The organism is Pseudomonas sp. URIL14HWK12:I6 (genome assembly GCF_000514195.1).
GTDB classification, from domain to species: domain Bacteria; phylum Pseudomonadota; class Gammaproteobacteria; order Pseudomonadales; family Pseudomonadaceae; genus Aquipseudomonas; species Aquipseudomonas putida_A.
In genome coordinates this window covers 1-229,615 of record NZ_AZVL01000001.1, presented here as the reverse complement: position 1 = coordinate 229,615, position 229,615 = coordinate 1, and the positions used below count along the sequence as shown (strand labels likewise).

Here is a 229,615-nt window from a genome sequence, read left to right as displayed (position 1 = left end):
GCCCTGTGCGCCGCGCTGCTCAGCGTCGGCGCCCACGCCGAAGAACGTACCCTGCGCGTCTACAACTGGTTCGACTACATCACGCCCAAGGCGTTGGAAGACTTCAAGGCACAGAACACCCAGACCAGACTGGTCTACGACATCTTCGACACCAACGAAGCACTGGAAGCCAAACTGCTGACCGGCAACTCCGGCTATGACGTGGTGGTGCCGTCCAACGTGTTCCTCGCCAAGCAGATTGAAGCCGGGGTGTTCCAGCCGCTGGATCGCAGCAAGCTGCCGAACTGGAATCATCTCGATCCGAAACTGATGAAGCTGATCGAAGCCAACGACCCGGGCAACAAATTCGCCGTGCCGTACATGTACGGCACCATCCTGATCGGCTTCAACCCGGCCAAGGTCAAAGCCGCGCTGGGCGATAACGCGCCGGTGGACAGCTGGGACCTGATTTTCAAGGAAGAGAACATCAGCAAGCTCAAGCAGTGCGGCGTCGCCCTGCTCGACTCGCCGTCGGAGATTCTGCCGCTGGCCCTGCAACACCTGGGTCTGGATCCCAACAGCAAAAATCCGGCGGACTATGCCAAGGCCGAAGCGCTGCTGATGAAGATCCGGCCGTACGTGACCTACTTCCATTCGTCCAAGTACATGGCCGACATCGCCAACGGTGACATCTGCGTCGCGGTCGGTTATTCCGGCAGCTTCTCGCAAGCGGCCAATCGCGCCAAAGAAGCGAAGAACGGTGTAGTGGTCGACATGCGCCTGCCCAAGGAAGGCGCACCGATCTGGTTCGACATGCTCGCTATTCCCAAGGGCGCGAAGAACCCGGAGGACGCCTACACCTTCATCAACTACCTGCTGCAACCGACGGTGATCGCGCCGGTCAGCGACTTCGTCGGGTATCCGAACCCGAACAAGGACGCCACCCAACTGGTCGACCCGGCGATCCGCAACAACCCCAACCTGTACCCGACCGATGCGGCGATGGGCACGCTTTACACCCTGCAACCGCTGCCGCGGGATGCCGAGCGGGCACGCACCCGGGCCTGGACCAAGATCAAGTCCGGCACCTGAGCCGACGCTGACGACAAGACCCGCCGCCGTGCGGGTCTTTTTTTGTCTGCGATATTTATCTACCACCTTCGGTGCTCGGCCCGTCACTACCTTGCAACGCATCGCTCGCCGCCTCTTTCGCGGTGTCTGCTGTTCTGACCAAGGATGTGACCATGCCAGAAACCCTCAACTCTCCCGCCGACCACAAGCTGCCGGACGATCAAGACGCCCTGCTTACCCAACTGGTCGCCGGCCCCTCAATCAGGGAAGTCGCCACCCGCGCCCTGCAACCGGCACTGAAGACGCTATACCCCAAGTTACAGATCGACCCGCGACTGGCAATGGTGGTGACACCTGGCTGGACCTTGCGTGACCAGCGTGTCGTCCCCGGGCCGCGACACTTCGAATCGCTGACCGATGCGCTGGTGCGTCATGGCGTCGCCAACAAGCCAGTGACCTACCTGGATGGCGAGCACTACCTCACCTTGCATCCTGCGCACGAGACACCGGTACAACTGCCCGTCAACATCGAGGCTATCGCCAGGCTGCTCAATGAACTGGCGCCGCTGCTGTTTGTTGCCTTCGAGGAACAACAGGTCGATTACTGGAACCAGTTCACCCGCGCCTCCGCCCCGCGCTGGCAGGGATTGTCCAGGTCCCTGCGCGAACTGTGGAACGTCGGGACGAACCCGGCGTGGGACGACGACCAGCGCGCCATGGCCCGGAGTCTTTTCGACCATCCGCAAAAAACTGCCCGCAGTACCGATGATCGCTATCAGTCCCGCGCCTGCCTGATCGATCTGGACACCACGCGCGATGGCACTTCCACTCACCTGCACGTTCTCGACATGGCCGTACTGATCGGCACGCTCGGCAGCCGCACGCTGATTCTCACCCACACCATCACTCGTGGTTTCCAGGCCTTCGATACCCTGCAGGAACTGGGTGCCTCACTGCAGACCCAGACGGAGGGACCGCCGCCTGCAACCTTGCAATGGCGGCTGATCGAACCTGACGGTGACTACTTCGATCATCTGGCGTGCAATCTGATCGCCCTGCAGGCCGACGCGATTGGCGAGTTGGCGAACGAACCGGCGACAACCAACCTGACGCCCCACGTCAGCCGCACGACCAACGAACTCGATCCCACGGACAAGCAGTCGTCTTCACGCTTCAACCTGGTCGAGCAAGCGTTGCCAGAGTGGATGGTCGACGCCTCGCCCAGCGACCTGACTGCCTACAGCCGTCATCTGATGGATCTGGCGCAGGTGCACAGTCAGAACGCCGAGCAGTCCTTTGACGACGGCATCAAACCGATTCGCGAGTTCGCGCTGGAGCAACTGGAGGCGGCCCTGCTCAAGGAGCATCCCGAAGCCACTGAACTGAATCTGGCCGAGATTCGCATCGTGGTCGACAGCGTGGTGGTGTGGGGCAGTTTCACACCGTTGCTGGAGCCAGAACGCAGCACCTTCAGCCTGGTCGACCTGGCGTTGCAGAACCTGATTGCCTTGCCGTTGGGCAACAAGACCGTGAGCAGTATCGGCAGCACTGCGGTGCCGGCATGGATGACGGCTGATTATCTGGAGAGGTTGATCATCAGTGTCGACATCGGCCAGACCTATCCTGCGCTGATCAGGCAAAAACTGCGCGATGACCCGCTGGAAAGCCTGCGACGGCAGAACCTGTTCACCAGCCGGCTGCGTGTCGAATTGCCGTTACTGGCGTTGCAGCAGAAGATTCGCGCGCAGGGCGGGGTCGACGAGGCGGGCTATCGCTATGTCGCGGCCGTGGTTCAATTGCTGGATGACAATCGCCGGGTGGACGGTCAGGAGATCGTCATTCGACCGCTGGCCTTCAATCCCGCGTGGCGCCCGGGGACAACCACCGATGAAGTGGCCAACATGTTCGTGATCGGCCCCCGACAGATGGACAAGGGACCCTGCCTGCTGTACCGGCCCCTGTCCGATCATGCCTTGCTCCAGTACCCGTCGCCGGCCAACCTGGTTTACGCCATCAAGCATTCACCGACATTGCGTCAGTCGGTCCTCGCCTGGTTGCCGGACAGTGCGCGCGCCAACTATGCCAATTACGTATTCAGCGATGATCGACCCTCGGTATGGTCGCTCTCACAACTGCTCGCCGATCCCCTGACTTCCTTGCAGATGAGCGGCACGCTGACCTTGGGAACAGCAGTCATCGCTACCAATTACCTGGCTTTTCTGTTCAAGGCCAACGTCAGCGCAATGGTCGAACTGGCGAATCGGCAATCGGTGTCCAATAGCGAAAGTCGCTGGGAGAGCTTCAAGCATGCGAGCTGGATGATCCTCAGCGCCGCGCTGCCGTTTTTCGGTCGAACCGTCGGTACCGCCGCCTGGATCTGGCAGGTGCTAGACGATCTGCAACAAACCTTCGACGCCGCTGCCACAGGCGACACCGGGCAGCAGAAAACCGCGATGACCGATCTGTTGCTGACCCTGGCCATGGTGCTCGCCCATCACGCCAGCACCCGTAACGCGACGCCTCGGGACATCACTGAAAAGAAGCCGGTGACCGTCGAGACCGAGCCCAAGGAGCCGGTGCCACCAACGCCGGTAAACATCGTGCAACGCCCTGATGTGATCGGTGAGTATCCGGCGCAACATCAGACTTCGCTGATGACCGACACCGCCCTGAGCCTGACCCAAACCCTGGATCGGTTTGCCGTTACGCGCCCCGAAGCGCTCACCCCGCCCGCCAGCGACGCCGGCCTTTATCGTCACCTTTATCGACATGCCAGCGGGTACTACGCACCCGTGGGTGAGCGCTTGTTCGAAGTGGCGGTCGCCGACACCGGTGAGGTTTCGATCATCAATTCGCAGCGACAGCCCGGACGTCAGGGCCCGGGCTTGATCCGCAATCGGCGGGGCGAGTGGTTCGTCGACACTCGCCTGCGTCTGCGCGGCGGTGGTCTGTCGAGTCGGCGCAAGGCCAAACGACGGGAAAACAATGAACGCATCGCCGAACTCAAGAAACAACTGACCGAGTTCGATAACACGCGCGAGCAGGCCCGCGCAGAGCTGACAGCCGCCCACACCGCCATGACCACGGCCAGCGATGACACTCTGGTGGCGCAGCAGACCACGTTTCTTGCAGCACTTGGACGCCGCACCGAGGAATACGCGGCTCCCATCGACCAGCTGAAATCGTTGAACCTGCTCGAGACCGTACCCCATTTCCGCACCGCCATGACCGAGATGCTCGGTACCCAGTTGTTCTTCAACCAGACATGGCTCACTCAACGTGACCCCCTCTTCGCCAGAACCCTCAAGGAAACCCTGGTGCTGCTCGAGGCCGAGGAAACGGCTGCGGGCACCGGTGATCCCGTCACCTACCGCAGAATGTACGATTTGACCGAGGACATGATCAGCAAGATCGAGTTTGCCCAGTCACGTTTTCAGGAGTTGAGCCGACTGGGCAAACGTGCCGCTGAAGTCGCCAATACCTATCGCGCAAAGCTGCCTGTGTTCAGTCTCAATGATCTCAAGGCGCTTCAGGTGTCGCTGGCTCGCGACATCTGCCTGCAAGAGCAGGCTTCGCCAGCGCTGACTCAGGCGCAAGGCGATCTGGTACGCCTGCTCGACACAACCAACCTGGTTATTCAGACCTCCCAGGAACTGCTGCTCGACCAGACCAGCCTGGGGGCCAACGAGCGGATCGAAGGCCTCAACGGCATGCTCGAACAGTTCGTCGCCATCGATCAGTCGTTCGAGGATTTCGCCCTCAACCACAAGGATGTGTTGCTCGACGAGCCCTTCAGCCACACGCGTAAACGAATCAACGAGTTTCAACGCCAGACCGAAGAGCACCTGGCGCAATTGCTCCTCGAACACCGGCCGGTGGAGCCTCGGCCCGGTCCTTCAAGGCCAGCGCCAGCCTCACGTAAACGGATTATCAAAACCCGCTTCAAGGGCACAGTGGTCGGCGAGTTGCGTTCCTCGGCGCCAGGGCAACCGGTTCTGCTTGACGTGAAAGCGCCCATGACCGGGAACGTCATCGCCACGTTTCACGAGAAAACGCCCGGTGTCTGGGTCGAACGCATTCAGCCCGGACGGCGCCGCCCGCCTGCTCCGGTAGCGGATCTCGCCACCCAGATCAGCCAGGGCCAGGCGCTGCTCGATGGCGTGGAAAGCTTCATCCGGCAAACCGAAGCCCATGCCAAAAAACCCGGTCGGATTCCGGTCGAGATCGAAGAGCAGTTCCAGCGCAAGGCCGAACAGCTCGACGAAAGCGCGAAAAGCCTTGAACAGGCCCGGCTGCGGGCGAACAGCACCGAGGAGCCGCCAGCCCTGATCGCCCAATTGAACCAGGCGGGTGAACGCCTGTACGCCGAGGGCTACCGGATACGGGTCGAGATGACCAAGCAACAACCGCCAACCGCTGCCCGGGTCGAATGGTTATTGCGCAAGGATGAGATCGACATTGTGTCTGGCGGTGCCCGGCGTCGCCTCAAAGGCCCGCGCAGGGATTATCTGCAGGAGTACGAAATTCGCGAGCGGCGCAGCGGCAAGACGTTGTGGTACGCGCACTTCCATTACAACAGCCTCGATGCACCGGCCGACGCCTTCACCGCCGCCCATTTGAAACTGCAGGAGCAACGGCGGATGGCCGGCGCCTTCGACCTGGACTCAGCCACCAGCAGCCCGCAAATCATCGCTATCTATCGCAGCGCGATCAGCCCGCAGCTGGCGCGTTCGCTGTTTTTCTCATAAGCCCCAAACGTCAAAAAGGACAATGACAATGACTGAGCATTCAGCGAACACCGAAACCCATGCATTGCTGCAAAAGAGCCAGATCGTCCACCAGACCAGTCGCGGGCCCACGGTCGATGAAGTCGCCAGCGCAGTGCTGCGCCAGGCGCTCGAAGCGCTGTATCCACAACGCAAGATCGATCCCGAGCAGGCCATGATCGGCACGCCACAATGGCAATGGCTGAACGCGGAACGAGTGGCCCTGCCGACCCGATTTGAATCACTGACAGAGGCACTCGTCCGGCAATTTTTCAACGGCTCCAGCGCCAACTATCTGGAGGGTGAACACTTTCTGACCTTGAACCACCAGGCCACACCAGTGGTGCATATGGATGTCGATATCGAGGCCATTGCCGATCTGCTCAACGATTATGCGCCCCTGTTGTTTGTTGCCTTCGCCGAGCGACAGCTGGATTACTGGAACAGCACCCGACGCCAATTGCCGCGCTGGCAAGAACTCTCCGATGCCCTGCGCGAAGCCCTGAACGTCCATAACGCCGAGGGCTGGGACGATGAGCAGTGTCTGGTCGCCCGGGCGATTTCGCGGCGCCCCGACAAACAGGAGCGCCAGCGTCACGACATAACACTGTCGGACATCCGCGTGTGCCTGATCGACATCGACTCGGTCGATGCTCAAGGCGCTGCCCGGCACCTGATTCTGGGCGGCGCCGTGGTGATTTTCGGACGCTATGGCCTGCGCGATCTGGTCATGATGTACACCGTGGAAGATGGTTACGAGACATTCGACTCTCTGCAGCAACTGGGTGAATCACTGCCGCAGCGTATCGAACTGTTGCCGGCCGGACAGAATCTGCAGTGGCAGTTGTTCGAACCCGAGGGCAATTTTTTCGACCACATGGCGTGGGTCCTGATTGCCAACCAGCTCGATGCCATCCGGGCAATCACCCGACAAAGTCTCGACGAGGAGACCGAGGACGGTACCTCCCTTCTGCCCCTGATCGAGCAAGCCAGCGAACCGCAGAAAAACACCCTCATCGACCTCGATGATTCGATACCCGACTGGCTGCTCGACGCTTCGGCTGCCGAGCTCGATCAATACAGCCAATCGATCAATGCGCTGGGCCAGTTGTACCGGCAGGCAGACAAGGCGCTGTTGCCAATCCCGCCGATCGATACGTATGCGCACAATTGCATGCGTGAGGCGATCATTGCCGATCAGCCATCGGCGGCCGGGCTGCCTTTGGACAAATTGCAAATCCGCATCACCAACAGCTTCGAATCGGGAGGCGTGACACTGCCCGATCCGCATGACACCCATGTCGAAACCCTGGGCGAGTACGCCTTGCAAAACCGCACGCCGTATCTGGCGACGCTGCAATTCGACCCGCCACAAGCGCTGCCGCAGTGGCTGACTGTCGCCTACCTGACGAAGATGGCAAACAAGATCGACATGGGTGAGGTCTACCCCGGATTGATCAGGGACAGACTGATCAACGATCCGCTGCAGGCCCCCCTGCAGCAGCGCTTTTACCTCCGCCAGTTGCACGCACTGCTGCCGCTGATTGCACTGGAATCCAAGCTGCGTCGCCTCGGCGGCGTGGATGAGCAGGGTTATCGCTGCGTTCAGGAGTGGCTCAAACCGACTCCGGGCCATCCACACACTGTGGTCATTCGCCCGCTGACGTTTATCCATGCCGGGGAGACTGTTGGCGATGTTGTCACCAACATGTTCATCATTGCCCCGCGTCTTTCTGGAGCCGGGCCATGCCTGCTGTATCGTCCGCTGCTTGAGCAGCCATTGCTGCAATTCCCCTCAACGCAAAACCTGCTGTACGCCGTCCATCAGCCAGGCGAACTGAGAGACTCGGTGCTGGCGTGGCTGGCGGATTCGCAAACCAGCTTCAAATATGCCCAATACACCTTCCCCATCGGTCTGCCCAGTCCGTGGCTGGGCGCGCAATTGCTCGCCGAGCCCTGGACCAGCGTCAAGTGGGCCGGGCCGGTCGGGCTTGCCTCCACGGCGCTGACTGGCGACGTGTTCCCGGTGCTGTTCAAGACCCATGCACTGGCGATGGCCGAACTCGCCGACCGACAGTCGTTGTCCAATGCGCAACGCCGCTGGGCCTTGCTGCGAGACAGCGGGTGGGCGTTGTTCAACGTTGCCGCGAACTTTCTCTGCGGCCCGGCAGGCGCGGCGATCTGGGTCTGGCAAAGCATCAGCGAAATCGATCAGGTCGTGGATGCCCACAACCGTGGCGATACCCACGCCCAGTGGAGCGCCGTTGCCGATATGTTGCTGAACCTGGGCATGATCCTGGCCCATCATGCGGCCACCCAACGCACAACCGGCCCCCGCACAGCGTTACGCAGCGAAGGCGCAAGCGATATCGAAAGCGAAGGACTGCCCCGGATCCAGACCGCCCCTGCACAAGCGCCTGTCCCGCCCACGGTTACACACGTCACCACGCTGTTGAGTGACCCACTCCCGGCCAGCCATTACTCCTCGCTTGAGGCCTACGGCTCGGTGCCCCGTCGCTCGCCCGGTGCCTTGGCAACGTTTCTGAATACTCTGGCCGTGCCGGCGCCCGACCTCACGGCAGCCGCTGTGGAAACCCTGCTGCGCGGCAAGGCGACCCTGTATCGCCTCGCTACCAGCACCTACGCGCAGGCGGGCGATCGCTGGTTCCGCGTGATTGAAAACGATGACCAGCAGGTGCAAATCGTTGATCCGCAGACACCGTCAAAAACCGGTCCGCTGCTGATTCACAACCAGCAAGGCCAATGGTTCGTGGATACCCGACTGCGTCTGCGCGGGGGCGCCGGGGGCACCAGCCTGCAAAGTCAGCTCAAGGCCCAGCGCAAGGAAAAGGAAACCCAGAGGAACCAGCTCGGTGCGGCTCTGGAGGCATTCAGAAGTCAGGAAGCCGTCGGCAACGCTGCTCTGGAACAAGCCCAGTCAGCCATGCTTGGCGCCTCCGGACAAGCCCACGAAGAGGCGACCCGGCGTTACCTTGAACACGTCGAAAAGCTGATCGGGGATTACGACGAGGCCTTGAAAATACTCGGCCAATGGCGCCTCAAAGGGGGGAGCGACGGCTATTTCGTCGAATTGCAGCGCATGACCACTTTGCTGCAAAAAAACCTCAGCCTCTGGTTCGTTCTCAAACGCAACGCTTACGCAGTATTGACCCGTAAATTGGCTCAACACACGGTCATCGATACACCGCAAGCGCTGCAAAGTTACAACGAGGAACTGCACCAGGCTCTGGCGTTGAGCCAGGACATGATCGCCCGCCTGCAGCTGTCCCGTACCTCCTTGGAAACTCTCGACACCATCGGCAGTGCAGGCATGACCACCGCGCAACGCTTGCGCCAACTGCTCCCGGCGTTTAACCAGTGGGATCTGAAATCCAATGCCATCGGCATGTCTCACGAGTTGTGCATGCAGGAAACAGCCACCGAAGCGGCGCGGGAAGCCACCGGTTGGCTGATAATCGAAGCCGCCACCGCCACACACCGCCATGCCGCCCTGATCAGGAAACCCGACAACGGCGACAGCACTGCGCTGCGCATTGATCGTCTGAGCCGACTGATCGATGTCTATGTCGATGCCGATCAGCGTCTGGGGGACTTGCCAGGCGAATACCCGGGCATGGTGGTCGCGGCAGAACTGGCGCGGCTAAGGAGCCTGCTCGGCGAATTCAGACAACTGGCGCAGGAGCAACTGAGCGAACTGCTGCCGGAAACCGGAGCAAGCAGCACGCCGGTCACACCAGGCCCCTCTGTCGCAGGACCGTCCCGGCCGGTTGCCAAGGTCACCAAGAGCCGGCCTCGTGACCCTGCGCCCGCCAAACCTGCAGCCGCCAGCGAATCGCCTCTGGAGGAAATGCTTCCCGTCAGACCTACCGCCTCCCCGACGACGCACGTGGGCGACATCGAGTTCATTGCCGATGCCCTGACCCAGAATGAGCGAGTGCAGGCGTTCATTGACCGAACCCGTCGTGACGCTCTGAAGCCCAACCGTATACCGGCAGACATGCAGGATCTGTTCGATCAGCAGGCGCGGCGACTGGAGCAGATTGCGGTCAGCGTCGAACAGGCGCAGGCCCGCATTGTCGCCTCCGGCGGCACGCGGTTGCCGGTGGGCAATTTGAGTGCGGAACTCAACAGTGCGGCGATCCGGTTACGCGCTCAAGGCATCGCCGTGCGCGCCAGTCTGCTCAAGGATCGCCAGCCTCGACAAGCCTATTTGCAATGGTTGCTGGACAATCATCAGGTCCGGATCGTCAGGAACACCAAAGGCCGGATCAAGACCAAAAAGCGCCAGGATTACTTTCAGGAGTATCAGATACTCGACAGCACCCAGCATGATCAGCCGTTATGGCTCGCGCATTTTCACTACGACTCGCCCGAAGCCGCGCCGGAACAATTCACCGCGGCGCACCTGAAAATCGCCGATGCGCATTTGAAGACCCTCAGCGCAGAACGTCGACAGGCCCTGACTGCTCTGACACCCATCGACTACGTGCTGCGCCGGATTGGCGATCCGAGCCTGTTCCTGCAACTCGAAGCACAACCGTGATGCCACCGTCGGGCGCATCGATCTGCGCCCGCTTCAGAGGGTGTGCCACACGATTCGCAAACGCTCGAGCGCCGCTTCGATTGCGCGCTCAGGCACCGCGGCAAAGCCCAGCACCAGTCCGGCGCGCTGGTCGACCGGGGTCGTGGAATCAGGCAGCCAATAGCTGCTCAGACCATTGATCTCGACGTCAACGCTACGCGCCAGTTCGATCAGTTGGCTTTCACGCGCCACACTGGCGACCGGTACGGTCAGGTGCAACCCGGCGGCAACGCCGGGCAACTGGCCGACGCCCGCAATATTCTGCGGCCAGCCACCGAGCAGGACATTGCGTCGGCTCAGCGCCGCGCGGCGCATGCGTCGGATGTGGCGCTGGAAATGCCCGGCGGCCATGAACTCGGCCATCACCGCTTGGGTACTGACTTCGGAGTGACGCACATCCACCGCACGCCTTTGCGCAAATGCCTCCACCAACCCCGGCGGCAACACCAGATACCCCAGGCGCAATGCCGGGAACGCGACCTTGCCGAACGTGCCGACATACAGCACTCGCCCCTGTCGATCGAGAGCGGCCAAAGGCGCCAGCGGCGCGCCGCTGTAGCGATACTCGCCATCGTAATCATCCTCGACGATCCAGCCCTGCGTGCGCTCGGCCCAGGCCAGCAATTCGAGGCGGCGGGCCAGACTCATTACCACCCCCGTGGGGTACTGGTGGGATGGCGTGACATAGGTCAGGCGACAATCGGTCAGTCCTGCCAGTTGCTGGCAGTCGATTCCCTCGCTGTCCACCGCCACCCCGTGCAACCGGGCACCGGCCACGGCGAAGGCATGACCGGCCGCTCGATACCCGGGATTTTCAATCGCTACGCCGTCGCCCGGCGCTACCAGCAACTGTGCACAAAGGCTTATGCCCTGCTGTGCGCCACTGGTGATCACAATTTGCTCAGCCGTGCACTGCATGCCCCGTGAGCTGCGCAAATAGGCCGCGATCATCCCGCGCAACCGCGCATCGCCCGCCGGATCGCCATAACACAACTGCTGCAAATCCGGCTTGCGCCAGAAAGCCGCGTTCAGCTTGGCCCAGACGTCAAACGGGAACAGATCGAAGGCTGGAACGCCGACCCGAAAGGCGCGCGGCGGACCACTGGGCGGCAGGGCCAGATGATTGTTTTCAACCCGCTGCAATGCGTCGCTGTGGATAACTTTACTGGATGGAACCACAGGTAAATCCAGCCAATTTGTGGATAAGGCTGTGGGTAAGCTTGTTGAAAACCCTGTGGATACTTTTGTGGATAGTTTTTTCGTGGGCAATGCGCTGTGCGGCAATTGCGCCACATACGTGCCGTCCCCGACGCGGCCCTCGATGAAGCCTTCGGCGTACAACTGATCGTAGGCGCGCACCACGCTGTTGCGGGAAATCGCCAATGCCGCCGCCAGATCACGGCTGGCCGGCAGCCGCGTGCCACTGGCCAGACGCCCGTCCAGCACCCGCAGGCGCAGCGCCTGATAGAGCTGGCGGCTCAAACCCTGACGGCGGTCGAGCTCGATACCGGCCGGATTAAACGGCATGGACAGCGTGGGCGATTCGGGCATGACAATGGACCTATGAAATTGGTCATCAATGGCTCTTACAACAGACCAATAGCCTGCCTAGGATGCAGGCATTCGCCAAGGAAAATCTATCCATGTACACGCCCCGCGCCTTTGCCATCGACGAACTGTCGCAACTGCACGAACTGATCCTCGCCACTCGCCTCGCGATTCTGGTGAGTCATGGTGAAAACGGCCTGCAAGCCAGCCACGTGCCAGTGCTGCTGCACCGCGAACAGGGTCCGAACGGCACGCTGTACGGGCACCTGGCCAAAGCCAATCCGCAATGGAAAGACCTGCGCGACGGCGCTGAAGCGATGCTGATTTTTGCCGGCCCCGACGCCTACGTCAGCCCGGGGTTTTACCCGAGCAAGGCCGAGCACGGCAAAGTCGTGCCGACCTGGAACTACGTCGCCGTGCACGCCTACGGCCACGCCGAAACCTTCAGCGACGGCGGGCGCCTGCTCGACATCGTCAGCACGCTGACTGATCGCCATGAAGCCGGTCGCGCACAACCGTGGAAGGTCGACGATGCGCCGGCCGACTACATCGACGGCATGCTCAAGGCCATCGTCGGTTTCGCCATTCCCATCGACCGCCTCGAAGGCAAGCGCAAGCTCAGCCAGAACCGCAGCGCCGAAGACATTGCCGGCGTGCGCGAAGGCCTGGCTGCCAGCCCCGACATCGCCGACCGAACCCTCGCCCACTTGATGCGTTAAGGAAATCAGCATGAGTCAGATCCAGATCCGCCCGGTGACCGCCGGTGATCACGCCGCCTGGTTGCCGCTGTGGCAGGCCTACCTGCGCTTCTACAATACCGAGTTGCCGGACGCCGTCACGCACAGCACCTGGCAGCGTTTCCTCGACGCGAGTGAGCCAACCCACGCCGCCCTCGCCTGGGCTGACGGCAAAGCAGTGGGCATGGTGCATTTCATTTATCACCGCTCCAATTGGAGCATCGAAAACTCCTGCTACTTGCAGGATCTGTTGGTGGCACCGGAGACTCGTGGCACCGGCGTCGGTCGCTTGCTGATCGAACACGTCTACGCCACTGCCAAGGCCGACGGTTGCTGCAAAGTGCATTGGCTGACCCACGAAACCAATGCCACCGCGATTCAGCTCTACGAGCGCATCGCCGAGCGCCCGGGATTCATCCAGTTTCGCAAAGCCATTTAAGGAGCCGCGTACATGACCACTGCACTTGCCGACTGGAAAGGCGTCCCCGCCCCCACCGCCACCTTGCTCGAAGGCCGGTTCATCCGCCTGGAACGCCTCGACCCGGCGCGCCACGGCGACGAGTTGTTCAACGCGCTCGAAGGCCCCGGCGCCGACCCGAAGCTGTGGGATTACTTGCCCTATGGGCCGTTCCCGCAACGCAGCGTTTTCAATGACTGGCTGAACAACCATGCGGCCAGCAGCGATCCGTATTTCTTCAGCGTGATCGACCGCGTCACGGGCCAGGTGCAAGGCATTCTGAGCCTGATGTCGATCGTCCCGGCGCAGGGGCGCATCGAGATCGGCCACGTCACCTTCGGTGCGCCAATGCAACGTTCACCGAAGAGTACCGAAGCGGTTTACCTGTTGGCCAAATACGCCTTCGAACAGGGCTATCGTCGCCTGGAGTGGAAGTGCAACAACGGCAACGCCCGCTCCAAATACGCCGCCGAACGCCTGGGCTTCAGCTTCGAAGGCGTGTTCCGTCAGCACATGGTGGTCAAGGGCCAGAACCGCGATACCGCGTGGTATTCGATTGTGGATTCGGAGTGGCCGGCGATTGCGACAGGGTTCGAGCAGTGGTTGAGCGATGCCAACCAGACGCCGACCGGGCAGGTGAAAGGTTTGATCGAGTGCCGTTCCTGAGTCTGTAAATGTAAAAGATCGCAGCCTGCGGCAACTCCTACAGGGTGAACGTCAATCCCATGTAGGAGCTGCCGCAGGCTGCGATCTTTTGATCTGTTGTTTACCCCAACTTTTGCGCCAGCACCGCGATGTGTTCCGGGCCGATCCCGCAGCAACCGCCCAGGTGACTGGCACCACGCTGCTGCCAATCCTTCGCCCAGTGCAGATACCCTGGCGGATCCAGATCGTCGCGCAGCGGGTCGAGACCGTCGTTAGCGGTCGCCTCTTTCGGTTGCGGTGGAAACGCATTGGCATACGCGCCGATATGAATCTGCACACCCAGGCGTTCGAAGGTATCGCGCGCCGCATCAATCGCCGCACCGATCACTTCCGGCTGGCTGCAGTTGAACAGCAGCGTCTCGACGCCCAATTCCGCCGCCACCGCCGCTGCTTCGGCCACCGGTTCGCCGGAACGCAGACGCGGCACCTCATCGGTGTCTTCATCCTTCAAAGTAAACGACAGCCAGAACGGTTTGCCGTCCTGCGGCAGACCGGCGCGAATGGAACGCGCCTCGATGATCGAGCTCTGGGTTTCCGCGAGCCACAGGTCGACATGTGGCGCCAGGCCGGTCACCAGTGGCGTCAGCAATTCGTTCACCCGCGCCGCTTCGAACAGATCCGGGCGATAGGAGCCGAACAGCGGCGGCAACGAACCGGCCACTCGCACCGCTTTGCCCGAGGCCTGCACCGCACGCTGCGCCAGCTCTCCGGCCAACGCCGCCAGTGCCTGACCTTCAGCGGCAAACCGCGCCTCGCCGATGTGAAACGGCACGACCGCATAGCTGTTGCTGGTGATCACATTGGCGCCGCTGGCGATGTAGGCGGCGTGCACCGCTTCGACAGCTTGCGGTGCTTCGATCAGGGCCAGCGCCGACCACTCGGGCTGCCGAAACGGCGCCCCGGCGCGTTGCAACTCACGGCCCATGCCGCCATCGAGAATTACCGTGCTTGCTGTGCCCATATGCTTTTCGCTCATATGCTTATGAAAATTACTCACTACCAGAGTAGTTCTTATAACTATTTAATACGCACCATTCGGTTAATAACAACCCCTTTTTTTCAGGTGTCGACTGTGAAACTTCAACCGCTACTGGCCTTGGGCCTGACGATTCTGGCCGCGTCCACTCAAGCCTTCGGCGGCGCCACACTCGATCGCGTCGAACAGAAAAAACAACTGGTCGGCGTGCTGATGGAAAGCTACCCACCCTTCTCGTTTCTCAATGAGCAGAATCAGCTCGACGGCTTCGACGTGGACGTCGCCAAAGCCGTTGCGGACAAGCTGGGGGTCAAGCTGCGCCTCGAAACACCATCCTGGGACGTGATCGCTGCCGGCCGCTGGAGCGGGCGCTATGACATCTGCATCTGCTCCATGACCCCGAGCAAGGCGCGCGCCGAAGTGTTCGATTTTCCGGTCGAGTACTACGCCTCGCCCGCCGTGATCGTGGTCAACGCCAAGGACGATCGCATCCACGGCGCCAAAGACTTGAGCGGCAAGAAAGTCGGCCTGACCAGCGCCTCCAGCTACGAAAGCTATCTGAACAAGAATCTGGTCATCGAAGGCGCCGAAGACACGCGTCTGGAGTACCCGTTCGAGGATGTGCAGATCGCTCCGTACGATACCGACAACGTTGCCTTCCAGGACCTGGGCCTGGGCGCCGGTGTGCGCCTGGACGCCATCCTCACCAACCTGGTGACCGCGCAGCCGCGCCTGAATCAGGACCAGCGCTTCAAACTGGCCGGCGCGCCGCTGTACTCGGAACCTAACTCGGTGGCCATCGAAAAGGGTGATGCCGAGTGGGACGCCAAAGTGCGCGAGGTGTTTGCGCAACTCAAGCAGGACGGCACGCTGAGCAAGCTGTCGCAGAAATGGATCGGCGCCGATATCAGCCAATGACTGCCTTCCCGACACCTCCACAGCCGCCGCAACCGGTGGCTGAATCGCGCCTGCAACGGCTGCTTGGTTTCCGCACGCGCCTGTACCTGACCTGGGCGGCGATGTTCAGCCTGTTTGCCGGTTTTTTCCTCAGCTTCGACCTGAAGCTCTCGATCATCCTCGACAAGCTGCCGAATCTGCTCGGCGTGCACCTGGCGCCCAACGGCTTTCTGCAGGGCGCGGCACTGACCCTGTTTCTCTGCGCCTGCGCGATCGTCGCCTCGTCCTTGCTGGGCTTCGTCACCGCTCTGGCGCGCCTGTCGAAAAGCGCCGTGGCATTCGGGATCGCCAGTTTCTACACCTCGTTCTTTCGCGGCACGCCGCTGCTGATCCAGATCCTGCTGATCTACCTCGGCCTGCCGCAACTGGGTGTGGTGCCCGGCGCGGTGGTGGCGGGGATCATTGCCCTGTCACTTAACTACGGCGCCTACCTCAGCGAAATTTTCCGCGCCGGTATCCTCGGCGTGCCCTACGGCCAACGCGAAGCTTCGCTGGCGCTGGGCATGCGCGAGAGCGTGATCTTCTGGCGCATCACCCTGCCCCAGGCGATGCGCACGATCATCCCGCCGACCACCAACCAGTTCATCTCGATGCTCAAGGACTCGTCACTGATCTCGGTGATGGGCGTCTGGGAAGTGATGTTTCTGGCGCAGTCTTACGGACGCTCGAGCTACCGCTATATCGAGATGCTGACCACGGCGGCGATCATTTACTGGCTGATGTCGATCGGTCTGGAGCTGATCCAGGCGCGTATGGAGCGGCATTACGGCAAGGCTTATGTGCGGCGTAGCTAGGGTAATCAGCACCTTGCGCCAGCGTCGGGTTTTAATTGATCTCTCGTCGGATCCGCACCACGCCCATTTTCAGTCCAAACGGACGAAACACCGCATTCAACGATTTCAATGTCTGATTGCCCTCGCCATGCTCGATATGCACCAGCGTGCGAACCGATATTTTGCACATCCTGGCAAACTGGGTTTGATGCAGACCGGTCACTTCCACGCGTAGACGACGAACCGCTTCACCGATCTCCAGTGTCCCTTGGGCCAGCGCCTCTTGAATGTTTTCGATGAGCACCGTGCGCTCGGCTACTGTCATGCTCATTTCAGATCCCACCCTTTCAAACGTTGCTCCAGATTTTTCAGATGGATTCCTGGGTGGCTCATCGTTCTGTCGGGCAAACCGCTCGCCGTCAATATGTCGGGGAGCGCCGCCAGACGCTGGGCATCTTCACGCAAGCGTTCGAAAGGATCTGATGCGTCAGTCAAACCTGCCAAAGGGTCTTTGGGATCGGTGATATCAGCCAATGCGCGGCACACTCCCCGCCAATCGACCTCTCCCGCCCTCTCCAGATCTTTTGGCCATTTGGTTGTACGGGTCACACCCTCGTCATCCATGACCATCGGGGCCAAGTCATAGATCGGCGCCAGACGAAACGAACTTTCCTGGCGAATTATCGCGGTGTTACGACCATGGTTATCCGAGTTACCGAGGATCTTGTTGATCAGGTCCCGACGTAAGTAATCCGTCACCAGTGCGGGAATCTGACTGGCCTGTCCTGCTTTTCGCCAGAGCCCGGCGAGCATGCGGATGACATCCATATGGTTCATTGCACTTCCCGGCGCCGTTACTTGAGCCAGTGAATAAATCGACTCGACAGCAAAACGACTGACTTCACCGTTCGTTACTTCTCGATCAAAGCGCTGCATCCACAAGCTCGGCTTACTCGCCTCTTCTAGTGCCAAACCTTCTACCGCGATCGTTTCAATGCCGAGTTTCTGAAGCGCCTTGTAGTAATGGAACTCGCTGCGCAGGATATCTTGATCGACCAGACTTCCTTTGTTTCTGGCAAATTTTATAAACCAATGCTGCCTGACCTCTTCATCGCCCAATACCGCATCGGGGTACAAAAGGCCGGCCTTGTTTTCAGTCAACAATAGCTTCGGTGCTTCACCGCCTGCCCCTGTAGCACCACCAATTGCCGCACCTTGCTCATAGGCATATTCCAGAAAGCGACTGTCGCGGTGAACAACATCCTCACGCTTGAATCCGATGGGCTCACGCTCATCGACAGCCTCGGCCGACTCTTTTATGCGCATATTGCCAATGGGAGCTGGAGTGCTCTGGCCGAGCAGATACAGATCGGCACCGATATGCGCCGGTTTCTCCTGCCCCAGACGCGCAAGCAGAAATCTTTTTGCCGCTCCTGCGGGGGCAATGTCATAGACAAATGCGGGCGTACTGGAGCGTCGCCCTTCCCAATCCAATGGATACAACGCACTGACGGCCTTGGAAAACGGAGAGCCTGTGGCTTCAATATTTTCGACAAGGTATGGCGTCTCGTAGCCGAAGCTGCAGCGACTTTCGAACCCCTTTTCAGGATTGTCGAACCTGAGAATCATTGCGTCGTGCCATTTTCCAGCACTGAATATCTGTAATGTCAGGTCGTACATGTCTCGACACCTGCATTTAATTGCATTCAAACAGGCGATTTATTGCCCGCAGATGCAATATAGTGCATTTCGACGGATGATGGGGCGTTGCAATCTGCAACAAAATGCAGATACGACTGAGCTTAAGATCATCTGAACGCAAAATAATGCAGGTCATCCTCCGACTTCATTCTGTAAGAACCCCTCGATTTACGGACCGCCCGCTAGTAACAAAAGGCCCTCCATCCATGCCTTTCTCGCCCTGCAGCGGCGAGATTGGAAGCAACAGTCGCAACCACGGGTTGATCGGCACTGGCAAATGAATTTCTGATCATCACAAGCGGCTAATGGCAATTCAATTTGTAGGAAAAGACAACGCGACGTCACGACGTAATCCGCCAATTTTTGTCGAGCCGCTCTTTTCCGAAGATCAAACAGACGCAGCCCGCAGCACCGAGCGATCCGGCTGACATCGGCGCCTGCCGGCTCCAACTTAGAGTTTGGCCTCCTTCCACGAGAGGCTGAACTCGATGCCCGTTCAATTCCACTTTCGACCAAAACACCTGACATTAGCCATTGCTTTGGCCATGGGATGTGCCGATCTGTCCATGGCTCAGGACGCACCGCCCGACACTCAAGGCATCTCTCGCGCATCCCCTGAAGCATTCAAATCAGCGATCAACGCTTTCACCAATCATCCGGAAACCGTCCAACTGAAGGTCAGCAAAGCCTATCCGGCACAGGAGGGTGTGGCGCTGGCGCTTGATGAGCGCAATGACCTTGTCACCGTGCAATCTCGGGGCAGCTTCGCCGGCCTGGTCGACGGTGGCGGGGGCGATAACCTGCTGCAACTCGACGCGAACAGGAAAGGCGTGCTGGGTGAAACCCGTAACTTCAGTGGGCTGGAGGTCAGGCGCGGGAGCTGGACCCGCAGCGGACCGGGTGATTTCAGCCTCGGTGTACTGGTTCATCCGAAGGCTCTGCTGGTCAATGAAGGGCAAATTCTGGGCTCGGCAGTGACCGAGGGCATCTTGATCAACAAAGGGGCGATCAATGGCGGCGCCACTGTCGCGTCTGGCGGCGACCTGACCAACCAGGGCCTGATTGACGGCATGGTGGAGGTTCAGGAAAACGGCCATATAGCCGGGAATGGTGCGGTTAATCATTTGAACGTGTACGGACGCATGACCGTCGACGATGTCTACGGCGCCCCCAAGGTCGCGGGAGATCTGCGCCTGACCCGTTCTGCCGTGCTGGCCTATGCCGTGGATGCCTCCGGTAACAGTCCGACCGTGATCGTCAAGGGAACTGCTCATTTGGGTGACGCCACCCTGAAACTCGTCACCGCCGGCGACTACCCGCAAAGCAGTCAGCACACCGTTCTGGAAGCGGGAAAGATTGAGGGACAGTTCGGCACCGTTGAAAACGATCTGGCATACATGACCCCGACGCTGCACTACGAAACACAACGAGTGGGCTTGCTCTATGCCCGTAACGATGTGCCGCTCGAAAACCTTGCGACCACGCAGAATAGTCAGGCGCTCGCGCAAAGCATTGACGAGACACCCTCCACCCCTCAGCAACCTCAGCAACCTCAGCAACCTCAGCAACCTCAAGAACCTGCGGTATCTCGCCAACCAAGCACAGCCATGGGCGCGGCCACACCTCAAAATACTGCCGTCACGGCCCTGCTCGGCGCCAGCAAGCCAACGGCCAGCGTGGCTCTCGAACAACTCGCCGCCGGCAGCAACGCCAACCTCGCCAAAGCCACACTGAGCAGCGTCAATCCGCTCAGCGCCAGCATGCTTTCGGCCATGCATCAACTGGACAGCGCCAATGGAGCGCGGAGCTCAGGGAATGCACCACGTCTGGCTGCTTCCGACGAAGGCAATGGACGGGTCTGGCTGCAAGCGCTGGGGCATGGCGGCAAGGTCGACCGGGACGCCGACAGTGTCCTGAAGCATTCCACTCAAGGTCTGATCATGGGGGCCGACTGGCGAATCGACGAGCAATGGCATGTCGGCCTGATGGGCGCAAAAGCGCAAACCCGCTTCGATGCCCGGCAGTTCGACGGTGATCTCGACAGCTGGCACCTCGGCGCCTACGCGCTGCGTCAGGACGGCCCGTTCGCCCTGCGCCTGGGCGCCGCGTACGGCAGTCATGACGGCAGTGGCAAACGTCGCGTTGCCTTCAATGGTTTCAGTGATCGCCTCAAGAGCAGCTATGACGCCAGCACCCAGCAGGTGTTTGCCGAAGTCGGCTACAACCTGGGACGTGGCAACGTCAGCTTCGAACCGTTCGCCAGTGTCGGTTATCAACGCTACCAGCGTGATGGTTACACCGAGAAAGGTGGCAATGCGGCGCTCAAGGTTCAGGGGCAGACCCGGGCGAACCCGAGCAGCACCGTCGGCCTGCGCCTGGCGAAAACCAGTCACCTGGCCAACGGCATGCAGTTGACGCCACGTCTCAGCGCCAGCGTGAAACATACCTACGGCGAGCTCGATAACGAAACGCGCCAGCAACTGGTCAAGGGTGGCAGAAGCTTTGAAGTCGCCGGGGCCGAGATGGATCGCAACAGCTTCACGCTGGACGCCGGTCTGGATCTGACCCTGTCCGCCCGTAACACTCTGGGCGTTGGGCTCACTGGCGAGGCCGGTAGCGACAGCCGCAGTTACGGCGTGATGGGCCAGTGGCGCATGGCGTTCTGACACAAAGCGACGTGTAGCTGCCGCAGGCCCGAGCCTTCGGCAGCTCCTACAGAGAACGGCATATTGCAGGCGAAAAAAAAGGGGAGCACATGCCCCCCCGAGGTTTAAAACGTTGAATCGCGGCAGTTATCTCAGCCTTCGATCTCGATCAGGATTTCGCCAGGATTCACCCGGTCGCCCTTGGCCACATGGATGGCGGTGACCTTGCCGGCAATCGCTGCCTGAACTTCGGTTTCCATCTTCATCGCTTCGGTGATCAGCACCGCCTGACCGGCCTTGACGGTGTCGCCTTCCTTGACCAGCACATCGACGATGTTGCCCGGCATGGTGGTGCTGACGTGGCCCGGTGCCGATGCTTGTTTGCGTTTGCTGCTGCCACCGCCGACAAATTCGTTGAGCGGTTCGAACACCACTTCTTCCGGCATGCCGTCGATGGACAGGTAGAAGTGACGCTTGCCTTCGGCCTTCACGCCGACACCGGTGATGTCGACGCGGTAGGTTTCGCCGTGGACGTCGATGACAAACTCGGTCGGTACGCCTTCGCCACCGGCCTTCGCCACACCGCCGGCCTCAGGGATCGGCAACAGCACTTCCGGAACGAGGGTGCCGGCGGCACGCTCTTCGAGGAATTTGCGGCCGATGTCCGGGAACATGGCGAAAGTCAGCACGTCTTCTTCAGACTTGGCCAGTGCGCCAATGTCGGCACGCAGCTTGGTCATCTCCGGCTTGAGCAGATCGGCCGGACGTACGTCGATCACCTCTTCGCTGCCGATGGCCTGACGACGCAGTTTTTCGTTAACCACGCCCGGCGCCTTGCCGTAACCGCCCTGCAGGTACAGCTTCACTTCGTTGGTGATGGTCTTGTAACGCTCGCCGGCCAGCACGTTGAAGAACGCCTGGGTACCAACGATCTGCGAAGTCGGAGTCACCAGCGGCGGGAAACCAAGGTCTTCACGCACCCGCGGGATTTCCGCCAGCACTTCGGCCATGCGGTTCAGTGCGCCCTGCTCTTTCAGCTGGTTGGCGAGGTTGGAGATCATCCCGCCGGGTACCTGGTTGACTTGCACACGGGTATCGACGGCGGTGAACTCGCTTTCGAACTGGTGGTACTTCTTGCGCACGGCGTAGAAGTACAGACCGATTTCCTGCAGCAGCTCCAGGTTCAGACCGGTGTCGTACTCGGTGCCCTTGAGCGCTGCGACCATCGATTCGGTGCCTGGATGGCTGGTGCCCGAGGCGAAGCTGGAGATCGCGGTATCAATGTGATCGGCACCGTTTTCGATGGCTTTCAATTGGCACATCGCCGCCAGACCCGCCGTGTCATGCGAGTGGATGAACACTGGCAGCGACTGCTCGGCTTTCAGTGCGCGAACCAGTTCGCCGGTGGCGTACGGTGTCAGCAGACCGGCCATGTCCTTGATCGCCACCGAGTCGCAACCCATGGCTTCCATCTGCTTGGCTTGCGCCACAAACGCGTCGATGGTGTGCACCGGGCTGGTGGTATAGGCGATGGTGCCCTGAGCGTGTTTGCCGGCAGCCTTCACCGCTTCGATCGCTACGCGCAGGTTACGCACGTCGTTCATTGCGTCGAAGATGCGGAACACGTCGATGCCGTTGACCGCTGCCTTGGCAACGAAAGCTTTGACCACGTCGTCGCTGTAGTGGCGGTAGCCCAGCAGGTTCTGCCCGCGCAGAAGCATTTGCAGACGGGTGTTGGGCAGCGCGGCGCGCAGTTGGCGCAGACGCTCCCACGGGTCTTCTTTCAGAAAGCGCACGCAGGCGTCGAACGTCGCACCGCCCCAGCACTCCAGCGACCAGTAGCCGACCTTATCGAGCTTGTCGCAGATCGGCAGCATGTCTTCAGTGCGCATGCGGGTGGCGAGCAGCGATTGGTGAGCGTCGCGCAGGATGGTGTCGGTTACGAAAATTTTCTTGGACATTGTTGTATTCCTCACAGGCCTGCGTGGGCGGCGATGGCGGCGGCGATGGCCAGGGCCAGCTCTTCGGGTTTGCGCTTGATCGAGTAGTTGGTCAGTTCAGGGTGGCTTTCAACGAAGCTGGTATTGAACTGGCCGCTACGGAATTCCGGATTGCGCAGGATTTCCTGGTAGTACGCGGCGGTGGTTTTCACGCCTTGCAGGCGCATGTCGTCGAGGGCGCGCAGGCCCCGGTCCATCGCCTCTTCCCAGGTCAGCGCCCAGACCACCAGTTTCAGGCACATCGAGTCGTAGAACGGCGGAATGGTGTAGCCGGTGTAGATCGCCGTGTCGGTGCGCACGCCCGGGCCGCCAGGGGCGTAGTAACGAGTGATCTTGCCGAAGCTCGGCAGGAAGTTGTTTTTCGGGTCTTCGGCGTTGATGCGGAACTGCAACGCGAAACCACGATGCTGAATGTCTTCCTGCTTCACCGACAGCGGCAGGCCGGAGGCGATGCGGATCTGTTCGCGGACGATATCGATCCCGGTGATTTCTTCGGTGATGGTGTGTTCCACCTGCACCCGGGTGTTCATCTCCATGAAGTACACTTCGCCCTCGGCGAGCAGGAACTCCACGGTGCCGGCATTCTCGTAGCCCACAGCCTTGGCCGCACGCACCGACAGGTCGCCGATGTAGGCGCGCTGTTCCGGGGTCAGTTGCGGGCTCGGGGCGATTTCGATGAGCTTCTGGTTGCGGCGCTGGATCGAGCAGTCACGCTCGAACAAGTGCACGACGTTGCCGAAGCTGTCGCCGAGGATCTGCGCTTCGATGTGCTTGGGATTGACGATGCACTTCTCCAGGAACACTTCCGCCGAACCGAAAGCCTTGGTCGCTTCGGAGATCACCCGAGGGAAGTTCTGTTCGAGTTCTTCGCGGCTGTTGCAGCGACGAATGCCGCGCCCGCCACCACCGGAGGTGGCCTTGAGCATCACCGGGTAACCGATGCGGTCGCCCTCGGTCAGGGCTTCTTCGATACCCGACACGTTGCCTTCGGTGCCCGGGGTGACCGGCACACCGGCCTTGATCATGCTGCGCCGGGCTTCGGTCTTGTCGCCCATGCGGCGAATGACTTCTGCCGACGGGCCGATGAATTTGATCCCGCGTTCGGCGCAGATGTCTGCCAACTCGGCATTTTCCGAGAGAAAGCCGTAACCGGGGTGCAATGCATCGCAACCGGTTTCCACCGCCAGGTTCACCAGCTTGCGCGGGTTGAGGTAGCCGGCCAGTGGCTCGGCACCGATGCTGTGGGCTTCGTCCGCACGCTTCACATGCAAGGCATGCCGGTCGGCGTCGGAAAAAATCGCAACCGAGCGAATGCCCATCTCGGCGCAGGCCCGCACGATTCGTACGGCAATCTCACCACGGTTGGCGATCAGGATCTTTTTTATCACTTGGAAATTCCCTTGAGCCGGTGGCACCACGACCTGCTAGACCCAGGTCGACGCGTGACTAAATGTTTCAATTTAGTCGCAGCCCCACACTAGCCCTCACAAGGGATTAACAAAAATGAATAAAAATTGGGTCAGGCATAAGCAAAGACTTATAGTTAAACCATCAGCCTGCCGTCAGAGCCCATAAAAAATGCGTAAGTCCTTGATGCGTATGACATTACGACAATTGCAGATTTTCAACGAAGTGTGTGATTTACGTTCCTACAGCCGCGCAGCCGATGAAATGTCTCTGACACAACCGGCCGTCAGCCTACAGATTCGTCAGCTGGAAGAGCTGATCGGGCAACCATTATTCGATTATGTCGGCAAAAAACTCTACATGACCGAGGCCGCCGAAGCCCTGCAGCGTGCCAGCCGGGACATCTTCGGGCGCCTGGAAAACCTCGACATGCAGCTGTCGGACATGCAGGGCTCGCTGCAGGGCCAGTTGAAACTGGCCGTGGAATCCAGCGCCAAATACTTCGTGCCGCACCTGTTCGCCGCGTTCAAGCGCCAGCATCCGGAAGTGAACCTGCAACTGACCGTGGTCAACCGCGGTCAGGTGATCCGCCGCCTCTCCGACAACCGCGATGATCTGGTGATCATGTCGATGGTGCCGCAGGACATGGGCCTGGAGTTCCTGCCGTTTCTCAATAATCCGATTGTCGCTGTCGCGCGTCCGGACCATCCGTTGGCACACATGGGGCCGCTGCGCCTGCAGGATCTTGAGCCTTACACACTGCTGATCCGCGAACCCGGTTCGGGCACGCGACTGGCCTGTGAAGAGTATTTCAAGGAGAAACGCGTGCACTTCACCCAGACTCAGGAAGTGGCCTCGGCCGAAGCCCAGCGCGAATGCGTGGTGGCGGGTCTGGGCCTGGCGCTGTTGACGCGCCACGCCCTAAACCTGGAGCTGGCGACCGGCGGCTTGGTCGAGCTGCCGGTCGAAGAGTTGCCGCTGTTTCGCAGCTGGTGCCTGGTGCAAGCCAAGGCCAAACGCCTGTCACCGGTGGCGCACGCCTTCCTGGCGTTTATCCGCAGCGAACGGGTGCAGATCAGCGCGCTGGTTGAACGCTTCGACGGGAAGCTGCGGGCGCTGCCTGCCAGTAGTTGAGTTCGATGTCCTCGGGAAAATCGCTGATTTCGCTTTGAAGCTGACGAAGTTCAAAGCGATCTTCGATCGCGCGACGGAACTCCATGCGGCGCTGGTCTTCCTGCTGACGACGGGTTTTCGCGGCGCTGTTGCGTTCTTCGTAGGGCTGAGCCATTTCGAGTCTCCCAAGGCGAGTACGGGAGTTTCACGATAGGCGGGACGGATGACGGTTTGGCTGCGCGGGGATGACAGTGCGATGAAACTTTTGAAAAGTGCGGTGCTATTGAGGACGCCTTCGCGAGCAGGCTCGCTCCCACAGTGGATCTTCTGTGAGCACAAATTTTGTGTCACACCGAGATCAAATGTGGGAGCGAGCCTGCTCGCGATTAAGGTCGGAACGACCTTAGATGACTTCAGTCATCCAGGGCTTTCACGGCCTTGGGGGATAGCCGCAAGCTGCGCAGGCTGCGCTTCACGCTCTTCAGGTGGTTGACCAGGCTCGGCCCGCGCGCCATGGCCACGCCCATCGCCAGCACGTCGATTACCACCAGATGCGCGATTCGCGAGGTCAGTGGCGTATAAATCTCGGTGTCTTCGTGCACATCGATCGCCAGGTTGACGGTCGACAGCTCAGCCAGCGGTGTCTGGCTCGGGCACAAGGTGATCAGCGACGCGCCGCTCTCGCGCACCAGGTTGGCGGTGATCAGCAGATCCTTGGAGCGCCCGGACTGGGAAATGCAGATCGCCACATCGGTCGGCTTCAACGTCACCGCCGACATCGCCTGCATGTGCGGGTCGGAATACGCCGCCGCCGTCAGCAGCAGACGGAAGAACTTGTGCTGCGCATCCGCCGCCACCGCGCCTGACGCACCAAAGCCATAGAACTCGACACGCTGCGCCTGGGACATCAACGTCACCGCACGCTGCAATTCCACCGGATCGAGCTTCTCGCGAACCTCCATCAGAGTGTGCAGGGTAGTGTCGAAAATTTTCAGGCTGTAGTCGGCGACCGAGTCGTCCTCATGGATCGCGAACTGACCGAAGCTGGCACCAGCGGCCAGGCTTTGCGCCAGTTTCAGCTTGAGATCCTGAAACCCGGAGCAGCCAATGGCCCGGCAGAAACGCACAATGGTCGGCTCGCTGATGCCGACGCTGTGGGCCAGGTCGGCCATGGAACTGTGCATCACCGCCGCAGGGTCAAGCAGCACGTGGTCGGCGACCTTGAGCTCCGACTTGCGTAACAGGTGACGTGACTGGGCGATGTGTTGCAGCAGATTCAAGGGGCTGGACTCTTCTTATGGGCAAGGATGTAGCACGCTTGTAGTTATACTACATGAATTGGCTTTTTGCCTGCTCAATGCGTAACTCCATGTCCCCATATCAGGCGCGATGGAGTGCATGTAGCCCTTAAAGCGGATTTCCCTGTTCGCGTAAAAGCCCAGCCAGACGCTCAGCCTCCACTGGGCGACTGATCAGATAGCCCTGCACTTCGTCGCAGCGTTCAGCACGTAAAAATTCCAGCTGCTCTTGCCGCTCGACACCTTCTGCCACCACTTTCAATGACAGCCCGTGAGCCATGGCGATGATTGCCCGGGTAATCGCCGCATCCTCACTGCCCTGCCCCAGCCCGCGAATGAACGCCTGATCGATCTTCACGTAATCCACCGGAATCCGCTTGAGATAACTCAGCGACGAATAGCCGGTGCCGAAGTCATCGATTGCCAGCTTCACCCCCAGATCGCGCAACTGCTGGAAGGTCGCGATGATGTGTTCGACGCTGTCGAGCAGTTGGCTCTCGGTGAGTTCCAGTTCGAGGTAGTGCGGCGCCAGCCCGGTTTCTTCCAGCACCTGGCGCACCAGACTGACCAGTTTGCCTTGGCGCAACTGATGCACCGACAGGTTCACCGATACCCGAATCGGCTCCAGCCCCTGACGCTGCCACTCGCACGCCTGCCAGCAGGCCTGGCGCAGCACAAATTCGCCGATCGGGCCGATCAGTCCGGTTTCCTCGGCCAAACCAATAAAATCCCCCGGCGGTACCCGGCCCATGCCTGGATGATCCCAGCGCACCAGCGCTTCCGCCGCATTCAGACGCCCGGTCTGCAGGCACAGTTTTGGCTGATAGAACACCTTGAGCTGTTTGTCTTCGATGGCTTTGCGCAGCTGGTTTTCCAGTTGCAGGCGCTCAAGGGTGCTGGCCTGCAGGCTATCGGTGTAAAACTGGAAATTGTTGCCGCCTAGATGCTTGGCGTGTTGCATGGCCATGTTCGACTGACTGACCAGCGCAGAGATTTCCCGGGCGTTGTCCGGCAGCATGCTGATGCCCATCGAGGCACTGACCACCAGTTCATGCCCTTCGACCGTCAGCGGCAGACGCAGCTTGCTCGACAGCCGCGTCGCGACCCGCGCCAGGCTCGACAGGTTGCCGTAGGCATCGAACAGCACGGCAAATTCATCACCGGACAGTCGGGCAATGGTGTCGGCCTCCGGCAAGGCGTTGACCAGGCGTCGAGCCATTTTCTGCAACAGCTGATCCGCCACCTCGTGGCCGAGGCTGTCGTTGAGCAGCTTGAAGCGATCGAGATTGATGTGCAGCAGCGCCAGACTGCGGCGCCCGCCCTGACGCACGCGCTGATGGGCTTCGTGCAGGCGTTCGCGGAACAGAGAGCGGTTGGCCAGCCCGGTCAGCTCATCGTAGTGCGTCAGGAAGCGCATGCGCTCCTCGGATTCGCGCCGCGCCGATAGATCGGCGAAGAAGCCGACGATATGGCTGACATTTCCTCGACTGTCGCGCACCGCGTTGAGTTGCAGCCACTGCGGATACAGCTCGCCGTTCTTGCGGGTTTCCACCAGTTCGCCCTGCCAACTGCCGTGCTGCTCCAACGCGTGGCGGATCGAAACGTAATGCCGGCGGGCGTCGCGGCTGCACGGCAGCTCGACGACATTGCGCCCGAGCATGTCTTCGATGTCATAACCGGTGACGCGGCTGAACGCCTGATTGATCGCGATCAAGGCGTAGTTCGGATCAAGAATGACGATGCCTTCGCTGGCCGCTTCGAATACCGTGGCCGCCAGTCGCTGCTGTTCTTCGAGGCTTTTGCTCACGCTGATGTCGCGCCGGGTGCCGACCATGCGGATCACCCGGCCAGCGTCGCTGCGCTCCACGGCGCGACCGCGATCCTCGATCCACACCCAATGACCGTCGCCGTGACGTACGCGGTATTCGATCTGATAGTCCTCGGTGCGCCCTTTCAGGTGTTCGATCAGCGCCTGCTTGAGCCCTGGCACATCCTCCGGGTGCAGGCGTGGCTTGAGGTCGCGCAAGATCGCCGTGACGTACTCCGGCGCGAGGCCGAACAGCTCCTGAATCTGCGTGTGGTGGACTTCGTCGGTTTGCAGGTTCCAGTCCCACAGCCCCAGTTCACTGGCCTTCAACGCCAGGGCCAGACGGGCTTCGCTTTTGCTCAACGCCTGATTGGCCACGTCCAGTTCGCGACTGCGCTGGGCCACGCGATCTTCCAGCTCGATCTGTGCTTCACGCAATTGGCCCTCGGCACAGCGCCGCTGTTCGATCTCCTTGGCCAGCGCCTGATTGAGCTGCTCGCTGCGGTTCTGCGCTTGCTGCAGGTGTTCGATCAAGTGCTGATTCTGAAAGCGTCGCAGCAAGCCGCGATCAATCAGCCGATTGACCTGCCAGGCGACCACGCTTAGCGAACCGAGCAGAATCAACCCGAGCCAGCCCCAACCGCGCGCTTGCTCATCACCGCCCCAGAACAGGTAACCGATCGCCGGCAGCAGGCACGGCAAGGTAAAGGACAGAAACGCCGGCAGGCTGACGGCGTAGGCAACGCTGGCCGATAACGTCGCGGCACCGATCAGGCCGAACACCCAGGCTTGCTGCATGAAGTTGTCGGCGGGCACCAGGGCGATGCCGGCACCGGCCAGGGTCAGACCGGTCATGGTCGAGCCGAGCAGGAACATGCGAAACCAGATCGGCTGAGCCTGACGGTCCGGGATCGCCGAATCGAACGCCGCGACCTGAATCACCCGCAGTGCCACCAGCGACAACAACCAGACCAGCCAGATGCTGACCACGAAATAGCGCTGCGGGCTCCAGAGCAAAGCGGCGCAGACCAGACCATTGAGTAACATGAACATCGTCGGCAGCAGCGAGCCCTGATACAGCAGGCGCGTGCGTTCGACCGCCATTTCGACGGCGTAATGCTTGCGGATGACCCGGGGTTCCACAGAGGGGCCCGACAGGTCTGAGCTGAGGGTCTTGTGCAATGTTGTTGTTCTTATAAGAGTGAGCATGGGCCCGAAACGTGGACGGAGCATACACAAGCCAACCCCGTTGCCAAACTGCTCCAGATCATAATTTGCCGGAAACTTTCCGCCGTCCGATCACCGGCAAAACCCGCAGAGTGAGGCGGGCCGAAGCCTGTAGCCAGTGACCGACCGGTCGTCATCGGCGGCACTTTCATCGGCTAATGCAAAGCTCGGTTTGCCCGGGCCTGCGGCGCACCCTAGAATGCCCCGATGCGCGATGATCTCTCCCTTCTGCTGAACTCCCTCAACGATGCCCAACGCCAGGCCGTAGCAGCCCCCGTTGGCCGTCAGTTGGTCCTGGCCGGTGCCGGTTCCGGTAAAACCCGAGTGCTGGTGCACCGTATCGCCTGGTTGATCCAGGTCGAAAACGCCTCGCCCCACTCCATTCTGTCGGTGACCTTCACCAACAAGGCCGCTGCCGAGATGCGTCATCGCATCGAACAGTTGCTGGGTATCAACCCGGCCGGCATGTGGGTCGGCACCTTCCACGGCCTGGCGCACCGCTTGCTGCGGGCGCACTGGCAGGAAGCCGGTTTGAGCCAGACGTTCCAGATTCTCGACAGCGACGACCAGCAGCGGCTGGTCAAGCGGGTGATCCGCGAGCTGGGGCTGGACGAACAACGCTGGCCGGCCCGTCAGGCCCAGTGGTTCATCAACGGGCAGAAAGACGAAGGTCTGCGTCCGCAACACATTCAGGCCAGCGGCGACTTGTACCTGGCGACCATGCGCGGCATTTACGAAGCTTACGAGGCGGCCTGCCAGCGCGCCGGCGTCATCGACTTCTCCGAACTGCTGCTGCGCGCCCTCGACCTGTGGCGCGATCACCCGGGCCTGCTGGCGCACTATCAGAAGCGCTTCCGTCATATCCTCGTCGACGAGTTCCAGGACACCAACGCCGTGCAGTACGCCTGGTTGCGCCTGCTCGGCAAGGGCGGCGACAGCCTGATGGTGGTCGGCGACGACGACCAGTCGATCTACGGCTGGCGCGGGGCGAAAATCGAGAACATTCATCAGTACTCGTCCGACTTCCCGGATTCGGTGACCATTCGTCTGGAGCAGAACTACCGCTCCACCGCCGGCATCCTCAAGGCGGCCAACGCCTTGATCGCCAACAACACCGGGCGCCTCGGCAAAGAACTGTGGACCGACGGCGGCGACGGTGAAGCAATCAACCTGTATGCCGCGTTCAACGAACACGACGAAGCACGCTACGTTGTCGAAACCATCGAAAGCGCGCTGAAAACCGGCTTGGCCCGTAGCGATATCGCAATTCTCTACCGCTCCAACGCCCAATCGCGCGTTCTCGAAGAAGCCTTGCTGCGCGAACGCATTCCGTACCGCATCTATGGCGGCCAGCGCTTCTTCGAACGCGCGGAAATCAAGAACGCCATGGCCTACCTGCGTTTACTTGAAGGCCGTGGCAACGACGCCGCACTGGAGCGGGTGATCAACGTCCCGGCCCGCGGCATTGGCGAAAAAACCGTCGAAGCGATCCGCGACCATGCACGTCACAGCGATGTGTCGATGTGGGAAGCGATGCGCCAACTGGTCGCCAATAAAGGCCTGACCGGTCGCGCTGCCGGCGCCTTGGGTGCGTTTATCGAGCTGATCGAGAACCTTGCCGCCAAGTGCATGGAGATGCCGCTGCACTTGATGACGCAGACCGTCATCGAGCAATCGGGGCTGATCGCCTATCACGAAGCGGAAAAAGGCGAGAAAGGCCAGGCCCGGGTGGAAAACCTTGAGGAACTGGTCAGCGCCGCGCGCAACTTCGAAACCACCGAAGAAGACGAAGAGCTGACGCCACTGGCGGCATTCCTCGGCCACGCGTCGCTGGAAGCCGGCGACACTCAAGCCGACGAGCACGAAGACAGCATTCAGCTGATGACTCTGCACAGCGCCAAAGGCCTGGAATTCCCTTACGTGTTCCTGGTGGGCATGGAAGAAGGCCTGTTCCCGCACAAGATGAGCCTGGAAGAACCGGGTCGTCTGGAAGAAGAGCGCCGCCTGGCCTATGTGGGCATCACCCGTGCCATGCAGAATCTGGTGATGACCTATGCTGAAACCCGGCGCCTGTACGGCAGCGAAACCTACAACAAGGTCTCGCGTTTCGTCCGTGAAGTGCCGAAGGGGCTGATTCAGGAAGTGCGCCTGTCGAACAGTGTCAGCCGACCGTTCGGCGGCAACCAGTCGATGAACGGCAGCAACCTGTTCAGCGGTAGCGAGATCCCGGAAACCGGCTTCAGCCTCGGTCAGACGGTACGACATTCGATCTTCGGCGACGGCGTGATCCTCAACTTCGAAGGTTCCGGCGCGCAGGCGCGGGTGCAGGTGAACTTCAGCGAAGGCAGCAAGTGGCTGATGCTGGGATACGCCAAGCTGGAAGCCATCTGACGCCGGTTTCGCTTTTCTGTGGGAGCGAGCCTGCTCGCGAATGACATCACCGTGGTTGATCTGATAAACCGCAGCGTGGCTTTCGCGAGCAGGCTCGCTCCCACAGGGGTCGGCGTTGGATGATCTAACAAGGATATTTCCATGGGCTCAGGCTTCTTCTCTTCCTGGACATTCTGGGCCCTGCTCTCGGCGACTTTCGCCGCGCTGACAGCGATCTTCGCCAAGATCGGCATCGAAAACGTCAATTCCGACTTCGCCACCCTGCTGCGCACCATCGTGGTCCTGGTCAGCCTGGCCTTGATTCTGTACGCGACGGGCCAATATCAGTCACTGGGATCAATTTCCGCCAAGAGCTACCTTTTCCTGCTGTTATCTGGCCTGGGTACCGGCGCATCGTGGCTGTGCTACTTCCGCGCGCTGAAAGTCGGCCCGGCTTCACTGGTCGCGCCAGTGGACAAGCTCAGCGTGGTACTGGTGGCGGTGCTCGGCGTGATCCTGCTGGGCGAGAAACTCGACCTGCGCCAATGGGGCGGCATCGGCCTGATCACCGCCGGTGTGGTAATGCTGGCGTTGCGTCGATAAGCAGGTTTCCCGCTGAACCTATCCCATTTTCCTACAGACAAAAGTACATGGCCTTATTGCTTCGATGGAGCTGAACCTAAGCTGTCAGGCAAAAGCCCGAAACACTCTCTCGCTAGCCAGTAACACTTCAGCTGTGCAACATGGCGCGCGTGTCTCCACAAACGGGAATTCCCTTTATGAAACGTTTTCTTAGCATCGCCATGGCGTTGTGCATCGGCCTGACGATGAGCCTCGACGCCAACGCCAAGCGCTTTGGTGGTGGCAAAAGCGCCGGCGCTGCGCCGACGCACCAGACCAGCCAGATGGCTCCTTCTTCCCCAGGCATGGGCGGCGCAGCAGCGACCGCTGGTGCAGCCGGCGCTGCCGGTGCCGCGGCCAAGGCTGGCGGCGCTTCTAAATGGCTCGGCCCTCTGGCCGGTATCGCCGCCGGTGGCCTGCTCGCGTCCATGTTCATGGGCGGCGGCTTCCAGGGCATGCAGATCTTCGACATCCTGATCATGGCCGTGATCGCGTTCGTGATCTTCCGCTTCATCGCTGCGCGTCGACGCAAGCAGCAGGAGCACCTGGCTCCGGCCGGCGCGCCGATGCAGCGTGAAGTGTTCGAGCAGAAGCCTGCCGCCATGGGTTCGATCTTCTCTGGTTCGGCCGCGCCGGTTGCCGCTCGTCCAGTGATCAACGCACCGGCCTGGTTCAACGAGCAGAACTTCCTTGCCGCTGCGCGTAGCCACTTCCAGTCGCTGCAGCAGCACTGGGACGCCAACGAAATGGACAAGATTGCTGAGTTCGTGACCCCGCAAATGCTCGACTTCCTCAAGCGTGAGCGTGCGGACCTGGGCGACGGCTTCCAGTCGACCTACATCGACAACTTGCAGGTACAGCTGGACGGCGTGGATGATCGTGCCGACAAGACCATCGCCACCCTGACCTTCAGCGGCGTGTCGAAGACCTCGCGTTTCGATCAGGGCGAAGTGTTCAGCGAAAGCTGGAACATGGAACGTCCACAGGGCGACAACCAGCCTTGGCTGGTGGCCGGTATCCGCCAGAACGGCTGATCCCTCGGCGTTACGCATGCGGTAATAAAAACCCCGGCCTCGGCCGGGGTTTTCTATTTCGCGGTTGCATCTATAGCGAGCTACTGTATAAACCGGCCCATATAAACCGCGCCATTCAAGCAAGAGGATCCCGGACGTGGAAGAAATCATCGAACAACTGCGCGAAGCCAACGAACCCGTACCGGTTCCCCTGGAATTGCCCGACGAAGACCAGCTGGTAGAAATCGAAGAAGAACTCTTCATCAACATCCCGTTCGTCTTCAAAGAGTTTCTGCTGACCGTCAGCGACGTGGTGTACGGCAGCCTCGAGCCGGTGACCGTCACCGACCCGCAATCACACACCTACTTGCCGGATGTCGCGGCCAATGCCTGGGACGCTGGCGTACCGCGCGACCTGATCCCGATCTGCCAGGACGGCGACAACTACTACTGCGTCGAAGAAGACGGCACCGTGGTGCTGTGGTCCGGCGAAGAAGAGCTGATCACCGAAGAGTCCTGGGAATCGGTGTGGCACTGGGCGCGGGACGTCTGGCTGGAAAGCTGATTCGCCAGACGCCCGGGTCGGTCAGTGCCCCGACGACTCCTTGTGGTTGTCGAGGGTTTCCAGCAGGGCCACCTGCATCCGCGTGTGCACGCGGATGAACCAGCGCCAGAGCAGCGCCGCCACGGCGGCCGCGACCACGGCGACCAGCACCAGCAACTTGTTGGTCGGCAGGATACTGGCCGACAAGGCTGCCAACAGCAGGAAGATCACCAGCAGCGAGAGGATCGGGATCACTTCGGAGATCACCCGACGCACTCGCTGCGTGTGACGCCCGGCCATCTCCGGCTTCACGCCCATCTCCGCCAGCAGCATCGACAACGCCTTGAGCTTGCGATACGCCGCAATCAGGAACGGCAGCGACAGCAGCAGCGCCCCGCCCCAGATCAACGCCTTCTGCCAGCTCGGATCAGTGATCCAGTCCTGCATCCACACCGACAACCGTCCGGCGAAGAACGCGCCGCTGAAGAAGATCGCGATCACCAGCGCCAGATTGACCCCGACCTGCAACAGGATCCGCCGGATCATCGCCGCCAGCATCGCGCCCTCGCCTTGCGGCTGAATGCTGCGCAGCCATTCTCCATACATGCCGAATACCCGGCCCAGGCGTTTGGGCACCGCTGCCGAGAGCTTGATCGACAGCGGATCGGCCGCGCGGATCAGATACGGCGTCAGCAGCGTGGTGATCACCGACACCGCCACCGCAACGGGATAGAGAAAGTTGCTGGTGACCTGCAGCGTCATCCCGAGCGCGGCGATGATGAAGGAAAATTCGCCAATCTGTGACAGCCCCATCCCCACACGCAGTGAGGTGCGTCCGTCATTGCCGGCGATAAACGCCCCGAGGCCGCAGGACAACATCTTGCCGAGCACCACCGCCACGGTAATGACTGCAATCGGCCACGCGTATTGCAGCAGGATCATAGGATCGAGCATCAGGCCGATGGCGACGAAGAAGATTGCACTGAACAGGTCGCGAACCGGTTCGATCAGCCGTTCGATCTTCAGCAACTGTCGCGACTCGGCCATGATCGCGCCGATCAGGAAGGCGCCGAGCACCATGCTGTATTCGAGCTTGACCACCAATAGGCAGAAACCGAAACACAAGCCCAGCACGGTAATCAGCAGCATCTCGTTGCTTTCGAATTTGGCGACATACGCCAGCAGACGCGGCACCAGCAGAATGCCGACCACCAGCGCGACGATCATGAACAGCGACAGTTTGCCGACCGTGGAGAACACTTCGCCGGAGCTGACCGTGCCGCTGACGGCGATACTCGACAGTAAGGCGATGATGCCGATGCCGAGGATGTCCTCGACGATCAGTACGCCGAAGATCAGTTGCGCAAAGCGCTCGTTCTTCATCTTCAGGTCGTTGAGCGCCTTGACGATGATGGTGGTTGAGGAGATGGCGAGGATTGCGCCGAGGAACAGCGAGTCCATGGTGTTCCAGTCGAACCAGCGACCGATCTCGTAGCCGATCCAGATCATCAGGACGATTTCGAGGAATGCCGCGATAAACGCCGTGGCGCCAACCTTGAACAACTTGCGCAGGCTGAATTCCAGCCCGAGGCAGAACATCAGGAAGATCACCCCCAGCTCGGCGAGGGTCTTGATGGTTTCTTCGTCGTGGATCAGGCCGAACGGCGGTGTGTGCGGGCCGATGATGAAACCGGCGACGATGTAACCGAGCACCACCGGCTGCTTGAGGCGGTGAAACAGCACGGTGACCACACCTGCGACCAACATGATCACTGCCAGGTCCTGAATAAAGCTGATGGCATGCATGGTGTGGGCTCCTTGTATGACGTGACCCGCCGTCAGACATCAGAAAGGTCTGAGCGAGTTGGGTAAAAATCCGCTTTTCGTGTAGGAATTGCCCTTGGGCAGGGCCTTTTGCAGGTTAACACCGCGACTTCCGGCTGGAAGGCGGTGCAATATAAGGAAACAGATCGGTCGCGGCGTGACGGCAGCCAGTCGTCTGGCGTCCCGATAACGGTGCTTTTGAAAAAGCCACCAGGCACCCGCAGAGGTGCGTCCAGCCATCCAGCCTTGATCCGTGAGAACGTTATGGAACCCGGAAACGCCCAACTGTCGATGACGGTATTGATGACCCCCGACATGGCCAACTTCTCTGGCAATGTCCACGGCGGTACCCTGCTCAAATACCTCGACGAAGTGGCCTACGCCTGTGCGAGCCGCTATGCCGGCCGCTACGTGGTAACGCTGTCGGTGGATCAGGTGATTTTCCGCGAGCCGATCCATGTCGGCGAACTGGTGACCTTCCTCGCGTCGGTCAACTACACCGGCAACACCTCAATGGAAGTCGGCATCAAAGTGGTGACCGAGAACATCCGCGAGCGCTCGGTGCGCCACACCAACAGCTGCTTCTTCACCATGGTTGCGGTGGATGACCAGCGCAAACCGGCCGCCGTGCCGCCGCTGCAACCGCAGAACAGCGAAGACAAGCGTCGTTATATGCAGGCCCAGCAGCGTCGGCAAATTCGCCAGGAGCTGGAAAAGCGTTATCAGGAGATCAAGGGCGACGCCTGATCAGCCCTTTGGAATGATGTCGCTTTACAGATCGCCTTCGCGAGCAAGCCCGCTCCCACATTGAATCGCAGTCCTCCCATGGGAATGCAGTCGAACGTGGGAGCGGGCTTGCTCGCGAATGGACGTAATGCGGTCTTACAGACTGATCGCCGTCGCCTCGAACTTCACCCGCGGATGCGCAATCCGGTCCTGCGCTCGCACCAGTTGCAGCTCGTAACTGGCACACGCCTGGGTTTCCAGCAGCACCTCATGCACCGCCGCTGCGGTGAACTCAAACGCCGCCACCAGACTGTCGCCGAGCAGTACCCGCGCGAGGAACAGCCCAGACGTCAGATCGCCGACACCCACTGGCTGACGCGGAAACGCCAGCAGCGGACGGCGCAGGTGCCAGCTTTCGTCTGCGGTCACCAACAACATCTCGAAACCGTCCGCCGGCTTGCCCGGATAATCCAGATGCTTGACCAGCACCGCTTTCGGCCCACGTGCCAGCAACGCCCGAGCCATCGCCAGGCAATCGAACAGCGACTGCGGCTTGCGCCCGGAGAAGCTGTCCAGCTCCAGTTGGTTCGGGCACATGATGTCCGCCACCGCAGCGGCTTCTTCCAGCAGGAAATCGCTGACTTCGGCCGGCACACTGCAGCCCTTCTCCGGATGACCCATCACCGGGTCGCACAGGTACAACGCCTTCGGATTGACCGACTTGATGCGCTCGACGCCACTGAGAATCGCCCGGCCCTGCGCCGCGCTGCCCAGATAACCGGAAAGCACGGCGTCGCAGTTGCCCAGCTCGCCAATGGCGGCAATGCCTTCGACCAGTTCGGGGATCTGGTGCGGCGCCAGCACTTCACCGGCCCACTGCCCGTACTGGGTGTGATTGGAAAACTGCACGGTGTTGAGCGGCCAGACATTCACCCCGACCCGCTGCATCGGAAACACGGCGGCGCTGTTGCCGGCGTGGCCGAAGACCACATGGGACTGAATGGCGAGCAGATGAGGCGTACGTTTCATTCGGGTTATTCCGTAAAACGATTGAAATTCAAGCCGCGCAGTATGCGACGAAACACAGCCTGTACGACAGACCGGCGACGCAGTTAAGCTGAGCTTATCTTTTGGAGTTTCCTGTTGATGCTGACCCTCGAAAACATCTTCGTGCTGATGCTGTTCGCCGCTGCCGGCGCATGGTTATGGCACAACCACGGCTTGCGCGAGCGGGCGCTGGAGCGGGTCAAGCAGCATTGCATCAACGTCGGCGTCGAACTGCTGGACGGTAACGTCGCGTTGAAAAAAATCGGTTTGATCAAGGATGCCAGCGGGCGGCGGCGCCTGGCCCGGGTCTATAACTTCGAGTTCACCGTGACCGGCGAAACCCGGCACAACGGCACCATTACCCAGTTTGGCGCGCACAGCGCACAGATCGAACTGGCGCCCTACCCGGCGCCGTTCGACGATACGCCGCCGGTGGTCGAAGTTACCCGCCCACGGGCCGAAGTGATCGAACTGAGCCAGTGGCGGCAGGAACACAACAAGTGGAAGCCTTGAGCTAACCCGCCTGCACCCGGCATTGCGTCAGGCTTGACTGCAAAGCATCGATACGTTGTGCATCGGTAAAGATCAGCTCTATACGTGAATCCCGTCGCCACTCACTCGGTTGCCAATCTAGTTCGGCGTTATCCACCGCATTGGCCGACACCCAGCCCTCGGCGCTGTGGATAACCAGTTTGGCCCGCCGCCAGTCCAGGCTCTGCAGCCATTGGCTCAGACGTTGCGTATCGAACGTCTGTCTAGGGTGCCAACGCCAGCCGATGCTCCAACCGCCCTCCTGTGCCTGACTCAGGCAGATCGGCACGGCCGGATCGCTCCAGAGCGCCGGAATCAGTCCCGATCCCTCGGGCACAACAAGGTTATCCACCGCAGCCCCCGCTTGCGCAGCCACACCCGGCAGCTCGCTCAACGGCAGTTGCGCCTGCTGCGTCCAGATCATTTTGACTGCCGGCAAACGCTCGACGATGGTCAGCCGTGCAACCTCATCCAGACTTTCTGCCTTGTTCAGCAACAGCAGGCCGGCGCTGGCCAAAGCCTCCTGCTGAGCGGTCGGCAAGGCTTTCCCGGCGGCCAGCGCCTGGGCATCCAGCACTAACACGCAGGGCTGCAGCGCCAGCACACCCAACCACGGCGCCTCGCCTAACTGCTTGAGCAATTGCGCCGGATGGCCCAGCCCGGACGGCTCGATGAACAGCCGATCCGGCTTGGCCTTGCGTAGCAAACGGCCGAGGCCGATTTGAAACGGCGCACCATTCACGCAACACAGACACCCTCCGGCGACTTCGCCCAGTGCGATACCATCGGCGTCGCGTGTCAGCAACGCGGCATCGAGGCCGATCTGACCGAACTCGTTGATCAGCACCGCCCAGCGTTCACCGTCCGGCCGTTGGGCCATGAGCTGGCGAATCAGGCTGGTCTTGCCAGCGCCCAAAGGGCCGGCGATGACATGGGTAGGAATGTTCTGCAACATGACTGGGCGTTTTCTGAGGGGATTGGACATGCGTTGGATGGGATGGTCGTTGCTGTTGACGCTGCTGTCGAGCGAAGCATGGGCCCAGGCTTGCGTGGTGCACAGCCAGGGCGAGCGGCTCGACGTCAAAGTCTGCCAGCAGAACCGTAATATTCCCGAGAAGCTGTTCAGCGACGGCTTCTGCCAACCGACCCTGGCCGGGCAGAAAGTCGAGGTGCAGTACGTCGATCAATGCCCGAGCGGCGCGTTCGGCGTGTGCAGCAACGCGCAAGTCGCCAATATGCCCTATCGCCAGGATATCCACTATTACGGCGTCGCCTCCGACGCGGCGTATTTGCAGCCGTACTGCGAAGGCCAGAGCCAGGGCAAGTGGCTCAAGCCTTGAGCCGTCAGCCGAGCCAGTCGAGGGTGAGCAGCAGACGTCGCTCACCCGGCGCCGGTTGCGGGGAGCGATGAATCAAGCCATAGCCTTCATTGCCGTGCCACTTCTCGCCTTTCAATAACGCCACGTCACCGCTCTGCAGTTGCTGGATGTTCGCGATGTCCCGTGGTTCGGCGTTTGCCTGGCCCAATTGCTCGCGATCCATCACGCCTTCCTTGAGCCACTGACTGCCGATCCCGCCGTAGGTTGTAATCAAGCGCACCGGCACATGATCGACATGGAAGCGTGGGCACATGGCTTTGTCCAACACCTGCAGGCGCAAACCGATGCGGCGAGCGCCCAGCAGACAGGCGAAGGCACTCACCAGCCATTGCAGGTCCGCGATGAAGCCCTCGTAGCCTTGCAGATCACGGAACCCGGCGGCCAGTCCTTGCAGATCAGGGTCGGCGTCTTCATTCGGCAATTCGATGCACAGCGATTCCGCCAAAGGCTCGTTGAGCGAGAGCAGCAACTCTGCGAAATCGGCGATGTGCAGCGGCAGTTGGCGCTGCCAGACCGCGAGATTGACGTCGTCTTCAAGGATTCGCGTCAGCGTTTTCGGCGTTACCCCCTGATGCTGATGGCGCGCCCGGTTTTGCTGCAGTTTGAGCGCAAGCATCAGGCGGCCTCTTCGTGCCAAGGGCCGAACGGGTCCGGCAGCCTGCGCCAACCATCTGCGCCAATGGCCATTTCTTCATCAGTCAGCAGGCAGGCGTCGAGCTCCGACTTGAGCTGTACGAAGTCGATGTTCTGGCCGATGAATACCAGCTCCTGACGACAATCTCCAACGCTCGGTGTCCAGTTCTCCATGATCGCTGCGGTACTTTCCTGATCCTGCGGCCATTGGTTTTTCGGCACGAAACGCCACCAGCGACCGGCGAAACCATGGCGCATCAAACCACCGGCCTGCGACCAACTGCCCGCGTCGCTGGGTTTGCTGGCGAGCCAGAAGAAGCCTTTGGAGCGCAGCAGTTTGCCGTTCGGCCATGGCCGATCGATGAAGTCGAAAAAGCGCTGCGGATGGAAAGGCCGGCGTGCGCGGTAGGCCGTCGAGGCGATGCCGTATTCCGTGGTTTCCGGCACGTGCTCACCACGCAATTCCTGCAACCAGCCCGGGGCCTGAGCGGCTTTCTCGAAATCGAAACGCCCGGTGTTGAGGATCTTCTCTAGCGGCACCTCGCCCATCACCATCGGGATGATCTCCGCTTGGGCGTTGAGACGCTTGAGGATGGCCATCAGCTCTTCGCGCTCCTGGCGGCTGATGAGGTCGATCTTGCTGATCAGCAGTACATCGGCGAACTCGATTTGTTCGATCAGCAGATCGGTGATCGAGCGTTCATCTTCATCGCCCAGGGTCTCGCCTCGGGACGCGAGGCTCTCGGCAGCCTGATAGTCGAGGAGGAAATTCACACCGTCGACTACCGTGACCATGGTGTCGAGCCGCGCGACATCGGCGAGGCTCTGGCCCTGCTCGTCACGAAAGGTGAACGTTTCGGCGACCGGTAGCGGCTCGGAAATACCGGTAGATTCGATGAGCAAGTAATCGAATCTTCCTTCGCGGGCGAGTTTGCTGACTTCTTCGAGCAGGTCCTCGCGTAACGTACAGCAGATACAACCGTTGCTCATCTCCACCAGTTTTTCTTCCGCACGGTTAAGGCTGACATCGCGCTGGACTTCGCTGCCATCAATGTTGATTTCGCTCATATCGTTAACGATGACCGCAACGCGCAAACCTTCTCGATTACGTAGTACGTAATTCAAAAGTGTACTTTTTCCGGCGCCGAGAAAGCCCGATAGAACGGTCACGGGAAGTGGAGATGACATTGGATAATCCTCATCAGGTTGTGGCCGATGTGCGTTTTGGCGTGTTTTGGCGTGTTTTGGCGTAGCGCACCGCGTTCTTGGGCTTCAAAACAGCGCTTTGGCAGAAGCAGACGCTTGCAATCGGCGAGCTCAGGCTCAATTCAAATTTATGTTATAGTATAACAATATAAATAAGCCAGCCCCGCTCTTGCCCGAACCGATAAAGCGCTGGAAGCTGCACGCAAACTGCCCATCGGATACCGAGATGAAAATTGCCCTGAAATGCTCGCTGCTGAGTCTCGTATTGCTGTCGATGGCCAATGCCTGGGGGAAAACTCCCCCGCCCGCCAACTGCACACGCAGCGCCAATCTGCTGGCCTGCATCGATGCGCAGGGCAATACCTACAGCGTAAACACGGTGGGCAGCACGATTTACCTGCGTGGCTTTGAAAAGGACGGCAATCGCTACTGGGCGCAGACCAACAGTCGCTTCGGACAACTGACGTTCTTCACCGGAATCGCCTCTGACGGCGAAGCCTGGGTTGGCTACACCCATCGCGTCGGCTGGACGACGATCAATCGCTTTTCCAGCTCTGGCGGCAACAGCGCGAAGTTCACCTGCAGCCGGATCACCGGCTGCTAAACCTGCGCTTTTCCCTGCTCCTGCTGCCAGGCGATGTAGCTATCTACTGGCGGATTTTTCTGGAAGTAACGCTGCAGCCCTTCGAATAAACCATCCGCCACGGCCTGCTGATGTCGAGGCGTGACCAGGCGCTGGCTGTCACGGGCGTTGGAAATGAAGCCGGTTTCCACCAGAATCGACGGCACGTCCGGCGACTTCAGCACGGCAAACCCTGCCTGCTCCACGCGCTTCTGATGCAGCGTGGTAATACCCGCCAGACTGCCGAGAACGGTGCTGCCGAGTTGCAAACTGGCGGCAATGGTGGCGTTCATCGACATGTCGAGAATCACGCCGGCGAGCATCGGATCCTTGTCCTTAAGGTTGAGCAGACTGGTCGCGCCCAGCAGATCCGCGCCATTCTCTCGCTGTGCCATGAAGCGTGCAGTTGCTGACGTCGCACCACCTTCAGACAAGCAATATACAGATGCTCCCGACGCGGTAAGACGCGGCGCCGCATCGGCGTGCACCGAAATAAACATGTCGGCCTTGTGCTGACGTGCGATGTCCACACGCTTGCGCAGCGGCACGAAGAAGTCGTCATTGCGCACCAGTTTTACGTCGAAGCCTTTCTCCCTTTTCAGGCGTTTGGCGAGCAACTGAGCGATGGCAAGAACCACATCTTTTTCTCGCTCACCCTTGGCGCCAACCGCACCTGGGTCCTTCCCGCCGTGCCCGGGATCAACCACAACGATGATGTCGCGCTTGGGGTGAGCCTGATTCGAGGGTGTTTCACGTGGAACCATTGCCGGACTTGATGCCTGTTTGGCGTTTACCAGATCAAGCACCAAGCGGTGCCCCTGGCCATCTTGAGGCGCCAAAAGGAAGCTGTTCAATAGCACCGGATGGTTCAGATCGAGAACGATCCGTGTATCACCCTGACCAAAGCGCCCTGATCGAATCGAATGAATAGCTGTATCGGCAAGCGTCAATTGACTGAAATCGCCACTCAAACTCGCCCCGGAAAGGTCGATGATCAAGCGTTCTGGAGCGCTCAGCGAAAAGGTTTTGTAGCGCACCGGACCGCTCAGATCGAACACCAATCTCAGCTTGTCATCCGAACGCCAGAGGCGTGCATTGCGAATTTGCGTCGCCGAAACGGTGAAGGGAAAAGCCAAGGCCGTGCTGGCCAGAAGCAGGTTGAGCAGATGACGTCGGTGCATATGAAAGCCTGTTCATGAAAAAGGCATCGTGATTTGAATTGTTATAATGTAACATCTAATTCAATCAACACGATGGTTCCGAACATGAATTCGCTGACACTTCCGGATATTTCGACTCAAGCCGCTCGGCAGGCGTTACCGCTTGATTGGGTGGGAATGTGCGGCATTGCTCTGCCAGTTGTATTGCAAGGCCAACGTCTGAGCGCAAAAGTAGATGCAGGCGTGAGTCTCGATGATGGCGAAGCGCGCGGCATTCACATGTCGCGGCTATACCTCGCACTGGCGGCACTTGAGCGGCAGGACCTATCACCCTCCTTATTACGGCAGGTTCTCGAGGAATTTCTGGTCAGCCACGATGGTTTATCCAACAGCGCCTACCTGAAAATCCACTGCGAAGTGCTGCTGAAAAGGCCTGCGTTAGTCAGCCCTCTAGCGGGTTGGAAGAGCTACCCAGTGAGCATTTCAGCGAGTCTGAAAAACCAAGTGTTCCACGTGGAACTGAAAATTGATCTGCCCTACTCCTCAACTTGCCCCTGCTCAGCAGCGTTGGCGCGGCAGTTGATTCAGCAGCAATTCATCGATGATTTCGCCAACAAGCCACTGCAACATGCCGAAGTTTTGACCTGGCTTGGATCAAGTCAAGGCATTGTCGCCACCCCGCACAGCCAACGAAGCACCGCGCATCTGCATATGCACCTCGACGAGTTTATCGACGAGCTTCCCCTGAGTGTGATCATCAATGACGCCGAAGCGGCGCTCGGCACCGCCGTGCAAACCGCCGTGAAACGCGCCGACGAACAAGCCTTCGCGTTGGCCAATGGGCAGAATCTGATGTTCTGCGAAGACGCCGCGCGACGACTCAATCTGGCCCTGCGTCGATCTCCCGGCGTCAGTGGCTTCCACCTGCGAGTGATCCACGCCGAAAGCCTGCACGCCCACGACGCGGTCGCCGAAAGCCACTGGCATCGAGAACTCCAATGATCCGTTGCCACACCCTGAGTTGGGGCGCACCCGGCCAACCACTGACTTCGCCACTGACCCTCTCGCTGGAACACGGCAGCCTTGGCGCCATCATCGGCGCCAACGGCTGCGGTAAGAGCAGCCTGTTGAAAGTCATCGCCGGATTGCAGAAGCCGTTATCGGGAAAGGTCGCACTGGGTGTTCCACGCCAGGGCGGCCTGGCATTTCTGCCGCAACAGCAACACCTTGACCGGCAGTTCCCCATCAGTCTCGAAGAACTGGTGGCTGCGGGTTTCTGGGGCCGTCGATTGTCGACGCAACTGCGAGCGCAACGACTCGGTAACGCACTGGAAAACTGGCACTTGAGCGGATTGGAAAAACGTCCGCTGATGGCCCTTTCCGGTGGCGAGTTGCAGCGCGCTCTGCTCGCCCGCTTGAGTCTGACCGACGCCCAATTGCTGCTGCTCGACGAACCCCACGCAGCACTCGATGAACTGGGCCAGCAGTTACTCTGGCAACACATCCATGCCTGGCACTCCGAAGGACGAACACTGCTGATGGTCTGCCACGACCTCGCCGCCGTCCGTCAACACATCCCGCGGACACTGCTGATCAAAAACCGCGAATGCCTGTTCGGCCCCAGTACCGACCTGATCCAGCAAACACCCGATATGCAGGTGGCCTGATGCTCACCGTAGCCCACCTCTGGCAACCGTTCAGCGAGTTCGTGTTCATGCGCCGAGCGCTGCTCGGCGGACTGGTATTGGCCTGTAGCACAGCGCCGCTCGGCGTTTTTCTGATCCTGCGGCGCATGAGCCTGATCGGTGACGCCGTCGCCCACGGCATCCTTCCCGGCGCAGCATTGGGCTTCTGGTTCGCCGGTCTGAGTCTGCCCGCGTTGACCTTCGGTGGTCTGGGCGCCGGCCTGGGCATGGCCGGTCTCGCCGCCTGGATCACCCGTCGCACCGGCCTGCGCGAAGACGCCAGCCTCGCCGCGATCTACCCGATCTCGCTCGCCAGTGGCGTGCTGATTCTTGGCATCGCCGGCAAGCGCCTGGACCTGCTGCACTTGCTGTTCGGCTCGGCACTCGCCGTCGACGGTCCGACCCTTAACGGAATGTTGTGGGTGTCGGGACTGAGTCTGGTCGCCATGGCCTTGATCTACAAACCACTGCTGCTCGATACCCTCGATCCGCTATTCCTGCAAACCGTCAGCCGCCTCGGCCCTCTCGCCCACGGCGTGTTCCTGACCTTGGTGGTGCTCAATCTGGTAATCGGTTTCCAGGCCATCGGCGCCTTGATGGTCGTCGGCCTGATGATGCTGCCCGCCGCCGCTTCACGGTTCTGGAGTCGTCGCCTGCCGAGCCTGGTTGCCATCTCGGCGCTTATCGGCTGCCTCTCGGTGGGATGCGGATTGTTGATCTCGTTCTATTACTCGCTGCCCAGCGGTCCGGCGATCGTGCTGGTCGCGGGTATCGGTTATCTGCTATCCGTGGTGTTCGGGCCGGTGCACGGCATGTTGCACCGCCCGCCTTTGCTCACATCCCAATGAGGTGTTTCCCGATGCGCGCTCTACTCGTGTTGTTCAGCTTGCTGCTATCGATGTCGTTATCGGCGGCGGAAAAAGTGCCGGTGGTCACCAGCTTCAGCATCCTCGCCGACATGGTTCACCAGGTGGGTGGCGAGCATATCCAGATCACCAACATGGTCGGCCCAGATGCCGATGCACACACTTACGAACCGACACCCGATGACGCCAAAGCGTTGCTTAAGGCCAAATTGATCATCAAGAACGGATTGGGTTTCGAGCCTTGGCTTGATCGTCTGGTGACCAGCACCGAGACCAGAGCCTCCGTCATCAGTGCCAGTCATGGCGTGATTCCACGCTCGCTGGTGGAAGACGGTGAAACCATTCCCGACCCGCACGCCTGGCACAACCTGGCCAATACCGAACTGTACATCGCCAACATCACCAAGGCGCTGATCGCTGCCGACCCGGCGAACAAGGCCGACTACCAACGCAATAGCCAGGCCTACCTGAAACAGATCTACGCCCTGCTCGCCGAAGCCAAGGCCAAGCTTGGCTCGCTGCCACCGGGCAACCGCAAGATTGTCACCAGCCACGATGCTTTCGGTTATCTCGGTCAGGCCTACGGCATCGACTTCATGGCGCCGCAAGGTCTGTCCACCGAGCGTGAACCTTCGGCTGCCGAAGTCGCCGCGCTGATCAAGCAGATTCGTCAGGCGAAGGTCAAAGCGGTGTTCATGGAAAACATCAAGGACGCGCGCCTGCTCAAGCAGATCGCCGAGGAAAGCGGCGCGCACATCGGCGGCACGTTGTACTCCGATGCCCTCGCCGCTAGCGGCCCGGCCAGCACCTTTACCGGACTGTTCGAATACAACCTCAACACCCTTTACGACGCACTGAGCCAGCCATGATCCGTAAAAATCCTTCCGGCGATCTTCCGCAAATTGCCGAGTCGGCCTACGTCGACAAAACCGCGATCATCTGCGGCAAGGTGGTCGTTGGCGAGAACGTCTTCGTCGGCCCCTACGCCGTGATTCGCGCCGATGAAGTAGACGCTTCAGGCGCGATGGAGCCGATCACCATCGGCGCCAATTCGAACATCCAGGACGGCGTGGTGATCCATTCGAAATCCGGTGCTGCCGTGACCATCGGCGAATTCACCTCGATCGCTCACCGCTCGATCGTGCATGGTCCGTGCGTGGTCGGCGACCGGGTGTTCATCGGCTTCAACAGCGTGCTGTTCAATTGCGTGATCGGTGACGGCTGTGTGGTGCGGCACAACTCGGTGGTCGATGGCCGCGATTTGCCGGATGCGTTCTACGTGCCCTCCACCACCCGCATCGGCCCCAATACCGACCTCTCGCAGTTCCCGCCGGTGAGTGTCAGCGCCTCGGAGTTTTCCGAAGACGTGGCACGCACCAATGTCGATCTGGTACGCGGCTACAAAGCCTTGCAGAACGAGTTCTGAATCATGAGCAGCGTGCTGATTCGCAACGCCAGACTGGTCAATGAAGGACGCGAGTTCGATGGCGATCTGCTGGTCAACCATGGCCGCATCGTCAAGATCGCGCGCAGCATCTATGGTGAAAATGCCCGTGTGGAAATCGACGCCAATGGCCAATGGCTGTTGCCGGGGATGATTGATGACCAGGTGCATTTTCGCGAGCCGGGGGCGCCGGCCAAGGGCTGCATCCACACCGAGTCGCGCGCAGCGGTGGCGGGCGGCATCACCAGTTTCATGGACATGCCCAACACCCAGCCGCCCACCCTCACCCTCGAAGCGATGGCGGATAAAAAGCGTCGGGCGGCAATTAACTCCGTGGCCAACTACGGCTTTCACTTTGGCGTGAGCCAGGACAACCTCGACACCGTCGCCGCGCTCAACCCCTGCGAAGTGGCCGGGGTCAAAGTGTTCATGGGTGCCTCCACCGGCAATATGTTGGTGGACGATCCGAGAACGCTTGAGCGTTTATTCGCCGAAGTGCCGACGATACTGCTGGCGCATTGCGAACACACGCCGAGCATCGAGGCCAATGCAACACGTCTGCGCGAACGTCTTGGCGAACACCTGCCCGCGAATATCCATGCACTGATTCGCGATGCCGAGGCTTGCTACCGCTCCTCTTCGTTGGCAGTGGAACTGGCCAGACGTCACGGCACCCGCCTGCACGTTTTGCATCTGACCACCGCTCGCGAACTCGAGTTGTTCGAGGACAAGCCGCTCGCCCAGAAACACATCACGGCCGAAGTCTGCCTGCATCATCTGCTATTCGATGACCGCGACTATCCGGCCCTCGGCAACCTGATCAAATGCAACCCGGCGATCAAGACACAAGCCGACCGAGACGCGCTCCGTCAGGCCTTGTTGAGCAATCGACTGGATGTGATCGGCAGCGATCACGCGCCACATACCTGGGCAGAAAAACAGCGCCCGTATGCCGATGCGCCGTCCGGTTTACCGCTGGTGCAACACGCTTTGCCGGCACTGCTGGAGCTGGTGGCCGATGGCGTGCTGCCGATCACCACGTTGGTGGCGAAGACCAGCCATCGGGTGGCGGATCTGTTTGCGATTCCGGATCGAGGTTATTTGCGTGAAGGGTATTGGGCGGATCTGGTGCTGGTTGAGCCTGTGGCTCTTGAAGTGTCGCGGCAACCGATTCTGTCGCAGTGCGGATGGACGCCGTTCGCTGACAAGACTTTTCGCTATCGGGTGAATACCACGTTGGTGTCGGGGCAGATTGCCTGGCGGGAGCAGCGCATCAACGAAGGATGTCAGGGGCTGCCGCTACGGTTCATGCGCTGAATGATCAGGTGTCTGACAGGACGCCTTCGCGAGCAAGCCCGCTCCCACAAGGATTGTGCTGTCCCCTGTGGGAGCGGGCTTGCTCGCGAAGCTTTTAAGCTCTTGGTTTCACAGTGCCGCAATCCTGACCCAACCACACCGCACGGGTTTCCAGACTGCCCTTCTGGTTGATCCCGATGGCGTTGAACGTGCCGTTGGCCACCGTGGTGAACTCACGATCACTGAGGAACGTGGCAACCCCGGTGCCTTGCGCTTTAGGGCAGCTGAAGCGGAATTTCCACTGGTTGCCGGTGCGCTCGGTGATCTGCTGTTTGCAGCCCGACTGCGGATCGGCCAAGGGAATATCGTTGGTCGCCACTTGCTGCGGCGTCAGGCAGGCACGAATGCCCTTGCCGCCGATGTTGATTCCGTTCTTTTCCAGCGCCGCACGCTGCTGCGGGGTCATCTGGCCTTGCAACTGGCCAAGGATCGATTGCACATCCATGGGCTGGTCATCGACCTTGACGTTGCTTGAGGTCATTTCCCATAGCCCCGGCTGCAGCATTTGCGCCTGCGCAACCACCGGCATTGCCAAACCCAGGCCCAGCGCCAAACCCAGCAGACGAACGTTCATCGAAAAACTCCTGATCAGTAGTGGCCGTTAGACGTCGGCCGATTGCTTCGGTTCATGCACCAATTAAATAGCGACATTCGCCTCGGAACATGGTCTGTTACGCATTGAGTCTTCAGGAGCAAGGCTGCCCCATGGATTATTTTGGACCGCACATTTTCGGTTATCTGATCGCCCTGATACATAGCCTCGGCTTGATCGCCGCGATCCATGCGGTGCTGACCGTACGCACCGCCCAAGGCTCGATCGCCTGGGCATTGTCGCTTATTTTCATTCCCTACCTGACGCTCATCCCTTATCTGGTTTTCGGTCGCAGCACCTTCGACGGCTATATCAAGGCGCGGCGTCAAGCCAACGAACAGATGCGTCAGGCGATCTCCGAGTTGAACTGGCGCCCATGGGTCGAAGAAGCCCTCACCGCTCGCGCCTCGAAGGCCTACGCCTCGCTGCGCGCCATGCCCAAACTGGGGCGCATGCCGTGCCTGGCGAACAACCAAGTGCAACTGCTGGTGAATGGCCACGCGACCTTCGAGGCGATCTTCCACGCCATCGATCAAGCGCGCGAAGCCGTACTGGTGCAGTTTTTCATCATTCATGACGACCGCCTCGGGCAGCGCCTGCGCGACCTGTTACTGAAGAAGGCCGCGGAAGGTGTGGCAATTCATCTGCTCTACGACCGCATCGGCAGCCACGCCCTGCCCCACAGTTATGTGCAGGCGCTGCGCGATGGCGGTGTCGAGGTCAAAGCCTTCGCCACACGCAGCGGCTGGCTCAATCGCTTCCAGGTGAATTTCCGCAACCACCGCAAAATCGTCGTGGTCGATGGCGTACTCGGTTTCGTCGGCGGGCATAACGTCGGCGATGAATACATGGGCGAGAAACCGCCCCTGGCGCCGTGGCGCGATACCCATGTTCAGGTGCGCGGGCCGGTGGTGGCCTGCATGCAGGAGTCGTTTGCCGAGGACTGGTTCTGGGCAGCACGGACGTTGCCACCGCTGATCCTGCCGGATGTCTACCCGGAAGATGGCGTGCTCTGCCAATTGCTGGCGAGCGGCCCGGCGGATGCCTACGAAACCTGTTCACTGTTCTTCGTCGAAGCCATCCACGCGGCGACGGAACGAGTGTGGATCACCAGCCCCTACTTCATTCCCGATGAAGCCGTGTTCGCCGCGTTGCGCCTGGCGGTGCTGCGCGGCGTCGACGTGCGCCTGCTGCTGCCCTCACGCCCTGATCACCGCATCGTCTACGCTGCTTCCAGTCTCTACGCGTTCGAAGCAGTACGCGCCGGCGTACGGGTATTCCGCTACGAGCCGGGGTTCCTGCATCAGAAAGTGGTGCTGATCGACAGCGAAATCAGCGCCATCGGCAGCGCCAATCTGGACAACCGTTCGTTCCGGCTGAATTTCGAAGTGATGCTGCTGACCGTCGACAGCGAATTCGCCGCCCACGTGGAACGCATGCTCAACGATGATTTCGAGCAGGCTTATGAAGTCGCCAAAGAAGAAAGCCGGGAGATCCACCGCCTGCAACAGCTCGGCATGCGGATCGCCCGGCTTATTTCACCGATTCTTTGACCGGCCGCTCGCTCGAACGAGCGAACGGTCGTCAAGCCTCAGGGGTGATAAATGTCGTCACGGGTCCAAGGCAGTTCATGGCTGCCATCCGGATGCGCTTTCACCGCAAGAATCTGGTGCAGGTTGATCCAGCCACGCGCGAACGCATAGGCACACCCGGCCAGATACAGCCGCCAGATGCGCAATGCCTGATCCGGTACCAGTTTCCCGGCCGCTTCGAGGTTGTCCTCCAGCCGCTCGCTCCAGTGATCCAGCGTGCGCGCGTAATGCAGACGCAGGCTTTCGACGTCGACAATCTCCAGCCCGGCTTCGCTGATCTCGGCCGAGATCATCGCCAGGTGCGGCAGCTCACCGTTGGGGAACACGTATTTCTCGATGAAGTCGCCAGCACCGCGTCCCACCGGACGGCCGTCGGTGTGTTTGGCGGTGATGCCGTGGTTCATCACCAGACCGCCCTCCTTCACCGCGCCGAACAGGACCTTGCAGTACTCGGCGAGGTTGGCGTGACCGACGTGTTCGAACATGCCGACGCTGACTACCTTGTCGAAACGCCCGTCCTGCGGCAGATCGCGGTAGTCGAGCAATTGCAGCTCAACCTGATCTTCCAGGCCCTCGGCCTTGACCCGCTCCCGGGCCAGTTCCAGCTGTTCCTTGCTCAAGGTGATGCCGAACACTTTGGCGCCGAATTCACGTGCCGCGTAACGCGCCAGACCACCCCAGCCGCAACCGACATCCAGCAGGTAATCGCCCGGCTGCAAACGCAGCTTGCGGCACAGATGTCGGAACTTGGCCTGCTGTGCCTGTTCCAGAGTTTCGCTGCCGGTTTCGAAATACGCGCAGGAATACGCCATGTCGCTGTCCAGCCACAGCTGATAGAACGCGTTGGACAGGTCATAGTGATAGGAAATGGCTTTGGCGTCGGTTTCCTTGTCGTGCACCGCACGCACTGGCTGCGCGCTTTCGTCTTCATCGAGCAAGGCGCTGCTCAATTCGTCGCAGACCCGGATGACCTCGCTGATCGAGCCCTCCAGTTCCAGCCTGCCTTCGACAAACGCCGCCCCCAGCGCGTCGAGACTCGGATGGGTGAACTGGGTGACCATCGTCGGGTCCTTGACCACAATGGTGACGCTGGGCGTCGGCCCCAGGTTAAACTCATGGCCATCCCAGAGTCGCAAGCGAAGCGGAAGCTGCAGATTCTGTAAGGCCGGTGGAAGTTGCGCGAGCATGGAAAATCCCCCTTGTTTCAGACGTCAGATCTGAGGGTAGACCATCCTTGAAAAATAGCAGGCTATCGATTTAATTAGCCGAGACTATCGTTCCAGGCGCTCCTACATGCCGTCATGCACCCACTACTGCTTTAGCCCAGGTAACGGCGTGAAGTGTGCGCCCTCTCCATAGATGACTGCCTATTCGGCGCACAGTTCGCTGAAACTCACTTCAGTGATCATCCTTGAGCTTGAGCAATGGCTCCTGAAACCGCAGCAGCCGTCCGGCATTGCCCAACACCAGCAGCGTGCTGAGGTTGTGCAGCAGCGCGGCGATCATCGCTCCGGCCGCGCCGAGCCAGCCGAATGCCGCAAACACCACGATCGCCAGGGTCCAGCCCAGACCGATGATCACGTTGACCTGCAAGGTCCGGCGGCACTGGCGACTGAGTCGCACACAGGTGCCGAGGCGCCGCAAATCACTGCCGATCAGCACGATGTCCGCCGAGGCCAGCGCAATGTCGGCACCGCCGGCGCCCATCGCCACACCGACCACCCCGGCCTTGAGCGCCAGCGAATCATTGATGCCGTCACCCACCACCATCGGCCGGAAACCGTTGTCGATTTCCTTGAGCACGCGGTTGAGCTTGTCCTCAGGCAGCGCCTGCGCTTCCACCTCTTGCAGGCCGACCTCGCGGGCCAGGGTCTGCGCAACACTCTGGCGGTCGCCGGTCAGCAGCAACTGGCGACCCAGCCCCAGTTCGCGCAATTCAGCGAGGGCAAAGCGCGCTTCCGGTTTGACGCTGTCGGCCAGCATCAGCCAGGCGACAAATTCGCCGTTCAGTGCCAATCCGGCAATCGGCCCGTCGTGCTCGGGAACGATGGTAGTGACGATGCCCAGTTGCGCGAACAGTTCGGGACGCCCCAGCGCCGCCTCGCCCTGCGCGGTCATGGCGACCACCCCAAGACCCTGACGCTCGTGAATATCTGTTAGCGGCAGGCTCTGCTCTTGACTCACCAGCCCCGCCAACGCCCGGCTAACAGGATGACTGCTGGCCGCACCGAGACTGGCGGCCAGCGCCATCACCGAGGCCTGATCCAGACGCGGGCTGCTGATCGATTGCAAACGCAAGGTGCCGTAAGTCAGCGTGCCGGTCTTGTCGACCACCAGCGAGGTAAGGTCCGCCAACTCTTCAAGGAACGCCGAGCTGCGGATCAGAATACCGTGGCGCGCCGCCACCGCCACTCCGGCAATTGCCGTGGCCGGTGCCGACAGCACCAAAGCGCAAGGACATGCGGCTACCAGCACCGCGAGCATCGCTTGCGCATCATGGGTGACAAACCAGGTCACCGCCGCCAACAGCAACACCAGCACCATGTAGCTGCCGGCATAACGTTCAAGCAGACGGGTGATCGGCGGCTTCGAACGCTCGGCGTTCTGCATCAGCGCGATGACTTTGCCCAGCGTCGATTGATCACCGGTGCGGGTCACCTCAATGCGCAGCAAGCCATCGAGGTTGATCGCGCCGCCAAACACCGTCATGCCCACTGCCGTTTCCACTGGCACCGACTCGCCGGTAATCGACGCCGTGTCGAGGCTGGCTTGGCCGAACAACACCCGACCATCCGCGGGCACACGATCCCCGGCGCGCACCTCGACCGTGTCACCGGGTTGGAGGGTGCCGTTGTCGACTTCAATGATCGAGCCGTCCGCTTGAATCTTGCGGGCGTGGCTGCGGGTCAATTGGCCGAGGGCGTGGATCGCTTCCTGCGAACCGATCACGCTGCGCTCTTCCAGCACGTGGCCAAAGATCATGATGATCGGCAGCAACGCGGCGGTCAGCAGATCGCCGGTCGCCCAAGCACCGAGCATCGCCAGGGCAATCAGTTGATCGGTGATGCCATGCAGGCTCGGATAACGCAAGCTGTACCAAGCAGAGCGCATCACCGGCACCGCTACTAATAAAGAGGCGAAACCCAGCAGCAACTGACTGACACCAGTTTGCTCCGGCACCATCCAGCGCCAGATCAAACCAAGGCCGAGCAAGCCCAAGGCGAGCATTGCCAAAGTCAATTGGCGAGCAGCGCGGCGCTGTTCGGCCGAGGACAACAGGCTCGGTGCAGCGGTGGTCGCAGTCATTTACTGGCTCCCTGAATGATCAGGCGGGAATCGTCTTTCGGATCGACCGTGGTCACCGAACCGGCCTGACCAAGAATTTTCGGCATGCGTTCGCGGTACAGCCGCAGGAGCATCTGCGGGTCGGTGCCTTGTTGTTGCGCCTTGGCCAGGCTCATGACCGTGGCAGTGTCGGCAGAGGCTTTGGCCAAGCGTTCGCCTGCCTGTGCATGGGCCACTTGCAGCGTGCGGTCGGCTTGCTCGTTCGCAGTCTGGGTGAGTTTTTCCGCCTCGGTGCGTGCATTGGCGACGGCTTTGTCGGCTTGCTGACTGGCGGTCAATACCGCATTGAAGGCGCTGACGGCCGGATCCGGCAGACTCGACTGCACGTCGACCCGCGCCACTTCGATCCCGATGCCCTGCCCACTCGCCTTCAACTCAGCCAGACGCTGGTTGATGCCTTGCACCAGATCACCGCGCAGACGCTCGCGTCGTTCGGCGGCCTGATTATCGGCACCGATCAACTCGGGCCGAGCGACCAGAATCGTATCCAGATCCCGAGCAGCGGTCAGGGCCACAGCGCTGCGGGTGACCAGCCGATCCAGTGCTGGCAGCACATGATCACCCTGCAGCACGAAGTCATAGGGATCGCTGACTTTGTAAAACACCCGCACATCCAGTTGCACCACGCCGGCGTCGCCGGTCAGTAAATAGCCGGAACCGGCCAGTGCATCGCTCAGTGGCGTGGCGAAGGTTGCTACACGATCAGCCTTGATCGCCTCACTGCTGCGCAGCAGGTTTTCCACTCGGCGCTCGATGACCCGATCCGCTGCCGGCAGCAAAACCACCTGCTCGAACGGCTGCGGCCAAGCCAGCAACAGCCCGGCATTCTGGACGCGGTGCAGTGCGCCAAAGTGCAAGACCACCGCGCGATTTTGCGGATCAATCTGCCGCACATTGGAAAACGCCCACGCCAACGCAGCCAATACCGTTACCGCATATAAGGCGAAAAACGCCAGGCGTCCGGCCTGAATCCACGGACTGCTCAACGAATGTGTTCCACGTGGAACTTCATCACTCATGGCTGCGATCCGGATTTGTTTTCAACAGTCGGCGGGCCGTCCACCAGCACGCGGAATGGCGCGGCGTCGGTGCGCAGGATCAGCTTGGTGTCCGGCGTAACGATGGTGCCAAGGGTATCGAGTGAGCGCAGCAGGTTGTACAGCTGCGGCGAGCCAGCATAGGCACGGCCGTAGATTTGCGCGGCTTCGACCCGCGACTGTGCTTCGATTTCTGCGGCCTTCACCGTGGCATCGGCCTGGACAATTCGCGCATCGCGCTCGGCCGCAGAACGGATCTGCGCGGCTTCTCGCTTGCCGATGGCGGTGCGTTCGGTGGCGATTGTTTCACGCTCGGCGCGCATCCGATCAACCGTGGCCGTGAGCGTGACCGAAGGCAAGGTCAGGCGTTCGATGCCCACCTGAACCACACGCACGCCGTAGGTGGCCAGCAACTGCTGGTCGATCTGCTGACGCAGTTGCGCTTCGAAATCGGCGATACGCACTTTGCTGGCATCGGTATTCACCAGATCCGCCAGGTCGAAACTGCTGGCGGTGGTTTCCAGCGCCGAACCAACAAAGGTGCGAATCTGCCGCGCCGCTTCGTCCGGCTGGTTCTGCACCGCGCGCATGAAACGCTGCACATTGTCCGGGTCGCCCTGCACCTGCCACGCCACGTAGGCCTGAACGATGATGCGCAAACCGTCGCGGGTGCCGACATCCTGCAAACCACTCGAGGTGGTACGCAGGCGCAGATCCACCGGGATCGCCGCTTCGAACGGCGCCGGCCAGCGCCAGCTCAAACCCGGCTCAAGCAGCACCCGCGACGGATTACCGAAACGGGTGATGACGGTGGCCTCGCCCGAGCGCACCTGAACCAGGCTTGCCGCCGCGATGGCAAACCCCACCAGCAACAGCGCCCAGCCCATGCGCCGCCACGGGAGCGGCCCCGCCTCTTCCGGCGCTCCGTGGTGATGGTGATGATGCCCATGATGATGGTGATGCCCGGCGTGGCCATGATCGTGGCCGCTGTGGTCATGGGAATCGTGAGAGTGCGACTGGCTCAAGGGGCAACTCCTGGTTGAGCGGTGGTGCGCGCAGGCGTCGGATCAGCCGGCAGCGTAAACGTACGCAGATCGATGGTCGGCGCATTGCTGCTGCCGCCTAAACGGTGGTCGAGTATTAACAATTTGGCCTTGTTCAGACCCAGGCTGAGCTGATTCAGATATTGCTCAAGCACGAACGCCTGGCCAGCGCTGGAATAGGCTTTCTGCTCAGCGCTGAACTTCAGGTCTGCCGCCTGCGCCGCCGCATTGATTTCACGGGCGCTGGCACTCGCCTGATCGCGGGCGAGACTGGCCTGCAACTGCGCCTGATTACTCGCTTCTGCCGCCGCGCCGCGTTCACGGGAGATCAACGCCTGCGCGCCGATCTGTGCTGCTTGCACGCTGTGATAAGCATTAGCCGCACCGGCTGGCGGGTGAATCGCTTCGACCACGGTGGCGAGAATCTCCACACCGCTGTCGAGTTTCTGTAGATCACCTTGCACTGCGCGGCCGATTTCTTCGCCCAGCCCTACCCGGTCAGCGCCGAGCAAACCGTCGAGGGTGCGCGAGGCAAAATCGTGCACCAGAATCCGGCTCGCGGTGCTGCGAATCAGCGTCGGCACATCAGCGTTGTTGTAAGTGGCGGCCAAGGCATCCTGATCACGCAGACCAATGCGATAAACGAAGCGCACGTCCATGTTGACGATCTGAAAGCTCTGCTGATCGCCACGGCTGCTGGCGATCACCTGGGATTTGTCATTGACGTGGCTGGCATCCCACAAGCGGTTGGCGGCCATCGGCGCCGGGCCTTCGGCAGGCTCAGCCTGGGTCGGGGCAGGAGCATCGCCGACGCTGGTCGCCAACTCATGCACCACGCCATTCTCGACGTTCAATACACGGCCCAATGGCCACGGCAGACCGGCGTGCAATCCCGGACCGAACACTTGCACCGGCTTGCCGAAGCGCTCGTAGATACCGCGCCCTTGCAGCGGGATTTCGTGGACTCCGGTCAGCAGCCAACCGACCGCAGCAACCAGCGCCAAAACTGGCAGAAAGGCCCGGCGCATGTAGCTGAACGCCCAGATCTGGCGCAGATCGATGCCGAACCGGTTGTGCAATTCGTGCTGCAAGGCGAGCAACGGCTGCGGTGGCCAACGCAGCATATCGGCAACAAAACTGCGCGCCAGCAGGGTCGGTTCGAGCTGCTCGCGTCGAGGGCTGAACACCGATAGAAATGCGCGCAATAGCAACTCGATCGCGACGAATGCCGGCAAGATCCCGATCAACACCGCAAGCCGTACTGGCCACACCGACGCCTCGCTGGCGAACAGCAGGCACAACGCGCCCAGTACGAGACTGATGATCGCCACCCGCACCAGTTGCGCGAGAGACCCGGCTTCCGGCCATTGCGCCGGGTTTTCCTGAGCCAGTTGCCGCTCCAGCACCAGCAAGCCGAAACCCAACAGCAACATCAGCGCGGCGCCCACCGTGGCCGATAACCCGACTGCTGCGGCAGGCAACGTCAGATTCCACACCTGCCCGATGGCGAGCACAATCAGCACTGACCAGCCGCCCAACCACAACGTGGCCGCACCAATCTGACCGAGCAGGTGCAGACCGCGCTGACTCAATCGCTCCAGCAGCCGTTCGTACCAGCCATCCGGCGCTACTGGCTCCAGCTCCTCGGTCAGCGCCACCGATATCGGCGGGTCAATCACCCCTGCACGCCATTGCGTCAACCACCACGCCGACTGCAGGCCGGCGACCAGCACCAGCAACGCCGCACCCAAATTCACCAGCAAGACCGGCCATATCGATTGCGCGGCAAACAGCTCGACAAACAACGCCAGCAGCCACCCTGCCCCGGCCAATCCGCCGAGGCCGATGGCCAGACGACGCAAGCGTCGCCCTTGCGCAGCCGCTTGTTGAAAGCGCGGCAACCCGGTCACTTGCGTGCCATCGACATTCAGATCGACTTGCATATCACCCCAAAGCCATTGATTCACCGGTCTTATCGTTACGATATAACGAAAAGCGTGAAATATTCGTACACAAATTCGCTTATCTAAAGATGCGCAACCTGTCGCTTGCCTGAAGCCTTGACCGAAATGTCCGGAAACGCACATATTACGTTCGTAATTTTATCGACCGACTACTTTTAGCGATCCGCATCCCCAACGAGGAGCAACAGCATGAGCAACTACGACGTGGTCATTCTGGGCGGCGGCCCCGGTGGTTATAACGCAGCGATCCGCGCCGGCCAGCTTGGCCTGAAGGCAGCCTGCGTGGAAGGCCGCGCCACCCTCGGCGGCACCTGCCTGAACGTCGGTTGTATGCCGTCGAAGGCCTTGCTGCATGCTTCGGAGCTGTACGACGCGGCCATGGGTGCGGAATTCGCCAACCTCGGCATCGAGGTCAAACCCACGCTCAACCTCGCGCAAATGATGAAACAGAAAGACGAAAGCGTGAGCGGCCTGACCAAAGGCATCGAGTTTCTGTTTCGCAAGAACAAGGTCGACTGGATCAAGGGCTGGGGTCACATCGACGGCCCGGGCAAAGTCAGCGTGACCGACGATCAAGGCAACAAGACCGAATTGAGCGCCAAGGACATCATCATCGCCACCGGCTCCGAGCCTACGCCCCTGCACGGCGTCGAGATCGACAATCAACGCATCCTCGACTCCACGGGCGCGCTGTCGCTGAGTGAAGTACCCAAGCATCTGGTGGTGATTGGCGCCGGGGTGATCGGCCTGGAGCTGGGTTCGGTCTGGCGCCGCCTCGGCGCCCAGGTGACGGTGGTCGAATACCTCGACCGCATCTGCCCCGGTGTCGATGGCGAGGCCGGCAAAACCCTGCAGCGTTCGCTGAGCAAGCAAGGCATCAGCTTCAAATTGAGCTCGAAGGTCACCAGCGCCACGACTTCGGCCAACGGCGTGCAACTGAGCGTTGAACCCGCCGCCGGTGGCAACGCTGAATTGCTGGAAGCCGACTACGTGCTGGTCGCGATCGGCCGGCGCCCGTACACCAAAGGCCTGGGCCTGGAGAACGTCGGCCTGACCACCGACAAGCGCGGCATGCTCGCCAACCGACAGCACCGCACCGAGGCAACCGGCGTGTGGGTGATCGGCGACGTGACATCCGGCCCGATGCTTGCACATAAGGCCGAAGACGAAGCGATGGCCTGCGTGGAACAGATCGTCGGCAAGGCCGGCGAGGTCAATTACGACTTGATTCCCAATGTCATCTACACCCGGCCCGAGCTGGCCAGCGTCGGCAAGACCGAGGAGCAGCTCAAGGCTGAAGGGCGCACCTATAAAGTCGGTAAATTCCCGTTCACCGCCAACAGCCGGGCCAAGATCAACCATGAGACCGAAGGCTTCGCCAAAGTCCTCGCCGACGAACGCACGGACGAGATCCTCGGCGTGCACCTGGTCGGACCGAGCGTCAGTGAAATGATCGGTGAATACTGCGTGGCCATGGAGTTCAGTGCGTCTGCCGAAGATATCGCGCTGACTTGCCATCCGCACCCGACCCGCTCCGAGGCGCTGCGTCAGGCGGCGATGAATGTCGAGGGGATGGCGACGCAGATGTAACCGTCGACCGCCAACCTCTTCGCGAGCAGGCTCGCTCCCACATTCGATCACATTCCAATGTGGAAGCGAGCCTGCTCGCGAAAGGAGCAACCCGCTCTACAGCGGCAGATGCCCCAACGGCAACGCCCCCGGCGTCTTCACCGTGTGAATCGCAAAGTTGCTGCGAATGTCACTCACCCCCGGCAGCTTCAGCAGGCAGCCGCTGAGAAAACGGTCGTATGCGCGCAAATCCGGCACCACCACCTGCAACAGAAAGTCCGACTCCCCCGATACCAGAAACGCCGAGATCACCTCCGGCAGGGCGGTGACTGCCGCGTAAAAGACTTCGGCCTGCTCATCGTTGTGGCGCTCGACCTTGACGCCGACAAACACCGTCAGCCCCAGTCCCACTTCATCGCGATCGAGGTTGGCCTGGTAGCCACGAATCACCCCGGCCTCCTCCAGCATCCGCACCCGGCGCAAGCAAGGTGACGCCGACAGGCCGATCTCGTCCGCCAGCTCGACATTGCTCAGCCGTCCGTTGCGCTGCAAGGCAGCGAGAATCTTGCGATCAAAAGCGTCAAGTTTCATGTTTGGCAGATCCTGCGGGTCAAGGCGCAAAAAGAAAGCAGGTTATGCCAATCCCAAGGGTTTTTGAAGTTGACTTCGCAAGCACCTGCCCCGCCCTTGCGCCATAGACTTTGCTCACCGAATCGATAACGAAAGGGCTGCGACATGACGAGTTTCTGGCTGTTTTTTCTGGCATTGGCGGTGGTCTTCCTGTTGCCCGGCCCGGACATGATTCTGTTGCTGCAAACCGGTGCCCGCCAGGGTCGCGGTGCGGCGCTGGCAACCGCCGTTGGCCTGGCGATCGCCCGGGGCTGTCACGTGGCATTGGCGGCATTGGGTCTGGCGGCGCTGTTCAAGGCGGCGCCGTGGACGTTTGATCTGGTGCGCCTGGCCGGTGCGGCGTACTTGCTGTGGATCGGCATTCAATGCTTGCGCAGCAGCTTGCTGCCGAACCTGAATACGGCTGCCGTGACTGACACCCAAGGACAATGGCGCGAGGCGATTCGCCGTGGCCTGCTGACCAATCTGCTCAATCCCAAGGCCTTGCTGTTCTGCTCGGTGCTGTTGCCACAATTCATCGTCAATGACGGCGCAGCAGTGCTGACCCAGTTTGCCATCCTCGGCGGGTTGCTGGTGGGCATCGGGCTGCTGTTCGACAGTGCCTATGCCCTGACCGGCGCGGCGCTGGGCCGTTGGCTGCAACACAGTCCAACCGCCCAACGCGTTCAGCAATGGCTGTTCGGCAGCCTGCTGATCGGCTTCGCCGTACGCCTGACGTTTATCCAGCAGGCCTAGGGTTTGCGGGACTTGCGCCGACGACTGAACAACACCAGCACGCCAGCACTGATTAACAGCAGGACACCGACCACCGGCCACTTGTACGGACGCAACGAATTGCGCACAGCGTCGGTCACCTGGGTCACGTAACGCTTGTCGGCGTTTTCGAAATCCGGATAGGGGCACTGATTACCGAAGTCCACCGCCCAAGGCACGTACGGGCCTTCATTGACGTAGCGTCGATACAGCGCGCTCTGCTCTTCCAGGCTGCTGTTGAAACCCGCAGCGTTACACAACACCGCCGCAAACGCCTGACTGGTGTGCGGCAAATTATCCGCGGCCCGACTGGCCAGCGCGGTGGCGACAAAACGGTAGTGATAACGCTCATCCGGCTGCGCTTCACTGGCCTTCTGGCGCTGCACTTCAGCCTCGGCCACCAGCGGCCCGACCTTCAGCTCGGTGTTTTCCAGGCTGTAGTTGCCGCCAAACGTGGCGTAGTCCGGCGCCATCTCGTAGCCGAGAATGTCCATGCCCCATTCACGCGCGGTCCACGCCGCGTTGTACAAGGCGCTGGCGCGTTTGGTCGGCCACCACGCAGCATCAGCCTTCATCCGTTGCTCGCCGTACAGACGGGCCTTGTGCTGCAGATCGGGATTGTCGAAATAGCCGACTGCTTCCTCGTAATGCCCTTCACGCAGCAAGCGTCGCCCCAGCAGATTGCGCAGGCTGGCGGCGACCGGCAGCGGCACGTAGTTGTCGCGCTGCTGCTGGGTCAGCGCCGGTGGCGCCGGCACGTTGTCATCGACATAGCGTTTGAGCTCATCGACCGTCAGCACGCGCTCGGCCACCGTCGCCGCGTCGAACCAGTAAATGCTGTTGCTGCGATACAACTGCACAAACGCTTGCAGGTATTCGCCACGTTGCAGCGCGAGAATCGCGCTTTCGCCCTCGACCCGGCATTTCGGCTGAACGGTTTCGAAGTCCCCGTCAGGGGTGCGCCGGTAGCCCCAATCTTCGCTCTGCGGGAAAGCTTGCGCGGCTTTGGCATAGGCGGCAGCCGCGGCATTTTTATCGCCGTCACGCACTGCCAGCTTGGCCCGCAGCCACCACGCCAATCCGCCGTCACCGGCGTTTTCAAGGAAGGCCTTGGCGCTGGCGTAATCACCCTGTTGATAGTTCATCGCCGCCAGTCGATCGGCGTTTTCCAGGCTGCCACGGGTGCTGTTCTGCAGCAGCTTGATGAGTTTCTTCTCGTTCGGCGGTTGTTCGTCGAACGACCAGCCCATGCGGCTGATCAACGAGGCGGTAACCAATTGCTGCACGGCTTTGCGCTCCAGCAACTTGGCCAGTTGCGGCTCGGGCAGTTCGGCCAGCTCATTCATCAGTTGTTTCAGCGAGGTGTAACCCACGGCCGAACCGTGCAGGTTCTGCGCTTCATACAGTTCGATGGCGCCGTTCCAGTCGCCGGCGTTGCGCAGCACCCGCGCCTCTTCACCGAGGCTGGCCACACCGAGTTCCAGCGGATCACTGAAGCCATCGATGCTCAGTTGTCGAGCCTGACGGAAGGCCCCACGTGCGTCCTCCAGCACTTCGATGACATCGCCCGCCTCGGCACTCGTGGCAAACCAGACACGGCCCAGGGAATACGCCGCCCAGGTGCTGCGCAGCGGGCGCTGATCGGCCGGCAGTGCCAGCACTTTGTTGAAGTATTCGATCGCCAGCGGATGATCGCCAGTGGCAAACGCCACCGCGCCGGCCACGTACAAACGGATTTCCGCCGGCAGACTGGCGCCCTGCGCCTCGACCTGACGCGCATCGGTCAGGCCACGCAGTTGCTTGACCAGCGCCTGTTGTTCGGCGCTCAGACCGACCTGCTCGGCTTTTTCGCGCAGCGCAGCAGGCTCGCTTGCGTCGCCGTACATGTCGTCGGGATTGTGCGTCGCAGCGGTGACGTTCTTCAGCCCGGCAATGGTCTTGCCGAGGCGGCTGATCTCGAAGTTGAAGTTGCCCTCCGGCAAATCGGCCAGGGTTTGCCCGCGATTGTCGAGCAGGCGCATCGGGAAGTCCGGGCCGCAGGCCAACGCCGAACCCAGCGGCAGGCTGAGGCTCAGGCAGAGCAGATGGCGGGGCCAGTTACGGGTCAACATGCGAACCTCCTTGATCAATAAATGCACAGCGCGCCCAACCGATGGCGCGTTGTCCACCCGCCGGCAAACGACCGTCGCGCAGGCGGGTGAAGGTAAGCAGATCCGCGCTCTGTTGCAACGAGTAACCGGCGAGCGCATCGGCGCCTTCGCAAGCGCTGGCCTTGACGATGATCCGTGCGGGCCAGGCACTGTCGAGGTTTCCGACATTGCGCAGGGCGATGTCCTGCAGGCCATCGTGGTCGCTGAACGCCAGACCGAGTTGGCTGCTCAACGCATCGCCGCGGGCCACGGCGCGCAACGTGGTCAGGCTCCAGGCCCGACGATCATTGGCCAGCGGCAGGCGAAACCAGATCAGCCCGGCCAGATGTTCCGGCGGGTCCTCGCGCAGCGCTTTTGCAAGTCGGCTCAGTTGCAACGGATCGGCGAGCAGTTCCCGGCGTTGCCCTTCACGTTCGATCGGTACTTCGCTTTCCACCACCGGGGCACCGTCGGCATCCGGCAGCAGCGCCACGCCATAGGCCGGCAGCGCCAGATAGAACGATTTGCTGCTGATTTTGCCCCAGGCGCTGGCCCAGCGCCGAGCCTGCTCGGGGTCGAACAAGCCGCGTCGCGGATCGCTGACGGCGTGCACCTGCAGCACGCTGCTGTCGACTGTGGCCAACAACGCCGGCAGCTGTGAACTGCCGAGCCACGCCGGCAGCGCGGTGATGCTCAGCGGCAACGATGCGGGCAACGCGGAACGCAGATGTGTGAGGAACTCGATGTATTCCGGCAGACGCGCATTACCCGCGTCATGATCGATCTCGACGCCACTCAGGGTCAGTCCCTGCGCCTGCCAGTCGGCGACAACCTGAAGAATCTGCGCCGTGACCTGCGACTGATCCAGACTTTTGAGCTGACCGTCGAGACGAATCACCGCGATCAGAGGCCGGCCATCGTGCTTGAGCAACGGCGCATCGATCCGCGCCCGATGCCAGCCGTCACTGGGGAATGCCTGCAAGGCCAACACGCGCAGGGTCGAAAAGTCGCTGCGGCTGTCTTTCAGCGCGAGCTCATGGGCGGACGTCCATTGGCGTTGCCAGACGTAGAGTTGCTGATCGAGTGGCGCTGCGTCCTGTCGTTCACAAGCACAGAGCAACAACACCGCCAGCATGGCCGACAACCCGACGATAACGCGCATACCTTGCAGATCCCTGAGACATCAGGCTGCAAGGGTACACAAAAGCACTCAGGGCTTGCGGGCAATGATCACCTGACTCTTCGCCACCACCGCGTCCAGCGCCTGCTTGATCTGTGCACCACGGGGCGAATCGAGCACCGCTTGCCAGGTATTGGCCCAATGCTCGAGCAACGGGTGATCGGGGTTACTGAATTCGACCTTGGCTTCCCAGAACAACAGCATCCACATCGACCAGTAAAAGCCGTATTGACTGTGGCTGATGATCTCCAGCCCGGCGTCACTGACCATCGCCTTGAACTGCTCTTCGCTGATGATGCGAATGTGGTTGGGTTTCTGGAAATAATCCGGCGAGGCAATGTCTTTCTGCAAATCTTCCGAGCTGGGATGCGGCACGCTCAGCAGGTACAGCGCTCCCGGCTTGCCGACCCGTACCAGTTCGGCGAGAAATTGCGCCGGATCGTCGACATGCTCGATGACTTCGGTGGAGACCACGCGGGTGGCGGTGGCATCGGCAATCGGCAGCGGGTTGCAGTCGGTCACGTGGCATTCGACGCTGCGTGCCGGGGTATCGCTCAGACGCTGGCGGGTGGCCTCGACTTTGGCCGCGTCGATGTCGGCAATGATGATCTTCGCCCCGCGCATGCCGCAGAAATGCACATTACCGCCGTCGCCACAGCCGACATCGAGCAACGTGTCATCGGCGCTCACCCGAAAGCCTGTGAACAGCTCGTCGGTCTCCTGATTGAACCAGCCACTGAGCTTTGCGTCGTACAGGCCGAGCATGTACGGATCAACCTTGTCGGCGGCAGATGGCACAGCAACCGGTGCGGGAGACGTTGCCGTGAGTTTCTTCAAAAGGCTCAGCATGAGGTAGCTCCAGAGGATGGGACGGCGGTTCGCGACGTACCGAGGCGGCGCACCAGCGCGGCGCCGCGATTGCGCATCGGCATTTCGATGAATCGGTAATTCAATTCGCTGAGCAGCGCGATCAGACCGCCGGCGATCAGCACCGTGAGAATCGGGTGCCCGGCCGGACTGGGCAGCCCCGCGTCCTGCAAGCGGAAGATCAATTCACGGACCAGCAGATAGGCCGGAATATGGATCACGTAGATGCCGTAGGAACGGCTGCCGATCCACGCCATCAGCCGTTGCAACCTTCCGCGCGGCAGCAGGTAATCGCGGTTGTACGAGGCAATCCACACCAGCAGCGCGCTGAGCATGGCGATCGAGCCGATGCGGTAAGAGGCGAACGTGAAGCGGTCGGTGGCCATGTAACTCAGCAGCAACGCCAGCACAATCAGTACCGAAACGCCGGCCCACGGCCGCCGCAGGAACCTCGGTTCCCAACGGGAATAACCCGGCTGCGCGCTCCACATCGCCAGCAATACGCCGAGGGCCAGGGCATCGGTGCGCACCACCATCAGCAAGGGGGTGCGCAACGTGAACAGTTGCACCGCGACCAGCGCCAGCAATACCCAGCCCAGATGTCGGCGACACACGACAATCAGCAGCGGGAACAGCAAGTAGAACTGCTCCTCCAGTGCCAGGCTCCAGTAGACGAAACTGCTGCCGTATTCGTACTGAAAGAAACTGTCGGCAAAACGGAAATTGGCGTACTGCAACACCCCAGCCAGCGTTGCCTGCAGATTGGCGTGCAGCGTGCCGAACGCACCTGAGCGATTGAGCAAGACACAGGCCAGCAACATCAGCGCCAGCCACAGCCAGGCCGAGGGCAACAAACGAAAAGCCCGGCGCAGCCAGAAATTGCGTGTCTGCTCCCAGCACTGTCGACGGCTCGTGCAGCCTTGCAGCACGGGGATCAGGCTGCGGGCGATGACAAATCCGGAGATCGCAAAAAACAGGTCAACGCCCCACCAGGACTGCGCCCAATGGTGGACTGTTTGCAGCAGCGGCACGGTGTCGGTGAACAGGCTGCCCTGCAGGTGATGAAACAGCACACCGAGCACCGCGATCGCGCGCAGTACCTCGATGTCCATGATCCGTTTGCTGTTCATGCCCCGCGCATCTCGGGGTCTGCGGCAACCCGGCGTCCGAACAACTGCCCCAGAAACACCTGCAACCGCTGCTCGGCCACTGCCTGACTGCAGAAATCCTGCAGGCTGCTCACCGCCTGAGCGGCCATCTGTGCATAACGTTGCGGATCTTCTTTGGCGACCACATAGCTGGCGCGATAGGCCGTGCACAACGACGTCCAGTTAGTCACATAACGCAGGGTGCGGAAGGCCTTGCGCGGGTCATGCGGCCAGGCCGTGAGCTCGTCGGTGGAGTCGATCAGAAAGGCGTTGTCGGCACTCAGGTAATCGATCATTGCCGTCGTACGCGGCGCCACCGCCGGTTTGCCGCAGGACATGAATTCCATCAACGGCAGGCACTGGCCCTCGCCATAGGACGTGTTGACCACATAGCGGGTCGCCTGCACCAGACGCTCATAATCGGCGTCCGCGAGGTAGCCGTAGATCAGCACGATCCGGCAGCGGTAGGACTGATTCTTGTACAGGTGGTGGAGGATGTCGCTCAGCGCTTCTTCGGCATCGTGGTGCGTCAGTTTCAGCACGAGCGTTGCGTCCTCGACCTCGCGGAACGTCACGCAGAATGCACTGAGCATGTCCTCCCAGTTCTTGCGCCCATCGCCGGGATTGAACACTGAGGTGTAGACCACGCCGTCGAGCAGCAACTCCTGCTCCCTGACCGGCGCATGAAAATCGAGTCCCTTGCCCGTGCGCAAAGGCCGGGGGGCGAATGCGTTCAAGTCAAGTTTGCGACTGTCGGCCACCAATCCCTTGATCTTCAACCGTACCGGTCCATTCGGTGGCTGGCCCTGCAACGGCGCACCGTGGGCGGCAAAGCGATCCCATACCGGCGCAGGCACCGCGACGATCGGGTAATCGCTGTCCATTGCCTCGCGCACCGCGTTAACGGTGTAGCTGGAATGGGTGATCGCCGCTCCGCAAGCCTGCAGCACCGTGCGCCAGTCGTTGCGCGGCTCACCGGCAAACGGCTCATTGGGGATGGTGCTGAACTCCCACGCAAACACCGGCAAAGTCGGACACATCAGGTGTACCGGCGTGCGATGGGGCGGCGAGAACGACAGGAAGACGCACGGCTCGCCACTGGCGCGGCATTCCTCGTAAAGCGCGTCGACTTCGGTCAGCGGATCGGCCACTTCCACCACGCGTCCGAGACGCTCGAGTACCGGGCGATATTCCTTGAGCACGAAGTAATAGCTGTACTCCGAGCGCCCCAGATTCTGTGCAATGGTGTGCTGGTTGGTTTCCGAATGAATGATGATCAGCATGAGGCGTTTTCCGTCACTGACGCAGCATTGGCGGGATGCGGTGCAAGCCCGAAAAATTCCGCCATGCGCGTTTGCACGGGGGCAAAAGCGCAGTAGTCATGCATGCGCTCGACCGCTGCCGCCGACATCTGCCGGTACCGCTCCGGCTGGTCTTTGGCCATGCGGTAGCTGTCCTCGTAGGCTTGTTTCAGCGAAGCCCAATCCGGGCGGTGGCGCAGGGTGCGGTAAATCAGCCGCGAGTCCTGCGGCCAGATGGCGGGTTCTTCGCTGGACTTGATCACGAAGGCGACGCTGTCATCGATGTAGTCTTCCATGGCCGTGTGGTCCGGGGCGATTACCGGTTTGCCACTGGACATGAACTCCATCAACGGCAGACACAGGCCCTCACAGCGCGAGGCGTTGACGTAGTAACTGGCAGCGGCGTAAAGCCGGGTGTACTGGGCGTCATCCAGATAACCGTGCAACACCACCACCCTGCAGGCAAAGGGTGAGAGCTGCGCCAACAGGGTCATTAATTCGCTGTAGTAAGAGGCCAGATTGTTCTGGGTAATTTTCAACACCAACGTGGCATCGGCCGTTTCCCGAAATGCCCAGCAAAACGCGGTGATCAGTTGATGCCAGTTCTTGCGGCCATCTTTGGGGTTGAATACGGTGACATAGACCACACCGTCGACCGTGGTGTCGACCACCGACGTGGTGTCCGGCAGATCCAGCGGCGGCGGTTCGACCACTGCCACCGCCTGTGGACCGGCGATACTCGGCAGCTGTCGCTCCAGCCAGGCATGCGCCCTGCGTGAGAAAAGATCACGCAGTCCCTCCCAATACCAGTGATGCAGAAACTTCACCCGCGGCTGTTGCTGTTCGCGGCCTGCATCCAGACGCCACTGGCGCAGGTAGTGCCGGGCGATGACCAGGCGCCGTTTGACGGTCAGCGGAGGAGGTCGCTGTGCCTCGATCGCGGCCAGTTGCTCGGCGGTCAGTGGTTTGGGCAGCAGGTCATCGGCTGAGAGCGCCAGCGTACGGCTGTCGAAAATGCAGCCCTTGATCGCCAGCGGCGTGCCTGGATTGACCGGCGCCGGAACTTGCTGCTGACGAATCGCCGCAAAGTTCTCCCACAACGGTGTCGGCAAAACCAGTACCGGAAAGTCCTCGCCCAGCGCCCGGCGAATCGCCCGGGCAGTATGGCTGGACAGAGTAATCACCCGCCCTTGTCGGGCCAGCATCTGCGTCCAGTCGTGGCGCGGATCGTTGTCCCAGATCTCGTCCGGGATCGAATCGAACTCCCAGGCAACCACACACAGGGTCGGACACTCAAGATCGGTCGGCGTATTTTGCGGCGGGGTGAAAGAGAGAAACAGCATGTCTTCGCCCGCCTCGCGCAATTGGCGAAAGAGCGGATCAACCTCGGTGATGGCGGACACCACATGCACCCGCCCAAGGCTTTCCAGCACTGGGCGATAAGCCTTGAGCACGAAGTAGTAACTGTATTCGGGACGCCCGAGACTCTGGCTGATGGAACGGTCGTTGACGTCCGAGTAAAGAATGAAGTTCATGGCATCCCACGATGAAGCCGCCATCCCGGCTGCTTCAATCCATGACGGCGAAGCGCTGAATCGTGGTCGGCATGCCGACACTCGTCCTGCATCTTCCAGCCCGTCTTTGTTCTTGTTTTTAGTGGTCGGTCTGACTGGGGCTGAACAACCCCTGTTGAACGCGACGAGGGGCATTCTAAACACATCCGTCGCGGATTCGTGAACCGCCCGGCGAGAATAAATCCGTCTACTCTGACGAGAACTGACCAGTCACGGTTTGCCCTGTTGAAATTGCCAAGCATTTGGCACAGATTGGTAACAAACAACTACAACAACGACTTCGCCTGTCATCCTGTCGGCCCTTTTCATGCGGCCTGACAGACTTCCCCTCAAAGCCTGTGGGAAAGTGGCGAATGTTAAAGACCAAGGGGTCGCTGTTTGAAAAAGCGTCTGTTCGTCACGGGCCTCAGTGGGTTCGTGGGACAACATATCCAGTCGCGTCTGGCCCAGCCTGACTCGACGTGGGAACTGCTGCCTGCCACCGCACCCTACGATCTCACGTCAGCGGCGAGCCTCGTCGACCTGTGGCCACAATTGCCCGACGCGGTGATTCACCTCGCTGGTCAGACCTTCGTTCCCGAAGCCTTCCGTGACCCGGCCCGTACGCTCGAGATCAATCTGCTGGGTACCCTCAATCTGTTGCAGGCCCTCAAGGCCCGCGGATTTCGGGGGACCTTCCTGTATGTCAGCTCCGGCGACGTCTATGGACAAGTCGACGAGAGCGCCCTGCCCATCACCGAACTGCAACCGCCCTGCCCGCGCAACCCCTATGCGGTGAGCAAGCTCTCGGCCGAGTTTCTCAGCCTGCAATGGGGCCTGAGTGAGGGCTGGCCGGTGCTGGTGGCGCGGCCGTTCAACCATATCGGCGCCGGACAGAAAGACAGCTTCGTCATCGCCAGCGCCGCACGCCAGATCAACCGCATCAAGCAAGGCTTGCAGGCAGCACGACTGGAAGTCGGCGACATTGACGTCACGCGCGACTTCCTCGATGTCGGCGATGTGATCGCGGCTTATTTCGCCCTTCTGGAAAAAGGCACACCCGGGCAGGTCTACAACATCTGCTCGGGCCGCGAACAAAGCATCCGCAGTCTGATCGAGCAGTTGGGCGATCTGGCGCAGGTCGAAGTGCAACTGGTGCAGGATCCGGCACGCATGCGGCGCGCCGATCAGCGTCGCGTTTGCGGCAGTCACGCAAAGCTGGTCCAGACCACGGGCTGGGCACCGGCAATCACCACACAACAATCCCTGCGGGCGATCCTGTCCGACTGGGAGCAGCGAGTAAAACAACAATGAAAAGTGCACTGATCACGGGGATCACCGGCCAGGACGGCGCATATCTGGCCAGGTTGCTGCTCGACAAGGGTTACAAGGTTCACGGCCTGGTAGCACGCCGTAGCAGCGATTCGCGCTGGCGCTTGCGCGAGATGGGCGTCGAAGGCGACATCGTCTACCTGGACGGTGACATGGCCGATGCCTGCTCGGTACAACGTGCAGTCATTCAGTCGGCGCCGGACGAGGTCTACAACCTCGCTGCACAAAGCTTCGTTGCCGCTTCCTGGAATCAGCCGGTGACCACCGGCATCGTCGATGGCCTGGGCGTCACCCACTTGCTCGAAGCGATCCGCCAGTTCAGCCCGCACACACGTTTCTATCAGGCCTCCACCAGCGAAATGTTCGGTCTGATTCAGGCCGAACAACAGGACGAGAACACCCCGTTCTATCCGCGCAGCCCCTACGGCGTGGCCAAACTCTACGGTCACTGGATCACCGTCAACTACCGCGAAAGTTTCGACCTGCACGCCAGCAGCGGCATCCTCTTCAACCACGAGTCGCCGCTGCGCGGCATCGAGTTCGTCACCCGCAAGGTCACCGACGCCGCGGCCCGCATCAAGCAGGGCAAGCAGCAGGAACTGGCCCTGGGCAACATCGACGCCAAACGCGACTGGGGTTTTGCCGGTGACTACGTCGAAGCCATGTGGCTGATGCTGCAACAGGACAAGCCTGACGATTTCGTGGTCGCCACCGGCGTCACCACCACCGTGCGCGAGATGTGCCGCATCGCCTTCGATCACGTTGGCCTCAACTACCGCGACTACGTGAAGATCGACCCGGCGTTCTTCCGCCCGGCCGAAGTCGAAGTGCTGCTCGGCAACCCGGCCAAGGCGCAGCGTGTGCTGGGCTGGAAACCGAAAACCGACCTGGACACCCTGATCCGCATGATGATGGATGCGGATATGAAACGCGTCGCCAAGGAGTAGGTCATGCTCATTCCCGTGATTCTGTCCGGCGGTGCCGGTACGCGTCTGTGGCCGGTGTCCCGCGAGGGCCATCCCAAACCGTTCATGACCCTGCCCGACGGGCAGTCGCTGCTCGGCAAGACCTACCAGCGGGCGGCAGCACTGCTCGACGGCTGGGGCGACATCGTCACGGTGACCAACCGCGAGTACTACTTCCAGAGCAAGGATCACTATTGCGCCGCCCATGTGTCGCGCCATCGCGGGCACTTCCTGCTGGAGCCGACCGGGCGCAACACCGCCCCGGCGATTGCCGCCGCCGCCCTGTCGCTGCAGGCGCTGCACGGCGACGATGCAATCATGGTGGTTATGCCCGCCGACCATTTGATCGTTAATCAGCAAGCGCTCAAGAGCGCCGTCGAACACGCGGTCAATCTGGCGAAGGACGGTTATCTGGTGACCTTCGGTGTGCTGCCGACCGCCCCGGAAACCGGCTTCGGCTACATCGAAACCGGCGCACCGCTGGACGCCAAAGGCGCAGCGAAAGTGCAGCGTTTCGTGGAAAAGCCTGACCTGCAGACCGCCACCCATTACCTGGAAAGCGGCAACTTCCTGTGGAACTCGGGCATGTTCTGCTTCACCACCGCGACACTGATCAACGAGCTGCAACTGCACGCGCCAGAGCTGCTGGAACAGACCCGCGCCTGCATGCAGGCCAGCGCCCCGGTGGAAACCGTCGGCTGTCTGCAACAGGAACTGTCACCGGCACTGTTTGCTGAAATCACCGACATCTCCATCGATTACGCCTTGATGGAGCGCTCGGAGAAAGTCGTGGTGGTGCCCGCCGGTTTCGACTGGAGCGACATCGGTTCGTGGGGTGCCGTGGCAGCGCTGGTACCGGCCGATGCCGACAACAATCGCGCCAGCGGCGAAGCGGTGTTCATCGACAGTCACAACAACTTCGTGCAGAGCGAAGGCCGGCTGGTGGCCGCCGTGGGTGTGGATAACCTGATCATCGTCGACACCGCCGACGCGGTGCTGGTGGCCCATGCCGATCGCGCCCAGGATGTGCGACGCGTTGCCAAACAGCTCAAGGACAAATCCCACGAAGCCTACCGCCTGCATCGCACGGTCAGCCGTCCGTGGGGCACCTACACCGTGCTCGAGGAAGGCCCGCGCTTCAAGATCAAGCGCATCGTGGTCAAGCCCGGCGGCAAGCTGTCGCTGCAAATGCATCATCACCGCAACGAACACTGGGTGGTGGTCGAAGGCATGGCCAAGGTCACCAACAACGGTACCGGCACTCACCTGGTGGCCAAGAACGAATCGACGTTCATTGCCGCCGGCCATCGCCATCGCCTGGAAAACCCCGGCGTGATCGACCTGGTGATCATCGAAGTGCAAAGCGGCGAATACCTGGGTGAAGACGATATCGTGCGCTTCGAAGACCAATACGGCAGGACGGTTTGATGCTGCTTTCCCTGTACCGCTCGCTTTACAGCTATCGAGGATTCATCCTCGGCAGCGTACAGCGAGAGTTTCAAGCGCGTTATCGCAATTCGCTGCTCGGCGCCTTGTGGCCCGTGTTTAATCCACTGTCGATGATCATCGTCTACACCGTGATCTTTTCTCACATCATGCGCGCCCGCCTGCCGGGCGTGGATGACAGCATGGCCTACAGTGTCTATCTCTGCGCCGGGCTGCTCGCCTGGGGAATGTTTTCGGAAATCACCCTGCGCAGCCAGACCATGTTTCTGGATAACGCCAACCTGCTGAAGAAAATCAGCTTCCCCCGCATCTGCCTGCCGGTGATCGTGCTGTGCAATGCGGCGATCAATTTCGCCATCATCATCGGCCTGTTCCTTGGATTTCTATTGATCAGCGGGCGTTGGCCCGGTATGGCGCTCCTGGCGCTGATTCCCCTGATTGCGCTGCAGATGCTGTTCTGCGCTGGTCTGGGCATGATCCTCGGCGTGTTGAATGTATTCTTTCGCGATGTCGGCCAGCTCTTCGCCATCTGCCTGCAGTTCTGGTTCTGGCTGACGCCGATCGTGTATCCGATCACCATCCTCCCGGAGTGGGTCCAGCGGCTGCTGCAACTCAACCCGATGACCAGCCTGATCGGCAGCTATCAGAACCTGTTCCTGTATGGGCAATGGCCGGTCTGGAACTCGCTTTTACCGGTGTTCATCGTCGCGGTGGTGATGTGTCTGATCGCCCTGCGGTTGTTCCGCCAGCGCGTCGGTGAAATGGTGGATGAACTCTGATGGGACTTATACGCGTAACGGGCCTGGGCAAGGCTTATAAACAGTATCCGACACGCTGGAGCCGTCTGGCGGAATGGCTGATCCCGTTTTCCCCGGTGCGCCACCGCGAGCATTGGGTGCTGCAGGATGTCGCTTTCGAGATTGCCCCCGGCGAGGCCGTGGGTATCGTCGGCGCCAACGGTGCGGGCAAAAGCACTTTGCTGAAGATGATCACCGGTACCACTCAACCCACCTGCGGCAAAATCGAGATTGAAGGGCGCGTAGCGGCATTGCTGGAGCTGGGCATGGGTTTTCACCCGGACTTTACCGGGCGCCAGAACGCGATCATGGCCGGACAGTTGCTGGGCCTGCAGGTTGGCGAAATCGAAGCGCTGATGCCTGACATCGAACACTTCGCAGAAATCGGCGAAGCCATCGACCACCCCGTGCGCACCTACTCCAGCGGCATGCAGATGCGCCTGGCCTTCAGCGTCGCCACCGCGCGGCGTCCGGACATTCTGATCGTCGACGAGGCCCTGTCGGTGGGCGACGCCTACTTTCAGCACAAGAGCTTTGAACGCATTCGCAGCTTCCGCAAGGCCGGCACGACCCTGCTGATCGTCTCCCACGACCGCTCGGCCATCCAGTCGATCTGCGATTCGGCGATCCTGCTCAAGGACGGCCACATGGCCATGTACGACAAACCGGAAGTGGTGCTCGACTATTACAACGCCCTGATGGCCGAACGCGAAGGGCAGATCGTGCGCCAGGAAATGCTCGCCGGCGGCGAAGTACAAACCGTGTCCGGCACCGGCGAGGCCGGCATTCTGAGTGTGCGCCTGCTGGACGAACACGATCGCGCCATCGACGCTGCCGAGGTCGGCCAGCCAGTGGTACTGGAAGTGCAGGTCGAAGTTCGCCGCGACATTGAACGGCTGGTGCTCGGCTTCATCCTCAAGGATCGTCTGGGCCAGATGATGTATGGCATCAACACCCATCGCCTGAACAAGGCCCTGACCGATCTGCGCGCCGGCGAACGCTTCACTTACCGCTTCGCCTTCGTCATGGGGCTGGGCAAGGGCAACTATTCGGTATCGTTGAGCCTGTCGCGCCTGGACTCGCATCTGGACCGCAACTTCGAATGGCGCGATTACGGTCTGGTGTTTCACGTGATCAACAACCGACAGGAAGATTTCGTCGGCTGTTCCTGGCTCAATGCCAAGACGACGATCACCCCTCACACCGAGACAGCGCTGACCGAGCGTGCGCCATGACCCGCCTCTTGGTCGAGTGCACCCACGTCTTCAAACACCCGAAGATCAACTCCGGTATTCAACGCGTGGTGCGCAACGTCATCAAGCAATTGCCGGCGCGGGTGGGTGATGTCGAGTGCCTGCCGGTCATTTCGCTGAGGGGCCGGCTGTATCGGGTCACGCGCCTGGCCCCGCTGGACGCGCCGCTGTTCAACGCCATTGCGACATTCGGCGAACGACTGGAACGCCTTGCGCACCGTTTCTGGCAATGGCATCAGCGCCTCGACAGCCGCCTGCAGGCAAAAACCCCACGACGTCTGTTGTACGTCGGCTATCGGCTGAGCGCTTTCGCAGCATTTGGCGTACCCCTGCGGCTGATCGAGCGGATCAACCGCCAGCAACTGCCAAAACGCTGTGCCCCCTTGCAGCATCAGCCCGGAGACCAACTGGTGCTGCTGGATTCGTCCTGGCACTCGGACTTTTTCTCCCACGCCGAACAGCTCAAGCGCGAGGGTGTCGGTATCGTCGCGGTCATCTACGACTTGATACCGCTGACCCACCCGCAGTTCTACGACACGCGGCTGGTGCAGGTCTTCAGTGAATGGTTCGACTGGATCACCCGCACGGCCGACGGCTACCTGGCCATTTCCGCCACGGTACGCGATCAGGTGCGCGCCGAACTGCAGCAACGGATCGGCACGGTACAGGCCGAAAAACGCTGGTTCGATTATTTTCACCTCGGTTCCGAACTGGATCTGCACAGCGCCGGGGAAACCGTCGAACCGCGCCTGCAACAGCTGTTCAATACACCGGAGCCGCTGTTCCTGATGGTCAGTACCATTGAGCCGCGCAAGAACCACGCATACCTGCTCGATGCCTTCGAACGGGCCTGGACCGCCGGCTCCCCGGCGCGTCTGTGCATCGCCGGGCGCATCGGCTGGAAGTGCGATGCCCTGCTCGCCCGGGTGCGCAGTCATCCCGAACTGAATCGCCGCCTGTTCATGTTCAACGACTTGAGCGACACCAGCCTCGAACATGCCTACGCCCACGCCAGTGCGCTGGTATTCCCTTCGTTTGTCGAAGGCTTTGGCCTGCCGCTGGTGGAGGCCATGCAGCGTGGCTTGCCGGCGATGGGCAGCGACATTGCGGTGTTCCGCGAAATCGGCGGCGAATTCATGGCGTATTTCGATTTGCAGGATCCGCAAAGCCTCGCTGACTTGATCATGCGGTTCCTGCAGAGTGGCCAATTCCCCGCTGCTCGCGATGTGGCGGACTGGCGCTGGATCGACTGGCACGAGGCGAGTGCGCAACTGGCCGAGCGCACCGTACGCAATGCAGTGCAAGCGCCATTGGCGCCAGCGAGGCCGCATGCGCATTGCCCTTAATGCCCGGATCCTGCAGGCACCGCGCACCGGCATCGGCCATTACGTCGCCGAGTTGGTGAATGCGTTGCGCAGCGATACCGATATCGAAATTGAGTTGTTCCACGGCTGGGGCTGGAGTTCGGCCTTGCCGGAGGCGGCGATGCCCGGTTATTCGCGCCTGACGCCACTGCTGCGGCAGATCCCCGGGGCTTATCAGGCGCGGCGCTGGCTGGAACAAAAGCGTTTCGATCAGGCGCGCGCGCATGGCATCGATCTGTATCACGAACCGAGTCTGTGGCCACTGGCCTTCGACGGCCCGACCGTGATCACCCTGCACGACCTGACGCACCTGCATTACCCCGAAACTCAGCCGCCGGCACGTTTGCAAGAGATCGAGCGCCGACTGGCTACCGGCGTGCGGCAGGCACAAGTGATCCTCACCGATTCACAAGCGATCGCCGACGAAGCTCAAAGCTGTTTCGGCCTGCCCGCTGAACGTTTCGTGGTCGCTCCTTTGGGCGTGGCCGAGCGCTTTCATCCGCGTGACGCACACACCATCGACCCGGTACTCAAGGCCCATGCCGTTACGGCGCGGGAGTATTTCCTCTGTGTCGGGACGCTGGAGCCACGCAAGAATCTGCGGCTGGCCCTGCGCGCCCATGCCTTGCTGCCGGAGGCCGTGCGCCAACGCTTTCCGCTGCTGATCGTCGGCATGGCTGGCTGGCAGCGCGAACAGTTCAGCGCCGAACTGCGTCAGGCATTGGCAAGCGGGCATGTGTGCCTGCTCGGCTACTTGCCCGATGAACACCTGGCCCAGCTGTTGGCCGGTGCCCGGGCGTTGATTTTTCCTTCGTTATACGAAGGCTTTGGCCTGCCGGTGTTGGAGGCGATGGCCAGCGGCACGCCGGTGGTACTCACCCGCGCTTCGGCCATGCCGGAAGTCGCGGGCGACGCGGGCAACTATATTGAACCTGACAATGCAGACGGCTTGCGCGACGCGCTGATCCGTCTGCTCGACGATCAGGTGCATTGGCAAGCATGCCGAGAAGCCGGATTGCAGCGGGCGCGGCTTTTTTCCTGGCAGCGCTGCGCACAGGCCACGGCCGGTGCCTACCGCCAGGCCATGGGAGGTTGAATGCGAGTTCTTCATTTTTTCAAAACCTACTTGCCTGACTCGGTCGGCGGTATCGAGCAGGTGATATTTCAGCTGTGCGAAAGCGGTGCGCATCACGGTATCGACGGCCAGGTGCTGACACTCAGCGCCGACCCGACCCCGCCGGTGGTGCAACTGGGTCAACACGAAGTGCATCGCGCCAGACTCGACATCCAGTTCGCCTCCACCGGGTTTTCCTGGAGCGTGTTCAAACAGTTTCGCGAGCTGGCCGCCGAAGCCGATGTGGTCAACTATCACTTTCCGTGGCCGTTCATGGACCTGGTGCACTTTGCCAGCGGCATGAACAAACCGAGCGTGGTGACCTACCACTCGGACATTATTCGTCAGAAGCATCTGCTCAAACTCTACCGACCGCTGATGAACCGCTTCCTCGCCAGCGCCGACCGGATTGTCGCGGCCTCGCCGAACTACCTGCACACCAGCGACGTGCTGCAGCAGTTTCAGAACAAGACCCGGGTGATTCCATACGGTTTGAACAAGGCCGGTTATCCACAGGCCGACAGCGAACGGATGAATCGCTGGCGCCAGCAGCTTGGGGATAAGTTTTTCCTGTTCGTCGGGGTCATGCGTTATTACAAAGGTCTGCACATCCTGCTCGACGCCTTGAAGGACGTGGACTACCCGGTGGTGATCGTCGGTGCCGGGCCGCTGGAACTGGAGTTGCACGCCCAGGCTGCTGCGCTGGGGCTGCGTAACATCCACTTCCTCGGGCGCCTGGGCGATGAAGACAAGGTCGCCCTGCTGCAACTGAGCTACGCCATCGTGTTTCCGTCGCACCTGCGTTCCGAAGCGTTCGGCATTTCGCTGCTCGAAGGCGCGATGTACGGCAAACCAATGATCTCCAGCGAAATCGGTACCGGCACCAGCTACATCAACATCCACAACGAAACCGGGCTGGTGGTGCCACCGAGCAACCCTCAGGCGTTTCGCGAGGCAATGCGCAGCCTCTGGGAAAACCCCGAACGCGCAGCAGCCATGGGCATAAAGGCCGAGGCGCGTTACCGGCAGTTGTTTACCGCCGACGAGATGGGCCGCAAGTGGACCGAGCTGTATCAGGAGCTGCTGGAGGAGAAAGACCTGTCTTACGCCTGATCCCGTTGCTGAAACACATCACCCTGTGGGAGCGGGCTTGCTCGCGAAAGCGGTCTTTCAGTAAACAATGATGTCGACTGATCTGACGCCTTCGCGAGCAAGCCCGCTCCCACAGGGGGGTGTAGTGATTTCAAATGAGCCGTTAGAGATCTAGCACCAACAACTGCTCACTCTGCGCCGGCACCGCGCAACAAATCAGCACCTGCCCCGCTTCCGGCAGGTCTGCCGGGGGCTGTGGATAATTCACCGCGCCACTGACCAGACGTGTCTTGCAGGTGCCGCACGAACCTCCCCGGCAACTGAACTCGGGGCGCAGGCCACGGCTTTCTGCGAGCTCCAGCAGACTGCCGCCGTCCGGCTGCCAGCGCGCCTCTTTGGCAGAACGCTCGAACATCACCGGCACTGACGTGATGGCGGCCGGTGGTTGCTCGATGACCGCCGCATCCGGGTCCGGCTGGCGCTTGAGCGTCGACGGGCCGAAGGTCTCGGCATGGATCCGCGCGTCGCGAATGTCCAGCTCGCGCAGACTGTCGTAGACACTTTGGGTAAAAGCGCCGGGGCCACAGACGGCAAAATCGATCTGGTCGTAATCCTCGACCTCCAGCAAATCGCGCAGCAGTGCCCCATCAATGCGCCCATGGCGGTCGAAATCTTCGCCCTCGTGCACATCGGCTTCCGGCTGGCTGAGCAGGCGAATCACCCGTACCGCGTCGCCAGCACTTTCCAGCAAGCGATCGAGTTCCTCGCGAAACGGCTGATCGGCCAGGCTGCGAGAACTCTGCAGCAACCACGTCGGCCGGATCCTGCGGGTGCGCAGGCCTTGATACACCACCTCGCGCAGCATCGACAGCAACGGCGTGATGCCAACCCCCGCCGCCAGCAGCACCAGCGGCCGGTGTTCCAGCGGTGCCACCGTGAAGTGCCCCTGTGGCGCCCGTGCCTCAAGAACATCGCCGACCCGGATCTGCTGGTGCAAATGGCCTGAAACCAGGCCCTCGCGTTTCACACTGATGCGCAGGAAATCATCCGATGGCGCACTCGACAGGCTATAAGTGCGAATATGCGTTTCACCATCCAGAGTGAAGCGCAACGGCAGATGCTGGCCAGCCTGAAACACCGGCATCCCTGCGCCATCGTCCGGTTGCAGATAGATCGAGCGGATGTGCTGGCTCTCCCTTTCGATGCGGGTCACCCGCAGCGGCCGCCAGCGGTCACCCAGCGCTTTGGCCTGCAAGCGTGCATCGGCCTGGGCCCAGGTGCCGGTCAGCAGACTGGTGGGCGACATGCCGTCGAAGCGCCAGCGCAGGGCCAGTGCCGCCGGGCGCCGCACCAGTCTCTCTACCTCGAATGTCCAGAGGCGCTCGGCGCCTTGGAACGCTTCGATCTGCGGCCCGTCGAGGATGATTTCGGTCCGCCCGCTCAGTTGCAGCACATCGCCTGTGGAAAAGTCGATGAACAGCAGGCCGGCCTTGGGATTGAGCAGCAGGTTGCCGAGCGTGTTGAAGTGCAGGTTGCCGGCAAAATCCGGGATGGTCAGACGATTACCTTCAACCCGGACAAACCCGGCCTGCCCGCCACGATGGGAAACATCCACCGCACGTTGTCCGTCCACATCGACGTAACTGGCGACAAAGAAGGTATCGGCGCCTTCGATCATGGCTCTGGCTGCGTCATCAAGACCGTCGTCGTGCTGCGCTGGCCGCGTCTGCGGATCGCTCAGCGGCACGCGCTGGAACTGGCGCAGTTGAATGTATTGCGGACAGTTGCCGAAAGCCTGATCCACGCTCACCTCGAAACCCTGCACGGTCAGATTGTCGACATGACCGTTGAGGCGATTGCGGCGGCGGGTATGCAACTCAATGCCGAGCAACCCGATCGGCTCGCCATTGCGCAATTGCGCCGGATCATCGGCAGCGGGTTGGCTGGCGAAATGCAGATGCTCGGGATCAGGCGAATGCGCAAACCCCGGCGCGCCTTCGATCACGCTGGCCCATGGGCGCCCGTCAGCATCGACCGCGCCGTACAGCATGAACGGTAACTGCTCATAAAAGGCGCGGTGCTGATCTGGCATCCAGTCGCGAATCACTTTTCGACCGAAGGCCTCCATGCGCTCGGCAACGCCGACATGGGCCTGCAGTTGTTGCTCGCCAGCGTGCCACGGTGAACGTTCCATCACGCATCTCCCCGCGCCGCCGGCGCATTGTGGTTAACTCGATCAGATCGGGCCGCCCCCTTAGGCAGTCTTTTGCAGACCGGCGACCGTGCGCGGCATGCCGACAAAACCGGACAAGGCTTCGACACGCGCCAGCCAGGCACGCACGTTGGTGTAGTCGTCCAGCGACACGTTGCCTTCCGGCGCATGGGCGATGTAGCTGTAGGCGGACACGTCGGCGATGGTCGGCTCGCTGCCGGCCAGATACGGGGTCTTGCCCAGTTCCACCTCCATCACTTTGAGCAGGTTATGCGCACGGGTAATCGCTTCTTCAGCATTCAACTGTGCGCCAAACACCGTCACCAATCGTGCAGCAGCAGGTCCGAAAGCAATCGGCCCTGCAGCGGCCGACAACCAGCGCTGCACCTGCGCCGCGCCGACCGGATCGGTCGGCAGCCAGCGGCCATTGCCGTACTTGAGCGCCAGATACACCAGAATCGCGTTGGAGTCGGCCAGCACCACACCGCCGTCGTCAATCGCCGGCACCTGGCCGAAACTGTTGATCGCCAGATACGGCGCCTGCTTGTGCTCACCCTTGGCCAGATCGACCAGGATCAATTCGGTCGGCAACTGCAGCAGGGACAGCATCAGCTCTACCCGATGGGCGTGGCCGGAACGCGGGAAGTTGTAGAGTTTGATCGCTTGCATGGTCGACTCCGCTGGAGAGGGCGCCGTTCGGGATGGCAGCGCCGATGGAGGCCATCTTCCACCCATCTTCAAATCAACAGAATCACCAGCAATCGCAATCAATTATTTCACTGGATGAAATAACGCCGCGTTCTGCAGCGCCGGATGTTCTCGCAGCACCTTCACCGCGTGGTCGACAAAACTGCGCACCCGCGCCGGTGCCTTGCGTCCGCCCTGATACACCACATGAATCGGCAGCGGCGGCAGTTCGAAATCGGCGAGGACAATTTCCAGTTCACCGGAAGCCACCTTGCCGGCGACCTGATAGGACAACACCCGGGTCAGCCCCAAGCCCAGGCAAGCCGCAGTAATCGCCGCCTGGTTGGCGGTGACCACCAGCCGAGGCTCGGGTCGCACGCTAAGCGCTTCGCCCTGATCCACAAACGGCCAGTTGCGCAACTGGCCGATGGCCGACGTCGTCACCACCGGCGCACCGGCCAGTGCCTGCGGATGCGCGGGACGGCCGTGTCGAGCCAGATAGTCCGGCGAACCACAGATCACCCGCCGCACTTCGCCGACCCGGATTGCATGCTGATTGCTGTCCGGCAACTCACCAATGCGCACCGCGACATCGATGCCCTCCTCGACCATGCTCACCACCCGATCGACCAACAGCGCATTGATCGAAACATCTGGATACTGCGTCAGATAACTGGTCATCAGGGGCGTGACAAACAACTCACCGAACAACACCGGCGCAGTCACCGTCAATTGCCCACGGGGCTGGGCATGACTGCCGGCCGCCGAATCCTCGGCTTCCTGCACCTCGGCGAGAATTCTCCGACAATCTTCCAGATAACGCTGACCGGCCTCGCTGAGGTGCACAGTGCGTGTCGTGCGAATCAGCAACTGTGTACCAATGCGCTGCTCTAGCGCCGCCACGGCGCGGGTGACACTGGCCGCGGACAAGCCAAGACGCCGCGCCGCTGCCGAGAAGCCCTGCTCCTGGGCCACGGTGGCGAAGATCTGCATTTCCTGGAAGCGGTCCATGGAGGTCCTCGATTCAGATACAAAAATCGCAGCCGAGGCTGCGATTTTTGCGGGTCTGGATTTTGAGAATTAAAGCTGTCGCAGTATGAGGCGGATTTCGGGGCTTCCAGCTGGCTGCGAAGAAATCGCAAAACTGTCGCAGAAGGCCCAGATGCTGATACGGACTCAAGCGCTAGAGAATTAAAACTGCCCCAGCCAATCAGAGCTGCTGCTCCGCGGATAGCTGACGGCTACACTTACTCTCTGGCCTCTTTACGACTGGATCAAAGTCGCACCAGCAACAAGAACCTGCCAACCCTATGCAGTCTGACGCTCAGGACATGCATCTATTTAGAAAAGCACGTTCCACATCGTGTCGCAAATATATTAGGCCAACCTGGCAGCACCGTCGCTCCCTTCCCTGTAAACCAGCCCGAGAAATCCTTGAATGTGTCTCGTGCTGCATTGTCCAATTTTTTGCGGCATAGGCGGTTTTCGCCACCATCATCGGATGCCCATACCTTGCACCGTGAGAAATAACGAGTTGCGAGAAACGCTGTGAGATTTAGCTTCCGAGCAATTGAATCGTGATTGATGAAGACAGGCTCGGAACACTCACTTAGATTGACTAATCTGAGATTCTTCGCCTGTTTTTGGTTACTTGGTCGCTGCTCTGTCGTCTTTCTGCGTTAATCGATAGCCGTTTACTCGGCTTTCTGTAAGTTTTGAACTATTTCGAAAAACTCAGTGTAATCCGAGAAGCTGCAGAAACCAGCCTGTTCGCCACGAGTCGAGATGGATATCAGTGGAGGTACTCCTGATTGGATGTCCGCCAATACACCCTCAATGAAGCTACTAACAATATTGACCTGATTGTAATAAACTTCACCAGTATCATTTTCAGAAGGCTTTTTCTTCGGCTCCTTCAGGAAGTTTTTTAAAATGGCCATTCCGGCGGCGGGGTTATTTGAAAAAAGTTTTAGTATGCCTTTAAAGTAATTAGCGCTTGATGCATGTGTTGCCTCTGCGAGCTCATTTAACATGCTTTCAAGTGGTTCAGCTTGGATTTTTAACATATTTTTCAGATTGGTTATCTGAAAGATAGACATATAGGCAATATCGGAACCTCCATCGGCAGATATTATCAAGCAACGTAGAGAGTCGATGTGATTTTCCTTGGCTGCAAGGTGCATTGCCATTTCGTAGCACGCCCCGAGATGACCTCTGTTATGAGCCATCGATAACCAGAGTAGACAATCATCACTCCGCCCCCCCCCAAGCGAGGCTCCGATCCGGTACATGGCGCTGATATGCCCGTTGGACGCCGCTTTAGCTAACTCATAGCTTTCGTTATCAGAGTGCTGATACTTCAAAAGTAAGGGTATACAGGCGTCATTTATTCTTTTCTTGAGCAACTCAATTAATTTATCCCAGTTTAGCCCAAAATCACTCAGCGAGCAGTCGTTGAGGTATTGTTTCGCTGATGAACGAGGACTGCGTGGTTGGGCATTGTACTCAGCCCTCTTTTCTGCCTTGTAGATCGCTACTGTTTTTTCAGTAGGAAGTATAATGTCATCTGTATGTACCTCACGAAGTGCTTCCGAGGCCTTTCCGTGAAGGTGCTGAAACCAGCTTCCGAACCTGATTTCATACGTTACATTGTTATGTGAGATAGCTGTCATTTTCTTCATCATGGCTGTCCTTGCTTAATCATGTGCTCGATCAAGATAAGCTCGAGCCGCGAAGAGAGCCTGGTCCCAAGACATATTTGGGTGACGTTCCATATAGTCCACTGCAATATTGAGAAGTAAGCGCTCGGCGCCAAGCGGACCGGACTCCAGCATTTTTTGCTCGCGATCAAGGCGTGCAAGTGCACGTCCCTTCTTCTTGCGAAATTCGGGAACAGGGAGAGGAGAAGGTAAGATTTCTGACATAATTGCCTCCAGAGTAAGAGGCAGTTTCGCGAATGCAAAGATCCACCTCTCACTATTTAAAATTAGTGAAAAAGAGAATCCGTAACTTGCTTTCGCCGGCCACGAATAAAGCCGTATCGAAAACTTAGCTAAAAAGCACAGAAAGGTCAACCACAAAAGCAGACTTGGTGGAAAAAGTGCATAGCCTCCAGGGTGTATACGGATGCGGAGCCTTTCTTAGCCGGAGGAGCATGAGGCCAGTGAGAGAGGTCTGCAGCAAAGTGGTCGAATGGTGGGCGCGCTGGGCGTCAGCGGGATGGGCATGAAGGCCAGGGAAGGCTGATTGATCGCCTGTCGTGCTTCTTAAGCTAAGGAACAAGTAAAGCAAACGACAATGACTGCACATTAGTCGAAAGGATTCAGCTCGAAGCGCCGATCGCGCACTGCAATCTTGAGCTCCCGCTTGACAGTCCTGACATCATCCAGCGAACAGTCTCCGGCTGAGCTCGCAAGATCAAGGCTTTCAAGGCATTTGCTGGCGGCTTCCTCGATTTTGAGATCTCCGCCAGCGCGAGCTAGACGTTCCTTGGTACTCTCCAGAATTGTATTGGCTGCATCTCCAAGCAAAACAAGATCAACACATTCGTGAATGGATCGGCCAATCATAGGCGCCTCATTTGTATTGATGTCGCATAATGTTAGCGGCTAGCTCTGGCAACGTCTAATGCCGATGATTAGCGGCTGCCAGCATTAAGCTCCGACCAGCATGCACCGAGGCCCAACCCTGAATCCAGTGCCAGGTTGGATTCGCAAGACCATAGAATATGCAGCTGCGCTACGAGAGACCTAGCGTTCAAGATCGGCAGAGGAGGAAATCCTCCTCTGCGACAGTCTTTATTGTTCAGCGACAGTTTTTATTGTCTAAAACCAGGTCAATGTCAGCTGTGGATAACTTATTCCACCGTCACCGACTTCGCCAGGTTGCGCGGCTGGTCGACGTCGGTGCCCTTGAGCACGGCGACGTAGTACGACAGCAACTGCAGAGGGATGGTGTAGAGGATCGGCGAAAGAATGTCGTGGATGTGCGGCATCTGCACCACATGGGTGCCTTCGCCGTTGGTCATCCCGGCTTTCTCGTCAGCGAATACGATCAGTTCACCACCACGGGCGCGGACTTCCTGCAGGTTGGACTTGAGCTTCTCCAGCAGTTCGTTGTTTGGCGCCACGGTAACCACCGGCATGTCGTTATCCACAAGCGCCAGCGGGCCGTGCTTCAGTTCCCCAGCCGGATAGGCTTCGGCGTGGATGTAGGAGATTTCCTTGAGCTTCAAGGCGCCCTCCATTGCGACCGGGAACTGCGCGCCACGGCCGAGGAACAGGGTGTGGTTCTTCTCGGCGAACAGCTCGGCGATTTTTTCCACGGTGCTGTCCATCGCCAGCGCTTCGCCGAGACGGGTCGGCAGGCGACGCAACTCTTCCACCAGCGTGGCTTCAACGCCTTTGCCGAGCGTGCCGCGTACCTGACCCAGCGACAGGGTCAGCAGCAACAGGCCGACCAGTTGCGTGGTGAACGCCTTGGTCGAGGCTACGCCGATTTCGCGACCGGCCTGGGTCAGCAGCGTCAGGTCGGATTCACGCACCAGCGAGCTGATGCCGACGTTGCAGATCGCCAGGCTGGCGAGGAAGCCCAGCTCTTTGGCGTTGCGCAGCGCGGCCAGGGTGTCGGCGGTTTCGCCGGACTGCGAGATGGTGACGAACAGGGTGTCCGGCTGCACCACCACCTTGCGGTAACGGAATTCGCTGGCGACTTCGACCTGACACGGAATACCGGCGAGTTCTTCGAGCCAGTAACGCGCGACCATACCGGCATGGTAGCTGGTACCGCAGGCGACGATCTGCACGTTGCGCACTTTGGCGAACAGTTCGGCAGCCTGTGGACCGAAGGCCTGCACCAGTACCTGATTGTTGCTCAGGCGACCTTCTAGGGTACGTTGCACCACGACGGGCTGTTCGTGGATTTCCTTGAGCATGTAATGACGGAACTCGCCCTTGTCAGCGGCTTCGGCACCATCGCTGTACTGCACGGTCTGGCGCTCGACGGCGTTGCCGTTGACGTCCCAGATCTGCACGTTATCGCGGCGAATTTCGGCGATATCGCCTTCTTCCAGGTACATGAAGCGGTCAGTGACCTGACGCAGGGCCAATTGGTCGGACGCGAGGAAGTTCTCACCCAGGCCCAGACCGATCACCAACGGGCTGCCACTGCGTGCGGCAACCAGACGATCCGGCTGTTGTGCGTTGATCACGGCCAGACCGTAGGCGCCGTGCAGTTCCTTGACGGTGGCTTTCAGCGCAACAGTCAGGTCAGGCTGATCCTTGAGTTTGTGGCTCAGCAGGTGCGCGATGACTTCGGTGTCGGTGTCCGAAGTGAACACGTAACCCAGCGATTTCAGTTGCTCACGCAGGGCTTCGTGATTCTCGATGATGCCGTTGTGCACCACCGCGATATCACCGGAGAAATGCGGGTGCGCGTTACGCTCGCAAGGTGCACCGTGGGTCGCCCAACGGGTGTGGGCGATACCGAGACGGCCAACCAGCGGCTGTGCGGCCAGCGCCGCTTCCAGCTCGCTGACCTTGCCCGGACGGCGCATGCGCTTGAGCTTTTCATCGTTGGTGAAAACTGCCACACCGGCGCTGTCATAGCCGCGGTATTCAAGGCGCTTGAGGCCTTCGAGCAGGATGGCGGTGATATTACGTTCAGCAACTGCGCCGACAATTCCACACATGCTTATTTCTCCTGACTGACAGCCGCGCAAATCACGCTGATACCGCGGGCCTGAATCTGATCGCGCGCATCTTCAGGCAGGCGATCATCGGTAATGAGGGTATGGACGCTGCTCCACGGCAGCTCCAGGTTGGGAATCTTGCGGCCGATCTTGTCGGCCTCGACCATCACGATCACTTCCCGCGCCACGTCAGCCATCACCCGGCTCAGACCGAGCAACTCGTTGAACGTGGTGGTACCGCGCACCAGATCGATACCATCGGCGCCGATAAACAACTGGTCGAAGTCGTAAGAGCGTAGTACCTGCTCGGCCACCTGGCCCTGGAAGGACTCCGAATGCGGATCCCAGGTGCCGCCGGTCATCAGCAGCACCGGTTCGTGTTCGAGTTCGCTCAAGGCGTTGGCCACGTGCAGGGAGTTGGTCATCACCACCAGACCCGGCTGCTGGCCAAGCTCGGGAATCATCGCGGCAGTGGTGCTGCCACTGTCGATAATGATGCGGGCGTGTTCGCGGATGCGTTTGACGGCGGCGCGGGCAATCGCCTGTTTGTACTTTGAAACGCTTTGGCCCGGTTCAGCGACCAATTCCTGCGGCATGGTGATCGCCCCGCCGTAACGGCGCAGCAACAGACCATGGCTTTCCAGTGCGGCCAAATCCTTGCGAATCGTAACTTCAGAAGTTTCGAAGCGCTTGGCCAGTTCATCCACACTGACTTCGCCCTGCTCATTGAGCAAGGCGAGGATGTTGTGCCGGCGCTGGGGTGTATTGCGTTTCGACATGATGGTATAAGTTTCGATTCGAAAGATAACGGAAGCAATCAAAACCCATTGCCCGTCGATCGTCAAGCTCAGGCCATAAAAAAATCGCAGACCCGGCACCCCCTGTAGGAGCTGCCGAAGGCTGCGATCTTTTGATCGTAAAGCTACTGTGGATAACTCAGCTCTTTTTGATCTTCTCTGGCCGCTTCCAGCCATCGATATTTCTCTGCCGCGCCCGACCAACTGCCAACTGCGCGTTATCCACATTCTGGGTGATGGTCGAACCAGCCGCGGTAGTTGCCCCGGACGAGATATCCACAGGTGCGACCAACGAGTTGTTGGAGCCGATGAACACATCTTCGCCCAACACGGTTTTCCACTTGTTGGCGCCATCGTAGTTGCAGGTAATGGTGCCCGCGCCAATGTTGGTGCGGGCGCCGACTTCCGCGTCGCCCAGATAGGTCAGATGCCCGGCCTTGGCGCCCTCACCCATGCGCGCGTTTTTCAGTTCGACAAAGTTACCCACATGCGCGCGTGCTTCGAGCACCGTGCCCGGACGCAGACGGGCGAACGGACCGGCATCGCTGCCTTCACCCAGCACCGCACCTTCGATGTGGCTGTTGGCTTTGATCACCACGCCTTTGCGCAGGGTGCTGTCCTTGATCACGCAGTTCGGGCCGATCACCACGTCGTCCTCGATGACAACATTACCTTCGAGAATCACGTTGATGTCGATCAGCACATCGCGACCGACGGTGACTTCGCCACGCACATCGAAACGCGCCGGGTCACGCAGGGTCACGCCTTGCGCCATCAGCCGGCGGCCGGCGCGCAGCTGGTAATGCCGCTCCAGTTCCGCCAGTTGCTTACGATCATTGGCGCCCTGCACTTCCATCGGGTCGTGCGGTTGTTCAGTGGCCACCACCAAACCATCGCTGACCGCCATTTCGATCACGTCGGTCAAGTAGTACTCGCCCTGGGCATTGTTGTTCGACAGGCGGCTCATCCAGTCGGCCAGGCGATTGGCCGGGACGGCGAGAATGCCGGTATTGCCTTCGGTGATTGCGCGCTGGGCTTCGCTGGCATCTTTGTGCTCAACGATGGCTGCGACCTTGCCGTCAGCATCACGCACGATGCGGCCGTAACCGGTCGGATCTTCCAGCTCGACGGTCAACAGGCCCATCTGCCCCGGTACGACATGTTTAAGCAGGCGCTGCAGGGTTTCGACCTCGATCAATGGCACGTCACCGTAGAGGATCAACACCGTGTCGGCGCTGATGAACGGCACAGCCTGAGCCGTTGCATGACCAGTGCCCAATTGCTTGTCCTGCAGCACGAAATTCAAATCGTCAGCCGCCAGACGCTCACGCACCACATCGGCACCGTGGCCGATCACCACATGAATGCGCTGTGGATCGAGCTGCCGTGCGCTGTGGATAACATGCCCAAGCATGGAATTGCCGGCTACCGGGTGCAGCACTTTCGGCAACGCCGAACGCATACGGGTGCCTTGACCGGCCGCGAGGATAACGATTTCGAGAGACATGACTGGCTACCAATCCTGGGTGGTCAGCAACTGCGACCGGGTTGTAAAAATCGGAAAGAAAAAAGGGTAGCCGAGGCTACCCTTTTTTATCAATCGCACAACAAGTGGCTGACGGATTAACCGCCAAACTTCTTGCGGATCTGCTGGACGGTGCGCAGCTGAGCTGCAGCCTCGGCCAGACGTGCGGACGCAGCTCCGTAGTCGAAATCTGCGCTCTTCTCGTGCAGAGCAGCTTCGGCAGCCTTGAGAGCTGCTTGAGCCTGAGCTTCATCCAGGTCGGCGGCACGTTGCACGGTATCGGCAAGCACCTTGACCATGTTCGGCTGAACCTCGAGGAAACCACCGGAGATGTAGAACACCTCGGCTTCCCCGCCTTGCTTGATCAGGCGGATCGGACCTGGCTTCAGATTAGTGATCAGCGGCGCGTGACCCAGAGCGATACCAAGATCACCCAGTGCACCGTGCGCAATCACCATCTCGACCAGGCCGGAAAAGATTTCCCCTTCCGCGCTGACGATATCGCAATGGACTGTCATAGCCATCTGATTGCCTCAACCTAAATTAGCGCCCGTTGCCGGGCGCCGGGATTACAGTTTCTTGGCTTTCTCGATCGCTTCTTCGATGCCGCCAACCATGTAGAACGCTTGTTCTGGCAGGTGGTCGTAGTCACCGTTGAGGATGCCTTTGAAGCCAGCAATGGTGTCTTTCAGGGAAACGTATTTACCCGAAGCACCGGTGAAGACTTCAGCCACGAAGAACGGCTGCGACAAGAAGCGTTGGATCTTACGAGCACGGTTAACCAACTGTTTGTCGGCTTCCGACAGCTCGTCCATACCCAGGATCGCGATGATGTCTTTCAGCTCTTTGTAACGTTGCAGAACGTACTGAACGCCGCGAGCGGTGTCGTAGTGGTCCTGACCGATTACGTTCGGATCCAGCTGGCGCGAAGTCGAATCCAGTGGATCTACCGCTGGGTAGATACCCAGGGAAGCGATGTCACGGGACAGAACGACGGTGGCGTCCAAGTGGGCGAAGGTGGTCGCTGGCGACGGGTCGGTCAAGTCATCCGCAGGTACGTATACCGCCTGGATCGAGGTGATCGAACCTTCTTTGGTCGAAGTGATACGTTCTTGCAGAACGCCCATCTCTTCAGCCAGGGTCGGCTGGTAACCTACTGCCGAAGGCATACGGCCCAGCAGTGCGGATACTTCAGTACCGGCCAGGGTGTAACGGTAGATGTTGTCGACGAACAGCAGAACGTCGTTACCTTCGTCACGGAACTTCTCGGCCATGGTCAGGCCGGTCAGGGCCACGCGCAGACGGTTTCCCGGCGGCTCGTTCATCTGACCGTAAACCAGTGCCACTTTGTCCAGAACGTTGGAGTCCTTCATCTCGTGGTAGAAGTCGTTACCCTCACGAGTACGCTCACCCACACCGGCGAACACGGAATAACCGCTGTGCTCGATGGCGATGTTACGGATCAGTTCCATCATGTTTACGGTTTTGCCTACACCGGCACCACCGAACAGACCGACTTTACCGCCTTTGGCGAACGGGCAAACCAGGTCGATAACCTTGATGCCGGTTTCCAGCAGGTCGTTGCCGCCTGCTTGCTCAGCGAACGAAGGTGCTGCGCGGTGAATGCCCCAGCGCTCTTCGGTGTCGATTGGACCAGCTTCGTCGATCGGGTTACCCAGAACGTCCATGATCCGGCCCAGAGTCGCTTTACCGACCGGTACGGAGATGGCTGCGCCGGAATCGGTAACCTCCAGACCGCGCTTCAAGCCCTCGGTGGAACCCATCGCAATGGTACGAACCACGCCGTCGCCCAGCTGTTGCTGAACTTCCAGAGTGGTTTCGGCCGCGCTGACTACTTTCAGCGCGTTGTAGATGCTCGGTACGCTGTCGCGTGGAAATTCCACGTCGATAACGGCGCCGATGATTTGAACGATACGTCCGCTACTCATAGCTGGATCCTCTGAATATTTGAACCGTTAAACCGCGGCAGCGCCGCCGACGATTTCCGAGATCTCTTGGGTGATCGCAGCCTGACGCGCCTTGTTGTAGATCAGCTGCAAATCGCTGATCAAATCACCGGCGTTGTCGGTAGCGTTCTTCATCGCGATCATCCGCGCAGCTTGTTCAGCTGCGTTGTTCTCGACCACCGCCTGGTACACCTGCGACTCCACGTAGCGCACCATCAAGCCGTCAAGCAGCTCTTTGGCGTCTGGTTCGTAGAGGTAGTCCCAGTGGTGCTTGAGTTCTTGATCCGGGGTTGCCACCAGTGGAATCAACTGCTCCACGGTAGGCTGTTGTGTCATGGTGTTGATGAACTTGTTGGATACCACGGACAGGCGATCGATACGGCCCTCCAGGTAGGCATCCAGCATCACCTTGACGCTGCCGATCAAATCATTGATCGACGGCTCTTCACCCAGGTGGCTGATAGCTGCAACGACGTTACCGCCGAAGTTGCGGAAAAAGGCCGCACCCTTGCTACCGACTACACACAGATCAATCTCGACGCCGTTTTCGCGGTTTACCGCCATGTCCTTGACCAGGGCCTTGAACAGGTTGGTGTTCAAGCCGCCGCACAAACCACGGTCACTGCTCACGACGACATAACCAACACGCTTTACTTCACGGTCGATCATGAACGGGTGGCGGTATTCCGGGTTGGCGTTGGCCAGATGCCCAATTACCTGGCGGATACGCTCCGCATAAGGACGGCTGGCTGCCATGCGCATTTGTGCCTTGCGCATTTTGCTCACCGCCACTTTTTCCATGGCGCTGGTAATTTTTTGCGTGCTTTTGATGCTCGCAATCTTACTGCGAATCTCTTTTGCGCCTGCCATGTAACACCTATCAGGTTAGCAAGCGGGAGCCTTGCGGCTCCCGCTGCGGCTTACCAGGTTTGGGTGGCCTTGAACTTCTCGATACCGGCTTTCATGCCAGCGTCGATTTCGTCATTGAAGTCACCTTTAACGTTGATCTTGGCCATCAAATCGGCGTGATCGCGGTTGAAGTAAGCAATCAGCGCTTGTTCGAAGCTGCCGATCTTGGCGATTTCAATGTCAGTCAGGAACCCACGCTCAGCGGCATACAGCGACAGCGCCATGTCAGCGATCGACATTGGTGCGTATTGCTTCTGCTTCATCAGCTCGGTAACGCGCTGACCATGCTCAAGTTGCTTACGGGTCGCTTCGTCCAGGTCAGAAGCGAACTGGGCGAATGCCGCCAGTTCACGGTACTGAGCCAGAGCGGTACGGATACCACCGGACAGCTTCTTGATGATCTTGGTCTGAGCGGCACCACCCACACGGGATACCGAAACACCGGCGTTCACTGCAGGGCGGATGCCCGAGTTGAACATGGCCGATTCCAGGAAGATCTGACCGTCGGTGATGGAAATCACGTTGGTCGGAACGAACGCGGAAACGTCGCCAGCCTGGGTTTCGATGATCGGCAGTGCGGTCAGGGAACCGGTTTTGCCGGTCACTGCGCCGTTGGTGAACTTCTCTACGTATTCTTCCGAAACGCGGGATGCGCGCTCCAGCAGACGGGAGTGGAGATAGAACACGTCGCCTGGGTAAGCTTCACGGCCTGGTGGACGGCGCAGCAGCAGGGAAATCTGGCGGTAAGCCACTGCTTGCTTGGACAGATCGTCATAAACGATCAGCGCGTCTTCACCGCGGTCGCGGAAGAATTCACCCATGGTGCAACCGGAGTACGGTGCCAGGAATTGCAGCGCAGGAGATTCCGAAGCACTGGCAGCCACGATGATCGTGTTGGCCAGGGCACCGTTTTCTTCCAGCTTGCGAACCACGTTGGCGATGGTCGATTGCTTCTGACCGATCGCTACGTAGACGCAGAAAATGCCGCTGTCTTTCTGGTTGATGATCGCGTCGATCGCCAGAGCGGTTTTACCGATCTGACGGTCACCGATGATCAGCTCACGCTGGCCACGGCCGACAGGGATCATGGCATCGACAGCCTTGTAGCCAGTCTGTACAGGCTGGTCTACCGACTTACGCCAGATCACGCCCGGTGCAACTTTCTCGACCGCGTCGGTCAAGGTGTTGCCCAGTGGACCTTTGCCGTCAACAGGGTTACCCAGTGCATCGACTACGCGACCCAGCAGTTCCTTACCCACCGGAACTTCGAGGATGCGGCCGGTGCACTTGGCGCTCATGCCTTCAGCCAGACTGGTGTATGCGCCCAGTACAACGGCACCTACGGAGTCTTGCTCCAGGTTGAGGGCCATACCGTAGACGCCGCCCGGAAACTCGATCATCTCGCCGTACATGACGTCGGCCAGACCGTGAATCCGCACGATGCCGTCAGATACGCTGACGACAGTGCCTTCGTTACGGGCTTGGGAGGTCACATCGAGCTTGTCGATGCGGCCCTTGATAATTTCACTTATTTCGGAAGGATTGAGTTGCTGCATTGCTCTGCTGCCCCTTCAAACTCAAGATTTCAATGCTTCGGCAAGTTTCGCGATTTTGCCGCGAATCGAGCCATCGATAACCAGGTCGCCGGCGCGGATAACGACACCCCCTATAAGGGCAGCATCCTCCGCAACTTGCAGGCGCACTTCCCGGTTGAGTCGTGCACTGAGAACCTTGGCGAGTTTGTCTTGCTGTTCTTGGTTCAATGCGAAAGCACTGGTCACTTCAACGTCTACCGACTTCTCTTGTTCGGCCTTGTACAGGTCGAACAGAGCGGCGATCTCCGGCAGAAGCGGGAGACGGTCGTTTTCGGCAACGACATTGATGAAGTTTTGTGCCTTGGCATCAAACTTGTCGCCGCACACGTCAATGAACGTGGCGGCCTTTTCTGCGCTCGTCAGTCGCGGGGCCTTGAGCACGCGCTGCATGGTGTCATCTTGTGACACCGCTGCAGCCAGGCCGAGCATGGCTGACCAATTGGCCAGTTGCTGGTGGGCCTGAGCGTGCTCGAAGGCCGCCTTAGCGTAAGGTCGGGCCAACGTGGTCAGTTCTGCCATGATCGCCCTCGCTTAGATTTCAGCAGCCAGTTGGTTAACCAGCTCTGCGTGCGCGTTTTGATCGATTGTGGCACCCAGGATCTTCTCGGCGCCGCCGACAGCCAGCAAGCCCACTTGGGCGCGCAGCTTGTCTTTGACACTGTTCAGTTCCTGTTCGATCTCGGCTTGAGCCTGAACCTTCACACGGTCAGCGTCGATACGGGCTTTTTCAACAGCCTCTTCAACGATCTGGTTACCGCGTTTCTTGGCTTGCTCGATGATTTCAGCTGCCTGAGCTTTCGCTTCGCGCAGTTGCTGACCCGCTTTCTCTTGGGCCAACTCCAGGTCGCGAGCTGCACGGCTGGCAGCGTCCAGACCATCAGCGATCTTCTTTTGACGTTCGTGCAGAGCAGCGATGACCGGAGGCCATACGAACTTCATGCAGAACAGTACAAAAATCAGGAACGCAACGGACTGGCCAATCAGGGTCGCATTAATGTTCACGCCAACACCTCGCAGTTACGTTGTCCATCACACCAAATTACTCGGAAGAATCCGGGTAATTAGCCAGCGATCTGACCAACGAACGGGTTCGCAAAGGTGAAGAACAGAGCGATACCAACACCGATCATGGTTACGGCGTCGAGCAGACCGGCAACGATGAACATTTTAACTTGCAGCATTGGAACCATTTCTGGCTGACGCGCTGCGCCTTCCAGGAACTTGCCGCCCAGCAGGCCGAAACCAATTGCGGTACCCAGTGCGCCCAGGCCGATCAACAGTGCAACAGCGATAGCGGTTAGACCAACTACAGTTTCCATCTTTCCTCCCGACTTTTACGTCGTATGGTTTAGGTTTTTTAGATTAAAGCGGTAAAACAAATCGTTTCAGAGGCCCGGTTAAGAGCCCCCTCCCGTTTGACCGGGAGGGACATCAGATCAGCCGAGGCTGCTCTTAATGGTTTTCTTCGTGCGCCATCGACAGGTAGACGATGGTCAGCATCATGAAGATGAACGCCTGCAGGGTGATGATCAGGATGTGGAACACAGCCCACGCCCACTGCAGAACAACGCCCAGGCCACTCAGCCAGAGCAGGCCGCTGCCGAACATCACAGCGATCAGAATGAACACCAGCTCGCCGGCATACATGTTGCCGAACAGACGCAGGGCCAGAGAGATCGGCTTGGCGATCAGGGTCACGAATTCCAGCAGGAAGTTCACCGGGATCAGCAGGGCCTGAACGAAGATGTTCTTGCTGCCGAACGGGTGCAGGGTCAGTTCGCCGATGAAGCCGCCGATGCCCTTGACCTTGATGCTATAGAAAATGATCAGTGCGAAAACCGAGAACGCCATGCCCAGGGTCGCGTTCGGGTCGGTAGTCGACACGGCACGGAACGGGATGTGGTGGTCGCCGGTGATCAGGATGGCCAGCTGAGGAATCCAGTCGACCGGTACCAGGTCGACGGCGTTCATCAGGAACACCCAGACGAAGATGGTCAGTGCCAGCGGTGCAATCACCGGGCTACGGCCATGGAAGCTGTCTTTCACGCTGCCATCGACGAATTCGACCAATACTTCAACGAAGTTCTGCAAAGCACCTGGCTGACCCGATGTTGCTTTCTTTGCCGCCATGCGGAAAAGGAAAACGAAGATCAGACCCAGCGCGACCGACCAGCCGAGGGTATCGACGTGGAAAGCCCAGAAGCCCATTTCCTTGGCTTCTGCTGCGGTATGGGCAAAGCCCCAGCCGCCGTTAGGTAGCTGACCGAAGGTCAGGTTCTGCAAGTGGTGCTGGATATAGCCCGAAGCGGTTGTTTCTGCCATGGTTGCCTCAAACGCCCTAAGGTCTCGAAAGTCTTGTTCTCATCAGCAGGGGAGCGAACCAGCTGACCGACTGAGTCAGCACGAAAGCGCCGAATACTGCGATCGGCGCCAATGGCTTCACACCTGCAAACACCAGTGCAAACAGCACTGCCGTCAAAATCAGTTTGCCTGCCTCGCCGGCATAAAATGACCGGACGATGGACTGGGCTGCTCGGGCGCCGGAAAACCGAAATGCCTTGTGAGCGAAATAAACATTGGGCAGCAAGGCTATCAGGCCTCCGCAAAGTCCCGAGTATCCGGCAACGACTCCGTGCCATTGCCAGAGCGCCAAAGCGGCAATGAGCAAAATGACAAATTGAGCCATCAACACCGGAAAAACCGCCAGGCGATGGAACGGCAGGCGGTTTGGCTTGCGGGTTTCCATCACGTTTGCTCTCCAATGGTCGGCTGCCAGAATTCAATAACTTGGCATAATTTGTGCCGACAAAATGCGCGCAGAGTATAGGGGCGGTTCTGCCCCTATTCAACTGTCAGGTAGTGATTTCCGACTGCGCGCTACATGAGGAAATGTTTCAGCGGATGTGTGCGAGCACACCTTGAAGCTCATCGAGTGAGTTGTAACCGATCACCAGCTGACCTTTTCCCTTCTTGCCGTGGCGAATCTGCACCGCAGAGCCTAGGCGCTCGGCCAGACGCTGTTCGAGCCGGGCGATATCCGGGTCGGGTTTGGCTGCTTCCACAGGCTCCGGTTTGCCACTCAACCACTGACGAACCAGTGCCTCGGTTTGGCGCACAGTCAGGCCGCGTGCGACAACATGTCGCGCCCCTTCCACCTGCTGATTGTCCGGCAGACCGAGCAAAGCACGGGCATGACCCATTTCCAGGTCACCGTGGGACAGCATGGTCTTGATGACTTCCGGCAGTGCAATAAGTCGCAACAGGTTAGCCACAGTCACGCGGGACTTACCCACAGCCTCGGCCACCTGCTGTTGAGTGAGCTGGAATTCCTGCTGCAGACGCTGCAAGGCGACGGCTTCCTCAATCGGGTTCAGGTCTTCACGCTGGATGTTCTCGATCAGCGCAATGGCGATCGCGGTCTCATCCGGCACATCACGAACCATCGCCGGGATGGTTTCCTGGCCGGCCTGCTGGCTGGCGCGCCAGCGGCGTTCGCCGGCGATGATTTCGAAACGGCCTCCGCCAATCGGACGCACCACGATCGGCTGCATCACGCCTTGCGCCTTGATCGACTGCGCCAGCTCTTCCAGCGCCTGCGGATCCATGTCGCGGCGTGGCTGGTATTTGCCACGCTGCAGCAGGTCCAGCGGCAGGTGTTGCAGCTCACGGGTATCGGCCTGCGCCGCCTGTTCTTCCAGCGCGCTGACGGTCGGACCACTCAGCAGTGCATCCAGTCCACGTCCGAGACCTCGTTTCTTGACGGCCATGGGGATTCCTTAAGTTGGCTGGGCAGCGGCGATGCGTGAATTTTTGCGCTGACGGCGAACCATCTCGCCCGCCAGGGCCAAATAGGCCAGCGCGCCGCGCGATTGCTTGTCGTAGGCCAGTGCCGGCATACCGTAGCTCGGTGCTTCGGCCAGGCGGATGTTGCGCGGGATCACCGTGTCGTACAGCTGCTCGCCAAAGTGTTCCTTCAGCTGCGCCGAAACATCGTTCATCAGGCTCAGCCGCGGGTCGTACATGGTGCGCAGCAGACCTTCGACCTTGAGGTTGGGGTTCAGCAGTTCGGCGATGCGCTTGATGTTATCCACAAGGTCGCTCAAGCCTTCGAGCGCAAAGTATTCGCACTGCATGGGGATAATCACCCCGTCAGCGGCGACCAGTGCGTTCAATGTGAGCATCGACAGCGACGGCGGGCAGTCGATCAAAATGTAATCGTAGTTTTCACGGATCGGCGCCAGCGCGCTGCGCAGACGGCTTTCCTTCATCTGCATTTCCAGCAGAACCACTTCTGCCGCGGTCAGGTCGCGGTTGGCCGGCAGCAGTTGATAACCGCCGTGCTCGGAGTAGTGCATGGCCTGGGCCAGATCGCATTCGCCGATCAGCAGGTCGTAGACCGAGTTTTCCAGGCCATGTTTATCCACACCGCTACCCATGGTGGCGTTGCCCTGTGGATCGAGATCGATCAACAGCACCCGGCGCTTGGTCGCGACCAGGGATGCTGCGAGGTTGATGCAGGTGGTGGTCTTGCCCACACCACCCTTCTGGTTCGCTATCGCGAATACCTTAGCCATTCTTGCTTGTGTTCCCAATCATGCCGTGCGGCGCAGTATCAGCAGATGGCGTTGGCCTTGGCAACCGGGTACGGCCAGGGCGTGTTCGCTATCGAGTTTGAAGTCTGCCGGCAATGCTACCAGCTCATCGGCCGGATGAACGCCCTTCATTGCCAGCCAGCGCGTGTCGGCATCGCCGAGGTGGCGAGTCCAGTTGGTGAAGTTCTCCATGCTGCTGAACGCCCGGGAAATGATCCCGTTGAATGGCTGGGCAGGCTGGAACGCTTCAACGCGACTGTGGATAACTTGCAGGTTATCCAGTTTGAGTTCGAGTTTGACCTGAGTCAGGAAGCGGGTTTTCTTGCCGTTGCTGTCCAGACAGGTCACTTGCGAGTCCGGATACAGGATCGCCAGCGGAATGCCGGGCATGCCGCCGCCACTGCCAACATCGAGCCAACGGCCGTTTTCGATGAACGACATCACGCTCAAGCTATCGAGCAGATGCCGCGAAACCATTTCATCAGGATCGCGCACTGCAGTCAGGTTGTAGGCCTGGTTCCATTTGATCAACAGAGCCAGGTAGCCCAGCAGCAATTCGTGCTGGGCTGCGCTGAGATTGACACCGAGCTCGCGGGCTCCTGTGGATAACTCTTCGGCGTGTTGCGAAGTGACCTTAGAACTCAAGCGCTTTGCTCCAACTGACGGCCCGCGCCGCGTTTTTTCAAATGAATCATCAACAGCGAAATCGCTGCCGGGGTCACGCCCGGGATCCGCGAAGCCTGACCGAGCGTCTCCGGACGCGTCGCACCGAGCTTGCTCTGGATCTCCTTGGAGAGACCGGAAATGTTGGTGTAATCGATATCCACAGGCAATTTCGTGTCTTCACTAGCGCGCAGACGGGCAATTTCGTCCTGTTGACGATCGATGTAACCGGCGTATTTGGTCTTGATCTCAACCTGTTCGGCGACCTGCGGATCTTCGGCGCCGTTGCCGGTCACTTCGACCAGACCAGCGTAGTCGATTTCCGGACGGCTCAAGAGGTTGAGCAAGTTGTATTCGTGAGTCAGCGGCGTGCCGAATTTTTCCGCAATCGCATCGCCCTGCTGCGTACCCGGGCGAACCCAGGTGCTCTTCAGGCGCTGCTCTTCGAGTTCGATGCTTTCGCGTTTCTTGCAGAAGGCCGCCCAACGCGCGTCATCGACCAGACCCAGCTCACGACCTTTTTCGGTCAAACGCAGGTCGGCGTTGTCCTCGCGCAGAATCAGGCGGTACTCGGCACGGGAAGTGAACATGCGGTACGGCTCTTGGGTACCGAGGGTGATCAGGTCGTCGACCAGCACGCCGATGTACGCCTCATCGCGACGCGGGCACCAGGCTTCTTTGCCCTTGGCACGCAGCGCGGCGTTGGCCCCGGCGAGCAAACCTTGCGCACCGGCTTCTTCGTAACCGGTGGTGCCGTTGATCTGACCAGCGAAGAACAGACCGCCGATGACTTTGGTTTCCAGGCTGTATTTCAGGTCACGCGGGTCGAAGTAGTCGTACTCGATCGCATAACCCGGACGCACGATGTGCGCGTTTTCCATGCCGCGGATCGATTGCACGATCTGCAATTGCACGTCGAACGGCAAGCTTGTGGATATCCCGTTCGGGTACAGCTCATGGGTGGTCAGGCCTTCCGGCTCGATGAACACCTGATGGCTTTCCTTGTCGGCAAAGCGATGAATCTTGTCTTCGATCGACGGGCAGTAGCGCGGACCGATGCCCTCGATTTCGCCGGCAGCGGAATACATCGGCGAACGGTCGAGGTTCGCCGCGATGATTTCGTGAGTGCGGGCGTTGGTATGGGTAATCCAGCAACTGACCTGGCGCGGATGCTGTTCTTTTTTGCCCATGAACGACATGACCGGGATCGGCGTATCGCCCGGTTGCTCGGTCATGACCGAGAAATCCACAGATTTGCCATCGATGCGCGGTGGCGTACCGGTTTTCAGGCGACCGACACGCAGCGGCAGTTCACGCAGACGATGTGCCAGGGCAATCGACGGCGGGTCACCGGCACGACCGCCGGAGAAATTCTGCAAACCGATGTGGATAAGTCCACCGAGGAACGTACCAGTGGTCAACACCACGGAATCGGCGAAGAACCGCAGACCCATTTGCGTGACAACACCGCGTACCTGGTCCTGCTCGACGATCAGGTCGTCAGCGGCCTGTTGAAATATCCACAGGTTCGGTTGGTTTTCCAGAATTTCGCGGACAGCGGCCTTGTACAGAATACGGTCGGCTTGCGCACGGGTCGCTCGTACGGCCGGACCTTTGCGGCTGTTCAATACGCGAAACTGGATGCCGCCCAGATCGGTAGCCATGGCCATCGCGCCGCCGAGGGCGTCAATTTCCTTGACCAAATGGCTTTTGCCAATGCCACCGATGGCCGGGTTGCAGCTCATGGCACCGAGGGTTTCCACGTTATGCGTCAGCAACAGGGTTTTTGCCCCCATACGTGCTGAGGCCAGTGCTGCCTCGGTACCGGCATGACCGCCGCCGATGACGATCACTTCAAAACGGGAAGGGAAATCCACCACGCACCTCGTGCCTGCTTAAGTAGGTATTCAGGAATAGTTTGAGATCAGGTTTCTGGACCTGGTCGACAAGTATAGGGACTTCGCCCTCCCTAAAGAACCCTTTGCACAAAATTTAACCAGCTGTGGAGAACTCGAGGTTAAAAGAATAAAAAAGAGAGAAATTTATAAAACCTTTGTTTTAATGCTTATTCTTACTGACCGACCTTTCTATGGATAGATTGCTACAGGCCTTATTATTCAATGTGTACAGAGTTTCAAAACCCTGTTATCAGGTCCTCAGGAGGCCCTTGGATAACCGGTTTAAGCCTGTGGATGAATGGGGTGGTTATCCACAGAGGCAGTTATATCCAGTTTTCACGCCCTGTTATCAACTGACCTCAGTGGCAGTTATTCACAGGGCTTAATCCACAGAAATTCAACCAGACGGTTTTTTCAGGACGCAGTAAAACGCCACCGAGAGATCGGAGACGAGCATGAAGTCGATAGTGGGATGTGACAGGGCTATTGTGAGAGAACGTAACAGAGGCTAATAATAGCCATTATCATTAACTCGTCAGTTTCTCCCATGTCCCTACCCGCCCATCATGCTGCGATCGAGCAAATCTACGAGCAACACCATTCGTGGCTGTATGGATGGCTCAAGGGCAAACTGCACGACGCCTGCGATGCTGCCGATGTCGCGCATGACACTTTCGTGCGGATCCTCGCGGCACGTAATGCGTCGCAGATTCTCGAACCGCGGGATTATCTGGCGACCATTGCACGCGGCCTCGTCATTGATCGCTATAGAAGACAGGCCATCGAAGTTGCCTACTTGCAGACCTTGGCTGCTCGACCAGAAGCCACCGCCATCAGCGAAGAAGACAAGGCGCTGATCATCGAAACCCTGATCGCTGTGGATAAAGCCTTGGCCGGTCTGGGCGCGCGAACCCAGAAGATCTTCATGCTTTCGCAGATCGACGGTTTGACTTATCAACAGATCGCTGCGCAGTTGCAGGTTTCCCTGACCACAGTAAAGAAGCACATGATCCGCGCCCTGACGGAATGTGCCCTGATCATGGCGCAGCGTTGATGGCCACTGCACCGAACCGCAAGGTTTTCGAAGCGGCTGCCAGTTGGTACGTGCAGTTTCAGGCCGATCCGCCGACCCTCGCCGATCAAAAAGCCTGGCAGCTGTGGATAGATAGCGATCCAGCGCATCTGGCGGCCTGGAACCAGATGGAACAACTGCAGCGTCAGCTCGGCACTTTGCCGCTTGATTTGAAACGTCGCGCACTGAATACCGGCCAACAAAGGCGCCAGATCCTGAAATTATTACTGCTCGCGACAGGGACGGGGATCCTTGGCTGGAACGCCCAACAACATACCTCCCTTGGAAATGCCTGGGCTGATTACAAAACCGGCGTTGGTCAGCGTCGCAACATCTCATTGGCCGATGGCAGCCAGATTCAGATCAATACCGATACGGCCATCGATGTATCTTTCGACGCAACGCAACGGCTGATTCGTTTGCGCTCGGGTGAAATCCTCATTCAGACCGGCAAGCTCGGCGATCAGCGGCCGTTTTTGGTCGAAACCGCGGATGGCCGAATTCAAGCGTTGGGTACCCGTTTTTCTGTGCATAAGTTGTCGGGCTCAACGCGGGTCGGCGTGTTGGAAGATCGGGTCAGCGTGCAACCCGCTGATCGATCAACGAGCGCGATGATCCTGAAAGCAGGCGAAGGTGCGGATTTCGATAGTCGGCATATCGGGGTCCTTTACCCCTTTAAATCCTCGGCAGTGGCCTGGACCAACGGCCAGCTGATTGTGCTCGATGCGCGGCTGGGTGCGGTAATCGAAGAGCTGGGGCGTTATCGCAGCGGTGTTATGCACTGCGATAGTCGTGCCCGGGATCTACGCGTATCCGGCACCTTTCGGCTCGATTCCACCGATGCCGTGCTGGCCAATCTTCAGGCCTCGTTACCGATCAACGTCCGCTACTTCACCCGTTACTGGGTCTCGATCAGCCATAGCGTCTGATTGAAAATCTCCTGGGGAAAAAAATCGAAAGCAGGGTTATCTTTTTTTGTCCTGACCCGGCCCTACAGGTAATCGCGATAAACGCGGCTCTTCGCCACCTTCAGGGCTTATCCACACATGCGTCTTCCCACGTTCCGTCAGCGTTTTTCCCACCACTGCATTGCCTACAGCCTACTGATGACCAGTGCCGCGTCCTGCCTGGCAATGACCAATAACGCCTTCGCGGCAACGGTCGCGCAGCGCTACACCATTGCTGCCGGCCCGCTGGACAATGCTTTGAGCCAATTCGCCTCCACTGCAAACGTGATTCTGTCGTTCTCGCCGCAGCAGACCAACCGTTTACGCAGTACCGGACTGAACGGCAACTTCACCGTCGAACAGGGATTCGCCCAACTGCTGCAAGGCTCAGGTTTGCAAGCCGTACCTCAAGCGCCGGGTAGCTACATTCTGCAGGCGCTGCCCAATGGTGATTTGCTGGAGCTGGCCCCGACCAACATCAACGGGCAATTGGCCAATCCGATGGATCTGGATTACGCCGCCGACGTCGGCTATAGGGCGCAGAACAGCCGGATCGGTACGAAAACCAGCACGCCGTTGTCGGAAACACCACGTTCTGTGTCAGTCGTCACCGCACAGCGCATGAAAGATCAGAAATCTCAGACGCTCACCGAGGTACTCGGCTACGTTCCCGGCATCTTCGCCCCACCGTTTGCAGCGGGCGACAGCCTGGCCGGCGATCTGTTTTTCATTCGTGGTTTCAACGCCACCGATTACGGCTACGGCCTGTTGCGCGATGGACTTCGCGTGCAAGGCAACCGTTATGACACCAGCACCGAACCTTACGGTTTGGAGCGCGTGGAAATTTTCCGTGGACCATCGTCCTTGCTCTATGGGGAAAACGCCCCGGGCGGCCTGGTGAATCTGGTGAGCAAGCGGCCGACCGCAGCTCCACGAGGCGAAGTGCAACTGGGTTATGGCTCGAATAATCGCCGGCAGATTGGCATCGATGTGTCCGGGCCACTCAACGACAGCGGCAATGTGTTGGGACGAGTGGTGATGCTCGGACGCAAGTCCGACACCCAGACCGATCACGTACCGGATGACCGCATTTACATCGCCCCGTCGCTGACCCTGAATTTCGACGACTTCAACACCCTGACCCTGCTGGCCAACTACCAGAAAGATCACACCAATATGGAACTGGGTCTGCCGGCGGCCGGCACATTGCTGAGCAATCCCAACGGCAAGCTATCCAAAGGCACCATGCTTGGCGATCCGGACTGGAACACCTTCGAACGGGAAACCTGGAGCACCGGTTATGAGTTCAGCCATTCCTTCAACGATGACTGGCAGTTCCGCCAGAATTCGCGCTACATGCAGTCGCGAATCACCCGCCACGAGACCTGGCCCGGCAACCTGAACAACGCCGGGTTCGGCACGCGCCTGAACATGACCGCGTACGATCGCTTCAACAAATCCATGGTGTATTCGCTGGATAACCAACTGGAAGGCAAATTCCAGGTCGGCGAGCTGGAAAACACCGTGCTGTTCGGCGCCAGCTACGACCGCACTTCGTTCAATCAGGACTGGAATGCCGGCATCGTCGGCCCGATCGATATCTACAACCCGGTTTACTTGCGCGATCCGACTACACCGATTGCGGTGCAGAACACCTTGCTCGAACAACAGATGAAAGGTGTTTATGCCCAGATCCAGAGCAAATATGACCACTGGTTGTTCTTGCTCGGCGGGCGCCAGGACTGGGTCGACAGTGATTTCCGCGACAAAGTGGCCAAGGGCAGTAACATCAGTTCCGAGGACAAGAAGTTCACCTACCAGGGCGGCGTGATGTACCAGTTCGATAACGGCATGACGCCGTATGTCAGCTATTCCACCTCGTTCGTACCGGTACAGCAGATTTCCAATGCCGGCACACCGCTCGATCCGATCACCAGCAGCCAATACGAAGTGGGCCTCAAGTACGAACCGATCGGCTGGGATACCGAGTTCACCGCGTCGGTATATGACTTGCGCAAAAAGGACGACACCTACTTCGACTCGACCACATCGACCTACCGCCAGGTAGGCGAAAGCCGTTCCAAAGGCGTGGAGCTGGAACTCAACAGCAATCTGACCCAGAACCTCAATGTGACAGCGGCATACACCTACACCGACGCGCGGATTACCAAGGACGCGGCGACCTCGTTGGTCAAAGGCCACCAGATGACCGGCGTGCCACGAAATCAGGCGTCGGTCTGGACCAAGTACCGTTTCCTCGATGGCGATTTGAAAGGTTTGTACGTGGGTGGTGGCGTGCGTTACTTCGACAGTGCCTTCGCCTACACCTCGCCTTCGCTGTACGGCAAGCTGGACGCCGGCGACGTCACGTTGGTGGATGCGGCAATCGGCTATCAGATTGACACGCACTGGAGCGTCGACCTGAACGCCAAGAACCTGTTCGACAAGGAATATGTGTCGGGATGCAACGATGCTGGGCGTTGCTACTGGGGCGAAGATCGCACCTTACTCGGTACGGTGTCTTACAACTGGTGAAACCAAAGGGGCTGTGGATAAATTGTCCACAGCCCATTTGGTCATTTACCGATGCAGAAGCTGGAGAAGATCCGGCCAAGCAGGTCATCGGAGCTGAATGCCCCGGTGATTTCTCCCAGAGAGTGCTGGGCCTGACGTAAATCCTCGGCCAGCAGCTCACCGGCACCGGCCAACGTCAGCTGTGCGCGACCATGTTCCAGCGCTGCACTGGCATGGCGCAGAGCCTCCAGATGACGGCGACGGGCACTGAAGCTGCTTTCCGAGGTTTGCTCATAGCCCATGCAGGCCTTGAGGTGTTCGCGCAGCAATTCCAGCCCTTCGCCAGCGGATTTGGCGCTGAGGCTGATGGTCACGTGGCCATCGTCGCTGACTTCCAGAGCGATCGCTTCACCCGTCAGGTCAGCCTTGTTGCGAATCAAGGTGACTTTCGCCGGATCCGGACGGGTTTCGAGAAATTCCGGCCACAGAGCAAACGGATCTGCAGCTTCCGGTGCGGTGGCATCGACTACCAGCAGCACCCGATCCGCTTCAGTGATCGCTTTCAACGCACGCTCGACGCCGATTTTTTCCACCTGATCGTCGGTATCGCGCAGCCCTGCGGTGTCAACCACGTGCAACGGCATGCCGTCGATGTGGATATGTTCGCGCAGGATATCCCGGGTGGTGCCGGCAATTTCGGTCACGATCGCGGCTTCGCGTCCAGCCAGGGCATTCAACAGGCTGGATTTGCCGGCATTCGGACGACCGGCAATCACTACAGTCATGCCATCACGCAACAAGGCACCCTGCCCGGCTTCACGCAGCACGGTGGATAACTCTTCACGTACCTTGTCGAGCATGCTCAGCACGTGACCGTCGGCCAGGAAGTCGATTTCCTCTTCCGGGAAGTCGATGGCGGCTTCGACGTAGATGCGCAGGCCGATCAGTTGTTCGGTCAGGTTATGCACACGCTGGGAAAACGCGCCCTGTAGGGAGCGCAAGGCATTGCGTGCAGCCTGTGCAGAACTGGCTTCGATCAGGTCGGCGATGGCCTCGGCCTGAGCCAGGTCGAGTTTGTCATTGAGGAACGCGCGCTCGCTGAATTCACCCGGGCGAGCCAGACGGCAACCCAGTTCCAGACAACGCTTGAGCAACATGTCGAGAACGATCGGGCCACCGTGTCCCTGCAGTTCAAGCACGTCTTCGCCGGTAAACGAGTTTGGTCCCGGGAAATACAGGGCCAGTCCTTCGTCCAGCACCTGCTGATCAGCACTGAAAAACGGACCGTAATGCGCGTAACGCGGTTTCAATTCACGGCCGCTGATGGCTTTGGCTGCGACGCTGGCCAACGGCCCGGAAATACGGACGATGCCGACACCGCCGCGACCTTGAGCGGTGGCGACAGCAGCGATGGTTTCACGAGGTACGCTCATAAACCGGAATCCAGACAAAAGTGGCAGATAGCAAAACGCCCCACTAGGGGGCGTTTTGAGTGGTGTTATCCACAGAGTAAGTTACGCCTCGGCTTTTTTCGTCGCCGCTTCGATCTTACGCGTGATGTACCACTGTTGGGCAATCGACAGGCAGTTGTTCACAACCCAGTACAGCACCAGACCAGCCGGGAACCACAGGAAGAAGAAGGTGAAGATGATTGGCATCATTTTCATGACCTTCGCCTGCATCGGATCCGGTGGAGTCGGGTTCAGACGCTGCTGAATGAACATGGTCGCACCCATGATGATCGGCAGGATGAAGAACGGATCCTTGATCGACAGGTCGGTGATCCACAGCATGAACGGCGCCTGGCGCATCTCCACGCTTTCCAGCAGAACCCAGTACAGCGAAAGGAAAACCGGCATCTGCACGAGGATCGGCAAGCAACCGCCCAGCGGATTGATCTTCTCTTTCTTGTACAGCTCCATCATGGCTTGCGACATTTTCTGCCGGTCATCGCCATGTTGCTCTTTCAGTGCAGCCAGTTTCGGTGCTACGGCACGCATGCGCGCCATGGATTTGTAGCTGGCAGCCGACAGCGGGAAGAAGATCCCTTTGATCAGCATGGTCAGGAAGATGATCGACCAGCCCCAGTTACCCACGATCGCGTGGATGTGTTGCAGCAACCAGAAGATCGGCTGAGCGATGAACCACAGAATGCCGTAGTCGACTGTCAGTTCCAGACCTGGGGATAACTGTTTCAGTACGGCCTGGCTTTTCGGCCCGGCGTACAGAATGGCGCTGGTTTCAACTTTGGCACCCGGTGCAGCGGTCAGCGAAGGACCGGTGTAACCGATGATGTAGTTGCCTTTGCTGTCCTTACGTGTCTGAACAATGTTGTTTTCGCCCTTCGGCGCAACCCATGCAGTCACGAAGTAGTGTTGCAGCCAGGCTACCCAGCCACCGGTGACGGTTTCCTTGAGCTGACCTTTGTCCATGTCTTTCATGGACACTTTCTTGTACGGCTCGGAACTTGTCCACAGGGCAGCGCCCAGGTAAGTCGCGGTGCCGGTGGCAGTGGTCGACGAAGGGTCGGCACTGGCGTCGCGCTTCAGTTGGGCGAACATCGAACCCGACCAAGGCTGAGCGCTCTGGTTATCCACAAGGTAGGTCACGGTTACGTCATACAGGCCGCGTTTCAGGGTGAAACGCTTGATGTAGTTGACGCCGTCCTTGCTGAACTTCAGGTCGACGACCAATTGGTCCTGACCGTCAGCCAGTTGATAACTTTTCTTCTCCGAGGCGTAAACCGGACGACCGGCCGGGCTTGCGTCCGGACCGTTGGTGCCGATCAGGCCGCTTTGTGCCAAATAAGTACGTTCGCCGCCGTTGTCGAACAGCTGGAACGGTACATCAGGACGATCCTGACGACGTGGATACAGTGGCAAAGTCAGTTGAGCAACGTCACCGCCCTGGGGATCGATCGCCAGATCGAGCACGTCGGTTTTGACCTGGATCAGATCCTTGCTGGCAGCAACCGGGGTTTCCACAGGTGCGCTGGTGTCGCTTGCGGCACGCGGAATATCGTCACTGGCGGAAGCGTTATTGCCAGGAACGGTGTCCGGCAAACCGGATGCAGTCGTACTGGAAGCAACATTCTGAGTCGGCAGGGCAGCCTGGCCATAGTCCTGGTTCCATTTAAGAACCATAACGTAGGACACGATTGCCAGGGCGACGATCAGGATCGTGCGTTTGATATCCATGATTACTCGGCCATCGAAGAAGAACGGGAGGTAGGGATAGGTGGAACCGGGTCATAACCACCGGGATTCCACGGATGACAGCGACCTAAACGACGAAAGGCCAGCCAGCCACCGCGCAGAAGGCCATGATTTTCGATGGCTTCATACGCGTAGCAAGAACAACTGGGGTAGAAACGACAGTGACTGGCCATCAAAGGACTAATGGCGTAGCGATAAAACTGGATCGGAACGAGTGCCAGTTTACGCATCTGGACTGTCTACCCCTACAGTTTCGGTTTTGACTGCTGGAACTGGCTTGTTACGGGCCAGACGCTTCCAGAGTTTGCCGAAATGCTGAATCAATTCGGGGTTTTCTACGTCGCCCAAACCTTTGCGCGCGACGATAACGATATCCCAGCCGACCAGAGAATCCTGGTGCAGACGGAACGATTCGCGCATCAGACGTTTGAGGCGATTGCGCTCAACGGAGAGCTTTACGCTCTTTTTCCCGATAACCAGCCCGAGACGGGGGTGATCAAGATCGTTGTTGCGCGCAAGGAGCAGGAGATTTTTCCCCGGAACCTTGCCGGTAGGGGAGTCAAAGACTGCCTTGAAATGCCGGGGGGTAAGCAGACGCTTTTCCCGACTGAAGTCCTGACTCACCTCCAGTACCGGATTATCAAACTGCCAGACGCGCACGACCTTTGGCGCGACGACGCGACAGGACAGCGCGACCGTTCTTGGTAGCCATGCGAGCACGGAAACCGTGGGTACGAGCGCGTTTGATAGTGCTTGGTTGGAAAGTACGTTTCATGTCGTGTTACCTGGTTCGTCCACAACGGGCCGGAATGGCCCCCGTTTTAAGAGACCGGGGATTCTAGAGAAAGCAAGCCCTCAGGTCAATTTCCAACCAGCGTTTCCTTATAAATAGATCTCTGGAGCTTCCGGAAGCGAAATCCTGTTTGCCAGACATAAAAATAAAGAAGGGAATTATTTAAAGCTTTTCTGTAAAGCTTGTAAAAGCTAGGGCAGCCGTCTTCTGTGGATAACCACCTTCAGCCCTTGTAAAGCGCGATGTACAGAGAATGACAACTACAGTGGAAAGCCGTGTTCAGCCTGTGCTGCGCTGTCGGATAACCTGTGTGTGGAATGGCCTGTTATCCACAGGCTGGTTATCCACCGAGTTCCACCCCCAGTTGTCCAGTGCCCTCAGAGGCGGTTATCCACAGAGCTTATGCACACACCGTTGGTCGCCTTTTTATCGGTTAACGCATTGATTAATCATGGTCACCACACAACCTGCATGTGGATAAGTGGACGGCTCGCCGCTACAATGGCCGCTTGTTTTTGCCTCACCGGCTTTCAACTTAGGGGATATCCGTGTCAGTGGAACTTTGGCAGCAGTGCGTGGAGCTTTTGCGCGAGGAGCTGCCTGCCCAACAATTCAACACCTGGATCCGTCCACTACAGGTCGAAGCCGAAGGCGACGAGTTGCGCGTCTACGCACCGAACCGTTTTGTGCTGGACTGGGTCAACGAAAAGTACCTCGGTCGCGTCCTTGAACTGCTGGATGAGCACGGCAACGGCATGGCGCCAGCGCTTTCCTTATTAATAGGCAGCAAACGCAGCTCGGCACCGCGTGCCGCGCCGAACGCGCCGTTGGCCGCTGCGCAGGTGTCCCAGGCTCAGGCCAATACCGTGCCGGCCAGTGCGCCAGCACCCGCTCCAAGTGCAGCTCCGGCCAAGCGCTCGACGCAGAAAACCGAGGATGTCAGTGAAGAGCCGTCCCGCGACAGCTTCGACCCGATGGCCGGTGCGGCCTCGCAACAGGCCCCGGTTCGCGCCGAACAGCGCACCGTTCAGGTCGAAGGCGCGCTCAAGCACACCAGTTACCTGAACCGCACCTTCACCTTCGAGAATTTCGTCGAAGGCAAGTCCAACCAGCTCGCCCGTGCGGCAGCCTGGCAGGTGGCGGACAATCCCAAGCACGGTTACAACCCGCTGTTCCTTTATGGCGGCGTCGGCCTGGGTAAAACTCACTTGATGCACGCAGTGGGTAACCATTTATTAAAGAAGAACCCGAATGCCAAGGTCGTGTACCTGCATTCCGAGCGCTTCGTGGCCGACATGGTCAAGGCGCTGCAACTGAACGCGATCAACGAGTTCAAGCGTTTCTACCGTTCGGTGGACGCTCTGCTGATCGACGATATTCAGTTCTTCGCCCGTAAAGAGCGGTCCCAGGAAGAGTTTTTCCACACCTTCAACGCCCTGCTTGAAGGGGGCCAGCAGGTCATTCTCACCAGTGACCGCTACCCGAAAGAAATCGAAGGCCTTGAAGAGCGCCTCAAATCCCGCTTCGGCTGGGGCCTGACGGTTGCCGTCGAACCGCCGGAGCTGGAAACCCGCGTGGCGATCTTGATGAAGAAGGCCGACCAGGCCAAAGTCGAGTTGCCTCACGATGCGGCTTTCTTCATCGCCCAACGAATTCGTTCCAACGTCCGCGAGCTGGAAGGCGCGCTGAAACGCGTGATCGCCCACTCGCACTTCATGGGCCGCGACATCACCATCGAGTTGATCCGCGAATCCCTGAAAGACTTGTTGGCACTGCAGGACAAACTGGTCTCTGTGGATAACATTCAGCGCACTGTCGCCGAGTACTACAAGATCAAGATATCCGACCTGCTGTCCAAGCGCCGTTCGCGCTCGGTGGCACGTCCGCGTCAGGTGGCCATGGCGCTGTCCAAGGAGCTGACCAACCACAGCCTGCCGGAAATCGGCGATGTGTTTGGTGGTCGCGACCACACGACTGTGTTGCACGCCTGCCGCAAGATCAACGAACTTAAGGAATCCGACGCGGACATCCGCGAGGACTACAAGAACCTGCTGCGTACACTGACCACTTGATGAACACCAGCGCAGCTTATTAAGGCAAGGGACTAGACCATGCATTTCACCATTCAACGCGAAGCCCTGTTGAAACCCCTGCAACTGGTCGCAGGCGTCGTCGAGCGCCGACAGACCTTGCCGGTACTGTCCAACGTGCTGTTGGTCGTCGATGGCCAGCAACTGTCGCTGACCGGTACCGATCTGGAAGTCGAGCTGGTCGGTCGCGTGCAACTCGAAGAGCCGGCTGAAACCGGCTCCATCACCGTGCCTGCGCGCAAGCTGATGGACATCTGCAAGAGCCTGCCCAACGACGCGCTGATCGACATCAAGGTCGATGAGCAGAAGCTGGTCGTGAAGGCCGGTCGTAGCCGTTTCACCCTGTCGACCCTGCCGGCCAACGATTTCCCGACGGTTGAAGAAGGCCCGGGTTCGCTGACCTGCAGCCTGGAGCAGAGCAAACTGCGTCGCCTGATCGAACGCACCAGCTTCGCCATGGCCCAGCAGGACGTGCGCTACTACCTCAACGGCATGCTGCTGGAAGTCTCGGCCGGTGTGATCCGCGCCGTGGCAACCGACGGTCACCGTCTGGCCATGTGCTCGATGCAGGCCGATATCGGTCAGCCGGATCGTCACCAGGTGATCGTGCCGCGTAAAGGTATCCTCGAACTGGCGCGTCTGCTGACCGAGCCGGACGGCAACGTCAGCATCGTTCTGGGTCAGCACCACATCCGCGCCACCACCGGCGAATTCACCTTCACTTCGAAGTTGGTCGACGGCAAGTTCCCGGATTACGAGCGCGTTCTTCCGAAGGGCGGCGACAAGCTGGTACTGGGCGATCGTCAGGCCCTGCGTGAAGCGTTCAGCCGTACCGCAATTCTGTCCAACGAGAAGTACCGCGGCATCCGTCTGCAACTGGCCAATGGTCAGTTGAAGATCCAGGCCAACAACCCGGAGCAGGAAGAAGCGGAAGAAGAAGTGGGCGTTGAATACAACGGCGGTTCGCTGGAAATCGGCTTCAACGTGAGCTACCTGCTCGACGTGCTGGGCGTGATGACCACCGAACAGGTTCGCCTGATCCTGTCCGACTCCAACAGCAGTGCGCTGGTGCAAGAGTCCGACAATGACGACTCGGCTTATGTTGTCATGCCGATGCGTCTGTAATCAGCTGATCCTGGATGTCCTTAAGTCGTGTTTCGGTCACCGCGGTGCGCAATCTGCACCCGGTGACCTTCTCCCCCTCCCCCCGCATCAACATTCTTTACGGCGCCAACGGCAGCGGCAAAACCAGTGTTCTGGAAGCCATTCATCTGCTGGGGCTTGCCCGTTCGTTTCGTAGCACGCGGCTGTTACCGGTCATCCAGTACGAGCAACTCGCCTGCACGGTGTTCGGTCAGGTCGAACTGGCCGAGGGTGGCCACAGTGCGTTGGGGATATCTCGCGACCGTCAGGGCGAGTTCCAGATCCGCATCGACGGGCAGAACGCTCGCAGTGCCGCGCAACTGGCCGAGATCCTGCCGCTGCAACTGATCAACCCCGACAGCTTCCGCCTGCTCGAAGGTGCGCCGAAGATTCGCCGGCAGTTTCTCGATTGGGGCGTGTTCCACGTTGAACCGCGTTTCATGGCGACCTGGCAGCGTTTGCAGAAGGCCTTGCGCCAGAGAAACTCCTGGCTGCGGCATGGTACACTTGACGCCGTTTCGCAAGCGGTTTGGGACAGGGAACTGTGCCAGGCCAGCGCTGAAATCGATGAATACCGCCGCGCTTACATCAAAGCCTTGAAACCAGTCTTTGAACAAACCTTGAGCGAACTGGTTGAGCTTGAGGGGTTGACGCTCAGCTATTACCGAGGCTGGGACAAAGACCGGGAATTGAGTGCCGTACTGGCTGGTTCCGTGCAAAGGGATCAGCAGATGGGTCATACCCAGGCCGGACCACAACGTGCTGATTTGCGTCTTAGATTGGGCGCGCACAATGCCGCGGACATCTTGTCCCGGGGTCAGCAGAAGCTGGTGGTCTGTGCCTTGCGAATTGCCCAGGGGCATCTGGTGAGCCAGGCCCGACGCGGTCAGTGTATTTATCTGGTGGATGACTTGCCGTCCGAGCTGGACGAAAGCCACCGCCGCGCGCTGTGCCGCTTGCTGGAAGACTTACGCTGCCAGGTTTTCATCACCTGTGTAGATCACGAATTATTGAGGGAAGGCTGGCAGACGGAAACGCCAGTCGCTCTGTTCCACGTGGAACAGGGCCGTATCACCCAGACCCACGACCATCGGGAGTGAAGGCATTGAGCGAAGAAAATACGTACGACTCAACGAGCATTAAAGTGCTGAAAGGCCTGGATGCCGTACGCAAACGTCCCGGTATGTACATTGGTGACACCGACGATGGCAGCGGTCTGCACCACATGGTGTTCGAGGTGGTCGACAACTCGATCGACGAAGCCCTCGCCGGCCACTGCGACGACATCAGCATCATCATCCACCCGGATGAGTCCATCACCGTCAAAGACAACGGCCGTGGCATACCGGTAGACGTGCACAAAGAGGAAGGCGTTTCCGCCGCCGAGGTCATCATGACCGTCCTCCACGCTGGCGGTAAGTTCGACGATAACTCCTACAAGGTATCCGGCGGTCTGCACGGTGTAGGTGTGTCGGTCGTGAACGCCCTGTCCGAAGAGCTGGTACTGACCGTACGCCGCAGCGGCAAGATCTGGGAACAGACCTACGTCCACGGTGTACCTCAGGCACCGATGGCGATCGTTGGCGACAGCGAAACCACTGGCACCCAGATCCATTTCAAGGCTTCCAGCGAAACCTTCAAGAACATTCACTTCAGCTGGGACATCCTGGCCAAACGCATTCGTGAACTGTCCTTCCTCAACTCCGGTGTCGGCATCGTCCTCAAGGATGAGCGCAGCGGCAAGGAAGAGCTGTTCAAGTACGAAGGCGGCCTGCGTGCGTTCGTTGAATATCTGAACACCAACAAGACTGCGGTCAACCAGGTGTTCCACTTCAACATCCAGCGTGAAGACGGCATCGGCGTCGAAATCGCCCTGCAATGGAACGACAGCTTCAACGAGAACCTGTTGTGCTTCACCAACAACATTCCGCAGCGCGACGGCGGTACTCACCTGGTGGGTTTCCGTTCCGCACTGACGCGTAACCTGAACAACTATATCGAGCAGGAAGGTCTGGCGAAGAAGCACAAAGTCGCGACCACCGGTGACGATGCCCGTGAAGGCCTGACCGCGATCATCTCGGTAAAAGTGCCGGATCCGAAGTTCAGCTCGCAGACCAAAGACAAGCTGGTGTCTTCCGAAGTGAAGACCGCGGTCGAGCAGGAGATGGGCAAGTACTTCTCCGACTTCCTGCTGGAAAACCCGAACGAAGCCAAGCTGGTCGTCGGCAAGATGATCGACGCGGCGCGTGCCCGTGAAGCGGCGCGCAAGGCCCGTGAGATGACCCGCCGCAAAGGCGCGCTGGACATCGCCGGCCTGCCGGGCAAGCTCGCTGACTGCCAGGAAAAAGACCCGGCGCTGTCCGAACTGTACCTCGTGGAAGGTGACTCCGCGGGCGGCTCTGCCAAGCAGGGACGTAACCGCAAGACCCAGGCGATCCTGCCGCTGAAGGGCAAGATCCTCAACGTCGAGAAAGCACGCTTCGACAAGATGATCTCGTCCCAGGAAGTGGGCACGCTGATCACTGCGCTCGGCTGCGGTATCGGTCGCGAAGAGTACAACATCGACAAGCTGCGCTATCACAACATCATCATCATGACCGATGCTGACGTCGACGGTTCGCACATCCGTACCTTGCTGCTGACCTTCTTCTTCCGTCAGTTGCCGGAGCTGATCGAGCGCGGCTACATATACATCGCCCAGCCGCCGCTGTACAAGGTCAAGAAAGGCAAGCAAGAGCAATACATCAAAGACGACGACGCCATGGAAGAGTACATGACGCAGTCGGCCCTGGAAGATGCGAGCCTGCACCTGAACGAAGAGGCCCCGGGCATTTCCGGTGAAGCACTCGAGCGTCTGGTGAACGACTTCCGCATGGTGATGAAGACCCTCAAGCGTCTGTCGCGCCTGTACCCGCAGGAGCTGACCGAACACTTCATCTACCTGCCGGCCGTGAGCCTGGAAATGCTCGGCGACCACGCCAAGATGCAGGACTGGCTGGCTCAGTACGAAGTGCGTCTGCGCACCGTCGAGAAGTCGGGCCTGGTCTACAAGGCCAGCCTGCGTGAAGATCGTGAACGTGGCGTTTGGTTGCCAGAGGTCGAGCTGATCTCCCACGGCCTGTCGAACTACGTCACCTTCAACCGCGACTTCTTCGGCAGCAACGACTACAAGACCGTCGTCACCCTCGGCGCTCAACTGAGCACTCTGCTCGACGAAGGCGCGTACATCCAGCGTGGCGAGCGCAAGAAAGCGGTCACCGAGTTCAAGGAAGCCCTCGACTGGCTGATGGCCGAAAGCACCAAGCGCCACACCATCCAGCGCTACAAAGGTCTGGGTGAAATGAACCCGGATCAGCTGTGGGAAACCACCATGGACCCAAGCGTGCGCCGCATGCTGAAAGTCACCATCGAAGACGCCATTGGCGCAGACCAGATCTTCAACACCCTGATGGGTGATGCGGTCGAACCTCGCCGTGACTTCATCGAGAGCAATGCGCTGGCGGTTTCGAACCTGGATTTCTGATCCATCGTCCCATCGCTAACGCACGAATAAAAAAGCCAGCGCTATGCGCTGGCTTTTTTTTGGTTCTTTCTTGTCGGATTAAATCCTGCAAATTTTAAGACTATCCCTTCGTATAGGAGAGACTCTTCCTACATATATCTGGATCGGTTCTATTTATCTTACAGCCGCTTCGCTAACTGCCCTACGGCACAGGTGAAGCACTGTCAGTGTCTAGAATCAAACAGGGAACTTAGTTATGCCAACACCTGCGTATTTGACGATCAATGGTAATCGACAAGGTTTAATCAGTGCTGGAGCTTTTACAGCAGATTCAGTGGGTAATACCTACCAGGAAGGGCACGAAGATCAGATTTTGATACAAGCTTTCAGCCATCAAATAATCATTCCCCGTGACCCTCAATCCGGCCAGCCCACCGGTCAGCGGGTGCATAAGCCGCTCATGGTTACCAAGGTTTTCGACAAGGCATCCCCGTTGATATTCAGCGCCTTGACCAGTGGCGAAGTCTTGGACAATTGTCATATTGCCTGGTATCGAACTTCCGCTTCAGGTACACAAGAACATTTTTTCAGTATTGAATTGGTAGACGCCGTTATTGTGGAAGTGAATTCCAGAATGCCGAATTGCCAAGATATGAATATGGCGCACTTCACACAGTTGGAAGACGTACATTTCACGTATCGTAAAATCATCTGGACGCATGAAATCTGCGGCACGACGGGTTCAGATGACTGGCGTGCACCTTTGGTCAACTGACGCTCGCGGGCTGCCAAATATCGACCAGTTTGACTGGTCGATTCACCTTACGACTGCATCATGCTGTCAGCAGGTGTCGCAGATACACTCTCCAACCGATACCCATACCCATAAATCGTCAGCAACTGCCAACCCCGATCCGCCGTCAGCCCCAGCTTGTTGCGCAGGCGATAGATGTGCGTATCCAGCGGCCGTGACGACGCCACTTCTTCGTGGGGCCAGAAGCGTTCGTACAGGTACTCCCGCGACAATGGCCGACCCAGGTTACTGAACAGGCAGCGCGCCAGGCGGTATTCACGCTCCGTCATGACCACTGCCTTGCCCTCGCGGGTGACGCTCAGTTCGGCATCGTCGAAGGTCAGGTCATTGAAACTCAGGACTTCGGCAGCGCTACTGCGTTGCTGGCTGTGCCGGCGCAGTACAGCGGCGACTCGGGCTTTCAGCTCGTTGGGGCGGAACGGTTTGCTGACGTAATCGTCGGCACCGGCGTTCAGCGCCTGGACGATATCGCTTTCGCCGTCGCGGCTGGTCAGCATGATCGCGGCGGGCGGCGCCTCCATGTGTTCGCGGGTCCAGCGCAGCAGCGCCAGGCCGGACAGGTCGGGCAGTTGCCAGTCGAGGATCAGCAGGTCGAAGGTGTCCCGCCGCAATTGGCGCAACAGGTCCTCGCCCCGTTCAAAGCTGTGCAACGACCAAGGCTGGTCTCCCTCCGCAGCCATCTGCTGCAGGGTTTGCTCGACCCGACGCAGTTCGGCGGGTTCATCGTCCAGTATCGCAACGCGCATACGCGTGGGTTCCTTGTTGCTTGAGCAGTGGCCGGCAACCCTGAAGGCTCGGCCTGTGCGGTAAAAGTAAGCAGTCCACCATCGGTCGACGTCCGCTATGATTCTTCGGATCTACATCCTCAGACCTGTGGCCCATGAAACCATTCACTGTCCCCTGCCCTGTTTGTCATGAATAGCCCGCGTCGGCGTGAAAGCCGCGAGCCAAGTCAGGTCCAGCGTCTGTTTCGACGGTTGGTGCGTGAGTGGTTGTGGATAAGTCTAGTGCTGTTGCCGCTGACTGCCTTGTTGTCGTATCGCGCGCAGATCAATCTGCACGACGTGGTACCGATGTGGAGCGCGTTGCTTTCGGTAGGGCTGGTAGCCTGCGTACTCGGATTGCTGCTGTGGCGCCCGCGCTGGGCGATCTGGGTGACATCGTGCGGTGTGGCTTGTGTGCTGCTGGCTAGCGCCGGGCTGGCGGAAGTTCGACACTGGTGGTCACCGACTCCAGCGGCGCTGGGCATGTTGTTCGGCTACCTGATCTGGAACTGGCGGCGCCTGAGTGTGGTGCTGACGTATTTTGGCTGGGAGCTGGCCCGACTGGACCGCGAGCCGAAAGTATTTCCCGAGCGGCGCCGTGCGCAATTCACCAGCGCTGATCAGCTGCAGGGCCAGATCATGGCACTGGAGCAAGCCATGAGCCGCACCCGCGATACCCGGCGTTTCATTGCCGACGGTCTGGAATACCTGCCGGTGGCGACGCTGATCAGCGATCCCAAGGGGCAGATTCTGCTGGGAAACCGCAAGGCCCGGGTATTGTTCGATGACCCGCTGGTCGGTGACTATGTTCTCGAGCAACTGGCCCGCCTCGGTTATCCGGAATTGTCCACAGAACCACGTCCGGCGCTGTCGGACCTGACGCTGCTGGAGTTTCGCGATCACAAGGAACGCAGTTTGCGTCTGGAACGGGCGGCTTTGCTGCCGGTGGATGGCGATACTCCCATCGGCTGGCTGCTGAGCCTCACCGATCTGAGCGCCGAACGCGCCGCAGAAGAACAGCGTGGGGTCTTGCTGCGGTTCCTTTCCCACGATCTGCGCGCCCCGCATTCGGCGATTTTGGCCCTGCTCGATGTACATCGCCATCAAGCCGGCGCGGATTCACCGCTGTTCGAGCAGATCGAGCGCCAGGTACGCCGGGCGCTCGATCTGACTGACGGTTTCGTTCTGCTGGCGCGAGCCGAGTCCGAGGCTTATCAGTTCCAGCCCAGTCTGTTCGCGATGCTGGTGCTGGACGTACTGGATCAGGCGCTGCCCATTGCTCAGCAGAAAAGCATCAAACTGCTGCACACGATGGACGAACAATCCCAGGAGCGTTTGATCAACGCTGACCAGGGCCTGCTGACCCGCGCCTTGTTCAACCTGCTGGAGAACGCCATCAAGTACAGCCCGGTCGGTACCACGATCAAGTTGAACGTCAGTTGCCAGGGTGAGTGGCTATGCTGTGAATTGACCGATCAGGGCAAAGGCATTGCCCCCGAGGAGCTGCCGGATCTGTTCACCCAGTACCGGCGCTTTTCGTCGGCGCAGGGGATTGATGGCGTCGGGTTGGGGCTGTCGATGGTCAAGGCAGTAGTCGACCATCATGGCGGTAACATCGAGTGCCACAGTATCGTCGATCAAGGCACCACGTTCCGGCTGCAGTTACCGCTGATCTGCGAGTGAACAGGCACAAAAAAACCGGCTATATCAGCCGGTTTTTTTACTTCCGAAAAAACTTATGCACCTTTTACGGTGTTTTATGAGCTTGAGAAATATATAAGTAAATCAATCGGTTACTTTCAATATTCAGGCTTTTTCAACAAAACCGTACACAGGTTATCCACAAAATCTCAGACAGCCACCTGATCATTCGCGGCAGGCGCCTGCGGTGCTGGTGGCAGCGAACCCATTTCGCGCTGGGTCTGTTCGTTCCAGGCCTGTACCCGGTCGTTCAGCTCGGCGATGGCGCGCGGGCCAGTGCCTTCGGCATACATCGGCTCACCGATGACCACGGTGATCACGCCCGGCGTCTTGCCCCAGCCGATTTTCGGCCAGAATTTGCCGGCATTGTGTGCAATCGGCAGCACCGGAAGCGCCGCATTTACCGCTAACGCGCTGCCACTGCGCGAGAACTTGCCGACGGTGCCGTAAGGAACGCGGGTGCCCTCAGGGAAGATCAATACCCAGACGTTGTCCTTGAGCAGTTCATCGCCCTTGGCCGCGACTTGTTTGAGCGCCGCTTTCGGGTTGTCGCGATCAATCGCGATCGGCCGCAGCATGGCCATGGCCCAACCGAAGAACGGTACGTAGAGCAATTCACGCTTGAGCACCTGGCTCAAGGGCGAGAAATAAGCAGAGAGAAAGAACGTCTCCCAGGTGCTCTGGTGGTTCGACTGAATCACGCAGGGCCGATCCGGCACATTTTCCGCACCTTTGATCTCGTAACGAATGCCGAGAAACACCTTGGTCAACCACAAGGCGCAACGGCACCAGTACACGTTGATGAAACGATAGCGCGCCTTGAACGGCAGAAAGGGCGCGATAAAAAAGCTCAGGCTGCACCACAGCAAGGCAGTAGTGCCCAGCAGCAGGTAAAAGAGAAAAATTCTGATGGCCTGCAGTATCGACATGGCGACGTTTACCGTTACGGGCGATGCCCGACTGTTCAAGCGCACTCCCGATCAATCCCTGGTCAGGAACTTCAGAAGCACTCTAGTTGTGGATAAGTTCTGCGGCAATCGCCGCCAGATCGTCAAAAATCAGGGTGCCGACCGGAAGGGTCTTGCCCAGAGTTTTTTCGCCTTTCCCGGTCTTTACCAAAACGGGCTGTGAATCGACGGCTTTGGCGGCCTCCAGGTCACCAAGGCTGTCGCCGACGAACCAGACATTCGTCAGCGCCACGTTGTAATGCGCCGCGATGGTTTGCAACATCCCCGGCTTCGGCTTGCGGCAATCGCAACCCTCGTCCGGACCATGCGGGCAGTACACGATCAGCCCGACTTCACCGCCCTGCTCTGCCACGAGCGTGCGCAGGCGCGCGTGCATGGCGTCGAGGGTGGCAAGGTCGTAATAGCCGCGAGCAATGCCCGACTGGTTGGTGGCGACCGCCACCGTCCAGCCGGCCTTGCTCAACTGCGCAATCGCCTCGATCGAGCCGGGCAGTGGAATCCACTCCTCCACCGACTTGATGTAAGCGTCGGAGTCGTAATTGATCACTCCATCCCGATCGAGAATCAGCAGTTTCAACAGCAATCCCCTCAACCCAGCAGCGAAATGTCGGCAACCCCGAGGAACAGGCCACGCAGACGCGCGAGCAGCGCGTAGCGGTTGGCCCGGACCTTGGCGTCTTCGGCATTGACCATCACCGCGTCGAAGAACGCATCCACCGGCTCGCGCAATGCCGCCAGACGCGCCAGCGATTCGTTGTACTGACGCGCTGCGGCCATTGGCTGCACCGCCTGATCCGCTTGCTGGATCGCCGAGTACAGCGAGAACTCGTTGGCGTTGTCGAAGTATTTGGCTTCGACCACGGTCGGCACCGAGCCTTCAACCTTGCTCAACAGGTTCGATACACGCTTGTTGACCGCCGCCAGCGCTGCCGCTTCCGGCAGCTTGCGGAAGGCCTGAACCGCTTGCACACGCTGGTCGAAGTCCAGCGCCGAACCCGGCTTCAGGGCACGTACCGACAGGTAAGTGGCAACATCGACGCCTTCGTCTTCGTAACGCGCACGCAGACGGTCGAAGATGAATTCCAGCACCGCGTCGTTCAGGCCGGCAGCCTTGACCTTGGCACCGAACGCCGTCACGGCGAAGGCCACGGCGTCGTTCAGATCGAGGTCGAGTTTTTTCTCGATCAGGATACGCAGCACGCCGAGGGCCGCACGGCGCAGGGCATACGGGTCTTTGCTGCCGGTCGGCAGCATGCCGATACCGAAGATGCCGACCAGGGTGTCGAGCTTGTCGGCGATCGCGACAGCCGCACCGGTCAGGGTCGCCGGCAGTTCAGCACCGGCACCGCGTGGCATGTACTGCTCGTTCAGCGCCAGCGCGACGTCTTCCGGCTCGCCGTCATTGAGCGCGTAGTAGTAACCGGCGACACCTTGCATCTCCGGGAACTCGCCGACCATTTCGGTGGCCAGGTCGCACTTCGACAGCAGGCCGGCACGGGCCGCCCACGAAGCGTTGCCGCCGATTCGCGCGGCAATATACGCCGCGAGCTTCGAGACGCGCTCGGCCTTGTCGTAGACGCTGCCGAGTTTTTCCTGGAACACCACGTTCTTCAGGCGATCATTGAAGGCTTCGAGTTTCTGCTTCTTGTCTTGCTTGAAGAAGAACTCGGCGTCGGTCAGGCGTGGGCGAACCACTTTCTCGTTACCGGCGATGATCTGCTGTGGATCTTTGCTTTCGATGTTGGCGACGGTGATGAACCGTGGCAGCAACTTGCCGTCGGCATCCAGCAGGCAGAAGTACTTCTGGTTGTCCTGCATGGTGGTGATCAGTGCTTCCTGCGGCACATTGAGGAAGCGTTCCTCGAACGAGCACACCAGCGGCACCGGCCATTCGACCAGCGCGGTCACTTCATCCAGCAGCGCCGGCGGCACGATCGCGGTGCCTTCCTGACGGGTCGCCAGTTCTTCGGTGCGCTTGCTGATGATCTCGCGACGCTCGTTGGCATCGGCCAGCACGTAGGCGGCACGCAGGTCGGCCAGGTAGCTCGACGGCGAACCGATGCGCACGCTTTCCGGCTGATGGAAACGGTGACCACGGGAGTCGCGGCCAGCCTTCTGCGCGAGGATGGTGCAGTCGATGACCTGGTCACCGAGCAGCATCACCAGCCACTGGGTCGGACGCACGAACTCTTCCTTGCGCGCACCCCAACGCATGCGTTTCGGGATCGGCAGGTCGTTCAGCGAATCTTCGACGATGGTCGGCAGCAGGCTTGCGGTTGGCTTGCCGGCGATGTTCTGGCTGTAACGCAGTTTCGGGCCGCTCTGGTCGATTTCGCTCAGCTCGACGCCGCACTTCTTGGCGAAGCCCAGGGCTGCCTGAGTCGGGTTGCCTTCAGCGTCGAAGGCGGCCTGACGTGGCGGGCCATCCAGGTTGATGCTGCGATCCGGTTGCTGGGTCGCCAGCGCCGTGATCAGCACCGCCAGACGGCGCGGCGCGGCATAGACCGTTTTGCTTTCGTAGCTCAGGCCGGCAGCTTGCAGGCCCTTGTCGATACCGGCGAGGAACGCTTCAGCCAGGGTGTTCAGGGCTTTTGGCGGCAGTTCTTCGGTGCCCAGTTCAACCAGAAAATCTTGAGCACTCATTGTGCAGCCTCCAGCTTGGCCAGTACTTCGTCACGCAGGTCCGGGGTCGCCATCGGGAAGCCCAGCTTGGCGCGGGCCAGCAGGTAGGCTTGCGCAACGGAACGCGCCAGGGTGCGTACGCGCAGGATGTATTGCTGACGCGCGGTCACCGAGATCGCCCGGCGCGCGTCCAGCAGGTTGAAGGTGTGCGAGGCCTTCAGCACCATTTCGTAGCTCGGCAACGGCAGCGGCTGGTCGAGTTCGATCAGGCGCTTGGCTTCGCTTTCATAGAAGTCGAACAGTTCGAACAGTTTGTCGACGTTGGCGTGTTCGAAGTTGTAGGTGGACTGCTCCACTTCGTTCTGGTGGAACACGTCGCCGTAGGTCACCTTGCCGAACGGACCGTCAGCCCAGACCAGGTCGTAGACCGAATCCACGCCTTGCAGGTACATGGCCAGACGCTCCAGACCGTAGGTGATTTCACCGGTGACCGGGTAGCACTCGATGCCGCCAGCCTGCTGGAAGTAGGTGAACTGAGTCACTTCCATGCCGTTGAGCCAGACTTCCCAGCCCAGACCCCAGGCGCCGAGGGTCGGCGATTCCCAGTTGTCTTCGACGAAGCGGATGTCGTGGACCAGCGGGTCCAGGCCGACATGCTTGAGCGAGCCCAGGTACAGTTCCTGGAAGTTGTCCGGGTTCGGTTTCAGCACGACCTGGAACTGATAGTAGTGCTGCAGACGGTTCGGGTTTTCCCCGTAGCGGCCGTCAGTCGGACGGCGGCTTGGCTGCACGTACGCGGCGTTCCAGGTTTCCGGGCCGATGGCGCGCAGGAAGGTCGCGGTGTGGAAAGTGCCGGCGCCTACTTCCATATCGTAGGGCTGAAGTACCACACAACCTTGCTCGGCCCAGTATTGCTGGAGCGCGAGGATCAAGTCTTGGAAGGTACGCACGGCTGGCGTAGGCTGGCTCACGAAATTCACCTGTTTCTTGGGCTGCGATTTAAAGAGCGGGAGTATACCCGATTCAGTCGCACCTCCACCCCCTGGAGCCTTATGCCACGCTGCTTTTGGTGTACCGAAGATCCGCTGTACATGGCTTATCACGATCAGGAGTGGGGCACGCCGCTACGCGATGCGCAGGGTTTGTTCGAGTTGCTTTTGCTCGAAGGGTTCCAGGCCGGGCTGTCGTGGATCACCGTGCTGCGTAAACGCGAGCGCTACCGCGAGGTGTTGTACGGCTTCGACGTGCAGCGTGTGGCGCAGATGAGCGACGCCGAGATCGATGAACTGATGCTCGATCCGGGGATCATCCGCAACCGCCTCAAACTCAATGCCGCCCGACGCAATGCCCAGGCCTGGCTGGCGCTGGAGGACCCGGTGGCCTTCCTCTGGTCGTTCGTCGGCGATCGACCGATCATCAATCATTTCAAGGATCGCAGCGAAGTCCCGGCGATCACCCCCGAAGCGCTGGCGATGAGCAAAGCCCTGAAAAAGGCCGGCTTCACCTTCGTTGGCCCAACCATTTGCTACGCACTGATGCAGGCTTCGGGCATGGTCATGGATCACACTCAGGACTGCGACCGCTACGCGCAGCTGGTCAACGGCGGTTAGAATGGCCGCCTCGCGCACAGCACAAAATCAGGAGTGACCTGTGGAAAAGTTTAAAGGCGCCTTGCTGGTAGGCGCTCTGCGGCTGTTTGCCCTGCTGCCATGGCGGGCCGTGCAGGCCGTGGGTTCGGCGATCGGCTGGATCATGTGGAAAACCCCCAACCGTTCCCGCGACGTGGTGCGGATCAACCTCGCCAAATGTTTTCCACAGATGGATCCGGCCGAGCGCGAGCGTCTGGTCGGCCAGAGCCTCAAAGACATCGGCAAGTCTCTGACCGAAAGCGCCTGCGCGTGGATCTGGCCGGCCCAGCGTTCCATCGATCTGGTGCGCGAAGTCGAAGGCCTCGACATCCTCAAGGATGCGCTGGCCTCGGGCAAAGGCGTGGTCGGCATCACCAGCCACCTGGGCAACTGGGAAGTGCTGAACCACTTCTATTGCAGCCAGTGCAAACCGATCATTTTCTACCGCCCGCCAAAGCTCAAGGCTGTGGATGAATTACTGCGCAAGCAACGCGTGCAGCTGGGCAACAAGGTCGCTGCCTCCACCAAGGAAGGCATCCTCAGCGTCATCAAGGAAGTGCGCAAAGGTGGTGCAGTGGGCATTCCGGCTGACCCGGAACCGGCCGAATCCGCGGGGATCTTCGTACCGTTCTTCGCCACCCAGGCGCTGACCAGTAAATTCGTGCCGAACATGCTCGCCGGCGGCAAAGCGGTCGGCGTGTTCCTGCACGCCCTGCGCCTGCCGGACGGCTCCGGCTACAAAGTGATCCTCGAAGCGGCGCCCGAGGCCATGTACAGCACCGATACCGAGGAATCCTGCGCAGCGATGAGCAAAGTCGTTGAACGCTACGTTGCCGCGTATCCAAGCCAATACATGTGGAGCATGAAGCGCTTCAAGAAACGTCCGCCGGGCGAAGCGCGCTGGTACTGAACAAGTTGGCACACTCTGTGGATAACCTGTAGGAACGCCGAAGGCTGTGATCTTTTGATCTTGCTTGAGGTTATCCACAACCCGTTCATTCAAGGGCGCATAAAGATGTCCGAACAACGCAAATCCTTCCGCATCAAGATCACCCACGACAGCTTCGGCGAATGCCTCGGGCAGACGCGCAATCTGTCGGCCACCGGCGTGTATGTGCAGCATCCGCGCCTGGCGTCATTGCCCAAGGGTGCGGTGGTTTATGGCCAGGTGCAGGATTTACCCACAGGCGCGCCGCGGGTGCGAATGGAAGTGGTGACGGTGGATGCCGAGGGCATCGGCCTGCGTTATCTCTAAATTATTGCGCCTGGCGGTCGAGCTTCTTCAGAAACACCGTCATTTCCTTCTCGGCCTGCTTGTCGCCATGGGCGCGGGCGGCTTCCAGACCTTGTTCCCACGCCTGCCGTGCGGCCGCGTGATCGCCGAGTGCGAGTTGCGCTTTGCCCAATAGCTTCCACGCCGCCGAGTACTTCGGGTCGAAACCGACACAGCGCTGGAAATGCTCGGCTGCCTTGGCGTTCTCTCCCAAATCCAGATAACCCTTGCCCAGGCCAAAGCGCAGCAATGAGTTATCCACACCCTTGGCGAGCATTTTTTCCAGGGATTCGAGCATGGGCGGAGTCCTTTTCTGTGGAGTGTCAGGTGTTGATCGGTGTCAGTTACACCGCTTTCGCGAGCAGGCTCGCTCCCACAGGGGAAACGCATTCCAAATGTGGGAGCGCGCCTGCTCGCGAAGGGGCCAGTGCCGTCAGCGCAAAACTCAGAAGAAGCTCAAACCCACATGAAACAGCTTCTCCACATCGCGAATATGCTTTTTATCCACAAGGAACAGAATCACATGGTCGCCGGTTTCGATCACCGTATCGTCGTGGGCGATGATCACTTCTTCGTTGCGGATGATCGCGCCAATCGTGCTGCCCGGCGGCAGGCCGATTTTCTCGATCGGCCGGCCGATGACCTTGCTCGACTTCGCATCGCCGTGGGCAATCGCCTCGATGGCCTCCGCCGCACCCCGGCGCAGTGAGTGCACACTGACGATATCGCCACGGCGTACGTGGGCCAGCAAGGTGCCGATGGTCGCCAGTTGCGGGCTGATGGCGATGTCGATGTCGCCGCCCTGGATCAGATCGACGTAAGCCGGGTTGTTGATGATCGTCATCACCTTCTTCGCGCCCAGGCGCTTGGCCAGCAGCGACGACATGATGTTGGCTTCGTCATCGTTGGTCAGCGCAAGGAAGATGTCGGCGTCGGCAATGTTCTCTTCCAGCAGCAGATCACGGTCCGACGCACTGCCCTGCAGCACCACGGTGCTGTCGAGGGTGTCGGAGAGATAGCGGCAGCGCGCCGGGTTCATCTCGATAATCTTCACCTGGTAGCGGCTTTCGATGGCCTCGGCCAGACGCTCGCCGATCTGCCCGCCACCGGCAATCACGATGCGCTTGTAGGTTTCGTCGAGACGGCGCATTTCGCTCATCACCGCGCGAATATTCTCACGGGCGGCGATGAAGAAGACTTCGTCATCGGCCTCGATCACCGTATCGCCCTGCGGCAGGATCGGCCGGTCGCGGCGGAAAATCGCCGCGACACGCGTCTCGACATTCGGCATGTGCTCGCGCAACTGGCGCAGTTGTTGGCCCACCAGCGGCCCGCCGTAATAGGCGCGCACCGCCACCAGTTGCGCCTGGCCTTCGGCGAAGTCGATCACTTGCAGCGCGCCCGGATGCTGGATCAGACGCTTGATGTAGTTTGTCACCACCTGCTCGGGGCTGATCAGCACGTCGACCGGAATCGCTTCGTTCTGGAACAGCTGTTCTTCGCGATTGAGGTAGGACGCTTCGCGCACCCGGGCGATCTTGGTCGGGGTGTGGAACAGGGTGTGCGCGACCTGGCAGGCGACCATGTTGGTCTCGTCGCTGTTGGTCACCGCCACCAGCATATCGGCATCGTCGGCGCCGGCCTGACGCAGCACCGACGGCAGCGAGCCGCGGCCCTGAATGGTGCGGATGTCGAGACGGTCGCCGAGGTCGCGCAGGCGTTCGCCATCGGTGTCGACCACGGTGATGTCGTTGGCTTCGCTCGCCAGGTGTTCAGCCAGCGAACCGCCGACCTGCCCCGCACCGAGGATGATGATTTTCATCCAGTCACTCCGTTGAATCCGTTTAGCCGCGCGCGGCAGCGATCTTGATCAGCTTGGCGTAGTAGAACCCGTCATGCCCGCCCTGTTGAGCCAGCAATTGGCGACCATGGGGCTGTTTGATCCCGGCCGTAGTTGCCAGATCCAGTTCGCGGGCACCGGGCGTGCGCTCAAGGAACGCGGCGATGACTTCGGTGTTCTCGGTCGGCAAGGTCGAGCAAGTGGCGTAGAGCAGGATGCCGCCGACTTCGAGGGTTTTCCACAGGGCGTCGAGCAGCTCGCCTTGCAGTTGCGCGAGGGCAGCGATGTCGTCCGGCTGACGGGTCAGCTTGATGTCCGGGTGACGGCGGATCACGCCGGTGGCCGAGCATGGCGCGTCGAGCAGGATGCGCTGGAACGGCTTGCCGTCCCACCACGCGGCGGTATCGCGGCCGTCGGCAGCGATCAGTTCGGCGCTCAGCCCCAGCCGCTCAAGGTTCTCCTTCACCCGCACCAGCCGCTTGGCTTCCAGATCCACCGCCACCACGCCGGCCAGCGCCGGTTCGGCTTCGAGGATGTGGCAGGTCTTGCCGCCCGGCGCGCAACACGCATCGAGCACCCGTTGGCCCGGGGCCAGATCGAGCAGATCGGCGGCCAGTTGCGCGGCTTCGTCCTGCACGCTGATCCAGCCTTCGGCAAAACCCGGCAGGCTGCGCACGTCGGCGGCGGCGTCGAGGACGATGCCGTCGCGGCTGTAAACGCACGGCGTGGCGGCGATGCCGGCCTCGCTGAGCAAGCCGAGGTAGGCGTCGCGGCTGTGATAGCGGCGGTTGACCCGCAGGATCATCGGCGGATGCGCGTTATTCGCCGCGCAGATCGCTTCCCATTGTTCCGGCCAGAAGGCTTTCAGGGATTTCTGCAGCCAGCGCGGGTGGGCGGTACGCACCACCGGATCGCGCTCCAGCTCGGCGAAAATCGTCTCGCTTTCGCGCTGGGCATTGCGCAGCACGGCGTTGAGCAGACCCTTGGCCCAGGGCTTTTTCAGCTTGTCGGCGCAACCGACGGTTTCGCCGATGGCCGCGTGCGGCGGCACGCGGGTGTAGAGCAGTTGATAGAGACCGACCAGCAGCAGCGCCTCGACATCGGCGTCGGCAGCCTTGAACGGCTTCTGCAGAAGCTTTTCCGCCAGCGCCGACAGCCGTGGCTGCCAGCGCGCGGTGCCGAACGCCAGATCCTGGGTGAAGCCACGATCGCGGTCTTCGACCTTGTCCAGTTGTGTCGGCAGGGAGCTGTTCAGCGAAGCCTTGCCGCTGAGCACGGCGGCGAGTGCCTTGGCGGCGGCCAGACGCGGGTTCATTGCGCGTCCACCACGGCGCCGAGCACGGTGCCGACGGCGAATTTCTCGCGGCGGCTGTTGAACAGGTCGCTGAAGTTCAGGGCCTTGCCGCCGGGCAGTTGCAGACGGGTCAGGCACAGCGCCTGCTCACCGCAGGCGACGATCAGGCCGTCCTTGCTGGCGCTGAGAATTGCACCCGGGGCGCCTTTGCCGTCCGCCAGCGTCGCGGCCAATACCTTCAGCGCTTCGCCGTTGAGGGTGCTGTGGGTGATCGGCCATGGGTTGAAAGCACGCACCAGACGCTCCAGTTCGACCGCCGGACGGCGCCAGGCGAGGCGCGCTTCGTCCTTGTTCAGTTTGTGGGCGTAGGTGGCGAGCTCGTCGTTCTGCACTTCGCCTTCGAGGGTTCCGGCGGCCAGACCGGCAATTGCCTGGACCACGGCGGGCGGACCCATTTCGGCGAGGCGGTCGTGCAGCGTGCCGCCGGTGTCGTTGGCGCTGATCGGGGTCACGACCTTGAGCAGCATCGGTCCGGTGTCGAGGCCCGCTTCCATGCGCATCACGGTCACGCCGCTTTCGGCATCACCGTGTTCCACGGCGCGCTGGATCGGCGCCGCACCGCGCCAGCGTGGCAGCAGCGAAGCGTGGCTGTTGATGCAGCCAAGGCGCGGAATATCCAGCACCGCTTGCGGCAGGATCAGGCCGTAGGCGACCACCACCATCAAGTCCGGCTTCAGTGCGGCGAGTTCAGCCTGAGCCTCAGCGTTGCGCAGGGTCGGCGGCTGCAACACCTGGATATTATTTTCCTGCGCCAACTGCTTAACCGGGCTCGGCATCAGTTTTTGCCCACGACCGGCCGGACGATCCGGTTGGGTGTAGACCGCAACGATCTCGTAAGGGCTGTTCAGCAGGGCCTTGAGATGTTCGGCGGCGAATTCCGGGGTGCCGGCAAAAACGATGCGCAGTGGCTCAGTCATGAAAGGAGTCTCATAAAAAGAAAAAGGCTTGCCGCAGCAAGCCTTTGAAGAGGGGCATCAAGCGTTCTGGCGGTGCAGCTTTTCCAGTTTCTTCTTGATCCGGTCGCGTTTGAGCGTGGACAGGTAATCGACGAACAACTTGCCATTGAGGTGGTCGCATTCGTGCTGGATGCACACCGCGAGCAGGCCTTCGGCGATCAGTTCGTAAGGCTGGCCATCGCGGTCCAGTGCCTTGATTTTGACCTTCTGCGGGCGGTCAACGTTTTCGTAGAAACCCGGCACCGACAGGCAGCCTTCCTGGTATTGATCCATCTCGTCGGTCAGCGATTCGAACTCGGGGTTGATGAACACCCGGGGTTCGGTGCGGTCTTCGGAAAGGTCCATCACGACGATACGTTTGTGCACGTTGACCTGGGTCGCGGCGAGGCCGATGCCCGGCGCTTCATACATTGTTTCAAACATGTCATCGACCAACTGACGCACTTCGTCGTCCACTACAGCCACAGGTTTGGCGATAGTACGCAGACGCGGGTCCGGGAATTCGAGGATGTTTAAAATGGCCATAGGCTGATTGCTGCACGTATTGAGTAAAGTCGGGTCGATGGCCTGGCAGGTCCGAAGATGCAGGCTACCGTTGTGAAGCGTAGCTAATGCAATTTGCAGTAGCGAGCCACGGGGGCTCTGACGGTTCACGCGAACGCACATGATAAAGGGATTCGCTGCATGAGGAAAACACTACTCGCCCTGCTGCTTCTGGCTTCGGCCGCGGCTGCGCAAGGGCAAGTGCAACTCAGGGATGGTTTTCCACAGCAATACACGGTGGTTTCGGGAGACACCCTCTGGGACATTTCCGGCAAATACCTGCGCGAGCCCTGGCAATGGCCACAGCTGTGGCGGGCCAATCCGCAAATTGAAAACCCCAACCTGATCTACCCCGGCGACACGCTGACGCTCAGTTACGTCAACGGCCAGCCGCAGCTGACCCTCAAGCGCGGCGAGTCACGGGGCACCATCAAGCTGTCGCCACGCATCCGCACCAGCCCGGTGGCCGAGGCGATTCCGAGCATTCCGCTGAAATCGATCAACAGCTTTCTGCTGAGCAACCGCATCGTCGACAAAGTCGAAGACTTCGACAAGGCGCCGTACATCGTCGCCGGCGATGCCGAGCGCGTGTTGAGCGGCACCGGTGACCGAATCTTCGCTCGCGGGCATTTCGACCCGAATCAGCCGGTGTACGGCATCTTCCGCCAGGGCAAGGTCTATACCGACCCGCAGACCAAGGAGTTTCTCGGGATCAACGCCGACGATATCGGTGGCGGTGAAATCGTCGCCACCGAAGGCGACGTCGCCACCCTCGCCCTGCAACGCACCACCCAGGAAGTACGTCTGGGCGATCGTCTGTTCAGCGGCGAAGAGCGCTCGATCAATTCGACTTTCATGCCCAGCGCCCCGAGCACCAACATCAACGGCCTGATCATCGACGTGCCGCGCGGCGTCACGCAGATCGGCGTGATGGACGTGGTCACCCTGAACAAAGGCAAGCGCGACGGTCTGGCCGAAGGCAATGTGCTGGTGGTGATGAAAACCGGGGAAACCGTGCGCGACCGGGTCACCGGCCAGCCGCTGAAAATTCCCGATGAACGGGCCGGTCTGCTGATGGTGTTCCGCACCTACGACAAGCTCAGTTACGGCCTCGTACTCAACGCATCGCGCTCGCTGGCGGTGCTCGACAAGGTGCGAAATCCTTAGCAGGCTTAACAAGTTACCAACAGAGTTATCCACAGCTTGTTCCGAATGGTTCGGGACTTATAACGATCAAGGATGATCCACGATGCTGTCTGCCTGTACGCCGGTTTCCCCTGCGGAACTGGAAGCGCGTTTGCGCCTGCACCGCTTGCCGGAAATCGGTCCGAAACGTTTTGCCAAACTGCTTGAAGCCTTCGGCTCGGCGTCAAAAGCCCTGAGCGCGCCGGCCAGTGCCTGGCGAGCGCTGGGTCTGCCAGCGGCGTCGGCCGAGGCCCGGCGCAGCCCGCAAGTGCGCGACGGCGCCAGCCATGCATTGCGCTGGCTAGAGCGGCCCGGCCAGCATCTATTGATGTTGGACCAGGCGGATTATCCGGCGCTGCTGGCGCAGATCCCTGACCCGCCACCGCTGTTGTTCGTCGCCGGTGATCCGCTGATTCTGGAAAAGCCGCAACTGGCGATGGTCGGCAGTCGCAGTGCTTCACGTCCGGGAATGGACACCGCCGCAGCGTTCTCCCGCAGCCTCGCCGGGGCCGGTTTCGTCATCACCAGTGGGCTGGCGCTGGGTATCGATGCGGCTGCGCATCAAGCGGCTCTGGATGTCGGCGGGCAAACCGTCGGCGTACTCGGCACCGGCCTGGAAAAGTTTTATCCACAGCGCAATCGTCGACTGGCCGACGCGATGATTGCCTCGGGCAGTGCGGTGCTTTCGGAGTTTCCACTGGACGCCGGCCCGACGGCGAGCAACTTCCCCAGGCGCAACCGGATCATCAGCGGTTTGTCCCTCGGCGTGCTGGTGGTCGAGGCGAGTGTCGCCAGCGGTTCGCTGATCACTGCCCGGCTGGCGGCGGAACAGGGCCGCGAGGTGTATGCGATTCCCGGCTCGATCCATCACCCCGGTGCGCGCGGCTGCCATCAGTTGATCCGCGACGGCGCGGTGCTGGTGGAAACCATCGAACACATTCTCGAAGCCCTGCGCGGCTGGCAGCATTTGCCGTTATCCACAGACCCGCTGGACTCCGCGCATCCCTTGCTTGATCTGCTGCACGCCGCGCCGCACACCAGCGAAGCCTTGGTCGAGAGCAGCGGCTGGGCGTTGCCCAAAGTCCTTGCAGCCCTAACCGAACTGGAAATGGACGGCCGCGCAGTGTGTGAAAACGGTCGCTGGCTGGCGAGGACACGCTAGGTTTTACAGGGAAGATCGGTAAACTGCGCAAAACCTGTTTTCGGAGAGTTTTTTCATGGTCAACAGTTGGCGTGTGCAACAAGCCGCACGAGAGATTCGCGCCGGGGCGGTGATTGCCTATCCAACCGAAGCCGTCTGGGGGCTGGGTTGCGACCCGTGGAACGAAGAGGCAGTGGATCGTCTGCTGGCGATCAAGAACCGTTCGGTGGACAAGGGCCTGATCCTGGTCGCCGACAACATCCGCCAGTTCGACTTCCTGTTCGAAGACTTCCCGCAAGAGTGGCTCGACCGCATGGCCAGCACCTGGCCGGGGCCGAACACCTGGCTGGTGCCGCATCAGAACCTGTTGCCGGAATGGGTGACGGGCGTGCATGACACGGTGGCGCTGCGGGTCAGCGATCACCCGCAGGTGCGGGATCTGTGCTCGATGGTCGGGCCGCTGATTTCCACCTCGGCCAACCCGCAGGGGCGGCCGGCGGCGCGCACGCGGTTGCGCGTCGAGCAGTATTTCCGTGGGCAGATCGACCTGATCCTTGGCGGGCAACTGGGTGGGCGCAAGAACCCCAGCGTGATTCGCGATCTGGCAACCGGCAAGGTCATTCGTCCCGACTGATCCTGCGTCGAAAACCTTTACTGTGAGTCTTCCTCGCCTTGATGGTGAGGAGGACTACGCGCGCCTGCGATTTATCCTGCAATGACGGCAGTTTCCTTGTCGGAAAATTCGCCAAGTCCCCGGATTCATTGGCTTTTCCCACTTGATTATCAGACTTTCTGGTGTGGCGGAATCGGCAAAAGCAACCATCCTTTCCCTGCACTCGAAACACTTCGATAAGTTAAGGTCTGCGGAGAAAGAATGGACACTACCAATTTGCAACTCACGGATTACCTGCAGGCGCTTCAGGTGACGTTGAAGAGTCACCATGAGGGTTGTCGCATCGTGATGCTTGAGGCAGGGGCGGATACTCAGGAGTTCGACCGGTTTATCGATCGGCAATTTCGGCTTCGGTTGCAGCATTACATGCTGACTTCACGGGCGCGGATGCTCGAAACCAGACTGGCGATAAAGTCGCGCAGTACCCATTTCCTGCTGTATCGGCACGATCAACTGTTGGCGGTATTGAGAGCGACTCCGGCACCGTTCGAGTGGGTATCGCTGGCGCAGCAACACGTTTCTCCCACAGTAGCGCTGTCGCGCCATGTCGAATTCAGTCGATTGATGTCGTACACACCCAATCAGTTGCCCATTGCGGTCAACGGTCTGCTGGCGGCCGCTACCGAGTGGGCCATTAAACGCGGTTATAACGGGGTAACCGCGTTGTGCAGATCGCAACAGCTGCGCTTCTACCAGCGCTTCGGCCTGATGCCGATCGCTTCCAATGCCCTGCATATCGACCAGCGCGCACGCGGCGATTACTGGGTGCTGTCAGCCGAGTGGCGGCAAATTCTCGCGGCGGTCCAACCGCCTGATCCGGCGGTTGGCCACGTGGTGCAGAAACCGTTGGAGTGTCATCTGCCGAGGTGTTGAACGCGTTCGAACTGACTTGCCAGCCGTGGGTTCGCAACCCTGACTGGCAAGACGTCGAAGGTTTGTCAGGGCAGCAGGATGGTCGAGCCGGTGGTACGCCGGGCCGACAATTCGGTCTGCGCCTTCGCCGCATCAGCCAGTGGATAGCGCTGGCTGATGCTCACCTTGAGCTTGCCGCTGATGATCATCTCGAACAGCTCGTCGGCCATGCGCTGCAGGTTCTCGGCGTTGTTGGCGTAGGTCGCCAGGGTCGGGCGGGTCACATACAGCGAACCCTTGGCTGAAAGAATCCCCAGATTCACCCCGTCCACCGCACCGGAGGCATTGCCGAAACTTACCACCAGTCCACGCGGCGAAACGCTGTCGAGCGAGGTCAGCCAGGTGTCTTTGCCGACGCCGTCGTACACCACCGGGACTTTCTTGCCATCGGTCAGCTCCAGCACCCGCTGTGCCACGTTTTCGTGGCTGTAATCGATGGTTGCCCAGGCACCGTTGGCCTTGGCCAGTTCGGCTTTTTCCTTCGAGCTGACCGTACCGATCAGCTTCACGCCCAGTGCCTTGGCCCATTGGCAGGCCAATGAACCGACACCCCCGGCAGCGGCGTGGAACAGAATGGTTTCGCCACCCTTGAGTTCATAGGTCTGGCGCAGCAGGTACTGCACGGTGAGGCCCTTGAGCATGACCCCGGCTGCGGTCTCGAAGCTGATTTCGTCCGGCAGCTTCACCAGATTGGCTTCGGGCAGGGTGTGCAACTGGCTGTAGGCGCCCAACGGGCCGCTGCCATATGCCACGCGATCACCGACCTTGAACCGGGTGACGTCGCTCCCCACCGCATCGACGATGCCGGCGCCTTCTGCGCCGAGGCCGGACGGCAAGGCCGGCGGGGCATACAGACCGCTGCGGAAATAGGTATCGATGAAGTTCAGGCCGATCGCCTTGTTCGCCACCCGCACCTGATTCGGGCCGGGCGCGGCGGGTTCGTAGTCAACAAACTCGAGCACTTCGGGACCGCCGTGGGCGCGGAACTGGATACGCTTTGCCATCTGCCTGCTCTCCTTGGGTCGTTTGTAAGCCCCCTATCCAACTCCCCTGCTTGATCTTCGTCAACTGCGGCGCGCAGGTTTGCGGTGTTATGCTACGCGCCCATTTGCGCCGCCCCCTGCCTGCGGGGCGCCCGCGTAGTTATGCCCGATTCAAGGTGAAGCCATGACGACCCGCACCGACGCCGTAAAGGCCTATCTGCTCGATTTGCAAGACCGCATCTGTGCCGCGCTGGAAACCGAGGACGGCGGCACGCGCTTCGTCGAAGACGCCTGGACCCGGCCTGCCGGTGGTGGCGGCCGTACCCGCGTGATCGAAAACGGTACGGTGATCGAAAAGGGCGGCGTCAACTTTTCCCACGTGTTCGGCAGCGGCCTGCCGCCGTCGGCCAGCGCCCATCGCCCGGAACTGGCCGGTCGCGGTTTCGAAGCCCTCGGCGTGTCGCTGGTGATTCACCCGCACAACCCGCATGTGCCGACGTCCCACGCCAACGTGCGCTTTTTCATCGCCGAGAAGGAAGGTGAAGAGCCGGTCTGGTGGTTTGGCGGCGGCTTCGACCTGACCCCCTATTACGGCAACGAGGAAGACTGCATCCACTGGCACCGCGTCGCCGAACAGGCCTGCGCGCCGTTCGGGCCGGACGTCTATCCGCGTTACAAGGCCTGGTGCGACACCTATTTCCACATCAAGCATCGCCATGAACCGCGTGGCATCGGTGGTCTGTTTTTCGACGACCTGAACGAGTGGGATTTCGACACCAGTTTCGCCTTCATGCGCGCCATCGGTGATGCCTACATCGACGCTTACCTGCCGATCGTGCAGCGCCGCAAGCACGATGCGTTCACCGCACAGCAGCGTGAATTCCAGGAATTCCGCCGTGGCCGCTACGTCGAGTTCAACCTGGTCTACGACCGAGGCACCCTGTTCGGCCTGCAATCGGGCGGGCGTACCGAGTCGATCCTCATGTCGTTGCCGCCGCAAGTGCGCTGGGCCTATGACTTCAAGGCCGAGCCCGGCAGCGAAGAAGCGCGCCTGACCGACTACTTCCTGCAAGACCGCGACTGGCTGGCCCAGGCCTGAGGACTGCTGATGGATCGTTACGTCGTTTTCGGTAACCCGATCGGCCACAGCAAGTCGCCGATGATTCACAAACTGTTCGCCGAGCAGACCGGTCAGTGCCTCGACTACAGCACCCTGCTGGCGCCGCTTGACGACTTCAGTGCCTGCGCCATGGCGTTCTTCCATGACGGTCGCGGCGCCAACGTCACGGTGCCGTTCAAGGAAGAGGCCTATCGCCTGGCGAACAGCCTGACCGCTCGCGCGCAGCGCGCTGGTGCGGTGAACACCTTGAGCAAACTGGTCGACGGTTCGCTGCTCGGCGACAACACCGACGGCGCCGGTCTGGTGCGCGACCTGACGGTGAATGCCGGTTTCAGCCTGACCGGCAAACGCATCCTGCTGCTCGGCGCTGGCGGCGCGGTGCGTGGCGCGCTGGAGCCGTTGCTGGCGGAGAAGCCGGCATCGGTGATTATCGCCAACCGCACGGTGGACAAGGCCGAGCTGCTGGCCGAGCTGTTCTGTGATCTGGGGCCGGTGTCGGCCAGTGGTTTCGACTGGTTGCAGGAGCCGGTGGACGTGATCATCAACGCCACCTCCGCCAGCCTCACCGGCGACGTGCCGCCGATTGCCGCGAGCCTGATCGAGCCGGGCCAGACCCTGTGCTACGACATGATGTACGGCAAAGAGCCGACCGCATTCTGCCGTTGGGCCAGCGAGCATGGCGCGGCGGTATCGATGGATGGTCTGGGGATGCTGGCTGAACAGGCGGCCGAGGCGTTTTTCCTGTGGCGCGGGGTGCGTCCGGATACGGCGCCGGTACTGGCGGAACTACGCCGCCAGTTGGCCCTTTAAAAGCTTCGCGAGCAAGCCCGCTCCCACATTGGAATGCGATCAAATGTGGGAGCGGGCTTGCTCGCGAATGGCCGCACCGCCGATCCTGGATCAATCCTCAAACCGGATTGGACACTTTTCCGGCCCTTCGAGCTTCCGCAACTCCTCCACCACCTGCGGCCGCGCCCGGCGCAGGGTCAGGCTGCGATCCTGACGCAGCAGGCGCCGCGCCTCCTGATGCAGCATCTCCACCCCCGAATAATCGATGAAGTTGATCTGCTGCGCCTCGATCACCACCCGCGTACCGTGCAGCCGTTGCAGGCGCACTTGCAGGTAATGGCTGGCGCCGAAGAAGATCGAGCCGCCGACCCGCAGCACGTCCTCCTCACCTTCGCGCGAATGCTGCACTCGCGGTTGCGAAGTGCGCTTGAGGTAGAAGAACAGCGACGCCAGCACCCCGGCATAGATCGCGGTCTGCAGTTCCAGTAGCAGCGTGGCGAGGCAGGTCAGCGCCATGACCACGAACTCGGCCCGGCTGACCCGCAGCAACGAACGAATCCCGCGATGATCCACCAGGCCCCAGGCGATCAGCAGAATGCTCCCGGCCATCGCCGGAATGGGGATGCGTGAAATCAGCCCGGCGCCAAAAATCGCGAACAGCGCGACCCAGATCGCCGAAAAAACCCCGGCCAGCGGCGAACAGGCACCCGCCTCGTAACTCAGGCCTGAGCGGGTGAACGAACCGGCGGAGAGCGATCCGGAAAAGAACGCCCCGACAATATTCGACAAGCCCTGTGCGCGGACTTCCTGGTTGGCATCAAGCAACTGCTGCGAACGTGCAGCAATCGAACGGGCAATCGACAGGCTGGTGACCAGACCGAGCATGCCCACCGCCACGGCGCTCGGCAGCAAACGCAGGACCAGATCCAGATCCAGCGGCAGCGCACTGAACGGTGGCAGGCGTCCGACAAAGGCGCTGACCAGATGCACGTGGCCGAACATCGCCGGCCATAACCACACCACTGCGCTGCCCAGCACCAGCGTTATCAACAGAGTCGGCCAGCGCGGCAGCAGTTGTCTGAGGACAAAACCGACCAGCACCGTGGCCACACCCAATACCAGTGATGGTTTATCCACAGCCCGCAGGTGTTGCAGCAGGTCCATCAGACTGGCCAGCGCCGTGGCTTTCGCCGGCAGGTCCAGCCCCAGCAGATTGGGCAACTGGCCGATGGCGATCACCACCGCCGCGCCGAGGGTGAAGCCGAGCACCACCGAGTGCGAGACGAAATTCACCAGTGCACCGAAGCGCAGCAGGCCGAGCAGCCACTGGAAAATCCCCGCCAGAAAGCTCAGCAGCAGGATCAGCGTGATGTAGTCCTGGGATGCGGGTACGGCCAAGGGACTGATGCTGGCATACAGCACAATCGAAATCGCTGCAGTCGGGCCGCAGATCAGATGCCACGACGACCCCCACAGGCAGGCGATCAGCACCGGGATGATCGCCGCATAGAGGCCGTATTCCGGCGGCAGGCCGGCGATCAGTGCGTAGGCGATCGACTGCGGCAACGCGAGAATCGCACCGCTCAGGCCAACGACCAGATCCCGGCCGACGCTGGCGCGGGTTTGCCGGGGCAGCCAGGTCAGGAAGGGAAAGAGTGAGTGGCGACTGGGCAGGGCCATGGGTCCTCGCGGTGTGTGGGTTTATGCAAGGTTATCAGGACGCGCCAATTACTGTGGTGAGGGGATTTATCCCCGATGGGCTGCGAAGCGGCCCCAAAACCGACGGTCTCGGTGAGTCAGGTATACCGAGTGCATAGACTTTGCGACTGCTGCGCAGCCGATCGGGGATAAATCCCCTCGCCACGAGTAAGTTGTCGTCAAGTAGAAAGCGTCAGAGCTTGGCCTTCACCGCAGGCAATGCATCCTTGCCATCCAGCGTCTTCACGCCATCCAGCCACTTGTCCAGCACCGCCGGATTGGCCTTGATCCATGCCTTCACCGCATCGGCATTGCTGACTTTCTTGTTCACCACCTCAGCCATGATGCTGTTCTCCATGTCCTGGGTGAACGTCAGGTTGGTCAGCAACTTGCCCACATTCGGGCAGGCCTCGGCGTAGCCTTTGCGCGTCAGGGTGTAGACGCTACCGGTGTCGCCGAAATACTTCTCGCCGCCCTTGAGGTAATGCATCTTCAGCTGCACGTTCATCGGGTGCGGGGTCCAGCCGAGGAAGGTGACGAATTTCTGCTTCTTCACTGCCCGCGACACTTCGGCGAGCATCGCCTGTTCGCTGGATTCGATCAGCTTCCACTGGCCGAGGTCGAAGTCGTTCTTCTTGATGATTTCCTGCAGCGAGATGTTCGCTGGCGCACCGGAGCCGATGCCGTAGATTTTCTTGTCGAACTTGTCGGCGTATTTGTTCAGGTCGGCAAAGTCATGCACACCGGCATCCCACACATAATCCGGGACGGCCAGGGTGAACTCGGTGCCGTCGAGATTCTTCGCCAGTTGCGTGACGTCACCGGTGGCGACGAACTTGTCGTAGAAGCCCTGCTGCGCCGGCATCCAGTTGCCGAGGAACACATCCACCTGACCGTCCTTCAAACCGCCGAAGGTGATCGGCACCGCGAGGGTGTCGACCTTGGCCTTGTAGCCCATGCCGTCCAGCAGAAACCCGGTGATGGCGTTGGTCGCGGCGATGTCGCTCCAGCCCGGGTCGGCCATTTTCACCGTTTCGCAGCTTTGCTCGGCAAATGCCGAGGCGCTGGCCAGAGCCAGCAGGCCAATCGTCAGTGCTGTGGATAACTTGCGCATGGACTTCCCCTTACATTATTGGTTTTGGCAGGGTTGTGGATAACGGGCCTTGCGTTCCAGATCGTCGAGGTCGATGTGGTTGCGCATGTATTGCTGACTGGCATCCACCAGCGGCTGGTGATCCCAGCTCTTCAGCTTGCCGATGGTCAGGGCATCGGCGACAAAACGCCGGCGACGCTGGCTGGCGAGCACCTCGCGGTGAATCGCCGGGATGTCCCACTTGGCCCGCGCTTCGGCGATAAAATCGTCGAACAGCTGGCGATGTTGCGGCGACTGGCTGAGTTCTTCGAGTTCACGCGGGTCGTTGTGTACATCGAAGAGTAGGCACGGGTCGCTTTCACTGTAGATAAATTTGTAGGCGCCGCGACGGATCATCATCAGCGGGCTGACGGTGCCCTCTGCCATGTACTCGCCGAACACTTCGTCGTGCCCGCCCTGCCCTTGCAGGTGCGTCAGTAGCGAGCGGCCGTCCAGCGGCAAGTTCGGCTCCAGGCTGCCGCCGGCCAGTTCAACGAAGGTCGGCAACAGGTCGGCGGTGGACACTGCCGCGCTAACCCGGCCAGCAGCGAACTGCCCCGGCGCACTGATCAGCAGCGGCACCCGTGCAGCCATCTCGAACCAGTGCATTTTGTACCAGAGGCCTTTCTCGCCGAGCATGTCACCGTGGTCGCCGGAGAACACGATGATGGTGTCATCGATCAGCCCGGTATCTTCGAGGGTTTGCAGAAGTTTGCCGACGTTGGCGTCGATATAGCTGCAAGCACCGAAGTACGCACGGCGCGCATCGCGAATCTTATCCACAGGCAGCGGCTTGTCCCACAGGTCATAGACCTTGAGCAGGCGCTGCGAGTGTGGATCGAGGGAATGTTGAACCGGGGTGCTCGGCAACGGGATGTCACCGTCGTCGTACAAATCCCAGAACGCCTTGGGAATCGTGTACGGGTCGTGTGGGTGAGTCATCGAAACGGTCAGGCAGAACGGCTGATCGCCGTCCTCGCGAATGTGATCGAACAGGTATTGCTGGGCCTTGAACACCACCTCTTCATCGAAGTCGAGCTGGTTGGTGCGCACGCACGGCCCGGCCTGCAGCACCGACGACATGTTGTGATACCAGCTCGGGCGCACGTCCGGCTCGTCCCAGTTCACCGCCCAGCCGTAGTCGGCCGGGTAGATGTCGCTGGTCAGGCGCTCTTCATAACCGTGCAACTGATCCGGGCCGCAGAAATGCATCTTGCCCGACAGCGCGGTGCGGTAACCGAGGCGACGCAGGTAGTGGGCGTAGGTCGGAATATCGGCAGGGAAATCGGCGGCGTTGTCGTAGGCGCCGATCTTGCTCGGTAACTGGCCGCTGACCAGAGTGAAACGCGACGGCGCGCACAGCGGACTGTTGCAGTAAGCGGCATCGAACACCACGCCCTGAGCGGCGAGGCGCGAAAGATTCGGCAGTTTGATTGGCGACGGGCCGTAGATTGGCAACATTGGCGCGGCCATTTGATCGGCCATGATGAAAAGAATGTTCTTGCGCTTCATGTGATCGCGGCATTCCATAGTGAATATTTATGCGACATTGCTGCGATCGAGCATGGAGTCCATGCCCCGTCCGGTAAAGCCTGCGCCGGACAATGACTAGGATAAGCACAGCTTATGTATGACGCCCTCGGCAACTTATCTCTCGACCTGTTACGCGCCTTCGAAGCGGCTGCACGCCATCGCAGTTTTACCGCCGCCGCGGTGGAGCTGGGCACTACGCAGCCGGCGATCAGCCAGCAGATCAAGCGTCTGGAAGAACAGCTGGGCGCGCGGTTGTTTGACCGGATCTATCGCGGTATTGAACTGACCGAGGGCGGCGCGATCCTGTTCGAGCAGGTTCAGCTCGGTTTGCAGAATATCGACGCAGGATTGAGTGCTATCAGTACGCAGCAACAACACGAGGTATTGCAAGTCGCCACCGATTTCGCCTTTGCCGCTTACTGGCTGATGCCACGCCTGCACCGCTTCCATGAAGCCAATCCGAACGTCGATGTCAGCTTGGTCACCAGCGAGCGCAACCACAACATGCTGCGCACCGACATCGATGTCGCGATCCTGTTCGGCGACGGGCGTTTCAAGCAAGGCGAAAGCCATTGGCTGTTTAGCGAGGAAGTGTTTCCGGTGTGCAGTCCGCAATTGCTCAAGGAGCGCGCCCTGCCCTTGCCCGCCCAGGCTTTGCTGGAGTTGCCGCTTCTGCATCTGCGCGGGGAAAACAGCAGCAACTGGTTTGACTGGAGCGGGCTGTTTCGCGAACTGGGCATCAGCACCCCGCCAGCACCGGGTCAATTACGTTTCGACAATTACACGCTGTTGATTCAAGCGGCGATTGGCGGTCAGGGCGTCGCGATCGGTTGGCGCCACCTTGTGGATAACTTGCTGAGCCAGGGCTTGCTGTGTCGGCCGATCGCCGAGACCACGTTGTCGCGCCTCGGTTATTACGTGGTGCTGCCGCAACGCAAACGCCGGGGCGCGTTGATTCAGCAGTTTGTCGACTGGTTGATGGCCGAGCAGGCCAGCAGCGCCGAATCTCTCGCCGGGGTAGCGTTACCGTCGATTGCGGTTTGAAGGCTCAGCCAGTTGCGGCGACAAAATTCACATGCTGCCCCACATGCAGATTCAACCGCAGCTCATCGGCAATCCCCACCGCAACCCGGTTCAGCCGTTCCAGCGGCTCCGCCAGCCCCGGCTCGAGATTGCCGCCCACCTGACTGAAATGCTCGATGGTCAGCCCCGCCACGCCGTGCGGGGCATTCACCAGCGTCCACTGCAATGGGCTGCTTTGCAGGGCTTCACGGATTTCTTCGGCGGCATGGCGTTGCAACCCGTCGTCCAGTTCCACCTCGTCGAGCACGGCAAAATTGCCCACCAGAAACAGCCGCGACACGTTGGCTGCCTGCAGACCATCCACCAACGCATCGACAGCCAGCACCTGTTCCACCGGCCCCAGCACCACCGATCTTTCCACATGGTCGCTGCTGAACGGCAGGCCCGGCGCATCCAGCAGGCAGATCACCGCCGAGCTGCCCGCTACGCTCTGCTTGACCCGTTCGGCATCGAACAGATCGCCGCTTTTGGTGCGCAGGCCCGGACGTGGTGCGAGTACGTTCAAATCGTCGAGAATCGCGATGACTTCGTGCTGCCGTCGCAGCAATTCAGCCATCAACGCACCGCCCAGGCTGGCCATGGCACCATAGAGCACCACTTTCACCGTCGGGGTTTCGGCATTTTTCATGGCTGATTCCTTTTTGTTGTCCCTCGTATGGCGTGTGACACGCAGCCTGCGCCGAGGGTTCGAACCGATTCAGAGGCTTTCAGATGCACGCAATCCATGGCTATCACGCCCACGTCTATTTCGACGCTGACTCAATTGATCAGGCGCGCGCTTTGTGTGAACAGGCGGCGCAGTTGTTTCCTCTGAAGATGGGGCGCGTCCATGAGCGCCCGGTCGGCCCGCATCCAGACTGGAGCTGCCAGTTGGCTTTCGGCCCGGAGCTGATCGGTGAGGTGTTGCCGTGGCTGGCGCTCAATCGCAAGGGGCTGGTGGTGTTTTTGCACCCCGACACTGGCGATGATTTGCTCGATCACACCGAGCACGCGATCTGGATGGGCGCGATACGGCCGCTGGATCTGTCTATTTTTTGATCAAAGGGTTTCTTCGGGCTCGCCCGGCAGATGCTCGTCGAGATGCAGCCAGGGCAATTGGCTGTCGGTCCAGATATGCCGCTCGGCTGGTGCCAACTCCGGGTGATCCAGTGTGGCGATGGTCACATCGATGCTCGCGGGACTGAGTTGCGTCACCAGCGCCAGCTGCGCGCCACAACGTGGACAGAAATACCGCGCGCAACTGCTCGACGAGTCATAGCGCGTTGGCGTCCCCGCCAGCCAATGAAAGCTGGCTGCCGGAACCGTGATCCACGTGGTGACAATCCCACCGCTGACTTTGCGGCAGATCGAGCAGTGGCAGTGGGCAATGTCCTGCAATGGCCCGCTGAACTGATAGCGGATGTGTCCGCAGTGGCAGCCACCGCTGTGCACTTCTTCCATGTCCCTACCCTCCCGTCCCCGAAATGATTGACTCTAGCCGCATCCGACAGCCGGTTGGCCATTCGCCTGAAGCTTTCGTCAGCGAAAGGTAGCTGAAAGGTTGCCCGATTAGGATCGCCGCCACTACCGGCAACAGACCGGTTGGCCAACGCGTGTGATCGCTCGCATGTCAGGCCCAATTAACAACAACAATGGTGATTCTGATGTCCTCTGTAGCCCGCCTTCTCGCTGAAACTCCGCCCGTACGTCTCGTGCTTCCCGTTCTGCGCTGATCCCTTCCGATCCGCTCACTCAATTAGCCGCGCTACGCCTGGAGTAATCCCATGCTGACTTTCCTTGGCTTCGCCATGGTCATCACGTTCATGTTCCTGATCATGACCAAGCGCCTGTCTGCGCTGATCGCCCTGATCATCATCCCGATCCTGTTCGCCCTGTTCGGTGGTTTCGCGCCGAAGATCGGCCCGATGATGCTCGAAGGCATTACCAAGCTTGCGCCGACCGGCGTGATGCTGATGTTCGCCATTCTGTATTTCGCCCTGATGATCGACTCCGGCCTGTTCGACCCGGCCGTGCGCAAGATCCTCAAACTGGTCAAGGGCGACCCGTTGAAAGTTTCGGTCGGTACCGCCGTGCTGGCGCTCGTCGTTTCCCTCGATGGTGACGGCGCGACCACTTACATGATCTGCGTGGCCGCCATGCTGCCGCTGTACAGCCGCATCGGCATGAGCCCGCGGATCATGGCCGGTCTGATCATCCTCGCCGGTGGCGTGATGAACATGACCCCGTGGGGTGGCCCGACCGCCCGTGCCGCCAGTGCGCTGCATGTCGACCCGTCGGACATCTTCGTGCCGATGATCCCGGCGATGGCCGCCGGTGTGGTGGCGATCCTGATCATTGCCTACTTCTACGGCAAACGTGAGCGTGCGCGTCTGGGCGAGCTGCACCTGATCGGCGACGAGATTGATCACAGTGAAATCAGCGTCTCGCAGTTCCCCGATGCTCGCCGTCCGAAGCTGATCTGGTTCAACGGCCTGCTGACCCTGGCGCTGATGTGCACCCTGATCGCGGGCCTGCTGCCGCTGCCGGTGTTGTTCATGGTGGCGTTCAGCATCGCGATGATCGTCAACTACCCGTGCCTGCAAATGCAGAAGGACCGGGTTGCGGCTCACGCCGGCAGCGTGCTGTCGGTGGTCAGTCTGATTTTCGCTGCGGGTATCTTCACCGGTATCCTGTCCGGAACCGGCATGGTCGACGCCATGTCGAAAAGTCTGCTGGCAGTGATTCCGGACTTCCTCGGCCCGTACCTGGCGGTGATCACGGCGCTGGTGAGCATGCCGTTCACATTCTTCATGTCGAACGACGCGTTCTACTACGGCGTATTGCCGGTGCTCTCCGAAGCGGCCAGCCATTACGGCATCACCGCAGTGGAAATGGCCCGTGCCTCGATCGTCGGTCAGCCCGTCCACTTGCTCAGCCCGCTGGTGCCGTCGACGTACCTGCTGGTGGCGCTGGCCGGTATCGAGTTCGGTGACCACCAGCGTTTCACCCTGAAGTGGGCAGTGCTGGTCTGCCTGTGCATACTGGTGGCCGCCTTGCTGCTGGGGACGTTCCCGCTGTTCAGCACGTTGTAACGGCATTCACTCACCATGACGCCAGCTGCTTGCTGGCGTCATGGTTTAACACTCGCTCAAAGGAATACACATGGATTGGCTGACCAACCCCGAAATCTGGGTTGCCTTCTTTACCCTGACCGCCCTGGAAATCGTTCTGGGCATCGATAACATCATCATGATTTCGATCCTGGTCAGCCGCATGCCCAAGCACATGCAGCAGCGCACGCGGATCTTCGGCCTGGGCCTGGCGATGATCACGCGGATCCTGTTGCTGCTGTCGATCACCTGGGTCATGCGCCTCACCGCCGACCTGTTCGTGGTGTTCGGCCAGGGCATTTCCGGTCGCGACCTGATCCTGTTCTTCGGTGGCCTGTTCCTGCTGTGGAAGAGCTCGCAGGAGATGTACCACGCGCTGGAAGGCGAAGACGAAAGCGGCGACGAGCCTTCGGGCAAGGGCGGCAACTTCCTTTACACGATCATTCAGATCGCGATCATCGACATCGTGTTCTCGCTGGACTCGGTAATCACTGCCGTCGGCATGGTCTCCCATGTGCCGGTGATGGTCGCGGCAATCGTCGTCGCCGTGCTGGTGATGATGGCGGCCTCGGGCAAGATCAGCGAGTTCATCGACAAGCACCCGTCGCTGAAGATGCTGGCGCTGTCGTTCCTGCTGGTGGTCGGTACCGTACTGATCGCCGAGTCGTTCGACGTGCATGTGCCGAAAGGCTACGTCTACTTCGCCATGGCGTTCTCGCTGGCGGTGGAAGCGATCAACATCAAACTGCGCGGCGCGATGGCCCGGAAGAAACAGCAGCAGGATCCGGTGAAACTGCGCAAGGATGTTCCGGGGCAATAACCCGGTAGTCCTGAATCACGCAACACCCCTGTGGGAGCGAGCCTGCTCGCGAAGACGGAGTGTCAGTCGACAACAATGTTGGCTGATCCACCGCTTTCGCGAGCAGGCTCGCTCCCACAGTTGTTTGTGCATTCAGGCAGGGGGGACGAGGTTGTGCAGCACCCGGTTCACCGCCAGTTCGCTGCGTTTAATCCCCTCAAGCTCTGACACAAAAACCTGTGGGAGCGGGCTTGCTCGAAGGCGTCGTATCAGTCGATAGAAATGTTGACTGGCCCACCGCTTTCGCGAGCAAGCCCGCTCCCACAGGGGAATCCGGGTTTTCAGGTCAGGTGGATAAAGCCATTTTCATGACACTTTTGTTTCAATCCGCACTTTAGCTGTGCAATGCTGGCGCCCAGTCCGTTAGCCAACTACAGCTTAAGTATCAAAAACGTAGAAACCGCGCGGTACCGTCAACTTGCCCCTTTGGGGCGCTGCTACTACAGGGGGTCTGCATGCTCACCCTGCTCAATTTACTGTCTGCCGTGGCCCTGCTGATCTGGGGCACGCACATCGTCCGAACCGGCATCCTGCGGGTGTACGGCACCAATCTGCGCCATGTGATCGGCCAGAACATGTCCAAACGCTGGCTCGCGTTCGTCGCCGGCATCGTCGTGACTGCGATGGTGCAGAGCAGCAACGCCACGGCCATGCTCGTCACCTCCTTCGTCGGTCAGGGCTTGATGGCGCTGACCCCGGCGCTGGCGACCATGCTTGGCGCCGACGTCGGTACCGCGCTGATGGCGCGGGTGCTGACGTTCGACCTGTCGTGGCTGTCGCCGCTGCTGATTTTCCTCGGGGTGATTTTCTTTCTGTCGCGCAAACAGACGCGGCTCGGGCAGATGGGCCGGGTCAGCATCGGTCTGGGGCTGATCATTCTCGCGCTGCAACTGATCGTGGAGGCCGCCGCACCGATTACCCACGCCCAAGGGGTGAAGGTGATCTTTGCTTCGCTGACCGGCGACATCCTCCTCGACGCCCTGGTTGGTGCGTTGTTCGCGATGATTTCCTATTCCAGCCTCGCCGCCGTGCTCCTGACCGCGACGCTGGCCGGTGCCAGCGTGATCAGCCTGCCGGTGGCGATCGGTCTGGTGATCGGCGCCAACATCGGCAGCGGCGTGCTGGCGTTCATGAGCACCAGCATGCAGAACGCGGCCGGGCGGCAAGTGGCGCTGGGCAGCCTGCTGTACAAACTGATCGGCCTGCTGCTGATCATCCCGGTGCTTGACCCGCTGGTGCACTGGATGGACGGCCTGGATTTCAGCCCGCAGGAAATGGTCATCGGCTTCCACTTGCTCTACAACACCGCGCGCTGCCTGATCCTGCTGCCCAGCGTCGCGCCTATGGCACGCCTGTGCGCCTGGCTGCTGCCGGAGCGCCCGGAGGTCAACGGCACCGCCAAGCCGCGGCATCTCGATGCGACGGCGCTGGTCACCCCGAGCCTGGCGCTGGCCAACGCCGCCCGCGAGACCCTGCGCATGGGCGACCTGATCGACAACATGCTCGACGCGATGCTCGATGTACTGCGTGGCAAGCAGACCGCCATCACCCAGGAAATGCGCCGACTGACCGATGACGTCGAAGCGCTGTACAGCGCGATCAAGTTGTATCTGGCGCAAATGCCCCGCGAGGATCTCGGCGAACAGGACAGTCGGCGCTGGGCAGAGACCATCGAATTGGCGATCAACCTGAAACTGGCCAGCGACCTGATCGAACGCATGCTGCGCAAGGTGCAGCAGCAGAAGACCTCCCAGCGTCGGTCGTTTTCCGAAGAAGGCCTGGAGGATCTGGCCGGGCTGCATCAGCAACTGATCGCCAACCTGCGCCTGGGCCTGTCAGTGTTCCTCAGCGGCGACAAGGAAAGCGCCCGTCAGCTGTTGCGCGAGAAACGTCGCTTTCGCGCACAGGAACGGCGTCTGGCCCATGCCCATGTCAGCCGTTTGCAACGTAAGATCGTGCAGAGTCTGGAAACCAGTTCGCTGCATCTGGAGCTGATTGCGGATATGAAGCGCTTGAATTCGCTGTTTTGCAGCAGTGCTTACGTGGTGCTGGAAACGGCGGATACCGGGGCGCTGGAAGCGGATGATATTGCCGACATTACGCATTCGCCTTGAACGTCTGGGGCTGGGGTCAGTCAGTAACATTGATTCAGCCGCAAGATATTCGCGAGCAGGCTCGCTCCCACAGGGAATGAATTTCAAGGTGGGAGCGAGCCTGCTCGCGAAAGCGGCCTGAATAGCGACACGGATCTCCAAATCAGCCGTATGGAAGCCTGTTATGCGTTGCCTGTTGTTCGCCTGTCTGTTGCTCGGTTCCCTGCCCGCCTTCGCCGTTGATCGCTTTCAGGTCGAAGGCTATGCGCTGCCCAACGGTTTGCAGCTGTTGCTCAAGCCCGGCACCGAGCGCGGGCATGTGGCGATTCGTCTGGTGGTGGGCGTCGGTCTCGACGATTTCGACTGCGATGAAAAAGAGCTGCCGCATCTGCTTGAGCACCTGCTGTTCAGCGGCGTCGATGCCACCGGCGAAGGCGGCCTCGAGGAGCGCATGCAGGCGCTGGGCGGTGAGTGGAACGCGTTCACCAGCAACGCCGACACCACGTTCGTCATCGAAGCCCCGGCAAAGAATCAGCGCAAGGTCCTCGACCTGTTGCTCGACCTTTTGACCCAGACCCGCATCGACGACAACGCGATCAACGCTGCCAAGCGCGTAGTCGAGCGCGAGGACGGCGGCCACTACACCCGCCTGCAACGCTTTCTCGACCGTCAGGATCTGGGCCACACCGCGAGCAATCAACTGGCGGTTGAGCTTGGCCTGAAATGCCCGCAACGGGCCGAGGTCGGTCACCTGACCCAGAAGCAACTGGAGAAGGTGCGCAAGACCTGGTACGCGCCGAACAACATGACCCTGATCGTCGTCGGTGAGCTCGACAAACTGCTGCCGGCCTATCTGGAACGCACCTGGGGCGCGCTCGAAGCGGTGGACCCGGCGGAGCACCGTGAGCTGCCGGACATCCGCACCAGCGCCGCCCATGAACGCACCCTCACCCGTGGCTTCATCGGCGACAGCGCCAAGTTGCACTGGCTGGTGCCGGAGCCGATGCTCGACGATCAGTACGACGAGACCTTCGACATCCTCAAGGACTACCTCGACTGGGCGCTGTACCGGCAGATTCGCCTGAATCACGGCCTGTCCTACGGGCCATGGGCCGAGCGCGAAGTGTTTGGCGGGGTCGGCTTCATGAGCCTCAACGCTGACGTGGATCGCGATGACCTCGCCGAAGCCCAACAGGTGCTGGAAGACCTCAAGGCCGACCTGCTGAAAAACGGCCTCGACCCGGACACCTTCGCCCGGATCAAACAAGCCGCCATCGCCCATCAGGCCTGGGCGGTACAGGGCAACAGTGCCATGGCGGATTACTACTGGAGCGCGCTGGGTGATTACGAGGACGGGCGCTTTGCCAACCCGGCCCGGGAGCTGCAAGGCGTGACGCTGGAGACGGCGAACAAGGCCATGCGTGAATTGCTGTTGCAGCCGGGATATCTGCGGATCGAGAAGCCGTTGCTCAGTGATGATGAAGTGTTGTGGCTGATTGCCGGTGGCCTGGGCGTGGTCTTGCTGGTGCTGATTGGCTGGCGGTTGCACCGTCGTAAGCCAGCCAAACACTGAACCTGTGGGAGCGGGCTTGCTCGCGAATGCGGTGTGTCATTCAGCAATGATGTCGACTGACACGGCCCCTTCGCGAGCAAGCCCGCTCCCACAGGGATCTGTGGTGATTTTACTGACCGGGAGCCTCGCCACGTCGCCCGGCGGACGGTACTCTGTCGAGGTTTTTTCCTACTCAGTCGTGAACCGCCAACATGCAGAAAATCCCCCTCCTGATCCAGCGCATTCTCGAGCTGATGAAGCGCTATCCCGGGGTGATTGCGCTTGGCGGTTTCATCTCCGGGGTCGGCAGTTTCATTCTGGTCGATCGCCAGCAGGGACTGGCGAGCTGGATCACCGTCATCATGCTGCTGAGCTGGATCTGGCTGATGCTGGAAAACACCCTGACCGGCCTGTTCACGCGCATCTTCAAGCGGGAGATCCCCCAGCCGCTGCTGCGTTACGCGACGCAGATGATCCATCAGGAAAGCCTGTTTTTCGTCCTGCCGTTCTTCTTCATCACCACCACCTGGAACAGCGGTCAACTGATCTTCACCGGCCTGCTGTGCATCGCCGCGCTGATCTCGATTGTCGATCCGCTCTATTACAAATGGCTGGCGCCACGGCGCTGGGCTTTTCTCGCGTTGCACACCCTGACCCTGTTCGCCGCCCTGCTCACCGCGCTGCCGGTGATCATGCACCTGACCACCGCGCAAAGTTTCAAATGGGCACTGGGCACGGCGGTGGTGTTGTCATTCCCGAGCCTGGCGTCGATCTTCCCGATCCGCACCGTGCGCAACGCGTTGGCCATTCTGTGCATCACCTTCGGCATTGGCGCGGTCGGCTGGACGCTGCGCTCGTGGGTGCCGCCGGCGACGCTGTGGATGACCGACGTGGCGATCAGCACTCAGTTGCAGGATCGCACCCCGGGCGACAGCCTCGAACAGGTCAGCGCCGAGCAGATCCGCAACGGCGGCCTCTACGCCTACACCGCGATCAACGCGCCGCGCGGGCTGGATGAGCGGATCTACCATGTGTGGCAGTTCGACGGCAAAGAGGTCGACCGCATCGCCCTCGATATCCACGGCGGGCGCAAGGAAGGTTACCGGGCGTGGACGCACAAGCAGAACTTCCCCGGCAACCCGGCGGGCAAGTGGCAGGTGCGGGTGCTGACTGAAGACGGTCAGGTGATCGGCGTGTTGCGTTTCGAAGTGACAGACAGCACAGCGATCAAAGAAAAGTAATCCGGTTCGTGCTATTACGTTAGTTCGCTTAATAGCCGGACAAGCACGGAGCTTATGATCAGCAGCTCAATGAGCGGTAATGCCCAACTGGACACGTCAATCAGCCCTGCCCGACTGCGGGTTTCCGGGGACTGGACGCTTGCCCATTACGCCGACCTCAAGCACCTGACCGAAAAACTGACCGGCCAGTACGACGCCAATACCGTGGTCGACCTCAACAGCCTCGGTGCGCTCGACACTGCGGGCGCTTCGTTGCTGGTGGAGCTGCTCGGTTCCGAGCGTCTGGGCAAATCTGCCGAACACCCCGACTGCACGATTTCCCAGGCCGACCGCGCGTTGCTGCAAACGGTGTATCGCTCGCTGACTGATTTCTGTGTGCCGGTCAAAGAGCCGGAAGTCAGTGTCAGCGTGCAACTGCTGACCCGCATCGGGCGCGCCGTGGAAACGGTCTGGCAGGACACCCTGCAAGTGCTGGGTTTCATCGGCCTGATCCTCGAAACCATCGCCCGCAACCTGTTGCGCCCCAAGCGCTGGCGCATCACCCCCGTCGTCGCCCACATCGAACAGACCGGTCTCGACGCCGCGCCGATCGTGGCGCTGCTGACTTTTCTGGTCGGCGCGGTGGTGGCATTTCTCGGCGCCACGGTGCTGGCCAGTTTCGGCGCGACGATCTTTACTGTGGACCTGGTGGGCTTCTCTTTCCTGCGTGAGTTCGGCGTGTTGCTCACGGCGATCCTGATGGCCGGCCGCACTGCCAGTGCTTTCACCGCGCAGATCGGTTCGATGAAGGCCAACGAGGAGATCGACGCGATCCGCACCCTCGGCCTCGATCCGATGGAGCTGCTGGTGGTGCCGCGCGTGCTGGCGATGCTGGTGGCGCTGCCGATGCTGACGTTTCTGGCGATGCTCTGCGGGATCATCGGCGGTGGCGTGGTGTGCGCGGTGTCGCTGGGGATTTCGCCGGCAATGTTTCTCTCGCTGCTGCAGAGCGACATCGGTATTCAGCACTTTCTGGTCGGCCTGGTGAAAGCCCCGGTCTTTGCCTTCCTGATCGCCACGATCGGTTGCCTGGAAGGCTTCAAGGTCAGCGGCAGCGCCGAATCGGTCGGTGCGCACACCACGTCAGCCGTGGTGCAGTCGATTTTCGTGGTGATCGTGCTCGATGCGGTGGCTGCGCTGTTCTTCATGGAGATGGGCTGGTGAGTCGTCTACCCCGCGCGCCCTCGGAGGCGGTGATCGAAGTCCGTGGCCTGTGCAATCGCTTTGGCAGCCAGAGCGTGCACGAGAATCTCGATCTGGATTTGTACAAAGGTGAAATCCTCGCCGTGGTCGGCGGCTCCGGCAGCGGTAAATCGGTGCTGTTGCGCAGCATTGTCGGTCTGCGTCGGCCCAGCGAAGGCGACGTGAAGGTGTTCGGACAGAACCTGCCGAGCCTGTCCGAGCATGAGCGTTCGCTGGTCGAGCGGCGTTTCGGCGTGCTGTTCCAGAAAGGCGCGCTGTTTTCCTCGCTGACGGTGACCGAAAACGTCGCCCTGCCGCTGATCGAACACGCCGGCCTGAGCCGCCACGACGCCGAGCATCTGGCGGCGGTGAAGCTGGCGCTGGCCGGGCTGCCGCTGTCGGCGGCGGACAAATACCCGGCTTCGCTGTCCGGCGGGATGATCAAGCGCGCTGCGCTGGCGCGGGCCCTTGCGCTGGATCCGGACATCCTGTTTCTCGACGAACCCACCGCCGGCCTCGATCCGATTGGCGCGGCGCAGTTCGATCAACTGATCCTGACCCTGCGCGATGCGCTGGGCCTGAGCGTGTTTCTGGTGACCCACGACCTCGACACGCTCTACACCATCACCGACCGCGTGGCGGTGCTGGCGCAGAAGAAGGTGCTGGTGGCCGGCCCGATCGACGTAGTCTCGGAAACCGATGACGCGTGGATTCACGAATACTTCCACGGCCCGCGTGGCCGCTCGGCGCTGGACGCCGCCAAATTGCTCAACGAGGTCTGACATGGAAACCCGAGCCCATCATGTGTTGATCGGCCTGTTCTCAGTGATTGTCGTGGCAGGCGCCCTGCTCTTCGGCCTGTGGCTGGCCAAGTCCAGCGTCGATTCTGAGTTCAAGGATTACGAAGTAGTGTTCAACGAGGCCGTCAGCGGCCTGTCCAAGGGCAGCCCCGTGCAGTACAGCGGGATCAAGGTCGGTGACGTGGTCAACCTGCGTCTCGACCCGAAAGACCCACGCCGAGTGCTGGCGCGGATTCGTCTGGGCGGTGACACCCCGGTCAAGGAAGACACCCAGGCCAAACTGGCTTTGGCCGGGATCACCGGGACTTCGATCATCCAGCTCAGCGGCGGCACTCCGGAGAGTCCGAAGCTGCGTGGGCATGACGGCGAGCTGCCGACCATTGTCGCGGCGCCCTCGCCCATTTCCCGCCTGCTCAACGACAGCAACGATTTGATGAGTGGCATCACCGCGCTGCTGAGCAACGCCAACCAGATGTTCTCCCCGGAGAACGTCGAGCGCGTCAGCAACACCTTGGCGCATCTGGAGCAGACCACCGGTTCGATCAACGATCAGCGCGGCGACCTGCGCCAGGCCATGCAGCAACTGGCGAGTGTCGGCAAGCAGGCCGGCAGCATGCTCGAGCAAACTTCGGCGCTGATGCGCAACGCCAACGGCCTGCTCAACGATCAGGGCAAGCAGGCGCTGGGCAGTGCCGAGCAGGCGATGAAGTCGCTGGAGCAAAGCAGCGCCACCATCAACGGCCTGCTGAGCAAGAACCAGAACTCGCTCGACAACGGCATGCAGGGCCTCAATGGCCTGGCGCCGGCGATCCGCGAACTGCGCGAAACCCTGACTTCGCTGCGCGGCATTTCGCAACGCCTTGAGGCCAACCCCAGCGGCTACCTGCTGGGCAGTGACAAGAACAAGGAATTCACCCCATGAAGCTGATTCATTTCGCTCTCCTCGCCAGCCTCGCTTTGACCAGTGCCTGCTCGATCCTGCCCAAGGCCGAACCTTCGGACGTCTATCGCCTGCCCGCTGCGCAAGCGCCCGCCTCAGCCAGTTTGGCGGCGACCCAGCACTGGTCGCTGCGCCTGAACAAGTTGCAGGCCAGCGAAGCGCTGAACCGGCCGAACATTGCGGTGATTCCACAGGGCGACGTGATCAGCAGCTACAAGGCGTCGCGCTGGAGCGATCCGGCGCCGGTGCTGGTGCGTAATCGGCTGCTGGATGGTTTTGCCCGGGATGGTCGGGTGACGCTGCTCAGCACCGATGACAGTAACTTCGCTGCGGACCTGGAACTGGGCGGCAGCTTGCAGGCGTTTCAGACCGAGTATCAGGGCAATCAGGCCAGCGTCGTAGTGCGGGTCGATGCGCTGCTGGTGCGCGGCTATGACCAGAAGATTCTCGCCAGCCGCCGCTTCGAAGAGCGCCAGCCATTGAATGATGTACAGGTGCCGGCGGTGGTGGCCGGGTTTGGACAGGCCAGTGATCGGCTGACGGCCAAGGTTGTCGCCTGGGCTGTTCAGCAAGGCCAGCAATTCACCCAACAACCCAGACCTTAAACCTTATACATAACCCCTGTGGGAGCGGGCTTGCTCGCGAAGGCGGTGTGTCAGTCAATATACAGGTCGACTGACCCGCCGCTTTCGCGAGCAAGCCCGCTCCCACAATGGGGATTCGTGGTTAACCGAAGAACCAGTAGCAGACGCCGATGGCGCCGAGTACGCCGGCCAATTCAGCCAGCAGCGCGCATCCAACGGCGTGCCTTGCGCGCTGAATCCCCACCGCACCGAAATACACCGCCAGCACATAGAACGTGGTCTCGGTACTGCCCTGAATCGTCGCCGCCACCAGTGACGGGAAGCTGTCGACGCCGGAGGTCTTCATGGTCTCGATCAGCATCGCCCGCGCGGCGCTGCCGGAAAACGGTTTGACCATCGCCGTCGGCAACGCATCGACAAAACGCGTATCCCACCCGGCCCACTGCACCAGATGCCGAATGCCATCCAGACCAAAGTCCAGCGCTCCCGAGGCACGCAGCACGCCAATCGCGCAGAGCATCGCCACCAGATACGGCAGCAGGTTCTTGGCGACGTCGAAGCCCTCCTTCGCGCCCTCGACGAACGCTTCGTAGACCTTGACCTTGCGTAACGCGCCGATCACCAGGAAAAGCATGATCAGGCCGAACAGCGTCAGGTTGCCAAGGATCGACGACAGCCCGGCCAGCGCCGTGGCCGACATCGTCGCCAGCAGCGCCATGAAGCCGCCGAGGATCAGTGCGCCGGGAATCAGATAGGCCAGCACCACGGGGTCCCAGATGCGCAGGCGCTGCATGAACGCCACCGAAAGGAAGCCGACGATGGTCGAGCAACTGGTCGCCAACAGGATCGGCAGAAACACCAGGGTCGGGTCCGGTGCGCCTTGCTGGGCGCGGTACATGAAGATTGTCACCGGCAACAGGGTCAGCGACGAGGCGTTGAGCACCAGGAACAGGATTTGCGCGTTGCTGGCGATGGTCGCGCTGGGGTTGAGCTCCTGCAGCGCCTTCATGGCCTTGAGACCGATCGGCGTGGCGGCGTTGTCCAGGCCCAGGCCGTTGGCGGCGAAGTTCAGGGTAATCAGACCGAGCGCCGGGTGCCCGGCCGGAACTTCCGGCATCAGCCGCAGGAACAGCGGGCCCAGCACTTTCGCCAGCCATTCGACGATCCCGGCCTTCTCGGCGATGCGCAGGAAGCCCAGCCACAGGGTCAGCGTGCCGAACAGCAACACCATGACCTCGACCGAGAGTTTGGCCATGGCGAAAATGCTTTCCACCATCGCCGCGAAAATCCCGGCGTTGCCACCGACCAGCCACTGCACCAGCGCAGATATTGCCGCCACGACGAAGAAGCCAAGCCACAGGCCATTAAGCATCAGTCAAATCCCCCGGAAGATGCGGCGAATGATAGCGGGGTCGCCAGAAACGACAAACCCCGGATTGCTCCGGGGTTCGTGTGTGCCTCATTTGTGGCTTGGCTCAAATCCCCTGTGGGAGCGAGCCTGCTCGCGAAAGCGTCCTGTCAGTCCATCAATGCTTAATGACATACCGCCTTCGCGAGCAGGCTCGCTCCCACAAAAAAGCCGATCTCCACAGGTTTCAGCTATCAGTTCTTGGAAATTTCGCCAGCCGGCAGTTTTTCCTTGCTGCGCCAGTGCGGCAGGGAGTTCCAGTAGCGCTCGCCCTTGGCGTCGTCGTACATGCCTTCCCAACGCGCGATAACCAGCACTGCCAGGGCGTTGCCGATCACGTTCAGTGCGGTACGCGCCATGTCCATGATGCGGTCGACACCGGCGATGAACGCCAGGCCTTCCAGCGGGATACCGACACTGCCCAGCGTCGCCAGCAGCACCACGAAGGACACGCCCGGTACGCCGGCGATGCCTTTGGAGGTGACCATCAGGGTCAGCACCAGCAGCAGTTGTTGGCTGATCGACAGGTCGATGCCGTACAGCTGGGCAATGAAGATCGCTGCGATCGACTGGTACAGGGTCGAACCGTCGAGGTTGAACGAGTAGCCGGTCGGTACCACGAAGCTGCAGATGGCTTTCGGTGCGCCGTAGGCTTCCATCTTCTCGATTACGCGTGGCAGCACGGTTTCCGAAGAGGCGGTGGAGTAAGCCAGGACCAGCTCATCCTTGAAGATGCGCATCAGCTTGATCACCGAGAAGCCGAACAGCTTGGCGATCAGGCCCAGCACCACGAAGGCGAAGAAGGCGATGGCGACGTAAACCAGGATCACCAGTTTGGCCAGCGGCAGCAGGGAAGCGAAGCCGAAGTTGGCCACGGTCACTGCGATAAGGGCGAATACGCCGATCGGGGCGTAGTTCATGATCATGTGAGTGACTTTGAACATGCTTTCCGAGACACCCTGGAACATCTTCACCAGCGGCTCGCGCAGGTCCGACTGCAGGCTCGACAAACCGAGACCAAACAGCACGGAGAAGAAGATGATCGGCAGCATTTCGCCGCGGGCCATGGCCGCGAAGATGTTCGACGGGATCAGGTTGAGGATGGTCTCGATGAACGCGTGTTCATGCTGCACTTCGGCGGCGGTCGCCTGGTACTTGGAGATATCCACCGTGCCCAGGGTGCTCATGTCGATGCCGGCGCCCGGGTGGAACACGTTCGCCAGCACCAGACCGACAAGGATCGCGATGGTGGTGACGATTTCGAAATAGATGATGGTCTTCAGGCCGATACGCCCGAGTTTCTTGGCGTCGCCCACGCCGGCGATGCCGACGATCAGCGAGGAGATGACGATCGGGATCACGATCATCTTGATCAGACGGATAAAGATATCGCCTGCCGGTTGCAGGACGTTGCTGATCCACCAGGCTTTTTCGGCACTGAAGTGGTTGAGCAACGCACCAATTGCAATCCCTAAAACCAGACCGATGAGGATCTGCCAGGCGAGGCTGAGTTTTGCCTTCTTCATTATCTTTACCCTTACTTGCGTTTGACTCAGGCACATGCAGGAACTGGAACGCTCTGTCAGCGGAAAAGTCTGTGCATCTGCCTCCGTATAAGGTGCCCCGAAGCGCGTATTTACGGCTCTTCGGCAGGCGAAAAAAGGCGCAACTATTCCGATGCAAGGTTGCGCCGTCTAATGCCGTAAACGCCTACCCTATGCCGAATCGGCATGAGCTTTTTTAATTGAAACTGGCGTCCCAACCGGTTCGATTACGACATTTCAGCCGGCATAAGTGCCGTGAACCGGCCATTGCAGCGTAGATTGGTTATTTTTTAAACGAGAAATTTCGACGGAAATCTTAAGAAAAAGCCTACGTTTGCAGACTAGATGTCCCACTGTTTAAAGGGACTCTTTCTCGATATACGGTCGCTAGGAAACACCGCGTAATGTTTTCGCGCGCAGTGTGAGGCATAAAAAGATGAGCAGGACGCTCTGGATCAATGTTTTTGCATCGGATAAAGCTCAGCGCAAGTCCGTCGAACCACTGAGGGTCGGCGAACCTGCGTCGCAGCTTTTACCCTGACCCGGCCCTCGCGCAGGCACTCCCTGTACCCGTAGGTCACTCCGACCCTGCAACAGTCAGAACGTCCCGGCCCCCTGGTCATGCGCCGGCCTTCCTCGGGCAGGCGCAATAAAGGGCAGCGGGGCGCCGCCCTCATGTTCGAATCAATACCACTTCGGGTCTTTCTTCAGCGTTTCCATCAACAGGTTCTGCATACCCTCATCCGGTTTGCCGAGGAAGCGGTAGGTGGCATGTCGCGTTGGCGACTTGTCGGCCGGCAGTCCTTCGGGCACATCGACGAGCATGGCGTATGCGTCTTTCTTGTCGAAGCTGAAAGCCACGATCAAGCGGTGGTTCAGGCACTTGTCTGCGGATTCGCAGAGCGGCCCGACCAGATACTTGTCGCCATCTTCAGTCACGGCATTCATCTGCTGGTCTGGCGTGCCGGACAGGTTCATCACCCATTCCGGCAGGCGCTCTTCGTGCTTCACAACGCCTTGCCAGGTTTCGCGGTATTGCGGGTCGGAGCTGAGCAGCTCGTTGACCCGCGCCTGGCCATCATTGGCCGCCATCGCCATGGCACTACCGCCCATAAGCAGGGCGGCTACCAGTGTCTTTAAAGCGATCATCGTTAACCTCGGCCGCGACGGCCAAAGAAGAAGGAAGCGATGAACATCACCAGGAACACGACAAAGAGAATCTTGGCGATACCCGTGGCGGTGCCCGCGATACCACCGAAGCCCAGTACGGCGGCGATGATGGCAATGATCAAGAATGTAATTGCCCAGCTCAACATGGTGATTCTCCTTACTTTTCTGTTTAGGGATATTGCGTGTTCCGGCGCGATGCGCCTGAATTCTTCGGTTCGTCAGAAAACCCAGCGCTCTTCACGTGGCAGTTGATCCAGCGGCTGTGGCTGATCGACATCCATCATGCGCATCGAGGCGTTTTCGGCCTGACTGCTGCTGACGGCGCTGAAGTGCGTCTGCGTGCTGTGTTGAAACGAGATCAGCGGCTCAGGCTTCTGGCTGTTTTGCCAGCTCAGGTATTGCTGGCAGACGATCAGGGTGATCAACAGTGCAAGCACGCCAAACAGGCCTTGTTGGATATGCAGTGGCGAGATACGCACTTGGGCGGCACGTTGGCGAGTCATCCTGGGTTCCTCACTCTTATTCGGTTGGGGCAGTGGAATCTGCCCGGGCTGAATGAGGTATTGCAGGCTGCATGCCAGTTTTTTATTTGAAAAATATTCAATAAAATCAATGGTTTGCAAGTGGGTGAAATTCAGCGGCGGACGCATCCTGCACGATGGGTCATCTATGGTCGTGCGAAATGCATGATTATTTCGTAGGAGATTTCATTCTTATGGAATTGAGAGCACGTCCCGGATGTCAGAAAAGTACGCAGGGAACCCTCTGTAAATCGGTGATTGTTTAAAAACTCAGCAAAATCAACGGATTGGCCGTCAAGGCAGGAGAGAGCTACCCTCCCATGGCTCGCATCGTTCAGAATCAACCATGCAACTTGCCCGATTTTTCCGGGACTAACCCAAGATCAATCACTATGGAGCGTAGGAAAAATGGAATCTGCCACTGAGCATCAAGGCCGCATTCTGCTGGTGGACGACGAGTCCGCCATCCTGCGAACCTTTCGTTACTGCCTCGAAGACGAAGGTTATACGGTGGCCACCGCCAACAGCGCGGCTCAGGCTGATGCACTGTTGCAACGCCAGGTATTCGACCTGTGCTTCCTTGATTTGCGTCTGGGTGAAGACAACGGTCTCGATGTACTGGCGCAGATGCGCGTTCAGGCGCCATGGATGCGGGTGGTGATCGTCACCGCGCATTCGGCGGTCGATACCGCGGTGGACGCGATCCAGGCGGGCGCCGCCGACTATCTGGTCAAACCGTGCAGCCCCGACCAGTTGCGTCTGGCTACCGCCAAGCAGCTGGAAGTGCGCCAGCTCTCGGCGCGTCTGGAAGCCCTCGAAGGCGAGATCCGCAAACCCAAGGACGGCCTCGACTCTCACAGCCCGGCGATGAAAGTGGTGCTGGAAACTGCGCGGCAGGTCGCCGGTACCGACGCCAACATTCTTATCCTTGGCGAATCCGGCACGGGTAAAGGGGAACTGGCCCGGGCCATTCATGGTTGGAGCAAGCGCGAGAAGAAATCCTGCGTGACCATCAACTGCCCGTCGTTGACCGCCGAGCTCATGGAAAGCGAGCTGTTCGGCCACAGTCGTGGTGCGTTTACCGGCGCCAGTGAGAGCACTTTGGGTCGGGTCAATCAGGCGGACGGCGGCACGCTGTTTCTCGACGAGATCGGCGATTTTCCACTTACATTGCAACCCAAGTTGCTGCGTTTCATTCAGGACAAGGAATACGAGCGGGTAGGGGACCCAGTGACTCGCCGCGCCGATGTGCGCATTCTCGCCGCGACCAACCTCAACCTTGAAGACATGGTGCGCGACGGGCGCTTCCGTGAAGACCTGTTGTATCGCCTCAACGTGATCACCCTGCATCTGCCGCCATTGCGCGAACGTGCCGAGGACATCCTGACCCTTGCCGACCGCTTCCTCGCGCGCTTCGTAAAAGAGTACGCACGCCCGGCCCGAGGCTTCAGTGACGAAGCGCGAGAGGCGCTGCTGGGTTATCGCTGGCCGGGCAATATCCGCGAGCTGCGCAACGTAGTGGAGCGGGCGAGCATCATCTGCCCGCAGGAACGCGTGGAAATCAGCCACCTCGGCATGGCCGAGCAGCCGGCGAACAACGCACCTCGAGTCGGCGCCGCGCTGAGCCTCGATGAACTGGAAAAAGCCCACATCGGCGCGGTGCTGGCGACGGCAGGCACGCTGGATCAGGCGGCGAAAACCCTGGGCATCGACGCGTCGACCCTGTATCGCAAGCGCAAGCAGTACAACCTGTGAGCGCCCGACGATGAAGCTGGCGATGAAGTTGCGCACTCGCTTGTTCCTGAGCATTTCTGCGCTGATCACGGTCGCCTTGCTCGGGCTGTTGCTCGGGCTGGTCAGCGTGATGCAGATGGCCGGTACTCAGGAAGCAACGATCCGCAGCAACTTCGTGACCCTCGACCTGGGGCTCAAGTTGCGTCAGACCCTCGGCGACCAGTTGGTGCTGATGCTGGCCGAAAAACCCGATCCCGCCGCGTTCGAAGCGTCAAAGCAGCATTACCTGCAATTGCTGGATGAAGGCATTTCGCAGGAGGCCGACGGCGATGGCCGACAGTACGGGTTTACTCAGGCCAAGGCCGACTACCTGAGCTTTCTCCAGGCGTTCGAGCTGTCGCGTAATCCGGGCAATGTGCTCAGCGGCAACAGCGACCTCAGAGAACGCTTCAACATCTTGCGCAACGGTTTGATTGCCGAGCACAAGCATGCGCTGGACAACATCAACGCCGTGCAGCATGACGCCCGGGAAAGGGCGCTGCTGGTCTCCGGCCTGCTAGGGTTGGTGGGACTGGCGGTGCTGATCATCGGCTTTGTCACCGCGCATGCGATTGCCCGGCGTTTCGGCGCACCGATCGAGGCGCTGGCGCAAGCGGCGGACAACATCGGCCAAGGCAATTTCGAGGTGACGCTGCCGATTTCCTCGGCGATGGAAATGAACCAGCTGACCAAGCGCTTCGGGCTGATGGCCGAGGCGCTGCGCGAGCATCAGGCGACCAACGTCGACGAGCTGCTGGCCGGTCAGCAACGCTTGCAAGCGGTGCTCGACAGCATCGACGACGGCTTGCTGATGATTGATCGCGAAGGGCATCTGGAGCACCTCAATCCAGTGGCCCAGCGCCAGTTGGGCTGGGACAGTGATCGACTCGGTCAGGGTTTGGGCACAGCGCTGGAGCGCCCGGAACTCGACGCACAACTGCAACTGGTGTTGCGCGGCGGCACCCTTGAGCGTGCTCCGGAAGATTTGAGCATCGAGGTCGATGGCGAATCACGTCTGCTGACTTACAGCCTGACGCCGGTCAGCCACACCCAGGGGCATATTCTTGGCGCGGTGATGGTGCTGCATGACGTCACCGAGCAGCGCGCCTTCGAGCGCGTACGCAGCGAGTTTGTGCTGCGTGCCTCCCATGAGCTGCGCACGCCGGTCACCGGCATGCACATGGCGTTCGGGCTGTTTCGCGAGCGGGCGAAGTTTCCCCCGGAGTCACGCGAGGCGGACTTGCTCGACACGGTCAATGAAGAGATGCAGCGCCTGATGCAGTTGATCAATGACTTGCTCAACTTTTCGCGTTATCAGAACGGTTTACAGAAGCTCACCCTGGCGCCGTGCTCCATCGAAGACTTGCTGGCGCAGGCGCAATCGCGCTTTGCGGATGCGGCGGCGGCCAAAGGCATTGCCTTGAACGTCGAAGTGCAGGGGCCGTTGCCGCGCCTGCAGGCCGATCAGGCGCAACTGGACCGGGTACTGGATAACCTGATCGATAATGCTCTGCGCCACACTGCCCGCGACGGGCAGATCCGCCTGCAAGCGCGCCGACATGGCGAGCGGGTGATTATCAGCGTCGAAGACAACGGAGAAGGCATTGCCTACGGGCAGCAAGGGCGGATTTTCGAACCGTTCGTGCAGGTCGGGCGCAAGAAGGGCGGCGCCGGGCTCGGTTTAGCTTTGTGCAAGGAAATTGTGCAGTTGCATGGCGGGCGCATGGGCGTCTATTCGCGGCCGGGGCAGGGCACGCAGTTCTACATGGCGCTGGCGGTCTAGGCTTCGTCATCCAGCCGGCGTCCGGCAAGGCGCCGTCCACGGGTGATCAGTTCAATGAACTGCACCGCACTCAAGGCCTGGGCGAACAGCCAGCCCTGACCGAACTTGACCCCCTCGCTGCTGAGAAACACGGCTTGCGCTTCGTGCTCGATGCCCTCGGCAATCACCTTCAGATCCAGTGCCTGCGCCATGTGAATGATGTGCGGAGCAACGCCACTGCTGGCCGCGTCATGACCGAGTGCGTCGATGAAGGCCTTGTCGATTTTCAGGCAGTCCACCGGCAACGTTTGCAGGTAGGCGAGGCTGCAATAACCGGTACCGAAATCGTCGATCAACACTTGATGGCCGACATCGCGCAAGGCTTGCAGGTTCTCCCGCGCCACCACCACATCGATCAGCCCGCGCTCGGTGACTTCGAAGGCGATCTGCCGCGCCGCAACCCGGTGCAGGGTCAACAGCCTGGCCATGACCTGGCCGATGCGCGGCACCATTACGTCGCATGCTGCGAGGTTGACCGAGATGTACAGCTGCGGATTGGCGCGCAGCACTGGTCCCAGTTGTTCCAGCAGCCGTTGCAGGACGAAATCGGTCATCTGCCGTATCTGCCCGGTGTTTTCTGCCAATGGAATGAACAGGTCGGGGCTGGTCAGGGTGCCGTCCGGGCGGCGCCAGCGCAGCAGGGCTTCGGCGCCCACGCAATTGCGGCTGTCGAGGTCGAATATCGGTTGATACAGCACTTGCAGCTCGCCCCGCCGTATCGCGCCCTGGAGTTCGGCGTCCAGTGACTGGCGCTGGCGCACCAGCAGAAACACGAAGAAACCGGCAAACGCCCCCAGCAGCAGGCAGGCCGGCACCATCCACCACCAGACGGTCGGGATGTGCATGCCACTGCGCGGGGTGATCAGCACCAACTGATATTCCGGATTGTTGGTTGGCATGCGGTAGATCAGCCGTGACTGGGTGACTTGCAGGGCCTCGCGGCTCTTCGGTGGCCAGGTTTCGCTTGGTGGCCAGGTCTGGGCTGTGCCGAGTACCGGAATCGCTCGCCTGCCATGATCGAGTACCACCAGCAGGCTGCTGTCCGGTGGCAAGTCGACCATGTCGGTCAAATGCCCGCGCGATGTCGCCACACGGAAGTTGCCGCGCCCGAGCATCAGCGCCGCGCGGTTTTCATCGGGTTCGGTGGTGGTGTTGAGCCAGTAGCTGTAAGTCGGGCCCTTGATGTCCGGCGCGCGGACGACCGACAGTCCCTCCTGCCGGGGGCGGTTGGAGCATATCCGCGAGCCGTCCATGTAGGCCGCTTCATACACGAAGCGATAGTTGAACGTGACCTGTTGCAGGGTGGCGATCATTTCCTCATCGCAACTGCGCAACGGCTGTGCCTGGAGGTCGTCGAGACTTTCGCGCAATTGCCCGAACAGTTGCTCGAGGCGGGCCAGAAAACGCTCGCCCTGGGCGTTCATCTCCTGGCTTTCGTTCTGCTCGATCTGGCGCATGGCGACGAACATTCCGCCGGCGATCAGCAGGCTTGCACTGAGGACAGCCGCGATCATCGCCAAAAACCACGGGCGATAAAACCAGCTACGCAGCGTCGCTCGGGTAGCAACCATCATGGAATATCCGAAGAATTACCAATGAGTTATAGCTGCTGATTTCGATTTCGCCCTGACCGTCGGGCGGGCGTCATTATTTTGTCTGATTGAGTACCAGTAACAACGCGGCTGTTTGCGCGTCCGGCAAACCGTCGAAACGGGAAGGGCGGAAGTGCATCTGGAACGCTGCGAGCACGTGGCGCGTCGCCACATCCAGCTCGCCGGTTTGCGGAGTGTCGTAACCGACGCGCGCCAGTTGTTCCTGGAACCAGCTAATGCTCGGCAGTTCGGCGTTGAACTGTACCTGCTGCCGCGCCACCGCTTGTTCATTAGGCCATACGCCCAAGCCTTCAGCGGCCAGACGTTTCCATGGGAACAGTGGGCCGGGGTCGAGTTTGCGCAGGGGCGCGATGTCGCTGTGGCCGATGATATGGCGCGGGCTGATGCCCTGGCGCTGACTGATGTCCTTGAGCAGAACAATCAGCGACTGAATCTGCGCTTCGCTATAAGGGAACCACAGGCGCCCGGTCGGCGTGTCCTTGAAGCCCGGATTGACGATCTCGATACCGATCGAGCTGGAGTTGAGCCAGGTGCGGCCCTGCCATTGGCTTTCCCCGGCGTGCCAGGCGCGCTGGTTTTCATCCATCAGTTTGAAGATGGTGGCGCTCTTGTCGTCGCCGATCAGGTAGTGGCTGCTGACTTCGCCGTGGGTCAGCAGTTGCAGCGAACGCGCGAGCGACGCCGAGGTGTAATGCACGATCACGAACTGCACGCGGCTGTCGTGATTGGCCGAAGGATGGCTGGTGTCGTAACGCGGGCCGCTGGCACAACCGGCCAGAACGAGCAGCGACGCGAGGAGGGCAAAAAATTTCATGGCAGAAGGCAGTACACGCAAGACAGTAATGCAACAGTGTAACGTACTGCCTCGGGTCTCGACGGCCGGCGGGCTGAATTAAACAAAATGGAACAATTGCTCAGCCCAGCTCGACCCGGTTGCGCCCGCCGTTTTTTGCGCGGTACAACGCCTGATCGGCTCTTTTGAGCACCAGATCGCTGTGTTCTCCCATCCTGAACGACGCCAGGCCCATGGAGATGGTGATCGTCACCCGTTCGCCCTTGAAGTGAAACGGGCAGGCTTCGATCGCCGCGCGCAGGGTCTCCAGCAGTTTGGCGCCCACCGCAGGCGTGGTCGCCGGCAGCAGCAGAACGAATTCCTCACCACCAAAACGGGCAATGAAATCCGCTGCGCGCAGGCGTTTGCGCAGCACTGTGGCGATGATCTTCAGCACCTTGTCGCCGGCCAGATGGCCGTAGTTGTCGTTGATGCGCTTGAAATGATCGAGGTCGAGCATCGCCAGACTCAAGGTGTTGCCGTGTTGCTGCCACTGCTTGATCTCGTGTTCCAGGCGTTCGCTCCAGGCGGCGCGGTTGGGCAGGCCGGTCAGCGGATCGATCAGGGCTTTCTGCCGCTGTTCTTCCAGGTGTTCGCGAAAGCCCAGGGCTTCCTGCTCCATGTGCGCCACACGCTCGGCCAGACCCTTGAGGCGTGCCGCCACTTCCTGCTCGCGGGCGTCGCGTTGTTTCTGGTGTTGATCCATGGTGCCGAGCAGGCCTTCCAGATGGTTCTCCAGCACTTGCTTGAGGTCATCCAGATCGGCCGCTTCCTGCATGCTGGTCTGCAAACCATCGACCTGCTCGCGGATCTGCGTGTCCATCGCCCGCGCCGCCGAGCTGTTGTCGGCGTGGCCATCGCTGGCGGCCTGCAGGTTGCTCTGGAACGCTTCGAGGCGCTCGTTGAGTTGCTGCAGATAGGCTTCGAATTCGTGCTGGCCGCTGTCGGTGATCGCCAGCATCAAGGTCGCCAGATCGTCGAGAATCGGCAGCAGTTCGTACCAGTTCAGGCCATTTTTCAACCGGTCGCGCATCGCCTCAGCCTGCGGGCGATGGCGCTCGGGCAGGGTCAGGTCGTCGAGCAGCCCGATCAGCGTGTCTTCGATGTGTTTGGCCACTGAACTGTAAGACGGCTCCGGGGAATCGGGCAGGGCGTACAGAATGTCCTGCTCGGGTTGCTCCGGATCAATGGCGGCCAAAGCCTGGGCAATCGGTTCGGGCAGGGGCAGACTATCGAGGAGCAACGGTGCCGGGATGTCGCCCGGGTGGATCAACTCGTCGGGGTTGAACGCGGCAGCAGGTGCTGGCGCCGTGATCGGGGTGGTCGGCCGTTCGGCTTCAGGTTCGGCCGCTGGTAGTGCAGGTGCAGCAACGGGTTCGCTGATCGGCTCGGCAGCAATGACCGGAGGCACGAACGCGAACACAGGTGATTCGGACTCGGGCTTCACTGCTGGCGTTTGCTTAAGCTCGGCCTTTGGTGGTTGCGCGATGGCCGCTACGGTGACGGGTGCTGCCGGAATCGGCTCGACCGCTGCGGTTGGCGCGGGTACCGGCTCAGATGCAGGTTCAGCATTGGCCGGCGTCGGCGTCGGCGTCGGAGTCGGCGTCGGCGCCTGAGGCTGATCCGAAGACTCTGGCACCCCTTCACTGTCACGGCTGCCAAACAGGCGCTGCAAAAAGCCCGGGCGGTCGGGCTCGGGCGGCGTTTCCAGCTGGCTCAACGCCTTGCCCTGCAAACCGCTGAGTTCGCTCAGCAGCAGCGGCATTTCCCGCGCCTGGCCGACCCGGCTGTCGAGTTGCTTGGCGAATTTCTTCAGCGGCTGGGCGACTTCCCGGGGCAGCGGCAGCGCTTGTAGCTGGGTGACCAGCGCGGTAAGCGCGGTGCTGACCTGATCGATTCGGGTTTCGCGACGTTGCTCGGAATCGAGCACGGCTTTTTCCAGGCGCGGCAGCAGGGCGGCGAGGCCGGCGTCCATGTCGTCGGTGCGCACCACGTCGCGCATCTCTTTCATGCACTGATCAACGACCTTGTCGGTGCCTTCAGCGGCCAGCGTGCTGCGCACCAGACCGCGGCGCAGCAAGTCGAGCCGGGCGGCCCAGCGACGTTCGAGCTTGTCCTGTTGTTCGATGCTTTTGAGGTACTTCTCTTTCCAGCGCTGGGCGTCGTCGCTCATTCAGGGGTTCCGCGAGGGGCAGGACTCAACGCGGGCAATGCATCGGCCGTGAGCGAACCCGGCAGACGAATCTCTACCGCGACCGGCAGGTGATCGGAAATGGGTTGGGCCAGCACTTCGACCTTTTCCAGGGTCAGGGTCGGGCTGAGCAAAATATGATCAAGGCATCGCTGTGGCCGCCAGCTGGGAAATGTGGCTTGCATCTGCGGGGCCAGCAGGCCGAGATCGCGTAACGGTGACTGTTGTAGTAGATCACTGGCATGGGTGTTCATGTCGCCCATCAATATCTGGTGCTTGTAGCCACTGATCAGGTCACGAATATAGGCCAGTTGCAGGCTGCGCACCCGTGCGCCGAGCGCCAGATGCATCATCACCACCACCAGCGCCTCCGGACCTTCACCGAAGCGCAACAGGATCGCGCCGCGACCTTTGGGGCCGGGCAGCGGATGATCTTCGATCGCCCACGGCTTCAGGCGACTGAGCACGCCATTGCTGTGCTGGGCCAGTCGGCCGAGGTTGCGATTGAGTTGTTGATACCAGTAGGGGAAGGCGCCGAGGTGGGCCAGGTGTTCGACTTGATTGACGTAGCCTGAGCGCAGACTGCCGCCATCGGCTTCCTGCAGGGCGACCAGATCGAAGTCGCCAAGCAGGTCACCGATCTTCTGCAGATTGCCTGAGCGCCCGGTGTGCGGCAGCAGGTGCTGCCAGCTGCGGGTCAGATAATGCCGATAGCGCTCGGTGCTGATGCCGACCTGGATATTGAAACTGAGCAAGCGCAGACGATGGTCTGCGGGCAGGCCCGTGGACTCCAGGTGATGCTCGTTGACCTGCGGATCATGCAGGCCAACGCTGCGTTCGGTGCCCCAGCGGCGCATGGCGGTTACCGCGCTTAGTTGGCGGCTGCCTTGTTGGCCGCTCGCTCTTTGGCGACCAGTTGATCAGCCAGTTTCAGGGCTTGCTCGGCACCACCGGCAGAGCCGATATCGAAGCGGTACTTGCCGTTGACGATCATGGTTGGCACGCCAGTGATTTCATACTTCTTGGCCAGCTCACGCGCTTTGACGATCTGACCTTTGATCGCGAACGAGTCAAAGGTGGCGAGGAACTTGTCCTTGTCCACGCCTTGTGTGGCGAGGAAGTCAGCCATGTCGTTCTTGTCGGTCAGCTTCTTGTGTTGTTTCTGGATTGCTTCGAAAACCGCAGCGTGAACCTTGTGCTCGACGCCCATTGCTTCCAGGGTCAGGAACATTTGGCCGTGAGCATCCCACGGGCCGCCGAACATGGCAGGAATGCGTACGAAGTTGACGTCGGACGGCAGTTTTTCAACCCAGGGATTGATCACCGGCTCAAACGCGTAGCAGTGCGGGCAGCCATACCAGAACAGCTCGACCACTTCGATCTTGCCAGGCTCTGCCACCGGTACCGGGTTGGCCAGCTCGACATAAGGGGCGGCCGGTGCTTCGGCGGCCTGGGCGGTCACGCCGAACAGGCTGGCAGCGACGAGAGCGGCGCTGATGATCAGATTACGCATGCTTTACTCCTGGACAATTTTGGTCGCCTCGCGCGACCTGTTTTCAGACAGATCCTGGCGGGCATGAGTTCTGTAGTGTAACGGCAGCGGCCACAAAAAAGGGCGGCCAAAGCCACCCTTTTTATACTTGCTGCGACGGATTAATCGAGCGTTAACGTTGCAGGAGATGTCCATCACCGTTAATGCTCGATTCAGGGCGGTTAGTGCAGGCCCTGGATGTAGCTGGAGACTGCGGCAATGTCTTCGTCGCTCAGTTTGCGCGCGATGGTGCGCATGGTCATCGCGTCGCCGTCGTTGGCGCGACCACCTTCTTCCTTGCGGAAGTCGGTCAGCTGTTTGGTGATGTATTGAGCATGTTGGCCACCCAGGTGCGGGAAACCTGCAGCAGCGTTGCCGGCACCGTTCGGCGAGTGGCAGCCGGTGCAGGCTGGCAGGCCTTTGTCCAGGTTGCCGCCACGGAACAGGGCTTCACCACGCGCGACGATTTTTGGATCGGCAGCGCCGACGCTGCCTTTCTGGCTGGCGAAGTAGGCGGCGATGTCGGCCAGATCCTGATCGCTCAGGTTGGTCAGCAGGCCGGTCATTTCCAGAACGACGCGCTTGCCCGATTTGATGTCGTGCAACTGCTTGTCGAGGTAGCGTTCACCCTGACCGGCCAGTTTCGGGAAGTTTGGCGCCATGCTGTTCCCGTCAGGGCCATGGCAGGCTCCGCAGACGGCAGCTTTTGCCTGGCCGGCGGCGGCATCACCGGCAGCATGGGCGAAGCCTGAAATTCCCACGGTCAACAGCAGACTCACGATCAATTTGTTCATCAGCTAATCCAACTACGGCTAAGGGTTAAGAGTTATGGACCGGGTTTACTCTCGCTCATCCAAAGGATGATGGCCTGGTAATCCTCGGCACTGCAGTCCATGCACAAACCACGCGGCGGCATCGCCTTGAAACCCTGGGTCACGTGTTGCACCAGCGTCTCCATACCTTTCGCCAACCTCGGCGTCCAAGCTGCCTGATCGCCTCTTGCGGGCGCCATGGGTAGTTGGCCGGAATGACAGGCACCACAAACACGGTTGTACACGGCTTCCGGTTCCTGTGTAGCCTGTGCGCCGCAAAGCGGTATCAGGACTCCGGCAGCCAGCAGCCATTTCGTCATAAAACGACCTTTTCAGGGTTGAGAGCGTTCTGCGTTCTGATGCGCAATCAAGGTCTTTGGCTCTCATGAACTTCATCCTTCGCTGGGACAAAGCACACACAAAATCTGCGGCATTATATACTGGCGTCACTGAAACGGAAGCGACACCGCGTTCCGCGCCCAATCCCGGCGCCGCCCACATCGGAAATCCCATGCAACTCAAGAATCCCATCCTCGGCCTGTGCCAACAGTCCACGTTCATGCTCAGTGCCGCCAAAGTCGATCAATGCCCTGACGACGAAGGCTTCGAAGTGGCGTTCGCCGGTCGTTCCAACGCCGGCAAATCCAGCGCACTGAACACCCTGACTCACGCCAGTCTGGCGCGTACCTCGAAAACCCCGGGTCGCACACAGCTGTTGAACTTCTTCAAGCTAGACGATGAACGGCGTCTGGTCGACCTGCCGGGCTACGGTTATGCAAAAGTACCGATCCCGCTCAAGCAACACTGGCAGCGTCACCTTGAGGCTTACCTCGGTGGCCGGGAGAGTTTGAAGGGTTTGATTCTGATGATGGACATCCGTCATCCAATGACCGACTTCGACCTGCTGATGCTCGACTGGGCCGTTGCCGCCGGCATGCCGATGCATATTCTGCTGACCAAGGCCGACAAACTGACCTACGGCGCTGCCAAGAACACCCTGCTCAAAGTGCAGGCGGAAATCCGCAAGGGCTGGGGCGATCTGGTGACAATCCAGCTGTTCTCCGCGCCAAAGCGCATGGGGCTGGAAGAGGCCTACACTGTGTTGGCAGGCTGGATGGAACTGGCCGATAAAGGTGCCGAATTGCCTGCTGAGTAAATCGCAGGCAAAAAAAGCCCCGGACTTCATATGGGGAGGGAGAAGTTCCGGGGTTCAAGTTCCGAACCGCTAGGGCGGGGTTCAGATATCTGCCAACACTTAACACAACATAGGAGCATCGAAGGGCTTCACCAGCCATTCAGTATCTCTGAGTAGTGAGTTGTCAGATTAGTTCAGATTTTTTTCAAAAAGCTTTGGAATAACCGCAAGCGCGATTCGAAATAAGCGCTTTTGGGCCGTTTGCCGCGACAGTGTGTCGCGGCAAACGCCCGGTCTAGACGCCTCAGTGCGCCTCATCCCAGTTGTTGCCGACGCCAACTTCCACCAGCAACGGCACGTCCAGTTTCGCCGCTTCGCTCATGTGCAGGCGGATTTCCTGACTCACCTGATCGACCAGATCCTCGCGAACCTCCAGTACCAGTTCGTCGTGCACCTGCAGGATGACTCTGGCGTCCAGCCCGGACGATGCCAGCCAGTTATCCACCGCCACCATGGCTTTCTTGATGATGTCGGCGGCGGTGCCTTGCATCGGCGCGTTGATCGCCGTGCGTTCGGCGGCAGCGCGTTCCTGCGGCTTGTTGGAGTTGATTTCCGGCAGGTACAGACGACGACCGAAGAAGGTCTCGACGTAACCCTGATCCGCTGCCTGCTTGCGGGTGCGCTCCATGTATTCGCGCACACCCGGGTAGCGGGCGAAGTAGGTGTCGATGTAGGCCTTGGCGGTCTTGGTGTCGACGCCGATGTCCTTGCCGAGTTTCTGCGCGCCCATGCCGTAGATCAGGCCGAAGTTGATCGCCTTGGCGCCACGGCGCTGGTCGGACGTCACGTCGCTCAGCTCGACCTTGAATACTTCAGCGGCGGTCGCGGTGTGCACGTCCAGATTGTTGCGGAAGGCGTTCATCAAGCCTTCGTCCTTGGACAAGTGGGCCATGATCCGCAGTTCGATCTGCGAATAGTCCGCTGCCAGCAGTTTGTAGCCTTTGGGCGCGACGAAGGCCTGACGGATACGCCGTCCTTCAGCGGTACGAACCGGAATGTTCTGCAGGTTCGGATCGCTGGAAGACAAGCGCCCGGTCGATGCTACGGCCTGGTGATACGAGGTGTGGATACGCCCGGTGCGCGGGTTGATCTGCTCCGGCAGGCGATCGGTGTAGGTGCTTTTCAGCTTGCTCATGGAACGGTGTTCCATCAGCACTTTCGGCAAGCGGTGATCGTCCTCAGCCAGTTTTGCCAGCACTTCCTCGGCGGTCGATGGCTGGCCCTTGGCGGTTTTCTTTAGTACCGGCAGGCCGAGTTTTTCGTAGAGGATCACGCCCAACTGCTTCGGCGAGCCGAGGTTGAATTCTTCGCCGGCGATCTCGAACGCTTCGCGCTCCAGCGCGACCATCTTGTTGCCCAGTTCGATGCTCTGGATGCCGAGCAGTTCAGCATCGACGAACGCGCCCTGACGCTCGATGCGCGCCAGCACCGGCACCAGCGGAATCTCGATGTCAGTCAGCACGCTGGCCAGGCTCGGGATCGCGCTGAGTTTTTCAAACAGGGTCTGGTGCAGGCGCAGGGTAATGTCTGCGTCTTCGGCGGCGTACGGGCCAGCCTGCTCAAGGGCGATCTGGTCGAAGGTCAGCTGCTTGGCGCCTTTGCCGGCGATGTCCTGGAAGCTCACGGTGGTGTGATCCAGGTACTTCTGCGCGAGGCTGTCCATGTCGTGGCGGGTGGCGGTGGAATTGAGCACGTAGGACTCAAGCATGGTGTCGAAAGCGATGCCGCGCACGGTGATGCCTTCGTTCTGATCACCGCCGATGGCGCAGTTGGCCAGAATGTTCATGTCGAACTTGGCGTGCTGGCCGACCTTGAGTTTGTTCGGGTCTTCCAGAATCGGCTTCAGCGCGCGCAGCACGGTGTCGCGATCCAGCTGCTCGGGCACGCCGATGTAGGAGTGGGTCAGCGGAATGTACGCGGCTTCGTTGGCTTGCACCGCGAACGAAAGGCCGACCAGTTGCGCCTGTTGCGCGTCGATGCCGGTGGTTTCGGTGTCGAAAGCGAACAGCTTGGCGTTGTTCAGTTTCTCCAGCCAGACATCGAAACGCGCCTGATCAAGGATGGTTTCATACGCTGCTTCGGTTGGAGCGGCAGGGGCTTCTTCTGCGGGGGCGCTGAACAGATCGCCAGCCGGCGCAGGTTCGGCGGCCGCGCTCAGTTCCTGGCGCTTGGCGTCACGATCCAGATCATTCAGCCAGCTCTTGAATTCCAGCAGGGTGTACAGCTCGTAGAGCTTGGCCGGGTCTTCCGCGCCCATCTGCAGGTCATCGAGGCCGATGTCCAGCGGCACGTCGACCTTGATGGTCGCCAGTTGATAGGAGAGGAAAGCCATCTCCTTGTGCTCTTCAAGCTTGGCCGGCAGGGTCTTGGCCCCACGAATTGGCAGGGTCGGGACGATGTCGAGATTCGCGTACAGCTCGGTCAGGCCGCCGTTGACGCCGACCAGCAGGCCGGAAGCGGTCTTTGGACCGATGCCGGGAACCCCCGGAATGTTGTCGGAAGAATCGCCCATCAGCGCCAGATAATCGATGATCTGCTCGGGTGCGACGCCGAATTTCTCCTTCACGCCCTCCACATCCATCGAGCTACCGGACATGGTGTTGACCAAGGTAATGTGGCCATCGACCAGTTGTGCCATGTCTTTGTCGCCGGTGGAGATGATCACCGGACGATCCGCCGCCGCGCTACTGCGTGCCAGGGTGCCGATCACGTCGTCAGCCTCGACGCCTTCCACGCACAGCAGCGGGAAGCCGAGGGCGATCACACTCTGGTGCAGCGGTTCGATCTGCACGCGCATGTCGTCGGGCATGCTTGGGCGGTTGGCCTTGTATTCGGCGTACATCTCATCGCGAAACGTCCCGCCCTTGGCATCGAAGACCACGGCGAACGGGCTGTCCGGGTACTGCTTGCGCAGACTCTTGAGCATGTTCAGCACACCTTTGACCGCGCCGGTCGGCAGGCCTTTGGAGGTGGTCAGCGGTGGCAGGGCATGGAAAGCGCGGTACAGGTAAGACGAACCGTCCACCAGGACGAGGGGGGCTTGGCTCATGAGCAGAATCAACCTTTTCGGCGGGCCCGGCGCTAGAATAGCGGGACCGTTGACGACAAAGGGACAAGGTTATCATGCGTACGTTAAATCGCTTGCTGCTGGTCGGTTTGATTGCGGCCTCACCATTGGCCGCGATGGCGGCGGATGATGCGCCGTCAAAGGAGCCGGAAGTTACCATTAACACGCACACCGAAGGCGACAAGGTCATTCAGGAATACAGCCGCAGTGGCTTTGTGTATGCGATCAAGGTCACGCCGAAGGGCGGCAAACCGTATTTTCTGGTGCGCGCCGATGGTTCGGACGTGAACTACATCCGTTCCGACCAGCCGGATATGCTGATTCCGTCGTGGGAAATCTTTACCTGGAAGTAAGATTCCTGACTTTTTAATCGGCGCCGCTTGATCGCGGCGCCCGAACTGAGCAGTTTTTAACCATGTCTGTGTTCACCCCCCTGGCTCGGCCCGAGCTGGAAACCTTTCTCGCCCCTTACGGGCTCGGCCGTCTGCTTGATTTCCAGGGGATCGCCGCCGGCAGCGAAAACACCAATTTCTTTATCAGCCTGGAGCAGGGCGAATTCGTCCTGACCCTGGTCGAGCGCGGCCCGGTGCAGGAAATGCCGTTCTTCATCGACCTGCTCGACGTGCTGCACGAGGCCGATCTGCCGGTGCCCTACGCGCTGCGTACCACTGACGGCGTGGCCCTGCGTGAACTGAAGGGTAAACCGGCATTGCTCCAGCCGCGGTTGTCCGGCAAGCACATCAAAGTCGCCAACGCCCAGCATTGCGCGCAGGTCGGTGAGTTGCAGGCGCATCTGCACTTGGCGACCCAGGGCGAGCGCATGATCAAGCGCAAGACCGATCGCGGCCTGGACTGGATGCTGGAGGAGGGCACGGAGTTTCTTTCGCATCTGGCGGACGAGCCGCGTGTGCTGCTGCGCAAGGCGCTGGATGAAATCACTGTGCAGAAAGAAAGAATTCTCGCGCTGCCACGGGCCAACATTCACGCCGATCTGTTCCGCGATAACGCGATGTTCGAAGGCACGCACCTGACCGGGTTGATTGACTTCTACAACGCCTGCTCGGGACCGATGCTCTATGACGTGGCGATTGCCTTGAACGACTGGTGTTCGGACGAGGAAGGCTTGATTGACGGGCCGCGTGCCCGCGCATTCCTCGGCGCCTATGCGGCGCTGCGTCCGTTCACTGCCGCTGAAGCGGAGCTATGGCCGACCCTGCTGCGTGTGGCGTGTGTGCGGTTCTGGCTGTCGCGGTTGATCGCCGCCGAGCAGTTTGCCGGGCAGGACGTGCTGATTCACGATCCGCGGGAGTTCGAGCAGCGCTTGGCGCAGCGGCAGCAGGTGCATACACCGCTGCCTTTCGCCCTTTAAAAGCTTCGCGAGCAGGCTCGCTCCCACAGGGTCTCGGCGATCCTGTGGGAGCGAGCCTGCTCGCGAATGGGGGCAACACCTATGCTGGGGATTACAGAGATTCCAGGCACCCGGCCAAATCGTTGCCCAGCTTCTCCAGCACCTGCTCATACCCCTGAGCTGTCGCCGGTGTATAGCCGCCCAACGCATCCAGCTCCGCCAGTTTCACCGGCAGGCCCGCCACCAGGGTTTCCGCCAGACGTGGACGCAGCGGCGGTTCGCTGAACACACAGGTCTTGCCCACTTCCTGCAGACGCTTGCGCATCGCAGCCACATGCTGCGCACCCGGCTGCACTTCGGCGGCAACGCTGAACACGCCAGTGTGTTTCAGGCCGTAAGCGTCTTCGAAGTAATCGAAGGCTTCGTGGAACACGAAGTAGGGTTTGCCTTCAATGCCGGCCAGACGGTTTTTCAGTCGTGCATCCAGCGCATCGAGGCGTTCGTCGAAGGCTTTTGCATTGCTCTGATAGCGTTCGGCGTTGGCTGGGTCGGCAGCGCTCAAATCAGTCGCCATTTTGGCGGCAATAACCCGCGCGTTGACCGGCGATAGCCACAAATGCGCATCGAGCGTGCCCGGGCGGTGATCGTGATCATGCTCGTCGGCGTCTTCGGCATGGGAATGGCTGTCTTCGGCAAAGCGGCGCAGTTTCATGCCGGGCAGATCCTGCACGGCAACGCTTGGCAGCGTACGACCGTTGAGCACGCGCGGCAGGAAACCTTCCATGTCCGGGCCGATCCAGTACAGCAGGTCCACCGATTGCACCTTGCGCACGTCGGACGGGCGCAACGCGTAGTTGTGCGGCGACGCGCCCGGCGGCAGCAGCACTTCCGGGATGGCCACGCCGTCCTGCACCGCGGCGGCAATCAACTGCAGCGGTTTGATGCTGGTGAGAACCCTGACCTCGGCCTGAGCCGAACCGATCAGCAGAAAACTGGCGATAAACGCCACAAAAACAGAAAAAAGTCGGGACACGATGACCACTCAAGGAGGCGAGAACGGGTAACATAATAACGTCTCTATCAAAACGCGTCGCCGCCCATGCCTATTACACCGATTGCCAGCCGTCCCCACGACCACTCTCATTGCGTGCACAGCGCACTGACCGAGGCCGATACCTTGTGCGCCCAGAAAGGCCTGCGCCTGACTGCGTTGCGCCGGCGGGTGCTGGAGCTGGTGTGGCAGAGCCACAAGCCGCTGGGCGCCTACGACATTCTGGCGGTACTGAGCGAGCAGGACGGTCGCCGCGCCGCGCCGCCGACCGTGTACCGCGCGCTGGATTTCCTCCTGGAAAACGGCTTGGTGCACCGCATCTCCTCGCTCAACGCCTTCGTCGGTTGTGTGCATCCCGAGCATGCGCATCAGGGCCAGTTCCTGATCTGCCGCGACTGCCACGCCGCGATCGAGCTGGAACAGAAAGCCATCAGCGACGCGATCATCCACAGCGCCAGGGATGTCGGTTTCATCGTCGAAGCGCAGACCGTCGAAGTGGTCGGCCTGTGCTCCGGTTGCCAGGGGGCTTGATGAGCAACCCGTTGATCCGTCTTGAGCAGGTTGCCGTCACTTTTGCCGGGCAGACCGTGTTGGACAACATCGAGCTGAGCGTCGAACCGGGACAGATCGTCACCCTGATCGGCCCCAACGGCGCCGGCAAGACCACTCTGGTGCGCGCCGTGCTTGGCCTGCTGAAACCGGACAGCGGCAGCGTCTGGCGCAAGCCGAAACTGCGCGTCGGCTACATGCCGCAAAAGCTGCACGTCGATCCGACCCTGCCGCTGTCGGTACTGCGCTTCCTGCGCCTGGTGCCCGGCGTAGACCGTCCGCGTGCGCTGGCAGCGCTCAAGGAAGTCGGCGCCGAACATGTCATCGACAGCCCGGTGCAAAGTGTTTCCGGCGGTGAAATGCAGCGCGTGCTGCTGGCTCGGGCGCTTTTGCGCGAGCCTGAGCTGCTGGTGCTGGATGAGCCGGTGCAGGGCGTCGACGTCGCCGGGCAGGCCGAGCTATACAGCCTGATTACCCGCCTGCGCGACCGTCACGGTTGCGGCGTGCTGATGGTGTCCCACGATTTGCATCTGGTGATGAGTACCACTGATCAGGTGGTTTGTCTGAATCGCCACGTCTGCTGCTCCGGGCATCCCGAGCAGGTCAGCGGCGATCCGGCGTTTGTCGAGCTGTTCGGCAAGAATGCGCCGAGCCTGGCGATCTATCACCACCATCACGACCACGCCCACGACCTGCACGGTTCGGTGGTCAAGGCGCCCGGTGCGGGCCACACCCACGTTCACGGAGACCACTGCAAGCATGGCTGATTTTCTGTTGTATGCCCTGCTTGCAGGTCTGGCGCTGGCGCTGGTGGCCGGGCCATTGGGTTCGTTCGTGGTCTGGCGGCGCATGGCCTATTTCGGCGACACCCTGTCACACGCTGCGCTGCTTGGCGTCGCCCTGGGCTTTCTGCTGGATGTCAGCCCAACGGTCGCGGTGACCGTCGGCTGCCTGCTGCTGGCGGTGCTGCTGGTGACCTTGCAACAGCGTCAGCCGCTGGCCTCCGACACGCTTTTGGGAATTCTCGCACCGAGCACGCTCTCTCTCGGGCTGGTGGTACTAAGCTTCATGCATGAAGTGCGGATCGACCTGATGGCCTATCTGTTCGGCGACCTGCTGGCGATCAGCCCGACCGATCTGGCGTGGATCCTCGGCGGCAGCGCGGCGGTGCTGGTGCTGCTGGTGACGCTGTGGCGGCCGCTGCTGGCGATCACTGTGCATGAGGAATTGGCCAAGGTCGAAGGCCTGCCGGTGGCGGGCCTGCGCATGGCGCTGATGCTGTTGATTGCGGTGGTGATCGCGGTGGCGATGAAAATCGTCGGTGTGTTGCTGATTACTTCGCTGCTGATCATTCCGGCGGCTGCGGCACAACGTCACGCCCGCTCGCCGGAGCAGATGGCCGTGGGCGCGAGCCTGCTGGGCATGCTCGCCGTGTGTGGCGGGCTGGCGTTGTCATGGTTCAAGGACACCCCGGCGGGGCCGTCGATCGTTGTGACGGCGGCCGCACTGTTTCTGCTGAGTTTTGTTCTGCCCCGTCGAGGGGTGTAGACTTGCTCGCTTTTTGCGCAATTAGAGAGTCGCAGGAATGAAGCCGTTCGCCTCCCGTTATCTGCTCCTTGTCGCATTTTCCGTGCTGCTGGGCGCCTGCCAAAGCACGCCGCCGGTGGCCGAAGCCCCCGACGCGCGGGCCACGGCCATCGCACAGCTGGAGCAAAGCCTGGCCAGCAGCGAACTGGCCACCGCCGAAGACCAACTGGCCGCCTTGCAGGCACAAACCCCCAACGATCAGTCCCTGGAGCAATACCAGCGCCAGTTGGCTGAGGCCTACCTGCGCCGCAGCCAGATCGTATTGCAAAAGGGTGATGTGAACGCCGCAGCCACTGCGCTGAGCCGTGCCCGTGCCCTGATGCCGAAAGCCCCGGCGCTGACCGGTGGCGTCAATGGTGCCATCACCGAAGCGCGCAAAGCCGAGCTGGAGAAAGCCGAAGCGGCGCTGCTGGCGGCCGAAGCCAAGCCGAAAGCCAAGGTCATCGATCCGACTGCCGAAAGCACCACGGTGGCGCTGAACATTAACGATAGCCGCAAGCTTCGCCGGCAACTCGACGCAATCGCCGCCGATGTGGTGAATTATGAGTGTGCCGTGAGCATCCAGGCGCCGCGTACCCAGGACTACCCTTGGCTGGCGACGTTGCTGAGCAAGCGGGTGAAGAAACTCAATCCGGATTTCGAGCTGCAGATCGAGAAGCAGATTCTGCGCACGGTGCCGGCGCAGATGGTCTTGAGCCCGCGTAAACCTTAAAAGCTTCGCGAGCAGGCTCGCTCCCACAGGTACAGCGTGAACCCTGTGGGAGCGAGCCTGCTCGCGAAAGCGTCCTCTCAGCCAGCCAAGAACTTAAGCTGGAATGGCCTTAGCCTTAGGCTCCCGCGCCCAGACCCGATGCTGCCCGATCGCCGCGAAGAACGGCTTGGTCAACCCCGGCACATCCTTGCCCTGCAGCAGTCCTGCATCCGCTTCCAGCTTCAGTAGATCCTGTAACTGCTTGGCCTCGCCGTGCAGCGCAATCGCCTTGAGGTGCTTGTAGGCTTCCAGCAGGTAATGCAGCGCCACGCCATCGCCACTCAACGCCTTGATCGACGCCGCACCACCCGGCACGAACACCGCATCGAAGATCACTGAAGGCATACCTTCCATGGATGCGTCCACCGGCAGGGCTTTGCCGTCGGCAGTCTTCACCGGTGCCGATGTCGGGCCGAGCAGCTTGGCGTGCGCACCTTGCGCCGCCAAGGCTTTCTTCATCGCATCGATCGCCGCACCATCGACGCCGTTAGCGGCAAGAATCGCCACTTTGCGAGTTTTGATGTCCTCTGGCAGCAGATTCGCCTGACTCAGCGCTGGTGAATGATCGAACGAAGTCTCGCGCACCTCGACCGTGCCTTTGCTCGGCGCCGGCAACCCGAGGTTGGCCGCGACACGTTTGGCCAATTCCAGGTCAATGTTGGCGAGAATCTCATTCACCTGCCGTGCACGGATGAACTCGCGTTCGACCTTGCCCAGCTCGAAGCTGTAGGCGGCAATGATGTGCTCCTTCTCGTGCTCACTCATGCTGTTGAAGAACAGCCGCGCCTGCGAGAAGTGATCGCTGAACGACTCGCTGCGCTGGCGGATCTTGTTCGCATCGATGCGTTCCGGGTAGCTCTCGAAGCCGCCGTCCTGCGCGGCTGGCGGAGTCTCTTTCGGCCAGCCGCCATCAATCGAGTTCGGCTCGTAGGACGCGCGCCCCTTGTCGATCACTGTACGGTGCTGCGCGTCGCGCTGGCCGTTGTGGAACGGTGCGACCGGGCGGTTAATCGGCAGCTCATGAAAGTTCGGCCCACCCAGTCGGCTGATTTGCGTGTCGGTGTAGGAAAACAGCCGACCTTGCAGCAGCGGGTCATTGGAGAAATCGATGCCGGGCACGATGTGGCCCGGGCAGAATGCGACCTGCTCGGTCTCGGCAAAGAAGTTGTCCGGGTTGCGGTTCAGGGTCATCTTGCCCAGCGGGGTGATCGGCACGATTTCTTCGGGGATCAGCTTGGTCGGGTCGAGGATGTCGAAATCGAAGTCATGTTCGTTTTCCTCCTCGATGATCTGCACACCCAGCTCCCATTCCGGGTAGTCGCCCATCTCGATGGCTTCCCAGAGATCGCGACGGTGGTAGTCGGTGTCTTTACCGGCGAGCTTCTGCGCTTCGTCCCACACCAGCGAACAGGTGCCGGCAGTCGGGCGCCAGTGGAATTTGACGAAGCGCGATTTGCCCTCGGCGTTGACCAGGCGGAAGGTGTGCACGCCAAAGCCCTGCATGCTGCGCAGGCTTTTCGGGATTGCCCGGTCGGACATCGCCCAGATCACCATGTGCGCCGATTCCGGCACCAGCGAGACGAAGTCCCAGAACGTGTCGTGGGCCGAGCCGCCGGTTGGGATCTCATTGTGCGGCTCGGGTTTCACCGCGTGGACAAAGTCGGGGAACTTGATCGCGTCCTGGATGAAGAACACTGGCATGTTGTTGCCGACCAGATCGAAGTTGCCCTCGTCGGTGAAGAACTTCACCGCGAAACCGCGCACGTCGCGCACGGTGTCACCGGAACCGCGCGGCCCCTGCACCGTGGAAAAACGTACGAACACCGGAGTCTTTTTCCCCGGATCCTGCAGGAAGCCGGCCTTGGTCAGCGTCGAATGGTTCTCATAGGCCTGAAAGAAACCATGCGCGCCAGTGCCGCGCGCGTGAACAATGCGCTCCGGAATGCGTTCGTGGTCAAAGTGCGTGATTTTCTCACGCATGATGAAGTCTTCCAGCAACGACGGCCCGCGCGGGCCGGCCTTGAGGGTGTTTTGGTTATCGGCGACCTTCACCCCTTGGTTGGTGCGCAGGGCCTGGCCGGTAGCGTCGGAGCGAAATTTCTCCAGGCTGTCGAGTTTGGCGTTGGTGTTGGCGCGATCCTTGGTATCGGTTCCGGCCAGCTGGCTTTTGTCGGTCGTAGGTTTCTTGCTGCTCATCAGACGTAAACTCCTCGGTTGACCCCGTTTCAACGGGGACTCTTGAGCGTTTCCGGGCACGGTTACCCAGGGTTTCAAGTCGCTTAACTAGTGACCAATGAGCAGGAACGGGCGTTCCTTTTTTATGACCTTTGATCTTGTTATTGCCAAATCGAAGGTTAATTGCGAAATAAATGCTAAGAACCTCTATACGGACAGGCTAAAATGCGCGCCCGGCTAACCGCTGATCCTTTTCTAACGCGCCCCACAAGGTTCGCTACGTGATCGAGTTTCAAAACGTCCACAAAACTTACCGCGTCGCCGGTAAGGACATCCCCGCCCTGCACCCGACCAGTCTTTCGATTGAAAACGGTCAGGTCTTCGGCCTGATCGGCCATTCCGGTGCGGGAAAAAGTACCCTGCTGCGTCTGATCAATCGCCTGGAAGATTCCAGCGGCGGCAAGATCATCGTCGACGGCGAAGAAGTCACCGCGCTGGACGCCAACGGCCTGCGCCGTTTCCGCCAGCAGGTCGGGATGATCTTCCAGCACTTCAACCTGCTCGCCTCCAAGACCGTGGCCGACAACGTTGCGCTGCCGCTGACCCTGGCCGGCGAACTGTCGAGCAGTGAAATCAATCAACGCGTCGCCGAGTTGCTGGCCCGGGTCGGTCTGTCCGATCACGCCAAAAAGTACCCGGCACAATTGTCCGGCGGCCAGAAACAGCGCGTCGGCATCGCCCGCGCCCTGGCGACCAAGCCGAAAATTCTGCTGTGCGACGAGGCCACCAGCGCTCTCGACCCGCAGACCACCGCGTCGGTTCTGCAACTGCTGGCCGAGATCAATCGTGAACTGAAGCTGACCATCGTCCTGATCACCCACGAGATGGATGTGATCCGTCGCGTCTGCGATCAGGTGGCAGTGATGGACGCAGGGGTGATCGTCGAGCAGGGTTCGGTAGCCGATGTGTTCCTGCATCCGCAGCACCCGACCACCAAGCGTTTCGTCCAGGAAAGCGAGCAGATCGACGAAAGCGAACAGCGCGACGACTTCGCTCACGTGCCGGGCCGCATCGTGCGTCTGACCTTCCAGGGCGAAGCGACCTACGCGCCGTTGCTCGGTACCGTTGCCCGGGAAACCGGGGTCGACTACAGCATCCTCGCCGGCCGCATCGACCGCATCAAAGACATTCCTTACGGGCAGTTGACCCTCGCCGTCACCGGTGGCGACATGGAAGCGGCGTTCGCCCGCTTCACCGCCGCTGACGTTCACATGGAGGTGCTGCGTTAATGGAAATGCTCAAGGCTTTCTTCGAAAACATCGATTGGCTGGAAATCTGGCTGGCCACCGGCGACACCATGCTGATGCTCGGCGGTTCGCTGCTGTTCACCGTGCTGCTCGGCCTGCCGCTGGGCGTGCTGCTGTTTCTCTGCAGCCCGCGCCAGTTGCTGGAAAACCGTGGCCTCTACGCCTTCATGTCGTTGGCGGTGAACATCCTGCGCTCGCTGCCGTTCATCATTCTGTTGATCGTGATGATCCCGTTCACCGTGCTGATCACCGGCACCTCGCTGGGCGTGGCCGGTGCGATTCCGCCGCTGGTGGTGGGTGCGACGCCGTTCTTCGCGCGTCTGGTGGAAACTGCGCTGCGTGAAGTCGATCGCGGCATCATCGAAGCCACCCAGTCGATGGGCGCGACCACCCGGCAGATCATCATGAATGCCTTGCTGCCGGAAGCCCGTCCGGGCATCTTCGCGGCGATTACGGTGACGGCGATTACGCTTGTGTCCTACACGGCGATGGCCGGTGTGGTCGGCGCCGGTGGTCTGGGTGACCTGGCGATCCGTTTCGGCTACCAGCGTTTCCAGACTGACGTGATGATCGTCACCGTGGTGTTGCTGCTGATACTGGTACAAGTGCTGCAAATGGTCGGCGACCGTCTGGTCGTGCATTTCTCGCGCAAATAACCGGTTTTTGTAATCAAGAGATGAGCCGGCCATTCGCTGGCAGGCGCCAGACGGGCGCCTCATAAGGAGTTAGCTGAATGAAAAAACTGATCGCTGCTTTCGCTGCCGTAGCCGCTTTTTCGGCCCACGCTGAAACCCTGACCGTTGCCGCCACCCCGGTGCCGCACGCGGAAATCCTCGAATTCGTGAAGCCGGCCCTGGCCAAAGAAGGCGTGGATCTGAAGGTCAAGGTCTTCACCGACTACATTCAGCCGAACGTGCAGGTGGCTGAAAAGCGCCTGGACGCCAACTTCTTCCAGCACCAGCCGTACCTCGATGAGTTCAACAAGGCCAAGGGCACCAGCCTGGTGGCGGTGACCGGCGTGCATCTGGAGCCGCTGGGCGCCTACTCGAACAAGATCAAGGATCTGAAGGACCTGCCAAGCGGCGCCAACGTGGTGATTCCGAACGACGCCACCAACGGCGGCCGTGCGCTGTTGCTGCTGGCCAAGGCTGGCCTGATCACCCTGAAGGATCCGACCAACATTCTGTCGACCCCGAAAGACATCGCGCAGAACCCGAAAGACCTGAAAATCCGTGAACTGGAAGCCGCGACCATCCCGCGCGTGCTGACCCAGGTCGATCTGGCGCTGATCAACACCAACTACGCGCTGGAAGCCAAACTCGACCCGTCCAAGGATGCGCTGGTGATCGAAGGCAACGACTCGCCATACGTTAACATCCTGGTGTCCCGTGCGGACAACAAGGACAGCGCCGCGATGCAGAAACTGGCGGCTGCGCTGCACAGCCCGGAAGTGAAGAAATTCATTACCGAGAAGTACAAAGGCGCGGTATTGCCGGCGTTCTGATTTAGATTGCTGCAACGAAAAGGGGGCGCCATGAGCGCCCCCTTTTTTGTGCCCGGAACACCGTCCCTGTGGGAGCGGGCTTGCTCGCGAATGCGTTGTGTCAGCCAACATTTCTTTATCTGACCCATTGCATTCGCGAGCAAGCCCGCTCCCACAATGGTTCAGTGTTGTTGCTACTTGCGGTTAAGCATTACCGGGAGCTGCGCAACCAGTTTGGCGTTGTTCAGCGGCGCCCGGATGAACCCACGCTGCGTCCCGTCCGGGCCGATCACCGCCAGGTTGCCACTGTGATCCACCGTGTAATTCGGTTTGCTGGTATCGGCCGGAATGAACGGAATACTCACCGCATTCGCGACCTTCTGCAGTTCTTCGATCGACTTCGGCGTCAGGCCCACGAACTGTGGATCGAAGTAGCCCAGGTACTGCTTCAACTGCTGCGGATTATCGCGGTTCGGGTCGACGCTGACCAGCACGATCTGCAACTTATCCACCGCGTCTTTGGGCAATTCGCTCTTGATCTGGCGCAGTTGGGCGAGGGTGGTCGGGCAGATGTCCGGGCAGAAGGTGTAGCCGAAGAACAGCAGGCTCCACTTGCCTTTCAACTCGTCGATTGCGACCGGTTGGCCGTCCTGATTGGTCATGGTCACGCCCGGCAGGGTGCGGCTCTGCGGCAGCAGGATGATGCCGGCGTCGATCAGCGCGGTGGGGTCGCCCTGGCCTTTGCCACTCAGGACTTTGTTGACGGTCAGTCCCAGGATCAGCGCGATCACGGCGACGAGGATGAAGACGGTTTTCTGGGTTCGAGTCATAGGTTCAACAGTAAGTAGTGGTCTACGAGCAGTGCGATGAACAACAGGAACAAGTAATAAATAGAGTACTTGAAGGTGTTGATCGCCGCGTGCGGCCGAGTGCCACGGTACAGCACCACGGCCCATTGCAGAAACCTAGCGCCCAGCGCCAGCGCGCAAACCAGATACAGCAGGCCGCTCATATGGATCACATACGGCAGCAGGCTCACCGCGAGCAGGGCGAAGGTGTACAGCAGAATATGCACCTTGGTGTAGTGCTCGCCGTGGGTTACCGGCAGCATCGGGATGTCGGCCTTGGCGTACTCCTCCTTGCGATGGATCGCCAGCGCCCAGAAGTGCGGCGGGGTCCAGGCGAAGATGATCAGCACCAGCAGCAACGGTTCGGCGCTGATATGGCCGGTAGCGGCGGTCCAGCCGAGCAGCGGAGGGGCGGCGCCGGCAAGACCGCCGATGACGATGTTCTGTGGCGTCGCGCGTTTGAGGAAGCCGGTGTAGATCACCGCGTAGCCGAGTAACGAAGCGAGGGTCAGCCACGCGGTCAGCGCATTGGTGAACGTCAGCAGCATCGCCTGCCCGAGCAGCGCCAGCACCAGCGCAAAGGTCAGCGCCGCTGCCGGCGAAATCCGGCCCTCGGCCAATGGCCGTTTGTGCGTGCGCGCCATCACCGCGTCGATACGCCGATCGACCACATGATTGACCGCCGCCGCGCCGCCGGCACACAACGCAATCCCCAGATTGCCGAACACCAGTACCGTCCACGGCACCCCGGCGCGGGTCGCGAGGAACATGCCGACCAGCGAGGTGATCAGCATCAGCACCACCACTTTCGGCTTGGTCAGCTCCAGATAGTCACGCCACAGCGCTTGCGCGGGACGTTCGCCGATCAGAAGCGCCATGGCGTTTCTCCTTTTATCGTGATGGGCGCAGCCGAATGTTTACGTGGGCTCAAACGCCAGCGCGCCAACATCGGCTGTTTGACCCGAACCAGACTGGTGCGCGCGTGGTAATTGACCAGCACCATGCTCAGCAGTAGCGCGGCGCCACCGGCGTTGTGGGCCACGGCCACCGGCAGCGGCAGATGGAACAACACGTTGCTGATGCCGAGGGTGATCTGTGCGCCGAGGGCAATGACGACTAGCCCGGCCAAACGCGTCATGCCGACAGCCCTGAGTTGCCAGGCTAGACCGAGCAGGACGATCGTCACCAGCAGCGCGCCGATGCGGTGGGTCAGGTGAATCGCTGTGCGTGCATCGCTGTCGAGTTGGCCGCCGAGATAATTGGGGCCGATGTGCTGGGTCAGGTGAAAGCCGTTGGCAAAGTCCGCCGGTGGCAGCCATTGACCGTGGCAGGTCGGGAAGTCGATGCAGGCCACCGCCGCGTAGTTGGAACTGACCCAACCACCCAGTGCGATCTGGCCGATCACCAGCAACAGCCCCGCCGTTGCCCAATACTGCAAGCGCTTGGGCACGGTCAGTGCCGGCAGCACCCCGGACAATCTCAAGGTCAGCAAAAACAGCAGACTCAAGGTCGCAAAACCGCCGAGCAGATGCCCGGTGACCACTTGCGGCCAGAGCTTGAGCGTCACCGTCCACATGCCGAACGCCGCTTGGGCGAACACCACCGCCAGCAGAAACAGCGGCAGTTTCAGCGGCTGGCCCGGATGACCACGATTGACCCAAGCACGCCCGGCCAGAATCGCAATCAGCAGGCCGAGAGTGCCGGCGAAGTAGCGGTGGATCATCTCGTTCCAGCCCTTGTGCGCCACCACCGGCGAGTCGGGGTAATGCAGTTCGGCATGGGCCAGTTGGGCTTCGCTTTTCGGCACGCTGATAAAGCCATAGCAGCCCGGCCAGTCCGGGCAGCCGAGACCGGCGTGGGTCAGGCGAGTGTAGGCGCCGAGCAGCACGACGAGCAGTGCCAGCAGGGTGGCAAACAGCGCGAGGCGAAATCCAGGTTTGGCCATGACGATGCCCTTATCCGATGTTCGACAGTTTCAGCAGGTGGCGCAGGTCGTTGAGCAGATCCTTGCCCTTCACGCTCGGCTCGTAGCGCAGCACCAGGTTGCCGTGGGGGTCGATGATCCACAGTTGCGGTGTGGCCTTGTCGCCGGTGGCCTTGCTCAACGCTGCGCTGTCCAGCGGGTAGCGTTGCAGCTGCGGATATTCGCGGCTCAGCTTGGCTTCGTAGTCGGCGCTCAACGGTTGCGCGGCGGCGAGGGCGTGGCTGGCGCGCCCGGCGTCGCGACCGAGGCCGATCTGGATCTGCCGGGCGAGGTACACCAGTTGCTGGCAGTCCACCGCGCAATCCTTCGGCGCGGTCACCAGCATCTGCCAGCGCTGTTCATCGGCTTGCACGCCGAGGTCGGCACGGGTCTGGCCGTTGCCGATCAGTTCGCCGTGGTAGCTGCGACCTTCCGGTACCCAGAACTGCAGTTTGTACATGCCGGTCGCCAGCACCATCGGGCCGACCACGCCGAGCACAATCAGCAGCAGCTGAATCCGCCCGCGGCGGCGGGTGGCCGGGGTTTTCGCCTCAGACATGCTGGGTGGATTCATGGCCGTTCCCATGGTGTTTCTCCTTTGCGTTGTGCAATCCAAGGTAGAGGTAGAGGCCGAGCAGGGCGGTGGCCATGGCGAACCACTGCACGGCGTATCCAAGGTGTTTTTCCGGGCCCATGGCGACGACCGGCCAGTCGGCCTCATAGCTGGCGGGGCCGGGTTCGGCACGAAGTTCGTAGGCGAAGCCGTCGCGTTCGAGGGTTTTCCACAGCTTCGCCGGCTCGACGGCGGTGATCGTTTGCGGCCAGCTGCTGCTGGCCGGGTCGGCGTGCAACTGGAAGGTCGCGCCGGGGGCGACGTAGACCCAGGCATCCAGGTTGACCGCGTCGGTGGGGGTTGCGAATTGCGGCGTCACCCGGCGATCCGGCCATGGCAACCAGCCGCGATTGACCAGCAGCCACTGGCCGCTGGCCCGATCCTGAAACGGTTGCAGCAGCTCGATACCGACCTTGCCGTTGCGCTGGCGGTTGTCCAGCAGCAGGCTGTGGGCGCCATCGAACTGGCCGTACAGATGCACACGGCGAAAGGCCGGGTCGGCGCTGTGCAGCAATTCGCTGCTGGCCATCGGATCAGCCGCGCGGCGCTCGGCGTAAGTGGCGAGCAGGGCGGTTTTCTCCGCGCCCCGACCGAGCTGCCAGAAACCCAGCGACACCAGCAGCGGCAGCAACAGCGCCACCACCACGGTCGGTATCACGCCGGGCCGGAAGCGCTTCATGGCCGTGCCACAAAGTCAGTCGTCGCGATCGCTATACTCAACTGCATCGCCTGTCCCCCGGAGTCTTCCCATGCTCAAAGCAGCCATCGTCCTGCTGCTGATTGCCACGGTGATCAGCCTGTTCAGCGGCCTGTTTTTCCTGGTCAAGGACGACAGCAGCTCCAATCGCCTGGTGATCGCCTTGAGTGTTCGGGTGGCACTGGCCGCTGCCACCGTCGGCTTGATCGCCTGGGGCTTCTACAGCGGCCAACTGGTGTCGCACGCGCCTTGGTGATCAGTGCTCAGAGCACGTAAACGAAGACGAACAAGCCGATCCACACCACATCGACGAAGTGCCAGTACCAGCTCGCGGCCTCGAAACCGAACTGATGCTCGGCATCGAAATGGCCCTTCATGATGCGCATCAGCATCACGAACAGAATGATCGTGCCGATGGTCACGTGGGCACCGTGGAAACCGGTGAGCATGAAGAACGTCGCGCCGTAGATGCCCGAACCCAGGGTCAGGCCCAGTTCGTGGTAGGCGTGCATGTATTCCTCGGCCTGCAAGGCGAGGAATCCGCAGCCCAGCAGCACGGTGATCGCCAGCCAGATTTTCAGCGCGCCGCGATGGCCCTTCTTCAAGGCATGGTGGGCGATGGTGATGGTCACACTGGAGCTGACCAGCAGAATCGTGTTGATCAGCGGCAGGCCCCACGGGCTGATGACTTCTTTGGGCGGCGGGAACAGTTTCGGATCCGGCGTGTGCAGCAGCGGCCAGGTGAACTGGAAGTTCGGCCACAGCATGTGGGCGATACCTTTCGGGCCTTCACCACCCAGAGCGGGCCCCGAGACGTGGCGCACGTAAAACAGCGCACCGAAGAAGGCGACGAAGAACATCACCTCGGAAAAGATGAACCAGCTCATGCCCCAGCGGAACGAGCGATCGAGCTGCGGGCTGTACAGCCCGGCGCGACTTTCCTTGATCACCGCCCCGAACCAGCCGAACAGCATGTACGCCAGCAACAGCCCGCCGACGAAAAAGATGTACGGGCCGTGGGATTCCGGACGCGCTGCCTTCAGATCGTTGAACCAAGTCGCCAGGCCGTACACGGTGATAACCATGCCGAACGTGGCGATGATTGGCCATTTGCTCTGGGCCGGGACGTAATAGTGCTCATGAGTTGCCATTTATTGTTCTCCTTATCGGGCACGCTTAACCGCCAGTGTTTGCAGCCACCGGAGGATGTCGGGCGGTGATATCGAACAGCGTGTAGGACAGCGTCAGGTGCTTCACGTCCTTGGGCATGTCGCGGTCAACGATGAAACGCACCGGCATCTCGATCTGCTGACCCGGCTGCAGCACCTGCTGGGTAAAGCAAAAGCATTCGGTCTTGTGGAAATACGCCGCCGCATTGCTCGGCGCGATGCTCGGCACGGCTTGCGCACTCATCGGTTTGTCGGTGGGATTGCGCGCGATGAAAATCATCTCGTTGACCGCGCCGGGGTTGGCGGTCAGTTCGTCGTGCTTGGGGTAGAACTCCCACGGCATGTCGATGTTGTTGGTCGACAGAAACTGCACGCGCACCTGGCGCGAGCTGTCCACCATTTGCTCGCCCTCGTACTGCCCGGCGGTTTTGCCATTGATGCCGAAGGCCTTGCACATCACGTCGTAGATCGGCACCAGGGCAAAGCCGAAGACAAACATTGCGACCACGACTCCCAGCAGCCGGATGACCAGTTTTTTCAGCGAGATCGAGTCAGCCATGATTTTTGTCCTCGGCCGAGAACCCTGTGGGAGCTGGCTTGCCAGCGATGCAGCCGACGCGGTGTTTCAGGCAGGCCGCCATCGCGGGCAAGCCCGCTCCCACAGGAGTTTCCACAAGGCAGGAGGTGTTCATTTCACTTCCGGCGGCGTGGTAAAGGTGTGATACGGCGCCGGCGACGGCACGCTCCACTCCAGGCCTTCGGCGCCATCCCACGGTTTCGCCGGGGCTGGCGCGCCACCGCGAATGGTCTTGATCACGATGAACAGGAAGAAGATCTGCGTAGCGCCGAACATGAACGCGCCGATCGAGGAAACCATGTTGAAGTCGGCGAACTGCAGGTTGTAGTCCGGAATCCGCCGCGGCATTCCCGCCAGCCCCACAAAGTGCATCGGGAAGAAGGTCAGGTTCATGCCGACGAACGATAGCCAGAAGTGCAGCTTGCCGAGGGTTTCGTCGTACATGTGCCCGGTCCACTTCGGCAGCCAGTAATAGGCCGAAGCGAAGATCCCGAAGATCGCCCCCGGCACCAGCACGTAGTGGAAGTGCGCGACCACGAAGTAGGTGTCCTGGTACTGGAAGTCCGCCGGGGCAATGGCCAGCATCAGCCCGGAAAAACCGCCGATCGAGAACAGGATCACGAACGCCACGGCAAACAGCATCGGCGTCTCGAAGGTCAGCGACCCCTGCCACATGGTGCTGGCCCAGTTGAACACCTTCACCCCGGTGGGCACGGCGATGAGCATGGTCGCGTACATGAAGAACAGCTCGCCCACCAGCGGGATGCCGACCACGAACATGTGGTGCGCCCAGACGATGAACGACAGGAACGCGATGCTCGCCGTGGCGTAGACCATCGAGGTGTAGCCGAACAGCGGCTTGCGCGAGAAGGTCGGGATGATCTGGCTGACGGCGCCGAAGGCCGGCAGGATCATGATGTACACCTCGGGGTGGCCGAAGAACCAGAACACGTGCTGGAACAGCACCGGGTCACCGCCACCGGCGGCACTGAAGAAACTGGTGCCGAAGTGGATGTCCATCAGCATCATCGTCACGCACCCGGCCAGCACCGGCATCACCGCGATCAGCAGGAACGCGGTGATCAGCCAGGTCCAGACGAACAGCGGCATTTTCATCAGGGTCATGCCGGGGGCGCGCAGGTTGAGGATGGTCGCGACCACGTTGATCGCGCCCATGATCGAACTGATCCCCATCAAGTGGATGGCGAAGATGAAGTAGGTGACGCTTTCCGGTGCGTAGGTGGTGGACAGCGGCGCATAGAACGTCCAGCCGAAGTTCGGCCCGCCACCGGCGGTGAACAGGGTCGAGACCAGCAGCAGGAACGCCGCCGGCAGCAGCCAGAAGCTGAAATTGTTCATCCGTGGCAGGGCCATGTCCGGCGCGCCGATCATCAACGGGATCATCCAGTTGGCGAGGCCGACGAACGCCGGCATCACCGCGCCGAAGACCATCACCAGGCCGTGCATGGTGGTCATCTGGTTGAAGAACGCCGGTTCGACGATCTGCAGCCCGGGCTGGAACAGCTCGGCGCGGATCACCATGGCGAACGTGCCGCCGAGCAGGAACATGCAGAACGCGAACCACAGGTACAGCGTGCCGATGTCCTTGTGGTTGGTGGTCAGCACCCAACGCATCAGGCCTTTGGCGGGGCCGTGGGCGTGGTCGGCATGACCGTGGTCATCGATTACAGCGCTCATGGCCGGTCTCCTTTACGTGAGTGGACGGGGCGGGCCGGGGCGCATTGCCCCGACCGATTCACGAAGTACGCGATAGACCGGCTCATTTGCTTTCCGCCTGTTTGAGCTCAAGCACTTCTTTTGGCGTGACCATGTCGCCCTTGTTGTTGCCCCAGGCGTTACGTTCGTAGGTCACCACCGCTGCGATATCGACTTCCGACAACTGCTTGCCGAACGCTGCCATGGCGGTGCCGGGTTTGCCGAAGTACACGCGGTGCAGGTGGTCGGCTTTCGGCCCGGTGGCAATCGGTGAGCCCTTGAGCGCCGGGAACATCGGCGGCAGGCCCTGGCCTTCGGCCTGGTGACAAGCCACGCAAGTGGTGTGATAAATCTTGTCGCCGCGCTCCTTGAGTTCGTCGAGGGTCCATTCCTTGCTGGTCAGCTCCTTGAGCTGCGCGGCTTCGGCTTTGCGGTCGGCAAGCCACTTGTCGTAGTCGGCCTTCTCCTTGACGTCGACCACGATCGGCATGAAGCCGTGGTCCTTGCCGCACAGTTCGGCGCACTGGCCACGGTAGAGGCCGGGCTTGTCGATGCGCGTCCAGGCTTCGTTGACGAAACCCGGGATCGCATCGCGCTTGACCGCGAAGGCCGGCACCCACCATGAGTGAATCACGTCGGCGGAGGTCACGAGGAAGCGCACCTTGGCGCCGACCGGCAGCACCAGCGGCTTGTCGACTTCGAGCAGGTAGTGCTCGCCCTTGGCTTCCTTGTTGTGGATCTGTTCGGCGGGGGTGGCCAGGTTGCTGAAGAACTCGACATCCTGACCCAGGTATTTGTAGTGCCACTTCCACTGATAGCCGGTGATCTGGATATCGATATCCGGCTCACTGGTGTCGTACATGCGGATCAGGGTGGCGGTCGCCGGAACCGCCATCGCCACCAGGATCAGCAGCGGCACGACCGTCCAGAGAATCTCGACGGTGGTACTTTCGTGGAATTTTGCGGCGACCTGCCCGGTCGAGCGGCGATGCACGATCATCGACCAGAACATGGCGCCGAAGACGATGATCCCGATCACCACACAGATCCAGAAAATGGTCATGTGCAGGTCGAATACTGCGTGACTGATTTCAGTCGCTCCAGGCGCCATATTCACAGTCCAGGCCGCTTGAGCCGGGCTGAAAATCGACCACAACAGGAGGCCCATCCAGACGTGTGGATGTCGCATCATTGCGGGTTCCCCTTATCGTTCTTGTTATCCCGTAGGCGCAACGCCTTCGGCAAGGGAGCGGCTGCATCAGACTACGAACTTGAATCGCCGGGCCTTGCTGCGTGGGCAGTCGGGCGTCATCAGCTAACTCCATTCAATGGCGAGTATAGACAGCCATCGGGAATTGCAATGTCGACGCGTAAATGATCTGAAACAGCCGGGGCTTGCGCTCAAGGGTACGAATGGAGAAGGATGCAGACGAGTGGTGGCGAACCGATATAACGCTGCTGCATCAAGGATGAAATAATTATGACAAATGCGTCTTAGCATTTTTCGTAAGCCAGCTAAGTTATGTCTTCCCTATTTCATTGCCTTGTTCCCTGGAGTTTTCATGAACACCGCCGCATTGCGCGAGCAGATCCAAAAAGCCCGACAGACCGAAAACGAAACCGGACGGCTCAAGCGTCAGCTGGAAGCCAAGTTGCCTCATCTGCATTCGGCCATTCAGTTGCCGGACGCTAACCGCGAAGACGCGTTGACGAGTTTTGTCACCGCCTATATCGATGAAGTACCAGACATGCTGGACGCAGCCAATGAAGTTGCCAGGGAAGCGGGAATCGAGTCGCAGATCAAGCCGGTGCTGAAAATCGCCGAGCAGTACTTCCTCCAGCCGCCGGTCGGTCTGGACAGCCTGCTGGACGAAGCCTATCTGGCGCACCGCTTTGTCGAAGAGGTCAACGACCTGTACATCAAACACCTCGGCCAGCCACTGATCCCCTTGGACATGACGGTCGCCAACCTGATTGCTCACCAATTGCTCGGTGAGGAATTTGCCAATCAACTGGACGAAGTGGTGCATCACACTATCGACGAGATGCTCGACGATGAGAGTTTTGCCCTGGAATCGGTAGAGGCCTACCGCGACAAACTGAGCAGCCCGGATACCGGTGCTGCGTGGAAGCGCTGGCCATGCATGGGCCGTCGCCTGGGTGTGGGCCTGGAGCTGGACCAGCCTGCCGCGTAATCCTCATACGCCATAGATCCAATGTGGGAGCGAGCCTGCTCGCGAATGCGGTCGATCATTCAACATCTTCTGTTGGCTGATACATCGCTTTCGCGAGCAGGCTCGCTCCCACAGGGTTTGTATGCACAACGGGTTTTTTAGCCGGCCGCGCCGATCCCGGTATTGGTCCGAACCCGCCCCTCCAACCGTCGCTTCAACCCGCGCGACTCGATCAACAGCTTCGAGCCCTTCGCCGCATTCGCCCGGCCCCACTCTTCCAGCAACTCCAGACACGAATGGTCGATGTAGCTCAGGTTATTGAGCGGCACATGCACCGTCGTGCCCGCCGGAATGCTCCCCAGCACCTGAGTCAGCGCCGGTACCTTGAGGAAGGTCGCCGCGCCGACCAGACGCAATTCCATCTCACCGTCCTGCGGCAGATCGATCAGGCTGATCTTCAATCGCGAAGCCTTGAACGCCAGTTTCAACATCGTCAAACCGAAACCGATCAACACACCGGTCAGCAGGTCGGTGAAGATGATCGCCAGCGCCGTGGCGGCATAGGTGAACATCGGCATCCGCCCGTAACGGCCCAGTCCGCGAAAGGCTTTCAAGTCCACCAGTTTGAACCCGGTGTACACCAACACGCCTGCCAGACTCGCCACCGGAATGCTTTGCAGCACGCTCGACAGCAACAGCACGAACGCCAGTAGCCACAGACCATGGAAGATCGTCGAGTAACGGGTGGTTGCACCGGCCTGGACGTTGGCCGAGCTGCGCACGATCACCCCGGTCATCGGCAGCGCACCGAGCAGACCGCAGAGCATGTTGCCGACACCTTGCGCCGACAGCTCACGGTCGAAGTCCGAGCGCACGCCGTTGTGCATGCGATCCACCGCTGCGGCGGACAGCAGCGTTTCGGCGCTGGCGATGAACGCCACGGCAAAAGCCGCAATCAGCAGGGTTGGATCAGTGAGGCTGAGCAAGTCCGCCGGTTTCAGCCAGTCAATGGCTTCGGCGAGGTTCTCCGGTACCTCAACCCGTTTGACCTGCAACGCCAGCAACAGGCTGGCGCCGGTCGCCAGGCCAACACCGAGCAGCGCACCAGGAATGAAGCGCAGCGAATGCGGGCGAAATTTCTCCCACAGCCACATCACCGCAATGGTCGCCAGGCCGAGCAAGCCGGCCTGCCAGCCGAACGACGGCAAGGCTTGCGCCACTGCGCCGGGGAAGGTCGTGAGGTTATCCAGCCCGGACGGTTGTGGCTTGGCATCGAGCATCACATGCACCTGCGACAGAACGATCAGCACGCCGATCCCCGCGAGCATGCCGTAGACCACCGCTGGCGCCGTGACCCGAAACCAGCACCCGAGCTTCAGGCGCCCGGCCACCAGTTGCAGGAAACCCGCAAGCAACAGAATCGGCCCGAGCATCTCGATCCCGTGCTGGCGCACCAGCTCGAACACCAACACCGCCAGACCGGCCGCCGGCCCGCTGACCTGCAACGGCGAGCCTGCCAGCCAACCCACCACCAGACCGCCGATGATCCCGGTGATCAGACCTTTGGCCGGCGGCAACCCGGAAGCGATCGCAATGCCCATGCACAAAGGCAGCGCGACCAGAAACACAACCACCGAAGCCAGCAGCTCCCGTGGCAACACCGCTTTCAATTGAGCAGCACGCATGATGACTCTCCCGAAGCTTTCTTCAGGCGTGGCGAAGCCGGGCCGCTGAACAGCGGCCGGCATCAAACCACACAGATTTTTAGGAGGATTTAGAAGCGCGCTTTGGGCGTCGCCACCGGAATCGGATGGCTGCCGTCGAGCGGCAGGAAGCGTCCCTGATCCGCGTCGTAAGCCTTGATTTCGCTGGTTTCGATGTTGTAGACCCAGCCATGGATGAACAGCTGACCGTTCGCCATGCGTGAGGCTACCGAAGGATGGGTACGCAAGTGCTGCAGTTGGGCGATGACGTTCTCCTCGGTGAGGATCGGCATACTTTCTTTTTCTTCGGTGCAGTTACAGTTTTCGTGCACCATGGTTTTTGCCACTTCGGCGTGGCGCAACCAGGCTTTGACCGTCGGCATTTTTTCCAGGCTGTCCGGATTGAGCACTGCGCGCATGGCACCGCAATCGGAGTGGCCGCAGATGATGATGTGTTGCACGCCCAGCGCCAGTACCGCGTATTCGATGGCAGTGGAAACGCCACCGTTCATCTGGCCGTAAGGCGGTACAACGTTGCCGACGTTACGGGTCACGAACAGATCGCCTGGCGAACTCTGGGTGATCAGCTCGGGCACGATGCGCGAGTCGGCGCAGGTGATGAACATTGCCCGTGGCGATTGCGCCGTGGCGAGTTTCTTGAAGAGTTCTTCCTGCTGCGGGAAGACCTCATGATGAAAATGCAAAAAGCCGTCAACGATCGTACGCAACGCTGCATCGGCGGATTCCGCCCCAGGGACGGCTTGCGCCGACGCAGCCAACGGCTGTTTATCCTTGTCACTCATGATTCATCCTCTTTGGCGGATTCGGGGAGTCGTTCCCGTGTATTCCGGTATGAAGCCAGTGGCTGTTTAAAACATCCGGGTCATCCAGACCCGTCAGTCACTCGATGAACAAGGTAGCCGCCGAAACTTAACTCAAACTGAATCGAGCGCTCTAGAACGTGTGTTCCAGGTCACAAAAAACGTGACTGAGGCATTTCGACGGAAGGATTCCAACCCGGCAACCATAGGCAATTGTCGCTAAATCAACGACATCTGGCGACCCGGCGGACAGAAGGCCGTGCAGTCCAGGTTATAGCCCTCACGGTGGTTTAAACCGAGACGTTTAATGGCTTTGGCGAAACGTTGCGCGAGCAGGTCGGCGAACGGCCCCTCGCCGCGCATCCGCGCACCGAACCGGCTGTCGTAGAGCTCACCACCTCGGCTCTGGCGGATCAGGCTCAGGACATGGGCCGCGCGCTGCGGATAGTGCGCCTGCAACCATTCCTCGAACAACGGCGCCACTTCCAGCGGCAGGCGCAGCATCATGTACGCGGCGCTTTGCGCACCAGCCGCATGGGCTTCGGTCAGCAGGCTTTCGATTTCGCTGTCGTTGATCATCGGGATCATCGGCGAACACAGCACCCCCACCGGAATGCCTGCTTCGCGCATCACCCGGATTGCCCGCAGCCGTGCTTTCGGGGCAGCGGCTCGCGGTTCGAGGATACGTTTGAGTTCATCGTCCAGCGTGGTCAGGCTGATCATCACCGCCACCAGCCGTTGCTGCGCCAGCTCGGTGAGCAGGTCGAGGTCGCGCAGAATCAGCGAACCCTTGGTAACGATGGTCACCGGGTGCCGGTAGCGCAGCAGTACTTCGAGGGTCTGCCGGGTGATCCTGTGCTCGCGCTCGATGGGCTGATACGGATCGGTGTTGGAGCCAAGATTGATCGGCGCGCATTGGTAACCGCGTTTGCTCAACTGTTCCTCAAGCACCTGGGCGGCGTTGGTCTTGGCGATCAGCCGAGTTTCGAAATCCAGCCCCGGCGACATGTCCCAATAGGCGTGGCTGGGTCGCGCGTAGCAATAGATGCAACCGTGCTCGCAGCCGCGATAGGGGTTGATTGAGCGATCGAAGGGCAGGTCTGGCGAGGTGTTGCGGGTGATGATGGTTTTCGCGGTCTCGATCATCACCTCGGTGTTCTGCGTTTCGGGCACTTCCTGATACCAGCCGTCGTCCTCGGCCACCGAACGGTTCGGCGCAAAGCGGTTGTGCGGGTTGGTCGCGGTGCCGCGGCCGCGCGGTGGCAATGGAGTAGACATGAAAACGCCCCGATACTGTGTGCATATACAGTATCTGGGCGTTGCTCATCTGGCTAGTGCCGTCGGGCGACTGGTCAGTTGTGTTGCGTGACCTGACCGAGGTCATCGCCGGAGGTGTGCTTCATATCCTCCTTACGCAACTCGGCGACGTCAGCGGCTTTCACCGGCGCACCTTTGTTGCCCCAGCTGCCACGGATGAAACTCACCACATCCGCCACTTCCTGATCCGACAACCGCCAGGCGAAACCCGGCATGGTGAAGGTCGAGGGTGCCGTGTGCGTCGCCGGCAAGGTACCGCCCTTGAGCACGATGTGGATCAGCGAGGTTGGGTCTTCCGATTGCAGCACCGGATTGCCCGCCAGCGCTGGGAACACCCGGGTGTAGCCATGGCCGTCGGTACGGTGGCAGGCCGCGCAGTTGTCGATGTACACCGCTGCGCCGCGCTGACTGTCGTCGCCGTTCCACAGGGCTTTGGCCGCTTTCTCATCGTACTGATGCGGCTGATCGTTTGGATCAACTGCCGGCAGCGACTTGAGGTAGCGGGCGATCGCGGTCAGGTCGGCATCGGTCATGTATTGCATGCTGTGGGTGACCACATCGCTCATGCCGCCGAACACTGCACTGCGGTCGCTGCGGCCGGTCTTGAGGAACTGCACCAGCTGCGCTTCGCTCCAGCTGCCCAGGCCATCCTTGTGATCACCGCGCAGACTTTTCGCGATCCAGCCTTCCAGCGGCGCACTGCCGGCGAGGAAGTTCTTGCCGTCCGCCGCGCTCAGGGATTTTTCCTGCATGGTCAGGGCCCGTGGCGTATGGCAGGCGCCGCAATGGCCGAGGCCTTCGACCAGATAGGCGCCGCGATCGATCACCGGATCATCCGAGGTGGTCTTGTAGTCCTCGACTTTCGGCGCAAACAGCCAGCGCCAGCCCATCAGCGGCCAGCGCATGCTCAGCGGCCATGGAATGTCGCTGGCCTTGTTCTCCTGCGCCACCGGTTCGACACCGTGCATGAAGTAGGCGTACAGCGCCTGCATGTCGGTTTCGCTGACACGGGCGTAGGACGGATACGGCATTGCCGGGTACAAGGTACTGCCGTTTTTCGCCACGCCATGGCGCACGGCTTTGTCGAAGTCCTCAAAGCTGTAATCGCCGACACCGGTTTTGTCCGGGGTGATGTTGGTCGAGTAGATCGTGCCGATCGGCGTTTCCATCGGCAGGCCGCCGGCGAACGGCTTGCCGCCCTTGGCGGTGTGGCAGGCCACGCAGTCACCGGCGCGGGCGAGGTATTCGCCTTGTTTGATCAACGCCTGATCAACGTCGGCGGCGTGTACAGCCGTGCTGCCGAGCAGGGCCAGGGTGGCGATAACGAGATTTTTCATGGTCATCGCTCCTTATGCCTGAACCAGCGGGCCGGGGTTTTTCAGGTATTGCTCACGAATCGCCTTGGCCGACCAGTAGGTCAACGCCGCCACCAGCCCGGTCGGGTTGTAACCCAAGCCTTGCGGAAACGCCGACGCACCTGGCACGAACACGTTGTGCACGTCCCAGCTCTGCAGGTAACGGTTCAGGGCACTCTTCTTCGGATCGGTACCCATGATTGCGCCACCGTTGAGGTGGGTGGTCTGGTAGGCCGCGGTGTTGAAATGATCACCGACCTGCTTGCCGATCACCGCGATGGCTTTCGGGCCCATGGCTTGAGCGACTTTGCCCATTTTCTCGACCATGAAGCGGTTCATTTTGATGTCGTTTTCCTGCCAGTCGAAGGTCATGCGCAGCAGCGGCAAGCCGTAGGCATCGCGGTACACCGGATCCAGATCGAGGTAGTTGCCACGGTAGGACTGATGCGCGCCGTGGGCATCCATCGACACCTGGTGGGTGTAGTAATCGGCGGTCGCGCGTTTCCACTGGCTGCCCCAGGCCGGAGTGCCGGGTGGGTTTGAGGTGCCGGCAATCGGGCGGCTGCCCGCCTGGTTGACCCACATTGGCGAGCCACCGACGAAGCCGTGCGGGCCGTGATCGAAGTTGTCGGCGTTGAAGTCATCCAGTGCCACACCGTTGCCGCCGGCACCGATGAAGTTGTTGGTGTGGGTGTCCTTGTCGAAGAACGCCTTGATGGTCGCCATGTTCTGGTAGGCGAAGTTACGCCCGACCACGCCTTCGCCGCTGATCGGGTCGTACGGCTTGCCGATGCCCGAGAGCAGCATCAGGCGCACGTTGTGCAACTGGAAGGCGCCGAGGATCACCAGATCCGCCGGTTGCTCGATCTCGCGGCCTTGGCCGTCGATGTACGTCACGCCGGTGGCCTTGGACTTGGTGCTGTCGAGGTTGACCCGCAGCACATGGGCGTTGGCGCGCAGCTCGAAATTCGGCAGAGGACGCAGCGCCGGCAGAATGTTCACGTTCGGCGAGGCCTTGGAGTACATGTAGCAAACGTAACCGCTGCAGAACCCGCAGAAGTTGCACGGGCCCATCTGTGCGCCGTAGGGATTGGTGTACGGGCCTGAAGTATTGGCGGAGGGCAGGTTGTAGGGTTTGTAACCGACCTCTGTCGCCGCTTTGCCGAACAGTTGTGCGGAAACGGTGTTCTTCTGCGCTTGCAGCGGGAACGGATTGGAGCGATCCGGTGCGTAAGGGTTACCGCCCTTGCCCTGACCGACCAGTTGGCCCTTCACGGTCCAGGCCTGGCCGGAGGTGCCGAAGACCTTTTCGGCGAAATCGAAGAACGGCTCCAGCTCTTCATAGCTGACGCCGAAGTCCTGGATGGTCATGTCCTTGGGGATAAAACTTTTGCCGTAACGCTCTTCGTAGTGGCTGCGCATGCGTAGCTCGATCGGATCGACGCGAAAGTGCACGCCCGACCAATGCAGACCGGCGCCGCCGACGCCATTGCCCGGCAGAAACGCACCCAACTGGCGATTCGGCAGGGCGATGTCGTTGACGCTGTGGCGGATGGTGACGGTTTCTTTCGAGATGTCCTGAAAGAGTTTTTTCCGCACGCTGTAGGTGAGTTCGTCGATCACCTGTGGATAGTTGCCGTCGGGGTAGGTGTCCTGCATCGGCCCGCGCTCCAGCGCCAGCACGTTGAGCCCGGCCTCGGTCAGCTCCTTGGCCATGATCGCGCCAGTCCAGCCGAAACCGACGATCACTGCGTCGACCTTCTTCATTACGATTGCCATGCTCAAGCCCTCTCGCCGCGAATCGAAACTGCCGGGAAGGGGTATTGCTCGTTGCGTTCCACCCAATCCATGAAATCGGCGCGGGCGCCGGGGAAGCCGATCATGGTCCAGCCGACCATGCCTTTATTGCCGCCGTGGATCGGGTCGCAGAAGAACCCTTCCTTGGTGTTTTGCAGCAGCAGGCTGAAGAAAATCTTCGCTGGAACCGCATCGAACTGCGGTTTGCCGGCTTCGAGCTGCTTGAGCAAATCTTCTCGGGTAGCGCTGTCTTGCTCAGCAAATGTTTTACCATTGAGGGATTTTGCCCACTGATCCGTGGCAGCGATGCCCAGGCGATAGATCTCTTTTGGCACCAGTTTGCTCTGCCAGCCCATCTCCGGCGCGGCGTCGGCGTTGAACGGGCCTTGCATGTACCAAAGGGCACCGGCGGCATACGGGGTGTTCATCTGGCGGTCGATGTATTCCGGCACGCCGGCTTCCAGAGCCCCCGGGCCTTGCTCGTCATTGGGGATGAGGTGCGCCACGGCGGCGTTGATGAAGGCCCATTCCTCGGCGGTGAAATAGCTCGGCTGATAAGCGCTGGCGTCAGCCTTGGCCGGTGTGGCTGCGGGCGTCGACGGGGCCGCTTCAGGCGCCGCTTGCAACACGCTGCTGCCCAGACCGCTACCGGCGAGGGTGACCACGGGAATCAGGGTAAGGGATTTGCGCAAGAACTCACGCCGCGGGTTGTCTCGATCTGCATCAGACATGGGGGTGCACCTCATCAGGCATTGATGGTTGTCCGCCGTTTCTGCGAACGGCGTGAGCATTTTTTCGTCGCGGCGTGGCCCGGTGGTTGACCGGGAAAAGGGGGACGCCTGCAACATCGTGTGACAAATGGTAGCAGGCTATGCATCGGGTTGAACCGATTCAGCGGAAAAAGCTGCGGTTTTTTACCTGAGTGCTCAATGAAATCGCACGGATTCACGATTCTTTGACAAGTGCCTCACAGGGCTTTGACCGTCAGACGTGGAAGCTGCGAGGCCTTTCATTGATGAATTCCGATACGGTCAGCCCAGCATGTCTCGAGTGCGCCTTTTCCCTGCTTTGTGTTTGTCGCTTGTTGCCTTGTTGCACTTGATGCCGGCCCAGGCTGACGCCGCTGCAACATCGCGTCCCCCTGAATGGGCGCAACCGGTTGAAGTGCAGTACAACCTGTTCCAGATGTCGCCAACCCTCTACCGCAGCGCCTTGCCGGATGGCGGCGCAGTGCCGTTGCTGAAGAACCTGAAAGTGGCGACGGTGATCAACTTCCTGCCGGAAGCTGACAGCAGTTGGCTGTCGGAGCCGGGCATCAATCAAGTGCAACTGCCTTATCGCACCAACCATGTCGATGACGCCGATGTGCTCAAGACGCTGCGCGCGATTCAGGCTGCCGAAGCCAATGGCCCGGTGCTGATGCATTGCAAACACGGTTCCGACCGCACCGGCCTGATGGCGGCGATGTACCGGATTGTGGTGCAGGGCTGGAGCAAGGAAGACGCGCTGAATGAAATGACGCAGGGTGGTTTTGGTGAAAGCGGCCATTTCAAGGATGGCGTGCGTTATGTGATGCAAGCCGATGTCGACAAACTGCGTACCGCGCTGGCCAACGGCGACTGCAGCACCAGTGCCTTTGCCACCTGCTCGATGAAGAGCTGGTTCCAGTCGGTCAACCTCAAGTAAGCCGCACCCTCCACGGCATTGCACCGTGGAGGGTCATGCGCCGGCTCAGTCTTCGGACTTTTTCTTCAGCTTCGGATTCGGAAAGAACTGCACGGCCTGGACGGTCTTGTCCGGCGCCGGCTTGAGCGCGCTGGTATTGACCCGCGTGCCCAGTTCCTTCGGAACCGACAGCCCTTGCTCGTTCAATGTATCCGAGTAACCGCAGGCCACACACTCACGGTGCGGCACGCTGTCCTCGTTCCACATCATCAGTTTGTCCGGCTCGCTGCACGCCGGGCAGACAGCCCCGGCGATAAAGCGCTTCTTGGTAATCACAGGTGCCTCACTCATGCTGCTGCGTCCTCACTCAGGCCGCTATGACGCAAGAGTGCGTCAATCGATGGCTCACGGCCACGGAAGTCGACGAACAGCACCATCGGGGCCTGCGAACCGCCACGCGCCAGAATCGCTTCGCGGAAGGCGCGACCGGTTTCGGCGTTGAGCACGCCATCCTCTTCGAATTTGGAGAAGGCATCCGCCGACAGCACTTCCGCCCACTTGTAGCTGTAATAACCCGCCGCGTAACCGCCGGCGAATATGTGCGCGAAGCTGTTGGGGAAGCGGTTGTACGCCGGTGGACGCATCACCGACACCTCGTCGCGCACGCCTTCCAGCACTTGCGCCACGCTGCGGCCGTCACCGTGAGTGGCGTGCAGTTCGAAGTCGAACAGCGAGAATTCCAGCTGACGAACCATCATCAACCCGGACTGGAAGTTTTTCGCCGCGAGCATTTTTTCCAGCAGGTCTTGCGGCAGCGGCTCGCCGGTTTCGTAGTGACCGGAGATCAGCGCCAGGCCTTCCGGCTCCCAGCACCAGTTTTCCATGAACTGGCTTGGCAGCTCGACCGCATCCCACGCCACGCCGTTGATCCCGGAAACACCGGCGTGATCAACGCGGGTCAGCAGGTGATGCAGGCCGTGACCGAATTCGTGGAACAGGGTGGTCACTTCATCGTGGGTCAGCAGCGCAGGCTTGCCGCTGTCGGCCGGGGTGAAGTTGCACACCAGGTTGGCGACCGGGCTTTGCAGCACGCCATCGATTGTGCGACGACGGTCGCGGGCGCCGTCCATCCACGCACCGCCACGCTTGTTGGCGCGGGCGTAGAGGTCGAAGAAGAAGCGCCCGACGTGCTGGCCGTTTTCCTTGATTTCGAACAGGCGCACGTCCGGGTGCCAGGTGTCGAAGCCTTTCAGCTCGGCGATTTCGATGCCGTACAGACGCTGGACGATAGCGAACAGACCGCTGAGAACTTTATCGATCGGGAAGTACGCACGCAGGGTTTCCTGAGCGACGCTGTAGCGTTGCTCGCGGAGTTTTTCCCCATAGAAACCGCTGTCCCAGCTTTGCAGATCGGCGCAGCCCTGTTCGGCGGCGTAGGCGCGCAGCTGCTGCAGATCCTGCGCGGCGAACGGCTTGCTGCGCTTGGCCAGGTCGCGCAGGAAGCTCAGCACCTGATCGCTGGACTCGGCCATTTTCGTGGCCAGGCTCAGCTCGGAGAAACTGGTGAAACCCAAGAGTTTTGCCAGCTCCTGACGCAGATCGAGGATCTCTTCCATCACCGGGCCGTTGTCGTTCTGCCCGGCGTTCGGGCCTTGGTCCGACGCACGGGTGCAGTAGGCGGCATAGACTTCTTCACGCAGCGCGCGATCCTGGGCGTAGGTCATCACCGCGTAGTAGCTCGGGAATTCCAGGGTGATCAGCCAGCCATCGAGACCTTTGGCCTGCGCGGCGGCAGCCATTTGCGCCTTGGCCGAATCAGTCAGGCCGGCGAGGGCAGCCTCCTCAGTGACGTGCTTGGTCCAGGCTTGTGTGGCGTCGAGCAGTTGGTTGGAGAAGCGGCTGCCCAGCTCGGACAGTTTGCTCTGCACTTCGGCGTAACGCTTCTGTTCGGCTTCCGGCAGGTCGATACCCGACAGACGGAAATCGCGCAGGGCGTGTTCCAGAATGGTTTTTTGCGCAACGTCGAAACCGGCGGCTTCCGGGCTGTTGGCCAGCGCTTCATAGGCCTGGAACAGCTCGCGGTTCTGGCCCATCTCGGTGGAGTAGGCGCTCAGGGCCGGCAGGCACGACTCGTAGGCTTCGCGCAGTTCGGCGCTGTTGCACACGGCATTGAGGTGGCTGACCGGGCTCCAGGCAGCGCCGAGGCGATCGTTGAGTTCGTCCATCGCCAGTACCAGGCCGGCCCAGGTCGGGTTTTGAACCTGGGTCTTGAGGATTTCGGCGATGGCGGCGCGGTTGTCGGCCAGGATCGTTTCGATGGCTGGCAGCACGTGTTCGGCACGGATCGTGGAGAACGGCGGCAGGTCGTAGGACTGCAGAAGAGGGTTGTTCACGCTCACGGTTGGCACCTTGGCTGGAAGAAACATGCGCCCATCTTAATTACAATCGACACTCACCGCAGCTATCGGCGACAGAGAGAGAACTTATCGTGCCCGTTCGCAAGTACCAGAATCACACCCCGCAGCTCGGTCAAGGCGCGTTTGTCGACGCCTCCGCGGTGGTGATCGGCGACGTCGAAATCGGCGAAGACAGCTCCGTGTGGCCGCTGACCGTGATCCGTGGCGACATGCACCGCATCCGTATTGGCGCGCGCACCAGCGTGCAGGACGGCTGCGTGCTGCACATCACCCACGCCGGCCCGTTCAACCCCGATGGTTTCCCGCTGCTGATCGGCGATGACGTGACCATCGCCCACAAGGTCATGCTGCATGGCTGCAGCGTTGGCAGTCGCGTGTTGATCGGCATGGGCAGCATCGTCATGGACGGCGCGGTGGTCGAGGACGATGTGATCATCGGCGCCGGCAGCCTGGTGCCGCCGGGCAAGCGCCTGGAAAGTGGCTTCCTCTACGTGGGCAGCCCGGTGAAGCAGATCCGCCCGCTGACCGACAAGGAACAAGCCTTCTTCACCTACAGCGCGGCGAACTACGTGAAGCTCAAGGACCTGCATCTGGCCGAAGGCTACGACCAGCTCTGAAACGACTTACACCTGCTCAGGATTTCTCATGCATTACCAGACCGTACTGTTCGACCTCGATGGCACCCTGACTGACCCGCGTGAGGGCATCACCCGTTCCATCCAGTTCGCTTTGAGCAAACTCGGCATCGACGAGCCGGACCTGAGCAAACTCGAACACTTCATCGGCCCGCCGCTGTTGCAGGCGTACATGCAGTTTTATGGCTTCGACGAGGCCAAGGCCTGGGAGGCGGTGAATTTCTATCGTGAGCGCTTCAAGGTCACCGGCCTTTACGAAAACCGTGTGTTCGATGGCGTCACACCGTTGCTCGAGACCCTGAGCGGGCAAGGGCGACAGCTGTACATCGCGACCTCCAAACCTTGGGAGTTCGCCCGGGAAATCGCCCGGCACTTCGACTTCGCCAAACACTTCAAGGTGATCTACGGCAGTGAGCTGGATGGCACGCGGACCAACAAGGTCGAGCTGATTGCGCACCTGATCGCCGAAGAAGGGCTGGATCCGGCCAATACGCTGATGATCGGCGACCGCAAGCATGATCTGATCGGCGCGCGCAGCAACGGCGTGGACGCGGCGGCAGTGGGCTATGGGTTTGGCAGTTTTGAAGAGTTGAGTGCCGAAGCGCCGGCTTATCACTTTGAGACTTTGGCTGAGTTGCATCAGGCATTTTTGCGGCGCTGATGAAATTGCTTTCGCGAGCAGGCTCGCTCCCACGGGGGATTTTTGTTGCACCCCGCTTCAATGTGGGAGCGAGCCTGCTCGCGAAGAGGCCAGTTCAGCCAATGCGAAATCAGGATTCTGCCAGCGCTCTTAGTGCCGCCTTACGCTCCGCGACAGGTAGCCCGCCCAGCTTCTCAACCTCAACATAAAACCGCACCCAATCCCCCCCAACCTGCCTGAACAGTGCCGCAAACGCCGGCACCCACTGGTCATACAGGCCAAACGGCAACAACCGCGCATTGTTCAGCGGCATATTCACCCACGCGTCATAGCGCTTGTCCCCGGCCCACTGGCTGTCGCGCGTCACCCGGTAATCGCGCCGAAACCGCTCGAATTGCGCTGCTTTACGCTCGCGCATCTGCTCGGCCGACAGCGGCTGGGCGTAAAGCGCTTCAAGCCGCGACCGCGTTTCGAGCACCAGTTCGATGAACTGATCGCGCTGCTTGAGCCTGGCATCGGTGTCCGGCGGCAGGCCACGAAACGCCCGCCACTGGCGGGTGCCTTCCTGCTCGACAAACGTGGCAAACGACTCATTGAACTCGGTGTCGTCTTTCACATAGAAACGCTGATGCGCCAGTTCATGAAAGATCAACGTGGCCAGACGCTCATCGCCCCAGCCCATCATCGAATTGAGGATCGGGTCATTGAACCAGCCGAGGGTTGAATAGGCCTCAACACCGCCAATCGCCACGTCCATGCCTTGCAGGCGCTGAATTGCCGCTTCGCCCCGGGCAGCGCTCTGGCTGTAGTAGCCGCGATAGGCCACGCAACCGGCGATCGGGAAGCAATGGTTCTGCGGGGTCAGGGAAAACTCCGGGGTGGCGAACACGTTCCACACCACATACGGCCGGCCGATGTCGGCGTACAGCCGATAGCTCTGGTTGTCCGGCAGGTGCAGCTGTTCGCTGGCGAAGTCCCGGGCCTTTTGCGACTGGGTCAGGTGCGTGCGCAGGGTTGCATCGCGGCTTGGGTCGGCAATCACCTTGGCCACCGGCTCACGCGCTCGCAACAACTGCAACTGACCGCTGGCCAACTGGCTGTAATAGCTGACGCTGGAACAACCGTTGAGCAACAAAAACATCACCCCCGGAAACAAAATCCGAAAAACGCGATCAAGTAACCCATGGCTTGGAAGCGGCCTGCTCAAAATAAAAATCCTTTGGAAAGTCTGCCCGCAAGACTATCCCGCCATTTGGAGCTTCGCTATGCGCATGTTGTTGCTGACAGGAGGCCTGCTGACGCTGGCCGGTTGTGCCGGATTCGGAATGCCCGATCCTGACCCCTCGCAAGCCTGGATTGATCTCGATGCCCGGCAACAGGACACGGCGTTGCAAGCGCTGAAAGTCGATGACAAGGCAACTGTCGACAAACGTTATTTCGAAGTGCAGCCCGGCAGCCATGAGTTGAAGGTGCGTTATCAGTTTCCGGTCGAAGCCACCAACATCGGCCCCGACGCCGAACCGCTGTGGCGCGATTGTCAGTTGAAGGTGAAATTCAAGGACTTCAACGCCGGTCAGCGCTATCAGTTGCAAGCCGGCAGCATCGGTTTTCGGCCATGGGCCAGGCTTTATGATGAACAGCGCAAAGTCGTAGGGCAGGGCACACCCGCAGGCTGCCAGAAAACCTGATCGGGATTATGCTGGATGTCCACATCACGGGACATTGATCATGCACAGGTTGACGTTGTTGCTCGCTGCAAGTCTGCTTGCTGGCTGCCAGAGCCCGATGCCGGCAGCCGATCCGGGCAAGGCCTGGGTCGATTTTTCGATGCCGACACCCGGCGGTAAGGTGCTGATGGCTGAACGGCTGGACAACGTGCGCCTGCGGGACGGGCGCTTTTTCCAGGTCGCGCCGGGCAGTCATGAGCTGACGGTGCGCTTCGATTTCGAGATCTTCGGTGGCAGCCAGGGCTTGGACACCGACCCGCAGGAACGCCTGTGCTACATGACCGTGCGCTACGATCATTTCGAAGCCGGGCAACGTTACCGACTTGAAGCCCGGTCGCTGGCGTTCACGCCGAGTGCTCGGTTGATCAATCGCCAAGGGCAGATAGTTGCCGAAGAGCGCCAGATCAACTGCGTGCCTTGAGCGGACTGTCAGATGTCGTTCTTCTGGTAGACGATCGCTTTTGTGCCGTTTTCGCAGGTGCCGACAACCATCGCCACGTCGTGCTTGTCGGCCTCTTCCTTACTGACAATTTCCAGTGTGTAAGACGGCACTGCATTCGCCTGGATCTTTACTTCGATCTCTTTCTTCAATTCTTCGCAGTCTTTCGGTGCGGCGAGAACCGTTGTGGCCAGTGCACTGCAAAGAATCGCCAAGCCAATACGTTTCATAGATGAAGCTCCCTGATGCAGCGCGCACGGGCGTGCGCTGAAGCTGCTGTCACTTATTCGACCATATTTTTGCGGGGCAGGTTCTGACTTCGCTCACATCTTCAATAACTGCGCTGATTTGTGGATTACATTCGCGAGCAGGCTCGCTCCCACATTTGAAGTGCATTCCAATGTGGGAGCGAGCCTGCTCGCGAGTGGGTCAGTCAGCGCCGATTCAGCTGACCAGCGAAGCCTCAAGGGTAATCTTCGCATTCAACACCTTGGACACCGGGCACCCTTCCTTGGCCTTGTTGCTCAGCTCTTCAAACTGCGCCTGAGTAGCGCCCGGGATTTTCGCCTTGAGGACCAACTTGATCGCGGTGATGGCAAAGCCACCCTCGACCTGATCCAAGGTGACTTCAGCCTGGGTGTCGATGCTCTCGGCCTTCAGGCCCGCATCACCGAGAATCATCGAGAACGCCATGGAAAAACAGCCGGCATGCGCCGCGCCGATCAGTTCTTCCGGGTTGGTGCCCTTGCCGCCTTCGAAGCGGGCCTTGAAGCCGTAGGGGGCTTCTCTGAGGACACCGGTTTCAGTGGAGATCGAGCCGATGCCGGTTTTCAGATCGCCTGCCCAATGTGCGGATGCTTTCTTCACGATAGCCATGTCTGCCTCCTCAAGATCTGGCGCGGAACGCCGCGCCGTCGTGGTTTTTGCTTGCAAGGCTTCTGAGGATAGACGTCGGGACAAAGTTCAGCCCGGCTGAATCCTTGACTTTTTTAGTAGGAAATTTCATCGCGGCTATTGAAACTCGGGTATATGCCCTCATTGCATAAAACACGCTTATGGATTGGGCAGGTTTTCGTTCGCAAGAAAAACCTGCCTCCTCATTCGGAGACGCAGGTTTATGAAGCAACTGTCCGACGTAAAGTTTTCCACCCTCGATCTGGTGCCGGTGCGCGAGAACGGTAGCCCGGCGCAATCGCTGCGCAACTCGCTGGATCTGGCACAGCATGTCGAGAAACTCGGCTATACCCGCTTCTGGGTGGCCGAACACCACAACATGGACGGCATCGCCAGTTCTGCCACCTCGGTGTTGCTGGGATACCTGGCCGGCGGTACCTCGACGATTCGCGTCGGCTCCGGCGGGGTGATGCTGCCCAACCACGCGCCGCTGGTGATCGCCGAACAGTTCGGCACTCTCGAAAGCCTGTACCCGGGACGCATCGATCTGGGTTTGGGCCGCGCGCCCGGCTCCGACCAGATGACCGCCCGCGCCCTGCGCCGCGAACGCTCCGGCAGTGCCGATGACTTCCCGGAAGACGTTGCCGAGCTGGCGCGCTTCCTCGGCCCGCGCACCCCGGATCAACGGGTGATCGCCATGCCCGGCACCGGCACCAACGTGCCGATCTGGTTGCTCGGTTCCAGCCTGTTCAGCGCGCAGCTGGCCGGTGAGCGTGGTTTGCCCTACGCCTTCGCCTCGCACTTCGCCCCGCGCTTTATGCACGAGGCGATTCGCGTCTACCGCAACCACTTTAAGCCGTCGGCAGTGCTCGATAAACCGTACGTGATGCTCGGGGTGCCGTTGGTGGCGGCCGATACCGATGAGCAGGCCGACTACCTGGCGACCTCGGTGTACCAGCGAATTCTCGCGCTGATGCGTGGGCAGAGTCTGGTGCAGCGTCCGCCGGTGAAAACCATGGACGGCCTGTGGCTGCCCCATGAGCGCGAGGCGGTGGGAGATTTCCTCGGCCTGGCGATGGTCGGCAGCCCGCAGAAGATCCGTGCGAAGCTGGAGGTGCTGGTCGAGCAGACCCAGGCCGATGAGCTGATCTTCACCTGCGATCTGTATGAGCATGCCGATCGTCTGCACTCCTATGAATTGCTGGCCCAAGTCATGAAGGGCTGACTCTGGAATACGGCTTCTGTGGGAGCGGGCTTGCTCGCGAAGACGGAGTGTCAGACACCCTGGAGGTCGGCTGACATAACGCTTTCGCGAGCAAGCCCGCTCCCACATTGGGAACCAGTGGCCCACAAAAAAGCCGACGCCTTCGCGTCGGCTTTTGCATTTCAATCGCGATCACCCGCGTTTGTAGACGATTTCCTTGGTGCCGCCTTCACAGGTGCCCACAACTTTTCCGCCATTGGCTCCCTTGTCGACAACCTCCAGCGAATACCCTGCAACGCCCTTGGCATCCAGCTTCGCTGCAATCTCGCCTTTCAGCTCTTCACAAGGCTTGCCAGCAGCAAACGCGCCACCCGCAAGGCTCAACAAACCTACTGCCAATATGAACTTCTTCATCGGTCGCACTCCCTGGTCGGATTAAAAGAGGCGGGCATCAGGTCTCCCGATGCACTCACCTTGTAGCGCTTTGCCATTCCTATGGCACTCGGCCAGCGCGCAAGTTCAGAAGCGTAGCCCAAACTCAGCTGCTGGCAATGCGGAAGCCGACTTTGAGGGTTACCTGGAAATGCGCAGCCTTGCCGTCCTTGATGTGGCCACGGGTCTCGACCACTTCAAACCATTCCAGATGTTTGATGCTCTTGTTCGCTTCAGCCAGCGCATTGTTGATGGCGTCTTCGATGCTACTGGTGGACGAGCCGACCAGCTCGACTTTCTTGTACGTGTGATGGTCACTCATGGCGATCTCCTGGATGTGTGGATTTGAGACTAGCAGTGAATCTGCACTGTTGATTTCGGCGGCTCAATGCAAGCGAAGTTCAGATTTTCTGCACTTTCTCAAACCGCTGAAGTCCCAACCAACACACGCCACTCATCACCAATGCAGGAGAGCCACCATGGCCAACACCTCTTTACGTAAAGCCTCGTTGCAAAGCATGGAAGCCGAGATCGAGAGTCTGCTCAAATCGTTGGAAAGCCTGAAGGACGACGCATCCGACGAGTCGCGCAAGACCCTGAAGGCGCTCAAAAGCAACGCCGAAAGCGCGCTGAAACATTCACGCAGCCTGCTCAGCGATGCCTATGAAGAAGTCAAAGTGAAAACCCGCGAGACCGGCATCGCCACCCGCGATTACGCTCAGGAACACCCTTGGACCACCGCCGGTGTGGCGGTCGGTGCAATCGGTCTGCTCGCCGCTTATTTGCTGTTCAAGCGCGGCGAGTGATCCGTCTGGCGCAGCTCGTTCTTGAGCCACTGCGCCAGTTGCCGGGCGCGTCCATCTGCGGCGCGCTTGGGTAGCCACAACGCCAGTTGCGCCGGGGTTTCGCAAAAGCCCCACGGCGCAACCAGGCGACCGGCCTTCAAGTCTTCGGCCACCAGCGGCTCTGGCGCGATTGCCACGCCGAGTCCGGCCACTGCGGCTTCCAGCAGATAATACAAATGCTCAAAACCTTGCCCCAACTTCAACGCCTTGGCGTCGAGGTGATTTTGCTGTGCCCAACTCGGCCAGGCTTGCGGGCGCGATGTGGTGTGCAGCAGCGGCTCGCTGAGCAAGGCTGACGCCGGCGCCGCTTGCAGGCGTTGGTAGCCACTGAACAGCGGGCTCATCACCGGGCCGATGCGTTCTGCGGCCAGTTCGTAGACCTGCATGTCTGCCGGCCATGGCGGCTCGGCGAACAACAGCAAGGCATCGAGTCCAGGGCGCCGCGGGTCAAGATCACCTTCACCGGCTGACAAGTGCAGACGCAAGTCCGGCAGATCGGCGTTGAGCCGCCCCAGGCGTGGGATGAACCAGCGCGCCAACAGACTGCCGGAGCAGCCGAGCACGAACGGCGCGTCAGCGGTGCTTTGCGTCAGCTCGGCACACACACTGCGCAACCGATCGAAGGCCTCACCGCTTGCATCTCGCAGACGAACGCCGGCATCTGTGAGTTTCAAGCCGCGACCATCCTTGACGAACAGGCTCACGCCCAGATGCTCTTCGAGCACTTTGAGCTGACGGCTGACTGCACCATGAGTGACGTGCAGCTGTTCGGCCGCCTGACTAACGCTGTTAAGCCGGGCGGTGGCTTCGAACGCGCGCAAGGCGTTCAGCGGGGGAAGGTCGTGGCTCATGGTATCTGTGAGTTTTCCTGACAGGTTGTGGCGATCTTATCGGTTTTCAGCCTGGGAGGTCAGAGGTAGAGTGGACGCCATTGTCTTCTCACCCGAATTCACCTGGAGCACATCATGACCCAGACTTCGAACACCTCCAACCTGCGCAGCGGCCCTGACGATAACGGCCTGTTCGGCGCGTTCGGCGGCCGCTACGTGGCGGAAACCCTGATGCCGTTGATCCTCGATCTGGCCCGCGAATACGAAGCGGCCAAGGAAGATCCGGCGTTCAAGGAAGAGCTGGCCTACTTCCAGCGTGACTATGTCGGTCGTCCGAGCCCGCTGTACTTCGCCGAGCGTCTGACCGAGTTCTGCGGCGGCGCGAAGATCTACCTCAAACGCGAAGAGCTGAACCACACCGGCGCGCACAAGATCAACAATTGCATCGGCCAGATCCTGCTGGCGCGGCGCATGGGCAAGAAACGCATCATCGCCGAGACCGGTGCCGGCATGCACGGCGTTGCGACTGCCACCGTGGCCGCACGTTTCGGTCTGGACTGCGTGATCTACATGGGCACCACGGACATCGAACGTCAGCAGGCCAACGTGTTCCGCATGAAGCTGCTGGGCGCCGAAGTGATTCCGGTGGTGGCCGGCACCGGCACCCTGAAAGACGCGATGAACGAAGCGCTGCGTGACTGGGTGACAAACGTCGACAGCACCTTCTACCTGATCGGCACCGTGGCCGGCCCGCACCCGTATCCCGCCATGGTGCGCGACTTCCAGGCAGTGATCGGCAAGGAGACCCGCGAGCAGTTGCAAGCTCAGGAAGGTCGTCTGCCGGACAGTCTGGTGGCGTGCATCGGGGGCGGCTCCAACGCCATGGGCCTGTTCCACCCGTTCCTAGATGATCAAAGCGTCGAAATCATCGGGGTTGAAGCGGCCGGTTACGGCATCGAAACCGGCAAGCACGCGGCCAGCCTCAACGGTGGCGTACCGGGTGTGCTGCACGGTAACCGCACCTTCCTGCTGCAGGACGACGATGGCCAGATCATCGACGCCCACTCGATTTCCGCCGGTCTCGACTATCCCGGCATCGGCCCTGAGCACGCCTGGTTGCATGACATCGGCCGCGTCCAGTACACCTCGGTCACCGACGACGAAGCCCTCGCTGCGTTCCACCAGTGCTGCCGCCTCGAAGGTATCATCCCGGCGCTGGAAAGCGCCCATGCGTTGGCTGAAGTGTTCAAACGCGCACCGAAACTGCCGAAGGATTACCTGATGGTGGTCAACCTCTCCGGCCGTGGCGACAAAGACATGCAGACCGTCATGCATCACATGGAACAGTCGAAGCAGGAGAAACACTGATGAGCCGCCTGCAAACCCGTTTTGCCGACCTCAAGCAACAGAATCGCGCCGCGCTGGTGACCTTCGTCACCGCCGGTGATCCGGACTACGACACCTCGCTGGCGATCCTCAAAGGTTTGCCCGGCGCTGGCGCCGATGTGATCGAGTTGGGTATGCCGTTCACCGATCCGATGGCCGACGGCCCGGCGATTCAACTGGCGAACATCCGTGCCTTGGGCGCCAGGCAGAATCTGGCGAAAACCCTGCAAATGGTTCGCGAGTTTCGCGAAGGCAACAGCGACACGCCGCTGGTGCTGATGGGCTACTTCAACCCGATCCACATGTATGGCGTTGGGCGTTTTATCGCTGATGCCAAGGAAGCGGGCGTCGACGGTCTGATCGTGGTCGACATGCCGCCAGAGCACAATAATGAACTGTGCGACCCGGCACAGGCTGCAGGTCTGGACTTCATCCGCCTGACCACCCCGACCACTGATGATGCGCGTCTGCCGAAAGTGCTCAATGGCAGCTCGGGCTTCGTTTACTACGTGTCGGTGGCCGGTGTGACCGGTGCCGGTGCGGCGACTCTGGAACACGTCGAAGAGGCGGTCACCCGTTTGCGTCGCCACACTGACCTGCCGATCAGCATCGGTTTCGGTATTCGTACTCCGGAGCAGGCGGCGTCCATCGCTCGTTTGGCGGACGGGGTGGTGGTGGGTTCGGCACTGATCGATCACATCGCCAATGCGACCACGCCGGCCCAGGCTGTCGATGGCGTGCTGGGTCTGTGCAAGGCGCTGTCCGAGGGCGTGCGTCAGGCCCGCGTCAGCTGAAGGTAAAGTTCCTGATACAGAGGAATTAGCGCCTCACATCACGGCCTAATTGAGCAAGACCGAGGGATTCAGAACCACGTTCTGAATCCCTTTTTGCTGTTGGTGCAGTGAGGAAGACTTGATGAAAATGCCGAAACGTCTGATTGCCGGACTGGGCGTGCTGATGCTCAGCGCGACGCCGCTGCTGGCCAGCGCCGATCCACGCGATGATCATGACCACGGCGGCCCGCAGCAGGGCCACTACGATAACCGTGGTGACGATCACCGTGGCCCGCAGAACGACCACCGTGGCGGCCCGCCACACGATTTCGGCCCGGTACGCCAGACCATTCGCGACAATCACGGCTACTTCGTGCGCGGCGCACCGCCACCTCCGGGAATCCATTTGGAACGCGGCCGGCCGTTACCGCACGGGTATTACGGCGAGCGGCTGGACGGTCGGGCGCTGAGTCGTCTGCCGGTTTATCCGGGTTATGAGTGGCGCCGCGCCGGGGGCGATATCGTGTTGATCGCAGTGGGTACCGGGATCGTTTACGAAATTCTGGATGGTGTTTTGTACTGATTTACAGGCAATAAAAAGATCGCAGCCTGCGGCAGCTCCTACATTTATCTCTGTAGGAGCTGCCGCAGGCTGCGATCTTTTGCTTTCAGGGCAATTCCAGTCCGCCGGACGCCTTGTGCAGTTTGCGTAGATGCTCGCCGATCTGCTTCACGTTGGCTTCGCTGGCGGCAATTTCGGCCGCTCGCTTGGGTTCCAGCAACTTGCGCACTTCCTTGTCCAGATCGCCGCTCAGCGCCAGTAGTTGTTTCTGGCGTTGGGCGCTTTCGTCTTGCAGGCGCTTGAACTCGCTCGGTTGCGGCAGCCCGTAGCCGCGGCTGTCGAGCAGTTCCGCCGGACGACTGAGGAAGCCGCTGTTGGCGAGAATTTCCTGCAGGGTGGCGTTGGCCTTGTCCATGCCGCCGTTTTCCAGCTCCCGAGCGCCGAGGTAACGCTGCTTGACCTCGTCCTGGGCCAGCAGCAACTGACGGCGATAGCTCGCCTGTTCCAGCAGGAGCAATGCAGCGCTGGTGCGCAGGTCTGCACGTTCGAACCACTGGCGACGTTCCTCGGCAGACAGCGATAGCCAATCTTCGACGCTGGTTTGCTTGATCGGCAGCTGCTTTTTCAACACATCGAACATCGCCTGATAGCGATCGCGGAACGAGTCGAAGCGATAACCCAGGCGCAGCGCTTCCTTGGGATTGTCGAGCACGCTGGTGTCGGCCAGGCCACGGCCTTTGAGCACTTCCAGCAAACCGTTGGGCATGATGCTGTCCAGGCCAATCAGTTGCTTGTTATTGCTGCCGCTGCGCAACAGCTTGAGGCTTTCCACGGCGCAGTTGTTGGACAGGAAGAAGTAGTTGCCGTCGTAACTCCAGTGCATCTCGGCGGCGTGTTCGACCACCTCTTCAATCTCCGTGCGCGACAGATTCAGCGGCACTGAAGCGAGGCTGCGCAGTTCGGTCTTGGTGTATTCGTCGATCACTTGGGCCAGTGGCAGCACGAACAACCGCGACGGGTACTTGCCGACCAGGCCGTCCCAACTCGACAGCTGCACATCACCGACAAAGGCGCGGTAGGACAGCACCAGATGCTGGTCCAGATCGAGCCGGCAATCCGGGCCACGTGGTCGGCCCGGCGCACAGATCACCAGACGCAACATGCTGTGGCCCCAGCGGCTGACCCAGTTCTGGTTGGCTTCTGCCAGCAGATAATCGACGGCGTACACCCGCTCCGGGTCGACCTGGCCCAAGGGCTGTTTGGCGAAGTCGTTGCCGGCGTTGAGAAAGGCGAAGGTATTGCTGCAGGTGTCCTTGGCCGGTGGTGCCCAGCCGAAGCGCGCCTTGTAGTAGCGATAGAGCGCCGGACGGCGGCAGGCGTAGCTCGGGTCGAGGAGGAAATACTCCATGTTGACCGCGACAAACTCTTTCGGACTGGAGATCTCATACAGGTCCGGACTGCGGGCCACCTGACGGTTGTGCTGTTCACGCTCGCCGCGGCGCCCGACGTACTGTTGCCAGCCGGCGAGATCGAGCAGACGTGGATCATCGCTGAGGGTGAAGCGGCGCTCGGTCTGGCCTCGGCACTCGTCGGGAATGCCGACCAGGCCGGCGCTGTTGCTGCGGCGAGTGCAGCGCTGAATCAGCGTGCGCTCGGCGGCGGGCCACAGGCGCGCGCGGTCATAAATGTGGGTGAGTTCATGCAGCACCGTTGCCAGCAGTTCCTGGCGCACAGTGCCATGGGGGCGATTGGTTTTCTCTGTGGCAGCGCTGCCGTCGGTGAGACCGGCGAGCAGTTTGCGGTTCAGGTCGAGCTCGGCAACCAGGGTCGCCTGGCCGTAGGCGTTACCGGGCATGTCGTCGGTCCAGCCGACATCGATGCGCCGGTCCAGTTGTTCGACGAAGCTGGGCGGCAACTTGTGCATGGCTTCATCGAGCAGCGCCTGGCTGGCCTGCTGCTGGGCGGGGCTCAGGCCGTCGGTCTTGAGCCGCAATTGCAGGCTGGCGTGGGCGCTGTTGCCAAGCAGCAACAACGCCCCGGCCAGTAGCCAGGCGCCGAGTGACTTCACAGGGCGAGGATGGCTTCGGCGAGCACCTGATCACTGGCGTCGCGGGCTTCCGGCACGCGCGTGCGCAAGGTGTTGAGGGCGGCTTCCAGGTGCGCACCGCGGATATCGCCGTTGGTGGCAACGAAGCTGGCCGCATCGTCGTGGGCTTCGCGGATGATTTTCGAATCGCGAATCGACGTCGTGGTATCGGAGGTGAAATCGATGGTGCGCTGGGAGGCACGAACGATGATGTTACTGGTGGCTACCAGGGTGTGTGCCTGGGCCACATCGGCCAACAAAAACAGGCCAAGGGCGGCAGCAATCAGCGGGCTACGCATGGAACGACTCCGGAGGGCAATGTTAACGAGGGATCATGATAACTATTGGACGAGAATTGCCTGTGCCAGTTCAAGGTCGCTGACATGAAGTTTTGGTCGGGATTTGCGCAAGTAATGCAGGGCGGATTCGAGCTGCGCGCCGCGCAATTGACCGTCACTGGCAACAAACGCCGCCGCGTCATCGTGAGCGGCGATGATCAGTTTACGGTCGAACGGTGCGGAAGACACCATTCCGGTCGCCCAAACGCTGACCACGGTGTTTTGTGTGGAGACATCAAAGGCATCGACCGAGGTCGCCCAGAAGGCACTGACCAATACGCAAGGGAAAAGCAGTCTGAATAAACGCATGAGACTCGGTAACGGTTAACGAGCTTCAAGGCTAGCGCAAATGCCCGGGCCAGAGCCAGCGGCGAAACATCGGGACACGACTGGCGTGCCCCGTGCTGCAACGGCGGATCAGATCGCGAGGATGGCTTGCGCCAGTTGGAAGTCGGTCGCGTTCAGCTGCGGTGCCTGATGGCGGATCAGGTCGAGGGCGCTTTCCAGTTTCACGCCGCGAATCTGGCCTTCACTGGCGACGAAGCTGGCAGCGTCGTCACGGGCGGCGATCACGACTTTGTTGTCACGCAGCGAAGAGCTGACATCGGAGGTGGCGTCCGAGGAGGATTTCAGCGCGCCAACCACGGCGTCGGTGGTCACAATGAAGCTGGAGGCACTGGCGTTGGCAGCCACGGCCAGCAAGGCGGCAGCGCTGAGCAGGCGAAGACGGGACATGGTGGATCTCCTGATAGTAAACCGTATTGAGAGGTGGCTTGTGTCTGATGAGTCAGACGCGGGTTACAGAAGATTCGCCACGTTCTGGCGTGGATATTAGGCCTGCGCGCGAGGTTCTGACAGTGGGCAGAATGCTAGCGCCAGAAGGGTTTCTCCAGTTCTCTGAGCCGATCGGCATGGCTGAGGCCCAGATCCGCTAGGTCGCGCTGGTCCAGTTGAGCCAGCAGGCGCCGCGTCCTGGCGCGCTCCAGTCCTTGCCACAGGGGGCGAAACAAGCGCCGCAACGGGTGCGAGTGAGCGCGGGGTAGAGTCGAAGCTGTCGAAACATCCTGTAAGCCTTTCATGGCGTTTTCCTTAAACCGAGGAGGGTTAAGGACATGCTGCGCCCGATGCAGTTTGGCGAGCAGATACACTCATGAAAAATTGTACTGGTTCAGATTTTGTTTATTGAGAACTGTACTTGTACTTTGATTATTCTGCTGTACGGGCATTTTCGAACCCTGAAACGACAAAACCCGTCGCGGTTTCCCGCGACGGGTCTTGTGTGTTCAATTCGGGTTGCTGGCGGTGGGTCTAACGACCAGAGCCAGCGACGCTACTTAGCGCCAGAACGGCTTGCTCAGCTCTTCGTAGCGTTGTGCTTCGCTGATACCGGCGTCAGCCAGCAGACGCGAATCCAGGCGAGCCAGTTGGTGGCGGCTGGAGATGCGTCGCTGCCACAACATCAGGTTGGCGATAACGCGCAGAGGCAGGGAAGCCTGGTTTTTTGCAGCTTTGTCTTCGAAGAACAGTTCGGAACTGAGTGTACGTTCCATGGTTGACATCCTTCCGCTTGTGGCGGGATCAGGTAGTGGTTTAACTGGTGCCCATGATCCTCTCGTTTGCCTAGTCTCTCTAGATACAGTTCAACTGTATTGTGAGTGACCAGTTAACTGTTTATAGGGGGTGTACGGGTCGAAATTGAGCAAACTGTACCTGTCAGCACTAATGTGGTGCGTTTTTGCTCAATTCGAGGAAGGAGGTAGGCAAAATCTGTAGGAAATAACCGGTACAGCAGTACAGTTTTTGCCAGATGTGGCGGGTTAAAAAATCCGCTGACACAAACTGTGTTTGCATCAGCGGTTTGACTGTGTGATTACACCGCGAGCATGCGTCCGGTTTCTTCCAGGTTGATGTGCCAGCTCAGGGCTTCTCGCAGGATGTGTGGGGTATGGCCGCCGATGGCGCACGCTGCGGTGAAGTAGTCGTTCAGCGCCTGGCGATAGTCCGGGTGTACACAGTTGTCGATGATCACCCGGGCGCGCTCGCGCGGGGCCAGGCCGCGCAGGTCGGCCAGGCCGATTTCGGTCACCAGGATGTCGACGTCATGCTCGGTGTGGTCAACGTGGCTGACCATCGGCACCACGCTGGAAATGGCGCCGCCCTTGGCGATCGACTTGGTCACGAACACCGCGAGGTGTGCGTTGCGCGCGAAGTCGCCCGAGCCACCAATGCCGTTCATCATCCGCGTACCGCAGACATGGGTGGAGTTGACGTTGCCGTAGATGTCGAACTCCAGCGCAGTGTTGATACCGATGATACCCAGACGACGCACCACTTCCGGGTGGTTGGAGATTTCCTGCGGGCGCAGCACCAGTTTGTCCTTGTACTTCTCCAGGTTGCCGAACACGTCGCTGTTGCGCCGCTCCGACAAAGTGATCGAGCTGCCCGACGCAAAGCTCAGCTTGCCGGCGTCGATCAGGTCGAAGGTCGAGTCCTGCAGCACTTCGGAGTACATGGTCAGGTCTTCGAACGGCGAATCGATCAGGCCGCACATCACCGCGTTGGCGATGTTGCCGATCCCGGCCTGCAACGGGCCGAGCTTGTTGGTCATGCGCCCGGCATTGACTTCCTGCTTGAAGAAGGTGATCAGGTGCTCGGCGATGGCATTGGTGTCGACATCCGGGGTCGACACCGTGGACGGCGAATCCGCCTGCTGAGTGATGACGATGGCGACAATCTTCTCCGGCGGGATCGGGATCGCGGTGCTGCCGATGCGATCGTCGACTTTCACCAGCGGGATCGGCGTGCGCGTCGGGCGATAGGTCGGGATATAGATGTCATGCAGGCCTTCGAGGTTGGCGTTGTGCGCCAGGTTGATCTCGACAATCACCTGCTTGGCGAAAATCGCGAAGCTCGCCGAGTTGCCCACCGAGGTGGTCGGCACGATGTGGCCTTGCTCGGTGATGGCCACGGCTTCGATCACCGCGATGTCCGGCAGCTTCAGTTGCTGGTTGCGCAGTTGCTCGACGGTTTCCGACAGGTGCTGGTCGATGAACATCACTTCGCCGGCGTTGATTGCCTTGCGCAAGGTGCTATCGACCTGGAACGGCATGCGCCGCGACAACACGCCGGCCTCGGTCAGTTGCTTGTCGAGGTCGTTGCCCAGGCTCGCGCCGGTCATCAGGCTGATCTTCAGCGGCGTGACCTTGGCTCGCTCGGCCAGTGCGTGAGGGACAGCTTTGGCTTCGCCCGCGCGGGTGAAGCCGCTCATGCCGACGGTCATGCCGTCTTCAATCAGCGCGGCGGCGTCGGCGGCGCTCATCACTTTATCCAACAACGAAGGCAGGCGAATACGGTCACGGTACATGGATTATTTCTCGGGAAGCGAGTAGCAGGATGCGCAGTCTAGTGAATTTCGCGGGCGCCTGTCCCGCTACCAAGGTCGCAAACGAGGCGTCTATTTAGCGGGTTTGAAGTAAAACACCGTTACCGGATCTGCAACAACGCGGCAAATTGTCCGACGCTGTGCGCAAACAAAAACGCCCCGACAAGTCGGGGCGTCCGGTGCAGCTGCGGAGGATTACTCCACCGCTTTGACCATGTCTTCGATGACTTTCTTCGCGTCGCCGAACACCATCATGGTCTTGTCCAGGTAGAACAGTTCGTTGTCCAGACCGGCATAACCGCTGGCCATCGAGCGCTTGTTGACGATGATGGTCTTGGCCTTGAACGCTTCGAGAATCGGCATGCCGGCAATCGGCGATTTCGGATCGTTCTTGGCGGCCGGGTTGACCACGTCGTTGGCGCCGAGTACCAGCACCACGTCGGCCTGGCCGAACTCGGAGTTGATGTCTTCCATCTCGAACACCTGGTCGTAAGGCACTTCGGCCTCGGCGAGCAGGACGTTCATGTGCCCCGGCATGCGACCGGCCACCGGGTGGATCGCGTACTTCACGGTCACGCCGCGATGGGTCAGTTTCTCGGTCAGCTCTTTCAATGCATGCTGCGCACGGGCCACCGCCAGGCCGTAACCCGGGACGATGATCACGGTGTCGGCGTTGGTTAGCAGGAAAGTTGCGTCGTCGGCCGAACCGGATTTCACCGGACGGGCTTCTTTCGCACCGGCAGGTCCTGCGTCGGCCGTGTTGCCGAAACCGCCAAGCAGTACATTAAAGAAGGAACGGTTCATCGCCTTGCACATGATGTACGAGAGGATCGCACCGCTCGAACCCACCAGAGAGCCGGCAATGATCAGCATCGAGTTGTTCAGCGAGAAGCCGATACCTGCTGCCGCCCAACCCGAATAGCTGTTGAGCATCGACACCACCACCGGCATGTCGGCGCCGCCAATCGGGATGATGATCAGCACGCCCATCACGAACGCCAGAGCCAGCATCAGCGCGAACGCGGCGAGGTTGCCGGTGAGCATGAAGGTCACGCCCAGCACCAGTGTCGCCAGACCGAGTACCGCGTTCAGCTTGTGCTGACCGGCAAACTGTACCGGCGCGCCCTGGAACAGGCGGAACTTGTACTTGCCCGACAGCTTGCCGAACGCGATCACCGAGCCGGAGAAGGTGATTGCACCAATCGCCGCGCCGAGGAACAGCTCCAGACGGTTGCCCGCCGGGATCGAATCGCCCAGATGTTTGACGATGCCCAGCGATTGCGGCTCAACCACCGCAGCAATGGCGATGAACACCGCCGCCAGACCGATCATGCTGTGCATGAACGCGACCAGCTCTGGCATCTTGGTCATTTCAACGCGCTTGGCCATGATCGAACCGGCAGTGCCGCCAATCAGCAGGCCGACGATCACATAACCGATACCGGCAGTTGCCAGCTCAGCACCCAGCTTATAGATGAGGCCGATGGTGGTGAGGATGGCCAGCGCCATGCCGAGCATGCCGAACAGATTGCCGCGCCGCGAGGTGGTCGGGTGCGACAGGCCTTTAAGGGCCTGGATAAAGCAGATCGACGCGATCAGGTAGAGCGTCGTGACGAGATTCATGCTCATTACTTCGGCGCCTCTTCTTTTGCTTTCGGGGCTTTCTTCTTGAACATCTCAAGCATGCGGCGGGTAACCAGGAAGCCACCGAACACATTGACCGCCGCCAGTGCCACGGCGAGGGTGCCCATGGTCTTGCCCAGCGGCGTGACGGTCAGCGCAGCAGCGAGCATGGCGCCGACGATCACGATTGCCGAAATGGCATTGGTCACCGCCATCAACGGCGTGTGCAGCGCAGGTGTAACGTTCCAGACCACGTGGTAACCGACATAAATCGCCAGCACGAAGATGATCAGGTTGTAGATACCGGGGGAGATAAGCTCTTCCATCGTCTGAATCCCTGCTTAGGCGTTTTTGCGGATGACTTGGCCGTCGCGGCACATCAGGCACGCGGCGACGATGTCGTCTTCGAGGTTGACGTCGAACTGGCCTTCTTTGGTGAACACCAGCTTGAGGAAGTCCAGCAGGTTGCGGGCGTACAGCGCCGAGGCGTCTGCAGCGACTTCACCGGCCAGGTTGGTCGGGCCGACGATGGTCACGCCGTTCTCGACCACGACCTGATCGGCGACGGTCAGCGGGCAGTTGCCGCCCTGAGCTGCCGCGAGGTCGATGACCACCGAGCCCGGCTTCATCTGCGCCACGGTGTCTGCGCTCAACAGTGTCGGCGCCTTGCGGCCCGGGATCAGTGCGGTGGTGATGACGATGTCGGCCTGCTTGGCGCGTTCGTGCACAGCCTGGGCCTGACGTTGCATCCAGCTCGCCGGCATCGGGCGAGCGTAACCGCCGACACCGACCGCGCATTCACGCTCTTCGTCAGTCTCGTAAGGCACATCGACGAACTTCGCGCCGAGGGATTCGATCTGTTCCTTCACCGCCGGACGCACGTCAGACGCTTCGATCACCGCACCCAGACGTTTCGCCGTGGCAATCGCCTGCAACCCGGCCACGCCGGCGCCCAGAATCAGCACGCGCGCCGCTTTCACGGTGCCCGCAGCTGTCATCAGCATTGGCATGAAGCGCGGATAGTAGTGCGCAGCCAGCAACACCGCCTTGTAGCCGGCGATGTTCGCCTGCGACGACAACACATCGAGACTCTGCGCCCGAGAGGTGCGCGGCGCCGCTTCGAGGGCGAACGCGGTGATCCCGCACTCGGCCATTTTGGCGATGGTGTCGTTATTGAAGGGGTTGAGCATGCCCACCAGCACCGTGCCGCGCTTGATCAGCGCCAGTTCGGCGTCGCTGGGGGCGACCACTTTGAGAATCAGCTCGGCGCCGAACGCATCGTTGGCACTGCCAATGGTTGCGCCCGCCGCTTCATAGGCACTGTCGACAACGCTGGCTTTAACGCCGGCGCCGGTTTGCACAGTGACCTTATGACCTTGGCTGATCAGCTTTTTAATGGTTTCCGGGGTTGCAGCAACCCGTGTTTCACCGGTCTGGGTTTCGAGAGGAACACCAATGTGCACGTCAAATCTCCTGCGTGATCTTATTGAGTAAACCCAGGCACTGCGGATGGTGCGACTGGGGCGGCCGATCAGCACGATCCCGCCAAATCAGGGCGGGGCGCGGCATTTTGCAGGCGAACTTTATGCCCTTCAAGGGATTATGACGGGTGACGGAAAATTAACTACAAGTCATCCCGTGACCGAATGTCGCAGATGACCAGTTGAATCCCTTGCAGGCCGTGCCTTGCAAGGATTCTGGCTGAATTTGAAAAAATTTCTCATCGGTGGCGTGAATAGGCCGTAATGAGTCGTGGATGAAGGCTCAAAGCCACGTCTTCAGGCGCTTGTGGGACGTCTGTACGACTTTCGGATACAGTCTGTGATTTTGCGACAAATACTTATATCTGTAGGGCTTTGATTTTCCTGACTACCGGGTTAGTAATCGCTGTAAGCCTTTATCCTTCTAGGCTGTAGCTGTTTGCCTGATTGACCAGCCAATCGCGAAAAGCCTTGAGTGATGCCGATTCGACCTTTCGCTCCGGAATCATCAGGTAATACGCCTTGATGCTGGAAAGCGCATTCGGGTTGGCGACCACCAGGCGTTTCTCGGCCAATTCGCGCTGAATCAGAAACGGTGGAATCAGCGCGATGCCCATGTCGTGCATGGCCGCTTGGGCCAGCATGGAGAATAGCTCGTAGCGCGGGCCTGTCATGTCGCGTGGGATGTTCAGGTGCTGTGAATTGAACCATTGACGCCAGGCGTAGGGACGGGTGGTTTGCTGCAACAGAGGCAGCTCGGCAATCTCGTTGGGTGTCAGATGTTTCTTGCTGCCGAGGAGAGCGGGGCTGCATACCGGCATCGGATTTTCGCCCATCAGCCTGTGGGATTCGGTACCCGACCAATCGGCGTCGCCAAAGTAGATCGCTGCGTCGAAATCGGTGTCGGCAAACAGGAACGGACGAGTGCGGTTGGTCAGGTTGACGGTGACCTCGGGGTGCTTGAGCTGGAAGTCCTTGAGCCGTGGCAGCAGCCATTGCGTGCCGAAGGTCGGCACCACCGCCAGTTCGATCACGTTGGCGCCCTGCTGGCCCATGACCGAGAGCGTGTCGCGCTCGACGGCGTCCAGTTGCGTGGCCACCCGACGGCTGTAGGAAAGTCCCGCTTCCGTCAGCTTCACTCCACGTCGCGAGCGCCGGAAAAGCTCCACACTGAGGAACTCCTCAAGGCTGGCGATCTGTCGGCAAATGGCGCCTTGGGTGAGGGAAAGTTCTTCGGCAGCCTTGGTAAAGCTTTCGTGGCGAGCGGCGGCTTCGAAGCTGATCAGGGCGGTGGTGCTGGGGATCTTTCTGCGCATGTACGTCAACCTCACTAATGCGCCGCATAAAAGGCATTCAGCGACGTTTCGGAGTGAGAAATTAGCACAACAGGATGCGAAATCCTCGTTTGCCGCGCTGGCGAACCGGGCCTAGGATCAATGCCACGTTAATTCACCGATTTGCGAGGACACACTCATGGGCGGTAAAGCTAGCTTCAATTGGATCGATCCCCTGCTGCTGGATCAACAGCTCACCGAAGAAGAGCGCATGATCCGTGACACCGCCGCCCAATTCGCTCAGCAGAGCCTGGCGCCCCGCGTGCTTGAAGCTTTCCGCCATGAGAAAACCGACCCGGCGATCTTTCGCGAAATGGGCGAAGTCGGCCTGCTCGGCGCGACCATCCCTGAGCAGTACGGCGGCAGCGGCCTGAACTATGTCAGCTACGGCCTGATTGCTCGCGAAGTGGAGCGTGTCGACTCCGGCTACCGCTCGATGATGAGTGTGCAATCGTCGCTGGTAATGGTGCCAATCAACGAATTCGGCACAGAAGCCCAGAAACAGAAATACCTGCCGAAACTGGCCTCCGGTGAATGGATCGGCTGCTTCGGTCTGACCGAGCCAAACCACGGTTCCGACCCGGGTGCGATGATCACCCGTGCGCGCAAAGTCGACGGCGGCTACAGCCTGACCGGCGCCAAGATGTGGATCACCAACAGCCCCATCGCCGACGTATTTGTAGTCTGGGCCAAAGACGATGCCGGCGACATCCGTGGCTTCGTACTGGAAAAAGGCTGGAAGGGCCTGAGCGCACCGGCGATTCACGGCAAGGTCGGCCTGCGCGCCTCGATCACCGGCGAAATCGTCATGGACAACGTGTTTGTCCCGGAAGAGAACATCTTCCCGGATGTGCGCGGTCTGAAAGGCCCGTTCACCTGCCTGAACTCCGCACGCTACGGCATCTCTTGGGGAGCCTTGGGAGCTGCCGAGTTCTGCTGGCACACCGCTCGCCAGTACACCCTCGATCGTCAGCAGTTCGGGCGTCCATTGGCCGCTACCCAACTGATCCAGAAGAAGCTGGCCGACATGCAGACCGAGATCACTCTGGCGCTGCAAGGCTGTCTGCGTCTGGGGCGCATGAAGGATGAGGGCACTGCGGCGGTCGAAATCACTTCGATCATGAAGCGCAACTCCTGTGGCAAGTCGCTGGATATCGCTCGCATGGCCCGTGACATGCTGGGTGGCAACGGTATCTCTGACGAGTTCGGTGTGGCCCGTCATCTGGTCAACCTGGAAGTGGTGAATACCTATGAAGGCACCCATGACGTTCACGCGCTGATCCTCGGTCGCGCGCAAACCGGCCTGCAGGCGTTCTATTAACAGGAGAGCGACCATGGGCGCACTGTCGCATCTGCGAGTACTGGATTTATCACGCGTGCTGGCCGGGCCGTGGGCCGGACAGATTCTCGCCGACCTTGGCGCCGAGGTGATCAAGGTCGAGCGCCCGGGCAATGGCGACGACACGCGCGCCTGGGGGCCGCCCTTCCTTAAGGACGCTTATGGTGAGAACACCAGTGAGGCGGCTTATTACCTGTCGGCCAACCGCAACAAGCAATCGGTGACGATCGACTTCACTCGCCCCGAGGGGCAGCAGCTTGTGCGGGACCTCGCGGCCAAGTCGGACATTCTGATCGAGAACTTCAAGGTCGGTGGGCTGGCTGCCTATGGGCTGGACTACGAGTCGCTGAAGGCGATCAATCCGGACCTGATCTATTGCTCGATCACTGGCTTCGGTCAAACCGGGCCGTATGCCAAGCGTGCCGGTTATGACTTCATGATCCAGGGGCTGGGCGGGCTGATGAGCCTGACCGGTCGTCCTGAAGGTGATGAAGGCGCCGGGCCGGTGAAGGTGGGAGTGGCGCTGACGGACATTCTTACGGGGCTATATTCGACCGTGGCGATTTTGGCGGCGCTGGCTCATCGTGATCACGACGGTGGCGGGCAGCACATCGATATGGCTTTGCTGGATGTACAGGTCGCATGCCTGGCGAACCAGGCAATGAACTACCTGACTACTGGCAATGCGCCGAAACGACTGGGTAATGCACACCCGAACATCGTGCCTTATCAGGACTTCCCGACGGCCGACGGTGATTTCATTCTTACCGTCGGCAATGACGGCCAGTTCCGCAAGTTTGCCGAGGTGGCGGGCCAGCCGCAGTGGGCGGACGATCCGCGATTCGCGACTAACAAGCTGCGGGTGGCTAACCGCGCGGTGTTGATTCCCCTGATCCGCCAGGCGACGGTATTCAAGACCACCGCCGAATGGGTGGCGCAGTTGGAGCAGGCGGGCGTGCCGTGTGGGCCGATCAATGATCTGTCCCAGGTGTTTGAGGATCCGCAGGTGAAGGCGCGGGGGTTGGCGATAGAGCTGCCGCATGCACTGGCGGGGATGGTCCCGCAGGTGGCGAGTCCGATCCGGCTGTCGCAGACACCGGTCGAGTACCTTCGCGCGCCTCCTTTATTGGGCGAGCATACGTTGGAGGTTTTGCAGCGAGTGCTGGGTCTGGGCGCTGGCGCGGTAGAGGCACTCAAGGCTGATGGAGTGCTTTGAGTATCGCTTCTATATAGAAGAAGGCTGTTTCCTGCCTATATATAGATGGATTTGTGCGTTTTTTAACCGATCTGTAAGTTGTTGAAAGAAAACTGAAATTAACGGTTGACGGCAGATTCAGGA

Annotated in this window: 210 protein-coding genes and 1 pseudogene (1 of these 211 cut by a window edge); 90 read left to right on the top strand and 121 right to left on the bottom strand. The window is 60.4% G+C overall.

Features of this window, described 5'->3' with window-relative positions:
* The 3 genes from H043_RS0101040 to H043_RS0101030 form a co-directional block, all read left to right on the top strand.
* Positions 1–1,071 carry the 3' portion of a polyamine ABC transporter substrate-binding protein gene (locus tag H043_RS0101040; protein WP_027610358.1) on the top strand. Its footprint begins 30 nt before the window's first position, so only the last 1,071 of its 1,101 coding nucleotides appear in the window; its start codon lies beyond the left edge, outside the window; the stop codon is at positions 1,069–1,071.
* Positions 1,072–1,223: 152 nt separating this feature from the next.
* Complete coding sequence (locus H043_RS0101035; RefSeq protein WP_027610357.1) at positions 1,224–5,798, top strand: DUF6543 domain-containing protein; 4,575 nt, start codon at positions 1,224–1,226, stop codon at positions 5,796–5,798.
* Between the two features lie 28 nt (positions 5,799–5,826).
* Positions 5,827–10,380, top strand: coding sequence for a hypothetical protein (locus tag H043_RS0101030; protein ID WP_027610356.1), 4,554 nt, complete (start codon positions 5,827–5,829; stop codon positions 10,378–10,380).
* Between the two features lie 33 nt (positions 10,381–10,413).
* Here H043_RS0101030 and H043_RS0101025 read toward each other — a convergent pair whose 3' ends face one another.
* Positions 10,414–11,970 carry a PLP-dependent aminotransferase family protein gene (locus H043_RS0101025; protein WP_027610355.1) on the bottom strand — a complete coding sequence of 519 codons (1,557 nt, stop codon included), beginning with the start codon at positions 11,968–11,970 and terminating at the stop codon, positions 10,414–10,416.
* 92 nt (positions 11,971–12,062) lie between these two features.
* Here H043_RS0101025 and H043_RS0101020 point away from each other — a divergent pair, with 92 nt between their 5' ends.
* From H043_RS0101020 to H043_RS0101010, 3 genes are read left to right on the top strand one after another with little or no spacing between them, the layout of a single operon-like run.
* On the top strand, positions 12,063–12,686 hold the full coding sequence (locus tag H043_RS0101020; RefSeq protein WP_027610354.1) for an FMN-binding negative transcriptional regulator: 624 nt from the start codon (positions 12,063–12,065) through the stop codon (positions 12,684–12,686).
* 10 nt (positions 12,687–12,696) lie between these two features.
* Positions 12,697–13,143, top strand: a complete 447-nt coding sequence (locus H043_RS0101015) for a GNAT family N-acetyltransferase (protein ID WP_027610353.1) — start codon at positions 12,697–12,699, stop codon at positions 13,141–13,143.
* A 12-nt stretch (positions 13,144–13,155) separates the two neighbouring features.
* A complete protein-coding gene (locus tag H043_RS0101010; protein WP_027610352.1) occupies positions 13,156–13,827 on the top strand; it encodes a GNAT family N-acetyltransferase in 672 nt (223 codons plus the stop codon).
* Between the two features lie 100 nt (positions 13,828–13,927).
* On the opposite strand, the gene H043_RS0101005 is transcribed toward H043_RS0101010, so the two are convergent.
* Complete coding sequence (locus H043_RS0101005) at positions 13,928–14,827, bottom strand: homocysteine S-methyltransferase family protein (protein WP_027610351.1); 900 nt, start codon at positions 14,825–14,827, stop codon at positions 13,928–13,930.
* A gap of 111 nt (positions 14,828–14,938) precedes the next feature.
* Here H043_RS0101005 and H043_RS0101000 point away from each other — a divergent pair, with 111 nt between their 5' ends.
* On the top strand, positions 14,939–15,760 hold the full coding sequence (locus H043_RS0101000) for an ABC transporter substrate-binding protein (protein WP_027610350.1): 822 nt from the start codon (positions 14,939–14,941) through the stop codon (positions 15,758–15,760).
* Complete coding sequence (locus H043_RS0100995; RefSeq protein ID WP_027610349.1) at positions 15,757–16,593, top strand: amino acid ABC transporter permease; 837 nt, start codon at positions 15,757–15,759, stop codon at positions 16,591–16,593. Before H043_RS0101000 ends, H043_RS0100995 begins: the two co-directional genes overlap by 4 nt.
* 31 nt (positions 16,594–16,624) lie before the next feature.
* Here H043_RS0100995 and H043_RS0100990 read toward each other — a convergent pair whose 3' ends face one another.
* Both H043_RS0100990 and H043_RS0100985 read right to left on the bottom strand, forming a co-directional pair.
* Positions 16,625–16,903, bottom strand: a complete 279-nt coding sequence (locus H043_RS0100990; protein WP_027610348.1) for a helix-turn-helix domain-containing protein — start codon at positions 16,901–16,903, stop codon at positions 16,625–16,627.
* On the bottom strand, positions 16,900–18,252 hold the full coding sequence (locus H043_RS0100985; RefSeq protein ID WP_027610347.1) for a HipA domain-containing protein: 1,353 nt from the start codon (positions 18,250–18,252) through the stop codon (positions 16,900–16,902). The genes H043_RS0100990 and H043_RS0100985 overlap by 4 nt, the downstream gene beginning before the upstream one ends.
* Positions 18,253–18,761: 509 nt before the next feature.
* On the opposite strand from H043_RS0100985, the gene H043_RS0100980 reads away from it, so the two are divergent.
* Positions 18,762–20,939, top strand: a complete 2,178-nt coding sequence (locus H043_RS0100980; protein WP_027610346.1) for an autotransporter domain-containing protein — start codon at positions 18,762–18,764, stop codon at positions 20,937–20,939.
* 131 nt (positions 20,940–21,070) lie between these two features.
* Here H043_RS0100980 and oadA read toward each other — a convergent pair whose 3' ends face one another.
* A complete protein-coding gene (gene oadA, locus H043_RS0100975; protein ID WP_007962245.1) occupies positions 21,071–22,879 on the bottom strand; it encodes a sodium-extruding oxaloacetate decarboxylase subunit alpha in 1,809 nt (602 codons plus the stop codon).
* Between the two features lie 11 nt (positions 22,880–22,890).
* The gene (locus H043_RS0100970; RefSeq protein WP_027610345.1) at positions 22,891–24,306 is read right to left on the bottom strand and encodes an acetyl-CoA carboxylase biotin carboxylase subunit; all 1,416 of its coding nucleotides are present in this window, start codon (positions 24,304–24,306) and stop codon (positions 22,891–22,893) included.
* A 190-nt stretch (positions 24,307–24,496) separates the two neighbouring features.
* Here H043_RS0100970 and H043_RS0100965 point away from each other — a divergent pair, with 190 nt between their 5' ends.
* The gene (locus H043_RS0100965) at positions 24,497–25,459 is read left to right on the top strand and encodes a LysR family transcriptional regulator (protein ID WP_027610344.1); all 963 of its coding nucleotides are present in this window, start codon (positions 24,497–24,499) and stop codon (positions 25,457–25,459) included.
* Here H043_RS0100965 and H043_RS0100960 read toward each other — a convergent pair.
* The 3 genes from H043_RS0100960 to H043_RS0100950 all read right to left on the bottom strand — a co-directional run bounded on the left by H043_RS0100960 (position 25,401) and on the right by H043_RS0100950 (position 29,776).
* Positions 25,401–25,613, bottom strand: a complete 213-nt coding sequence (locus tag H043_RS0100960) for a PA3496 family putative envelope integrity protein (protein ID WP_027610343.1) — start codon at positions 25,611–25,613, stop codon at positions 25,401–25,403. The two genes, H043_RS0100965 and H043_RS0100960, sit on opposite strands and share 59 nt — an antisense overlap.
* Positions 25,614–25,851: 238 nt before the next feature.
* Complete coding sequence (gene hexR, locus H043_RS0100955) at positions 25,852–26,718, bottom strand: transcriptional regulator HexR (RefSeq protein WP_007962240.1); 867 nt, start codon at positions 26,716–26,718, stop codon at positions 25,852–25,854.
* A 127-nt stretch (positions 26,719–26,845) separates the two neighbouring features.
* A complete protein-coding gene (locus tag H043_RS0100950; RefSeq protein WP_177325595.1) occupies positions 26,846–29,776 on the bottom strand; it encodes a GGDEF domain-containing phosphodiesterase in 2,931 nt (976 codons plus the stop codon).
* 201 nt (positions 29,777–29,977) lie between these two features.
* Between H043_RS0100950 and uvrD the strand changes: the two genes are divergently transcribed.
* From uvrD to H043_RS0100930, 4 genes are all read left to right on the top strand, one after another.
* Positions 29,978–32,161: a DNA helicase II gene (gene uvrD, locus H043_RS0100945; protein ID WP_027610341.1), complete on the top strand. Its 2,184-nt coding sequence runs from the start codon at positions 29,978–29,980 to the stop codon at positions 32,159–32,161.
* A gap of 141 nt (positions 32,162–32,302) precedes the next feature.
* A complete protein-coding gene (locus tag H043_RS0100940) occupies positions 32,303–32,743 on the top strand; it encodes an EamA family transporter (RefSeq protein ID WP_027610340.1) in 441 nt (146 codons plus the stop codon).
* Between the two features lie 176 nt (positions 32,744–32,919).
* On the top strand, positions 32,920–33,795 hold the full coding sequence (locus tag H043_RS0100935; protein ID WP_027610339.1) for a Tim44 domain-containing protein: 876 nt from the start codon (positions 32,920–32,922) through the stop codon (positions 33,793–33,795).
* A gap of 136 nt (positions 33,796–33,931) precedes the next feature.
* Positions 33,932–34,339 (top strand): SMI1/KNR4 family protein, encoded by a 408-nt coding sequence (locus H043_RS0100930; protein WP_024164487.1) that lies wholly within the window; start codon positions 33,932–33,934, stop codon positions 34,337–34,339.
* A gap of 21 nt (positions 34,340–34,360) precedes the next feature.
* Here the strand turns inward: H043_RS0100930 and H043_RS0100925 are convergent, their stop codons facing one another.
* Positions 34,361–36,124, bottom strand: a complete 1,764-nt coding sequence (locus tag H043_RS0100925; RefSeq protein ID WP_027610338.1) for a cation:proton antiporter — start codon at positions 36,122–36,124, stop codon at positions 34,361–34,363.
* Positions 36,125–36,406: 282 nt separating this feature from the next.
* Here H043_RS0100925 and H043_RS0100920 point away from each other — a divergent pair, with 282 nt between their 5' ends.
* Positions 36,407–36,889: an acyl-CoA thioesterase gene (locus tag H043_RS0100920; RefSeq protein ID WP_003229693.1), complete on the top strand. Its 483-nt coding sequence runs from the start codon at positions 36,407–36,409 to the stop codon at positions 36,887–36,889.
* 135 nt (positions 36,890–37,024) lie between these two features.
* Here the strand turns inward: H043_RS0100920 and pdxY are convergent, their stop codons facing one another.
* Complete coding sequence (gene pdxY, locus H043_RS0100915) at positions 37,025–37,897, bottom strand: pyridoxal kinase PdxY (RefSeq protein WP_027610337.1); 873 nt, start codon at positions 37,895–37,897, stop codon at positions 37,025–37,027.
* Between the two features lie 117 nt (positions 37,898–38,014).
* Between pdxY and H043_RS0100910 the strand changes: the two genes are divergently transcribed.
* Entirely contained in the window at positions 38,015–38,428 is a 414-nt protein-coding gene (locus H043_RS0100910) for a DUF3301 domain-containing protein (RefSeq protein WP_025112628.1), read from the top strand.
* Between the two features lies 1 nt (position 38,429).
* Here H043_RS0100910 and H043_RS0100905 read toward each other — a convergent pair whose 3' ends face one another.
* Entirely contained in the window at positions 38,430–39,401 is a 972-nt protein-coding gene (locus tag H043_RS0100905) for a GTP-binding protein (RefSeq protein WP_027610336.1), read from the bottom strand.
* A gap of 28 nt (positions 39,402–39,429) precedes the next feature.
* Between H043_RS0100905 and H043_RS0100900 the strand changes: the two genes are divergently transcribed.
* The gene (locus tag H043_RS0100900; protein WP_027610335.1) at positions 39,430–39,786 is read left to right on the top strand and encodes a hypothetical protein; all 357 of its coding nucleotides are present in this window, start codon (positions 39,430–39,432) and stop codon (positions 39,784–39,786) included.
* Between the two features lie 4 nt (positions 39,787–39,790).
* Here the strand turns inward: H043_RS0100900 and H043_RS0100895 are convergent, their stop codons facing one another.
* Both H043_RS0100895 and zigA read right to left on the bottom strand, forming a co-directional pair.
* Entirely contained in the window at positions 39,791–40,441 is a 651-nt protein-coding gene (locus H043_RS0100895; RefSeq protein ID WP_027610334.1) for a DUF1826 domain-containing protein, read from the bottom strand.
* Complete coding sequence (gene zigA / locus H043_RS0100890) at positions 40,441–41,646, bottom strand: zinc metallochaperone GTPase ZigA (RefSeq protein ID WP_027610333.1); 1,206 nt, start codon at positions 41,644–41,646, stop codon at positions 40,441–40,443. Before zigA ends, H043_RS0100895 begins: the two co-directional genes overlap by 1 nt.
* 244 nt (positions 41,647–41,890) lie before the next feature.
* Between zigA and H043_RS0100885 the strand changes: the two genes are divergently transcribed.
* Positions 41,891–42,268, top strand: coding sequence for a hypothetical protein (locus tag H043_RS0100885; RefSeq protein WP_027610332.1), 378 nt, complete (start codon positions 41,891–41,893; stop codon positions 42,266–42,268).
* Here H043_RS0100885 and H043_RS0100880 read toward each other — a convergent pair.
* Positions 42,265–43,467: an N-acetylmuramoyl-L-alanine amidase gene (locus H043_RS0100880; protein WP_027610331.1), complete on the bottom strand. Its 1,203-nt coding sequence runs from the start codon at positions 43,465–43,467 to the stop codon at positions 42,265–42,267. The two genes, H043_RS0100885 and H043_RS0100880, sit on opposite strands and share 4 nt — an antisense overlap.
* 84 nt (positions 43,468–43,551) lie before the next feature.
* Between H043_RS0100880 and folE2 the strand changes: the two genes are divergently transcribed.
* The 6 genes from folE2 to H043_RS0100850 are packed head-to-tail and all read left to right on the top strand — an operon-like array spanning position 43,552 to position 48,758.
* On the top strand, positions 43,552–44,448 hold the full coding sequence (gene folE2 / locus H043_RS0100875) for a GTP cyclohydrolase FolE2 (protein ID WP_027610330.1): 897 nt from the start codon (positions 43,552–43,554) through the stop codon (positions 44,446–44,448).
* On the top strand, positions 44,445–45,113 hold the full coding sequence (locus H043_RS0100870; protein ID WP_027610329.1) for a metal ABC transporter ATP-binding protein: 669 nt from the start codon (positions 44,445–44,447) through the stop codon (positions 45,111–45,113). The genes folE2 and H043_RS0100870 overlap by 4 nt, the downstream gene beginning before the upstream one ends.
* The gene (locus tag H043_RS0100865; RefSeq protein WP_027610328.1) at positions 45,113–45,979 is read left to right on the top strand and encodes a metal ABC transporter permease; all 867 of its coding nucleotides are present in this window, start codon (positions 45,113–45,115) and stop codon (positions 45,977–45,979) included. Before H043_RS0100870 ends, H043_RS0100865 begins: the two co-directional genes overlap by 1 nt.
* 11 nt (positions 45,980–45,990) lie before the next feature.
* On the top strand, positions 45,991–46,866 hold the full coding sequence (locus H043_RS0100860) for a metal ABC transporter substrate-binding protein (protein ID WP_027610327.1): 876 nt from the start codon (positions 45,991–45,993) through the stop codon (positions 46,864–46,866).
* Positions 46,863–47,423, top strand: coding sequence for a carbonate dehydratase (locus tag H043_RS0100855; protein WP_027610326.1), 561 nt, complete (start codon positions 46,863–46,865; stop codon positions 47,421–47,423). The genes H043_RS0100860 and H043_RS0100855 overlap by 4 nt, the downstream gene beginning before the upstream one ends.
* Before the next feature lie 3 nt (positions 47,424–47,426).
* Positions 47,427–48,758, top strand: coding sequence for a dihydroorotase (locus tag H043_RS0100850; protein ID WP_027610325.1), 1,332 nt, complete (start codon positions 47,427–47,429; stop codon positions 48,756–48,758).
* A 94-nt stretch (positions 48,759–48,852) separates the two neighbouring features.
* Here H043_RS0100850 and H043_RS0100845 read toward each other — a convergent pair whose 3' ends face one another.
* Positions 48,853–49,371, bottom strand: a complete 519-nt coding sequence (locus H043_RS0100845; RefSeq protein ID WP_027610324.1) for a DUF3617 domain-containing protein — start codon at positions 49,369–49,371, stop codon at positions 48,853–48,855.
* A gap of 131 nt (positions 49,372–49,502) precedes the next feature.
* On the opposite strand from H043_RS0100845, the gene cls reads away from it, so the two are divergent.
* Positions 49,503–50,942, top strand: a complete 1,440-nt coding sequence (gene cls, locus H043_RS0100840; RefSeq protein ID WP_027610323.1) for a cardiolipin synthase — start codon at positions 49,503–49,505, stop codon at positions 50,940–50,942.
* Between the two features lie 38 nt (positions 50,943–50,980).
* On the opposite strand, the gene cfaB is transcribed toward cls, so the two are convergent.
* From cfaB to hflK (H043_RS0100815), 5 genes are all read right to left on the bottom strand, one after another.
* Positions 50,981–52,168, bottom strand: a complete 1,188-nt coding sequence (gene cfaB, locus H043_RS0100835; RefSeq protein ID WP_027610322.1) for a C17 cyclopropane fatty acid synthase CfaB — start codon at positions 52,166–52,168, stop codon at positions 50,981–50,983.
* 211 nt (positions 52,169–52,379) lie between these two features.
* Positions 52,380–54,287 carry a heavy metal translocating P-type ATPase gene (locus H043_RS0100830; RefSeq protein WP_027610321.1) on the bottom strand — a complete coding sequence of 636 codons (1,908 nt, stop codon included), beginning with the start codon at positions 54,285–54,287 and terminating at the stop codon, positions 52,380–52,382.
* Positions 54,284–55,345 (bottom strand): protease modulator HflK, encoded by a 1,062-nt coding sequence (gene hflK / locus H043_RS0100825; protein ID WP_027610320.1) that lies wholly within the window; start codon positions 55,343–55,345, stop codon positions 54,284–54,286. The genes H043_RS0100830 and hflK (H043_RS0100825) overlap by 4 nt, the downstream gene beginning before the upstream one ends.
* Positions 55,342–56,388 (bottom strand): protease modulator HflC, encoded by a 1,047-nt coding sequence (gene hflC, locus H043_RS0100820; RefSeq protein WP_027610319.1) that lies wholly within the window; start codon positions 56,386–56,388, stop codon positions 55,342–55,344. The genes hflK (H043_RS0100825) and hflC overlap by 4 nt, the downstream gene beginning before the upstream one ends.
* Positions 56,385–58,349: a protease modulator HflK gene (gene hflK / locus H043_RS0100815; protein WP_027610318.1), complete on the bottom strand. Its 1,965-nt coding sequence runs from the start codon at positions 58,347–58,349 to the stop codon at positions 56,385–56,387. Before hflK (H043_RS0100815) ends, hflC begins: the two co-directional genes overlap by 4 nt.
* Positions 58,350–58,559: 210 nt before the next feature.
* Between hflK (H043_RS0100815) and lpdA the strand changes: the two genes are divergently transcribed.
* A complete protein-coding gene (lpdA, locus tag H043_RS0100810; protein ID WP_027610317.1) occupies positions 58,560–59,960 on the top strand; it encodes a dihydrolipoyl dehydrogenase in 1,401 nt (466 codons plus the stop codon).
* Positions 59,961–60,056: 96 nt separating this feature from the next.
* Here the strand turns inward: lpdA and H043_RS0100805 are convergent, their stop codons facing one another.
* A complete protein-coding gene (locus H043_RS0100805) occupies positions 60,057–60,530 on the bottom strand; it encodes an Lrp/AsnC family transcriptional regulator (protein WP_027610316.1) in 474 nt (157 codons plus the stop codon).
* A gap of 144 nt (positions 60,531–60,674) precedes the next feature.
* Between H043_RS0100805 and H043_RS0100800 the strand changes: the two genes are divergently transcribed.
* Positions 60,675–61,304, top strand: a complete 630-nt coding sequence (locus H043_RS0100800) for a LysE family translocator (RefSeq protein ID WP_027610315.1) — start codon at positions 60,675–60,677, stop codon at positions 61,302–61,304.
* Here H043_RS0100800 and H043_RS0100795 read toward each other — a convergent pair.
* Genes H043_RS0100795 through H043_RS0100770 form a run of 6 tightly spaced genes read right to left on the bottom strand, consistent with a single transcriptional unit; the run spans position 61,301 to position 69,482 of the window.
* The gene (locus tag H043_RS0100795; protein ID WP_027610314.1) at positions 61,301–63,433 is read right to left on the bottom strand and encodes a hypothetical protein; all 2,133 of its coding nucleotides are present in this window, start codon (positions 63,431–63,433) and stop codon (positions 61,301–61,303) included. The genes H043_RS0100800 and H043_RS0100795 overlap by 4 nt on opposite strands.
* The gene (locus H043_RS0100790) at positions 63,420–64,613 is read right to left on the bottom strand and encodes a DUF3142 domain-containing protein (protein WP_027610313.1); all 1,194 of its coding nucleotides are present in this window, start codon (positions 64,611–64,613) and stop codon (positions 63,420–63,422) included. Before H043_RS0100790 ends, H043_RS0100795 begins: the two co-directional genes overlap by 14 nt.
* Before the next feature lie 48 nt (positions 64,614–64,661).
* Positions 64,662–65,480 (bottom strand): class I SAM-dependent methyltransferase, encoded by an 819-nt coding sequence (locus H043_RS0100785; protein ID WP_027610312.1) that lies wholly within the window; start codon positions 65,478–65,480, stop codon positions 64,662–64,664.
* Positions 65,474–66,628, bottom strand: coding sequence for an acyltransferase (locus tag H043_RS0100780; protein ID WP_027610311.1), 1,155 nt, complete (start codon positions 66,626–66,628; stop codon positions 65,474–65,476). Before H043_RS0100780 ends, H043_RS0100785 begins: the two co-directional genes overlap by 7 nt.
* Positions 66,625–67,929: a glycosyltransferase gene (locus H043_RS0100775; RefSeq protein WP_027610310.1), complete on the bottom strand. Its 1,305-nt coding sequence runs from the start codon at positions 67,927–67,929 to the stop codon at positions 66,625–66,627. Before H043_RS0100775 ends, H043_RS0100780 begins: the two co-directional genes overlap by 4 nt.
* Positions 67,923–69,482 (bottom strand): glycosyltransferase, encoded by a 1,560-nt coding sequence (locus H043_RS0100770; RefSeq protein WP_256214085.1) that lies wholly within the window; start codon positions 69,480–69,482, stop codon positions 67,923–67,925. Before H043_RS0100770 ends, H043_RS0100775 begins: the two co-directional genes overlap by 7 nt.
* A 417-nt stretch (positions 69,483–69,899) precedes the next feature.
* On the opposite strand from H043_RS0100770, the gene H043_RS0100765 reads away from it, so the two are divergent.
* From H043_RS0100765 to H043_RS0100730, 8 genes are read left to right on the top strand one after another with little or no spacing between them, the layout of a single operon-like run.
* Positions 69,900–70,814, top strand: a complete 915-nt coding sequence (locus tag H043_RS0100765; protein WP_027610308.1) for a GDP-mannose 4,6-dehydratase — start codon at positions 69,900–69,902, stop codon at positions 70,812–70,814.
* Positions 70,811–71,779, top strand: coding sequence for a GDP-mannose 4,6-dehydratase (gmd, locus tag H043_RS0100760; RefSeq protein WP_027610307.1), 969 nt, complete (start codon positions 70,811–70,813; stop codon positions 71,777–71,779). The genes H043_RS0100765 and gmd overlap by 4 nt, the downstream gene beginning before the upstream one ends.
* A gap of 3 nt (positions 71,780–71,782) precedes the next feature.
* Positions 71,783–73,225, top strand: coding sequence for a mannose-1-phosphate guanylyltransferase/mannose-6-phosphate isomerase (locus tag H043_RS0100755; RefSeq protein ID WP_027610306.1), 1,443 nt, complete (start codon positions 71,783–71,785; stop codon positions 73,223–73,225).
* Positions 73,225–74,022, top strand: a complete 798-nt coding sequence (locus H043_RS0100750; protein WP_027610305.1) for an ABC transporter permease — start codon at positions 73,225–73,227, stop codon at positions 74,020–74,022. Before H043_RS0100755 ends, H043_RS0100750 begins: the two co-directional genes overlap by 1 nt.
* Positions 74,022–75,275 carry an ABC transporter ATP-binding protein gene (locus H043_RS0100745; RefSeq protein ID WP_027610304.1) on the top strand — a complete coding sequence of 418 codons (1,254 nt, stop codon included), beginning with the start codon at positions 74,022–74,024 and terminating at the stop codon, positions 75,273–75,275. Before H043_RS0100750 ends, H043_RS0100745 begins: the two co-directional genes overlap by 1 nt.
* A complete protein-coding gene (locus H043_RS0100740) occupies positions 75,272–76,639 on the top strand; it encodes a glycosyltransferase family 1 protein (protein ID WP_027610303.1) in 1,368 nt (455 codons plus the stop codon). Before H043_RS0100745 ends, H043_RS0100740 begins: the two co-directional genes overlap by 4 nt.
* Positions 76,623–77,753, top strand: a complete 1,131-nt coding sequence (locus tag H043_RS0100735; RefSeq protein WP_027610302.1) for a glycosyltransferase family 1 protein — start codon at positions 76,623–76,625, stop codon at positions 77,751–77,753. Before H043_RS0100740 ends, H043_RS0100735 begins: the two co-directional genes overlap by 17 nt.
* Positions 77,754–78,884, top strand: coding sequence for a glycosyltransferase family 4 protein (locus H043_RS0100730; RefSeq protein WP_027610301.1), 1,131 nt, complete (start codon positions 77,754–77,756; stop codon positions 78,882–78,884). It begins immediately after the preceding gene.
* Between the two features lie 142 nt (positions 78,885–79,026).
* Here H043_RS0100730 and H043_RS0100725 read toward each other — a convergent pair whose 3' ends face one another.
* From H043_RS0100725 to mnmG, 22 genes are all read right to left on the bottom strand, one after another.
* Positions 79,027–81,057, bottom strand: coding sequence for a pyridoxamine 5'-phosphate oxidase family protein (locus H043_RS0100725; RefSeq protein ID WP_027610300.1), 2,031 nt, complete (start codon positions 81,055–81,057; stop codon positions 79,027–79,029).
* 60 nt (positions 81,058–81,117) lie between these two features.
* Positions 81,118–81,744: a glutathione S-transferase family protein gene (locus H043_RS0100720; RefSeq protein WP_027610299.1), complete on the bottom strand. Its 627-nt coding sequence runs from the start codon at positions 81,742–81,744 to the stop codon at positions 81,118–81,120.
* Between the two features lie 102 nt (positions 81,745–81,846).
* Positions 81,847–82,773, bottom strand: coding sequence for a LysR family transcriptional regulator (locus tag H043_RS0100715; protein ID WP_027610298.1), 927 nt, complete (start codon positions 82,771–82,773; stop codon positions 81,847–81,849).
* Positions 82,774–83,456: 683 nt separating this feature from the next.
* Entirely contained in the window at positions 83,457–84,446 is a 990-nt protein-coding gene (locus tag H043_RS28920) for a hypothetical protein (protein ID WP_097090236.1), read from the bottom strand.
* Between the two features lie 12 nt (positions 84,447–84,458).
* Positions 84,459–84,686, bottom strand: a complete 228-nt coding sequence (locus H043_RS0100705; RefSeq protein WP_081730173.1) for a hypothetical protein — start codon at positions 84,684–84,686, stop codon at positions 84,459–84,461.
* Between the two features lie 384 nt (positions 84,687–85,070).
* Complete coding sequence (locus H043_RS0100700) at positions 85,071–85,331, bottom strand: hypothetical protein (protein WP_027610296.1); 261 nt, start codon at positions 85,329–85,331, stop codon at positions 85,071–85,073.
* Positions 85,332–85,618: 287 nt separating this feature from the next.
* Positions 85,619–87,451: a glutamine--fructose-6-phosphate transaminase (isomerizing) gene (gene glmS / locus H043_RS0100695; RefSeq protein WP_027610295.1), complete on the bottom strand. Its 1,833-nt coding sequence runs from the start codon at positions 87,449–87,451 to the stop codon at positions 85,619–85,621.
* A gap of 2 nt (positions 87,452–87,453) precedes the next feature.
* Positions 87,454–88,233, bottom strand: a complete 780-nt coding sequence (locus H043_RS0100690) for a DeoR/GlpR family DNA-binding transcription regulator (protein ID WP_177325597.1) — start codon at positions 88,231–88,233, stop codon at positions 87,454–87,456.
* Positions 88,234–88,387: 154 nt separating this feature from the next.
* Complete coding sequence (glmU, locus tag H043_RS0100685) at positions 88,388–89,755, bottom strand: bifunctional UDP-N-acetylglucosamine diphosphorylase/glucosamine-1-phosphate N-acetyltransferase GlmU (RefSeq protein WP_027610293.1); 1,368 nt, start codon at positions 89,753–89,755, stop codon at positions 88,388–88,390.
* Between the two features lie 116 nt (positions 89,756–89,871).
* The gene (locus H043_RS0100680; RefSeq protein WP_007954164.1) at positions 89,872–90,297 is read right to left on the bottom strand and encodes a F0F1 ATP synthase subunit epsilon; all 426 of its coding nucleotides are present in this window, start codon (positions 90,295–90,297) and stop codon (positions 89,872–89,874) included.
* 45 nt (positions 90,298–90,342) lie between these two features.
* Positions 90,343–91,722 (bottom strand): F0F1 ATP synthase subunit beta, encoded by a 1,380-nt coding sequence (atpD, locus tag H043_RS0100675; protein WP_027610292.1) that lies wholly within the window; start codon positions 91,720–91,722, stop codon positions 90,343–90,345.
* A gap of 27 nt (positions 91,723–91,749) precedes the next feature.
* Positions 91,750–92,610, bottom strand: coding sequence for a F0F1 ATP synthase subunit gamma (gene atpG, locus H043_RS0100670; RefSeq protein ID WP_010565870.1), 861 nt, complete (start codon positions 92,608–92,610; stop codon positions 91,750–91,752).
* A gap of 50 nt (positions 92,611–92,660) precedes the next feature.
* Positions 92,661–94,205 (bottom strand): F0F1 ATP synthase subunit alpha, encoded by a 1,545-nt coding sequence (gene atpA / locus H043_RS0100665; RefSeq protein WP_027610291.1) that lies wholly within the window; start codon positions 94,203–94,205, stop codon positions 92,661–92,663.
* A gap of 21 nt (positions 94,206–94,226) precedes the next feature.
* Complete coding sequence (locus H043_RS0100660; protein WP_007911956.1) at positions 94,227–94,763, bottom strand: F0F1 ATP synthase subunit delta; 537 nt, start codon at positions 94,761–94,763, stop codon at positions 94,227–94,229.
* Between the two features lie 12 nt (positions 94,764–94,775).
* Entirely contained in the window at positions 94,776–95,246 is a 471-nt protein-coding gene (locus H043_RS0100655; protein ID WP_011336718.1) for a F0F1 ATP synthase subunit B, read from the bottom strand.
* Positions 95,247–95,305: 59 nt separating this feature from the next.
* Positions 95,306–95,563, bottom strand: coding sequence for a F0F1 ATP synthase subunit C (gene atpE, locus H043_RS0100650; protein ID WP_003097235.1), 258 nt, complete (start codon positions 95,561–95,563; stop codon positions 95,306–95,308).
* 133 nt (positions 95,564–95,696) lie between these two features.
* A complete protein-coding gene (gene atpB, locus H043_RS0100645; protein ID WP_007960779.1) occupies positions 95,697–96,566 on the bottom strand; it encodes a F0F1 ATP synthase subunit A in 870 nt (289 codons plus the stop codon).
* A gap of 16 nt (positions 96,567–96,582) precedes the next feature.
* A complete protein-coding gene (locus H043_RS0100640; protein ID WP_003229783.1) occupies positions 96,583–96,990 on the bottom strand; it encodes a F0F1 ATP synthase subunit I in 408 nt (135 codons plus the stop codon).
* A 148-nt stretch (positions 96,991–97,138) separates the two neighbouring features.
* Positions 97,139–98,011, bottom strand: coding sequence for a ParB/RepB/Spo0J family partition protein (locus H043_RS0100635; RefSeq protein WP_007960777.1), 873 nt, complete (start codon positions 98,009–98,011; stop codon positions 97,139–97,141).
* A 9-nt stretch (positions 98,012–98,020) separates the two neighbouring features.
* Positions 98,021–98,818, bottom strand: a complete 798-nt coding sequence (locus tag H043_RS0100630; protein ID WP_003229787.1) for a ParA family protein — start codon at positions 98,816–98,818, stop codon at positions 98,021–98,023.
* Between the two features lie 18 nt (positions 98,819–98,836).
* Complete coding sequence (gene rsmG, locus H043_RS0100625; RefSeq protein WP_003229789.1) at positions 98,837–99,481, bottom strand: 16S rRNA (guanine(527)-N(7))-methyltransferase RsmG; 645 nt, start codon at positions 99,479–99,481, stop codon at positions 98,837–98,839.
* Positions 99,478–101,376, bottom strand: a complete 1,899-nt coding sequence (gene mnmG, locus H043_RS0100620) for a tRNA uridine-5-carboxymethylaminomethyl(34) synthesis enzyme MnmG (RefSeq protein ID WP_027610290.1) — start codon at positions 101,374–101,376, stop codon at positions 99,478–99,480. Before mnmG ends, rsmG begins: the two co-directional genes overlap by 4 nt.
* 568 nt (positions 101,377–101,944) lie before the next feature.
* Between mnmG and H043_RS0100615 the strand changes: the two genes are divergently transcribed.
* From H043_RS0100615 to H043_RS0100605, 3 genes are all read left to right on the top strand, one after another.
* On the top strand, positions 101,945–102,451 hold the full coding sequence (locus tag H043_RS0100615) for a sigma-70 family RNA polymerase sigma factor (RefSeq protein WP_027610289.1): 507 nt from the start codon (positions 101,945–101,947) through the stop codon (positions 102,449–102,451).
* Entirely contained in the window at positions 102,451–103,398 is a 948-nt protein-coding gene (locus H043_RS0100610) for a FecR domain-containing protein (protein ID WP_027610288.1), read from the top strand. Before H043_RS0100615 ends, H043_RS0100610 begins: the two co-directional genes overlap by 1 nt.
* A 117-nt stretch (positions 103,399–103,515) precedes the next feature.
* Positions 103,516–105,951, top strand: coding sequence for a TonB-dependent siderophore receptor (locus H043_RS0100605; protein WP_027610287.1), 2,436 nt, complete (start codon positions 103,516–103,518; stop codon positions 105,949–105,951).
* Positions 105,952–105,992: 41 nt separating this feature from the next.
* On the opposite strand, the gene mnmE is transcribed toward H043_RS0100605, so the two are convergent.
* The 5 genes from mnmE to rpmH form a co-directional block, all read right to left on the bottom strand.
* Complete coding sequence (gene mnmE / locus H043_RS0100600; RefSeq protein ID WP_027610286.1) at positions 105,993–107,363, bottom strand: tRNA uridine-5-carboxymethylaminomethyl(34) synthesis GTPase MnmE; 1,371 nt, start codon at positions 107,361–107,363, stop codon at positions 105,993–105,995.
* Positions 107,364–107,444: 81 nt separating this feature from the next.
* Positions 107,445–109,127 carry a membrane protein insertase YidC gene (yidC, locus tag H043_RS0100595; RefSeq protein WP_027610285.1) on the bottom strand — a complete coding sequence of 561 codons (1,683 nt, stop codon included), beginning with the start codon at positions 109,125–109,127 and terminating at the stop codon, positions 107,445–107,447.
* Positions 109,128–109,129: 2 nt separating this feature from the next.
* A complete protein-coding gene (gene yidD, locus H043_RS29500) occupies positions 109,130–109,375 on the bottom strand; it encodes a membrane protein insertion efficiency factor YidD (protein WP_080761984.1) in 246 nt (81 codons plus the stop codon).
* The gene (gene rnpA / locus H043_RS29495; RefSeq protein ID WP_011336726.1) at positions 109,368–109,769 is read right to left on the bottom strand and encodes a ribonuclease P protein component; all 402 of its coding nucleotides are present in this window, start codon (positions 109,767–109,769) and stop codon (positions 109,368–109,370) included. The genes yidD and rnpA overlap by 8 nt, the downstream gene beginning before the upstream one ends.
* A gap of 16 nt (positions 109,770–109,785) precedes the next feature.
* Entirely contained in the window at positions 109,786–109,920 is a 135-nt protein-coding gene (gene rpmH, locus H043_RS29490) for a 50S ribosomal protein L34 (protein ID WP_003213577.1), read from the bottom strand.
* Positions 109,921–110,486: 566 nt separating this feature from the next.
* Between rpmH and dnaA the strand changes: the two genes are divergently transcribed.
* The 5 genes from dnaA (at position 110,487) to H043_RS0100565 (ending at position 117,448) form a co-directional block, all read left to right on the top strand.
* Complete coding sequence (gene dnaA, locus H043_RS0100585; RefSeq protein WP_027610283.1) at positions 110,487–112,010, top strand: chromosomal replication initiator protein DnaA; 1,524 nt, start codon at positions 110,487–110,489, stop codon at positions 112,008–112,010.
* Between the two features lie 39 nt (positions 112,011–112,049).
* Complete coding sequence (gene dnaN / locus H043_RS0100580) at positions 112,050–113,153, top strand: DNA polymerase III subunit beta (RefSeq protein WP_003220202.1); 1,104 nt, start codon at positions 112,050–112,052, stop codon at positions 113,151–113,153.
* Between the two features lie 14 nt (positions 113,154–113,167).
* Positions 113,168–114,271 (top strand): DNA replication/repair protein RecF, encoded by a 1,104-nt coding sequence (recF, locus tag H043_RS0100575; RefSeq protein ID WP_003220208.1) that lies wholly within the window; start codon positions 113,168–113,170, stop codon positions 114,269–114,271.
* Between the two features lie 5 nt (positions 114,272–114,276).
* Complete coding sequence (gene gyrB, locus H043_RS0100570) at positions 114,277–116,694, top strand: DNA topoisomerase (ATP-hydrolyzing) subunit B (protein ID WP_007960764.1); 2,418 nt, start codon at positions 114,277–114,279, stop codon at positions 116,692–116,694.
* A gap of 235 nt (positions 116,695–116,929) precedes the next feature.
* Positions 116,930–117,448, top strand: a complete 519-nt coding sequence (locus tag H043_RS0100565) for an Hcp family type VI secretion system effector (RefSeq protein ID WP_027610282.1) — start codon at positions 116,930–116,932, stop codon at positions 117,446–117,448.
* Positions 117,449–117,495: 47 nt separating this feature from the next.
* Here the strand turns inward: H043_RS0100565 and H043_RS0100560 are convergent, their stop codons facing one another.
* Positions 117,496–118,233, bottom strand: a complete 738-nt coding sequence (locus tag H043_RS0100560; RefSeq protein WP_027610281.1) for a response regulator transcription factor — start codon at positions 118,231–118,233, stop codon at positions 117,496–117,498.
* Positions 118,234–118,401: 168 nt separating this feature from the next.
* On the opposite strand from H043_RS0100560, the gene H043_RS0100555 reads away from it, so the two are divergent.
* Positions 118,402–119,934 (top strand): HAMP domain-containing sensor histidine kinase, encoded by a 1,533-nt coding sequence (locus tag H043_RS0100555; protein WP_027610280.1) that lies wholly within the window; start codon positions 118,402–118,404, stop codon positions 119,932–119,934.
* 167 nt (positions 119,935–120,101) lie between these two features.
* Here the strand turns inward: H043_RS0100555 and H043_RS0100550 are convergent, their stop codons facing one another.
* The 4 genes from H043_RS0100550 to glyQ form a co-directional block, all read right to left on the bottom strand.
* Positions 120,102–120,881 (bottom strand): 1-acyl-sn-glycerol-3-phosphate acyltransferase, encoded by a 780-nt coding sequence (locus H043_RS0100550; RefSeq protein ID WP_027610279.1) that lies wholly within the window; start codon positions 120,879–120,881, stop codon positions 120,102–120,104.
* An 82-nt stretch (positions 120,882–120,963) separates the two neighbouring features.
* Positions 120,964–121,503: a D-glycero-beta-D-manno-heptose 1,7-bisphosphate 7-phosphatase gene (gene gmhB / locus H043_RS0100545; protein ID WP_177325594.1), complete on the bottom strand. Its 540-nt coding sequence runs from the start codon at positions 121,501–121,503 to the stop codon at positions 120,964–120,966.
* 5 nt (positions 121,504–121,508) lie between these two features.
* Entirely contained in the window at positions 121,509–123,563 is a 2,055-nt protein-coding gene (gene glyS / locus H043_RS0100540) for a glycine--tRNA ligase subunit beta (RefSeq protein ID WP_027610278.1), read from the bottom strand.
* Positions 123,560–124,513, bottom strand: a complete 954-nt coding sequence (gene glyQ / locus H043_RS0100535) for a glycine--tRNA ligase subunit alpha (RefSeq protein WP_003187265.1) — start codon at positions 124,511–124,513, stop codon at positions 123,560–123,562. The genes glyS and glyQ overlap by 4 nt, the downstream gene beginning before the upstream one ends.
* A gap of 81 nt (positions 124,514–124,594) precedes the next feature.
* Between glyQ and H043_RS0100530 the strand changes: the two genes are divergently transcribed.
* From H043_RS0100530 to H043_RS0100520, 3 genes are all read left to right on the top strand, one after another.
* A complete protein-coding gene (locus tag H043_RS0100530) occupies positions 124,595–125,152 on the top strand; it encodes a DNA-3-methyladenine glycosylase I (protein ID WP_027610277.1) in 558 nt (185 codons plus the stop codon).
* Between the two features lie 40 nt (positions 125,153–125,192).
* On the top strand, positions 125,193–126,080 hold the full coding sequence (locus H043_RS0100525; RefSeq protein WP_027610276.1) for a lysophospholipid acyltransferase: 888 nt from the start codon (positions 125,193–125,195) through the stop codon (positions 126,078–126,080).
* Between the two features lie 105 nt (positions 126,081–126,185).
* Positions 126,186–126,425: a PilZ domain-containing protein gene (locus H043_RS0100520; RefSeq protein WP_007960749.1), complete on the top strand. Its 240-nt coding sequence runs from the start codon at positions 126,186–126,188 to the stop codon at positions 126,423–126,425.
* 1 nt (position 126,426) lies between these two features.
* Here the strand turns inward: H043_RS0100520 and H043_RS0100515 are convergent, their stop codons facing one another.
* The 5 genes from H043_RS0100515 to def all read right to left on the bottom strand — a co-directional run bounded on the left by H043_RS0100515 (position 126,427) and on the right by def (position 131,118).
* Complete coding sequence (locus tag H043_RS0100515) at positions 126,427–126,741, bottom strand: tetratricopeptide repeat protein (protein WP_027610275.1); 315 nt, start codon at positions 126,739–126,741, stop codon at positions 126,427–126,429.
* A 147-nt stretch (positions 126,742–126,888) separates the two neighbouring features.
* Positions 126,889–128,265 (bottom strand): Trk system potassium transporter TrkA, encoded by a 1,377-nt coding sequence (gene trkA, locus H043_RS0100510; RefSeq protein ID WP_003220233.1) that lies wholly within the window; start codon positions 128,263–128,265, stop codon positions 126,889–126,891.
* Between the two features lie 22 nt (positions 128,266–128,287).
* Positions 128,288–129,598: a 16S rRNA (cytosine(967)-C(5))-methyltransferase RsmB gene (gene rsmB, locus H043_RS0100505; RefSeq protein WP_027610274.1), complete on the bottom strand. Its 1,311-nt coding sequence runs from the start codon at positions 129,596–129,598 to the stop codon at positions 128,288–128,290.
* Complete coding sequence (gene fmt / locus H043_RS0100500) at positions 129,595–130,554, bottom strand: methionyl-tRNA formyltransferase (protein WP_027610273.1); 960 nt, start codon at positions 130,552–130,554, stop codon at positions 129,595–129,597. Before fmt ends, rsmB begins: the two co-directional genes overlap by 4 nt.
* A 57-nt stretch (positions 130,555–130,611) precedes the next feature.
* Positions 130,612–131,118 carry a peptide deformylase gene (def, locus tag H043_RS0100495; RefSeq protein ID WP_027610272.1) on the bottom strand — a complete coding sequence of 169 codons (507 nt, stop codon included), beginning with the start codon at positions 131,116–131,118 and terminating at the stop codon, positions 130,612–130,614.
* 159 nt (positions 131,119–131,277) lie between these two features.
* Here def and H043_RS0100490 point away from each other — a divergent pair, with 159 nt between their 5' ends.
* The 4 genes from H043_RS0100490 (at position 131,278) to H043_RS0100475 (ending at position 135,008) form a co-directional block, all read left to right on the top strand.
* A complete protein-coding gene (locus H043_RS0100490) occupies positions 131,278–132,303 on the top strand; it encodes a LysM peptidoglycan-binding domain-containing protein (protein WP_027610271.1) in 1,026 nt (341 codons plus the stop codon).
* 82 nt (positions 132,304–132,385) lie between these two features.
* On the top strand, positions 132,386–133,483 hold the full coding sequence (gene dprA, locus H043_RS0100485; RefSeq protein ID WP_027610270.1) for a DNA-processing protein DprA: 1,098 nt from the start codon (positions 132,386–132,388) through the stop codon (positions 133,481–133,483).
* Positions 133,484–133,538: 55 nt separating this feature from the next.
* Complete coding sequence (locus tag H043_RS0100480; protein WP_003220243.1) at positions 133,539–134,096, top strand: L-threonylcarbamoyladenylate synthase; 558 nt, start codon at positions 133,539–133,541, stop codon at positions 134,094–134,096.
* Between the two features lie 240 nt (positions 134,097–134,336).
* Positions 134,337–135,008, top strand: a complete 672-nt coding sequence (locus tag H043_RS0100475) for a hypothetical protein (protein ID WP_027610269.1) — start codon at positions 134,337–134,339, stop codon at positions 135,006–135,008.
* A gap of 65 nt (positions 135,009–135,073) precedes the next feature.
* Here H043_RS0100475 and H043_RS0100470 read toward each other — a convergent pair whose 3' ends face one another.
* Positions 135,074–136,051, bottom strand: a complete 978-nt coding sequence (locus tag H043_RS0100470; protein ID WP_027610268.1) for a quinone oxidoreductase — start codon at positions 136,049–136,051, stop codon at positions 135,074–135,076.
* 163 nt (positions 136,052–136,214) lie between these two features.
* Between H043_RS0100470 and hemF the strand changes: the two genes are divergently transcribed.
* Together hemF and aroE are read left to right on the top strand one after the other, a co-directional pair.
* A complete protein-coding gene (hemF, locus tag H043_RS0100465; RefSeq protein ID WP_027610267.1) occupies positions 136,215–137,129 on the top strand; it encodes an oxygen-dependent coproporphyrinogen oxidase in 915 nt (304 codons plus the stop codon).
* Positions 137,130–137,138: 9 nt separating this feature from the next.
* A complete protein-coding gene (aroE, locus tag H043_RS0100460) occupies positions 137,139–137,960 on the top strand; it encodes a shikimate dehydrogenase (protein WP_027610266.1) in 822 nt (273 codons plus the stop codon).
* 90 nt (positions 137,961–138,050) lie between these two features.
* Here aroE and H043_RS0100455 read toward each other — a convergent pair whose 3' ends face one another.
* The 3 genes from H043_RS0100455 to betC form a co-directional block, all read right to left on the bottom strand.
* On the bottom strand, positions 138,051–139,619 hold the full coding sequence (locus H043_RS0100455) for a SulP family inorganic anion transporter (protein ID WP_027610265.1): 1,569 nt from the start codon (positions 139,617–139,619) through the stop codon (positions 138,051–138,053).
* 211 nt (positions 139,620–139,830) lie between these two features.
* A complete protein-coding gene (gene choX, locus H043_RS0100450) occupies positions 139,831–140,751 on the bottom strand; it encodes a choline ABC transporter substrate-binding protein (RefSeq protein ID WP_027610264.1) in 921 nt (306 codons plus the stop codon).
* Positions 140,752–140,766: 15 nt separating this feature from the next.
* Positions 140,767–142,281: a choline-sulfatase gene (gene betC, locus H043_RS0100445; RefSeq protein WP_027610263.1), complete on the bottom strand. Its 1,515-nt coding sequence runs from the start codon at positions 142,279–142,281 to the stop codon at positions 140,767–140,769.
* A gap of 114 nt (positions 142,282–142,395) precedes the next feature.
* On the opposite strand from betC, the gene H043_RS0100440 reads away from it, so the two are divergent.
* Positions 142,396–143,346 (top strand): LysR family transcriptional regulator, encoded by a 951-nt coding sequence (locus H043_RS0100440; RefSeq protein WP_027610262.1) that lies wholly within the window; start codon positions 142,396–142,398, stop codon positions 143,344–143,346.
* A 4-nt stretch (positions 143,347–143,350) separates the two neighbouring features.
* On the opposite strand, the gene H043_RS0100435 is transcribed toward H043_RS0100440, so the two are convergent.
* Positions 143,351–144,013, bottom strand: coding sequence for an NAD(P)-dependent oxidoreductase (locus H043_RS0100435; RefSeq protein ID WP_027610261.1), 663 nt, complete (start codon positions 144,011–144,013; stop codon positions 143,351–143,353).
* 83 nt (positions 144,014–144,096) lie between these two features.
* Here H043_RS0100435 and H043_RS0100430 point away from each other — a divergent pair, with 83 nt between their 5' ends.
* The gene (locus tag H043_RS0100430; protein WP_027610260.1) at positions 144,097–144,423 is read left to right on the top strand and encodes a DOPA 4,5-dioxygenase family protein; all 327 of its coding nucleotides are present in this window, start codon (positions 144,097–144,099) and stop codon (positions 144,421–144,423) included.
* Here the strand turns inward: H043_RS0100430 and H043_RS0100425 are convergent, their stop codons facing one another.
* Positions 144,424–144,825 (bottom strand): GFA family protein, encoded by a 402-nt coding sequence (locus H043_RS0100425; protein ID WP_027610259.1) that lies wholly within the window; start codon positions 144,823–144,825, stop codon positions 144,424–144,426.
* A 323-nt stretch (positions 144,826–145,148) separates the two neighbouring features.
* Between H043_RS0100425 and H043_RS0100420 the strand changes: the two genes are divergently transcribed.
* The 4 genes from H043_RS0100420 to H043_RS0100405 all read left to right on the top strand — a co-directional run bounded on the left by H043_RS0100420 (position 145,149) and on the right by H043_RS0100405 (position 150,999).
* Positions 145,149–146,456, top strand: coding sequence for a CitMHS family transporter (locus H043_RS0100420; RefSeq protein ID WP_007954069.1), 1,308 nt, complete (start codon positions 145,149–145,151; stop codon positions 146,454–146,456).
* 70 nt (positions 146,457–146,526) lie between these two features.
* Positions 146,527–147,294: a TerC family protein gene (locus H043_RS0100415; RefSeq protein ID WP_027610258.1), complete on the top strand. Its 768-nt coding sequence runs from the start codon at positions 146,527–146,529 to the stop codon at positions 147,292–147,294.
* 494 nt (positions 147,295–147,788) lie between these two features.
* On the top strand, positions 147,789–149,447 hold the full coding sequence (locus H043_RS0100410; RefSeq protein ID WP_027610257.1) for a Na/Pi cotransporter family protein: 1,659 nt from the start codon (positions 147,789–147,791) through the stop codon (positions 149,445–149,447).
* A 163-nt stretch (positions 149,448–149,610) separates the two neighbouring features.
* On the top strand, positions 149,611–150,999 hold the full coding sequence (locus H043_RS0100405; RefSeq protein WP_027610256.1) for a pitrilysin family protein: 1,389 nt from the start codon (positions 149,611–149,613) through the stop codon (positions 150,997–150,999).
* On the opposite strand, the pseudogene H043_RS30595 reads toward H043_RS0100405, so the two are convergent.
* Positions 150,999–151,097, bottom strand: a pseudogene (locus H043_RS30595) (metal ABC transporter ATP-binding protein); the annotation flags it as partial. The gene H043_RS0100405 and the pseudogene H043_RS30595 overlap by 1 nt on opposite strands.
* Positions 151,098–151,190: 93 nt before the next feature.
* Here H043_RS30595 and H043_RS0100400 point away from each other — a divergent pair.
* The 5 genes from H043_RS0100400 to H043_RS0100380 are packed head-to-tail and all read left to right on the top strand — an operon-like array spanning position 151,191 to position 155,785.
* A complete protein-coding gene (locus H043_RS0100400) occupies positions 151,191–152,219 on the top strand; it encodes a DUF5924 family protein (RefSeq protein ID WP_027610255.1) in 1,029 nt (342 codons plus the stop codon).
* Between the two features lie 54 nt (positions 152,220–152,273).
* Positions 152,274–153,422, top strand: a complete 1,149-nt coding sequence (locus H043_RS0100395) for an ABC transporter permease (RefSeq protein ID WP_027610254.1) — start codon at positions 152,274–152,276, stop codon at positions 153,420–153,422.
* Complete coding sequence (locus H043_RS0100390) at positions 153,419–154,222, top strand: ABC transporter ATP-binding protein (RefSeq protein WP_027610253.1); 804 nt, start codon at positions 153,419–153,421, stop codon at positions 154,220–154,222. Before H043_RS0100395 ends, H043_RS0100390 begins: the two co-directional genes overlap by 4 nt.
* A 1-nt stretch (position 154,223) precedes the next feature.
* Complete coding sequence (locus tag H043_RS0100385) at positions 154,224–155,162, top strand: MlaD family protein (protein ID WP_027610252.1); 939 nt, start codon at positions 154,224–154,226, stop codon at positions 155,160–155,162.
* Positions 155,159–155,785 carry an ABC-type transport auxiliary lipoprotein family protein gene (locus tag H043_RS0100380; RefSeq protein WP_027610251.1) on the top strand — a complete coding sequence of 209 codons (627 nt, stop codon included), beginning with the start codon at positions 155,159–155,161 and terminating at the stop codon, positions 155,783–155,785. Before H043_RS0100385 ends, H043_RS0100380 begins: the two co-directional genes overlap by 4 nt.
* 121 nt (positions 155,786–155,906) lie before the next feature.
* On the opposite strand, the gene H043_RS0100375 is transcribed toward H043_RS0100380, so the two are convergent.
* The 5 genes from H043_RS0100375 to H043_RS0100355 form a co-directional block, all read right to left on the bottom strand.
* Positions 155,907–157,136, bottom strand: coding sequence for a nucleoside recognition domain-containing protein (locus H043_RS0100375; RefSeq protein ID WP_025112290.1), 1,230 nt, complete (start codon positions 157,134–157,136; stop codon positions 155,907–155,909).
* Positions 157,137–157,366: 230 nt separating this feature from the next.
* The gene (gene gltP / locus H043_RS0100370) at positions 157,367–158,698 is read right to left on the bottom strand and encodes a glutamate/aspartate:proton symporter GltP (RefSeq protein ID WP_027610250.1); all 1,332 of its coding nucleotides are present in this window, start codon (positions 158,696–158,698) and stop codon (positions 157,367–157,369) included.
* 702 nt (positions 158,699–159,400) lie between these two features.
* Positions 159,401–159,865, bottom strand: coding sequence for an inhibitor of vertebrate lysozyme family protein (locus H043_RS0100365; protein WP_027610249.1), 465 nt, complete (start codon positions 159,863–159,865; stop codon positions 159,401–159,403).
* Positions 159,866–159,867: 2 nt separating this feature from the next.
* Complete coding sequence (locus tag H043_RS29475; RefSeq protein ID WP_003177151.1) at positions 159,868–160,032, bottom strand: DUF1328 domain-containing protein; 165 nt, start codon at positions 160,030–160,032, stop codon at positions 159,868–159,870.
* Between the two features lie 72 nt (positions 160,033–160,104).
* On the bottom strand, positions 160,105–160,389 hold the full coding sequence (locus H043_RS0100355) for a hypothetical protein (protein WP_027610248.1): 285 nt from the start codon (positions 160,387–160,389) through the stop codon (positions 160,105–160,107).
* A 426-nt stretch (positions 160,390–160,815) separates the two neighbouring features.
* On the opposite strand from H043_RS0100355, the gene algB reads away from it, so the two are divergent.
* Both algB and H043_RS0100345 read left to right on the top strand, forming a co-directional pair.
* Positions 160,816–162,162 (top strand): sigma-54-dependent response regulator transcription factor AlgB, encoded by a 1,347-nt coding sequence (gene algB, locus H043_RS0100350; protein WP_027610247.1) that lies wholly within the window; start codon positions 160,816–160,818, stop codon positions 162,160–162,162.
* A 10-nt stretch (positions 162,163–162,172) separates the two neighbouring features.
* The gene (locus H043_RS0100345; protein WP_027610246.1) at positions 162,173–163,963 is read left to right on the top strand and encodes a KinB sensor domain-containing domain; all 1,791 of its coding nucleotides are present in this window, start codon (positions 162,173–162,175) and stop codon (positions 163,961–163,963) included.
* On the opposite strand, the gene H043_RS0100340 is transcribed toward H043_RS0100345, so the two are convergent.
* The 7 genes from H043_RS0100340 to H043_RS0100310 form a co-directional block, all read right to left on the bottom strand.
* Complete coding sequence (locus tag H043_RS0100340) at positions 163,960–165,576, bottom strand: EAL domain-containing protein (protein ID WP_049827796.1); 1,617 nt, start codon at positions 165,574–165,576, stop codon at positions 163,960–163,962. The two genes, H043_RS0100345 and H043_RS0100340, sit on opposite strands and share 4 nt — an antisense overlap.
* Before the next feature lie 73 nt (positions 165,577–165,649).
* Positions 165,650–166,429, bottom strand: a complete 780-nt coding sequence (locus H043_RS0100335) for an N-acetylmuramoyl-L-alanine amidase (RefSeq protein ID WP_027610244.1) — start codon at positions 166,427–166,429, stop codon at positions 165,650–165,652.
* A gap of 100 nt (positions 166,430–166,529) precedes the next feature.
* Positions 166,530–168,620, bottom strand: coding sequence for a diguanylate cyclase (locus H043_RS0100330; RefSeq protein WP_027610243.1), 2,091 nt, complete (start codon positions 168,618–168,620; stop codon positions 166,530–166,532).
* Positions 168,617–169,495 (bottom strand): endonuclease/exonuclease/phosphatase family protein, encoded by an 879-nt coding sequence (locus H043_RS0100325; protein WP_027610242.1) that lies wholly within the window; start codon positions 169,493–169,495, stop codon positions 168,617–168,619. The genes H043_RS0100330 and H043_RS0100325 overlap by 4 nt, the downstream gene beginning before the upstream one ends.
* Positions 169,496–169,509: 14 nt before the next feature.
* A complete protein-coding gene (locus H043_RS0100320; protein WP_027610241.1) occupies positions 169,510–170,151 on the bottom strand; it encodes a thiol:disulfide interchange protein DsbA/DsbL in 642 nt (213 codons plus the stop codon).
* Between the two features lie 200 nt (positions 170,152–170,351).
* Complete coding sequence (locus H043_RS0100315; protein WP_027610240.1) at positions 170,352–170,963, bottom strand: cytochrome c; 612 nt, start codon at positions 170,961–170,963, stop codon at positions 170,352–170,354.
* 32 nt (positions 170,964–170,995) lie between these two features.
* Positions 170,996–171,301, bottom strand: a complete 306-nt coding sequence (locus tag H043_RS0100310; RefSeq protein ID WP_027610239.1) for a cytochrome c5 family protein — start codon at positions 171,299–171,301, stop codon at positions 170,996–170,998.
* Positions 171,302–171,492: 191 nt separating this feature from the next.
* On the opposite strand from H043_RS0100310, the gene yihA reads away from it, so the two are divergent.
* Entirely contained in the window at positions 171,493–172,137 is a 645-nt protein-coding gene (gene yihA, locus H043_RS0100305) for a ribosome biogenesis GTP-binding protein YihA/YsxC (RefSeq protein WP_027610238.1), read from the top strand.
* A 283-nt stretch (positions 172,138–172,420) separates the two neighbouring features.
* Here yihA and polA read toward each other — a convergent pair whose 3' ends face one another.
* On the bottom strand, positions 172,421–175,225 hold the full coding sequence (gene polA / locus H043_RS0100300) for a DNA polymerase I (protein ID WP_027610237.1): 2,805 nt from the start codon (positions 175,223–175,225) through the stop codon (positions 172,421–172,423).
* Positions 175,226–175,299: 74 nt separating this feature from the next.
* Here polA and H043_RS0100295 point away from each other — a divergent pair, with 74 nt between their 5' ends.
* Entirely contained in the window at positions 175,300–175,596 is a 297-nt protein-coding gene (locus tag H043_RS0100295; protein ID WP_007962757.1) for a DUF2782 domain-containing protein, read from the top strand.
* Positions 175,597–175,658: 62 nt separating this feature from the next.
* The gene (locus H043_RS0100290) at positions 175,659–176,612 is read left to right on the top strand and encodes a homoserine kinase (protein ID WP_027610236.1); all 954 of its coding nucleotides are present in this window, start codon (positions 175,659–175,661) and stop codon (positions 176,610–176,612) included.
* Between the two features lie 91 nt (positions 176,613–176,703).
* Here H043_RS0100290 and H043_RS0100285 read toward each other — a convergent pair whose 3' ends face one another.
* The gene (locus H043_RS0100285) at positions 176,704–177,624 is read right to left on the bottom strand and encodes a zinc ABC transporter substrate-binding protein ZnuA (protein WP_027610235.1); all 921 of its coding nucleotides are present in this window, start codon (positions 177,622–177,624) and stop codon (positions 176,704–176,706) included.
* Positions 177,625–177,690: 66 nt separating this feature from the next.
* Here H043_RS0100285 and H043_RS0100280 point away from each other — a divergent pair, with 66 nt between their 5' ends.
* Genes H043_RS0100280 through H043_RS0100265 form a run of 4 tightly spaced genes read left to right on the top strand, consistent with a single transcriptional unit; the run spans position 177,691 to position 180,490 of the window.
* A complete protein-coding gene (locus tag H043_RS0100280; protein WP_027610234.1) occupies positions 177,691–178,173 on the top strand; it encodes a Fur family transcriptional regulator in 483 nt (160 codons plus the stop codon).
* Positions 178,173–178,958, top strand: coding sequence for a zinc ABC transporter ATP-binding protein ZnuC (gene znuC, locus H043_RS0100275; RefSeq protein WP_027610233.1), 786 nt, complete (start codon positions 178,173–178,175; stop codon positions 178,956–178,958). The genes H043_RS0100280 and znuC overlap by 1 nt, the downstream gene beginning before the upstream one ends.
* Positions 178,951–179,739, top strand: coding sequence for a zinc ABC transporter permease subunit ZnuB (znuB, locus tag H043_RS0100270; protein WP_008081222.1), 789 nt, complete (start codon positions 178,951–178,953; stop codon positions 179,737–179,739). Before znuC ends, znuB begins: the two co-directional genes overlap by 8 nt.
* 37 nt (positions 179,740–179,776) lie before the next feature.
* Positions 179,777–180,490: a PA5502 family lipoprotein gene (locus H043_RS0100265; protein WP_027610232.1), complete on the top strand. Its 714-nt coding sequence runs from the start codon at positions 179,777–179,779 to the stop codon at positions 180,488–180,490.
* A gap of 93 nt (positions 180,491–180,583) precedes the next feature.
* Here the strand turns inward: H043_RS0100265 and katE are convergent, their stop codons facing one another.
* Positions 180,584–182,725, bottom strand: coding sequence for a catalase HPII (gene katE / locus H043_RS0100260; RefSeq protein ID WP_027610231.1), 2,142 nt, complete (start codon positions 182,723–182,725; stop codon positions 180,584–180,586).
* Positions 182,726–182,985: 260 nt separating this feature from the next.
* Between katE and H043_RS0100255 the strand changes: the two genes are divergently transcribed.
* From H043_RS0100255 to H043_RS0100245, 3 genes are all read left to right on the top strand, one after another.
* Positions 182,986–183,993: a methionine ABC transporter ATP-binding protein gene (locus H043_RS0100255; RefSeq protein ID WP_027610230.1), complete on the top strand. Its 1,008-nt coding sequence runs from the start codon at positions 182,986–182,988 to the stop codon at positions 183,991–183,993.
* Positions 183,993–184,667: a methionine ABC transporter permease gene (locus tag H043_RS0100250; protein WP_027610229.1), complete on the top strand. Its 675-nt coding sequence runs from the start codon at positions 183,993–183,995 to the stop codon at positions 184,665–184,667. Before H043_RS0100255 ends, H043_RS0100250 begins: the two co-directional genes overlap by 1 nt.
* 77 nt (positions 184,668–184,744) lie before the next feature.
* Positions 184,745–185,515 carry a MetQ/NlpA family ABC transporter substrate-binding protein gene (locus tag H043_RS0100245; RefSeq protein ID WP_027610228.1) on the top strand — a complete coding sequence of 257 codons (771 nt, stop codon included), beginning with the start codon at positions 184,745–184,747 and terminating at the stop codon, positions 185,513–185,515.
* 173 nt (positions 185,516–185,688) lie between these two features.
* Here H043_RS0100245 and H043_RS0100240 read toward each other — a convergent pair whose 3' ends face one another.
* Genes H043_RS0100240 through H043_RS0100220 form a run of 5 tightly spaced genes read right to left on the bottom strand, consistent with a single transcriptional unit; the run spans position 185,689 to position 189,597 of the window.
* Positions 185,689–186,324 carry an SCO family protein gene (locus H043_RS0100240; protein ID WP_007962772.1) on the bottom strand — a complete coding sequence of 212 codons (636 nt, stop codon included), beginning with the start codon at positions 186,322–186,324 and terminating at the stop codon, positions 185,689–185,691.
* Positions 186,321–187,220 (bottom strand): heme o synthase, encoded by a 900-nt coding sequence (gene cyoE, locus H043_RS0100235; protein WP_027610227.1) that lies wholly within the window; start codon positions 187,218–187,220, stop codon positions 186,321–186,323. The genes H043_RS0100240 and cyoE overlap by 4 nt, the downstream gene beginning before the upstream one ends.
* Complete coding sequence (locus H043_RS0100230; RefSeq protein WP_027610226.1) at positions 187,208–188,287, bottom strand: heme A synthase; 1,080 nt, start codon at positions 188,285–188,287, stop codon at positions 187,208–187,210. Before H043_RS0100230 ends, cyoE begins: the two co-directional genes overlap by 13 nt.
* Positions 188,288–188,297: 10 nt before the next feature.
* On the bottom strand, positions 188,298–188,891 hold the full coding sequence (locus H043_RS0100225; RefSeq protein ID WP_027610225.1) for a hypothetical protein: 594 nt from the start codon (positions 188,889–188,891) through the stop codon (positions 188,298–188,300).
* Positions 188,857–189,597 carry an SURF1 family protein gene (locus H043_RS0100220; protein WP_027610224.1) on the bottom strand — a complete coding sequence of 247 codons (741 nt, stop codon included), beginning with the start codon at positions 189,595–189,597 and terminating at the stop codon, positions 188,857–188,859. The genes H043_RS0100225 and H043_RS0100220 overlap by 35 nt, the downstream gene beginning before the upstream one ends.
* Positions 189,598–189,667: 70 nt before the next feature.
* On the opposite strand from H043_RS0100220, the gene H043_RS0100215 reads away from it, so the two are divergent.
* Positions 189,668–189,871, top strand: coding sequence for a twin transmembrane helix small protein (locus H043_RS0100215; protein ID WP_003220344.1), 204 nt, complete (start codon positions 189,668–189,670; stop codon positions 189,869–189,871).
* 7 nt (positions 189,872–189,878) lie between these two features.
* Here the strand turns inward: H043_RS0100215 and H043_RS0100210 are convergent, their stop codons facing one another.
* The 4 genes from H043_RS0100210 to coxB all read right to left on the bottom strand — a co-directional run bounded on the left by H043_RS0100210 (position 189,879) and on the right by coxB (position 194,269).
* Positions 189,879–190,766 carry a cytochrome c oxidase subunit 3 gene (locus tag H043_RS0100210; protein WP_027610223.1) on the bottom strand — a complete coding sequence of 296 codons (888 nt, stop codon included), beginning with the start codon at positions 190,764–190,766 and terminating at the stop codon, positions 189,879–189,881.
* A 25-nt stretch (positions 190,767–190,791) separates the two neighbouring features.
* Positions 190,792–191,343, bottom strand: coding sequence for a cytochrome c oxidase assembly protein (locus H043_RS0100205; RefSeq protein ID WP_027610222.1), 552 nt, complete (start codon positions 191,341–191,343; stop codon positions 190,792–190,794).
* 129 nt (positions 191,344–191,472) lie between these two features.
* Complete coding sequence (gene ctaD / locus H043_RS0100200; protein WP_027610221.1) at positions 191,473–193,059, bottom strand: cytochrome c oxidase subunit I; 1,587 nt, start codon at positions 193,057–193,059, stop codon at positions 191,473–191,475.
* Between the two features lie 82 nt (positions 193,060–193,141).
* Positions 193,142–194,269 (bottom strand): cytochrome c oxidase subunit II, encoded by a 1,128-nt coding sequence (gene coxB / locus H043_RS0100195; protein WP_027610220.1) that lies wholly within the window; start codon positions 194,267–194,269, stop codon positions 193,142–193,144.
* 370 nt (positions 194,270–194,639) lie between these two features.
* Between coxB and H043_RS0100190 the strand changes: the two genes are divergently transcribed.
* Entirely contained in the window at positions 194,640–195,272 is a 633-nt protein-coding gene (locus H043_RS0100190) for a hypothetical protein (RefSeq protein ID WP_027610219.1), read from the top strand.
* A gap of 137 nt (positions 195,273–195,409) precedes the next feature.
* Here the strand turns inward: H043_RS0100190 and H043_RS0100185 are convergent, their stop codons facing one another.
* From H043_RS0100185 to H043_RS0100160, 6 genes are all read right to left on the bottom strand, one after another.
* Positions 195,410–196,936 (bottom strand): SulP family inorganic anion transporter, encoded by a 1,527-nt coding sequence (locus H043_RS0100185; RefSeq protein ID WP_027610218.1) that lies wholly within the window; start codon positions 196,934–196,936, stop codon positions 195,410–195,412.
* Between the two features lie 89 nt (positions 196,937–197,025).
* Positions 197,026–197,757, bottom strand: coding sequence for a carbonic anhydrase (locus tag H043_RS0100180; RefSeq protein ID WP_027610217.1), 732 nt, complete (start codon positions 197,755–197,757; stop codon positions 197,026–197,028).
* A gap of 237 nt (positions 197,758–197,994) precedes the next feature.
* The gene (locus tag H043_RS0100175) at positions 197,995–199,053 is read right to left on the bottom strand and encodes a PA0069 family radical SAM protein (RefSeq protein WP_027610216.1); all 1,059 of its coding nucleotides are present in this window, start codon (positions 199,051–199,053) and stop codon (positions 197,995–197,997) included.
* Positions 199,054–199,127: 74 nt separating this feature from the next.
* The gene (locus tag H043_RS0100170; RefSeq protein WP_027610215.1) at positions 199,128–200,429 is read right to left on the bottom strand and encodes a cytochrome c; all 1,302 of its coding nucleotides are present in this window, start codon (positions 200,427–200,429) and stop codon (positions 199,128–199,130) included.
* A 12-nt stretch (positions 200,430–200,441) separates the two neighbouring features.
* A complete protein-coding gene (locus H043_RS0100165; RefSeq protein WP_027610214.1) occupies positions 200,442–202,226 on the bottom strand; it encodes a GMC family oxidoreductase in 1,785 nt (594 codons plus the stop codon).
* Between the two features lie 2 nt (positions 202,227–202,228).
* Positions 202,229–202,975, bottom strand: coding sequence for a gluconate 2-dehydrogenase subunit 3 family protein (locus H043_RS0100160; RefSeq protein ID WP_027610213.1), 747 nt, complete (start codon positions 202,973–202,975; stop codon positions 202,229–202,231).
* A 310-nt stretch (positions 202,976–203,285) separates the two neighbouring features.
* Between H043_RS0100160 and H043_RS0100155 the strand changes: the two genes are divergently transcribed.
* Entirely contained in the window at positions 203,286–203,930 is a 645-nt protein-coding gene (locus tag H043_RS0100155) for a dual specificity protein phosphatase family protein (protein WP_027610212.1), read from the top strand.
* Positions 203,931–203,975: 45 nt separating this feature from the next.
* Here the strand turns inward: H043_RS0100155 and H043_RS0100150 are convergent, their stop codons facing one another.
* Positions 203,976–204,260, bottom strand: a complete 285-nt coding sequence (locus tag H043_RS0100150) for a YheV family putative zinc ribbon protein (RefSeq protein ID WP_007962808.1) — start codon at positions 204,258–204,260, stop codon at positions 203,976–203,978.
* On the bottom strand, positions 204,257–206,335 hold the full coding sequence (prlC, locus tag H043_RS0100145) for an oligopeptidase A (protein WP_177325593.1): 2,079 nt from the start codon (positions 206,333–206,335) through the stop codon (positions 204,257–204,259). Before prlC ends, H043_RS0100150 begins: the two co-directional genes overlap by 4 nt.
* Before the next feature lie 62 nt (positions 206,336–206,397).
* Here prlC and H043_RS0100140 point away from each other — a divergent pair, with 62 nt between their 5' ends.
* Together H043_RS0100140 and H043_RS0100135 are read left to right on the top strand one after the other, a co-directional pair.
* Positions 206,398–206,943 (top strand): gamma carbonic anhydrase family protein, encoded by a 546-nt coding sequence (locus tag H043_RS0100140; RefSeq protein ID WP_027610210.1) that lies wholly within the window; start codon positions 206,398–206,400, stop codon positions 206,941–206,943.
* 28 nt (positions 206,944–206,971) lie between these two features.
* A complete protein-coding gene (locus H043_RS0100135) occupies positions 206,972–207,622 on the top strand; it encodes an HAD family hydrolase (protein ID WP_027610209.1) in 651 nt (216 codons plus the stop codon).
* Positions 207,623–207,731: 109 nt separating this feature from the next.
* On the opposite strand, the gene H043_RS0100130 is transcribed toward H043_RS0100135, so the two are convergent.
* Positions 207,732–208,808: an aminopeptidase gene (locus H043_RS0100130; RefSeq protein WP_049827794.1), complete on the bottom strand. Its 1,077-nt coding sequence runs from the start codon at positions 208,806–208,808 to the stop codon at positions 207,732–207,734.
* 58 nt (positions 208,809–208,866) lie between these two features.
* On the opposite strand from H043_RS0100130, the gene H043_RS0100125 reads away from it, so the two are divergent.
* Complete coding sequence (locus tag H043_RS0100125) at positions 208,867–209,289, top strand: hypothetical protein (protein ID WP_027610207.1); 423 nt, start codon at positions 208,867–208,869, stop codon at positions 209,287–209,289.
* A 40-nt stretch (positions 209,290–209,329) separates the two neighbouring features.
* Positions 209,330–209,749 carry a hypothetical protein gene (locus H043_RS0100120; RefSeq protein WP_027610206.1) on the top strand — a complete coding sequence of 140 codons (420 nt, stop codon included), beginning with the start codon at positions 209,330–209,332 and terminating at the stop codon, positions 209,747–209,749.
* An 8-nt stretch (positions 209,750–209,757) separates the two neighbouring features.
* Here H043_RS0100120 and H043_RS0100115 read toward each other — a convergent pair whose 3' ends face one another.
* Positions 209,758–209,997 (bottom strand): DUF1161 domain-containing protein, encoded by a 240-nt coding sequence (locus H043_RS0100115; protein ID WP_027610205.1) that lies wholly within the window; start codon positions 209,995–209,997, stop codon positions 209,758–209,760.
* 214 nt (positions 209,998–210,211) lie between these two features.
* Positions 210,212–210,643 carry an OsmC family protein gene (locus H043_RS0100110; RefSeq protein WP_027610204.1) on the bottom strand — a complete coding sequence of 144 codons (432 nt, stop codon included), beginning with the start codon at positions 210,641–210,643 and terminating at the stop codon, positions 210,212–210,214.
* A gap of 241 nt (positions 210,644–210,884) precedes the next feature.
* Between H043_RS0100110 and H043_RS0100105 the strand changes: the two genes are divergently transcribed.
* Positions 210,885–211,886 carry an LLM class flavin-dependent oxidoreductase gene (locus H043_RS0100105; protein ID WP_027610203.1) on the top strand — a complete coding sequence of 334 codons (1,002 nt, stop codon included), beginning with the start codon at positions 210,885–210,887 and terminating at the stop codon, positions 211,884–211,886.
* Positions 211,887–212,057: 171 nt separating this feature from the next.
* On the opposite strand, the gene H043_RS0100100 is transcribed toward H043_RS0100105, so the two are convergent.
* Positions 212,058–212,279 carry a DUF1161 domain-containing protein gene (locus H043_RS0100100; protein ID WP_027610202.1) on the bottom strand — a complete coding sequence of 74 codons (222 nt, stop codon included), beginning with the start codon at positions 212,277–212,279 and terminating at the stop codon, positions 212,058–212,060.
* Positions 212,280–212,403: 124 nt separating this feature from the next.
* Positions 212,404–212,619 carry a dodecin gene (locus H043_RS0100095; protein WP_027610201.1) on the bottom strand — a complete coding sequence of 72 codons (216 nt, stop codon included), beginning with the start codon at positions 212,617–212,619 and terminating at the stop codon, positions 212,404–212,406.
* Between the two features lie 157 nt (positions 212,620–212,776).
* Between H043_RS0100095 and H043_RS0100090 the strand changes: the two genes are divergently transcribed.
* Positions 212,777–213,103: a YqjD family protein gene (locus tag H043_RS0100090; protein WP_003220391.1), complete on the top strand. Its 327-nt coding sequence runs from the start codon at positions 212,777–212,779 to the stop codon at positions 213,101–213,103.
* Here the strand turns inward: H043_RS0100090 and H043_RS0100085 are convergent.
* Positions 213,076–213,993: a LysR family transcriptional regulator gene (locus H043_RS0100085; RefSeq protein ID WP_027610200.1), complete on the bottom strand. Its 918-nt coding sequence runs from the start codon at positions 213,991–213,993 to the stop codon at positions 213,076–213,078. The two genes, H043_RS0100090 and H043_RS0100085, sit on opposite strands and share 28 nt — an antisense overlap.
* Before the next feature lie 114 nt (positions 213,994–214,107).
* Between H043_RS0100085 and trpB the strand changes: the two genes are divergently transcribed.
* From trpB to H043_RS0100070, 3 genes are all read left to right on the top strand, one after another.
* On the top strand, positions 214,108–215,340 hold the full coding sequence (gene trpB, locus H043_RS0100080; protein ID WP_027610199.1) for a tryptophan synthase subunit beta: 1,233 nt from the start codon (positions 214,108–214,110) through the stop codon (positions 215,338–215,340).
* A complete protein-coding gene (gene trpA, locus H043_RS0100075; RefSeq protein ID WP_027610198.1) occupies positions 215,340–216,152 on the top strand; it encodes a tryptophan synthase subunit alpha in 813 nt (270 codons plus the stop codon). The genes trpB and trpA overlap by 1 nt, the downstream gene beginning before the upstream one ends.
* Positions 216,153–216,273: 121 nt before the next feature.
* A complete protein-coding gene (locus H043_RS0100070; protein WP_027610197.1) occupies positions 216,274–216,714 on the top strand; it encodes an anti-virulence regulator CigR family protein in 441 nt (146 codons plus the stop codon).
* An 85-nt stretch (positions 216,715–216,799) separates the two neighbouring features.
* On the opposite strand, the gene H043_RS0100065 is transcribed toward H043_RS0100070, so the two are convergent.
* The 11 genes from H043_RS0100065 to H043_RS0100015 all read right to left on the bottom strand — a co-directional run bounded on the left by H043_RS0100065 (position 216,800) and on the right by H043_RS0100015 (position 226,919).
* Complete coding sequence (locus tag H043_RS0100065; RefSeq protein ID WP_027610196.1) at positions 216,800–218,761, bottom strand: DUF4105 domain-containing protein; 1,962 nt, start codon at positions 218,759–218,761, stop codon at positions 216,800–216,802.
* The gene (locus tag H043_RS0100060) at positions 218,758–219,078 is read right to left on the bottom strand and encodes a DUF2388 domain-containing protein (protein ID WP_007911662.1); all 321 of its coding nucleotides are present in this window, start codon (positions 219,076–219,078) and stop codon (positions 218,758–218,760) included. The genes H043_RS0100065 and H043_RS0100060 overlap by 4 nt, the downstream gene beginning before the upstream one ends.
* Positions 219,079–219,120: 42 nt before the next feature.
* Positions 219,121–219,426, bottom strand: a complete 306-nt coding sequence (locus H043_RS0100055) for a DUF2388 domain-containing protein (RefSeq protein ID WP_027610195.1) — start codon at positions 219,424–219,426, stop codon at positions 219,121–219,123.
* 108 nt (positions 219,427–219,534) lie between these two features.
* Positions 219,535–219,852 carry a DUF2388 domain-containing protein gene (locus H043_RS0100050; protein WP_007962831.1) on the bottom strand — a complete coding sequence of 106 codons (318 nt, stop codon included), beginning with the start codon at positions 219,850–219,852 and terminating at the stop codon, positions 219,535–219,537.
* A gap of 134 nt (positions 219,853–219,986) precedes the next feature.
* On the bottom strand, positions 219,987–220,196 hold the full coding sequence (locus H043_RS0100045) for a DUF1127 domain-containing protein (RefSeq protein ID WP_027610194.1): 210 nt from the start codon (positions 220,194–220,196) through the stop codon (positions 219,987–219,989).
* A 255-nt stretch (positions 220,197–220,451) separates the two neighbouring features.
* The gene (locus H043_RS0100040; protein ID WP_007962833.1) at positions 220,452–220,667 is read right to left on the bottom strand and encodes a DUF1127 domain-containing protein; all 216 of its coding nucleotides are present in this window, start codon (positions 220,665–220,667) and stop codon (positions 220,452–220,454) included.
* Positions 220,668–220,987: 320 nt separating this feature from the next.
* A complete protein-coding gene (locus H043_RS0100035) occupies positions 220,988–222,481 on the bottom strand; it encodes an acetyl-CoA hydrolase/transferase family protein (RefSeq protein ID WP_027610193.1) in 1,494 nt (497 codons plus the stop codon).
* Between the two features lie 213 nt (positions 222,482–222,694).
* Positions 222,695–224,128, bottom strand: a complete 1,434-nt coding sequence (locus H043_RS0100030; RefSeq protein ID WP_027610192.1) for an NAD(P)(+) transhydrogenase (Re/Si-specific) subunit beta — start codon at positions 224,126–224,128, stop codon at positions 222,695–222,697.
* Positions 224,128–224,448: an NAD(P) transhydrogenase subunit alpha gene (locus tag H043_RS0100025; RefSeq protein WP_003220416.1), complete on the bottom strand. Its 321-nt coding sequence runs from the start codon at positions 224,446–224,448 to the stop codon at positions 224,128–224,130. The genes H043_RS0100030 and H043_RS0100025 overlap by 1 nt, the downstream gene beginning before the upstream one ends.
* A 15-nt stretch (positions 224,449–224,463) precedes the next feature.
* Positions 224,464–225,585, bottom strand: a complete 1,122-nt coding sequence (locus tag H043_RS0100020) for a Re/Si-specific NAD(P)(+) transhydrogenase subunit alpha (protein WP_007962844.1) — start codon at positions 225,583–225,585, stop codon at positions 224,464–224,466.
* A 434-nt stretch (positions 225,586–226,019) separates the two neighbouring features.
* Positions 226,020–226,919 carry a LysR family transcriptional regulator gene (locus tag H043_RS0100015; RefSeq protein ID WP_027610191.1) on the bottom strand — a complete coding sequence of 300 codons (900 nt, stop codon included), beginning with the start codon at positions 226,917–226,919 and terminating at the stop codon, positions 226,020–226,022.
* A 157-nt stretch (positions 226,920–227,076) separates the two neighbouring features.
* On the opposite strand from H043_RS0100015, the gene H043_RS0100010 reads away from it, so the two are divergent.
* On the top strand, positions 227,077–228,258 hold the full coding sequence (locus H043_RS0100010) for an acyl-CoA dehydrogenase (protein WP_003220420.1): 1,182 nt from the start codon (positions 227,077–227,079) through the stop codon (positions 228,256–228,258).
* Positions 228,259–228,271: 13 nt separating this feature from the next.
* Positions 228,272–229,492 (top strand): CaiB/BaiF CoA-transferase family protein, encoded by a 1,221-nt coding sequence (locus H043_RS0100005; protein WP_027610190.1) that lies wholly within the window; start codon positions 228,272–228,274, stop codon positions 229,490–229,492.
* The last annotated feature ends 123 nt before the right edge of the window (positions 229,493–229,615 follow it).

Excerpts from the sequence above, each read along its gene's own strand:
- H043_RS0100240 (WP_007962772.1), bottom strand. The coding sequence starts at position 186,324 with ATGACTCGAACCCAGAAAACCGTCTTCATCCTCGTCGCCGTGATCGCG.
- znuB (WP_008081222.1), top strand. The coding sequence starts at position 178,951 with ATGGCTGATTTTCTGTTGTATGCCCTGCTTGCAGGTCTGGCGCTGGCG.
- H043_RS0100795 (WP_027610314.1), bottom strand. The coding sequence starts at position 63,433 with ATGTTGACCCGTAACTGGCCCCGCCATCTGCTCTGCCTGAGCCTCAGC.
- uvrD (WP_027610341.1), top strand. The coding sequence starts at position 29,978 with ATGCGCGATGATCTCTCCCTTCTGCTGAACTCCCTCAACGATGCCCAA.
- yidD (WP_080761984.1), bottom strand. The coding sequence starts at position 109,375 with ATGCGTAAACTGGCACTCGTTCCGATCCAGTTTTATCGCTACGCCATT.
- H043_RS0100950 (WP_177325595.1), bottom strand. The coding sequence starts at position 29,776 with ATGCTCCGTCCACGTTTCGGGCCCATGCTCACTCTTATAAGAACAACA.
- H043_RS0100205 (WP_027610222.1), bottom strand. The coding sequence starts at position 191,343 with ATGGCTGACTCGATCTCGCTGAAAAAACTGGTCATCCGGCTGCTGGGA.
- atpA (WP_027610291.1), bottom strand. The coding sequence starts at position 94,205 with ATGCAGCAACTCAATCCTTCCGAAATAAGTGAAATTATCAAGGGCCGC.
- H043_RS0100725 (WP_027610300.1), bottom strand. The coding sequence starts at position 81,057 with ATGGAACGTTCACCGTGGCACGCTGGCGAGCAACAACTGCAGGCCCAT.
- H043_RS0100860 (WP_027610327.1), top strand. The coding sequence starts at position 45,991 with ATGCGCGCTCTACTCGTGTTGTTCAGCTTGCTGCTATCGATGTCGTTA.
- H043_RS0100865 (WP_027610328.1), top strand. The coding sequence starts at position 45,113 with ATGCTCACCGTAGCCCACCTCTGGCAACCGTTCAGCGAGTTCGTGTTC.
- H043_RS0100455 (WP_027610265.1), bottom strand. The coding sequence starts at position 139,619 with ATGGCCCTGCCCAGTCGCCACTCACTCTTTCCCTTCCTGACCTGGCTG.
- H043_RS0100375 (WP_025112290.1), bottom strand. The coding sequence starts at position 157,136 with ATGCTTAATGGCCTGTGGCTTGGCTTCTTCGTCGTGGCGGCAATATCT.
- H043_RS0100190 (WP_027610219.1), top strand. The coding sequence starts at position 194,640 with ATGAACACCGCCGCATTGCGCGAGCAGATCCAAAAAGCCCGACAGACC.
- H043_RS0100730 (WP_027610301.1), top strand. The coding sequence starts at position 77,754 with ATGCGAGTTCTTCATTTTTTCAAAACCTACTTGCCTGACTCGGTCGGC.
- cyoE (WP_027610227.1), bottom strand. The coding sequence starts at position 187,220 with ATGGCGCTTCTGATCGGCGAACGTCCCGCGCAAGCGCTGTGGCGTGAC.
- prlC (WP_177325593.1), bottom strand. The coding sequence starts at position 206,335 with ATGTTTCTTCCAGCCAAGGTGCCAACCGTGAGCGTGAACAACCCTCTT.
- H043_RS0100050 (WP_007962831.1), bottom strand. The coding sequence starts at position 219,852 with ATGTCCCGTCTTCGCCTGCTCAGCGCTGCCGCCTTGCTGGCCGTGGCT.
- H043_RS0100845 (WP_027610324.1), bottom strand. The coding sequence starts at position 49,371 with ATGAACGTTCGTCTGCTGGGTTTGGCGCTGGGCCTGGGTTTGGCAATG.
- H043_RS28920 (WP_097090236.1), bottom strand. The coding sequence starts at position 84,446 with ATGATGAAGAAAATGACAGCTATCTCACATAACAATGTAACGTATGAA.
- H043_RS0101030 (WP_027610356.1), top strand. The coding sequence starts at position 5,827 with ATGACTGAGCATTCAGCGAACACCGAAACCCATGCATTGCTGCAAAAG.
- H043_RS0100335 (WP_027610244.1), bottom strand. The coding sequence starts at position 166,429 with ATGAAATTTTTTGCCCTCCTCGCGTCGCTGCTCGTTCTGGCCGGTTGT.
- H043_RS0100965 (WP_027610344.1), top strand. The coding sequence starts at position 24,497 with ATGCGTAAGTCCTTGATGCGTATGACATTACGACAATTGCAGATTTTC.
- def (WP_027610272.1), bottom strand. The coding sequence starts at position 131,118 with ATGGCCATTTTAAACATCCTCGAATTCCCGGACCCGCGTCTGCGTACT.
- H043_RS0100615 (WP_027610289.1), top strand. The coding sequence starts at position 101,945 with ATGTCCCTACCCGCCCATCATGCTGCGATCGAGCAAATCTACGAGCAA.
- H043_RS0100345 (WP_027610246.1), top strand. The coding sequence starts at position 162,173 with ATGAAGCTGGCGATGAAGTTGCGCACTCGCTTGTTCCTGAGCATTTCT.
- yidC (WP_027610285.1), bottom strand. The coding sequence starts at position 109,127 with ATGGATATCAAACGCACGATCCTGATCGTCGCCCTGGCAATCGTGTCC.
- H043_RS0100230 (WP_027610226.1), bottom strand. The coding sequence starts at position 188,287 with ATGGCCAAACCTGGATTTCGCCTCGCGCTGTTTGCCACCCTGCTGGCA.
- H043_RS0100700 (WP_027610296.1), bottom strand. The coding sequence starts at position 85,331 with ATGATTGGCCGATCCATTCACGAATGTGTTGATCTTGTTTTGCTTGGA.
- H043_RS0100400 (WP_027610255.1), top strand. The coding sequence starts at position 151,191 with ATGCAGAAAATCCCCCTCCTGATCCAGCGCATTCTCGAGCTGATGAAG.
- H043_RS0100175 (WP_027610216.1), bottom strand. The coding sequence starts at position 199,053 with ATGTCTACTCCATTGCCACCGCGCGGCCGCGGCACCGCGACCAACCCG.
- H043_RS0100040 (WP_007962833.1), bottom strand. The coding sequence starts at position 220,667 with ATGGAACGTACACTCAGTTCCGAACTGTTCTTCGAAGACAAAGCTGCA.
- H043_RS0100385 (WP_027610252.1), top strand. The coding sequence starts at position 154,224 with ATGGAAACCCGAGCCCATCATGTGTTGATCGGCCTGTTCTCAGTGATT.
- H043_RS0100605 (WP_027610287.1), top strand. The coding sequence starts at position 103,516 with ATGCGTCTTCCCACGTTCCGTCAGCGTTTTTCCCACCACTGCATTGCC.
- H043_RS0100170 (WP_027610215.1), bottom strand. The coding sequence starts at position 200,429 with ATGAAAAATCTCGTTATCGCCACCCTGGCCCTGCTCGGCAGCACGGCT.
- H043_RS0100290 (WP_027610236.1), top strand. The coding sequence starts at position 175,659 with ATGTCTGTGTTCACCCCCCTGGCTCGGCCCGAGCTGGAAACCTTTCTC.
- H043_RS0100440 (WP_027610262.1), top strand. The coding sequence starts at position 142,396 with ATGTATGACGCCCTCGGCAACTTATCTCTCGACCTGTTACGCGCCTTC.
- H043_RS0100755 (WP_027610306.1), top strand. The coding sequence starts at position 71,783 with ATGCTCATTCCCGTGATTCTGTCCGGCGGTGCCGGTACGCGTCTGTGG.
- H043_RS0100520 (WP_007960749.1), top strand. The coding sequence starts at position 126,186 with ATGTCCGAACAACGCAAATCCTTCCGCATCAAGATCACCCACGACAGC.
- H043_RS0101025 (WP_027610355.1), bottom strand. The coding sequence starts at position 11,970 with ATGCCCGAATCGCCCACGCTGTCCATGCCGTTTAATCCGGCCGGTATC.
- H043_RS0100085 (WP_027610200.1), bottom strand. The coding sequence starts at position 213,993 with ATGAGCCACGACCTTCCCCCGCTGAACGCCTTGCGCGCGTTCGAAGCC.
- coxB (WP_027610220.1), bottom strand. The coding sequence starts at position 194,269 with ATGATGCGACATCCACACGTCTGGATGGGCCTCCTGTTGTGGTCGATT.
- H043_RS0100245 (WP_027610228.1), top strand. The coding sequence starts at position 184,745 with ATGAAAAAACTGATCGCTGCTTTCGCTGCCGTAGCCGCTTTTTCGGCC.
- dprA (WP_027610270.1), top strand. The coding sequence starts at position 132,386 with ATGCTGTCTGCCTGTACGCCGGTTTCCCCTGCGGAACTGGAAGCGCGT.
- H043_RS0101010 (WP_027610352.1), top strand. The coding sequence starts at position 13,156 with ATGACCACTGCACTTGCCGACTGGAAAGGCGTCCCCGCCCCCACCGCC.
- H043_RS0100005 (WP_027610190.1), top strand. The coding sequence starts at position 228,272 with ATGGGCGCACTGTCGCATCTGCGAGTACTGGATTTATCACGCGTGCTG.
- ctaD (WP_027610221.1), bottom strand. The coding sequence starts at position 193,059 with ATGAGCGCTGTAATCGATGACCACGGTCATGCCGACCACGCCCACGGC.
- H043_RS0100215 (WP_003220344.1), top strand. The coding sequence starts at position 189,668 with ATGCTCAAAGCAGCCATCGTCCTGCTGCTGATTGCCACGGTGATCAGC.
- H043_RS0100830 (WP_027610321.1), bottom strand. The coding sequence starts at position 54,287 with ATGACTGCGACCACCGCTGCACCGAGCCTGTTGTCCTCGGCCGAACAG.
- H043_RS0100355 (WP_027610248.1), bottom strand. The coding sequence starts at position 160,389 with ATGACTCGCCAACGTGCCGCCCAAGTGCGTATCTCGCCACTGCATATC.
- mnmE (WP_027610286.1), bottom strand. The coding sequence starts at position 107,363 with ATGAGCGTACCTCGTGAAACCATCGCTGCTGTCGCCACCGCTCAAGGT.
- folE2 (WP_027610330.1), top strand. The coding sequence starts at position 43,552 with ATGAATTCGCTGACACTTCCGGATATTTCGACTCAAGCCGCTCGGCAG.
- H043_RS0100095 (WP_027610201.1), bottom strand. The coding sequence starts at position 212,619 with ATGAGTGACCATCACACGTACAAGAAAGTCGAGCTGGTCGGCTCGTCC.
- H043_RS0100120 (WP_027610206.1), top strand. The coding sequence starts at position 209,330 with ATGCACAGGTTGACGTTGTTGCTCGCTGCAAGTCTGCTTGCTGGCTGC.
- H043_RS0100395 (WP_027610254.1), top strand. The coding sequence starts at position 152,274 with ATGATCAGCAGCTCAATGAGCGGTAATGCCCAACTGGACACGTCAATC.
- H043_RS0100135 (WP_027610209.1), top strand. The coding sequence starts at position 206,972 with ATGCATTACCAGACCGTACTGTTCGACCTCGATGGCACCCTGACTGAC.
- hemF (WP_027610267.1), top strand. The coding sequence starts at position 136,215 with ATGACGACCCGCACCGACGCCGTAAAGGCCTATCTGCTCGATTTGCAA.
- atpG (WP_010565870.1), bottom strand. The coding sequence starts at position 92,610 with ATGGCAGGCGCAAAAGAGATTCGCAGTAAGATTGCGAGCATCAAAAGC.
- H043_RS0100155 (WP_027610212.1), top strand. The coding sequence starts at position 203,286 with ATGTCTCGAGTGCGCCTTTTCCCTGCTTTGTGTTTGTCGCTTGTTGCC.
- H043_RS0100990 (WP_027610348.1), bottom strand. The coding sequence starts at position 16,903 with ATGAGCATGACAGTAGCCGAGCGCACGGTGCTCATCGAAAACATTCAA.
- oadA (WP_007962245.1), bottom strand. The coding sequence starts at position 22,879 with ATGTCCAAGAAAATTTTCGTAACCGACACCATCCTGCGCGACGCTCAC.
- H043_RS0100775 (WP_027610310.1), bottom strand. The coding sequence starts at position 67,929 with ATGCTGATCATCATTCATTCGGAAACCAACCAGCACACCATTGCACAG.
- H043_RS0100550 (WP_027610279.1), bottom strand. The coding sequence starts at position 120,881 with ATGTCGATACTGCAGGCCATCAGAATTTTTCTCTTTTACCTGCTGCTG.
- H043_RS0100935 (WP_027610339.1), top strand. The coding sequence starts at position 32,920 with ATGAAACGTTTTCTTAGCATCGCCATGGCGTTGTGCATCGGCCTGACG.
- H043_RS0100995 (WP_027610349.1), top strand. The coding sequence starts at position 15,757 with ATGACTGCCTTCCCGACACCTCCACAGCCGCCGCAACCGGTGGCTGAA.
- H043_RS0100705 (WP_081730173.1), bottom strand. The coding sequence starts at position 84,686 with ATGTCAGAAATCTTACCTTCTCCTCTCCCTGTTCCCGAATTTCGCAAG.
- H043_RS0100610 (WP_027610288.1), top strand. The coding sequence starts at position 102,451 with ATGGCCACTGCACCGAACCGCAAGGTTTTCGAAGCGGCTGCCAGTTGG.
- H043_RS0100030 (WP_027610192.1), bottom strand. The coding sequence starts at position 224,128 with ATGAGCATGAATCTCGTCACGACGCTCTACCTGATCGCGTCGATCTGC.
- pdxY (WP_027610337.1), bottom strand. The coding sequence starts at position 37,897 with ATGAAACGTACGCCTCATCTGCTCGCCATTCAGTCCCATGTGGTCTTC.
- H043_RS0100985 (WP_027610347.1), bottom strand. The coding sequence starts at position 18,252 with ATGTACGACCTGACATTACAGATATTCAGTGCTGGAAAATGGCACGAC.
- H043_RS0100045 (WP_027610194.1), bottom strand. The coding sequence starts at position 220,196 with ATGAAAGGCTTACAGGATGTTTCGACAGCTTCGACTCTACCCCGCGCT.
- choX (WP_027610264.1), bottom strand. The coding sequence starts at position 140,751 with ATGCGCAAGTTATCCACAGCACTGACGATTGGCCTGCTGGCTCTGGCC.
- H043_RS0100895 (WP_027610334.1), bottom strand. The coding sequence starts at position 40,441 with ATGCTTGCGCTCAAACTGCAGCAAAACCGGGCGCGCCATCAGCATCAG.
- H043_RS0100470 (WP_027610268.1), bottom strand. The coding sequence starts at position 136,051 with ATGGCAAAGCGTATCCAGTTCCGCGCCCACGGCGGTCCCGAAGTGCTC.
- H043_RS0100770 (WP_256214085.1), bottom strand. The coding sequence starts at position 69,482 with ATGAACTTCATTCTTTACTCGGACGTCAACGACCGTTCCATCAGCCAG.
- yihA (WP_027610238.1), top strand. The coding sequence starts at position 171,493 with ATGCAACTCAAGAATCCCATCCTCGGCCTGTGCCAACAGTCCACGTTC.
- H043_RS0100870 (WP_027610329.1), top strand. The coding sequence starts at position 44,445 with ATGATCCGTTGCCACACCCTGAGTTGGGGCGCACCCGGCCAACCACTG.
- aroE (WP_027610266.1), top strand. The coding sequence starts at position 137,139 with ATGGATCGTTACGTCGTTTTCGGTAACCCGATCGGCCACAGCAAGTCG.
- rsmB (WP_027610274.1), bottom strand. The coding sequence starts at position 129,598 with ATGAACCCGCGTCTGGCCGCCGCCAAGGCACTCGCCGCCGTGCTCAGC.
- H043_RS0100115 (WP_027610205.1), bottom strand. The coding sequence starts at position 209,997 with ATGAAACGTATTGGCTTGGCGATTCTTTGCAGTGCACTGGCCACAACG.
- cfaB (WP_027610322.1), bottom strand. The coding sequence starts at position 52,168 with ATGCTCGCGCAACTTCCACCGGCCTTACAGAATCTGCAGCTTCCGCTT.
- atpB (WP_007960779.1), bottom strand. The coding sequence starts at position 96,566 with ATGGCAGAAACAACCGCTTCGGGCTATATCCAGCACCACTTGCAGAAC.
- H043_RS0100880 (WP_027610331.1), bottom strand. The coding sequence starts at position 43,467 with ATGCACCGACGTCATCTGCTCAACCTGCTTCTGGCCAGCACGGCCTTG.
- atpE (WP_003097235.1), bottom strand. The coding sequence starts at position 95,563 with ATGGAAACTGTAGTTGGTCTAACCGCTATCGCTGTTGCACTGTTGATC.
- H043_RS0100405 (WP_027610256.1), top strand. The coding sequence starts at position 149,611 with ATGCGTTGCCTGTTGTTCGCCTGTCTGTTGCTCGGTTCCCTGCCCGCC.
- atpD (WP_027610292.1), bottom strand. The coding sequence starts at position 91,722 with ATGAGTAGCGGACGTATCGTTCAAATCATCGGCGCCGTTATCGACGTG.
- H043_RS0100280 (WP_027610234.1), top strand. The coding sequence starts at position 177,691 with ATGCCTATTACACCGATTGCCAGCCGTCCCCACGACCACTCTCATTGC.
- H043_RS0100180 (WP_027610217.1), bottom strand. The coding sequence starts at position 197,757 with ATGAGTGACAAGGATAAACAGCCGTTGGCTGCGTCGGCGCAAGCCGTC.
- hflK (WP_027610320.1), bottom strand. The coding sequence starts at position 55,345 with ATGAGTGATGAAGTTCCACGTGGAACACATTCGTTGAGCAGTCCGTGG.
- H043_RS0100515 (WP_027610275.1), bottom strand. The coding sequence starts at position 126,741 with ATGCTCGAATCCCTGGAAAAAATGCTCGCCAAGGGTGTGGATAACTCA.
- H043_RS0100265 (WP_027610232.1), top strand. The coding sequence starts at position 179,777 with ATGAAGCCGTTCGCCTCCCGTTATCTGCTCCTTGTCGCATTTTCCGTG.
- H043_RS0100560 (WP_027610281.1), bottom strand. The coding sequence starts at position 118,233 with ATGCGCGTTGCGATACTGGACGATGAACCCGCCGAACTGCGTCGGGTC.
- H043_RS0101015 (WP_027610353.1), top strand. The coding sequence starts at position 12,697 with ATGAGTCAGATCCAGATCCGCCCGGTGACCGCCGGTGATCACGCCGCC.
- H043_RS0100090 (WP_003220391.1), top strand. The coding sequence starts at position 212,777 with ATGGCCAACACCTCTTTACGTAAAGCCTCGTTGCAAAGCATGGAAGCC.
- H043_RS0100430 (WP_027610260.1), top strand. The coding sequence starts at position 144,097 with ATGCACGCAATCCATGGCTATCACGCCCACGTCTATTTCGACGCTGAC.
- H043_RS0100805 (WP_027610316.1), bottom strand. The coding sequence starts at position 60,530 with ATGAAACTTGACGCTTTTGATCGCAAGATTCTCGCTGCCTTGCAGCGC.
- glmU (WP_027610293.1), bottom strand. The coding sequence starts at position 89,755 with ATGTCTCTCGAAATCGTTATCCTCGCGGCCGGTCAAGGCACCCGTATG.
- H043_RS0100885 (WP_027610332.1), top strand. The coding sequence starts at position 41,891 with ATGAAAATTGCCCTGAAATGCTCGCTGCTGAGTCTCGTATTGCTGTCG.
- cls (WP_027610323.1), top strand. The coding sequence starts at position 49,503 with ATGGATTATTTTGGACCGCACATTTTCGGTTATCTGATCGCCCTGATA.
- H043_RS0100125 (WP_027610207.1), top strand. The coding sequence starts at position 208,867 with ATGCGCATGTTGTTGCTGACAGGAGGCCTGCTGACGCTGGCCGGTTGT.
- H043_RS0100800 (WP_027610315.1), top strand. The coding sequence starts at position 60,675 with ATGACGAGTTTCTGGCTGTTTTTTCTGGCATTGGCGGTGGTCTTCCTG.
- H043_RS0100940 (WP_027610340.1), top strand. The coding sequence starts at position 32,303 with ATGGGCTCAGGCTTCTTCTCTTCCTGGACATTCTGGGCCCTGCTCTCG.
- H043_RS0100780 (WP_027610311.1), bottom strand. The coding sequence starts at position 66,628 with ATGAACAGCAAACGGATCATGGACATCGAGGTACTGCGCGCGATCGCG.
- H043_RS0100225 (WP_027610225.1), bottom strand. The coding sequence starts at position 188,891 with ATGGGAACGGCCATGAATCCACCCAGCATGTCTGAGGCGAAAACCCCG.
- H043_RS0100060 (WP_007911662.1), bottom strand. The coding sequence starts at position 219,078 with ATGCGTAGCCCGCTGATTGCTGCCGCCCTTGGCCTGTTTTTGTTGGCC.
- H043_RS0100100 (WP_027610202.1), bottom strand. The coding sequence starts at position 212,279 with ATGAAGAAGTTCATATTGGCAGTAGGTTTGTTGAGCCTTGCGGGTGGC.
- H043_RS0100380 (WP_027610251.1), top strand. The coding sequence starts at position 155,159 with ATGAAGCTGATTCATTTCGCTCTCCTCGCCAGCCTCGCTTTGACCAGT.
- H043_RS0100925 (WP_027610338.1), bottom strand. The coding sequence starts at position 36,124 with ATGCATGCCATCAGCTTTATTCAGGACCTGGCAGTGATCATGTTGGTC.
- H043_RS0100340 (WP_049827796.1), bottom strand. The coding sequence starts at position 165,576 with ATGATGGTTGCTACCCGAGCGACGCTGCGTAGCTGGTTTTATCGCCCG.
- H043_RS0100015 (WP_027610191.1), bottom strand. The coding sequence starts at position 226,919 with ATGCGCAGAAAGATCCCCAGCACCACCGCCCTGATCAGCTTCGAAGCC.
- H043_RS0100315 (WP_027610240.1), bottom strand. The coding sequence starts at position 170,963 with ATGAACAAATTGATCGTGAGTCTGCTGTTGACCGTGGGAATTTCAGGC.
- trkA (WP_003220233.1), bottom strand. The coding sequence starts at position 128,265 with ATGAAAATCATCATCCTCGGTGCGGGGCAGGTCGGCGGTTCGCTGGCT.
- H043_RS0100150 (WP_007962808.1), bottom strand. The coding sequence starts at position 204,260 with ATGAGTGAGGCACCTGTGATTACCAAGAAGCGCTTTATCGCCGGGGCT.
- H043_RS0100295 (WP_007962757.1), top strand. The coding sequence starts at position 175,300 with ATGCGTACGTTAAATCGCTTGCTGCTGGTCGGTTTGATTGCGGCCTCA.
- H043_RS0100035 (WP_027610193.1), bottom strand. The coding sequence starts at position 222,481 with ATGTACCGTGACCGTATTCGCCTGCCTTCGTTGTTGGATAAAGTGATG.
- gmd (WP_027610307.1), top strand. The coding sequence starts at position 70,811 with ATGAAAAGTGCACTGATCACGGGGATCACCGGCCAGGACGGCGCATAT.
- katE (WP_027610231.1), bottom strand. The coding sequence starts at position 182,725 with ATGAGCAGCAAGAAACCTACGACCGACAAAAGCCAGCTGGCCGGAACC.
- H043_RS0101020 (WP_027610354.1), top strand. The coding sequence starts at position 12,063 with ATGTACACGCCCCGCGCCTTTGCCATCGACGAACTGTCGCAACTGCAC.
- H043_RS0100910 (WP_025112628.1), top strand. The coding sequence starts at position 38,015 with ATGCTGACCCTCGAAAACATCTTCGTGCTGATGCTGTTCGCCGCTGCC.
- H043_RS0100475 (WP_027610269.1), top strand. The coding sequence starts at position 134,337 with ATGGACACTACCAATTTGCAACTCACGGATTACCTGCAGGCGCTTCAG.
- H043_RS0100565 (WP_027610282.1), top strand. The coding sequence starts at position 116,930 with ATGCCAACACCTGCGTATTTGACGATCAATGGTAATCGACAAGGTTTA.
- H043_RS0100720 (WP_027610299.1), bottom strand. The coding sequence starts at position 81,744 with ATGCAAGCGATCAAACTCTACAACTTCCCGCGTTCCGGCCACGCCCAT.
- H043_RS0100960 (WP_027610343.1), bottom strand. The coding sequence starts at position 25,613 with ATGGCTCAGCCCTACGAAGAACGCAACAGCGCCGCGAAAACCCGTCGT.
- H043_RS0100905 (WP_027610336.1), bottom strand. The coding sequence starts at position 39,401 with ATGTTGCAGAACATTCCTACCCATGTCATCGCCGGCCCTTTGGGCGCT.
- H043_RS0100640 (WP_003229783.1), bottom strand. The coding sequence starts at position 96,990 with ATGGAAACCCGCAAGCCAAACCGCCTGCCGTTCCATCGCCTGGCGGTT.
- H043_RS0100790 (WP_027610313.1), bottom strand. The coding sequence starts at position 64,613 with ATGCGCGTTATCGTCGGGTTGTCGGCCATGCTGGCGGTGTTGTTGCTC.
- glmS (WP_027610295.1), bottom strand. The coding sequence starts at position 87,451 with ATGTGTGGAATTGTCGGCGCAGTTGCTGAACGTAATATCACCGCCATC.
- H043_RS0100920 (WP_003229693.1), top strand. The coding sequence starts at position 36,407 with ATGGAACCCGGAAACGCCCAACTGTCGATGACGGTATTGATGACCCCC.
- H043_RS0100310 (WP_027610239.1), bottom strand. The coding sequence starts at position 171,301 with ATGACGAAATGGCTGCTGGCTGCCGGAGTCCTGATACCGCTTTGCGGC.
- H043_RS0100850 (WP_027610325.1), top strand. The coding sequence starts at position 47,427 with ATGAGCAGCGTGCTGATTCGCAACGCCAGACTGGTCAATGAAGGACGC.
- H043_RS0100715 (WP_027610298.1), bottom strand. The coding sequence starts at position 82,773 with ATGGACCGCTTCCAGGAAATGCAGATCTTCGCCACCGTGGCCCAGGAG.
- H043_RS0100325 (WP_027610242.1), bottom strand. The coding sequence starts at position 169,495 with ATGCGCCGCTGGGGCACCGAACGCAGCGTTGGCCTGCATGATCCGCAG.
- polA (WP_027610237.1), bottom strand. The coding sequence starts at position 175,225 with ATGAGCCAAGCCCCCCTCGTCCTGGTGGACGGTTCGTCTTACCTGTAC.
- gltP (WP_027610250.1), bottom strand. The coding sequence starts at position 158,698 with ATGAAGAAGGCAAAACTCAGCCTCGCCTGGCAGATCCTCATCGGTCTG.
- H043_RS0100785 (WP_027610312.1), bottom strand. The coding sequence starts at position 65,480 with ATGCTGAGCCTTTTGAAGAAACTCACGGCAACGTCTCCCGCACCGGTT.
- H043_RS0100025 (WP_003220416.1), bottom strand. The coding sequence starts at position 224,448 with ATGGAAGAGCTTATCTCCCCCGGTATCTACAACCTGATCATCTTCGTG.
- H043_RS0100105 (WP_027610203.1), top strand. The coding sequence starts at position 210,885 with ATGAAGCAACTGTCCGACGTAAAGTTTTCCACCCTCGATCTGGTGCCG.
- H043_RS0100250 (WP_027610229.1), top strand. The coding sequence starts at position 183,993 with ATGGAAATGCTCAAGGCTTTCTTCGAAAACATCGATTGGCTGGAAATC.
- H043_RS0100330 (WP_027610243.1), bottom strand. The coding sequence starts at position 168,620 with ATGAGCGACGACGCCCAGCGCTGGAAAGAGAAGTACCTCAAAAGCATC.
- H043_RS0100415 (WP_027610258.1), top strand. The coding sequence starts at position 146,527 with ATGGATTGGCTGACCAACCCCGAAATCTGGGTTGCCTTCTTTACCCTG.
- H043_RS0100480 (WP_003220243.1), top strand. The coding sequence starts at position 133,539 with ATGGTCAACAGTTGGCGTGTGCAACAAGCCGCACGAGAGATTCGCGCC.
- H043_RS0100420 (WP_007954069.1), top strand. The coding sequence starts at position 145,149 with ATGCTGACTTTCCTTGGCTTCGCCATGGTCATCACGTTCATGTTCCTG.
- H043_RS0100070 (WP_027610197.1), top strand. The coding sequence starts at position 216,274 with ATGAAAATGCCGAAACGTCTGATTGCCGGACTGGGCGTGCTGATGCTC.
- H043_RS0100630 (WP_003229787.1), bottom strand. The coding sequence starts at position 98,818 with ATGGCTAAGGTATTCGCGATAGCGAACCAGAAGGGTGGTGTGGGCAAG.
- trpB (WP_027610199.1), top strand. The coding sequence starts at position 214,108 with ATGACCCAGACTTCGAACACCTCCAACCTGCGCAGCGGCCCTGACGAT.
- H043_RS0100425 (WP_027610259.1), bottom strand. The coding sequence starts at position 144,825 with ATGGAAGAAGTGCACAGCGGTGGCTGCCACTGCGGACACATCCGCTAT.
- dnaN (WP_003220202.1), top strand. The coding sequence starts at position 112,050 with ATGCATTTCACCATTCAACGCGAAGCCCTGTTGAAACCCCTGCAACTG.
- H043_RS0101035 (WP_027610357.1), top strand. The coding sequence starts at position 1,224 with ATGCCAGAAACCCTCAACTCTCCCGCCGACCACAAGCTGCCGGACGAT.
- H043_RS0100750 (WP_027610305.1), top strand. The coding sequence starts at position 73,225 with ATGCTGCTTTCCCTGTACCGCTCGCTTTACAGCTATCGAGGATTCATC.
- H043_RS0100635 (WP_007960777.1), bottom strand. The coding sequence starts at position 98,011 with ATGGCCGTCAAGAAACGAGGTCTCGGACGTGGACTGGATGCACTGCTG.
- H043_RS0100680 (WP_007954164.1), bottom strand. The coding sequence starts at position 90,297 with ATGGCTATGACAGTCCATTGCGATATCGTCAGCGCGGAAGGGGAAATC.
- H043_RS29475 (WP_003177151.1), bottom strand. The coding sequence starts at position 160,032 with ATGTTGAGCTGGGCAATTACATTCTTGATCATTGCCATCATCGCCGCC.
- H043_RS0100740 (WP_027610303.1), top strand. The coding sequence starts at position 75,272 with ATGACCCGCCTCTTGGTCGAGTGCACCCACGTCTTCAAACACCCGAAG.
- recF (WP_003220208.1), top strand. The coding sequence starts at position 113,168 with ATGTCCTTAAGTCGTGTTTCGGTCACCGCGGTGCGCAATCTGCACCCG.
- H043_RS0100900 (WP_027610335.1), top strand. The coding sequence starts at position 39,430 with ATGCGTTGGATGGGATGGTCGTTGCTGTTGACGCTGCTGTCGAGCGAA.
- H043_RS0100185 (WP_027610218.1), bottom strand. The coding sequence starts at position 196,936 with ATGCGTGCTGCTCAATTGAAAGCGGTGTTGCCACGGGAGCTGCTGGCT.
- H043_RS0100980 (WP_027610346.1), top strand. The coding sequence starts at position 18,762 with ATGCCCGTTCAATTCCACTTTCGACCAAAACACCTGACATTAGCCATT.
- H043_RS0100435 (WP_027610261.1), bottom strand. The coding sequence starts at position 144,013 with ATGAAAAATGCCGAAACCCCGACGGTGAAAGTGGTGCTCTATGGTGCC.
- H043_RS0100160 (WP_027610213.1), bottom strand. The coding sequence starts at position 202,975 with ATGTCTGATGCAGATCGAGACAACCCGCGGCGTGAGTTCTTGCGCAAA.
- trpA (WP_027610198.1), top strand. The coding sequence starts at position 215,340 with ATGAGCCGCCTGCAAACCCGTTTTGCCGACCTCAAGCAACAGAATCGC.
- H043_RS0100165 (WP_027610214.1), bottom strand. The coding sequence starts at position 202,226 with ATGGCAATCGTAATGAAGAAGGTCGACGCAGTGATCGTCGGTTTCGGC.
- H043_RS0100555 (WP_027610280.1), top strand. The coding sequence starts at position 118,402 with ATGAATAGCCCGCGTCGGCGTGAAAGCCGCGAGCCAAGTCAGGTCCAG.
- H043_RS0100410 (WP_027610257.1), top strand. The coding sequence starts at position 147,789 with ATGCTCACCCTGCTCAATTTACTGTCTGCCGTGGCCCTGCTGATCTGG.
- H043_RS0100210 (WP_027610223.1), bottom strand. The coding sequence starts at position 190,766 with ATGGCAACTCATGAGCACTATTACGTCCCGGCCCAGAGCAAATGGCCA.
- H043_RS0100745 (WP_027610304.1), top strand. The coding sequence starts at position 74,022 with ATGGGACTTATACGCGTAACGGGCCTGGGCAAGGCTTATAAACAGTAT.
- H043_RS0100735 (WP_027610302.1), top strand. The coding sequence starts at position 76,623 with ATGCGCATTGCCCTTAATGCCCGGATCCTGCAGGCACCGCGCACCGGC.
- znuC (WP_027610233.1), top strand. The coding sequence starts at position 178,173 with ATGAGCAACCCGTTGATCCGTCTTGAGCAGGTTGCCGTCACTTTTGCC.
- H043_RS0100055 (WP_027610195.1), bottom strand. The coding sequence starts at position 219,426 with ATGCGTTTATTCAGACTGCTTTTCCCTTGCGTATTGGTCAGTGCCTTC.
- lpdA (WP_027610317.1), top strand. The coding sequence starts at position 58,560 with ATGAGCAACTACGACGTGGTCATTCTGGGCGGCGGCCCCGGTGGTTAT.
- H043_RS0100010 (WP_003220420.1), top strand. The coding sequence starts at position 227,077 with ATGGGCGGTAAAGCTAGCTTCAATTGGATCGATCCCCTGCTGCTGGAT.
- betC (WP_027610263.1), bottom strand. The coding sequence starts at position 142,281 with ATGAAGCGCAAGAACATTCTTTTCATCATGGCCGATCAAATGGCCGCG.
- fmt (WP_027610273.1), bottom strand. The coding sequence starts at position 130,554 with ATGACTGAGCCACTGCGCATCGTTTTTGCCGGCACCCCGGAATTCGCC.
- H043_RS0101005 (WP_027610351.1), bottom strand. The coding sequence starts at position 14,827 with ATGGGCACAGCAAGCACGGTAATTCTCGATGGCGGCATGGGCCGTGAG.
- glyS (WP_027610278.1), bottom strand. The coding sequence starts at position 123,563 with ATGAGTGCTCAAGATTTTCTGGTTGAACTGGGCACCGAAGAACTGCCG.
- H043_RS0100320 (WP_027610241.1), bottom strand. The coding sequence starts at position 170,151 with ATGCGTAATCTGATCATCAGCGCCGCTCTCGTCGCTGCCAGCCTGTTC.
- H043_RS0100490 (WP_027610271.1), top strand. The coding sequence starts at position 131,278 with ATGAGGAAAACACTACTCGCCCTGCTGCTTCTGGCTTCGGCCGCGGCT.
- zigA (WP_027610333.1), bottom strand. The coding sequence starts at position 41,646 with ATGTCATCTCCACTTCCCGTGACCGTTCTATCGGGCTTTCTCGGCGCC.
- algB (WP_027610247.1), top strand. The coding sequence starts at position 160,816 with ATGGAATCTGCCACTGAGCATCAAGGCCGCATTCTGCTGGTGGACGAC.
- H043_RS0100855 (WP_027610326.1), top strand. The coding sequence starts at position 46,863 with ATGATCCGTAAAAATCCTTCCGGCGATCTTCCGCAAATTGCCGAGTCG.
- H043_RS0100365 (WP_027610249.1), bottom strand. The coding sequence starts at position 159,865 with ATGATCGCTTTAAAGACACTGGTAGCCGCCCTGCTTATGGGCGGTAGT.
- H043_RS0100220 (WP_027610224.1), bottom strand. The coding sequence starts at position 189,597 with ATGAAGCGCTTCCGGCCCGGCGTGATACCGACCGTGGTGGTGGCGCTG.
- H043_RS0100530 (WP_027610277.1), top strand. The coding sequence starts at position 124,595 with ATGCCACGCTGCTTTTGGTGTACCGAAGATCCGCTGTACATGGCTTAT.
- H043_RS0100660 (WP_007911956.1), bottom strand. The coding sequence starts at position 94,763 with ATGGCAGAACTGACCACGTTGGCCCGACCTTACGCTAAGGCGGCCTTC.
- hflK (WP_027610318.1), bottom strand. The coding sequence starts at position 58,349 with ATGCAAGTCGATCTGAATGTCGATGGCACGCAAGTGACCGGGTTGCCG.
- rpmH (WP_003213577.1), bottom strand. The coding sequence starts at position 109,920 with ATGAAACGTACTTTCCAACCAAGCACTATCAAACGCGCTCGTACCCAC.
- H043_RS0100110 (WP_027610204.1), bottom strand. The coding sequence starts at position 210,643 with ATGGCTATCGTGAAGAAAGCATCCGCACATTGGGCAGGCGATCTGAAA.